Raw genomic sequence first — 230,686 nt, 5'->3', positions numbered from 1 at the left:
CAGACCCGCACCGTGGGCCCTGAATCGGTACGGGAACGCGGCCGACCTCTGTATCCGGGGACATCCGGGGGCACAGGACATGCTTTACGTTGACCGCATAAGCATTACGCAGTTATGCCGCGATGGGTCGTTATCGATCACTTCACCAGGTTAGATACTCGATGAAGGCCAGCAGATGTCCACGCACACTCCGACTGGCGGAGGTCGAGGCATGATCCCCTTCCCGGTACGCGCGCTCATGACCGGCGCGTTCACGATCGCACTGAGCACTCCCGTAAGCGGCGCGCTCGCCGCCTCGGCCGTACCGGCGGGCACCTCCGCCGGCACGGTGGACGCACCGAGCCCGCAAACCCGCGCGGACCTGGCGCAGTCGATGCGGGGTGAGGCGTTCGCCAACGCCTCCTACCGGCTCTACGCGGCGCAGGCCCAGCGGGAGGGGCTGCCGTCGGTGGCCCGTCTGTTCGAGCGCACGGCCGATGTGGAGCTGGGCGAGCATTTCAAGGAGGGGGCCGCCCTGAGCGGCCTGGTGGGCGACGACGCCGCGAACCTGCGTACCGCGATGGCCGGTGAGACGTACGAGTCCCAGAAGTTGTATCCCGGGTTCGCGCGGCAGGCCAGGGCCGACGGTGAAAGCACGGCGGCCACCCTCTTCTCCGAGATCTCCCGTGACGAAGGGGGGCACGCGCGGGCGTTCGGCACCGCGCTGCGCGCCGTCGAATCCGGCCAGGGAAACGTCCCCGCACCGCCGAAGGCCAAGCCGGTGCAGGTCCCGCAGGGTCCGCCGAAAGTCCACGCGCAGCAGACCAAGACCAACCTGGACACGGCCATGCACGGTGAGGCACTCGCGTACGCCAAGTACCAGCAGTACGCCGAGCACTCCAAGAACCCGGCCGTGGCGAAGCTGTTCCGGGGCAGCGCCGATGTGGAACTGCACGAGCACTTCGCCGACACGGCAGACATGGCCGGGTTTGTCGGGACGACCCGCGCCAACCTGACCAAGGCCATCGCCGGCGAGCGGTACGAGTCCCAGACCATGTACCCGACCTTCGCCAAACGCGCCAAGGCGGCGGGCGACAACCAGGCGGCCGCGCTCTTCTCGAACAACGCCGAAGACGAGGCCGGGCACGCCCGCGCCTTCCAGCAGGCGCTGGACCGGCTGCCCTGAGCGGGCCGTGACCGGCTTGCCCGAGGGGGCACAGGACTGTCCGGGCGATGCCGTACGCGTACACGCCGTCACTGCTCCCGGCCTCGCCGCCTTCTCCCCAGCCGCGATCACCCGTGCTTCGGGCCGGGCAAGACAGGGAGCGAACATGTTCTTCGGTCTACCTCTGCATCCACTGGTCGTCCACGCCGTCGTGGTGTGCGTGCCGCTCGCGGCGCTCGGCACGATCCTGATGGCGTTCTGGCCGGCCGCGGCACGCCGGTTGTGGCCGGCGGTGCTGTTCGTCGCCACCATCGCACTGGCCGCCGTGCCGCTGTCGACCAGCAGCGGCGAGACGCTTGAGGAGAAGGTCGGAGAGAGCGCGCTCGTCGAAGCCCACGCGGAGCAGAGCGAGCAGGTGCTGCCGTTCGTCATCGTGCTCTGGCTCGCGACCCTGGGTATCTCCCTGAGGGCCCGTCTCATGGGACACAGCGCGCGGTCGCGTACGGAGCGCACCGGCCCCCGATCGCGGTGGCATGCCGTAACGGTGGTCGCCCTGGCGGCCCTCGCCCTGATCGGCGGCGTCGTAGGCACCATCGAGGTGGTGCGTGCCGGCCACAGTGGCGCCCAGGCCGTCTGGACCAAGTAACCGAAGATGGCGTGACCGGCCTCGGGGAGCGGGTTCACGGTCGAGTGCGGGATGTACTCCCGGCAGAACTCCCCTGGCATCTTCACGACGTGCTCCAGGCGGAGTTCCGTCCAAGGATCACCGGCAAACGCTAGCTTCGGCAGGTGCGGAGCATGTTGAGCAGGGCCACCTTCTCCTTGCGGGTCACGAAGAGCCGGTAGTGGCGCTTCACGGTGATCCATGAGGTCGCGTACCGGCACCAGTGGGCGCGGCGTTGCGGGCGCCAGCCCTGCGGGCCTTTGCCGCCTTTGGCGATGTTGGCGGAGTGGCTGACGGTGAGCAGTTCGGGGCGGATCAGGTCGTTGGCGAAGGCGCGCCGCTTGGCCTGGCTCCATCGTTTGGCGCCCGAGCGCCAGGCATAGGCGAGCGGCACCACGTGGTCGACGTCCACGTACTTCTCGCTCTTCAGCCACTTGCCGTCGTACGGGCTGTACCAGAGCCCCTTGACCGGGTGGCAGGCCGCGTTGCGGCGTACGTTCCGCCCGTCGCGGGCCAGGACCAGCTCCCGCGTGCTGCACCTGCCCTTGCGGTGCGCCGATCGGGGCTGGAACCGCTCGCGGCTGTAGCCCCGGATGGACAGGGGCCTGGCGACCTTGAGCTGAGCCAGCATGCGCCGGGCGAGGGCCGTGGCCTCTGCCGATGATCGCTCGCGCGGTTCGGCCGCCGCCTGCGGGGTGGCGAGGGCGGAGGTGATCGGGGTGAGTACGAGGGTGAGTACGGCGACGTGGGCTGTCCGCCTCAGGAAGATCATGGCTTTACCTATACCCGACGACGGCCCCGGCCCCCGGCAGCCGGCGGAAGCGGCCGGACCCGGCCGGGGCGCCGACGCACTGCGACATGTCGTTCAGCTCTGACGGGCGACCTCCGGTACGGGTTCCTCGGTTTCCTCGGTCGGACGGTAGCCGAGGCGGCCACGGGTCGCGGCGAGCACCACGATCGCCGCCGTGGTGCCCGCCAGCAGGGTGACCTGGGACGCCTGCTCGGCGGTGGCGATCGACGGGAACATGTCCGCGTAGCCGATCGACATGAAGTTGTTGACGCCGATGTGTAGCAGCATGACCAGCGGCAGGCTCTGGCCGGTCCGGTTGAACACCCAGGTGACGATCACGCTGAAGACGCAGCAGAAGGCGACGAACTCACCGACCCTCATCCAGGTGACGTCCGGCCACCCGCCCCACTCGCTCAGGAACAGCGGCATGTGCCAGAGGCCCCACAGCGGGCCGAGGACGAGGGTGCCGCCCAGCGGGCCGAACCTGCGCTGCATGCGGGGCAGCGCGAAGTCACGCCAGCCGGGCTCCTCCGCCAGACCGGTGGTGACCATCTGGATCAGCAGGCTCGGCAGGTAGGCCGCCAGCACGGCGACAGGCGGCAGGTGGATGTCGCCCTCGGACACCGCGAGACCGGTGACGATGATGACGGCGGGAACGCCGACGAGGGTCACGAGGTACCAGACCCGGCCGACCCGCCACTTCGTCATCCGCCCGACCCAGCGACGGACACCTTCCCTGCCGTCCGCGACCGCGGTCACGATGAACGCGGCGAGGATGGGTCCGAGATAAGCGCCGGGGAGAACGCCGGCGAACTGCGTGGTGCCGAGCAGCGAGGGGAACGTGAAGTCCCACACCCCCAGGCCGGTCGCCGAGAGAATGTAGGGGACCCAGGCGACCCAGCTCATCAGGTTGGCCAGGACGAAGAAACTGATCAGTGGACGGCTACGGATGAAACCCCGGAACCCGTTCCGACTCGGATATCGCCCGACACTCGGCCGGCTGTTGACTGCCATTTCATCTTCCCCTTGGCGGAGCTTGACTGACAGTGATCAGCACACCAGGGGCGGGCCCTCCCGGTCGTTCCCGCGTACACCCCAACGGGGGTACAGCCAGGGGTACCGAGGGGAGAACGTGCAGCTCAGAGCGTTGGCCAGGAGAGGGCGAGCAGGCCGTACGGGCCAGAAAACGGTCTTCAGCCGTGCCCGCGACCTGATGTTCCTCTGCTCTGTACGGCCCGCAGCGTGAGCATGCCGCCCAGCAGCATGAGCCAGGCACCGAGCGTGAACCTGGTGAGCAGGAGAACCACGATCATCAGGACCTTGAAGGTACGCCCCGTCGGCCCCGGCATCAGGTCCACGAAGTGACCGACGGTCTCCACCGACATCAGCAGGCCGCCGATCCCGCCGAGCACCGCGACGAAGGCGTTCAGCCGCCACAGCAGGAGTGCGGCCGCCGCGACCACCACGCCCAGCAGGACGGCGGGGACGATCGCGACCAGCACCTCGGGCAGGTCGTCCTCGGCGCCCAGGACGAGCCCCCAGAACAGGAAGAGCAGTGCCAGCGGGATCACGAGCGCCATGCTGATCGCCGAGGCCACACTGTGCCGCCACACCGCCGCGCAGAAGGCGGGAACCACCGGGATCAGGCAGCCCATGCTGACCATGATCCACACAGGCAGGCTCAGCAGGTACCTGTGGCCCTCGAAGACCCACCCCGCGAGGAAGTCCAGCCCCTGGGCGAACAGGGTCAGTGCGAGCAGGGTCATCAGGACCAGCGCCACCACGGAGGCGACCGGCTGCGGGGCATGGGAGTGAGCCCGGCTCCCCGTTGCCTGCGATCCCGGGCCGGGCAGCAGCAACGTCCCGGACCGCGGGGGCGCCGGGCGGTCCGGCGCGGGCCACGATCCGGCCGCGGCCCCCGGCCCCTGCCTTGTCAGCAGGCCCAGCAACTCCTCGGTGCCGGGCCGGGCCGCCGGGTCCTTGGCCAGGCAGCGCGCGAGCAGCGGCCGCAACCCCTCCGGCACCCCGGACAGATTTGGCTCGGTGGTCAGGATGGCGTGCATCAGGGCGGGCATCGTGTCCCCCGTGAACGCCTGCTGCCCGGTGGCCGCGAACACCATCGTGCCGGCCCAGCTGAACAGGTCCGCCGCCGGCCCGACCACCCCCGCGAACTGCTCGGGCGCCATGAACGCGGGCGTCCCCATCACACTGCTGGTGGCGGTCTGGTCCAGCGCCCTGGCGATCCCGAAGTCGATCACGACCGGCCCCTCGGCCCCCATGATCACATTGCTCGGTTTGAAGTCCCGGTGCACGATCCCGGCCCGGTGGATGGCGGCCAGCGCGGTCAAGGTGGTCACCGCCAGCCGTTCCAGCCCGCTGCCGAACCGCACCCCCTCGCCTCTCACCAGCCGCTCCAGCGAGGGCCCGGCGACGAACTCGCTCACGATGTACGGTCGGCCGTCGGCGACCCCGACGTCCAGCACCCGAGCCGTGCAGAACGGCGCCACCCGCCGCGCCGCCTCCGCTTCCCGGATGAACCGCCGATGCGTCTCCGCATCCTCCATCCGCGCGTGCAGCACCTTCACCGCGACCTTCGCCCCGGCGGCGTCCTGCCCCAGATACACCGACCCCTGCCCGCCTCGGCCGAGTACACCGCTCAGCCGGAAGGCGTTGATCTGACCCGGATCTGCAGACGCGAGAGGCAGCACGAAATGACCTTAGTGCGCCTTACACTTCCCCACCAGCGCCGCCGGTGAGGCGCCGTCATGGGCGGGATCATGCCTGAAACCAGCCGCAGGAGCGCCGTGCCGGCCGGGCACTCCCGGCGCGCCGGTGCTCTTCATCGACGAGCGCGTGTTCCGGCCGCGCGCCGTCTCTCCCGGAACAGTGATCGTTCAGCGTCGAAGCCAGGAGACGGCGAACCCCACCCCCGAAGAGATGGAGGCGGGGTTCGTGCACTTCAGGGCTTACTTCAGCAGCTGGCGGGCCATCACCATGCGCTGGATCTGGTTGGTGCCCTCGTAGATCTGGGTGATCTTGGCGTCGCGCATCATGCGCTCGACCGGGTAGTCGCTGGTGTAGCCGTACCCGCCGAGGAGCTGGACGGCGTCGGTGGTGATCTCCATGGCGGCGTCGGAGGCGGCGCACTTGGCCGCGCTGGAGATGAAGGTGAGGTCGGCCTGCGGCTCACCGTGCATGGCACGCTCGGACTTGGCAGCGGCGACGTAGGTGAGCTGGCGGGCGGCCTCCAGCTTCATGGCCATGTCGGCGACCATGAACTGGACGCCCTGGAAGTCGGCGACGGCCTTGCCGAACTGCTTGCGCTCCTTGATGTAGCCGATCGCGTAGTCCAGCGCGCCCTGGGCGATGCCGAGCGCCTGGGCGGCGATGGTGATGCGGGTGTGGTCCAGGGTGGCCAGGGCGGTCTTGAAACCGGTGCCGGGGGCGCCGATCATCCTCCAGGCGGGAATCCGCACGTTCTCCAGGATGACCTGGCGGGTCGGAGAGCCCTTGATGCCGAGCTTGCGCTCCTTGGCCCCGAAACTGACGCCCTCGTCGGCCTTCTCCACGACGAACGCGGAGATGCCCCTGGCTCCGACGCCCGGCTCGGTGACGGCCATCACCGTGTAGTACTCCGACACGCCGGCGTTGGTGATCCACATCTTGGCGCCGTTGAGCACGTAGTGGTCGCCGTCCGCGACCGCGCGGGTCTTCATGGCGGCGGCGTCGCTGCCCGCCTCCGCCTCCGACAGGGCGTACGAGAACATCCCGTCACCCCGCGCGACCGGCGGAAGATACTGCTGCTTGAGCTCCTCGGAGGCCGACAGCAGCAACGGGACGGTCCCGAGCTTGTTGACGGCGGGGATCAGCGAGGACGAGGCGCAGGCCCGCGCCACCTCCTCGATGACGATGACCGTCGCGAGCGCGTCGGCACCGGCGCCGCCGTACTCCTCGGGAACGTGCACGGCGTGCAGGTCCGCCGCGACGAGCGCCTTGTAGGCGTCCGAGGGGAACTCCCCGGCCTCGTCGACCTCCGCGGCATGAGGGGCGATCTTCTCGTCGGCGAGGGCGCGGACCGTCTCGCGGAGCATCTGGTGCTCCTCGGGCAGTGCGTAGAGAGGGTAGCTCATAGGGAAATAGTAGGACGTCCAACAAACACTGGAGCGCTCCACCTCATGTGGTATGCCCTCCCGCGTTTATGCAGGTGGCAAAGTGGAAGTGCCAGATGCCGATACTCTGGCGGCAAATAATCGGGCAGAACCGAAAGGAGCACCAGTGGCCTACCGCCTGACCATGGTGGGAACCGGATACCTCGGTGCGACGACGTCCGCCTGCATGGCCGAGCTGGGCTTCGAAGTCCTCAGCCTCGACGTGGACGCGGAGAAGATCGGCCGCCTACAGGCCGGTGACCTGCCCATCTACGAACCAGGCCTGCAAGAGGTGCTGCGGCGCAACCTGGCCAACGGGCGACTGCGCTTCACCACCTCGTACGAGGAGGCCGCGGCCTTCGGAGACGTGCACTTCCTGTGCCTGGGCACCCCCCAGAAGCCGGGAGAGTACGCGGCGGACGTGTCCTACCTGGACGCCGCGATCGAGTCGCTGGCCCCTCACCTGACGCGCGAGTGCCTGGTCGTCGGCAAGTCCACGGTCCCGGTCGGCACCGCCCAGCGCCTGGCCGACAAGCTGGCACGGCTGGCCCCCATCGGCGCGGGCGCCGAGCTGGCGTGGAACCCCGAGTTCCTCCGCGAGGGCTTCGCGGTGAAGGACACCCTGCACCCCGACCGGATCGTGCTCGGCGTCGCCTCCGACCGGGCGGAGAAGGTCATGCGGGAGGTGTACGCCTCCATGCTGGAGATGGGCACCCCGATGGTGATCACCGACTACCCCACGGCCGAGCTGGTCAAGGTGGCCGCCAACGCCTTCCTCGCCACGAAGATCTCCTTCATCAACGCGATGGCCGAGGTCTGCGAGGCCGCGCACGCCGACGTCAAGCAACTCTCCCTGGCGCTCTCCTTCGACGACCGCATCGGCGGCAAGTTCCTCAACCCCGGGCTGGGCTTCGGCGGCGGCTGCCTGCCCAAGGACATCCGCGCTTTCATGGCCCGCGCCGGGGAGCTCGGTGCCGACCAGGCGCTGACCTTCCTGCGCGAGGTGGACGCGATCAACATGCGCCGCCGGGCCCGCATGGTCGACCTGGCCCGCGAGCTGGCCGGGGGCTCCTTCCGCAACTGCACCGTCGCCGTGCTCGGCGCCGCGTTCAAACCCAACTCCGACGACATCCGCGACTCCCCGGCCCTGGACGTCGCCGTCAAGATCAGTGAGCAGGGCGGCCAGGTCACCGTCTACGACCCCGTCGCCCAGGAGAACGCCCGCCGGGCCCATCCCCGGCTCTCCTACGGCACCTCCGCCCTGGAGGCGGCCAGGGACGCCCATGTGGTGCTGCTGCTGACCGAGTGGCAGGAGTTCATCACCATGGATCCCGAGGAGCTGGGCTCCGTGGTGGCCTCCCGCAAGATCGTCGACGGCCGCAACGCTCTCGACGCCGAAACCTGGCGAGCCGCAGGCTGGCACTACCGCGCCCTCGGCCGCCCCTGACGTACCCGTCGCCTCTTCCGTCACGGCCCCCGCTCCGCGATACGCGGAGCGGGCCGTGGCGACATCCCGACGGCCGGCCGGAGCACCATGCGGGACGAGCTCCCCACATCCCGGCATTCGATGCCGCAGGTGGACGAGTGTGAAGCCGGAACGGCGGAGGATCTTCAGGATGGGCGGACGACGTGAACCGCCTCCGAACACGACAACGGGTTCCCGGCACGTGCCGGGAACCCGTTCGAACGCGCGTTGACCGCTCGGGAGCCTCACCACCACCACCAGTCCCAGTAACGCCTGCGCCAGCGGCGGTGCCAGCGGCGGCGCCTCCAGCCGCAGCATTCGGGCCGATCCCCTCCAGGAAAGATCATGTTGAAGTTCATAACCCCTCCTCATGCCAATCCTGCTAATCCCCCAACAATCACCATATACGCCATATCCACACAAACTCACAAAAACACTCCTAATTTAGTATAAGAATGCTTTTGGGGAATATTGTATTTTCAACAACGCCCGGCCGATCTCACGCGCATGGCCGATCCCACCGGCTCGGCTGGTCGAATGTTCACCCAGGCCGGGGCAGGGAGTCCGGGTTCCGGGAGGGACAGGTCGGGGCTCCTCCTTCAAGGCTGGGAAAGGAGCAGGGCCAGGCCGCACAGACCAGAAAGGCCGGACGGGCCTCCATGCAGGCACCGACCGCCTCGGGAAGGCGATGGACCACCGAACGGAAAGACCCCCGTCTCGGACGGGGGTCTTCGAGCCTGGCTCCGTCAGTTGTCGAACTCGCCGAGCTTCACGCCACCGACGAAGGCGTCCCACTCCGACTGGGTGAAGAACAACTTCGGCCCGTCGGGGTTCTTGGAGTCGCGCAACACGTACAGGGGACCGGCACCGGCCTTGTGCCCCTCGTCGAGACCGTCCACCACGGCCACCTCGACGCAGTCCCCGCCGACGTCGTCGCCCGGAGCCGCCCTGCGCCAGACGGCGTTGCTCAGGTCCGCTTCCATGTCGTCATCCCCTTCGCTCTGAGGCCGCCGATCGCCCGTACGGGCGGATCGCTCCGTAAGGCTCGCACGTCTCGTCATGCCCTGGGGATGGTCTGTGACGTGCCCTCCACAAATACAGTACCCGGGCCGCCTTTGACGCCCGCAATGACAGAGGCGTCGAACGGACTCATGGCTAATGCGCGGATACGGAGCTTACGTCAGAGCCGGCGGGCCGGTGGCTCTCGCCGGCGCCCAGGCTTCCGAACACCGCCAGTATGGCCGTCGTGATCCCGAGGAGGGCGCGGATCGCGTTCCTCATGATTCTCAACCTCCAAAGTCTCTGTCGATTCCCCCCTTCCCTACGAGTCCTCGTATATCCCCGATACCACCAAGCTATCGGGCAAAGATGGCGATATCAGGCGCCGAGCTGGGCGACCTCGGCGCGGAGCCTGGCGCCCTTGGCGTGGGCCTGCTCAGCCAGAGCGAGCTGGAACGCCTCCATCTTCGCCCGCAGTTCCTCGTCGGCGGCGGCGAGGATCCGGACGGCCAGCAGGCCGGCGTTGCGGGCGCCGCCGATGGCGACCGTCGCGACCGGGACACCGGCGGGCATCTGGACTATCGAGAGCAGGGAGTCCATGCCGTCGAGGTATTTCAGCGGGACCGGCACGCCGATCACCGGCAGCGGGGTCACCGAGGCGAGCATGCCCGGCAGGTGCGCGGCTCCCCCGGCACCCGCGATGATCACCTTCAGCCCGCGCCCGGCCGCCTGCGCGCCGTAGGCGATCATCTCCTCGGGCATCCGGTGCGCGGAGACCACGTCGGCCTCGAACTCCACCCCGAACTCGGCCAGCGCCTCGGCGGCGAGCCTCATCACCGGCCAGTCGGAGTCGCTGCCCATGACGATGCCGACGGTGGTCATGTTCTCTCCCTATGCCTCGCGGCCGACCGGCCGCGCGTTCGCGATGGTGCCGTGCTCCGCCCCGGGGCGGCGGCTTTCTGTGCTGCCAGAGCCTTGGGCGGCCTCGAAGCCCTCGCGGGCCCGGGGCCTTCCGGCGATGATCCCGGCGCGGCGGCCGACGACGAGGTGTCCTTGAGGAACAGCCCGGCCTGCCGGCTCAGGTGTATCTTCCCTCGGTGAGGTAGACGGCGGCGTGCCGGGCGCGCGCGCGGACCTCTTCCAGGTCGGTGCCGAGCGCGGTGACATGGCCGATCTTGCGCCCCGGCCGCACCTCCTTGCCGTAGAAGTGAATCTTGATCCCCGGGTCATGGGCCATCACGTGCTCGTACCGGGAGAAGATGTCGGAGTCGTCACCGCCCAGGAGGTTGGCCATCACCACGACGGGGGCGGCCGGCGCGGGTGAGCCGAGCGGGAGGTCGAGGACCGCGCGCAGATGCTGCTCGTACTGGGAGGTGCGGGCCCCCTCGATCGTCCAGTGGCCGCTGTTGTGCGGGCGCATGGCCAGCTCGTTGACCACCAGGCCCGAGGAGGTGGCGAACATCTCCACGGCCAGCAGCCCGGTCACGCCCAGTTCCTTGGCGATGTTCAGGGCGATCCGCTGGGCCACCGCGGCCTGCTCGGGATCGAGGCCGGGTGCGGGGGCCAGGACCTCGACGCAGATGCCGTCACGCTGGACGGTCTCCACCACCGGGTAGCTGACGCCCTGGCCGTGCGGCGACCGGGCGACCAGCACGGCGAGCTCCCGCTCGAACGGCACGAACCCCTCGGCCATCAGCGGCACCCCGGAGGCCAGGGGCTCGGCCGCGTCATCCGCGGAGCGGCAGATCCAGACGCCACGCCCGTCGTAACCGCCCCTGATCGCCTTGAGCACGACCGGCCAGCCGTTCTCCGCGGCGAACTCCTCGATGTCGGCGGCCGTCTCGACCCGCCGCCACGGCGGGCACGGGGCGCCGATCCCGGTCAGCCGCTCGCGCATCACCGCCTTGTCCTGGGCGTGTACGAGCGCGTCGGCGCCGGGATGCACGACGAAGCCGTCCTCGACCAGGGCACGGATGTGCTCGGTGGGCACGTGCTCGTGGTCGAAGGTGACCGCGTCGCACCCCTTGACGAAATCGCGCAGGTCCGCCAGGGACCGGTAGTCGCCCAGGCGTACGTCGGCGATCACGCGGGCGGCGCTCTCGTCTGACGAGTTGGCCAGGACCCGAAGCTCGACGCCCAGGGCGATGGCCGCCTGCTGGGTCATCCGGGCCAGCTGGCCCGCTCCGATCACGCCGACGACGGGTCCGATGGGACTGGCCAAGGAAGGGCTGCTCACGGGGGTTAAGTTTACCGGCACACGGCACGGGGGCAGGGACCGGGAGCGGCCGGTGGGAGGCTCTCGGCCGATCCCGGCAACCGCTCCCGGTGCGGCGACAGGCCGTCGTGAAGGCGGCTCGCCCGCCAGGGGCCCCGGCAGGGCCCCCGTCGTGGGGTCCGTCCGCGGCTCTCAGCTCGCCGTGAGGGTGGCGAGGCCGCGGCGGAGGCCGGCCGTGGTGAGCCTGGCACCCGTACCGGCGATCTCGGTGGCGACGAGCGCGATCTCGGTCCCGGTCAGCTCGGCCGCCCTGGCACGGCCGGTGAAGCCACGCAGGTCGGCCTTGCCGTAGATCGGGTGGGCCAGGGAGGATCGGCCGGAACGGGACCGCTGCCGGTATTCGATCTCCAGAGCGTGGATGACCAGCGCGCCGCCGTCGGGCAGTCGCAGTGCGCGCTGCGGGCCGACGAGCAGGCGGACGTCCGCGGTGAGCCGGTCGGGCCGTACCTTCTGCGGGCGCCTGACCAACTCGTCGAAGAGGCCGCGTACCGGGTCGTCCTTGGGGAAGGTCACCCCGCTCACCCCCGCGGGGTCGGTCAGGTAGGTCAGATAGCGCTGCGGGACGAGACGGGCCCTGACCCCCATGGCGGGATCGTCGGTGGGCACCGCCCCCTCGGTCGGCTCGCGGACCTCGCCCCGTATCGGGATGGGGCCCGCGCCGAGCCGCCACTCGCCCCCCTCATGGACGAACAGGAAGTAGGCCGGGTCGGGCTCGCGGGCCAGGGCGACGAACCAGCGGTCGGTGCCGGCGGTGCCGGGCAGGTAGAACTCCGCCTCGGTGTAGGACTTCCTGGCGGGGGCTGGGCGGCCGTTCCGGGTCGCCTCACAGGCACGACCGCCCAGCGCATGCTCCGCCCAGGTGGTGAGCCTGCCGACGGCCGCGCAGTCCCGGTCACGCCAGGCGTCGTCAAGCCTTCTCAGCAGCGTGAAGGCCTGGATCGCCTCCGCGAGCTCCACCCCGGCGGACGTCTCGCGCGACGGGTCGGCCTCGGGGGCGGCGCCTTGAGCGTCTCTCTTCGCGCCGCAACCGGTCATCATCGACAGACCAAGAATCAGAGCGAGGAGTCGGCGGCGCAAGGGTTGATCCCCGGGGTAGTGGCCGTCGCGTACGGCAGTCCGTCAGGACCGATCACGGTTCTCCAGCGGCATTCCGTGATCTACCGGATTAGCGTAACGTCGGATGAGCCGATTTAACCGGCGTTATGCGATATTTATTGAAATAGCGCTTGATGACGACTATGTGCTCCGGTGGAGCGATGCCGCGCGGAGCGTGGCCGAGCACCGGTAACCTGGCTCGACAGTGTTCGAGGTCCTCCAACGTGGCGGATCAGTGGCCGACCCCGAAAGGACCGTGCAGGAAACGTGGAGTTTCTCCGACAGGCCTACCGGCGGCTCGCCGAACTGGCGCGAGAACTGGCCAAGTTCGGCACGATCGGTGCGGTCGCCTTCGTGATCGACACGGGCGGCACCAACCTGCTCCGGTTCGGCATCGGCTGGGGGCCGCTCACCTCCAAGGTCATCGCCACGATCGTCGCGGCCACCTTCGCCTATCTCGGCAACCGCTACTGGACCTTCAGGCACCGGGAGCAGAGTGGCCTGGCCCGCGAGTACACCCTGTTCTTCATACTCAACGCCATCGGCCTGCTGATCTCGCTGCTGGTGATCGGCTTCGTGACCTACACCCTGGGCCTGCAGGATCCGCTGAGCTACAACATCGCCATGCTCACCGGCACCGCCCTCGGGACCCTCTTCAGGTTCTGGTCGTACAAGAAGTGGGTCTTCCTGCCCGGTGTCGACGCCAGTCCGCCGGCGGTGTCGAAGAGCCAGGTCAACGGCCACGTGTACCTGCTGAACAAGAGCTCGGAGGAGAACTCGCCGCCGACCCTGCCCCGCTAGGGCCCGCTCAGGCGGGTCCCCGGACGACCCGGTTCCTGCCCGTGTCGCCCACCTCGCGCAGGAAGAAGGCGAACGCCGCGGGACGCGGCCGCACCAGCTCCAGGCGCCCCCCGTCGGCGGCGGCCAGCGCCCTCGCCAGGGGCAGGCCGAGACCTGTACCGCCGGCCCCGCTCACGTTCCGCTCGAAGATCCTCGGGGCGAGGTCTTCGGGTATGCCCCTGCCCTGGTCCGCCACCTCGATCACGATGGATTTGTCCTTGGCACTGGTGGTCACGGTCACCGTGCCACCGCCGTGCTCCAGCGAGTTCTCCAGCAGGGTGGAGATCACCTGACTGATGCCGCCGCCGGTGCCCAGTGCCTGGAGCCCACGTGTGCCCGCCAGCCTCAGCTGCCGCCCGGCCCTGCGGAACGCCGGGCCCCACTCGATGAACTGCTGGTCGAGCAGCGCATCGAGTTTGACGCTCTCGGCCTGCGCCTGACGCTGTCGCCTGGCGGTGGCCAGCAACTCGTCGATGACCGCGGTGAGCCGTTCGGCCTGCACGATGGCGGCCTCGCCCTCCTCCTTGACGATTCCCGGTTCGTCCGCGGCGGCGACGATCTCCTCAAGCCTCATGGTCAGGCCGGTGAGCGGGGTGCGGAGCTGGTGGGAGGCGTCGGTCGCGAACTCCCGCTCCCTGGCCAGGAGATCGGAGATGCGGGTCGCGCTACGGTCGAGCACCTCGGCCACCCGATCGAGTTCCTGGATGCCGTAGCGGTGCTTGCTCGGCCTCGCGTCACCGGAGCCGAGCCGCTCAGCGATCATCGCAAGGTCGCTGAGCGGTAACGTCAGGCGGCGCGACTGCACGATGGCAAGCCCGACCGCGACCGCGAGGGCAGCCGCAGCGAGCCCCAGGATGAGGAAGAGCCATGCGCGGACCTCACGCTCCACCCCCGTCTTGTCCCGGCTGACCGCGACGTACACGCCGTTCTCCGACTGTGCGTCCGCGGTCATCTTCTGACTCTCGGGAGGCTCGGTGCCCACCGTTATCACCTGGGGAGGCGTGCCTTTTGCATAGATCTGAATGTAAAGCTGGGAATACTTACGCTCCAGCTGCTGCTCGTCGATGGGCTGATCCTGGATCCGGGCGTACTCGACCTCCCCCAGCAGGCTCTTGGCATGGGAGGCGAGCTGCTGGGTCGCCTCCTCCTCGATGAGCCTGTTGACCGCCACGGCGAGGGGTATGCCAAGCAGCAACACCCCGATGACCGCAACGAGGAGGGTTGAGGAGAGCAGGCGTCGGCGCATTTCCTACTCGCGCTCGAACCTGAAGCCGACCCCTCGAACGGTTGTGATGTACCGGGGCTTGGCGGCGTCGTCACCGAGTTTCCGGCGTAGCCACGAGATGTGCATGTCCAGGGTCTTGGTCGAGCCCCACCAGTTGGTGTCCCACACCTCGCGCATGATCTGCTCGCGGGTGACCACCTTTCCGGCGTCGCGGACCAGGACCCTCAGCAGGTCGAACTCCTTGGTGGTCAGATGCAGCTCCTTGTCGCCCATCCACGCCCGACGGGAGTCGGCGTCGATGCGCACGCCCTGGACCACGGGCGTCTCGGACGTGCCGCGCCGCAGCAGGGCACGGACGCGCGCCAGCAGCTCGGCGAGGCGGAACGGCTTGGTGACGTAGTCGTCGGCCCCGGCGTCGAGGCCCACCACGGTGTCGACCTCGTCGACGCGGGCGGTGAGGATCAACACCGGAGTTCCATGGCCTTCGGCGCGGATGCGCCTGGCCACCTCCAGGCCGTCCATCTCGGGCAGCCCGAGGTCGAGAACGATCAGGTCGATGCCACCCGACAGAGCCCGCTCCAGAGCCTGCGGGCCGTCAGGGCTCACCTCTACTTGATAACCCTCGCGGCGCAGAGCTCGCGCCAGTGGCTCGGAAATCGAGGTGTCATCCTCGGCGAGTAGTACACAGGTCATGTTGCGATCGTAGGACCTTAGAGGATCGTTTCCCGGGTACAGCGCGCGGTTTGACTCGTCGTTGACCTATCCATTGACCTGGGCAAACACTGATAAATCCCGGATAGTCATCCCGCAACGGCCGAGGCTTTCGGAGTAGGTCTCCCACCTTGGAAGTCCCTCGAAAGCACAGGCGTACCAAAGGATTGACCGGCAAAGCAGAACACGCCCTACCAGAGGGGATCCGGCGGGCGTGTTCTAGTCAATTCACCTCAAGACGGCGACGGCGGCTCGGCGTAGCGGGCGAGGTAGAGCTGCTCCCCGAGACTGTCCATCAGCCCCAGTTCGGTCTCCAGATAGTCGATGTGGTGCTCCTCGTCCTCAAGGATCTCCTCGAAGATGCGGGCCGAGGTGATGTCGCCCTTCTCACGCATCAGGGCGATGGCGGGCCTCAGACGGCCGACCACCTCAAGCTCGACGTCCAGGTCGGCGCGGAGCTGCTCCGCGACGGTCTGGCCGATATGCAGGATGCCCAGCTTCTGGTAGTTGGGCAGTCCTTCAAGGAAGAGGATGCGGTCGGTGAGCTTCTCCGCATGCCGCATCTCGTCCATGGACTCTTCGCGAGTGTATTTCGCGAGCTTGGTGTATCCCCAGTTCTCCTGCATCTTGGCATGCAGGAAGTACTGGTTGATCGCGGTCAGCTCCGCGGTCAACTGCTCGTTGAGCAGCTCGATGATTTTCTTGTCGCCCTGCATGGCGGGCTCCTCGTGCTATGCGGTCGGAATCAGATCCTCAGACCGCTTCAGGATCGCACAGATCTTGCGCACGCAAGAAGCGCAGTCGCCACCGGCACCCGTAGCGTCGCGAATCTGGCGAGCGCTCTTCGCCCCTGCCGAGATGCAGTCGTGCACCTCATTCTCGGTGACCGCGCGGCAGACGCATACATACACGGGGGTGCGACCTCTCAGGAGAGTACCATAGGTTAGGCACACCTAAAGTAACTCATTTGGTTAGGCTTGCCTACGTGAGATACGACACACAGCCATGATCTCCCCCATCACGCACGACACCGGACATGCGAACGCGCCCCGGCGCGGGCCGGGGCGCGTTCGCGGCGGACTCGCCGGTCAGTGTCCCCTGGCCAGCCACTCCTCCAGATGCCCGGCCTCCTCGCCGATCGAGGTGGAGTCGCCATGGCCGGTGTACACGGCCGTCTCCGGCGGCAGGGTCAGCAGCTTCCCCTTGATCGACTCGATGATCGTGTCGAAGGAGGAGAAGGACCTCCCGGTCGCGCCGGGACCGCCGCGGAACAGGGTGTCGCCGCTGAAGAGCGCGCCGATCTCCGCCCCGTACAGGCAGACCGCGCCCGGAGCGTGACCCGGTGTGTGCAGCACGGTCAGGTCCACGCCTCCGGCCGAGATCACCTGACCGTCCTTCAGCGGGGTGTACGGCAGGTCGGCGTAGACCATCTCCCACAGCACCTGGTCGGCCGGGTGGAGCAGGATCGGCGCGCCCACCCGCGTGGCGAGGTCGGCCGCCGCGTCGATGTGGTCGTTGTGCGCGTGGGTGCAGACGATGGCCCTCACCTCGCGGTCACCGACCCGCTCGGCGATCGCGGCGGCGTCGTGCGCGGCGTCGATGACGACCACCTCATCGGCCGAACCGACGATCCAGACGTTGTTGTCGACCTCCCACGTCCCGCCGTCCAGCGAGAAGGTGCCGGAGGTGACCACCTTGTCGATCACAGGACCACCACCGAACGCAGGACCTCGCCGCGGTGCATCTTCGCGAAGGCGTCCTCGACGTCGCCGAGGCCGATCGTCTCGGAGACGAAGCGGTCGAGGTCGAGCCGCCCCTGCAGGTAGAGGTCGATGAGCATGGGGAAGTCACGGCTGGGCAGGCAGTCGCCGTACCAGGAGGACTTCAGCGCGCCACCGCGGCCGAAGACGTCGAGCAGCGGCAGCTCCAGCTTCATCTCCGGGGTCGGCACCCCGACCAGGACCACGGTCCCGGCCAGGTCACGGGCGTAGAACGCCTGCTTGTAGGTCTCCGGACGGCCGACCGCCTCGATGACCACGTCGGCACCGTTGCCGCCGGTGAGCTCCCTGACCGCCTCGACCATGTCCGAGGCGCCGGAGTTGACCGTGTGGGTGGCGCCGAACTCCTTGGCCCACTCCAGCTTGCGGTCGTCCACGTCCACCGCGATGATCTTCGAGGCGCCCGCCAGCCTGGCGCCGAGGATGGCCGCGTCGCCGACGCCGCCGCACCCGATGACCGCCACGCTGTCGCCGCGGGTCACCCCGCCGGTGTTGATCGCCGCGCCCAGGCCCGCCATCACGCCGCAGCCGAGCAGCCCGGCCACCTGCGCCGGCGCGGACGCGTCGACCTTGGTGCACTGCCCGGCCGCGACCAGGGTCTTCTCGATGAAGGCGCCGATGCCCAGGGCGGGGCTGAGCGGCGTGCCGTCCTCCAGGGTCATCTTCTGGGTGGCGTTGTGCGTGTTGAAGCAGTACCAGGGACGGCCGCGCAGGCACGCCCGGCAGTTGCCGCAGACGGCCCGCCAGTTCAGGATCACGAAGTCACCGGGTGCCACCTCCGTGACCCCCTCGCCGACGGCCTCGACCACTCCGGCGGCCTCGTGGCCGAGCAGGAACGGGAATTCGTCGTTGATGCCGCCCTCGCGGTAGTGCAGGTCCGTGTGACAGACACCACAGGCCTGTACCGTCACCACGGCCTCGCCCGGCCCCGGATCAGGCACGATAACGGTCTCCAGCGAGACGGGCTCGCCCTTGCCACGCGCGACCACGCCTTGGACGGTGTACGGCATGTCCTGCACCTCATCTGTCGTGAAACTCATCGAGCCGTACGGGCTCGCTTACTGGTCGAACGGCCTTGGAAAGGCCCGCCTCAATCATTACCAGCCCGGCGCAACACGTACGGCTGCACCACCCCCAGACCTCGGGCGGGCCGCCGCCGGATACGGCCGACCTCGACGCCCGGCGCGCCCTCCAGCGCCTCGGCCAGCTCGCTGTCGACGACGACGGTGCCGGGGCGGGCGATGGCCGTGAGCCTGGCGGCCAGGTTGACCGTGGTCCCGAAGACGTCGCCCATGATCGGCAGCACCGGACCGTACGCCAGCCCGATCCGCACGTCGAGCCCGTACCGCTGGATGACGCCGACCAGATCCAGGGCGATCATGGCCACGGTCCGCGGGTCGACCGCCGTGAAGAGCACCTCGTCGCCGAGTGTCTTGACCAGCCGCCCCCCGTGCTCGGCGACCACGTCGGAGGCCCGTGCCTCGAAGCCCTCGACCAGCTCGGCCAGGCCCCGCTCGTCCAGCTCGCGGGCGACCCGGGTGAAGGCCACCAGGTCGGCGAAGCCCACCGCGAGGGTCAGCCGGGTCGGCACGATCTCGTCGGTGATGTCGGTGATCGTCAGCAGGCGGGTCCCCGCGGCGGCGAGCTGGGCCCGCCAGACGTGGATCAGGACCTGCTCGAAGTCGGGGAGCAGCCGGCGCGAGGTCTCCATGATCCCCGCCAGGTCCTCGTCGGTGGGACGCCGGCCGGGGTCGAGCATGGCGCCGATCATGATCTCGGCCTGCCACTGCGCGAGCCTGGCCGTGGTCTGACCGAGTGCCCTGGCCATCCGGATGACGGCCCGGTCGTCCAGCAGGCCGCTCTCCATCATCATCCGGACCCGCTTGAGCACCGTCACGTCCGCGTCGGTGAAGGCCACCTCGTCGTCGGGGAGCGTGGCGAACCCCAGCGCGCGCCAGATCCGCTCGGTGAGCTCCTGTGGAAGCTCGGCGAGGCTGGCCACCTGGATCCGGGTGTAGCTGGGAGAGGTGCCGACGAACAGGTGCTCGATCTGCTCGGCCGTGGGACGGCCGGTGAAGACCTCCCCCTCTTCACCCGCGCCTTCACCCCGGCCCAGAAGGTTACGCCCCACCGCCGGTCACCGCCCGCCGTGTTCCGATGGCTCCCCGTCGATCGCGTCGTCGAGCGCGCGGAACACCTCGGCCCGCACGTCCTGGATCCGCGGGATGTCCCGCAGCGTGATCCGGCCGTGGTCGCCCGCCGACTCGACGACGAGCGTGCCGCAGCCGAGGACCCTCTCCATCAGGGTCTGGTCGGCGCTGACCGTGTTGACCTTGGCCATCGGGATGTCGTCTATGGATTTGTTCAGCACCCCAGTACTGATGGTGAACCGGTGCGAGGTGAGCACGTACGAGGTGTTCTTCCACCTCAGGTACGGCACGAACGACCACACGGTCAGCAGGCCGACGGCGACCACGGCCACCGCGATGCGCGCGTAGGAGTCGTATTCGAAGGCGGGCATGAAGAAAATGGCGGCACCGGACCCCGCGATGATCAGAATCAACGCGAGGAACGGGCCGATGAGGCGCTTCCAGTGCGGGTGGAACGACCGGATGCGCCGCTCCCCCTCCGTCATGTGGTGATCGGGTAGACCCATGGGGCAAATCGTGACACGCCTTCGTGCTCCACGTCATGAGCCGTGCGGACGAACATGCACGACGTCTCCCACGCTGAGCGCGTGCTCCTGCCCCTTGGAGCTGACAAGCAGGTGGCCGGCGCCGTCGACGCCGGTGGCCGTGCCGGTGAGCACCCGCTCGCCCGGCAGCTCCACCCGGACCTCCTGGCCGACCGTGGCGCTGATCGCGAGATAGGCGGCCCGCAGGCCGCACGCCTCGGCGTCGCCGTCCGCCTCCGACCACTCCCGGTAGTGGAGCTCGATCTCCCGCAGCGCCGCCCGCAGGATCGGGTCGCGGTCGACGCAGGCGGCCTTCTCGATGGCCAGGGAGGTGGCGGTCTCCACCGGCAGTTCCTCGGCGCGCACGCTCACGTTGAGCCCGACGCCCACGATCACCGCGTTGTCGACCCGCTCGGCGAGCACTCCGGCGACCTTGCGCCCGCCGATCAGCAGGTCGTTGGGCCACTTGAGCCGGACGTCGACCTCGGCGACCTTCCGCACGGCCGACGCGACCGCGAGGGCGACGAGCAGGGACAGCCAGCTCTGCCTGGTCGGGGGCGGGTCCGGGCGCAGGAGCACCGAGAAGGTCAGGCCGGAGCGCGGCGGGACGCTCCAGGCCCTGCCGAGCCTGCCGCGCCCGGCGAACTGAGCCTCCGCGACGACGACGGCTCCCTGCCGCGCGCCGTCGCGGACGGCCTGCGCGAGGTCGGCGTTGGTCGATCCGGTCCTGGCGACGACGGCGATGTCGGACCAGAGGCCGCCGGGGCGGACCAGCGCGCGGGTGAGCGCCGCCTGGGAGAGCGGCGGACGGTCGAGATCAGTGAAGGGCGAGTCGAGCACTTAGCCATCTTGCCTCCCCTAACGACCCCCTGTTACCGAATTAGGGCAATGACCAGGGAATACTATTAACGAAGTCTGGGCGCGCAGGCGAAGCCCGGCTTTCCGAACGGGGATGAAAGCATTCGGACGGCAGCGAAAGAGAAAAAGACCGCATGAGCAGAGACCTTGACCCGCGGGACGGTATCGAGGTGGAGGCCGTGCGGAGGCCGGGACCCACCACGCGGGCACGGGTCGGGCAGATGCGCTCGGGGACGCTCCACGAGCGCCGGGACGACCTGGCCACCGAGGAACCGCTGGAGATCCGGATCCAGGCGGGTGAGCGGCGCCGCACTGTCGCGATCACCATGCGCACCCCGGGGCACGACTTCGAACTGGCCGCCGGGTTCCTGTACGGCGAGGGCGTCGCGGCACCCGCCGACGTGGCGTCCATCGCCTACTGCACGGACGACGACGTGCCGCCCGAGGCCCGCTACAACACGGTGACCGTGCGGCTGCACGGCGACGCCCTGCCTGATCTGCCCTCGCTCGACCGGCATTTCATGACGTCGAGCGCGTGCGGCGTCTGCGGCACCGCCAGCCTCGACGCGCTGCGGGACCGCTGCTCACCGCTGCCCGCCGCCGATGACCCGTTGCGCGTCTCTCCCGAGGTCCTGTACGGCCTTCCCGGCCTGCTGAGGCGGGCCCAGGGGGTCTTCGGCAAGACCGGGGGGCTGCACGCGGCCGGGCTGTTCACCGCGGAAGGCGAGCCGCTCGCGGTCCGCGAGGACGTGGGACGGCACAACGCGGTGGACAAGCTGGTCGGCTGGGCCATGATGGCCGGGAGGCTGCCGCTGGGCGGGCACCTGCTCATGGTCAGCGGGCGGACCAGCTACGAGATCATGCAGAAGGCCCTCACCGCGGGCCTGCCCGTCGTCTGCGCGGTCTCCGCGCCCTCCTCCCTGGCCGTCGACCTGGCCAGGGAGTTCGGGATGACGCTGGTCGGCTTCCTGCGCGAGGAGCGCTTCAACCTCTACGCGGGAGCGCACCGCGTCGGCCCGTGAGCCCCGCCCGCCGGCCCCGTGCGGGGGCCGGCGGGCGGTGGCGAGCGGATCAGCCCGTGTTCTGCAGGCCGGCGGCGACGCCGTTGACCGAGAGCAGCAGCAGCGTGGACAGGCGCTCGCGCTCCTCCTCCGACAGCCCCTCGTCCGCGCGGAGCGTGGACAGGGCGCGGAGCTGCAGGTGGGAGAGTGCGTCGACGTACGGGTCGCGGAGCTGTACCGCGCGGGACAGCACCTTGCGGTCCTCCAGCAGCCGGGTGTGGCCGGTGATCTCCAGGACCAGGCGGCGGGTCAGGTCGTACTCGGTCAGGACCTGCGCGACGAAGTCGTCCCTGGCGCCGAGCGCGAGGTAGCGGGCGGCGATGTCCCGGTCGGTCTTGGCCAGCGACATCTCCACGTTGTCCAGCAGCGAGGCGAACAGCGGCCACTCCCGGTAGGCGGCGCGCAGCTCGCCCAGGCCCGCCTCGGAGATGACCGCCTCCAGGCCGCTGCCCAGGCCGTACCAGCCGGGCAGGTTGACCCTGGTCTGGGCCCAGGCGAAGACCCACGGGATGGCCCGCAGGTCGTCCAGGGACCGGGGCGCGCCGAGGCCGCGCCGGGCCGGGCGGGAGCCCAGGCGGAGCGAGCCGATCTCCTCCAGCGGGCTGACCAGGGAGAACCACTCCGGGAAGCCGGGCGCCTCGGTCAGCAGCCGGTACGCCTTCTCCGAGGCGGAGGCGACCTGCTCGGCCACCGCCCGGAAGCGTCCCGCGGCCTCGGCCGTGCGCGCCTCGATGGACGGGGTGGAGGCGAGCAGCACCGCGGAGGTGACCTGCTCCATGTGACGGCGGGCGATGGCGTCGTGGCCGTAGCGGGCGAAGATGACCTCGCCCTGCTCGGTGACCTTGAACCTGCCGCCCACCGACCCCGGGGCCTGTGCGAGCACCGCCCGGTTGGCGGGGCCGCCGCCCCGGCCCAGGGCGCCGCCCCGGCCGTGGAAGAGCGTCAGCGGCACGTCGTGCTCGGCCGACCAGGCGGCCAGCGCCTCCTGGGCCTCGTACAGCTTCAGCGTCGCCGCGGCCGGGCCGAGTTCCTTGGCGGAGTCGGAGTAGCCGAGCATGACCTCCAGGCGCCGGTCGTCGGCCAGCCTGGCCTGGACCTCGGGGATCTCCAGCATCCCCGACAGCACGGTGGGGGCGGCCGCCAGGTCGGCGCCGGACTCGAAGAGCGGGACCACGTCGAGCCGGGGGGCCCGCTCGCCCAGCGCGTGCGCGGCCAGCGCGTGTACGGCGGCGATGTCGTCGGCCGAGCGGGTGAAGGAGACGACGTAGCGGGAGCAGGCGGCCACCCCGAACCGCTCCTGGATCCAGGCGATCGTGCGGATCGTGGCCAGGACCTCCTCGGTCCGCTCGGAGGTACGCCCGGCGGCGATCTCCTCCAGCGCGGCGGCGTGGACCTGCGAGTGCTGGCGGACCTCCAGCTCGGCCAGGTGGAAGCCGAACGTCTCCACCTGCCAGACGAGGTGCTGCAGTTCCCCGTACGCCTGCCTCCTCGCCCCGGCCGCGACCAGCGACTCCTGGGCGATTCGCAGATCGCCCAGGAGTTCCTCGGGCGAGCGGTAGGCCAGGTCGAGCCCGCGCTGCCTGGTGGCCGCGATGCGGGCGGCGACGAACATCAGCCACTGCCGGTGCGGCTCCTGCGGGGAACGGGTGGCCATCTCCGAGACCAGTTCGGGGTGGTCGTTCACCGCGGCGGACAGCGCGGCCCGCAGCTCGGGCGAGGCGGGGGCGTAGCCGGCGGCGAGGGTCAGCGAGCGGCCGATCCGGCCGGTGGCGGTCTCCAGGGCGATCAGCACGTGCTCGGCCTGGATGAGCACGGCGTCCCTGGTCACCTTGGCCGTGACGTTCGGGTTGCCGTCGCGGTCGCCGCCGATCCAGCTGCCGTACCTGATGAAGGCGCGGGCCCGGGGCCTCTCGGTGCCGCCGCCCCCGCCGAGCGCGGCGTCCAGGGCGCGGTAGACCTGCGGGACCACCCGGAAGAGGGTCTCGTCGAAGGCCGCCATGGCGGTGCGGACCTCGTCTCGCGGGTCGAGCTTGGTGGACCTGAGCTGGGCGGTCCGCCAGAGCAGGTCGATCTCCTCCAGCAGCCGCCGGCGGGTCTCCGCCCGCTCGGCGGCCCCCCGCTCCGGGCTGTTGTACAGGGCGAGCTGGCCGCTGATGCGCTGGATCGCGGTGACCACGGCACGCCTGCGGGCCTCGGTGGGGTGCGCGGTCAGCACCGGGTGCAGGCGCAACCCCTCGACCAGGCCGGCGACCTTCTCGCCGCCGAGTTCCTGGACCGCCTGGGCCAGGGACTCGGGCAGCGGCTCCTCGCCGGTGTCGCGGACCCTGAGCGTGCGGATTCTGAAGTGCTCCTCGGCCAGATTCGCCAGGTGGAAGTAGCACGTGAACGCGCGGGCGATCTGTACCGCGCGATCGACGGGCCACTCGGCCACCATCGCGGTGATCTCGTCGACCGACACCTGCCCGCGGCGGGCGCCGATGACCGCCTTGCGCAGCCGTTCGACGTCGGCGAGCAGGTCATCGCCACCATGCTCGGCGATGACCTGCCCCAGAAGCTCACCGAGCAGTCGCACGTCCGCGCGCAGCTCGTCGGGCATCTCGGTGACAGCGGAGGAGCGCTCTACCTGATGAGACACGGTGGCTGGCATGTTTGTCAGCGTACCCAGTCCGTTTTCTCCGGCGGAGACCGGTCTCACCCATTGGACTAGACCATTCAGGTGGCCCTGGAGGTCGCCTGCAACAGCGCTGGATACCTGGCGAAAGCGGCCTTACCCGCGATCCTCCGGCCGCCTGCGGAGAGCAGCAGCCCGTACGGCACCGCCAGCGCGGAGACCCAGGTGAGGCCGAGCAGCACCGGCAGGACGATCGGCAGCGAGAGCAGGCCGGTGCCGATCAGCGCGCCGAACGAGGCGACGAAGGCGATGCCGCCCTGCCCCGGAGCCGCACCCGTGAAGGCGTTCAGGCGTTCCGGCACGGTGTAGGGCATCTGCACGCTGGTCAGCGCGCCCACCCCGAGCCCGACCCCGAGGACGCCCCAGGCGGTCAGGGTGGCCGGGACCGCCCAGACGATGCCCTCGGCGGACCCGGCGAGCAGGGCCGCGACCAGGGAGAGCACCAGCAGCAACGGCACGCCGATCGTCGCCACGGCCAGGTGCCGCCCCGCGATGTCCGTGCGCCAGTCGCGGTCGGTGCCGTAGGCGACGGCGTTCATCCACAGCGAGCGGCCGTCGATGCCGAAGGCGTTGCACCACTGCATGCTGATCAGCGCCGCCCCGATGCAGGCGGGAGCGACCGCCAGGGCGACCCCGGTCGGACCGCCCTCCCCGTTCAGCGAGAAGGCCATGATGCCCGCGACCGCGACGGCGGCGAACCAGCCGACCCTGCCCCGCGGATCGCGGCGGGCGTACCTGAGCTCCTTGCCCACCACCGCGGCGAGCGGGCCGTCGGGCAGGACCCCGGCCAGCAGGCCCCGGGAGTTGCGCACCGAGGAGCTCTGGGTGGAGGCGTCAGGGGAGACCAGGGCGCGGCGCAGCGCCGCGATCCACAGCCACCCCACCCCGGCGACCAGGGCGGCGAGCACGACGATCGCCAGGAGGGCCGCCGCTCCTCCGTCGGCGACGGCGTGCGCCGCCATACCCGACGGGGTCCAGCGCAGCACCGAGGCGACACCGCGCAGCATCGCCCCCGGGTCGGCCGACAGGCCGCCGTTGAGCAGCAGGTTGGGCAGCTGCGCCCCCAGCACGACGAAGATCACCGAGACGGCCAGCACGTCGCGGCCCCTGCGGGTGCGCAGCACGCCGGAGAGCGCCGTGGTGACCAGCCGGGAGAGGACGACACAGAGCGCGAAGTGGAGCAGCACCGCCACCGTGCCCAGGAGCACCCCGCCTGCCCCGCCCGCCAGGCCGGCCACCGCCCCGATCATGACGACCAGCGTGGCGATCGGCCAGACGCCGGTGATCGAGGCGGCGAACATGCCGGTGGCGAGCAGGCCGGTCCGCAGCGGGAAGAGCGCCAGCCGCGACGGGTCGAGCGTGTCGTCCAGCCCGAACGCGAGCAGCGGCACGACCGCCCAGCCCACCAGGAAGACGGTGAACAGTACGGTGACGACGTCGCCCGCGACCTCGGCGGACGCGAGGCGCAGCGTGGTCATGGCGAAGAAGCCCAGGGCGGCGAAGACGATCGCGGCGATCACCGTGAAGACGAACCCCAGCAGGTGCTGGACGCTGCCGCGCAGGTTGCCGGCGACGAGCCGGAGCTTGAGCCGTACGAACACCGAGGGCCCCACCCGCACGGTCCCGGGCACGGCTCCTGTCGCGGCTCCTCGCCGGTCCGGCGCGCTCATGCCGGGGTCGCGCCCAGCCATGACAGGCCCTCCTGCCCGCTCGCGCCGTCACCCCGGGCGCCGACCAGCCCCAGGAACGCCTCGTTGAGGCTGCGGCCCGCCCTGACCTCGTCCAGCGGCCCCTGGGCGACGATCCGCCCGCCGTCCATCACCGAGACCCAGTCGCACAGGCGCTCGACGAGCTCCATGACGTGGCTGGAGAAGACGACGGTCGAGCCGGAGTCGGTGTAGCGCCTGAGCACCTCGACGAGCGTGTTGGCACTGACCGGGTCGACGCCCTCGAACGGCTCGTCGAGAAAGAGCACACCGGGGTTGTGCAGCAGCGCGGCGGCCAGGCCGATCTTCTTGCGCATACCCGTCGAGTAGTCCACGACGAGCTTGTCCGCCGCCTCGGTCAGGCCCATGACCTTCAGCAGCCCGTCGGCCCGCTGCTCCACCTCGGCCCTGGGGATGCCTCGGAGCTGGCCGTTGTAGGACAGCAACTCCCTGCCGGAGAGCCGCTCGAACAGGCGCAGCCCCTCGGGGAGCACGCCGATGCGGCTCTTGACCGCGACCTGGTCGCGCCAGACGTCGACACCACCGATGTGGATCGAGCCCCCGTCGGGACGCAGCAGGCCGGTGACCATGCTGAGCGTGGTGGTCTTTCCCGCCCCGTTGGGACCGACCAGTCCGGCGAAACTGCCGCTGGGCACCACGAGGTCGACGCCTCCCACGGCCACCTGCTGCCCGAATCTCTTGAACAGCCCCTGCGTTCGCACCGCCTCGATGGCGTCCGGCATGTTCCCCCCTTCCAGGGTCACGGCTCCGGCGATCAGCCGACTCACCCGGAAAACGAACGGTCGCCCCCGATAGTTCGCACTGCCAGAGGGCGGTTTACCCTGCTGGCATGAGCGAGCCTCTGAGCGCCGAGACCACAGCCGCCGAACCCGATGTCCGTACGACGGCCGGCAAACTGGCCGATCTGGAACGCCGTCTGGACGAGGCCGCCCACGCGGGTTCCGCGCGCGCCATCGAGAAACAGCACGCGAAGGGCAAGATGACCGCCAGGGAGCGGGTCCTCGCCTTCCTGGACGAGGGCAGCTTCGTGGAGTTCGACGAACTGGCCAGGCACCGGTCCACGAGCTTCGGCATGGAGCGCGAGCGTCCGTACGGCGACGGGGTGGTGACCGGATACGGCACCGTCGACGACCGCCCCGTGGCGGTGTTCTCCCAGGACTTCACGGTCTTCGGCGGTTCCCTGGGCGAGGTCTTCGGAGAGAAGATCGTCAAGGTCATGGACCACGCGCTGAAGACCGGCTGCCCGGTGATCGGCATCAACGACTCCGGCGGGGCGCGCATCCAGGAGGGTGTCGTCTCGCTGGGCCTGTACGCCGAGATCTTCAAGCGGAACGTGCACTCCTCGGGAGTGATCCCGCAGATCTCGCTGATCATGGGCCCGTGCGCGGGCGGCGCCGTCTACTCGCCGGCCCTCACCGACTTCGTGCTGATGGTGTCGGAGAAATCGCACATGTTCATCACCGGCCCCGACGTGATCAAGACGGTCACCGGCGAGGAGGTGACGTTCGAGGAGCTCGGCGGCGCGCACACGCACAACTCCCGCTCGGGTGTCGCCCACTACGAGGCCTCCGACGAGGCCGACTGCCTGGAGTTCGCCAGGGCACTGCTCTCCTACCTGCCGTCCAACAACCTGGACGAGACCCCGGTGTTCGACACCGAGGTGGTGCTGGAGACCACCGACTCCGACCGGGAGCTCGACACGCTGATCCCCGACTCGGCGAACCAGCCCTACGACATGCACAAGGTTCTCGAACACGTCCTGGACGACGGCGAATTCCTTGAAGTGCACGCGCAGTTCGCGCCGAACATCCTGGTGGGTTTCGGCCGGGTCGAAGGGCGCTCCGTGGGGATCGTCGCCAACCAGCCGATGAGTTTCGCGGGCACGCTGGACATCGCGGCCTCGGAGAAGGCCGCGAGATTCGTACGTACATGCGATGCCTTTAACATTCCGGTACTGACATTTGTCGATGTCCCCGGATTCCTTCCCGGCACCGACCAGGAATGGAACGGGATCATCCGCCGCGGCGCCAAGCTGCTCTACGCCTACGCCGAGGCGACGGTGCCGCTGGTCACGGTCATCACCCGCAAGGCGTACGGTGGAGCCTACGACGTCATGGGTTCCAAACACCTGGGCGCCGACATCAACCTGGCCTGGCCGACCGCGCAGATCGCGGTGATGGGAGCGCAGGGCGCGGTCAACGTCCTCTACCGGCGCGAGCTCGCCTCGGCCACCGATCCGGACGCCCAGCGGGCCCGGTTCATCGCCGAATACGAGGACACGCTCGCCAACCCGTATCTCGCGGCCGAACGTGGGTATGTGGACGCGGTGATCCGTCCCTCCGCCACCCGAGTCCAGATCGTCAAGGCGCTCAGGACCCTGCGCAACAAGCGCGCGACCCTGCCGCCGAAGAAGCATGGGAACATCCCGCTGTGAGACACCTGAAGATCATTAAAGGGGATGCGACCCCCGAGGAGATCGCCGCGGTGGTGATCGCTCTCTCCGTGCATACCGCAGCCGCGACTTCGAGCCCGAAAGCCCTGCAGACGCCAAAATCCTGGAGCAATCACTCACATCGCATGCGAAAACATCTTCCTACCGGACAAGGCGCATGGAGATCGAGCGCACTGCCGAGATAGATCCTCAGAACGGGGTGTCAACTTGCACGAGAGTTGGGACCATCTAAGAAATGGGCGCATATAGTCAGCCGATCAGCTAGTTCCGAGGCCTGGAGGACGACATGACCATCCTGGACCTCACGTCACACCCCATCGCCGCGAAGTACGCCGTCCTGGTCGACGTCGGGTACCTGTACGCCGCGGCGGGAGAGGTGCTTCTGAGTGCCAAGGAGCGCAAGGAGTACCGGGTCGCGGCGGACGAACTGATCCAGGCGTTGCAGAAGCACGCGGAGGAGCGGATCCACGGCGAGCTGCTGAGGATCTACTGGTACGACGCCGCCCGCGACCGGGTGCCGACCGTCGACCAGCGGGTCATCGCGCAGCTCCCCTGGGTCAAGGTCCGCCTGGGCAACCTCAACGCGAGAGGCCAGCAGAAGGGCGTGGACGCGCAGATCAGGAGCGACCTGGAGGCGCTGGCCAGGCACCACGCGGTGAGCGACACCATTCTGCTGGCCGGGGACGAGGACATGGTCCCCGCCGTCGAGGCCGCCCAGGCCTACGGGGTGCGGATCCACCTGTGGGGGGTGGAGCCACCGTACGGCACCAACCAGGCCGAGCGCCTGGTCTGGGAGTCCGACACCGTCGAGATCATCAGTGCCGACTTCCTGCGCTCCTTCTTCAGCCGGGCCCCCGCACCGGTCCCGGTACCGGCCGCCCCGATCGCCCCCTCCCCCGCCCAGGTCTTCGCCGGGCGCACCGCCGCCACCGCCAAGCCCAAGACCCCCGCGGGCCAGGTCACCAAGCTGGGCCCGAGCCGCCCGCGCGTCGAGGAGGTCGGCGAGCACGTGGCCCAGAAGTGGATCCTCACCCGTGGCCGCGACAACATCCGCGACCTGCTCCCGGGGCCGATCCTGCCCACCGTCATCGACACCGAGCTGCTCATCGAGGCGGAGAAGGAGCTGGGTCACTCCCTCCGCCCCTACCCCGAGGCACGCGTCTGGCTGCGCGACGGATTCTGGGCCCGCGTCTACCGGGAGTTCGAGATCGGGGTCGGCGTCTCCTCCAAGTGACGCGCCCGCGAGGCACGACTCAGCGGGACACGGCCCTCCCCCCGACGGCCGCCACGACCATGTCCGATTCCCGCCAGCCGTACGGGATGGGCTGCGAGTAGCGTCGTCAGCATGTCCGTGAGAGAGCTCGACTTCGACGCCTGTTACCGCGCGGTGGCCGCGAGGGACGCCCGGTTCGACGGGCGCTTCTACACGGCGGTCACCTCCACCCGTATCTACTGCCGGCCGATCTGCCCGGCACGCACCCCCGCCAGCCGCAACGTGCGGTTCTACCGTCACGCGGCCTCCGCCGAGGCGGCCGGGTTCCGGCCGTGCAAGCGGTGCCGGCCCGAGCTGAGCCCCGGCGACCCCGGCTGGGACCACCGGGGCGACCTGGTCGGCAGGGCGCTCCGGCTGATCGACGAGGGCGTGGCGGACGACGGCGGGATGGCCCGGCTGGCCGGGCGGCTGCACATCACCGGGCGGCACCTGCACCGGCTGTTCACCACGGAGATCGGCGTGGGGCCGCTGGCCGTGGCCAGGACCAAGCGCCTGCTGCTGGCCAAGCAACTGCTGACCGAGACCGGGCTGCCGATCGTCGACGTGGCGTTCGCGTCGGGTTTCGGCAGCGTCCGGCAGTTCAACGCGACCATGAAGGACACCTACGGATTCACCCCGGGCGAGCTGCGGGCGACCACGCGACGCAGCACCGACGTCTCGGGCGACGCGCTGACCCTGCGGCTGCACCGCAGGGAGCCGTACGACGCCGCGACCCTGATGCGGTTCCTGGCCGCGCGGGCGATCCCCGGTCTGGAGCATACGGACGGCACGTCCTACCGCCGCGCCGTCCCCGGCGGCGCGGTCACCCTCACCCCCGAGGTGGACCACGTCCGGCTGGACGTGAGCGTCGACGACACCAGCCACCTGGCCAGGATCGTCGCCCGCTGCCGCCGCCTCCTCGACCTCGACGCGGACCCCGCGGCCATCTCCGCCGCCCTTGGCGAGACCTCGCTGGAACCGCTCGTCACCGCCCGCCCCGGGCTGCGAGTGCCCGGCGCGTGGGACGGCTTCGAGGTGGCCGTCCGCGCCGTGATCGGCCAGCAGATCTCCGTCGCGGGCGCCCGCACCATCCTCGGGCGCGTCACCGCCCGGGCCGGGCGCCCGCATCACGGAACGGACGGCGACGAGGGGCTGACCCACCTGTTCCCGACCGCCGCCGAGCTCCACGAGGCGGATCTGGGCGGGCTGGGCCTGACCGGGCGGCGGGTGGCCACGCTGAAGGCGCTCGCCGCCAGGGTGGCGGACGGCGAGATCGACCTGGACGGGGCACAGGAACCCGCCCAGGCGGTGGCCGGGCTGCTCGAGGTTCCCGGGATCGGGCCGTGGACCTCGGGTTACATCGCGTTGCGGGCGCTGCGCGACCCGGACGCCTGGCCCGGCGGAGACCTCGGCCTGCGGCGGGCCATGGCCTGCCTGGGCATCCCGGAAGACCACATCGAGCGGTGGCGTCCATGGCGGGCGTACGCCGCACTGCACCTTTGGAGTTCCGAATGATAGAAGCACAGGTACTCACCACCCCGATCGGTCCGCTGGCCCTACTCGCCCGCGAGGGCGTCCTGGTCGCGGCGGGCTTCACCGAAGCCCCGGACGAGATGTTCGCGCGCCTCTCCCCCGGCCTCCGGTCGGAGGGCCTGACCCTGACCGCCGACCTGGGCCACCCGGCGCGTGCCGTACGCGACTACCTGGACGGCGACCTCGCGGCCCTCGACTCCGTGGCGCTGGAACAGCCGGGCACCCCCACGCGGCAGCGGCTGCTCACCGCCCTGCGCGAGGTCCCGCCTGGCGCCACGATCAGCTACGCCGAGCTCGCCGAGCGGGCGGGCCTGCCGAGGACGGCGGCCAGGGCGGCCGGGGGCGCGTGCGCGCAGAACCTGATCGCGCCGTTCGTCCCCTGCCATCGCATCCTGCCGTCCACCGGCGGGTTCGGCGGCTACTACTACGGCACGCCGGTCAAGCGGTGGCTGCTCACCCATGAGAAGGCGATCGCCGGCGAGTAGCGCGAGCGGAGGTGTCCGGCCAGGCAGCCTCACCTGCCTCCCGCCGTCGAAGGCGTCGAGGTCGGCCCGGACGGTGCGGGTGACCGCCTCAGCCGGTCTTCCTGACGGTGCTCTGTACCTCGCCCACCGGGACGTCGCGGGTGACCCCGACCTCCACCGGGTCGTAGGCGAAGGGCACCACGTCGTCCTCGATCTCGATGGGCCAGACCGAGGTGACCGTCAGCACGTAGGCGTCACGCGGCTGATCGACCGAGGCTCGCAGGTAGCGCACGCCGCAGGTGAACGCGGCGCCCTTCGCGTACGGCTTGCCGCCGGGGCCGCACTCCTCCTTGACCTCCGCCCGGTCGGCGGTGGTGCCCGCGTCGATCCGGATGTCCTCGAGGGTGGCGGTCACGGTGGCGCTCATCACCCCGGGCAGCGTCGCCGTCACGGACCTGGTGGTCTCGCCGATGCCGCTCAGCCAGACCCAGGTCGGCAGGTTGACGTAGCTCCTGGCGTCCGGGTTGAGCTCGATCTTCGGTTCGGGCACGGTCAGCGCGGCGCGGGCGATCTCGACCAGCTCGGCGATGGTGATCCCGGCGGGCGGCGTGGTGTTCGGGGGGGCGAACACGTAGGGCTCGCCCAGCGCGGCCACGCACGCCAGCCCGTTCGGGTCGGCGGAGTTGTAGGCGCGCTGCCACCAGGTGCCCTCCTGGCCGATCCGGGCCTCGAACGGCTCCAGCGCCTCCTTCCGCCTCTCCCACTCCTGCCCGGGGAGTGCGTCGGGAAGGGCGTCTCGCTGCGAGTCCAGCATGTCGGCGGCGTTGCCCCGGGGCTCGTACCAGCAGGGGCGCTTGATCCGATATCCGTCGCTCTTCCCGCTGAGCCCGGTGCCCGTGACGACGATCCGGGAGTCCTTGAGGGTGACCCCGGCCTCGCGGCCGCGTTGATGGGCCTCGCCGGTCACTCCCCCGGTGTCGGGCGGGGCGGACGACACCGAGGGGGCGAACAGCAGCGCCCCCGCGAGGATCACTTTTCCGATCATCGAACACCTCCGGTGTGGGGACCGGGTCCCGGCAGCGGGCAGAGAGTCATCTGAGGCAGCCCTTCGCGCGCTCGTCGGGGAGTTTCGCGTGGCGGAAGAGCCTGATACGCCAGCCCCCGTCGGCGGCCCGCCCCATCACGGCGGACTGCAGGAAGGGCTTCCTGGTCCAGTCGGGCTGCCTGGTGACGGGCTTGCCGGTGGAGGAGTCGAGAAGGCGCATCTTCGACTCGTCGACGCAGACGTCCAGCTGCGCCCCCCGGTCGTCGCCCGAGCCGCTGACCGCGCTGACGTTCAGGGCGTACAGCCGGGCGGTCCCCCGCACCGACCTGCGCTCGTCGAGAAACACCCCCACCCACAAGGACGCGTCGTCGACCGCGTCGTACTCGACCACGTCGAGGTAGCCGGTGTCACGGCCCCCGCTCACGACCGCCCGGAAGGCTCCGGCGAAGTAGTCGCGGAGAACCTCGATCATCGTGGTCGTGTCGGCGTCGGGCGCGGCGGGCCACTCGACCACCACCCGCACTCCCGGCGCGACCTCGACCGTCTCCTCTCGCGGCGCGGCCGGCCGTGCCGGGTCCTGCGGGGAGGACCCCGCGGGAGCTCGCGAGGAGGTCTCGGCGGGAGAGGTGTCCGAAAGATCGACGGGAGTGAACGGCTGAGCCTCCGACGGGGTACAGGCCGCCGTCAGGAGCATGACCAGCGCGATCACCACACGCACACCGATCACGCTAGGGGCGCCCGCCGCCCGGAACCACCGATATGCACGATTCGGCATGGCTCCCCCGCCGCCCTCGCCCCGTACCCGGCGGCCCACCGTGCCACGCCCCCGCGTGACCTCCGACGCGCGGACCGGACCCGCCGGGCCCGTCATGCCGTCGGAGCCGAGCGCATCCGCCACGCGGGCAGCAGCTCGTCGATGAGGGCCTCGGTCTCCGGCGCCATCCCGCCGCCGTAGGGGTGGGAGGCGGCCCGCCGGTGCAGGGCGTCGGCCACGGCACGCAGACGGACGGGGTCGTCGGTGAGATGCGTGGCCCGCAGCAGGTCGCGCCAGAGCCCCTCGTCGTCGGCGGCCAGCAGCAGCCCGGCCCGCACCGCCGCCACCGCCTGGTCGGTCTCACCACGGGCCAGCCGTACCTCGCAGAGCCGGTGCGCGGCGTCCGCGACGCCCGCGGCCACGTTGTACTCCAGGTCGTCGGCCGCCAGCCAGGCGTAGCGACCACGCGGGCGGTCGTTCAGCAGCGGACCCCGTACCAGGCCCAGTGCCCGGTCGAGGAGCTCGGGACGCCCGCCGGGGTTGGCGTGCGACCGCCGGACGAGGTCGCGGAAGAGCATCCAGTCGGTGCGCACCTCGGGGCCGAGCCGCAGGCGCCCCGAGGTGTCGGCGTAGAGGTTGGGCCGCCCCTGGCTGTCGGTGCCCAGCCACGCGACGACCCTGGCGATCGTGGCGTCCCTGACGACCGCCTGCACGCCACGTGGCCAGAGGATGCCGCCGAGCACTACGGGGTGGACGCCGCCGGGGTGCGTCGCCAGGTAGACGACGAGCTCGACCGCGATCACGGCTCGCCCCTCCTCCATCGGCGAGGGGCCGACGACCTCGGCGGGGCCGAGGATCCGCACCTCGACCGAGGGTGTCCCGGTGACCGGTTCCGGCTCGTCGGCGAGCGGCTCGCCCTCCAGCCGCTCGGTCGCCAGGAACAGATCGATCAGTGCCCGGTACTGCCGCCGTGGCAGCAGTTGCGCGGCCACGTCGAACCCGAGCGCGTCCACCCTGGCGCGGCCCTCCTCGGTGATCGTCCAGTTCCAGGTGGCGTGCGGCACGTCACCCGCGATGACGTACCCGGCGGCGGTCCTGACGCCCTTCCTGGCGAGCAGCGCCAGGCGGCGGCCTTCCTCCTCGGTGGGGGCGATCGCGGACAGCAGGTAGTGCGGGGTGCAGACCGGGTCGGCGGCGCGTCCGTGGATCCTGCCGGTGAGCACCTCACCTCGGTTACCGACGCCTTTGCCCGACGCCTCCAGCTCGGGCAGGATCTCCGCCAGGCCGCCCACGTACCTGATCCGGTCGGGGGCGATCACGGTCAGTTCCTCGCCGAAGCCGACCAGCGTGACGCGCATCCGGTCCGACCAGCGGTTGGTCGCCAGCTCCACGGCGAGCGCCGCCAGAGCCGCGGTGGCCTGGGCGCCCCCGATGCTGATCGGACCGTGGGCGGCCTCCAGGTCGACGAGCACCCTGCCCTCACCGCTGGAACCGAGCGAGACCAGCCCCGGGTACGGCGCGGGCGCGTCGGCGAGTGCCTGCTCGTCGAGCATCCGGCCCTCGTGCGCGGGAAGCCGCCAGACCTGGCCTCCGTCATGGGCACTCCAGGGCGCGGGCGCGTCGGGGTCCGGCGGGTGGATCCACAGGTCGAGGGTTCGCGGCGACAGGTGGGCCGCGTAGACCGTGGGCGGGACGCGGTTCTGGGCGGCGAGGGACCTGCCCAGCAGCCGGAGCCCGACGTCGAGCATCCGGCTGCCCGGCGCGTCCGCGCCGAGCCTGAGCGCCAGCTCGGCCTGGGCGGCGTCGTCCCTCGGCCGGGTGATCCGGCGCCCGAACGCCCGGTGCCAGAGCTGCCGCCTGCGCTTACGGCCGAGCGCCAGCAGCAGCCCGGCCGCGGCCAGCGAGGCCCCGGCCAGATAGTCGAGCATCTCCAGCCCGGTGTTCTGCCCGTTCTCCGCGGGCCCCGCCACCGCCGCTCCCGGGTCCGCCGCACCGGAATTCCGCCGCTCGGGCGCGTTGGTGCCGGGCGCGGTGGTGGCCGCCGTGGTGGCCGCCGTGTCCGGACCGCGCTCGGCGGTCGCCCTGGGGACGGGCACCTGGCGCGGGTCGTGCGAGGCGCCGCGCTCGGCGGCGTCGGGACGGCGCTCGGCCGTGTCGTGGCGCCCGCTCTCCCGCGCCTGGTCCGCCCCCTCGCCGGGAGTGGAGATCTCGGGTGCGGGCTCCGCCGGGAGGTCCGCACCGCCCGGAGTGAAGGTCTGGGTACGGCCGTCCAGCTCGGCGGGCTTGCCGGGGTGGTCCTTGAGGGTGTCGTCGCGCGGCTGGGACGCCGGGACGATGTGCACGTTGCGCGCGTCGTCCGGCATGTCCAGAACCCAGCCGGGCCTGATCAGGTCGGCCATCCGCAGGCGGCTGCCGTCCGGCTGCTCCCTGTGCTGGTTGAGCCGGTAGATCTCCGGATACCGCCGCCCGTCACCGAGGCACTTCTCCGCGATCTCCCACAGGCTCTCGTGGTGACGGCCGTGCGGCGGCTGCACCACGTAGACCTTCTTGGCCTTCTGCACCGGCGCCAACTCCACCCGCTCGGCGTCCGCCGCGGCCGACGCCGCCGACAGCCCGGTCGAGACGATGGCCGAGGAGGTCGCGGGTGGCAGGCTGGTCAGCTTCGCGATCGGCAGGGCCACCGCCGAGACGGTGAACAGCAGCATGGCCGCCGAGACCAGCCGGTTGGCGAACATCTGGGTGCCCCCGGAGAACGGCACCCGGGCCGGCATCCCCACCCGGCGCACTCCGGCGTAGATCTCGACCAGTACGCAGACCACCATCTGCAGCCAGGCGAGCCAGACCAGCAGCACGAGGATCGCCACGATCGTGCTCGTGCCCACCTGGCTGGTCAGCAGGTCGAGGTCGCGCAGCTCGGGCGGGAGCGGCGGCCCGGCCAGCCGGAACAGGGCGTAGGGGACCCCCGCGATGAGCGCGACCAGGACGGCCAGCGCGCCAAGGCCCGCCAGCAGGTCTCCCGGTGTGCGCCTGTCCTTGATACGCACGGGCTGTCGCGTGGGCATTCGTCTCCCTCCCCGTCCAGATTCGTCGTCGGTCAACCGGTGGGCCAGCGATTCACGGCAATTGGTCTGCCCCGATGTCCGGCCCCGCCGCGGCCAGGGCCTCCATGTCCGAGCCGGGGAAGCCGAACGCGGCCAGGAAGAACGCCTTCCAGCCGACGGAGACGTTCACGGTGACCTCGGCCTGGGCGCCACCGAGCGCGCACCGGGTGAGCCGGACGTCGCCGGCGCCGTGCGCGGAGACGATCTCCTCGGCCTTCGCGCAGACCTCCCCCTCTCCCAGCAGCCGGGCCTGGCCGGTGGCGCGCAGGTGCTCGACGTCGATCTGGTCCGCGGCGGCCCTGGCGGCCTGCTCGGCGATGTCGGCGGCCCGCAGCCGGGCGTTGATGGCGGCCCCGCCGTCCACGAGCAGCCCGGCCAGCAGGAACACCACCACCGAGAAGATCACCGTGAAGATCGACATCGATCCCCGCTCACCGTGGCGTCCCCCACCGCCACCCGAACGCGCCGACCGCGCCGAACGCCCGAGGTGCCCGGGGCCCCGGCGTGCCGGGGACGGGCCCGTGAGTCTCACTCCACCCTCCGGAACTGTTCCAGCGGGACCACCGAGTCGCCCCTCATCTCCTTGGCGGCGCCGAAGCCGAGGAACTCCAGATCCAGGGAGCAGGTCACCTGGGCGTGGACCCGGCCGCCCTCCTTCCAGTCCGTGCCGGCCAGGCTGACCTCGGGCTCGCACTCGCCGGACAGCGCGGCACGGGCCACCTCGGCCGCGGCGTCCTCGGCATCGGCCAACGTGCGCTCGACGGAGGCGGCCCTGGCCGCGTCCCTGGCGGCGCCGTTGACCTCGCCCTGGGCCTCCACCACCCTTCCCGCGCCGACCAGGAACAGCAGGAAGAGCAGGAAGACCGGGGCCAGCAGCACCGTCTCGGCGCTGAGCGACCCTCGATCGTTCCCCATCGCGGGGATCAGTCGGCTAACTGGCATCCTTCGCTTCCGTCGTCGGGCCGGAAACACTCGACGGGACCGCCGAAGCGCGCGGTGACCGTGAACGTGGTGGAGGGCAGCAGCGGGACGACCTGGACCGCCGAGGCGGTCACCTCGACACCCCGCTGGTCGCCCTCCGCCCAGGCGGTGACCGTGGCGCCCTCCAGGAGCTTCGGGCCGACGGTCCGGATCACCTCCTGGGCGCGGGACTCGGCGTCCTGCTGCCAGGACTCGGTGTCGACCCGGGCCAGCCGCGCCCCCTCCCTGGCCGCGGCGTCGGCGATCTGGCGTCCGTGGAACCAGAGGGCGGACTGCACGATGAGCAGGATGACGACCAGCACCACCGGCATGATGATCGCCAACTCGATCACGGTGGCGCCGCGCTCACCGCCCCGGCCACCGGCCCGGCCTCGTCGGCGCGCGGCCGGACGCGCACCGTGCCCCGTGGCGCCGCGTTCGTCACCCCGGCCGCCGTCCCGGCCTGGCCTGGCCCCCCCGCTCCCGGGGCGGCCCCGCTCACGGTCACGGGTCTCCAAGGTCGCCGCCCCCGCCCCCGCCGCCTCCGCCGCCGAACTGACTGGAGATCTCCGCCTGCTTCCCCTCGACGAGGGTCTTGATGAGCGTGGCGAGGCCGAGCGCCACTCCGGCGATGATGGCCGTGATGATGACCCATTCGACGGCGGAGGCCCCCCTGGTGGGGGCGTTGCGCGCCCTTTCGATCCGGACGCTCAGAACGGCGGTCGCGTAAGTGATCCACGGATGGCTCAGCATGGTCAGGACCCCAACATCTTCATAGCGGCCGGAAAACTTAGAAAGATCACGAAACCCGCGCAGAGCAGCAGCTGGGCGACGAGCATCGACTGGGAACGCTCGCCCGCCTGCCCCTCGATCTCGGCCAGCTCGCGGCGGCGCATGGTCGCGGCACGGGCGGTGAGGGACGAGCGGACCTTGGCGCCGTCGTCGGCGACCAGGCCGAGCGCCGCGGACAGGTCGCGCAGCTCGTCCACGTTGATCTCGTCACCGAGCTGGCCGAGGGCCTGCCAGGGGGTGATGCCGACGATCCTGGCGTTGCCGAGCGCCTCGCGGATGCGGGACATCGCCCAGTTGGCGCCTTCCTCGTCGGGGCCGGGGCTGCCCACCGAGACCGCCATCATCAGCGCCTCGGGCACCCCGCGCCCGCCCGCCAGGTTCATCGCGACGAGGTCCAGGAAGGAGCCGACGACGTGCCGGAAGTCGCGGCGCATCCGCGCGGCGTCCCGCTTGACCTGCAGGTCCGGCAGGACGAAGAAGACCCCGGCGACCACGAGCGCCGCCCAGAGCGGGACGGTGAGGGAGACGCCCCAGTCCATCAGTACCAGCCAGCCGACCAGCAGCGGGAAGGCCAGCAGCCCGGAGACCGCCAGCAGCACCTTGGTGGCCAGGAAACCCTCGAACGACCTGCCGAGCAGCGCCAGGTCGGCCCTGGCGGAGCGCGCCTCCCAGCCCCTGGCCGCGTAGAAGCGGGCCATCCGCTCCCCCAGGCCGCGCCGCAGGACGCTGACCTCCTCGTCGGGCAGGATGAGCCGGGCGCGAGGCGCGTCGGTGCCCTCGCGGGCCGCGTCGAGCGCCAGCAGCCGCGTCACCAGTCCCGGGCGGGCCGGGAACAGCGCCCGGAACAACAGGAACAGGCCCATCCCGAGCACGGAACCCGCCAGCAGTGCCTCAGTCATCGGACACCTCACCCCCGGAGGGCAGGCCCAGCAGGCGGGCGGGCTTGTCGAAGCGGGCCAGGCGGCGCATCCAGGCGAACCCCGCGCCGAACAGCCCGGCGACCACCACGAGCACGGCCTGGCCGAGCGCGTTGTCGTACTCCTCGACGTAGGAGGGGTTGAACACCACGAGCATGACGGCGAAGGCGATGGCCGTGCCGACCACGATCTGCACGCTCCGCCGGGTGGAGCGGCGCTCGGCCTCGACCCGGCGGCGCATGTCGAGCTCCTCGCGGGCGGAGACGGCCAGCGCGCCGAGCACGTCGCGCAGGCCGGGGCCGCGCAGCTTGGAGTTGAGGATGAGGGCGGCCACGACCAGGTCGGCGGAGGGGTCGTCGAGCTCGTCGGCGAAGCGCCGCAGCGCGTCGGGCAGCGCCATCCTGGTGTGCAGGCGGTCGACCATCGACCGCAGGTGCGGGCGGAGCGTGGGGGCCGCCGCCCGGATCGAGGACGGGATCGCCTGCTCCAGCCCGGCCGCTCCGGCGATGGTGTCGCGGAGCGACTCGGTCCAGGCGGCCAGGGCCTCCAGCCTGCGCATCGCGGTCCGCTCCTCGGCGGCTCCGCCGGACAGGCCCCGCCAGGCCAGGGCGAGGAGCACGGCTCCGACCGCCATGACCGGCCACCCGGTCACCACCAGCACGACCACCCCGACGATGGCCCCCACCGCGGTACGGGTGGACAGGGCGCGGACGAACTCGCGCCTGCCCGCCTTCCTGCCGGGGGACGACGGGCGGGGGCGCACCCCGTACAGCGCGACGACGAGCAGGAACAGCCCCGCGCCGATCGCGATGCCGGCCAGCATCACCAGCGGGTCGAACAGGCCCGGAGGCAGGGAGGTCATGTCCAGCCTCCCGGGTCGTAGCCGAAGTGGGCGAGCTCCTCCAGGCAGGACAGCGGCGCGTGCGGCACGACCCGGCCGTCGGGCGCCATGGCGAACACCTCCGAGGAGAGCACCCTGCCGTCCACCCCGGCCACCTCCCGCACGCTCGACACGAAGCGCCGCAGCCTGCCTCCCACCGCGTAGTCGTTGCGCTTCTCGATGAACACCACGAAGTCGATCGCGCCCGCGATGAGCATGTGGGTGGCCTCGATCGGCAGACGCTCGGTGGCCTGGAGCGCGTAGGTCGCGATGCGGTTGAAGACCTCCATCGAGGAGTTGGCGTGAATCGTCGACAGCGAGCCGTCGTTGCCCTGGGTCATCGCGTTGAGCATGGTGACGATCTCGTCGCCGAGGACCTCTCCGACGATCACCCTGGACGGGTTCATCCGCAGGGAGCGGCGGACCAGTTCCGCCATGGTGATCTCGCCCTGGCCCTCGGAGTTGGGCAGCCTCTGCTCGAAGGCGACCACGTTGGGGTGGAGTTCCGGGAATTGGTCGAGGCCGAGTTCGAGGGCGCGCTCGACGGTGATGAGCCGCTCGGAAGGCGGGATCTCGTTGGCCAGGGCGCGCAGCAGTGTCGTTTTCCCGGCGTTGGTCGAACCCGAGATCATGATGTTCTTCCTGGCCGCCACCGCCGCCGCCAGGAACCGCCCCAGCTCCGGGGTCAGGCTGCCGTTTCCCACCAGGTCGCTGAGGAAGACCTTGCCCAGCCGGGAGCGGCGGATGGAGATGGACGGGCGGACCGTCACGTCCATCACGGCCGAGAGCCGGGAGCCGTCGGGAAGGCGCAGGTCGAGCTGGGGGTTGGCGGTGTCGAACGGCCTGCTGGACAGGCCGCTGTAGGCGGCGAGGATCTGGATCAGCTCGACCAGTTCCTCGTCGGACTCGGCCACCGGCTCACGCATGATCTCCTGGCCGTCGGCGTAGCCGACGAACACCCGGTCGCAGCCGTTGATGTCGATGTTCTCGACCTCGGGGTCGTCCAGCAGGGGTTGGAGGCGGCCGACGCCGAACAGGGCCGCGTGGATCCCCGCGGCCAGCGCCTCCTCCTCCTCGGCGGTGGGCGGGGTCCTGCCGACACCGATCTCGCCGCGGGCGAACTCCTCCAGGATCTGGGCGATCAGCGCGCGGGCGAACTGGCGCTCGTCCTCACCGGTCATCGGCTGCAGGCCGCTGGCCTGGTCCAGGCGGCGCTGGTGGGCCAGCCTGTCTCCGACGTCCTGCCGGAAGCGCTTGACCAGCGTGTGGTCGATGGTCACGGCCTGGCTCCGCTCGACGGCTCGACGGGCATGCCCATCACCGGCTCGGGAGCGCTGACCTGTGCGGCGAGGCGACCGCCCAGCTCCCGGGCGGTGCGGATCAGCAGGGAGCGGTCCAGGCGCCCGCCCCACTGGCCGCGCAGCAGCTCCGCGCCCTTGGGGTCGTGCGCGAGCCCGCTCACGAAGGCGAGGTTCCTGCCGGTGCCCACGACGATCCGGCGGACCTCCTCGATCGTCGTGCGGTACTGCCGGGGGTCGGCGATCACGACCACGCCCACCTGCGGCTCGCGAGGCATGATCTGCAGGCGTTCCCGCAGGTGGGCGACGTGGTCCAGGCTCGCCCTGGTGAACAGCACCACCAGCGAGGCCTCCGCGGTCAGCTCGGCCAGCTGGGGGTGGCCGCCGAGGCGTCCGCAGTCGGCCAGCACGTCGGCGCCGGGCATCGTGGCCAGTGCCCGGCCGAGCGGACCCCAGAGCCAGGTCAGCCCGGCCGCCTGCTCGCCGTGGGTCAGTCCCGCCAGTATGTCCAGACCACCGATGATCTTCTGGGTGTGCTCGTGGATCTGTTCCGGGTGCAGCCCGCGCCGGGCCGTGGCCCCCAGGGTGAGCAGGCCCCTGGCCGGGTTGAGCACGCCGCCGTCGGCCGCGGGCAGGCGGTAGGCGAGATCGCCGCCCGCCGGGTCGCACTCGGCGAGCAGCACCGGACGCGGCCAGATCGCGCCGAGCGCGGTGGCCGCCGTGGTCACCCCGGGTGCGCCCTTGTCCGCGGCCAGCACGATGAGCGCCACGTCAGCGCGCTCCCGGCAGCTCGGCGAGCGCGATCTCACCGGTGGAGGCGTACGCGACGACCTCCGGCGAGATGGAACTGTCCACGATGATGGTGACCAGGCCGTTCGCGCCGCTCCTGCCGGGCGTGCCGATCTGGTGGACCAGTGCGCTCTGCGCCAGCACCCGCCGCTCCTGGCCGGCGCCGCCGCCCCTGCTCGGCACGTAGACGACCTGGACCCGGTCTCCGCGCTCCAGGGTGCCCGGTGACTGTCCGGGTTTGAGGGCGAGACCGACCTGGGCCTTGCCGGGGCCCAGTTCCCTGCTGGCGGAGACCACCATCTCGCGGGTCAGGAGCGTTCCGGGGATGAGGGTGACGCGGGCGAAGTTCTCCGCGACGCGGGCGCGCTGGGACCAGGCCACGTAGCCGATGCCGGTGTCGGCGATCTGGACCTCCTTGAGCATCGCCTCGGTGAACTGCTGGCCCGCACCGATCTGCTGGGAGACGGCGATCGCCGAGACGCGGTCGCCGCTGCGCAGCACGAGCAGGGTGGTGGCGAGGGCGCCGCCCAGGATGAGGAGGACGGCGAGGGCGGCGAGGGCTGGTTTGCGCTCGCGTGGGGGCACGGGAAGCTTGCGCGACGCCGGCCCGGACAGGGTGCCCGCCGACGACCGACGCTCGGCGTTCACGGGATTCACCGCAACCTCCCGAGGGTGCCCCGGCCTTCAGGCCGGGGAGGAATCGGGAGCGGGAGGGCTGTCAAGGCCCGAGCGTGCCCTGACCGGTCAGTCATGTCGATCGGCTTCTTTCCGGGTCGTGTAGCCGTAGCCGTCCGCGCGTTGAAGATGACGGACATGCCGGTGGTTGATCCCCGCGACGCGACCGCACCGGGCGGTGATGTCGAAGGAGCCGGAGGAGCGGACCAGGACTCGCCCGGTGTGAACTCCGGCCTTCTTGCCTGCCGGGATGTCCGCCCGGACCAGGTCGCCGGTCTGGAAGCCGCGGTGCAGCTTAGTCCGTGGCCGGACAAGACGGGGGAACCCGTAGCGGTCGGGGGTGGTGCGGGCGTAGCTGCCGCGCCCGGTCGCGGTGACCACCAGGATCGTGGACGGCCAGGTGGTCACGCTCTCCAGTTCGCCGACGTGCAACGCGTCCAACGTGTGGGACTTCGGCGCGCCGGTGCGAGAGCGGTTCCATTTGGTGCGCCCTCCGGAGGCGGTGTGAACGGGCAGGCCGGTGGCTTTCAGGGCCCGCCACAGTGCCCACCGGGTGGCGTTGACGGCGGCGGCGTCGCGCAGCGGTGCTTTCGCCTGTCGGAGGATCTTTGCCAGGAGGGCGGGCCTGCCGTTGAGGAATTCCTCGATCGGGGTGGCGTTCTTGGCCTGGTTACATGGGATGCAGGCCAGGGTGAGGTTGCCGACCCGGTCCGAGCCGCCCCGGGAGCGCGGGTGGATGTGGTCGAGATTGAGCGGTACGCCGCTCGCGCCGCAGTACGTGCATGCCCGGCCCCATTTGGCCAGCAGGTATTCGCGGACCTCGTACCCGGCCAGGGTGCCCTGCTGGTATTCCACGCCTTCCAACGGCTTGCCCGCCGACAGGGTGTGAGTGTCGAAGGAGGCCTTCTCCACGTGCACAGTGGCCACGGGCGCCCACCGGGTCAACCGCGCGACCCACGACACGGTGGTGTCCACCCGGTGTTGCAGGGACGGCGCGAGCCACCCTTTCGGTTTGGTGCGGTTGAGGAACCGGGGTGCGCGGTAGCGCAGGTTCGCGCTACGGCGTCGCCGTCGATACCGTGAGCGGGCGGCGAGCCTGTCGCGGATCAGTGCGCCCCGGTGGTCGAGCTGGATCGCGTACCGTCCACCCCGGCTTCCACCGTGGCCGGTGAACACGGCCAGGCCGGTGTGCTTGCTGCCGGGGTCGATACCGACCTGTACGCCTGCCACGGTGGAGTCGGCTACCGACCGGTCCTTGAGACGGATGACGAACGGGGTGTGACGCACCACCACCGCCCGCCCGGCCGCCAGCAGACGACGGGCACGGGCAGGGTGACACGGGTCGAGCGGATGGCCGCGGACATCCAGGACGAACACGACGGGGTGAACCTCACGGTTCGCTCCCTCAGGCGCCGAAGCGTCCTCGGGGTGACGCCGAGCAGACCGGGTGCCGGCCTGCTCGATCTCCCCTCGCCCAGGTCGAACACCAGGTACCGCCGCCAGGCGGTGTCCGTGAGCCGTTTCGTGCCCACCCTCGGGCGTGTCTGCTCCCACGGATTCCAGAGCGGCAGGCTGAGGAAGCACCCGCCGGTGGGTCTGCGATCTTGTGTTCAACGTGGCCATCACAACGCACCTCCTTGAGCTGATGGCCAGGGCTGGTCAACGCGGGGCTTGTCAGGCGCATCGCTGCGCCTCAAGTCCCCTCCTTCGGGAGGGGGTCGTTGACTGGTCCTCATGGGTAGGGGGACTCCCAGAGTGATCATAAATATGGGGACTACTGGTTGAATTTACGCCATTATGCGCACCATGCCGACGGGCTGCCGGACAAAAACCAGAACCCATGCTCGTTTGATAGGAACACGTCTGTCAACGCCGCTTCAGAAGAAAGTGGCGGTTTCGCTAGATGACGGAACACTTATCCGGGTGATATGGACGGTAATTAACTCTTGCACCAATCGTCACAGCATTTACCTCCGTCATTACGGCGTCCCGTCACCCTTCTCCGCTCACGGGTGTGCGCCCTCCTTAACCCTGAACCTGTTCAAAATGTGGCACCCTGGAGATATGGCCACATCATCCGGGCGTGACGCCTCGGGCGGGGGACGCGTCAGGCTCCTTTTCCGCGCGGCGGCCGGGCGAATACGCCGTCGCGGGGCCGAACGCCTCACCGCCGCCCCCGCGACGGAGCGAATGACCGAGCGAATGATCGAGGGGCTGCACCGCGTGGCCGTCGGGCTGGCCGAGGTGACCTCCGAGGTCAGCGCGTACGCCGGGCTGCTGGAGGAGAAGACGGGCGAGCTTCGGGCCCGAGCCTCGGCCCGCCGTTCCGCCGGTTCTCCGAACAGGTTTTCCACAGCTCCGCACCTCGGGCAGGCCGGCGCCCACGAGGCGATAAATCACCAAATATCCCCATAAATCGGTATAAACAGCCGCTACCTACGGAGAGTTATCCACAGGCTGGGATGTTTTCCACATACCGGGTCGCGGGCCATGAGATTGCCGCGAACACCCTCTCCGACCCCGTTTTCCCTCTGTACGGTGGCCCCGGGGGCCTGACCCGAGGAGAGCGTCGATGCGGATCATGCTCACCGTGCTCAGCGAGCACGCCGACCGCGATGTCGTGGTCGAGGGCGACGAGACGACCACGGTGGCACGGCTCGCCGAGTCACTCGCGGGCCAGGGCGGCGAGCGTCCGAGCAACGTGGTGCGGCTGACGCGCAGCAAGGCCCCGTACGGGCTGGGCCGTGACGCGGCCGGGGCCGAGCCCCCGGCGCTCTGGCTGGACGGACGCCCCCTCGACCCCGACGCTCCCGCGCTCGGCCTGCTCCGCGACGGCGACCTGGTCACCCTCGACCGCTCGCTCGCCCTGGCCACCCTCGCCGAGGAGCCCGGCGGGATCGTGGAGATCCGGGTGATCGGCGGGCCCGCCGCCGGGTCGGTGCACCGCCTCAGCCTGGGCGTGCACACCATCGGCTCCGACCCCGCCTGCTCGGTGGCCGTGTCCGACCCCCGGCTGCCCGCGCTGGCCGCCGTGGTGCGGCTCACCCCGGACGCCATCACCGTGGAGCCGGGGGAGCCGGGGAACCCCGGGGGCGGGGCCGGGGCCCTGCTCGACCGCGAGCGGCTGGAAGGTCCGCTGCCCTGGCCCGAGCACGCCCTGCTGAGCTGCGGCGGCAGCGTGCTGACCCTCAAGGCGGTGGAGCCGCCCGACGCGCACCTGGACGCACAGCCGGACGGCGGCCTGGCCTACAACCGGCCGCCCAGGTTCCGCCCGCCGGGCGGCGCGCGGCGTTTCGAGGTGCCGGCCGAGCCCAGGCGGGCCGAGACCATGCGGCTGCAGCTGCTGACCGCCTTCCTGCCCGCGGCGCTGGGACTCGGCATGGCCTGGGCACTGCAGACCTGGTACTTCCTGCTGTTCGCGCTGATGACACCGCTGATCATGATCGGCCAGTGGTGGAGCGACCGGCGGCACGGCCGCAAGCAGTACCGCCGGCAACTCAAGGAGTACCGGGAGCGGCTGAAGGTCTTCGAGGCGACCGTGGAGCGCGCCCGCGCCGACGACGAGACCGCCCGCCGCGCCGCCGCGCCCGACCCCGCCGAGGTGCTGCTCACCGTGACGGGCCCCCGGCGGCGGCTCTGGGAGCGGCGCGACCACGACCCCGACGCGCTGCGGCTCCGGGTCGGCCTCGCCGACCTGGCCGCCGACCTGGAGTTCACCCCCGAGCGCTCCGCGCCGGCCGACACCCCGATGCCCGCCCCGCCCACCTGCCAGGCGGTGCCGGTGGCGCTCGCCATGCGCCGCCTGGGCGTCGCCGGTCTGACCGGACCCAGGGAGACGACGGCCGGGCTGGCGCGCTGGCTGGTCGGCCAGGCCGCCGCCCTGCACAGCCCGCGCGACCTGGCGATCGTCGTGCTCTCCGCGCACGGCGACAGCGAGGAGCGGTGGAGCTGGGTACGGTGGCTGCCGCACTGCGCCCCGCGCGGCGGCCAGGACTGCGTGGCCCTGGTCGGCGCCGACCCCGAGGCCGCGGCCCGCAGGGTGAGCGAGCTGGCCGCGCTGATCGACGAGCGCCTCGGCGACGACGCCGCCGCGGGGTCCTCGGCCAGGCTCGGCCGCGTACCGGCCGGCTGGGGCGACCTGGGCGGGGGCGGCGGGTCCGAACAGCCGTGCGCCGCCCCCGTCTACGACGAACGCCCCTACGACGTGCTGGTGGTGCTCGACGGCGCGCAGGTGCTGCGCGCGCTGCCGGGCATGCCCCAGGTGCTGCGCCAGGGACCCCGCGCGGGCGTCTACACCCTGGCGGTGGACGGCGACCAGCGGCTGCTGCCCGAGGAGTGCGCCACCGTCGCCGCCATGGAGACCGACGGCACCGTGCGGCTGCGCGGCGGTGGCCTGGACGACCTCGGCGAGATCCTGGCCGACCAGGTGACAGCCGCCTGGTGCGACCGGCTGGCCCGCTCGCTGGCGCCGATCCGCGACGTCAGCCGCGACGACGCCGGCCTCGCCCTGCCGGGCTCCGCGCGGCTGCTCGACCTGCTGGAGCTGCCGTCGGTCTCCGGTGCGGCCCTGGCCGAGCGCTGGGGCCGGGCGACCGAGGCCGTGGTGGGGGTGGGCCCCGAGGGGCCGTTCTCGGTCGACCTGCGCAGGGACGGACCGCACGCGCTCATCGCGGGCACCACCGGCGCGGGCAAGTCGGAGCTGCTGCAGACCCTGATCTGCTCGCTGGCGGTGGCCAACAGGCCGGACGAGATGACGTTCGTGCTGATCGACTACAAGGGCGGCGCCGCGTTCAAGGAGTGCGTGCGGCTGCCGCACACGGTGGGCATGGTCAGCGACCTCGACGGCCACCTGACCCAGCGGGCCCTGGCCTCCCTGGCCGCCGAGATCCGCCGCCGTGAGCGCCTGCTGCTGGCCGTGGGAGCGAAGGACATCGAGGACTACCACGAGCTGCGCGACGCCCGCACGGCCCGTGCCTCCCGGGACCTGCTCGTCGCCGGGAGCGGCGCGCCGGTCAGGCCGCTGCGCGGGCGCGCCGAGCCTCCGGCCCCGCTGCCCCGGCTGGTGCTGGTCATCGACGAGTTCGCGGCCATGGTCAGCGAGCTGCCCGACTTCATGACCGGGCTGGTCGACATCGCCAGGCGGGGGCGCTCGCTCGGCATCCACCTCATTCTCGCCACCCAGCGCCCCGGCGGTGTGGTGACCGCCGACATCCAGGCCAACACGTCCCTGCGGATCGCGCTGCGGGTCACCGAGGCCACCGAGTCCGCCGACGTCATCGACCGCCCGGACGCCTCGTACATCCCCAAGTCCGCTCCCGGCCGGTGCTATGTGAAGTCGGGCGCGGGCGCGGCGACGGCGGTGCAGACCGCGCGGATCGGCGGACGGAGCCCCGGTGTCTCGGGCGGCGAGGCCAGGGTGCGGGTGACGGAGGTGGGCTGGCAGGCTCTGGGCCGCCCCAGGCCGGCGCGCGCGGGGGCCGAGGGAGGCCACGTCACCGACCTGTCCGTACTCGCCGACGCCCTCGTCGAGGCGGCCCGCGTCGCCGGAGTCGCGGAGCAGCCGAGCCCCTGGCTCGAACCGCTCCCCGAGCTCACGGTCGTCCCCGGCCTCTCCACACCGTCCACCGGCCTGCCCTACCGGGCGGGGGCCGAGGAGGTGCCGCCGCTGGCCTTCGGGGTCACCGACATGCCCTGGGCGCAGGACCGGCGGGCACTGGCGCTCGACCTCGCGGGCGGGGGGCACCTGCTCATCGCGGGCGCCTCGCGGAGCGGGCGGTCCACGGCGCTGCGCACGCTCGCGGGGGCGATCGCCGGCCGGACCTCCCCCGACGACGTGCACGTGCACGCGATCGACTGCGGCTCGGGGGCGCTGCTGCCCCTGATGGCGATGCCGCACTGCGGCGCCGTGGTGACGCGCGACCAGCTCGACCGGGTGGAGCGGCTGCTGGCCAGGCTCCGCGCGGAGGTGGGGCGGCGCCAGCAACTCCTCGCCGAGGCCGGGTACGCCTCGCTGGCCGAGCTGCGCGCCGGCACGGACGGCCCCCGGCTGCCGTGGCTGGTCCTGATGCTCGACCGGTGGGAGGGATTCGTCGCCGCGTTCGAGGGCTACGACTACGGGCGGCTGATCGATTCGCTGATGCAGCTGCTGCGGGAGGGACCCGCGGTCGGGCTGCGGGCCGTGGTGACCGGTGACAGGTCCGTGCTGCTCGGGCAGATCTCCACGGTCTTCGACGACCGGCTGATCCTGCGGCTGGCCGACCCGTCCGACTACGGCCTGGCCGGGTTGCCGGTCAAGGACCTGCCCACGACCCTCGCGCCGGGCCGCGCACTGTCCACCGGCGAGTACGGCACGACCGAGAGCCAGATAGCGCTGCTCTGCGACGACCCCTCGGGACCGGCACAGGTCGCCGCGCTCCAGGCGCTGGCCCGGTCGGCGCCGGAGATCACCGCCGACCCGCCGCTGCGGGTGGACGCGCTGCCGATGCGCGTCACCGCGGCGCAGGTCCTGGATCTGGTGCCCTCCTTCCGGCCGCCGTCGCCGCTGTGGGCGCTGTTCGGCGCCGGGGGCGACTCGCTGGCCCCGCTCGGCGTCGACCTGCTGGCCCACGGCCCCGGCGCGGTCGTCGCGGGGCCGCCCAGGTCCGGCAGGTCCACGGCACTGCTGACCGCCACCCACTCCCTGCTCTCCCAGGGCACCCCCACGGTCCTGGTGACTCCCCGGCGCAGCCCGCTGTGCACGCTGGTGGACACCCCCGGCGTGCTGGCCGTGCTGGACGCGAACGGTGACCTGCACGAGGCCGTCGCGGGGCAGGACCGTTATGTCGTGATCGTCGACGACGCCGAGCTGATCTCCCCGGACTCTCCCCTGGGCACCGCGCTCGAACAGGTGCTCCGGAGCGGCAGGGACGGCGAGCACGGCATGATCATCGGTGGTACCACGGGCGACCTGACCACCGCCTACCGAGGTTTCGCGGCCGAGACCCGCAAGGGGCGCACCGGCCTGCTGCTCTCGGTCCAGAGCCCCGCCGACGGCGATCTGTTCACGGTCCGGCTGCCCCGCGGCGCGGTCGGCGGCCCCCCGGGGCGCGGCCTGCTGGTGACCCTGGGCTCGGTGACCCCCATCCAGGCGGCCGTCACATGAGAATGCCCCGGTCCTTCAAGAACCGGGGCATTTCGGCGGGCCGTTTCCTATCGCGTGGCGGACTCGATATTGCCGCGGTAGGTGTTGATCACCCGAGAAGCCTCGCCGAGCTCCTCGGACATGCGCTGGAAAGCGGCGCGATAGTTCTGCCAGGCCTCGCTGAAACGCTGGGCGCCGGGCCCCGTCCAGGCGGTTCCGACCTTCGCCGCCTCCCTGTCAAGAGCGGCCACGGTCGCTCTGACCTGGTCGGCCTGCTGGGTGAACTGGGTGGCCATCTGCTGCATTTCCGCGGGGTTGCCGCCGAGCAAGTTCTGGCTCATGCCAGTCTCCTTCGGATCGGTGTCGGGGGTTGGTCACCAAACGAAATCACGATAGGCGTACGGATCACAGGGGTATCCGGGATATACCGAGCGGCTATGGACGTTCCCTTCACCGCTGAGAGACTAACGTTCTTCATTGTCTTGATTTTTAGTGATTCAAGGAGATATGGGCAGTGCGTGAGATTGTGGTGACGGGCGGAGGCACCGGAATCGGCTACGCCATCGCGGCGGCGTTCGCCGCGCAGGGCGACCGGGTGACCGTCACCGGGCGGCGCGAGCAGGTGCTCAAGGAGGCGGCCGGCCGGCTGGGCGTCTCGTACGTGGCGTTCAACGCGGCCAACCCCGTGGCGGTGGGCGAGGCGCTGGAGCGGCTGCCCGCGCGGGTGGACGTGCTGGTCAACAACGCGGGCGGGAACACCAACCTGGACCGCGTGCCGTCCGGCGACGACCTGATGGACGTGGCGGAGGGCTGGTGGGCCAACCTCAACGCCAACCTGATGTCGGCCGTACTGGTCACCAGCGCGCTCATCCCGCGCCTCGCCGAGGGCGGCCGGATCATCACGATCGGTTCCATCGCGGCCAGGGGCACCGGTTCCGGCTCGTACGGCGCGGCCAAGGCGGCCGTGGAGGCGTGGACCGCCGACCTGGCCGCCGAGCTGGGGCCGCGGGGCGTCACCGCCAACGTGGTCTCCCCCGGCCTGATCGTGGACACCGAGTTCTTCCGGGGCCGTCTCACCGAGGAGGGGGTGCGCCGCAGGGTCGAGGGCACCAGGAACGGCAGGGCCGGGACCCCGGACGACGTCGCCGAGACCGTGCGGTTCGTCGCCTCCGCCGAGGCGCGCCACGTGACCGGGCAGGTCCTGCACGTCAACGGCGGCGCGTACCTGGGCAGGTAGGACCCCCCTCCGCTCCGCCATCAGGCGCCGCTTACACTCCGTTGGAGGCCCGCCAGCCCCCTGTTCGCACGTCTGAAGGGAACGACGTCGGTGCATAAGGTCTTGATCGCCAACCGTGGTGAGATCGCGGTTCGAATCGCCCGCGCGTGCAAGGACTCCGGGTTGGCCAGTGTCGCCGTCTACTCCGACCAGGACCTGGACGCACTCCATGTCCGGGTCGCGGACGAGGCGCACGCCCTTGGTGGCCAGACGCCCGCGGAGACCTATCTCGACATCACCAAGCTGCTGCGGGTCGCCGCGGAGACCGGGGCGGACGCCGTACACCCCGGCTACGGCTTCCTGGCCGAGAACGCCGACTTCGCCCAGGCGGTCATCGACGCCGGCCTGACCTGGATCGGCCCGCCGCCGGCCGCGATCATCGCGCTCGGCGACAAGGTGCAGGCCCGCCACATCGCGCAGAAGGTCGGCGCGCCGCTCGTGGCCGGCACCAAGGATCCGGTCTCCGGGAGCGAGGAGGTCGTCGCCTTCGCCGCCGAGCACGGCCTGCCGATCGCGATCAAGGCCGCCTACGGAGGCGGCGGGCGCGGGCTGAAGGTGGCGCGCACCGCGGAGGAGATCCCCGAGCTGTACGACAGCGCGGTCCGCGAGGCGGTCACCGCGTTCGGCAGGGGCGAGTGCTTCGTCGAGCGCTACCTGGACCGTCCCCGGCACGTGGAGACCCAGTGCCTGGCCGACACCCACGGCAACGTGGTCGTGGTGTCCACCCGTGACTGCTCGCTGCAGCGCCGCCACCAGAAACTGGTCGAGGAGGCGCCCGCCCCCTTCCTGACCCCCGAGCAGCTCGACCTGCTCTACACCAGTTCCAAGGCGATCCTGCGCGAGGCGGGCTACGTCGGGGCCGGTACCTGCGAGTTCCTGGTGGGCCAGGACGGCACGATCTCCTTCCTGGAGGTCAACACCCGGCTGCAGGTCGAGCACCCGGTGACCGAGGAGGTCGCCGGCGTCGACCTGGTACGCGAGATGTTCCGCGTCGCCGACGGCGAGGAGCTGGGCTACGGCGACCCCGTGCTGCGCGGCCACTCGATCGAGTTCCGGATCAACGCCGAGGACGCCGGGCGCGGCTTCCTGCCCGCCCCCGGCACGATCACGCGGATGAGCGCCCCCTCCGGTCCCGGGGTGCGCCTGGACTCCGGCTACGAGACCGGCATGACCGTCCCGCAGTCCTTCGACTCCCTGGTCGCCAAGCTGATCGTGACCGGAGCCGACAGGAGGCAGGCCCTGGAGCGCTCGCGCCGGGCGCTGGCCGAGTTCGAGATCGACGGCATGCCGACCGTGCTGCCCTTCCACCGTGCCGTGGTGTCCGATCCCGCGTTCACCGGCGCGCCCTTCTCGGTGCACACCCGGTGGATCGAGACCGAGTTCGACAACACGATCGCGCCGCACGCGGGAGAGCACGGCGAGGCCGAGGAGCCGGGCGAGCGGCAGCGGATCACCGTCGAGGTGGCCGGCAAGCGGCTGGAGGTGGTGCTCCCCGCGGGGTTCGCCGCCGGGAATCCCGGCTCGGGCGGCGCGGCGTCGAAGGCACCGCGCCGCGGCGGCGGCGGGGTGGCCAAGAAGGCCGCGAGCGGCGACTCGCTGGTCAGCCCGATGCAGGGCACGATCGTCAAGGTCGTCGCCGCCGACGGCGACACCGTCGCGGCCGGTGACACGATCGTCGTGCTGGAGGCGATGAAGATGGAGCAGCCGCTCGCCGCGCACAAGGCCGGCACCATCACCGGACTGGCGGCACAGGTCGGCCAGACCGTCACCTCGGGTGCCACGATCTGCGAGATCAAGGACGTCTGAGTTCCCGCCCGGCGCGGTGTACGCCCACGTTCACCGGCGCCCGGGGATCCGGTGGAGATCCACGGACATCGCGCCGGGGCCAGGCTCCCGGGGGTGCCCCCGAAGGCCCCGGCCACGCTCGCCCGAGCTTTCGGGTGCGCGGGTCCACGCGGGCCGTGGCGCGACGATCACACACGGATGCCCCGGTAGACGCCTGACCCGGTTCGGAAAAGGATACGGTCGGGATGTAGGAACTCTGACGTCCACTCATTCGTCTTCAGGACGAAGGAGGCTTTCTGCCGTGACCACGATTAGAACCGCGCCAGGCCGTTTCGGTGCCATGCTCATGGCACTGTTCGCCGGGCTGCTGGCCGTTTTCATGCTCGCCCCGGCGGCCCACGCCGCGGCGCCAGACCCCAGTGCGATCGCCTCGGAGCTGAAGGACGGGGACCGCTTCTACGCCGATCCCGCGGCGAACCTGCCCGCCAACGCCGTCAACGCCATGCGCGACGCGGCGGAAAAGACTTCCTCCGTCTACGTGGCGTTGCTCCCCGAGAACTCGATCACCAGCCAGTCCCAGGCGAGGACCCTGCTGAGCTCGCTCCTGAAGAGCGTCGGCCCCAAGTCGACGGTCCTGGTGATGAGCGGCAGGACCCCGTTCGGCGTCACGAACATCAAGGGCGTCGACGTCGACGAGCTGCTCGGGCGGGCCAAGGCCAACAGCCCGACCGACAGCGTGATCAACTTCACCAAGCTGGCGGACGACGCGGGGATCGGCGGCGGTGCCCCCGCCGGCTCCTCCAGCTCCAGCTCCTCCAGCAGCGGCTCCAGTGCGGGCGTGCTGGTCGGCATCCTGGTGCTGGCCGCGGCCGGTGGCGCGGGCATCTTCTTCTACTCCCGCAAGAAGAAGAAGGAGCGCGAGATCCGTGAGGCCGCCGAGCTGGCCGCGGTCAAGCAGACCGTGGACGAGGACGTCACCAAGTTCGGCGAGGAGATCACCGACCTCGACACCGACGTCAAGCTGCTCGGCAACGGCGCCGACCACCTGCAGGACTGGCAGCGCGCCCTGGACTCCTACGAGCGGGCCAAGGTGGAGCTCGCGGCGGTCAACCGCCCCGACGAGCTCCGCGGCGTGACCACCGCGCTGGAGGAGGGCCGCTACGCCCTCGCCTGCGTGAAGGCGCGCGTGAACAACCAGCCGCTGCCCGAGCGGCGCTCCCCGTGCTTCTTCAACCCGCAGCACGGGCCCTCCGTCCGCGACGTGCGCTGGGCCCCGCCCGGCGGCGCGCTGCGCGACGTACCCGCCTGCGCGGCCGACGCGGAGGCCGTCGAGCGCGGCTTCGAGCCGCAGACCCGCGAGGTCATGGTCAACGGCCAGCGCCGCCCGTACTACGACGCGGGACCGGCCTACCAGCCCTACGCCTACGGCTACTACGGCGGCTTCGGCGATGTCATGACCGGCATGCTCGTCGGCACCATGATGGGCAGCATGCTGAGCGGCGGATTCGGCGGCGGCTACGGTAGCTACGGAGCCGGCTACGAGCAGGGGGTCGCCGACAGCGGCACCGACTTCGGCGGTGGCGGCGACTTCGGCGGCGGAGGCTGGGGGGACTTCGGCGGCGGAGGCGACTTCGGCGGCGGAGACTTCGGCGGGGGCGACTGGTAGCCCCACCGCGGCAGGACGACGAGTAGAACGACGCCGGGCGCGCTTCCCCTTCGGGGGAGCGCGCCCTTCGGTGTCATCGGAGCCCGTCGCCGGGCTCCGAATGATGTCATCCCGCCGTACAGAGGCCCTCAGGTGCTGTCGCGCACGGTGAGCCGCGGCTGGAGCAGGGTGTCCTCGGGGACGGCGTGGCCCTCGAGCTTGTCCATGAGCAGCCGGACCGCCTGGCGGCCCACCTCCTCGGCCGGGATCAGCACCGAGGTCAGCGGCGGACTGGAGCGTTCCGCGATGTCGTCCGGGCAGATCGCCACCACGGCGACGTCGTCGGGCACCCGCCTGCCGTGCTGGCGCAGCGCTCCCAGCACGTGGTTGACCGCGGCCTCGTTGTGCACGACCAGCCCGGACAGGCCCGGCCTGGTGTCCAGAAGCTCGGCGATCACGGTGGACACCTGGTCGAAGTTCTCCTCACAGGACAGGGCCACCCCCTTCAGGCCGGTGTCGGCCACGGCCGCCGTGAAGCCCTCCCGGGTGCGGCGGGCGAAACCGGTGCCCCGGTCGTAGACGACCGAGGGCGCGCCGAGCAGCGCGACCTCGGTGTGCCCGCGCTCGGCCAGGTGCTCCACGCAGAGCGCACCCGCCCTCGCGAAGTCGAGGTCGACGCAGGTCAGCCCGGCCGAGTCGGCGGGGAAACCGATCAGCACGCTGGGCTCGGCGAGATCCTTGAGCAGCGGCACCCGGCTGTCGTGCAGCTCCACGTCCATCAGGACCAGCCCGTCGACCAGCGCGCTCGCCGCCGCCCTGCGCAGCCCGTCCGACCCCTCGTCGGCGGTCAGCAGCAGCACGTCGTGGTCGTACTGCCGCGCGGCGGTGACCACCGAGGTGGCGAACTGCATCAGCACCGGGACGTGCATCCCCACCCGCAGGGGCAGCACCAGCGCGATGACGTTGGCCCGCTTGCTGGCCAGCGCCCTCGCCCCGGCATTGGGGTGGTATCCGAGGACCCGCACGCTGTCGAGCACCCTGCGCCGGGTGTCGGCCGAGATCGCCCGCTTCCCGCTGAGCACGTACGACACGGTGCTGACCGCCACTCCCGCGTGCCTGGCGACCTCGCTGATGGTCACCGCCCGCTCACTCATGCGGTCTCGCAGAAGCTCAGGGCGGCCACGGTGATCCCGATGTTCTCGAACACCACATAAAGATCGTGGACTCCCCCCTGCTCCGCAAGCCCGGCGCGCACCTCGGTGAGGTCATGGCGGCCGGCGCGGGGGACGGGGAGGTCACCGATCACGGGGCCGTAGAGGGGGTCGTCCAGGCGCAGGGTGATCACACCGCCCTCGGCGCTGGTGGCGCTGACCGAGCAGGAGGCGGCCCCCTCCCCCAGGTCGACCGAGCGGAACACGATCCACGCCCCCTCGGCGGTGGACCGCACGGCGTCGCCGGAGATCCTGGCCGCGTCCACGAACGCCACCGAGTCGTACTCGTCGTGGTCCACCGCGGCGATCGGGCCCGCGAAGGCGTCGCGCGGCGGGATGCGCTCGCCGTCGACGTGGAAGGAGGCGCAGAGCCGGATGTCGCGCGCGGAGCCTCCGATCATGATCTTGTGGGACGCGTCCTCGACGACGAACCGGCCCCCGGTGACGTCCCAGAAGGCCAGTTCCCGAACGTCGAGGTCCCAGTCGACCCGGGTGCTCTCGCCGGGGGCGAGCCGTACCTTGACGAAGCCCCGCAGGCGGCGCAGCGCCTGCTTGACCCGGGAGTTCCGCTGACGGGTGTAGATCTGGACGACCTCCACCCCGGCTCGGGCACCGATGTTGGTGACGGTGGCCGAGGCGCTGAGCCGGCCGTCCCGCACCGAGACGGCCAGGTCGGTGTAGTCGAAGGTGGTGTAGCTGAGGCCGTGGCCGAAGGGGTAGAGCGGGGTGCCCCGGAAGTACTGGTAGGTCGCGTCGGTGGCGATGATGTCGTAGTCGAGCAGGTCGGGAAGCTCGCACGCGGAGTCGTACCAGGTCTGGGTGAGCCGCCCCTCGGGGTCGGCGTCGCCGAACAGCACCTCGGCCAGTGCGTGCCCGTACTCCTGGCCGCCGTGCGAGGACCACAGCACCGCGGGCGGGTCGTCGCCGTCCCAGGTCACCGGGTAGCCACTGCTGATCACCATGACGGTCCTCGGGTTGGCCGCGCGCACCGCCTCGACCACCGCCTGCTGCGCGGCGGGCAGCGCCAGGTCCAGGCGGTCCTCGGTCTCCCTGCCGTTGACCAGCGGATGGTCCCCGACGACCACCACGGCCACGTCCGCGGTCGCGGCGAGCGCGGCGGCGGCCTCGGCGCCGCCGGCCACCCGCTCCACGGTGAGCCAGGCGGCGGCGTCGGCATCGTCGACCAGGCGGAAGACCTCGCCGTCCAGCGCGACGTAGCGGCCCGTGGAGATGTGCCTGAGCGCCAGCGTGCCGCGCGGGCGCTCCTCGGTGCGGAAGGTCTGGCGCACCTCCCAGCCGTTGGGTCCCGGCTGGTCGTTGACCAGCACGCCGTCGTCGCCGACCGACAGGTGGCGCCCGGTCGCCACGGCCCGCAGGGCGTAGCAGCCGCCGCCCCAGTCGAACAGGTCGAACAGGCCGGGCTCGGCGCCGACGCCGAGCGGCCCGCCGTCGAGGTCGGCGACGACGTGGCCGCCGTCCACCGAGATCGTGATCCGGTCCACCGCCTCGCAGAAGACGGTCTCGCAGCGCTCGGCGAGCCCGGCGCGGGCGGTGACCGCGTAGGGGAGCGTCCCCGAGTACCAGTCCTCCATGAGGGTGTCGCCGAGCTGGCCGATGACCGCGATCCTGCGCACCGAGGTCAGCGGCAGGATCCCGTCGTTGCGCAGCAGCACGATCGAGCGCCGGGCGGCCTCGCGGGCCAGTTCCTGGTGCTCGGGGCAGTTGACCACCGCCTCGGTGATGTCGTCGTACGGGGTGGCGGGGTCGAACTCGCCCAGCCGGAAGCGGATGGAGAGCGTGTGCCGTACCGCGAGGTCGATGTCGGCCTCGGTGAGCAGGCCGCGCTCCAGCGCGGCGTGGATGTGCCCGAGGGTGGCCTCGCTCCGCTCGTCGTCCTGGGTGAAACTGTCGAGCCCCGCCCTGATCGCGTGCGCGTAGGCCTCGGGAAGGTCGTCGTAGTAGGCCTGCAGGCCGGTGAGGTTGGCGGGCGCGTAGGCGTCGCTGACCACGAGGAGGTCGTCGGGCGCCCAGGCTCGCAGCACCTCGCCGATCAGCGGGCTGAGGTGGGCCGGGCGGCCGTTGACCAGGTTGTAGGAGGGCATCACGGCGACCGCGGCGCCGTCGGCCAGCGCGGACCGGTAGGCCGGGAGCTCGTACTCGCGCAGCACCCGGGGCGGCAGGTTGCTGGAGGTGACGCAGCGGTCGGTCTCGTTGTTGTAGCCGAGGAAGTGCTTGAGGGTGGGGGCGGTCTTCAGCACCGTGGGATCGCTCCCACGAAGGCCGGAGGCGTACGCCGTCGCCATCACACCGGTCAGCCACGGGTCCTCGGAGTAGCCCTCCTCGTTGCGGCCCCAGCGGGGGTCGCGCAGCGGGTTGACCACCGGCGCCCAGACGTTGAGCCCGGCCCCCGCCGGGTCCTTGTGGTGGAAGGCCAGCACCTCGTCGCTGGTGGCCTCGCCGACCCGCCGCACCAGGTCCGGATCCCAGGTGCTGGCCAGTCCGATCGCCTGGGGGAACACCGTCGCGGGACCGAGCCAGGCCAGGCCGTGCAGCGCCTCGGTGCCGGTGCGGAAGGGACCGACCCCGAGCCGCTCCACCGGCTGCTGGTACTGGTGCAGCAGCCCGACCTTCTCCTCCAGCGTGAGCCTGCTCCGCAGGTCCGCGATCCGCTGCGCGAGGGGGAGTTCCGGGTCACGGAACGGTTCGTTCATCGGGGACCATCCCTTTGAGAGCGTCGAAGCGCTTCGATTTCTGTCCTGGAAGAACGCCTCTGTCGAAGCGCTTCGATAATCGGTCCGGGAAAACTCCGGTCGTCACCCGTGCGTTACGCGCGTGTTTCGAGCGGAGCTTCCCTGAAGGGTGCACTCCCGTGCGGCCCAGGTCAAGAGATTCGCGGCAAACGGCCCGAATCCACCGAGTCGAGCACTCGGGCGGCACCACCCAGCGCCGCCGCGCCATAACCGAGCGTGGAGGCGACGACCCGGCAGCCCCCGGCGTCCGGCGCGATCGTACGCCCCCGCGTCTCGGTCTCCACCGCGGGCAGCAGCCACGGCGCGAGCGGTACGTAGTAACCGCCCAGGATGACCACCTCGGGGTTGAGCAGGTTGGCCAGCACCGCCACGCCCTTGCCGAGGTTGCGGCCCACGGTGTCGAGGACCCCGAGCGTGCCCGGGTCGCCCCCGCGGGCCAGCCGTACCACCTCGTCGAGTTCGAGCTCGACCTCGGCGGGCGAGATCGTGGCGTGTTCCAGCACGGCGCCGATCCCGGCGACGGCCTCCAGGCAGCCCAGGCGCCCGCACCGGCACTCGGCGCCGAGCGGGTCGAGCTGGATGTGGCCGATCTCGCCGCCGTAGCCCTGGCCTCCCCTGCGCAGCCGGCCGTCGAGGATGATCCCGGCCCCGACCCCGATCTCGCCGGTGAGGTAGACCAGGTTGGCCGTCCCGGCATGCGGGCCGAAGCGGTGCTCGGCCAGGGCCGCCAGGTTGGCGTCGTTGTCGACCTGGACCGGGAAACCCGGGTCGCGCAGCGCCTTGGTGAGGTCGCCGCAGAGGTCGGCGTCGCGCCAGCCGAGGTTGGGCGCGATGCGCACCGTGCCGTCGGTGCCGATCAGTCCGGGTACGCCCACGGTCAGCCCCAGGACCTGGCGCTCCTGTTTGGTCATCCGGCTCACCACCCGGCGGACGATCCCGGCGACGGTGGCCATCGCCTGCCCCACCGTGCCCGCGGCGCCGGGAAAGGACCTCCGCCAGGAGAGCAGCCGCTCCCCCGACAGGTCCACCGCGACCGCGGTGACGTAGTCGACGTTGATCTCGATGCCGATCGCCGCGTACGGCGAGCCGTCGAGCACCAGCATCGTGGCCGGGCGGCCGACGCGGTTCTCCGTCAGGCCGGTCTCCCTGACCAGGCGGCGGTCGATCAGGTCGGCGACCAGGCTCGACACGGTCGCCTTGTTCAACCCGGTGGATGCCGCGATGTCGGCCCGCGAGCACGGCGCGTGCTCGCGCACGAACCTCAGCACCACGGCCAGGTTGGTGGCCCGCACGTCGGCGAAGTCGGCCGGACGCGGGTCAGTCGTAGATGTGATCAAGGTGAGTCCCGCTCCCGCTCGGCCAGGCTGGCCCCATCATGCCCCATCGTTCACCAATCTGTGACCGCCCCCCGGCGGCCCGCGATCGGCGGTCCCTTGTGGCGACGGTCACCCTCGACTAATTTGTTTGGTCGAAAGACGAACTAATTCTACCCCGGAGCCATGCTCCACGACACCCCCCGATCCGTCTCGAACCAATGAAGGGAGCGCCCCGTGAAAGATCTTCCCCAGGGCGCGATGACCAGCCGTCGAGGCTTCCTCGGCCTGGTGGGGCTCAGCGCGGCCGCGGTCGCCGGCGGCGGCCTGCTGGCCGCGTGTTCCGCGCCCAGCGGCCCCCGGCCGGGCAGCGGAGGCGCCACGGCCGCCGCGGCGGACAAGCTGACGTCCCTCACCCCCACCTACACCGCCTTCCCCGGTGTCAAGCCCGACCTTCCGGGCACGGTCTCCACGCTGCCCGGGGTCCCCGACGTCAGCGGCGGCTTCACCTCCTACCCGGCCGCCCCCACCGCGGCGCTCACCCAGAAGGCCGGCAAGGGCGGCACCTACAAGGCCATGACCCCGCTCTGGGGCCCACCGCCGCCCGGCCTGGCGAGCAACTCCTACTTCCAGGCGGTCAACGCCGACATCGGCGCCACCGTGGAGTTCCAGATCACCGACGGTAACGTCTACGGCGACAAGGCGATCGCCAGGCTCGCCGCGGGGGACATCCCGGAGATCATGGTCATCCCGAGTTGGGAGATCGACAAGATGGCGGACTTCAACACCGCCGTCGACAAGGCGTTCGAGGACCTCACCCCCTACCTGCAGGGTGACAAGGTCGCGCCCTACCCGCTGCTGGCCAACCTGCCGACCGCCGCCTGGCAGTGGTCGGTCTGGAACAACAAGCTCATGGCGGTGCCGTTCCCGACCGAGCCGTACCCCTTCGCGCTGCTCTACCGCAAGGACCTGTTCGACAAGAACGGCTGGAACACCAACCCCAAGACCGCCGACGAGCTGTTCCAACTCGGCAAGGAGATCACCGACCCCAAGGCCAAGCGCTGGGCGTTCGGCAGCATCCACGAGATGATGTGGCCGACCTTCAGGATCCCGCAGGACTGGCGGTACGAGGGCGGCAAGCTCGTCCACAAGTACGAGACCCCCGAGTTCGAGCTGATGCTGGAGTTCATGCGGAAGGTCTTCAAGGAGGAGCTGGTCCACCCGAGCGTGGTCGGCAGCAAGGGCGCCAACGAGAAAGAGCTGATGGGGGCCGGGCAGATCCTCGTCTACCGCGACGGGCTGGGCGGCTGGAAGGAGCTGCTGCAGCAGCACCGGGGCAAGAACCCCGACTTCAGCCTGGGCGTCTTCCCGGTCTTCGCCCACGACGGCGGCACGCCGCTGATGTACCACGGCACCGCGGCGGGCATCTTCACCTTCGTCAAGAAGGGGCTGCCCAAGGAGCAGGTGGAGGAGATCCTCGCCATCCTCAACTGGTGCGCGGCGCCGTTCGGGACCAAGGAGTACGAGCTCGCCAACTTCGGCGTGGAGGGCAAGCACTTCACCCGGGGCGCGAACGGCATCCCGGAGACGAACGACCTCGGCCGCAAGGAGGTCGCCTACACCTACGGCTTCCTCGGCGGGCGCCCGCTGTATGTGGACTGGCCCTACCCCGACGCGGTCAAGCTCAACGTGGAGTGGCAGAACGCGACCTTCCCCCACATCGAGAAGGGCCCGTTCGACGGGATCAGGATCCAGCGGCCGTCGAAGTTCTCCGGGCTGCAGGTTCCCACCGAGGACAAGTTCACCGACATCATGCGCGGCCGTCGCCCGGTGAGCGACGCCAAGCAGATCGCCGCGGAGTGGCGGCGGGACGGCGGGGACGAGGCCCGCGACTTCTACCTGAAGGTCCTGCGGGACAACGGCCGTGCTTAGCGACCACGCGAAGACCGGGCCGGCGGGTGACCTGACCTCACCCGCCGGCACCGGCACCTCCAAGGATGTCCGCAAGAGGGGCTCCACGACAAGCCGGGCGCGCCCGCAACCCTTCGGATCGCGACTGAAACGTGACTGGCAGCTGCTGCTGATGGCACTGCCCGCGATCGGGCTGCTCATCGTGTTCCACTATGTCCCGCTGCTCGGCAACGTGATCGCGTTCCAGGACTACTCGCCGTACGTGGGCATCGCCGACAGCCCGTGGGTGGGGTTCGCCAACTTCCAGTGGCTGATGTTCGACGAGAGCTTCTGGGACGCGACGCTCAACACCCTGACGATCACCGCGTTCCAGCTGGTCTTCTACTTCCCGGTGCCGATCCTGCTGGCCGTGCTGCTGGACAGCGTGGTGCGGCCCCGGCTGCGCCTGTTCATCCAGGGCATCGTCTACATGCCGCACTTCTTCTCGTGGGTGCTGGTGGTCACGCTGTTCCAGCAGATGTTCGGCGGCGCGGGCCTGCTCTCACAGACGCTGCGCGACCACGGCTACAGCGGCTTCGATCTCATGACGAATCCGGACACGTTCATCGTGCTGGTGACCGCCGAGACGGTCTGGAAGGACGCCGGCTGGGGGACGATCATCTTCCTGGCCGCGCTGGCGGCCATCAACCAGAACCTCTACGAGGCCGCCGCCGTCGACGGCGCGAGCCGCTGGCGGCGGCTCTGGCACATCACCCTGCCCGGCCTGCGCCCGGTCATCGTGCTGCTGCTGATCCTGCGCCTCGGCGAGGCGCTGAACGTCGGCTTCGAGCAGTTCTTCCTGCAGCGCGACGCGGTCGGCAGGGACGCCGCCGAGGTGCTGGACACCTTCGTGTACTGGCGCACGCTGCTCACCGGCGAGTGGAGCTACGGCGCCGCGGCCGGTCTGGTGAAGGGCCTGGTGGGGCTGGTGCTGATCCTGATCGCCAACAGGGTCGCCCATCGATTCGGCGAGCAGGGAATCTACAAACGATCATGACGACTCTTCCCCCCTGGGCCGAGCGGCCCAGCCGCGTCGGCGCGCTCCTCAAGGGACTCCTGCTGACGCTCATCACGGTGGGCGTACTGTTCCCGATCTACATGGTCGTGCTGACCAGCCTGTCCACCCAGGAGGCGGTGACCGAGGCGGGTGGCCTGGTCACCGTGCCGAGCGGGCTCTCCTTCGCCGCGTACCAGGAGCTGTTCGCAGGCGGCGTGGTGACCCGGTCGGTCCTGGTCAGCCTCGGCGTGACCCTGGTCGGCACCGCGATCAGCCTGACCGTCACCGTGCTGGCCGCCTACGGGCTGTCCCGGCCCGGCTCGCTGCTGCACCGGCCGATGCTCTTCCTGGTGCTGCTGACCTTCCTGTTCGGCCCCGGGATGATCCCCAACTACCTGCTGGTCAGCTCGCTGGGACTGATCGACACGTACTGGTCGCTGATCCTGCCCGGCGCGGTCACCGCGTTCAACCTGGTGGTGATGCGGGCGTTCTTCATGAACATCCCGGACGAGGTGACCGACAGCGCCCGCATCGACGGCGCGAACGAGTTCCGCATCCTGCGCACCATCGTGCTGCCCATGTCCAAGGGCGTCACGGCGGTCATCGGCCTGTTCTACGCGGTCGGCTACTGGAACTCGTTCTTCAACGCCGTCCTCTACCTCAACGACAACGCCAAGTGGCCACTGCAGGTGGTGCTGCGGCAGTACGTCCTCCAGGGCCAGTCCCTGATCGTCGGCCAGAGCGGTGTCGGCACCCTTCCCGGCCAGAGCCTGCCGCCGAGCCTGGCCATCCAGATGGCCATCGTCGTCATCGCCCTGCTGCCGGTGCTCTTCGTCTACCCGTTCGTCCAGCGCCACTTCACCAAGGGGGTCATCATCGGCGCCATCAAGGGATAGGCCGCGAGTCGCCCGCGACCGGCACGGACCTGCCGGCCCGTGCCGGTCGGCCGTCGCCTACCCGTGCGCGGGCACCGCGTGGATGACGGCCAGGAGCGACTCGCCGTCGAATCCGATGCGGACGCTGTCCGGATCCCGGCGGACGAAAGCGGGCGGGATCGGTTCCGACACCGCCTCCGCGGACGCGGCCATCGGCCGGAACCCGGCCTCGCGCAGTCGCGCGAGCCATGTCTCGGCCCGCTCGTGACGTTCGTAGCGTTCCTCGTCGTCCGCCGTGCCGACGATGTCGGCCACCTCCCGCCGGAAGAACAGCTTCATCGCGTTACGGTCGTCGGCCGAGACGTCCAGCGCGTCTATCAGCCGGAAGACGGCGTGGAAGTGCCGCCACGAGTTGTGGAACCGCTCGGGCAGTGCCACCCGATGGTGATCGGAGTCCGGCTCGCACAGCACTACGCCGTCCGGCTCCGCATCGCGCAGTTTCGCCAGGAACGTGTTCCGCTCGTCGGCGCCGGACGCGCTGTCCCGTAGGTGGTGCAGCGCGAACGCGGCGTTCATGACCAGCGGGCGTGGTGCCCGGCGCACCAGGTCCCAGTCCTCGTCGGTCATCTGCTCGGCGAAGCGGGGCACATGATGGAAGTCCAGTGGGACACCGGTGTCGCGGATGGACCGTTCGGCCTGGTGGAGGCTGCCCACCGCGGGGTCCACCCCGATCACCGTCAACCGCCCGGGTGCCTGGCCGCGGCTCGCGAGGGCGGCGAGCACCGCCGCCTCCTGGCCTCCCGAGCCGATGCCCACCGACAGCAGGGTGGCCGTCTCCCGCCCGGCGAGGTGGTCGGCGAGCAGCGCGCCGCCGATACGACCGGCCAGAGTCACCACCGGCAGGTGTTCGGCCACCAGGTCGAACAACTCGATTTGCGGCCGCTCGAAACGGCACAGATACAGATTGTCCCGCTCATCCTGGTGAGTGCCGAGCCGGCGGGCCAAGGCGTCGTGGTAGAGCAGGTAGAGGAAGTCGTCGCCCACCTTCTCGGGGGTGATCAGGCCGCGTAGCTTGTCCAGCCAGCGCCGGGCGATGTCGGTGCGGCCCGCGTCCGTTTCCTCCACGGCGCGGCACAGCATGTCGAATGCATGAACACTCACGTTGGTCCTCTTCGCTTCTGTGCGTGACGGCTACCCGGTGGCATGGGTCGCGAGTGTCCTGTCCGCCACACTCCGGAAGGGGCCGGGCCGCGATGCCTGGCACGTTCGAGGGGCGGGGCACGGCCGGTAAAGCCGGTCGTCTGACGGCTCGGGCGCCCATTTGAGTTCATGGTCGGAGTGAGTCTCGGTTTCGAATGGGACCGCTGCGCACCGATCCGTACGTGCTGCCTCTCGTTTCTCCCGGTGACTTTTTCGTGAAAGAATGACGCCGGCCCCCACGAGAAGAGCCCTGATCTGGGAAAACGCCTTCCCGCCGGTTTTCTCCTCGTCAAGGGCATAGTTGGACAGCGCTCTTGGCATCGACTTGTACGCGCTTTGGCATCGGCTTAGAGCTCCGACGGAGCACACCAAGCGATGCTCGGGTCTCGGCGGGGCCGTCGGCCAGGCGACCTGTTCGCCGTCCCAGCCGGCTCCAACCCGCCCACAAGCGGCTCGGATCATGCTCGTCCCCATGGGAAACGGGATCGAGAACGGTGAGAAGGGGGCCGGGTGGGCACGGATCGGCCCGTGGACGGTGCCCTGGCATTTCGCCTGGTGGTTCACCGCCGCCCTGGTGACGCTGGCCACGGCGCATTTCGTGCTGGACGGGGAACCCCCGACGATCTTCAGCCTGCTCGCGCTCGCGGCCTACTTCTGGGCCTACGGCCAGTGGCGCCGCCGCTTCGAGCCCGAACTGGAGTCCCCCATCGCGCAGCAATGGCTGGTCCTGCTCTTCGCGCTGATCCTGGCGCTGGCCCTGTGGCCGATCGGGAGCTGTGGCCCGCCCATCGGGACGCTGGTCCCCTGGTTCGGTGTGGACCCCACGGAATGCAGAGGTCTGGGAGCGAGGACGACCCAGCTCACCCTGCTGGGTCTGCTGGCCATCCCGCTGGCGGTCTCCACCGCCGTCAACCGCGCCCGCGGCTGACCTCGTCCACGGTTTCCAGTACGACGCCGATCTCTACAAGGAGCGGAACATCGTCGAGCGCCTGATCAACAGGCTGAAGGCCTGGAGAGGCATCGCCATCCGCTACGACAGGACCTCTGAGAGCCACCTCGTCGGCCTCCACCTTCACGCCGCGATGATCTGGATCAAAGACCTCACCCGGACCATCCCTCGCCGGAGGTCACGGGCTCCATCGCCGCGTTCACAGCTGACGCAGAGCGCCGCCGTCGATGGCCCACTCCGCTCCGGTGACCTGCGCCGCCAGGGGCGACAACAGATAGGCGATGACGCCGGCCACCTCCTGCGGGGTGCCGATGCGTCCGGTGGGCAGCCGCCGTTCGATCCGGACGAAGTGGTCGACGGCCTCGTCCGGCGGCAGCTCGAACCGCCGGGCGAGCTGATCGGCGAAGCCGCCGGGCGCGTCGAACAGCGCGGTGCGGGTGGGGCCGGGGGAGACGATGTTGGAGCGGATCCCGGCCGGGCCGTAGGCAACGGCCAGGGACTTCGATACCGACAGCAGCGCCGCCTTGGACGCGGCGTAGTCGGCGATGGAGGCGTCCGGCAGGCGGGCTGCCTCGCTGGCGACGTGGACGATGGCGCCTCCCGCCGGATTGCTCTCCAGGGTCGGCAGCACGGCCCGGGCCGTCCTGACGGCCGCGTGCAGGTTGAGCTCGAAGGTGGTGTGCCACTGGTCGTCGTCGATGGCGGCGAAGGAGTCGCGGGAGGTCAGCGCGGCGGCGTTGTTGACCAGGCCGTCCAGCCTGCTGTACCGGTCCATGATCTGGGTGACGGCCCGTGCCGGGGTGGCCGGGTCGGCGAGGTCGGCGCGGATGAGCAGCGTGCCGGGCGGCAGCGCGGAGGTGGCGGAGCCGCCGCGCGCCAAGGCCACGACGCGAGCTCCCTCGGCGGCCAGTACCTGGGCGGTGGCCAGGCCGATGCCGCTGGTCGCGCCGGTCACGAGAATCACCGCGCCGGTGAGCCGAAGATCCATGATGTGCTCCGTGACAAGGGTGAGAGGGCGGTCAGGCGTGCGCGCGGTCGCGCAGGAAGAGCACCGCGATGAGGACGCCGAGCAGGACGAGGGCGGCGTTGGCCGCGATGGCGACGGTGACGCCGTGCAGGACGGCTCCCGCGGTCACGACACCGCCCGTCGTCGCGGTGACGATCGCGGACATGATCGGGGTGCCCATGGTGATGCCGACCTGCTGGGACATCGAGGCCAGCCCGGTGGCCAGGCCCTGCCGGCGGTCGGGCAGGCCGGTGGTGGCGGTGACCATGAAGCCGACGATGACCAGCATGTTGCCGACGCCGCCGAGGAAGGTGGCGGGCAGCAGCAGCCCCATCGAGGCCGGGGTGCCGCCCAGGAAGAGCAGGACAGCGGTGCTGACCGTCTGCAGCAGCCCGCCGCCGACCAGCACGGTCACGGTGGAGGTGCGGGCGATCGCCTTCGGGGCGAGCAGACCTCCGGCGACGGTCCCCGCCCCCAGGACGCCGAAGGACAGTCCCGCGGCGAGCGCGGAGAAGCCGAGGGTCTTCTGCAGGTAGAGGGTGAGCAGGTACACCAGGGACGTCTCGGTGACGAAGGCGAGCAGGCCGAGCAGGTTGCCCCAGGCCACGGTGCGCTTCCTCAGTACGTGCAGCGGCACCAGGGGCTGGGCGGCCTTGCGCTCGACGAGGAGGAAGACGGCCAGCAGGATCGCGCCGGCCAGCAGGCCCGCGACGGCGAGCGGGTGGGTCCAGCCGTGCTCGCCGGCCTGCGTGAGGCCGTAGACGACGCCGAGCAGGCCGAGGGTCACGGTCAGCGCGCCGGGCAGGTCGATCCGGGGGCGTACGGCGGGGCGGGACTCGGCGATGACGGCGGGTGCGACGAGGAGCACGGCGAGGGCGACGGGCACGTTGAGGAAGAACGCCCAGCGCCAGGAGAGCAGGTCGGTCAGGACCCCGCCGAGCACGGCCCCGGCGGTGAACCCGGCGGACATGAGGGCGCCGTTGAGCCCCAGGGCCTTGCGCCGCAGCGGCCCTTCGGGGAAGGACGTGGTGAGCAGGGCGAGCCCGGCGGGGGTGGCGGCGGCGGTCGCGATGCCCTGGGCGATCCGGGCGACGATGAGGAGCTCGGGGTTGGGGGCGAGCCCGCCGGCGAGCGAGGCCGCGCCGAGGAGTGCGAGGCTGGCGAGGAAGATGCGTTTGCGGCCGATCAGGTCGCCGATGCGGCCGAAGAAGAGGGTGAACCCGGCCGCGCACAGGGCGAAGGCGGTGGCGATCCACTGCAGGTTCGCCAGGGAGAAGCCGAGATTCTCGCCGATGGCGGGCAGGGCGACGTTGAGGATCGAGAAGTCGACGGCCAGCGTGAACTGGGCGACCAGGAGCACCGCGAGGATGACACGCTGGCGGGCGGTCAGGCCGTGGGGCGGCGCTACGGGGGCCGAGGTGGCCGGTAGGGGTTTCGTGGCGGACATAGCGAGGTCTCCTCCATAAACGGGTCGGGAGTTCCGTTAAGATGAGAGAACGGTAGCACCAGACACCGCCTTAAAGGAACTGTGGTTCCGATTAGCGAAGGAGCCCGCCATGACCGCCCAGCCGCCACCCGGCGCCGTCCGCCCGGGGGGACGCACCGCCCGCATCCGCGAGGCCGTCCTCCAGGCCGCCGGCGACACCCTGGCCGAGAAGGGCTTCTATGGGCTCGACCTCGGCGAGGTCGCCCGCCTCGCGGGGGTGGGCAAGACCACCGTCTACCGCCGCTGGGGCTCGCCCGGCGCGCTCGCCGCCGACCTGCTGGAACAGATGGCCGACTCGTCCCTGCCCCGCTCCCGCCACGGCGACGTGGAGTGGGACCTGCGCGACAACGCCCGCCTGGTCGTCAAGACCCTCACCGACCCGCGCCAGGGGCGCCTGTTCAAGGCGCTGATCGCCGCCTCCCTCTGCGACGAGCAGGCCGCGGCGGCGCTGCACCGCTTCTACGCCGTTCGCATCGACGAATGGGCCGGCTGCGTCACCGACGCGATCGAGCGCGGCGACCTGCCTCCCGGCACCGACCCGCGCCGGGTGATCGCCGCCGTCTCCGCCCCCCTGTACTACGCCCTGCTCAACACCGGGGAACCCCTCGACGACGACGCCGCCGACCGCGCCGCCGCGGCGGCTCTGGCGGCGGCGCGCGGCGGGGTCATCGCCGCGTGACCACGCCTGCGGCGAACGCGGTGAGTAGGGTCCGCCCGGCGTCCCACGCGCCGAGCCCGCTGGCCGCGTTGACACACCCTGCCCAGCCGACGCTCAGGGCGGGCACCTCCCAGCCGGCCACCGGCCGCCGGGCGGCCTCGGCCGTGCAGTAGGGGGCGTCGTCGCTGTGGACGACCAGCCCCGGCGAGCCGAGCGGCCACGGGACCAGCGAAACGAACGTGGCCGCCTCGGCGACGGGGAAGCTCGGCCCGGCGGGATCGGGCGGGGCCACGAGGAACCTCCCCCGGTGACCCGGCGGGCTCACCGGCCGTCCGACGGATCCCCGAGCGACCGCGACAGCACGTCCAGGCGGGCGGCCTCGGCCTCGTTGTCCAACTGCCGGTACTCCCGGCGGGCCTCCGCCAGGGTGCGGCGGGCGGCGGCGAGGTCGCCGCCCCGCGCGTAGACCTCGCCGAGCGCCCCGAGGGTGCGCGCCCTGCCGTAGGCGTTCTGCAGCCGCTCCCACAGATCCGCGGCGGCGAGCAGGCGGGTGACGCTCTGCCCGTGCCGTCCCTCCTCGCTCTCCAGCAGACCGAGCCCGTGCAGCGCGACCGCCTGGCCGTGCTCGTAGTGGCAGGCGGAGCTGGCGGCCAGCGCCCGCTCCAGCGTCCGGCGGGCGTCGGGGTGGCCTCGGTCGGCGTAGAGCTGCCCGAGATGGGCGAGCATCTGCGCCTCCATCAGGGGGTCGGCGAAGGAGCGGGCCACCTCCACGGCCTGGCGGAGCTGTTCGGCCCCCTCGTCGAACCGGCCGAGCCGCTTGCAGATCATGCCGAGCAGGGCGCGCACCACGCACTCGTCACGCGGGCTGGCCAGTTCTTCGACGATCACCATGGCCTGCCGGGCATGGCCGAGCGCCTCGTCGTAGCGTCCCCGCTCGCTGTCGATGCTGCTGAACTGCTGCAGCACATGGAGCTCACCGAGCGGGTAGCCGCAGCTCCGGGCGATCTCGACGCTCTCCTGGAGCCGGGACAGGGCCCGCTCGTAGTCCCCCCGCAACCGGTGCGCGTCGCCGCAGAGGTACAGCGCGTCCGCCACGCCGCGCGGCTCGCCGAGCTCGCGGAAGATCCGGAGGGACGCGTCAGCCCACTCGATCTTGTCGTCAAGCACCGCTCCGGACTTACCGGAGTGCAGATCGGCCAGGTTGCGCAAGATGACCGCCTCGCCCAGGCGGTCGCCGGCCGCCCGGCAGGCGGCCAGCGCCAGCCGATGCGTGCGGATCCCCTCGGACGCGTCGCGCAGCTCGTAGAAGGTCTGGGCGGCGGCGGCCAGCCCCCACGCGTACCCCGTCTCCCCCGTCGCGGCCGACTGCCGCACCAGGGCGGCGAGCACCTGCCGTTCCACCTCGAACCAGGCGAACGGGTCGCTCACCGCGCTCTCGGCCGCGGCGGGACGCCAGCGGGGCGCGGCGGGACGCAACGCCGCCACGGTACGCGCGGGAAGCAGCTCGTCGGCCCTCTCGGCGAGCAGCAGCCACCCGCCGAACACCCGGGACAGGGCCGCCTCCCGGGTGTCCGCGTCGTCCTCCCGCTCCGCGCGGTGCCGGGCGAAGATCCGGATCAGGTCGTGCAGCCGGAACCGCGGCCGTCCCCCGAGGTCGGGGCCGATCTCGTCGACGAGGCGCGCGTCCACCAGGGAGAGTAGCCGGTCATCCGCGACCCGCTCCGGCGCACCGGTCAGCGCGGCGGCGGTCCAGGCCGGGAAATCAGGGACGTCGAGCAGCCCGAGCAGCCGGAACAGCCGGCGCTGCTCCCGGTCCAGGCCCGCGTAGGAGGTGCCGATGGCGGCCCGCACATCGAGGTCACCGGCCCGCAGCCGGTCCAGCCGCGACGTCTCGTCACGGAGTTCCTCCGCGACGGCGGACAGCCGCCATCCCGGTCGCGTCGCCGCGCGCGCCCCGGCGATCCGCACGGCCAGCGGCAGCTGACCACACAGCCCGACGATCTCCAGCGCGGCGCCGGGCTCCTCCCGGACCCGTCCGGCCGTCACGATCCTGGCGAACAGGTCGAGGGCCGCACCGGGCTCCAGCACGTCGAGATCCGCGAAGTAGGCGGACTCCAGGCCGAGCAGCCGCTTGCGGCTGGTCACCAGCACCGCGCAGCCGGCCGCCCCCGGCTGGACCGCTCTGACCTGCGCCTCGACCTCGGCGTTGTCGGCGAGCACCAGGACCCGCCGGTCCGCGAGCAGGCTGCGGTAGAGCTGGATCCGCTCGGTGAGCGGTTCGGGGACGGCGGGTCCCGGCACCCCGAGGGCACGCAGGAACTGCCCCAGCACCGCGCCGGATGTGGTCTGGCCGGTGAAGTCGGCGTACAGCTGGCCGTCGGGGTAGTTCCTCCTGAGCCGGTGCGCCAGCTGGACGGCCAGCGTGGTCTTCCCCACCCCCGCGCGGCCGGAGATCGCGATCGTGCGGAGCGCCCGGCTGTCGTCCGCGGTCAGTACCGCCGTCCAGTGCTCGATCTCCTTCTCCCGGCCGGTGAAGTCGGGCAGGCAGGGCGGGGTCTGCGCCGGGATCCGCCCCTGCCACACCGGGCGGCGCTCGTCGAGCAGGACCTGCTGGTGCACCCCGCACAGCTCGGGTCCGGGATCGACGCCGAGGTCCTCCCGCAGCAGCCGCCGGTGGTCGGCGAAGAACTTGAGCGCCTCCGGGCGCCTTCCCGCCAGGTGCAGGGCCCGGACGAGCAGGACGGCGAGGTCCTCCCGGTACGGGTGCTCCGCCACCAGGCCCATGAGCTCCTGCACGAGCTCCTCCGGCCGTCCCCGTTCGAGGTCGTCCTCCATCCGCCAGACGAGCGCCGCCAGCCTGCGCTCGTCGAGCCCGCCGGCGTAGGCGGCCGTCGAGGGCGTCACTGGCACATCCGCCAGCACCGGTCCGCGCCAGAGCGAGAGCGCCCGGCGCAGCAGCGGGGAGGCCCCGTCCGAGTCGCCCCGCGCGCGCAACCGGACCCCCTCGTCGCAGAGATCCTCGAAACAGGTCGCGTCGACGGCGTCGCGCCCGACGTTCAGCCGGTAACCACCGTGGCGGGACTGGACGACCTCGGCCCCGCGGTCGTCCAGCAGCCGCCGCAACGACATGACGTAGCCGCGTACCAACGTCCGGCACGAAGCGGGGGGCGCGTCCCCCCACAGCTCGTGGACCAGGTGGTCCACCGACACGTTCTGCCCGGCCCGTACGAGCAGCGCGGCCAGCACGCCGCGAACCTTGCTTCCGCCGGGTGACACCCAGCGGTCGCCGTCCCACACCTCCAGAGGCCCTAGGCAGCGGAACCTCGTCGATGTCAACCGATCTCCACTCAGCCGCGGCCTGAACAGAATCTCTACGCCATTTCTACGGCACTTCTACGGCGGAGGCCAATGATTCCAACGACCACCAAAGATCGGATCTGCGTTTCCGGAACGCACAGAGAGGAAGAGCTATGGTGCGATCGATCAGCGCCCTGGCCGACCGGCTGCTGAGCCGGCTGGTCCCCGCCGGGCACGCGGACGCCGCGTCCTGCTACTACGAGCAGTGTGGCGCCCGGCACTCCAGGTACTGCTGCTACTACCCCGACGACGGCGTGACCATCTGCGGCAGCTGCGTCTACCGGCCCTAGCCCGGATTTCGCTCCCGCCGGCCGGTACTCCCGCCGGCCGGCGGGCCACCTGTGGAGAGGAACGAACACGATGCCCTATCTGATCGCCGCCGTCGTCGTGCTGGGCGTGCTCTGCGGGCTGAACCTCATGCTGCTGCTCGCGGTGGTCCGGCGACTGAAGGAACACGCCCGCGTGCTGGCCGACCGGCCCGGGGCGGGCGGCGCGCGCCTGCCCGAGGCCGGATCGGCGGTCGGGCACTTCGACGCGCTGAGCACCGACGGCGAGGCGGTGTCCCGCCGCGCGCTCGAACCGGGCACCCTCGTCGGCTTCTTCTCACCCGGCTGCGGACCGTGCACGGAGAACCTGCCGAAGTTCACCGCGTACGCCGCGGCGCTGCCCGGCGGCCGGGACCGGGTGCTCGCGGTGATCGCCGGAGCCGACGACTCCGAGGAGATGCGGGTCGCGCTGGCCCGGGTCTCCCGGGTGGTCGTGGAGGCGCACGGAGGGCCGGTGGCCGCCGCCTTCGGGGTGAGCGCCTTTCCCACGTTCTGCGTCCTGGACGGCGAGAGCGTCATCACCGCGGCGGGATTCGACCTCTTGGCGCTGCCGAAGCCGATCACGGCATGACGGCACGGGGAGAGGGCCTGCGGTCGCGGCTGGGGGAACTCGGCGCCGCGCTGCGCCTGGGGTGGCAGGCGGCGCCCTGGCTGCTGCTGGGGTACACGGCGCTCACCGTGGCCACCGCGGCCGCACCGGTCGCGACCGCCTGGCTGACCAAGGTCGTGCTGGACGGGCTGACCGGCGAGAACGACCGCGTCATGACCGCGGCGATCGTCCTGGTCTCCGTCGGGGCGTTGACGCTCGCGATGCCGCACGCGCGCCGTTACCTCCGGGCGGAGCTGGGCCGCTCCATCGCGCTCCGCACCCAGGACCGGCTGTACACGACGGTGAACGGCTTCACCGGGCTGTCGCGGTTCGAGGACCCCGCCTTCCTGGACCGGTTGCGCCTGGCCGAGCAGGCCGCCCGGCACACGCCGGGCCAGATCGTCGAGGGCACGTTCGGCATCGCCCAGAGCGTGATCACGGTGCTCGGCTTCGTCGCCTCGCTCGCGGTGATCAGCCCGATCATCACCGTGGCCGTGCTCGGCGCCGCCGTGCCCACGCTGATCGCGGAGATCTCCCTCAGCCGCCGCCGTGCCCGGCTGATGTGGAACATCAGCCCCGTCGAACGCAGGGAGATCTTCTACGGCCGGTTGCTCGGCGACGTGCAGGCGGCCAAGGAGATCCGGCTCTTCGGGCTCGGCGACTTCCTCCGCGGGCGGATGCGGGCCGAGCGGCTGCGCGCGAACGGGCAGCACCGGCGGCTGGACCGCCGCGAGCTGATCATCCAGGCGGCGCTGAGCCTGGTGAGCGCGGGCACAGCGGGGGCCGGGCTGGTCGTGGCGATCGGTGCGGCGCTGAACGGGTCGGGCACCGCGGGGGACATCTCCATGTTCGTGGTGGCGGTGGCCTCCGTGCAGACGTCGCTGACCTCCCTGGCCGAGCAGGCGGCCTACACCCACCAGGAGCTGCTGATGTTCGGCCACTACCTGGCCGTCGAGCGGCTGGGGCCCGACCTGCCGCCGCCGGCCCGGCCCCGGCGCCTTCCCCGGGCCGGCGACATCGAGCTGCGCGATGTCTGGTTCCGTTACAGCGAGGACCATCCGTGGATCCTGCGCGGGGTGGACCTGACCATCCCGCACGGGTCGACCGTGGCTCTGGTCGGCCTGAACGGGGCGGGGAAGAGCACGCTGGTGAAGCTCCTGTGCCGTTTCTACGAGCCGACGTCCGGCTCGATTCACTGGGGCGGGATCGATCTGCGGGACGTGCCCGCCGTCGATCTCAGGAAACGGCTGGGAGTGGTCTTCCAGGACTACATGTCCTACGACTTCACCGCCGCGGAGAACATCGGGCTCGGCGACCTGACCGCGATCGAGGACCGGGAGCGGATCGTGGCCGCCGCGGAGCGGGCGGGTGTCGACGACATCGTGCGGCGGCTGCCGCACGGGTACGACACCATGCTGAGCCGCACCTTCTTCATGGAGACGGACAGGGACGACCCGGTCACCGGGGTGGTCCTGTCCGGCGGACAGTGGCAGCGCCTGGCACTGGCCCGGGCGCTGCTCCGGGACGACTGCGACATGATGATCCTCGACGAGCCGAGCGCCGGGCTGGACGCCCAGGCCGAACACGAGATCCACCACCGGCTGCGGCTGCTACGGGCGGGCCGGACCAGCCTGCTCATCTCGCACCGGCTCGGCGCGGTTCGCGACGCGGACCTGATCGTGGTGCTGGAGGACGGGCGGATCGCCGAGCGGGGCGACCACCACGAGCTGTACCGGGCGGACGGCCCGTACGCGCGGCTGTTCCGTCTCCAGGCGGACGGTTACCGGGACGAGGTCGCCGCCACCGGGGCGGAGCCGTGACCGGGCCGCTCCTGGGCGTCCTCGCCACGGTGGTCCTGGCGGGCCTGCTCTGGATCCGGCGGCGCTTCCTCGTGGTGACGGTGCACGGGGTGAGCATGGAGCCCACCTACCGGGAGGGCGAGCGACTCCTGATCCGCCGGGCGTCCCTGGCGGCGGTCCGTCCGGGGCAGGTCGTGGTGATGACGGATCCGGTACCCCCCGGACAGTGGATCGTCAAGCGCGCGGCCGCCGTGCCCGGCGACCCGGTGCCCGAGGAGGTGGCGGCGGCCGCACGGGCCGCCCCCGGCGCACGGGTCCCGGCGGGCTGCCTGGTGCTGCTGGGCGACAACCCGGCCGCCAGCCTCGACTCTCGGAGGTTCGGTTACTTCTCCGGGGGGCGGCTGCTCGGTGTGGTGTCCCGCCGCCTGGGCGCCCATCGGGACGCCGATCCCCTGGTTCGGCGACCCCGCGGAACGCGAAGGCCGGGGAGCGAGAACGACCCGGCTCCCCCTGCCGGGCCTACCGGCCATCCCGCTGACGGTCTCCACCGCCGTCGGCCGCACCCGCGGCCGATCTCGTCCTTTCGTACTGACAGGGGCTACGAACCGGACTGAGCGCTCGGGAACCCCCGGCCGCGCCACCTCGTTCCCCGCGATCGAGGGCGGTCGGGGGCCGAGCGGTCCCGCCCGGCCGGGTCACCGGTCCTCCCGGCGGGCGGCGCGCTCCCTGGCCAACTCCTCCCGCAGGTCGTTGACCTGCTGCTGCAGGACGAAGATCCGGCGTACCGCGGCGAGGGTCATGCCCTCGCCGATGAGCTGGATGGCGTCCTGGAGGTCGCCGATCTCGTGGCGGGTGTAGCGTCGCTGGCCGCCGCTGGAACGGGCGGGGCGGACCACGTCGTGCTCGTCGAGCCGGCGCAGGAACGCCTGCTCCACATTGAGCATGTCGGCGACCTGGCCGACGGAGTACAGCGGGGCGTGCTCGTCGTCGAAGGGCAACCTGACCATCACCGCTCCTTTCCTGTGGGGGACGACAGGTGTGTGAAACGCGCAGGGTGGGCACCGGAACCCGGCGCCCACCCCATGGAGATCCGACGGTCAGACCCTGCCCCCTCAGGCCTTGATCGACTTCTGGTCCGAGGTGTGCTCGGCCTTCTGGATCTCGACCTTGCGGGGCCTGGCCCGCTCGATGACCGGGATACGCACCGCCAGGACACCGTTGGAGTAGGCGGCGTCGATCTTGTCGCTGTCGAGGTGCTCGGACAGGTAGACGCGGCGGGTGAAGGTGCCCATCGGGCGCTCGCGGACGAACAGGCGGTCGTCCTGCCCGTACTCCTCCTCACGGCCGGCGCTTACCGAGAGCACTCCACGGTCGACGGTCACCTCGATGGAGTCGGGGTCGATGCCCGGAAGGTCGAACTTCAGCAGGACGTCGTCCTTGCGGCGGACGCCGTCCAGCGGCATGGCCCCGCGCGCGGCGCCATCACTCGATCCGAACGCCTGGCGCGTGATCCGGTCGAACTGCCGGTCGAACTCCTGGATGAACGGGTCGATCGACGTCAGCAGCATCGGTAACCACCTCCATGTGAACAGGCAGGTACCCTCAAGCCTGCCTTCTCGAAAAGCTCTTAATGAAGTTATAGGTTACCGACAGGTCGATGCGCAAGTACCCTCGCGAAAATTCTCGGTCCCCTCCCTCGGGGCGCCGGGAAACCGGCCGGTCATCCCTGACGGCCACAGCGTGGCAGCCCGCCGCCGGTGGCCGCGGCGAAAGCACACCGGGCGTGCCGCACGGCCGGGCAACGGTCCGGAGGAGTCAGTGGTCGGGCCAGAACCCGGTGGCCGCCAGCGCCTCCCGCGGGGACGAGACGTACCTGACACCGGCGACCGGACGCCCCGCACGGTCGAGCAGCCGCCAGCCGCCGAGCTGGACCACGGGGACCCGGCCGTGGCGCATCGCGAGCGCCAGTTCCGACAGGGTGCCCCACGATCCGCCGACGACGATCACCGCGTCACCCGAGTTGACGATGATGTTGTTTCGCGCCTCCCCGACGCCGGTCGGGATCACGATGGAAAGGTCCGGGCCGGCGTGCTCCCGGTCCGCCCGGGACAGGATGCCGACCACCGTCCCGCCCGCCGAGCGGGCGCCGGACGCCACGGCGGCCATGACTCCGGTGTAACCGCCGCAGATCACCACCGCGCCGCGCTCCGCCAGCAGCCGGCCGATCTCACGGGCGTTGGACTCGTCCTCGCCGGTGCAGTCACGCGGACCGCAGACGGCCACCTGGATCGTCACGATGAGACCTTTCCACCGGGCGGCGACCAACCGGCCTGGTCGCACCCCGGCTTCACGACGTACGAGGACGGTCGCCGCCGGGAGCGCCGGCGGCGACCGTCTCTCAGGCCCCCTTGGACAGGGCCGCGAGCTCCTCGTCGGTCGGTTCGACGCCGACGGCGAGGTCGTCCTGCAGGTGGGCGACCTTCTGTTGTCCGTGCGCCCGACCTTACCGCGTCAGACGTGGAAACCAGGGAAGAGCGCTACCGGTCGAACGGCCCGGCGCACTGGGAGTGCCGGCCCCCCTGGTTCGGCACTCGATTCACGGTCAGCTCCAGGTGGCGCTCTTGAGCACGTTCGACAGCCCCGGCGTGTTCCAGACGTCCACCACCAGAATCTTCGACGAGGGCAGGAACCACTCCCGCTGAGTGAAACTCGCCGTCCGCCGGCCACCGTTGTTCGTCACGCACTGATTGGCCCAGGCGGTGTACTTCGCCCTGTGGCCGCGTCCGACCTGGTGCAGGCCTGTCGAGGTGGCCTTCTCACCAGGGAACCAGCTGGTCTTGGCGTTGAACGGGCAGGGCACCACGCCACTGAAGGGATGGAACTGCTCCTTGCCGGTGTAGGTGAGGAAACCGCCCCCGACCGGGACCTTGGTGATCGCCTTTGCACCGAACACCCAGAATCCCTGGCAGTTCGGGGCGAAGGGCTCCGGCCTCTTGCACTTTCCGGTCACCACTACGACGCTGTTCCCGTTACGGTGCACCCTCCAGCCGGCGGGGATCTTCAGGTTCATGCCCTGGAAGGAGAAGGCATTGATCCCCGAAGCCGACGAGCCGGAGGAGATCCCTGCCGCCGAGAATCCCGCTGCGGCCGAGGCCGGGGCGGGAGCGGCGAGTACGGCGGCCACTGCCAGGGCAGCGAGGACGGAAGATCGTTTTCTCATGCCGGGAAGCTACCGACCCCCACTTGTAGATCTCTAGTGCTTCAATGCAGTGCGGCGTCACCGACGGAACGGCCCGGCGCGCCGAGCGGTCCTCGCACGGCTGCGCACGCGGCTTCGGTGACATGTTCCCGCCGGCCATGCCGCCCCCGGCCCCGGCCCCACCGGGCCGGAGATCAGGCCACGGGGCGACCAGGGCCGGGAGCCGATTCACGGCGCCGCGCTCTGGCCGTCTGAGCATTCCGAACGGAGCCGCCCGTCGTGCTGGGTCCACGACACCACCTGGAACGGGCGGCGTCCGTCGCTCAGGCCCCCTTGGACAGGGCCGCGAACTCGTCGTCGGTCAACTGGACGCCGGCGGCGGCGACGTTGTCCTCCAGGTGGGCGACCTTCGAGGTGCCGGGGATGGGAAGCATCACCGGGGAGCGCTTCAGCAGCCAGGCCAGGGCGAGCTGCGACGGGGTGGCGCCGTGTGCCCTGGCCGCCTCGGCGAGCGGGCCGCCCTCCTCGGCCAGCTTGCCGGTGGCGAGCGGGAACCACGGGATGAAGCCGATGCCGTTGGCCTCGGAGTACTCCAGCAGCGGCTCGGCGTCGCGGTGCGCGAGGTTGTAGAGGTTCTGCACCGAGACGATCCGCGCGAACTCACCCGCCGCCTCGACCTGCTCGACGCTGACCTCGCTGAGGCCGATGTGCCGGATCTTGCCCTCCTGCTGCAGCAGGGCGAGCTCCCCGACCTGGTCGGCGAGGGGCACCTTCGCGTCGATGCGGTGCAGCTGGAACAGGTCGATCCGCTCCACGCCGAGGTGGCGCAGGCTCAGCTCGGCCTGCTGGCGCAGGTACTCGGGGCGGCCGACCGGGCGCCAGTCGTCGGGGCCGGAGCGGGTGAGCCCCGCCTTGGTCGCGATGACCAGGTCCTCGGGGTAGGGGTGCAGCGCCTTCTTGATCAGCAGCTCGGAGACGAACGGGCCGTAGGAGTCGGCGGTGTCGATGAAGTTGACCCCCAGCTCGACGGCGCGGCGCAGCACGCGGACCGCCTCCTCGGGGTCGCTCGGCTCCCCCCACACCCCCTTCCCGGTGAGCTGCATCGCCCCGTACCCCAGGCGGTTGACCGTGAGGTCGCCCCCGATGGCGAACTGGCCCGACGCCTCGGCGGGACGTTCCGTACTCGTCATGGTGTACTCCTCAGGATTGATCGAAATCACGGTTCGAAACGGCCACAACGCAGCGCCTGGGCCGATGCTTCCCTGTTCAGCGCCCGTACCCGGAAAACCGCTTTCAACCACGTACGGCCCGCCCCCGGGAAGGAGCGGGCCGTGGCCGTGGCCGGAGCCGGATCAGCGGGTGAAGGCCACGTCCTTCACCCGCAGGGCGCCCCTGAAGACCAGGTAGACGTCCTGCCTACCCCGTACGCCGGTGACGGGGGCACCTGCGGTGGCCCAGGAGTAGATCCCGCCGGTGGCGGTCACCGGAACGGTTCCGGCGAGCCTGCCGGTCGGGGAGCCGAGCCGGATCTCGACCGAGGAGGCGGCACTCGCCGCGACCCCGAGCCGCACGCCGGTGACCCCGGCCCGGAAGTCCGCGTCCTTGAACGCGATCCACTCGCCCGCCGAGGCGCCGACCGCGTCACCGCGGACCTTGGTCTCGTCGACCAGCTCGACCCCCGCGTAGTCGTCGAAGTCGGCGGCCCGGGTGGCGGTGGTCAGGTCACGGGCGGGGATCCGCTCGCCGGCCACCTGGAGGGTGGCCCGCTGGTGGATCCGGTCCGACGACGAGCCGACCAGGACGTCGTGGGTGGACGGCTCCACCGCGAAACGCCCCCTGGTCACGTCCCACAGGGCCAGGTCCGCGGTCTTGAGCGAGAACCTCACCGTCTTCGACTCGCCGGGGGCCAGGCTCACCCGCTGGAAGCCGCGCAGCTGCTTGACCGGCTGCTCCACCCGGGAGGCGTGCTGGTGGGTGTAGAGCTGGACCACCTCGTCGCCCGCGCGCGACCCGGTGTTGGTCACCTTGACGCTCACCTCGTACCCGCCGCTCTTCGCGGTGGTCCTGAGGCCCTGGTAGCCGAACGTGGTGTAGCTCAGGCCGTGGCCGAAGGCGTACAGCGGCCTGGCCTTGGAGTACAGGTAGGTCGCGCCGGTCTTGACGATGTCGTAGTCGAGGATGTCCGGCAGGGCGGCACCCTCCTTGGGCCAGGTCTGGGTGAGCCGGCCGGCCGGGTTGGCGTCGCCGTAAAGCAGGTCGGCCAGCGCGTTGCCGGTCTCGGCTCCGGCGTGCGTGGTCCACAGGATCGCCGGGACCTTCTCCTGCAGCCGGTCGATCGTGGTCGGGTAGCTGTTCTCCAGCACGACCACGGTGTTCGGGTTGGCGGCGTGCACCGCCTCCACCAGCGCCCGCTGCCCCTCGGCGAGGCCGAGGTCGGTCCGGTCGTGGTCCTCCCGGCCGTTGATGAACGGCATGCTGCCGACCACGACCACCGCCGCGTCGGCACCCTTCGCCGCCGCGACCGCCTCGGCGATCCCGCTGCGCACGGTCTCCTTCTCGAAGCGGGTGGCGTCCTCGGCGACGGTCAGGCCGAGCGTGCCGTCGGCCGCGGCCTTGACGTACTTGTTCGGGCCGAACCAGTCGTAGGCGGTCTCGTAGCCGGCGTAGCGCAGCAGCGTCGTGCCGTCGGCCTGCGCCTCCAGCTTGAACTGCTCCTGGACGAACCAGCCGGTGGGCTGTTCCTGGTTGTTGACCAGGGTGGACCAGTTCGCCCGGCTGACGTACTTTCCGTTGGCGACGCTGCGCAGGGTGACGATCCCCTGGCCCCAGTCGAAGACGTCGAACTGCTCGGTCGCGCCCGCGGTGGTCGCCGAGAGCCTCAGGTCGGCGCCCGCCCCGGTGCCCGCGGTGAGGTACCTGCCGCCGGACCTCAGCGCGATCCGGTCGACGCCCTCGCTGGTGACGGCGGCGGCGGACCGCGCCCGGATCCCCTCCAGCGGGGTGACCCTGTAGGGCAGCCTGCCGGAGTACCAGTCGGTGTAGAGGGTGTCGGCCAGCGGGCCGACCACCGCGACCTTCTTGGCGGGGCTGAGCGGCAGGGTCCTCCCGGAGTTCTTCAGCAGCACCGCCGCCTCGGCCGCGGTCCGCCGGGCCAGCGCGCGGTGCGCGGGGCTGTCGACCACGTCCTTGGTGATCTTCCCGTACGGCCCGCCGTCCGGATCGAACTCGCCGAGCCGGAACCGGACGCCGAGGATGTTGCGTACCGCGGTGTCGATGTCGGCCTGGGTCAGCAGGCCGCGCGAGAGCGCCTCGTTGACCGCGGCCACCGTCGGGGCGGCGTTGGTGTCGTTCACCGTGAAGCTCTCCACCCCCGCCTTGAGCATGGCGGCGGCGGCCTCGGCCTGGGTGGCGAAGTAGCCCTGGGAGCCGGTGAGGTTGTTGGGCCCGCCGGCGTCGGAGACGTTGAACAGCGGCCTGTCGGTCCAGGTCCTGACCGTGGAGTTGAGGTCGGTGACCGTGGCGGGCCGCCCGTTGACCAGGTTGTAGGCGGTCATCACGCCGGTGGCCGCGCCCGCCCGCAGCGCGGTTCTGAACGCCGGGACGTCGTACTCGTTGAGGACGCGCGGGCGCAGGCCGGCGGAGGTCGTGTCGCGGCGGACCTCGTTGTTGTTGGCCAGGAAGTGCTTGAGCACCGGGGCCGCCCGCAGGTGGTCCGGGTCGTCGCCCTGGATGCCCGAGCCGTACGCGGTGGAGATCGCGCCGGTGAGCAGCGGGTCCTCGGAGTAGCCCTCCTCGTTGCGGCCCCAGCGAGGGTCGCGGAGCAGGTTGACCACCGGTGCCCAGAGCTGCAGGCCCCACAGCCGGGGGTTCTCCGCGTGATACCCCCTGGCCTCGTCGCCGACGGCGGCGCCGACCTTCTTGATCAGGTCGGGATTCCAGGTGCTGGCCAGGCCGACGGCCTGCGGGAACACGGTCCCCTCGGCGGTCACCACGCCGCCGCCGTTGTCGATGTCGGTGGACCAGGCGACGCCGTGCAGCGCCTCGGTGCCGGTCTTGAACAGCCCGATGCCCAGGCGGTCCACCGCGGGCTGGTACTGGTGGAGCCAGGAGATCTTCTCGGCCTGGGTGAGGCGGCCGAGCAGGTCGTCGACGCGCTGGTTCAGCGGGAGCGCGGGATCACGGAAGGGGTAGTCGTAGGCCGCGCGGGCCGGGGCCGCGCACAGCCCCAGGGTCAGGGCGGTCGCGGCCACGGCCGCGACCGCCCTGGTCGCCGCCTTGGTCGATAAGGACATCTCGCCTCCAGGTCAGGGGGAGTCGAAGAACTGCGGGTCTGGGACGCCGTCCGCCCCCGAGCGGCGTACGGCGTCCGGCGGCTCACTTGACGGCGCCCACGGTCACGCCGCGGGTCAGGGTCCGCTGGAAGATGAGGAAGAAGACGACCGCGGGCAGGATGCCGAGCAGCGCCGAGGCGCTGGACATCGTGGCGTCCATCATCTTGTCCCCCTGCAGCACCCCGAGGGCGACCGGAACCGTCTGGTTCTCGTTGGAGATGAGGAAGACCAGGGGCAGGAAGAACTCGTTCCAGGTCCAGATGAAGAAGAAGACGAGCAGCACGCTCAGTGTGGGCCTGCTGATCGGCACGACGATCCGCCACAGGGCCCGCCACTTGCCCGCCCCGTCCAGGGCCGCCGCCTCCAGGATCTCGTGCGGGAAGCGGCCGAGCACCGAGGAGAGCAGGTAGGTCCCGAAGGCGCTCTGGATCACCGTGAAGATGATGATCACCCCGAGCCTGGTGTCGTAGAGGCCGACCTGCTTGGCCAGGTAGTACAGCGGGTAAACCAGCGCCTCCTGCGGCAGCGTGTTGGCCACCAGGAAGACGACCAGGATCCACACCCGCCCGCGCACCCTGCCGATGCCGAGCGCGTAGGCGTTGAGCACCGACAGGACCGTCGCGAGCACGGCCACCGAGCCGCTGATCAGCAGGCTGTTCCAGAGCTTGCCGCCGAAGTCGACCCGGTTCCAGAAGTCGACGATCCCGTCGAGGTACAGCTCGCTCGGCAGGCTCAGCGGCCCGCCCGAGGAGTAGTCGGCCGGTGACTTGACCGCGTTGAGCGTGACGATCACGAACGGCACCAGCATCACGACGGCCAGCACGACCAGCGAGACCAGGACCGAGTACTTCCGGATCATGATTCCCTGTCCTGAACCCGCAGGAAGAAGACCGTCACCGCGATGATCACCAGGGTGAGCACGGTGGCGATCGCCGCCCCGTAGCCGACGTTGGCCTTCTCGAAGAAGTTCTGGTAGCTGAAGTAGGAGGGCACGAGCGTGGCACCGCCGGGGCCGCCCCTGGTCAGTACGAAGATCGGCCCGAAGACCTTGAGCGCGGCGATCGTGCAGGTCAGCAGGACCACGTAGATCTCCGGCCGGATCTGCGGGATGGTGATGTGCCAGAACCGCCGCCACCACGAGGCGCCGTCCATCTCGGCGGCCTCGTACAGCGCGGGGTCGACCCGCTGCAGCCCGGACATGAAGATCACCACCGGGTAGCCGATCTGGAACCAGACCATGATCACCATGACGCTCGGCAGCGCCCAGTCCGGGTCCCCCAGCCAGTTCCTAGGCTCCATCCCCAGCAGCCCGAGCAGCTCGTTGAGCGCCCCGAACCTGGGATGCATGATCCAGCCCCAGACGATCCCGGCCACCGCGACCGGCAGCACCTGCGGCAGGTAGTACGCGGCCCGCAGCACGCCGGCCGCGCGGGGGCCGACCTTCTTGCCCACGTAGTCGAAGAGCGTGGCGGCCAGGACGAGCCCGATGAGCGTCGGGACGATCGCCATCGCCACGATGAGCGCGACGTTGTTGCGGAAGGAGGACCAGAACCGCTCGTCGGCGAGGAGCCGGGTGTAGTTCTCCAGCCCGATCCACCTCGGGTCGCCGATCCCCTGCCAGCGGGTGAAGCCGATGCCGACGTTCATCAGGAACGGCACGACGATGACCGCGGTGAAGAGCACGGCGCTCGGCAGCAGGAACACCAGGTACCCGCGGTCACGAGACCTCGGCATCGGAGGTCTCCTTTCTCTGTGCTGTACGGGGGGTGTGCCGTGCCGCTCGGCTCCCACGGCGGCACGGCACGGATCGTGGGGTCAGTTGCCGATGTCGGCGAGATTCTCCTGGTACGGAGCGGCGATCTCGTCCAGCACCGCGTCGGGGGTCTTGGTGCCGTTGATGAGGTTCTGCACGCCCGCCACCAGCACGTCGTAGTAGCCGGGCGCCGGCCAGTCGGGGTAGAAGGCCAGCCCGTCGGAGGCCGAGAGCGTGTTGAAGTTCTCGATCAGCTCCTTGCTCTTCTCATCGGTGATCGCGGCCGTGTCGGCGGCCACCGGGATGCCGCCGGAGTTGCCGAGCAGGTTCTGGATGTCCTTCTTCATGGTGATGTCGATGAAGTCGTAGGCGAGGTCCTTGTTCTTGGCGTTCTCCGGGACGACCCAGACGTTGCCGCTCGACCCGGCGCTCATCGTGTTGCCCGGCCAGAGGAACGAGCCCCACTCGAAGTCCTTGACGTCGCTGACGAGGCGGCCGTACCACCAGCTGCCGGAGACCAGGATCGGGTACTTGCCGCCGATGAAGGAGACGCCCATGTCCTCGGCCTTGATGGCGGCGGAGTCCGCCTCGATGTAGCCCTTCTTGACCCAGTCCGCGAAGGTGTCGGCCGCGTACCTGAACTCCGGCCCCTTGAAGTCGACCTTGCCCTTGTAGAGCTGGAAGGCGTCCACCCAGGAGCGCTGCGCCTTGCTCAGCGCGAGCTGGTAGAAGATCTGCTGCGCGGGGTACTCGGCGCCGCCGACCGCGATGGGGGTGGTCCCCGCCTTGACGAACGTGTCGAGGGCGGCGGTGAACTCCTCGTAGGTGGTGGGCACCTCGACGCCCGCCTTCTTGAAGGCGTCCTTGTTGTAATAGACCATCACGTACTCGGCGTAGTTCGGGACGCCGTACCACTTGCCCGCGCCCATCACGCCGCGCTCGTCGTACCTGGCGGTGGTCTGGATCGAGGGGCTGAGCAGCTTGTCCCAGCCCCGCTTGGTCACCTCGGGGGTGAGGTCGGTGAGCAGTCCCTGCTTGGAGAGCAGCCCCGCCGTGGCGTTGCCCTTGTTGTACTCCATGACGTCGGGGGCCTCGTCCGAGTTGAGGATCATGCCCGCGGACTGGCGGATCTGCTCGAACGCCTTCTCCTCGAACTTCACCGTCACGTTCGGGTGGGTGGCCTCGAACTGCTTGACGGCCTCGGCCCACGCCTTGCCCATCGCGCTGTCGGCGCCCTCGTAGTGCCAGAGCTTCAGGACGCGGGGGCCGTCCGCGGCGGGCTTGTCCGCCGCCTGCTCGGTGCCGCCGCAGGCGGCGAGCGCCGCGAGCGCCGCCACCGTGGCGACACCGACTCTCAGGTTGAACATGGTCTTCTCCTAGATGGTGGTGATGACGATCGGGACGCCGGCCCCCACCAGCTCGACCCCCGCGATCCGCGCGCTCCCCGAGACGGTCACCCGCAGGCCCTCGCCCTCGGGAAGCGCGGTGATCGTGGTGTCCCCGTCGTGGTCGGAGATCGTGGTGCTGCTCTCGCCCACGCCGTAGGCGACCAGGGTGATCTCCCCGAACGGCCCGTCCCCGACGGCGACACCGGGCTCGGCGAGGACGGGAATGATCGCGCCGTACCTGACGAACAGCGGGATGCGGTCCAGCGGCGTGGCGACCGTGACGTACCTGCCGCCGTCCAGCACCTCGCCGGTCCAGTGGTCCACCCACCGCCCGGCCGGCAGGTAGACCTTCCTGACCTGCTCGGGCGAGGTCATCGGCGCCACCAGCAGGTCACGGCCGAGCAGGTACTCCAGGTCCGCCTGCCAGGCCACCGGGTCGTCGGGATAGTCGACGCAGAGCGCCCGCATCATCGGCGCCCCGGTCGCGGCGGCCTCGACGGCGGCCGTGTAGATGTACGGCATCAGCCGGTAGCGCAGCCTCAGCGCCTCGACCGCCTCCGCCTCCACCTCGGGGAACTCCCACGGCTCCCGGCTGGTGGTGCCGTGCAGGCGCAGCAGCGGGGAGAACGCGCCGAACTGGGTCCACCTGACGTACAGGTCGTCGGTGGGGCGGCCGGTGAACCCGCCCGCGTCGTGGCTCCAGAACGGGATGCCGGACAGGCCGTGTGCCAGCCCGCCACGGAGCGTGCTGCCCATCGCCGGGTAGCCGGTGTAGGTGTCGCCGCTCCACTGCGCCGAGTGCCGCTGCCCGCCGAGGAACGACGAGCGCGCCCAGACCATGCCGTGCCCGGCGATCTCGCGGGTCACCTCGGAGACCGCGTCGTTGAAGAGCAGCGTGTAGACGTTGTGCAGGTCGGTGCCCGACATGCCGTTGGCCGCGACCGCGTCGCGCGGCACCCCCTCGGCGAAGTCGGTCTTGAAGACCTGGACGCCCTGTTCGAGCAGCGGGCGGAGCAGTCCCTGGAACCACTCGGTGGCGGCCGGGTTGGTGAAGTCGACGATGCCGCAGGCCGGGTAGGAGCCGTGCCAGCAGTCGGCCACATAGACCTCACCATCAGGCTTTTTCAGGAAATATCCGTTCTCGGCCGCTTCCGGGAAGACAGGGCTGAGATGGGAGATGTACGGGTTCATCCACAGGCAGACCTTGAACCCCATCTCCTTCAGCTCGGCCAGCATGCCGGTGGGGTCGGGGAAGCCGCCCGCGTCCCAGCGCAGGTCGGACCAGTGCCCGTCGGTCTGCCAGTAGGTGTCCAGGTGGAGCACGTCGCACGGGATGCCGCGCTCGCGGATCCGCCGCGCCCTGGCCATCACCCGCTCCTGGGTGTCGACGAAGAACCCCGAGGAGATCCAGGTGCCGAACGCCCACTTCGGCGGGAGCAGCGGCGCGCAGGTCAGCAGGTCGAACCGGCCGAGCACCTCGGACGGGGTGGGCCCGGCGATCACGTAGTAGTCGATCAGGTCGTCCGGGACCACGATCTGCACGCAGCTGTGCGTGGTCTGGCAGACGTCGAACTCCACCGGCGTCCCGCTGTCCACCAGCACGCCGTAGCCCCTGCTGGACAGGTAGAACGGAACGTTCTTGTACGCCCGCTGCGACTCGGCGCCGAACGCGTCGAAGTTCCACATGACCGGCCGCTGGCCGCGTTTGTCGAGCCGGGTGAACGACTCGCCGAACCCGCTGAACGCCTCGTCGGCGGGGGCGGCGAAGCTCTCGTGGTAGCCGACCACCGCACCGTTCGAACTGGAGCGGCCGAACGGCAGCGTGCGCAACCGGCCGCTGATGTCGGTGTGCCCCCGGTCCTGCTCCAGCAGCGGCGCCCCGCTCGCGTCGGTGAACCTCAGGTGCCAGGGCGCCAGGGTGATCTCCGCGCGCAGTGAGCCCGCGTCCAGCAGGATCGTGCCGTCCCCGCTCTCCACCCGCGCCCCGGCGAACTCGCCCGGCGTGACCATGGAGATCGCGGCGGCCGACCGGGTCCGCGCGTCCGCGTCCTGGCCGAGCCGGACCCGGATCACGCCCTCGCCCGCCACGCTCACCTGGACCAGCAGCGTCTCCTCGGCGGAGGTCACCGCCTTCAGGATCACCCCGGCCGCGTCCGAGGCGACCGGTTCCGCCGAGATCAGCGCCGACAGGCCCTCCTCACCGTGCGACCGGACGGGCAGCTCCGGCGGATCGGCGACGAAGTACTCGTGCGCCACCAGGGGTGGACGGTAAGGCATGGGAACTCCAGCGCTCGGCTACCTGTTGCGGAATTAGTTTTGCGTCCAAACCAACAAACGTCAATGCCCTCACCTGCCCGGCACCGGCCGGGAGGGCCGCCCTCGAAACGGCCGGCGCCAGGGCCCCTGGAACGGACACGACCTGCCGGCAGCCCACGGAGGCGCGCGGCTCGCGAGGACCGAGCGTGAGACGGGCTCGACCCGCAGCGGCCCGGCAGCAGGACATGCGGCCCACGACCACGGCTTGAGCCAGGCCCCCCACCTGTGGATAATTAGTTTAGATTCCATCCAAATGAGGGAGCTGCCGGTGGACTGGCCCCGAGGGTTCGGCGGGCTGTGTTACGGCGGGGACTACAACCCCGAGCAGTGGCCGGAGGAGGTCTGGAAGGAGGACGTCGAACTGATGCGGCGGGCCGGGGTCAACCTGGTCAGCGTCGGGGTGTTCTCCTGGGCGCGACTGGAGCCCACACCGGGCGCCTACGACTTCGGCTGGCTCGACCGCGTCCTCGACCTGCTGCACGAGGGCGGAATCGGGGTCGACCTGGCCACCCCGACCGCCTCCCCGCCCCCATGGTTCGGCCTCGCCCATCCCGACGCCCGCACCGTCACCCCCGACGGCACCCGGCTCACCCACGGCAGCCGCGACACCTACTGCGTGCACTCCCCCGCCTACCGCGCCGCCTGCACCGGGATCGCCCGTACGCTCGCCGAGCGCTACCACGACCACCCGGCACTGGTCATGTGGCACGTGCACAACGAGTACGGCACCGTCTGCCACTGCGACCACGCCGCCGACGCGTTCAGGGTCTGGCTACGGTCGCGGCACGGCACCCTGGAGGCGCTGAACGACGCCTGGACCACCTCCTTCTGGAGCCAGCACTACTCCGCCTGGGAGCAGATCACCCCGCCCCGCGCCACCCAGTACCTGCCCAACCCCGCCCAGGTCCTGGACTTCCGGCGGTTCGTCTCCGACGCGATGCTCGACCACTTCCGCGAGCAGAAGGCGGTGTTGCGCGAACTCACCCCGGACGTCCCGGTCACCACGAACTTCGTGCTCGGCGACTGGGTCCCGGTGAACCAGCGGCACTGGGCCGCGGAAGTCGACCTGGTGGCCATCGACCACTACCCGTCCGCCGACCCACCGGCCGAGACCGCCTTCGCCGCCGACCTGGCGCGCGGCTGGGCCTCGGGGAAACCCTGGCTGCTGATGGAGCAGGCGGTGGTCACCTACACCGGCCCCCGGATGCTCGCCAAGCGGCCCGGTGAGATCACCAGGCTGAGCCTGTCGCACATCGCGCGGGGCTCGCGGGGGGCGATGTTCTTCCAGTGGCGGGCCTCCCGGGGCGGCGCCGAGCTCTGGCACGCGGGCATGGTGCCGCACGCCGGACCGGACTCGCGGATCTTCCGCGAGATCTGCGACCTGGGCGCGCTGCTGCCCACCCTGCAGGACGCCTGCGCGGCCCCCGTCCAGGCCGGGGCCGCGATCCTCTGGGACGTCGAGGCGAACTGGGCGCTCCAGGCCCCCGGCCTGCCCTCCACCGAACTGAACCACACCGAGGCGGTACGCCAGGCGCACCGGGTGCTCTACCGGCACGGCGTCACCGCCGACCTCGTGCACCCCTCCGCCGACCTGTCGGCGTACCCGCTCGTCCTCGTCCCGAGCCTCTACCTCATCTGCGACGCCGACGCCGAGAACCTGCGCCGCTACGTCGCGGGCGGCGGCACCCTGGTGGTCTCCTTCCTCAGCGGCGTCGCCGACGAGCACGCCCGTGTCCGCCTCGGCGGCTACCCCGGCGCCCTCCGCGACCTCCTGGGCATCAGGGTCGAGGAGTTCCACCCACTCCCCCCGGCCATCGCCCTCACCCTCTCCGCCCCGTCCCCGAACGGATCCGGCTCGCACCCGGCCGCCCCCGTACCCACCGAGGCCAGAACCTCGGCGCGCATCCCCGACCAGGCCGAAACCCCCGCGCGGTCCCGCCCCGGAGCCGGCCCCTTCGCCTCCGGCCAGGCGGAGACCGGCACGTTCTGGAGCGAGCACGTGCACCTGGAGGGCGCCGAGGCGCTGGCCGTCTACACCGGCCCGCACACCCTGGGCACCCCGCTCTCCGGCCGACCCGCGATCACCCGCCATTCGTACGGCTCCGGCACCGCCCTCTACGTCTCCACCCGCCTGACCGACGACGCCTACGCCCGCCTGCTCGGCCTGACCCCCACCCCCGTGGAACTCGTCCGGCGCGGCGACTGGCTCTTCGCCATCAACCACGGCGACGAGGAACACGAAGTGGACGGCCTGCGCCTGCCTCCCGGCGGTTTCACCGTACGACTACACGACGCCTCGAAGCCCTAACCCCGGGATCGCCCGGCGATGCAGCTGTTCTCCCGGATCATCCACAGTCGGTCGGCGGCCTTGGCCACGTCCTGGCCTGAGCGGCTCCCCTCAGCCGTGACGGGGAGCCGTCCGATTCTCGGACAGGATGCAGCCCGCCCCGCCGGCGTCGGCGAGTTCGGTGGTGAAGCACTCGATGCCGTAGCGGACGACTCGAAATCCCGCGTCTGGGCCGCGTGTACGTGATCGGGGAGCTGCGGCCGACCGACCGCCGCCGACGCGACCGGGCAACTGGTATCCATCGGAAAAGGCAGCGATCGACGGCGCAATGACCGATGCCGGGGTCCTGGAAGACGACGACCAGACCCACCTGATCGGGCCCGACATGCGGCTCGGTGAGGTCGTGAAGGAGAGCCGGCTCGCCCTCCACGTCTGGGACATCGGCTCGGAGGATCGGCCTTGAACCGGGGCACCTTCCTGTACCGGCTGCGGCTTTCTGCCTCCCGCACGAGCAAAGGGCGCCGCCCACCAACGTGACAGGTGGGCGGCGCGCTCTGTGGGACGCGAGGCGGGGATCAGCAGTCGGCGACGCCGCTCGGTGCCTGCACGCCGGCATAGAGCTGTGCGCGGCTGTATGCGCCAACCCACTCGCAGGGGCCGTCAGGCCACAGATCGGCCACAGCGCGCATCTTTTTCGCCTGACCGCAGGCGTTGTAGACCTTCGCGTACCAGTAGATGCCGTCCTTCTTGATCGCCCCCTCGTAGGCGCCGCAGCCCATGATCTGAACATCGTCCGACGTCGACGCTGCGGAAGCTCCGGCCAGCGGGGACACGAGCAGGGCTCCGGCGAACACCGCGGCCATTGCCGTCCGGAACAGCTTCCTGCGCTTCGTCGCGGTCCGTGATGAGGTCATCGAGTTTCCTTTCGGTCTGCCGAATGACTATCTGTCAGAAAGATCATCAGGACGATTCGGATTTTCGGGAACCTGGAGGCTTCAAGGGTGCGGGAAACAACACCTGCCGACTCCGGAGTGTGACGCCGCCCACCGACGTCACAGACTCGCGCTGCCGGGGATCGATCGGTCCCGTTCACGGCCGTGTGTGTCCAACGACAACCCGTACTCGGAAGCGCGGTTCAAGACACTTAAGTACTGTCCAGCTTTTTCTGGAACGTTCGGGTCCATCGAAGACGCAGGCGTCTTTTGCGACCGGTTTTTCCAGTATTGCAATAACGAGCATCGTCATTCCGGTATCGGAATGCACACCCCGGCGTCCGTGCACGACGGCTCCGTGGTCAAGATCCACGCCCAGCGGGTCGCCACCCTGAACGCGGCCTTCCTGGCCCACCCCGAGCGGTTCCGCGGCCGTCCGCCCTGCCCGCCGCCGCCAACCCGGGTGACGACATGGAACACCGACTGCGGCACCGACAACAGCCCCCGTACCTGCACCCTCGCGTGGTTCCACGACGGCGGGATGGTCACCGGGTTCCGGCCAGAGGTCGCCGAACGGGATCTCGCGGCCATCCGCACCGACTACGCCGCCCACCTGACCGGCGTCCAGGGAAAGGCGAGCAGCGGCGCCATGCCGCCTGGCAAGCAGATGCGTCTCCACCTGGCAGAACGCTCGATCAGCAGCTACGCCGCCGTGGATCGCTGAACTTTTCGGCGTTCGCTTCCAACCTTCGCCCCCTCGGCGGAGTTGTTTAATCGCATGGACCGCTATGAGGGGTTCCAGGAGTTCGTGTACGCCCGCCAGCAGTCGCTGATGCGGACCGCATACCTGCTCACTGGAGACGCCCACCTCGCCGAAGACCTGTTACAGACGGTCCTCACCAGGGTCGCCTCCCGCTGGCCCAGGATCGCCGGAAACGGCAACGTCGAGGCTTACGCCCGCAAGGCGCTGATCAATCAGCACCTGTCATGGCGCAGACGGAGAGCCGTTGAACTGCCGAGCGCCACACTGCCCGAACACGGCCGGTCGCACGACGAGTCGACCGTACGCCGCCTGGCCCTGCGTCAGGCACTCGGCAGGCTGACCCCGCGCCAGCGGGCAGTACTCGTGCTGCGTTTCTTCGAGGACCGCACCGAACACGAGACCGCCCGGCTCATGGGCTGCTCGCTCGGCACGGTCAAGAGCCAGACCCACCACGCTCTGTCGCGCCTGCGCGTCCTGGCCCCCGAACTGGCCGACCTGCTCGCCGACGTGCCGACGGAGGTGCACCGATGAACCTGCTCCGCGACGAACTACACCGGATCGCCGACGAAGCCCCCCAGATCGACCTGGCCGAGCGTGCCCTCAAGGGCGCCAGGCACAGGCGTGCCATCACCCTGGCGCTGGTCGTGGCCACCGCCGTGGCGATGCTGACGGGCGGCGTGGTCACCGTGGTCACCGTGGTCAACGGCGGCCTACGCGGCGAAGGACCCATCGTGCTGACGCCCGTCCCCGAGGTCGTCCCCGCGTTGCCGAAGAAGGGCGTCGGACCGCTGGCCCGCGCCTACACCCACCTCTGCCCGCCTCCCACGATCGACGATACGGACTGTGTCGACGGCCGGTGGCGGGTGGTCACCACCTCCGGAGTGACCTACGAGCTCACCGCCGCCCTGGGCCTCAGAAACGTGGGCAAGGAGGTCCTGCTCGGTCCGGTGGCGATCACCCAGAACGGCCGGCGGATCGCCTACTACAGCGAGAAACAGCAGACCATCGAGGTACGCGACCTGCGAAGCGGCCGAATCTGGAAGGCGCCGCTCACGATCTCCAAGGACGACCTCGACGGTGAGAACTTCCTACGCCTGTCTCCCGACGGCCTGCACCTGATCTACACGAACTTCGGCGGCAGACCCAGGCCGTACAGCGTCCTGATCGACATCGCGGGAGGTGAGACGAGCGCGTTGAACGGCGACTGGTTCCCGGTGAGCGTCGGCGACGGCGGCAGCCCGGTCACACTGGTGAGGCCGTACGACAGCACCACCCGGATCCGGGTCCTGGGCAACGCGCCGGTCACCGTCAAGGACTTCACCTACAGCTTCAGCGCCCTCGGCCCGGACGGGCGCACCCTGGTTCGAATCGGCTCGCCCCGGGGCCGCGACGCCAAGCCGACGCCCGAGCGCCCTCGGACGATCGTCACGATCGATGCCATCAGCGGTCGCGAGAACCCCGAGGTGGCGCCCCAGGGCATCCCGGAAGAGCTGAGCCCCTCCCACCTGGGCGGCTGGGTGAGCGAGACCGAGGTGACGCTGCTCGCCGTGCCCAAACTCCCCCGCTCGGGCACGCCGACGCTGTACGCGGTGAACGTCCACACCGGCAAGACCAGACAGCTGCGAACATTCGACTCCGAAACCACCGGTGTCCTGCCGGGACTGATCGGCTGAACCACATCGAGGGGTCCGGGGACGCCCCCGCTCATCCACCACCGCCGACCTCGGCACACCGCCCCGGCCACGCGCCGACCTGACAGGCGGCCCCCACGATCACGTTGAGACCCTTATCGGCCCCGGAGGGCCGGTGAGGGTCTCCCGGTCGAGCGTGTGCCCCCAGACGGTGCGACGCAGGAAGACCTCCGTGCTCGCGTCGAGGTCGGGCCATTCGTTGACGTGCCGCTCCCATCCTTCGTCCTCCAGGCGGCCGGCTCGTCCGTCCGGTAAGCGTCCAGGAGTTCCCGGCGCCGCTCGTCGGTCCGCTTGGTTCTCGGCACGGACGCCTCCAATCGGACTACATGTCGTCGGAGATCTCGATCACTTGCAGGTGCTCCTCGATGTGGCGTCGCGGCTCCTCCCACCGGGAGGTATCAAGGGTGAGGATCGCGCCGATCCGGGCGAGGGCTTCGGTGGCGGCCTGAGCGTCCCAGACGTCCAGACCGGTCCTGCCGACCATGTCGGCCAGGGCGATGCTCTCCTCTGGCCCGTCGAGGGAGGCAACGGTGACACCTGCCATCAGGGACAGGCCACGCAGTGCGTCGGCCGCCTCAGGCGACTTGTTGTCGAGCATGACCCTGGTGATGGCCAACGCGGGGATGACCATCGGCTGTTCGCCGGCGTCGAATATCTGGATGAGGTTGATCAGCGCGGTATCGCCACGGGTGAGTTCGCCCAGGACGGTCTTGTCCAGGATGAGCGGAGGGATGATCACCCGAGTTTCGCCCTGACGTTGGCGGCCATGCGTTCGGCGCGGGCGACGGCGTCGGGGTCCGCCTGCGCTTTGGTGACGAGTCCACCCCAGGCGGCACGGGCGCGTCGTTCGCTGCGGACGCGCGCCGCGATGGCCTCGTTGACATAGGCGGACAGGGAGCGGGCGTCACCGCCTTCCACCTGCTGTTCGGCGTAGTCGATCAAGTCAGTGTCCACCGTGACGGTGACGGCTCGTTTCCTCATACTCGGATCATATAATCGACATAAGATAACTGGCCTGGGAACGAGCAAAAGGGCGCGGACCATGTGGTCCGCGGTGTCTTCGTCGTACTACAGCTCCAGGACCACGTCTCGCCCCACCATCCTGCGGCGGCCGGTAGGTGATCGCCTTCGGGATCGCCCCTATCGGGGCACGCCAGGCCTTCGGCTGCGCCACAAGCGGCAGATCATCGGCCGGACCTCACGCACCTGGCACTGGCCCTCGGTCGAACAGACGACGTTCTTACCTTTGAGTATCCAGTCGCCTGCGCCCTTCCAGTGCGGGAGACGGAACTCCACCTCACGGATCCGCTGCCCCCGTGTGGATCCATCCGGTGATGTGGTCGAGTGCTGCTCTGGCGAGTCCACGAGGTTGCACCCCTCACCGGCCCCAGAAGGCCGGTGAGGGTCGTGCTGGTGACGGCCACCTTGAAGATTAACGACCGGTTGCGATCCTCACCGACCCCGGAGGGCCGGTGCTGGAGTTCTTGAGCTGGGATTTTAGTCTTTTTCGAGGGAGAGACGTCCAGCAGGCGCGAGGAAATGTCTGATTGCTGATGATTTCCGGTTCGGAACAGGTGGCGTGTCGTGGGCATAGTAGGGGTTCCTAGATCAACAAGGGGCCGCGGAAGCAACGGACCGCGTAATACAGCCCGATTGGGAAGAAGCTCATCGTCCCCCTTGCACCTATCCGACCAGCGGAATGCCTTTATCCTCTGGCGGCCCCCTCCGGCCAGATCACAGTCACCCGTACACCGCGCCGCCGAGCTTCTGCCACGACGCCCGCCGTCCCGCCCTCGTCCACGGACGGCTCACCGTCCCACACCGCCACGAGCTCATCGACCGAGCCCAGCATCGCGTCGTTGGCCGCGACATACGCGTCCCGGCTCGCGTGGCCGAAATCCATGACGCGAACCCGAGCGGCCTTGCCGAGCAGCCGGTCGAACTGCTCGGCGTGATCCGGCTTGACCTTGGTGTCGCGATAGTCCCGGGACGGCAGGACGACTTCGAGCGCGCCACCGGCCTCCAGGACCGCGTCAGCGAACAACGAGTCGGCTCCCCGGGCGATACAGGACACCCCCGTCACGTCACCGGTTACCTCTGTCAGGTGCGAGCGAAGCGTGTCCGACACCAGGCGAGCCGTATCCGGCGTCAGGTTCATGTGGCCGGTAACACCAATACGCATCATCGGCGCCTCCTGATCGACAACAGTGATCTTCTCAGCGTGCCAGTGTCTCCCGAATCCGCTCACTCAAGCCGGCCATCACGGGTTCGCGCCGTACCGCGAGTTCCGCATGCGACTCGCGGAGCCGGACGCGCACTCGGTCTTGCGGTGGTCAGGCTGACCGATCTCCTGCCGTCAGTGCGTGTAGTTCACGGGCTGCGGGTAGCGCCCGAGCTCCCTCGGGCAGTGCGGTCACGATCTCTCGTACGATTTTGCGCCGGGCGGCTGTGACGGGAAGAGATGCCGTGATGTCGAGAGCATGACCTAGCCCTTCGGTCACATCTCGATCTTGGACCAGTCCCCATGCCTGGAGGAGACCGATGTTGGCCCTTCCTCCGGCCTTCTCACGCGGGCACGCCGCGAGAGCCTGCTCCAGCATGGGCATTGCCGCCTTGCCGTCCCCCAGCATGGTGAGTACGAAAGCCTCGGCGTACTGGACCCCTTCCGGGGGCATGCCCCACACGGAGACGTGGTCGCCGGTCACGAGGGCGGGAAGACGCTCGTAGACATCCCTGAAATCGTTGAGGACCTCATGGGCGATGTCTGTCCGTGCATCCGTGGCGAGGACGCGACTACGGGTTTTCAGCGCTTCCGCCAAGCCGAGACACGGGCGACCATCGGCAAGATGTACGGCCTCCTCGATCAAGGTGTCCGTAGCGGGTCCAAGGCGATGCAGGTAGAACGATTGGGAGGCTTCGCCGGCACGGACCCAGACCTGCAGGTCGAGGTCGCCGGAGGCGTCGGCGGCCAAGCGAGCCGCACGCCATGAACGCCAGCACGCACGAGGGCTGGAGCTTTCAGCCAGGTCGAGTGCCATGAACGCCGCCAGGTGAGCGTAGACGCGCAGCAACGTGGCCCGTGCTGTCAGGGACTGGGAGTGCGTCAGGGCCTGGTCCAGGTCGCGGATGTCACCCGCCAGGTCGGCGATCCTGGAACCTGGCGGTTCGGTCCACATGCCCTGTGCGTAATCCCAAGCGATCTGCTCCCAGTCGTTCACGCTGTTCTCGACCGCCTGACCCGTGATCCGCCCCAGGCCCACGTGTAGAGCGTCTACGGCGGAAGCGGGGATGCCGACCCCGGCACCCATCATCGTCAAGAGCTGAAGAAGAGTACGACGCTCCACATCATCCTCATCACGCACTGAGGGCTTTGTGTCGAGCTTACTTCTCCGGAGCCGATCGATTTCCCTAACTAGGGCATGAAGTGCCACAAGCTGTCCATTGGCCCCTAATGCCATATCAATCGCCCGGACGCTGGCGGCGTCCGGGCGTGATGCCGCCCGCTCCCATGCAGAGATCATCGTATGGTCCACATGCACTATTTCGGCGAGGTCCCGCTGCGACAAATGGGCATTATCCCGCCATTGGCGCATGGTGGCGCCCAGCAAGTGCCATGGGGAATCGGCTGGATTAACCGGTTGGGGCGCACGCGGCATGCCGTACTCCAAGGTTGGGGGACGTTGGGGGATATACGTCATCCCCCTATGAACCTCTTGGATATCTCGTTTGGTCGATCCCACTATTACATCGACGTGGCAACGAGCCCCGTGAAATAGCGGACCCGCCACCGGTAGCCGACACCGGGACGGGCCCTTGATCAGGAAAGGAGTCCTGACCCGATGCACAACCCTAATGCTCCGGTTCTCGACCGGGCCTTGGCGAGCGGCTGCGGCTGTTTCACGGAAAGGCCGCCACTGCCGATGGGGTGCGCCGTCTGTGGGCACGCGCCGTACGCGCACGGCTGCCCCGGCCGGGCCGCCGACCACGAGTACGCGCAGCCGTCCGGCGAGCTGATGGCCGAGCGCCTCGACGTACGCCACCGACTCGGCCTGGGCCAGACCTCGCCGACCTTCCAACCCGCCTACGAGGTCACCGCGCAACTCGCTCCGGTCGTGCCCGCGCCCCGCCAGGTCGAACGCGAGAAGACGTCGGCCCGCACCCGGTCCGCCGGATGTACCGACACGCGCCGCCCGGTGATGTCCGGCACCGGCCGTCCGTACCGGCCGGTCGAGACGCGCGAGGACCGCGCGGCCCGCCTGGCACTCGCCCGGGATTCACTCACCCGACGCCGAGCCCTGATCGCGGCACGCGCGGCCGAACACCCAACCCGGAACGCGGACCGCCGGCCACGACACCCACGACCAGCCGAACCGGACCATCGGGTCCAGCGGACGCTCACCGTGCTACCGGACATCCCCGGCACCGAAGAGCGTCGTCCGGTCTACCAGGCTCCCCCGCCAAGGCTCACCGTCGCTCCCGGCCGGGGCCGCCCACCGGGCGCCCTCTCGTCCTGGCGACACCACCCGCACCGGCAAGAGGCCGCGGCATGAACACGACTCCGAAATCCCTCGCGTGCGGGTGCGAGTGCAGGTGCGGACCTGCCTCCCCGATCACCAGCGCGCCGCCGACAGCCATGGAGTACGCCCAGGACCTGGCCGCCATCCTGGCCGAACTTCACCACATCCACGCCGACGTCCACGAACTCAACTCCGGCAACGCCATCGTCTCCCTCCACCACGGGCTGCTGGCCTACACCGACGGCGAAAGCTTCTGGTGGACCGGCCCCGAACTCAACCACGCGGGCAGCCCACTGCTCAGCTCCGAGCCGACACTGCTCGCCGCCGCCAGGCAGCTCGCCGAGCACCACGCCCTCCTGAGCGCCAAGGACGACGTGATGCGCAACGGGCTGCCCCTGCTGGCCGACGTGATCGGGGCCGAGCATGTCGACCCTCGCTGACCTCGACGCGGCCCGAGCCGCCCAGCAGGTCCAACAACACGCACCCGACTGGTTCGTCATCTGGAGCCTGCGCCACCGCCGCTTCGAAGCCTGGCAGTGCACCGACCCCACCGAATGCCGCATCGTCTGCGCGAGCAGCGCCGCCACCCTGTGGGACCTCATGCAACAGCTGGAACTCGACATGCGGTCGACCTCATCACCCGGCGACCAGCCGTTCACACCCAACGCGGTCAGCCGTCCGGCCCTGGAGTCCGTACTCCTCGCCCTGCCCCCAAAACGCGCCGCACGAGTCCCAGGGCCGCACCCCTCACCGGCGGAGAGGAGCCAACCGTGATCCCTCCTCCTGACATCCCGGCGGGCGAGCGGCTGAACGTCACCAGGTGGCACCCCGGCGCCGTCGTCGCCCTCCAGCACCTGCGCACCGAACTGCACCCCCACCGCGTCTACCCGCCCGTCTCCTACGACCACGGCCGGCCCCACCTCGTGATCAACGCCGACCTGACCGTGTGGGCCGACACCGCAGGCACGACCTTCTGCTGGGGCCCCCGCCTCCTCGAAGAACCCGTAGAACAGACACCCACAGACGACCTGCCTCAGGTCGCGCGCCGCATCGCCGGACACCTCGGGAGGCACTACGCCGAACCGACGGATCTCCCCTGAACCGCGCGGCGGCACGGCGATCCCACCTCCCGTGCCGCCGCGCCCCACCCCCCACGGGCGGTGGTGCACAACCAGGGACCGCCCGCGGGGCCAGACGACCACACGCCCCCTGCCCGGAAAGACGTGTCGCGTCACCAGGTGTGGGAGACGCGGCCGCCGGGGAAGGTCAGCGGACCTTGCCGAAGAACTCGCGGATGTCGGCGGCGACGTGATCGGGCCGTTCCATGGCGACGAAGTGGTGGCCGCCTGGATTGTCTTCCGGCCAGTGCACGACGGTGTTGTGTCGTTCGGCGAACCGGCGGATTCCGGGCGGTCCGTTGTACACGCCGGTCGGCGCCGCCGTCTGCCCCTCCGGCCAGCCGAAGCCCGTGCTCTCGTAGTAGGGCCAGGAGGAGGTTCCCAGCGTCCCGGTGAGCCAGTAGAGGCTCACGTTGGTGAGGATCAGGTCGCGATCGATCACCTGCTCCGGCGGTTTCGCGGCGACGGTGAACTCCTTGAACTTCTGCGTCATCCAGGCCAGCGCGGCGACCGGAGAGTCGTGCCATCCGTAGGCGAAGGTCTGGGGCGCCGCGCGCAGCAGCCCATGATGGTCCACGCCGTTCATCCAGTCCTGCTGCTGGAGCAGCGCGTAGGCCGCCCGCTCGTCGTCGGTCATCTCGGGAACGTCGTCTTCGGTGGGGAAGCCGAGCCCGCTGATGACATAGACGCCGACCACGTGCTCCGGGGCGACCTTGGCGACTTCCGGGGCGACGTACGCACCGAAGTCCCCGCCCTGGGTGCCGTAGCGGTCGTATCCGAGGCGGCGCATCAGCTCCGCCCAGGTCCGCGCCACGCGCGTGGCGTTCCAGCCGGTCTCGCGCGGCGGCGCGGAGAACCCGAAACCGGGTAGCGACGGCACGACGACATGGAACGCCTGGGACGGGTCGCCGCCGTGCGCGCGGGGATCGGTGAGGGGGCCGATGAGGTCGGTGAACTCCACGAACGAGTTCGGCCAGCCGTGGGTGAGGATGAGCGGCAGGGCGTCGGGCTCGGCGGAACGCACGTGCAGGAAGTGGATGTCCTGGCCGTCGATCTCGGTCATGAACTGCGGAAATTCGTTCAGTCGCGCCTCGTGCCGGCGCCAGTCGTACTCGCCGCACCAGTATTCGGCCAGATCCTTGAGGTAGTCGGTGGGGACGCCCCGGCTCCACTCCTCGCCGGGAAGTTCCCGGGGCCACCGGGTGCGGGCCAGCCGGTCGCGCAGCTCGTCCAGATCTGCCTGGGGGATCTCGATGCGGAAGGGACGGACCTCGGTGCTCATGACTCTCCTCAGTGGGTGCGCGACGCCCCGGGCAGGCCCGGGTGGCACGTCGCGGTGTCATGGTCGAGAGTAGGAACCATCTGGGTCAGTTCCTGACCTACATGGCCGGGCATGATGGACCCCATGAGCGACACCCCCGCACGACTGCTCAAACTGCTGTCCCTGCTGCAGACCCCGCGCGAATGGCCCGGCAGCGAGCTGGCCGAGCGCCTGGGGGTCAGCCCCCGGACGATCCGGCGGGATGTCGATCGCCTGCGTGAGCTGGACTATCCGGTGCTCGCGACGATGGGAGCGGTGGGCGGCTACCGGCTCGCCGCCGGTAAGGCCATGCCACCGTTGCTGCTGGACGACGAGGAGGCGGTGGCCATCGCGGTCGGTCTGCGCATGGCGGCCAGGACTCCGGTGGACGGCATGGAGGATGCGTCCGTGCGGGCCCTGGCCAAGCTGGAGCAGGTGCTGCCGTCCCGGCTGCGGTACCGGGTCGCCACGTTGGCCGCGGCCCTGGTGTCGATGCTGACCGGGAACGGGCCGAGTGTCGATCCGCAGCACCTGACGGTGCTCGCCGGCGCGGTCGCCAACCGCGAACGCCTGCGGTTCGCCTATCAGGCGGGTGACGGGAGCGAGACCGGACGCCTGGTCGAGCCGTACCGCCTGGTGGCGGCCGGGCGCCGCTGGTACCTGCTGGCCTACGACAACGATCGCGATGACTGGCGGACCTTCCGCGTCGACCGAATCGGTGATCCGCGGCCGACCGGCGTGCGGGTCCCGCCCCGCGAGCCGCCAGAACAGGACGCGGCCGCCTTCGTCGTCGACAAGCTGTACTCGTCGGCACCCACCTACGAGATGCTGGCGACCCTGCACCTTCCGGCCGACCAGGTGGTGCGACGGCTCGGCACCGCCCCGGGCGACGTCCAGCCGATCGACGAGCACAGCTGCCTTCTGCACGGGCGCGCCGACACCCTGGAGTGGCTGGCCGCCCGGCTGCTCCTGCTCGGCTGCGAGTTCCAGGTGCACGAGCCGCCCGAACTGCCGGCGTACCTGCGTGCGGCGGGCGCCCGCGCCATCCGCGCCGCCGGGGGTCCCGGCGAAGTCGACCGCCTACTGGCAGACGATCGGGATGTCAGCACCGATTCAGGCGGAGGCGTCAGCGTGCCACCGACCTGACGGCCGACCACTGCCATCCTTCGGACCCATGCCAGAGCAAGATCGGCAGCGGATGTGGAAAACGTCTCCGATCCCGGTTTCGTTCCCCAGCTCCGACTACATCCACCAGCCCTGTCGGAGGCGATGCCGTGCCGCTTCGAACACGGCCCTGACCGGCCGGGCCAGGAGTACGCCATGATGCTCGCCCGCGCCGCGGATGGGAACCAGATCGCCGATTCGGCGCCCTGCCGTTCGAAGCGGGTTCGAAGATCGGCTGATCCACGACGTCGCGCGTGGATCAGCAGGTGCGGTACTCCACCCATGCCCGGCAAGCCGCAGCGGTCCTCGCACGCTTCGCCCGCAGATGAGCCGGACCGACCTCGGCCAGGCGAACGGCGAACAGGGCGCGAGCCGCAGCCAGTGCGGTCACCGCATCCACCGGAGCCGAACCCCACGCAGGCACCTGGGCAACAACCCGCTCAGCCCCGGCAGGCGTGTGACCGGCATCAATCAGCCGTGGAACGAGCAAGGCGACGTCCACCCACGCGGCCCCCTGACAGGCCATGGACCAATCGACGACCAGACACCGATCATCGTCGACCAGGAGATTGCCCGCGTGTAAGTCCGCATGCAGCAACATGGTCCCTGTCAGGTCGTCCAGGTCCAGGGCTTTGACGAGCGGTTCGTAGTAGGCGACCTCGGGCCATGGGTCGGCCAGCACGTCTTCGGCCGCGCGTAGCAGCGCGGAGACCTTGACTGTCACTGAGGGCGCCCCAGGCCAGGGGCAAGGTATGCCGATGCTGTGCACCGCGTCCACCACGAAGGGAAGGTGCGGCGAGCCGGGAGCCAGGTTCGCCTCTCGGCCGGGCGCGTGCTCGAAGACGAGTAGGTGCCAGTCAGCGACGTCATCGGCCCACACCATGCGGGGTGCTGGGATACCCGTGGGGAGCGCCTGGTTGGCGGCGCGCTCCCGTACGTAGTGAGGAGCGATGGGTGCGGCGGAGGGGGCCGCCTTCGCGAAGAAGACGGCCCCCTCAGTGGTGGTGACGTGTGCAGCGATTCCAGAGGTCAGACCGGCCTCGGCCGATCGGATGTGGGCGACCGAACCGGTCTGCTCCTCGATCGCCGCGCGAGCGGGATCGGGCAGGTCAGCCCACTGCCTTCTGCTTCGGACTGTCACTGCACCCCGCATAACACTGGTTGCACCTGCCGCTGCTGCATTCGGCGGAGGCCGGCCATACCACCGGGTCCACCCGGTAGCCGGCGGCCTCCATCGCGGCCATCGTAACCGCGAGGCTGCCCCCGGCCCCGGTTTCGCTGGAGATGTCGTCGGGGGTGTGGTGGATGAACCGGCCGGCAACCCTCGCGCAGAAGTCCCGGTACTCGCGGGTGTACATCAGGAACGTGTGCCAGCCGAGGTCGACCTGCTCGGACGGCCCGAGGCCGGCACCGGGGTTGGCGGCGCAAGCGGCGAGGAACGCGAGCGCCTGCTCCATGATGATGTCGGCCTGGTGGGCGTGAGCGGGGTGGTCGACGGCGATCCGCGCGGTCAGCCGGTCGAATAGGTCGTGGCTGATGAGAGTGCGGGGGGTGGTGGCGGGCCGGTCGAGGATGACGGTCATGGTGGGTCCTCCTGTCGGTGGTGCCGGTTGGCTTACGCTTCCACGGTCGCCGCCGCAGGTGGGGGCTGTCATTGCTGGACTACCCGCCGGCCATTGAGAGTGAGGCGTCAATTACACACACATGGCCTGCACGGTAAGTGCCCAGTCGGTTACGGTGCATCGACCGGCGTGCGTGACGTACGGAGGTGCACCCCCATGGGGCAGATCACCAGGTCCAGACGTGCACAGATCCAACGCGAAGCGGCCAGCATCCGCATCCGTGGGCAACGGGAGGGCTTCCCGACCGAGCAGATCGTTACCGCCCTGCGCAACACCTGTCAGGAGCTGACCCCGCTGGAGGCCTGGCGGCTGGCTCTCGGCTGGTCACGCGCCCAAGTCGTCGCCCAGGTCGCAGCCCTGTACCTCGCTGACGGACTACACCCACCAGCCCTGTCAGAGGCGATGCTGTGCCGCTTCGAACACGGCCCTGACCGGCCGGGCCAGGAGTACGCCATGATGCTCGCCCGCGCCTACGGGACGCACCCGGATCAGCTCGGCTTGCGGCCACGGTGCGTGTGTGGACGGGGCGAGCGGGAATACGGTCAGCCGTACGAGACCCATCCCGAGTGGGCGCCGGTCCTGCCGCCAGGAGTAGAACTGATGAGCACAGCCAGTGGACTGCCCGCCATCCGAGAGTCACTTCGCCTTGCCCTGCTGGATGCCCCGCACGGCAACCCAGCGGTGGCGGAGCTCGCCGAGGCGGCTGTCGAGTACTACGCGCTCACCTACTCCCGCCACGCCCCCGTACCTCTCTTCAACGAGGTGCATGCCGCCCGCGGCCTGCTGGGCGACGCGCTGGCCACCCCTGCTGACGAGGTGACCGGGACAGAGCTACGCCGCGCGGCCGGATGGCTGTCCGCGCTCCTCGGCAACCTCGCCTTCCACCTGGGCGATCACAGTAGAGCTCGCACCCACCTGGCGGTCGCCGGATCGCTCGGCGACCGCACAGGGGATGCCCGGCTGGCGGCGTGGACGCTCGGAGCGCAGAGCATGGTCTCCCGGCATCGCCAAGATCTACCCGCTGCTCTCGCCTACGCTCACGCCGGTGCCGGGCGGGCTCCGTCACCGCTGGTACGTGCCCAACTGCTCGGCTGGGCGGTGCTGCCCTCACTGGCCCAGACAGGTCAGGCCGCAGACGCTGAACACGCCCTGGGGGAGGCGACCAGCATCCTCGCCGCGGACTCTGCCGGTGGGGAGCCGGGCCGGTTCGGGTTCGACGCCGCCGAGCTGGACTTGCATGAGGCGGAAGCATGGCTTGCCCTGGGGCGCGCGGACCGGGCCGCCGACCGGGCTGAGGCATCGGCCGCTGGGTGCGTGCCGCACACCCCGGGCTGGGCTGCGGCGACGTTGGTCCTCGCTCAAGCGGAGGCGCTGCCACATCCGGGGGACGCTGCGGCGCGGACTCTTGACGTGCTGGAGCGGATTCCAGCGGAGCGGCTACGCTCCACTGCCCGGGAGCGGCTTCAGCGGGTCGTGGCCACGCTGGGCGACACGAACATCGCCACGGTGCGAGACCTTCATGAACGGGTGCGGATACTGCCCCCGCTGATCGACATCCACGGCCGTAGCACCGTCTGAAGGGGTCCGACTCAGCGCTCGATACGGCGGTCCACAACCGGCTGAGGTCCCTCCGCGTAGGACGGACACCGCACTGCAGCGATCATTCCCCTCCTGTCACTGGACCGTCCTGGCCACACACAGGTATGCGGCGTGCCGACTCATGGCGCGAGACCGAGGACTGCCGTTGCCTTGTTCGCCGCGTCGAGCACCGTGCCGACCAGCTTGTCCTGTGCTTCGCCGAATCGCGATGTCGGTGCGACGATGCCGACGGCACCGGCTATGGAGCCCTCGTGTTTGAAGAACGGGGAACCGATCGTCGTGATGCCGGGGCTGGAGTCGATGTCGACGGCCCACCCCCTTGTCCGGATCTCCTCGAGTTCCCGCAGCAGAGCCGCTCGAAATCGCCGCTGGGCGGCCGGGGTCATACCGGTCAGGTTGCGCGCGATGATCTCGTCCCGCAGCGTGGCGTCGGCGTGGGCGAGTACGGCCTTGCCCGACGCGCGGTGTGGCTCGTTGCCCGTGAGGCCGACGTAGAGCCCGCTGACACGCAGCGGTTGTGACCCTTCGACCAGAACTTTCAAGATCACGTTCCTGTCGTCGAGAGTCGACAGGAACGAGGTTTCGGCGGTCGTGTCGGCGAGTTCGCCAACGATGCTCGCGAGCTTGTCGTTGGTGTTGAAACCGAGCTGGTAGGTCCGGAACAGGGCGCCCACGCTGGCTCCGAGCCGGAGTGTGGCGTCGGCTCGGCGCTCCAGGTAGCCACGCGCGAGCAGGGTCCGCATCAGGTGGTAGCAGGTCGTGATGTTCAGGCCGAGGCCGGCGGAGACCTGTTGCACCGTCGGCGCCGGTTCGGCGGCGGCCACGTACTCGAGAAAGCTCAGCGCTCGCTCGACTGTCTGCAGAGTCTGCTGGGCGGGCTTGGCCGAAGCGCTGTTCACTATCTGAAATTATCAGGTCACGAGGCGGGCGCGGCCCGATGCAGCGGGGCGTTGAGCCGGTCGGTGAACGCGTCGAACGCCCGGACGGGCGGATAGGCGTCGGGGTCGACGATCACGTCGATGACCGTGGTGTGGCCGGAGTCCAGCGCTTTCCGCAGCGCGGGGGCGATGGCGTCCGGGTGGTCGACCACGATCCCCGTGGCTCCCACGGCGGTCGCGATGGCGGCGTGGTCCACGGGATCGAACTCCACACCGGTGGTCGTTTCGCCGAACACGGCGTTCTCGGCATGCCGCTGGGCTCCCAGGACCGAGTTGTTGAGCACCACGACGGTCACCGGAAGGCGCTCTCGTACCGCGGTTTCCAGCTCGGACCAGACGTGTGCGAAGCCACCGTCGCCGACGACCGCGACGACACGCCGCCCAGGCGCGGCGATTTTCGCTCCCAGGGCCAGAGGCAGTCCCCAGCCGAGGCCGGCCAGACCTCGTGGCATGAGGAAGCGCTGGCCGGGTCGCTTCGCCAGGAGGTAGCCGGCGATCCAGAACGAGGAGTAACTGGCGTCGGCGACCACGATGTCGTCGGGGTCCAGGAGCCGGCCGAGCTCGGCGAAAAGGCGTTCCGGGGCGATGGGGGTCTCACCGGACTCCAGCAACGGGGTGACGGCCTCGAAGTGCCTCCGGCGGCCGGCGGCGATGGTGGCCCTGAGCTCTTCCGACCGGGCGACGCGGAGGGTGAGATCGGTCGCCGCCAGGGCGGCCGTGAGGTCCCCGAGCGCGGCCCGGGCATCGCCGAGCAGGCGTACGGACTCATAGTTTCGTCCCACCTCGATCGGGTCGACATCGATGTGGACATAGGTGGCGTCGGGGGATGTCAGCGTCCAGCCCTCGGTACCGTTCTCGTTCGTCCGGGTACCGACCAGCAGGACGACATCGGCTCCGGCGATCAGGGGGAGGTGGAAGTGCGCGGGTCCGCGCTCGCCGGTGACATTGGCGGCGACCCCCAGTGACAGCGGACCCGATTCGTCCACGGCGCCCTTGCCCATGTTCGTGGTGACCACAGGTAGGTGGGCGATCTCCTGCAGCGCGGCCAGTTCGGCCACCGCACCCGAACCGTGCACTCCGCCGCCCGCGACGACCAGGGGGGACCGCGCCGTGGCGATGAGCCGCGCCGCCCGCGACACCGCGGCGGCGTCCGGCCGGGGGCGGTCGAGCGGGAAGGCCCCAAGGTCCGCGGTGCGCGCGAATCGCCCTGGCACAGCGGGCTTTCCGAGGACGTCCCGGGGGACGAGCAGGACGACCGGCCCGGGTCGTCCGCTGTTCGCCATGGTGAACGCCTGGTCGATCGTGTCCTCCACGCGCGCGGGATCATCGATGCGCCGCGTCCACTTCGAGACGCTCGCGAACAGCGCGAAGTGGTCCAGCTCCTGGAACGCGTTGCGGTCGCGATTGCCCGAGGGCACCTCCTGCACCAGCACGAGCATCGGTATCGACGCTTTGAGGGCTTCTGCCATCGGGGCGACGAGCAGGGCGGCGGCAGGGCCGTTCTGGGCCGCCACCACCCCGATCCGGCCGGAGATCCGAGCGAACCCGTCGGCCATCGCGCCGCCCGCGTTCTCCGTCCGGTACAGGATCTGGCGGATTCCGATGCGCTCGGCGGCGAGCATCAACTCGGTCGGATTGCTTTGGCCCAGGATCGCCTCGACCCCGTGACGGGCCAGTGCACCTGCGATGACGTCGGAAACAGTGGTCATGTCCGCACGGTTTCAAACTATGAATCTCATGTCAAATAGTGAATATTTCATTATTTGAAGCGAGGTTCAGATATTGACATGCCTGTGACGTGGCTCATATCGTCGGGCGGTGAGCGCCTCGGCCTCTCGTCACAAAAGATCTGGAGTCCCCATGACCATCGACACTGGTGAGTCGCAGCTGAGCCCGGTGCTCTGCCTGCACTCGCTGTTCCTCGACCCGCGCGCCTTCGACGGCCTTGTCGCCGCCGGATCCGGGCGCTTCCGGTTCATCGCGCCGGAGTTCCCCGGGCAGGCCGGCCGCCTGAACGAAGTCGATGCGACCGTGACCATGGATCAGTGCACCGACGACGTGCTCGCCCTGGTAGACCGGCTCGGTCTCACCTCTGTGTCGATCGTCGGGCAGTCGATGGGCGGCGACGTCGCGGTCCGCATAGCGGCTCGCCGGCCCGATCTGGTCGGCAGGCTGGTGCTGATGGGCTCGTCGGCGAGGGCCGAGACCGGCGAGAACGTCGACCTGTTCGGGGCGCTCGTCGACAGGTTCGAGCGGGAGGGATTCACCCCGGAGATCGTCGACTTCGTCAAGGGCATCCTGTTCGCGGCGACCGTTCTCAACGACCCGGCCCGCTCGGACATTCACGAGACGTGGACCAAGCGTCTCGGCGAGCTCTCCCCCAGGCTCGCTCATGCCGCACGGGGCGTCGTCCAGCGGGAGAGCGCGCTTGCCCTGTTGCCCCTGATCACCGCGCGGACACTCATCATCTCCGGGACCCAGGACCAGGCCCGCCCGCCGGCCTGGTCGGACGAGATGTTCGAGGCGATTCCGAACGCCGAACTCTGGCGCATCAAGACCGCAGGTCACAGTCCCTGCCTCGAGGACCCGGACGCCGTCATCCCGCGCATCCTCGAGTTTCTCGTCTAGTTCGGAACGGAGAAGGCGACATGACCACTCCCCCCAGGCTCGCGGTGGACTTCCTTGCCCGGTCGCACCGGCTGTTCATCGACGGCGAGTTCGTCGATGCCCTCGACGGCAAGACATTCGAGACGATCGATCCGGGCACCGGCAAAGTGCTCAGCACGGTGGCGGAGGCATCGGAACGGGACGTCGATCGCGCGGTGGCCGCGGCCCGTCGCGCCACGGAAGGTCCATGGTCGGTCATGTCGCCCAGCGAGCGGGGCCGCATCGTGCACCGCATCGGCGACCTGATCGCCGAGCACGCCGAGGAACTCGCGGAACTGGAATCACTCGACAGCGGAAAGCCGGTCGGCGCGGCGCTCACCGTCGAGATCCCGCTCGCCGCGGACATGTTCTGGTACATGGCCGGCGCGGCACGGCGGATCACCGGGGCGACTATCACGCCGTCGGTGCCCTACATGCCGGGCCAGGAGTTCCACGCCTACACGACCCGCGAACCGCTGGGCGTCACCGGACAGATCATCCCCTGGAACGTTCCGATCCTCATGGCCGCGTGGAAGCTCGCCCCCGCACTGGCCACCGGCAATACCGTCGTGCTGAAGCCCGCCGAGCAGACGCCGCTGACCGCCCTGCGGATCGGTGAACTCCTCCTTGAGGCCGGCGTCCCGCCGGGCGTGGTCAACATCGTGCCGGGATTCGGGGAACGAGCCGGAGCTCATCTGGCCGCGCACGAAGGCGTCGACAAGATCGCTTTCACCGGTTCGACCGAGGTCGGCCGCAGCATCGTGCGCGCCGCGGCCGGCAATCTCAAGCGCGTCTCACTGGAGCTGGGCGGCAAGTCGCCGAACATCGTCCTCGACGACGCGGACGTCGATGCCGCGATCGCGGGAGCCGCGCTGGCGATCTTCTACAACCAAGGTGAGGTGTGCTCCGCCGGCAGCCGTCTCTACGTGCACGAGTCCCGGTTCGACCAGGTCGTCGAAGGTCTCGCCGAGCGTGCGCGCGGCATCAGGGTGGGCTACGGCCTCGATCCGGATACCGACATGGGCCCCCTGGTGTCGGCGGAGCACTTCGAACGGGTCGGCCGATATCTCGATCTGAGCAAGGAGTCCGGGGGCCGGACACTGGTCGGGGGCGGTGCGCTGGACCGCGACGGATACTACGTGCAGCCCAGTGTGATCGCGCGGCCCGACCGGGACCATCCGATCGTCCGGGAGGAGATCTTCGGTCCGGTCGTCACGGCCTTGCCGTTCAGCGATATCGACGATCTGGCCGCTCAGGCCAATGACACCGTCTACGGCCTCGCGGCCGGGGTGTGGACGCGCGACCTGTCGAAGGCGCACCGGCTGGCCAAACGGCTGAAGGCCGGAACCGTGCACGTCAACACCTATCACGTCTTCGGCTCCGAACTGCCTTTCGGCGGATACAAGCAGAGCGGCTGGGGCAGGGAGAAGGGCGACGCCGTGCTGGAGCAGTACCTCGAAACCAAGTCCGTCGTCGTGGCACTGTGAAATCCGAGGACGGACAAGCATGACCGACATACAGACAGTCGCCGGCCCCGTCGATTCCAGTGAGCTCGGCCGGACGCTCGTCCATGAACACGTCTTCGTGCTCGGTGAGGAGTACCGGCAGAACTACCAGGACGACTGGGACGAGGACCAGAAGGTCGAGCAGGCGGTCCGCGACCTGAACGAGCTCAAGTCTCTCGGCATCGACACCATCATGGACCCCACGGTTCTGGGGCTCGGCCGGTACATCCCGCGTATCAAACGCATCGCCGCGCGAACGAACCTGAACATCGTCGTCGCGACCGGGCTCTACACCTTCAACGACCTTCCGCACCAGTTCTCCAGCCGCGGTCCCGGCCTGCTCATCGACATCGAGGAACCGCTGACCGAACTGTTCATCAAGGACCTGACGAAGGGGATCGGCGACACCGGCGTACGCGCCGCATTCCTCAAGTGCGCCATCGACGCTCAAGGGCTCACACCCGGCGTGGAGCGCACGATGAGGGCGGTCGCGCAGGCCGGTGTCGAGACCGGGGCTCCGATCACCGTGCACACGCACGTCGGATCCGAGTCCGGACTGGTCGCGCAGCGGGTTCTCGCGGAAGAGGGCGTCGATCTGAGCCGGGTGGTGATCGGCCATGCGGGCGACAGCACCGATCTGGATTATCTCTGCCGGCTGGCGGATGCCGGTTCGATGCTGGGCCTCGACCGTTTCGGACTCGACGCGTTCCTGCCGCTCCAGCAGCGGATCGACACCCTCGTGGGCCTCGTGCGCCGGGGCTACGCGGAGAGCATCGTCGTTTCGCATGATGCGTCCTGCTTCATAGACTTCGTCTCGGCGGAGGAACGCCCCCGATTGGGGGAGAAATGGAACTACCGCCTCATATCCACCGAGGTCATTCCCGCATTGCTCGAGGCGGGTGTCGCCGACCGCACCATCGAGACCATTCTCGTGGACAACCCGCGTCGCTACTTCGAGGGGGCGGGGGCATGACCGCGGCGAAGGGCCGCCGCCCGGCCCTGTCCGCCGCCCTCTGGCACGCGGATCCCGACCCCGACCACGTGGACAGCACCATCGGGGACGCCCTGATCCGTGCCGCCTCACGGTGGGGAGGTCGAACGGCACTCGTCGAGGGTGTCGTGGGAGAGCATGCGCGGCGTTGGACCTTCGAGGAACTGCTGGAGGACTCCATCCGCGTCGCCCGGGCTCTGCTTCGGCGGTTCAGTCCCGGTGAGCGCCTGGCGGTGTGGGCCGGAAACGGTCCGGAGTGGATTCAACTCGAATTCGGTGCCGCGCTCGCGGGATTGACCCTGGTCACGGTGAATCCCGCCTTCCGGCAGGCGGAACTGTCGTATGTGCTGGAGCAGTCCCGCGCATCGGGCATCGTCGTACAGCCGCGGTATCGATCGACCGAACTGCTGCCGATGGCCGACGCCGTGCGGGACGGCACTCAGGTGCGTGAGGTGATCTCCCTCGGGGACTGGGACGAATTCCGGGCCGCGGAGAGCGGCGCGCGCGACGGCCTGCCGCATGTCGCGCCGAGGGATCCCGCTCAGATCCAGTACACCTCGGGGACCACCGGGCGACCGAAGGGAGCGCTGCTCAGTCACCGTGGGCTCGTCGCCAACGGGCGACGGTACGCGACCGTCGCAGGCGCGCATCCGAACGATGTGTGGGTCAACCCGATGCCCCTGTTCCACACCGCAGGCTGCGGGCTGGTGACGCTCGGCGCCCTGCAGACCGGCGGCTGCCACGTGATTCCCGCCGGGTTCGACGCCGACCTCATGCTGGACCTGTTCGAAGCCGAGCGGGGAACCATCATGCTGAGCGTGCCGACCATGTTGATCCGCATGCTTGAACGGCAGGCGGACCGGCCGCGCGATGTGTCGAGCTGGCGGTCGACCACGCTCGGGGGCGCACCCGTACCGCTCGATCTGGTCCTGCGCGCCCAGCGTGAGCTCGGGGTCGAGGTCGGCATCGGGTACGGCCAGACAGAGGCGTCGCCGTACATCACGCACACCGCCGGCGGGGATCAGGATGCGGAGACGCTGGCCACCGTGGGGCGGCCGCTGCCCGGAACCGAGGTCAAAATCATCAGCCCGAGCTCAGGTGAGGTGGCCGGGATCGGCGAACTCGGTGAGATATGCACCCGCGGCATCTGCGTGATGACCGAGTACTTCGACAACGCCGCGGCGACCGCCGAGGCCATCGACGCCGACGGCTGGCTGCACACCGGCGACCTGGGGGCCATGGACGCGTCGGGGTTCGTCAGAATCCAGGGCCGGCTCAAGGACATGATCATCCGTGGCGGCGAGAACATCTTCCCGCGCGAGATCGAGGACGTCCTCTACACCCACCCCGGAATCAGCCTGGTGACGGTGATCGGACTGCCGGATGCCGAATGGGGCGAAACCTGTGCCGCATTCGTGGTGGCGGCCGACGGGGCACGACTCACCGAGGGCGAACTCGACGCCTTCTGCCGCGACCGGCTGGCCTCGTACAAGGTTCCGCGCAGCTGGCACTTCCGGAGCGAGCTGCCGCAGACCGCGTCCGGGAAGATCCAGAAGGTGGCGCTTCGGGAGAGGTACCTCGCGGATCTCGCCATGGGCTCGACCGGTGGAAGCCGAACATCTTCCGAGTGACCACAGGGAGAGTACTGGATACACCCGGGCGGTGAATCGTCAGGTTCACGCCGTGCCGGGGAGTCGCCGGAGGTGAGCGGGATCGGCAACGAGATGCCGCTGCCGATCCCGCGAGGCGGTTATCGCCGGGCCGGTGGTGTGGCGCGGTACCGGACTGTGTTCCGCTCGGGATCGGTGCCCGCCTGCTGGAACCCGGCCTTTTCCAGGACCCGGATCGAGGACGGGTTCGGCAGTTCCACATTGGCGTAGACCGTGCGGACGCCCGGTGCGGTGAAGGCGTACTCGGTCAGGGCGCGTGTGGCCTCGGGGGCGTAACCGCGTCCCTGCCGGGAGGGCACGATGCCGTACCCGATCTCCAGGACGCCGTCGCTGGGCGGCCAGAACAGGCCGATCGATCCGACCACCAGACCGCTGTCGCGTTCGATGATCTGACGGTGACCGTACTGGCCCAACCACGCGGGGTGCTCGGCGAACAGGCCGACGACGACGTGATCGCCCTCGGCGGGGAAGTCCTCGGCCCAGTGCACCGGCCGAGCACCCTCCAGGGCGGCGGCGACCTCGCCGGGGGCCCACGGCCGCAGGGCGAGACGGTCAGTGATCAGGTCGGCATCGATCATCGAGAAGAAAGAGAACAAGAGAGACTCCTGGTCGTTCGAACGACCCGGTCGGCGCTCTAGGCTCGCGCGGACCGGACAAGGGCACGCTGAAGACGACTGCCGGCGGCCATATTCATCAACCTCCCTCGTCACGAAGTGATCAGGCGTCCCTCGCCGCCGCGAGGCTAGCGTCCTGCCGCCGTACGGGCAAACCGGTTTCGGTATCCTCACCCGCCTGACCGACGCCGCCTACCGGGCCTGTCCCCGCCCCCGTAGAACTCGTCGCACGCCACGATTATCGACGTCGAGGCGCTCCGCGTCCCCGGGCGAGCGGCCTCACAGCAGCGGATGCACCTCGGGGTGTGCCTCCCACCAGCGTCCGAAGAGCGGATTGTCGTGCACATGGTCGACGAACGCCGCGGCGAGGCCGCGATAGAGCGCCCCGGCGGTCGCATCGCCCAGGCGGTCCCTGTGCCACGCGACGAGCAGCCGTGCCACCTGCGGCTCTCCCATGAGCGGTCGTACGGCGGTGCCCGGCGCCGCGGTCCAGCAGGGGTCGACCAGCCGCACGCCGTGCCCGTCCGCCACCAAGGGGCGGCCGGCGCCGCTCGGAGCCTCGAATCGTAACCTGGGTTCGAAGCCGGCCGCCCGGCACGAGGCCCGCAGCGCGGCGAGGGAGCCGTCGTCGGCTCCCGGAGGGCTGATCCACGCCTCGTCCCTGAGGTCGGCCAGCCGGATCTCCTCGTTTCCCGCGAGCGGGTGCCTCGCCGACAGGGCGACGAATATCGGATACCGGTATACCAGCGCCCGGCTGGTGACCGGCGGCGCCAGTGTGATCTCGAAGCCCTCTATGACGCCGAGCAGCGCCGCGTCGAGCCGCCCGTGCGTGAGCGCCTCCGCCAGCAGCGCCGTGGAGGGCTCGATCCGCAGTGAGATCTCGCGCCCGGGCAGGGCGTCGCCGACCCGGTTGACGATGCTGCCCACGCAACCGACGTGGACCGAGCCCAGCCGCAGGGATCGGTCCTCCGACGGCCCATGCAGGTCGCCGAAGAGCGCGTCGACCTCGGACAGGACGATCCGGGCGCGGGCGATGACCTGGTTGCCAAGCGGTGTCGGCTCCACCCCGGAGCGGCTGCGGACGAAGAGCTCGCCCCCGACGAAGGTCTCTATCCGGCGCAGCAGGTTCGTCATGGCCGGCTGGGAAAGCCCCACCTGGGCCGCCGCCCTGGTCAGGCTGCCCGACTCCGCTATCGCGCAGATCATACGGAGATGACGGATATCGAGATCCATAACCCAGAATTATGCGTGCTTTTATGACCGCTGGTCTGGTTTCGTCACCAAACTACGGACGGCAACACCACTTCGCTCTCGGAAATCCCTGAGCCACGTGGCCCGCCGGTCCGCCAGGAGCCGGCGGAGCCCCCGCCGCGCCCTGGCCGTTCCGGCCGCCGCGGCCTCCCCCGTCACATCCAACCTCACGCTCGTTCCCTCACCCCCCGGAGGTTGCTCGTGGGAATCACCCCGCCCCTGCGTACGCTCAGAAAATCGTCACTGGCCGCGCTCGTCCTCGTCCCGGCCCTCGGCCTGGGGCTCGCCCTACAGCCGGCGGTCGCATCGGCCGCCACCGACCCCATCGCCAAGTCCGTCGTGACGGCATCCGCTGGTAGGACGCCGCCCCCCGAGCCGGCGCTGCTCGCGACCGACGGCGCCGACCACGTCCGGCGTTCTCCGCTCCCGGTCAGCGAACGGGCGCCGATGCCCTCCTCCAACGAGCGGCTGCGCCATGACTACGATCGGCCCGAGCCCGCCCCGGCGCACCCGCGCCCGTCCATGAAGGAGAAGGCGAAGTCCGCCGCCACGGTGCGGGCGGCGGCCGCGTGCAACGTGAGCGACTTCACCAGCCGGACCGGAAGCGCCCTGGTCCAGCAGATCAAGTCCGCCACGACCGACTGCGTCAACACCCTGTTCGGCCTCACCGGCAGCGACGCCTACTACGCCTTCCGCGAGGCGCAGATGAGCAGCGTCGCGTACGGCCTGCGTGACAACGGGTCGTACTACCCCGGTGACAACTCCACCGGCACCGCCCAGCTCGTGCTCTACCTGCGCGCCGGCTACTACGTGCACTGGTACAACGCGTCCACCGTGGGCACGTACGGCCCGTCGCTCAAGACCGCGATCGAGGCGGGCCTGGACGCCTTCTTCGGCAACCCCAAGTCCTCGACGGTGAGCGACGCCAACGGCGAGGTGCTGGCCGAGGCGGTCACGCTGATCGACAGCGCCGAGGAGAACGACCGCTACCTCTACGTGGTGAAGCGGCTGCTCAACGGCTACAACAGCTCCTACAACACGAGCTGGTGGATGCTGAACGCGGTCAACAACGTCTACACGGTGCTCTTCCGCGGCCACCAGCTCCCGGCGTTCGTGACCGCCGTCCAGGCGGACCCCAGCGTGATCGACACGCTGTACGGCTTCGCCGGCGACAACTGGAACCTGCTCGGCACCGACCAGAGCCACCTGGTTTCGAACTCCGGCCGGGAGATGGCCCGCTTCCTTCAGGAGACCGCTCTGCGGTCGAAGGTGCGTCCGCTGGCCAAGGCCCTGCTCGATCGCGGCGACATCTCCGGCACGACCGCGCCCATGTGGGTCGGCGTCGCTGAGATGACCGACTACTACGACAAGGCCAACTGCTCCTACTACGACACCTGCGACCTGCAGGCGCGGCTCGCGGCCGCCGTTCTGCCGATCCGGTACACCTGCGGCCCCAGCATCACGATCCGTGCGCAGGCCCTGACCTCCGCGCAGCTCACCACCGCCTGTGACAGCCTCAAGAGCCAGGACGCGTACTTCCACAACCTGGTGAACGACGGCAACCGCCCGGTGGCGAACGACAACAACACCACCATCGAGGTCGTCGTCTTCCACTCCAGCACCGACTACCAGAACTACGCCGGGACGATGTTCGGCATCGACACCAACAACGGCGGCATGTACCTGGAGGGCGACCCGGCCGCGGCCGGTAACCAGCCACGCTTCATCGCCTACGAGGCGGAGTGGCTGCGGCCCGCGTTCGAGATCTGGAACCTCAACCACGAGTACACCCACTACCTCGACGGCCGTTTCAACATGTACGGCGACTTCACCGCCGGCATCACCACCCCGACCATCTGGTGGATCGAGGGCTTCGCCGAGTACGTGTCGTACTCCTACCGGAACGTGACCTACGACGCGGCGATCACCGAGGCGGCCAAGAAGACGTACACGCTCAGGACGCTGTTCGACACCGACTACTCGCACGATACGACCCGCGTCTACCGCTGGGGTTACCTGGCCGTGCGATACATGTTCGAGAAGCGCCCGGCTGACGTCACCACCGTCCTCGGCAACTACCGGACGGGCAACTGGAGCGGCGCCCGCACCTTCCTGACCAGCACCATCGGTACCCGCTACGACAGCGACTGGTCGAACTGGCTCACCGCCTGCGCGTCCGGCTCCTGCTCGGGCGGCGGCGGCACCCTGCCCGAGTGCACCTCGTCCGACACCAGGGAGCTGGGCAAGAACTGCCGGCGCGGCAACGTGTCCGCGACCGCCGGTGACCACGCCTACTTCTACCTGTACCTCCCGGCCGGCACCACCAGGATCGTCATCACGTCGTCTGACGGCACCGGGAACGCCGACCTCTACTACAGCTCCAGCACGTGGGCCACTCGGTCGGCGTACACGCAGCGGTCGGCCGACTCCGGCAACAGCGAGACCCTGACGGTGACCAACCCGGCGGCCGGCTACCACTACATCAGCCTGTACGCCACCACCGCGTTCTCCGGGACCTCGGTGCAGGTCGAGTACTGACGCTCACCGTCGCCTCGTAACCGCTGATCATCCATGCCGGGACCGGGCCTCACGCCCGCTCCCGGCCCTCGGCGTGGCCACCCGCGGATCAGATCGCCCTCATCCACCACAGCCCCGGCGACCGGCGTGGACAGCCCGGAGCGCACCACGTCCACAAGGGCGTTGACCTCGGGCACGCCCCAGCCTGGCAGGAGGTACCGGTCCTTCTGGTCATTGCTGGCGGCTGTAGGCGCGGATGGCCAGGGGGCAGAACACCACGAAGAGGGCCGCGCACCAGATGAGCGTGGTGGTGACGGTGTCGCCGGCCGGGGTGCCGTTGAGCAGGGCGCGGCAGGCGTCCATGACGTGGGTGACGGGGTTGATCTCGGCCCAGGTTCGCAGCCAGCCGGGCAGGGTCTCGACGGGAGCGGCGAGGCTGGTGCCGAGCTGCAACGGCAGGAAGCCGATGAAGCTGATCGCGAGGACGGTGTCGGCGTTCCTGGCCAGTACGCCGACGAACACGGTGACCCAGCTGAGGCAGAAGCCGAAGGCGATGGCCAGGCCGGCGGCGGCGAGGGCTGCCGCGAGGCCGCCGTGGACGCGGAAGCCGAGGAGCGCGCCGATGGCGAAGAGGATGGCGACGGCGAGCAGGTAGCGGACGATGTCGGCCAGCACGGAGCCGAGCAGGGGTGCCAGGCGGCCGATGGGCAGGCTGCGGAACCGGTCGGTGACGCCGTTCTTGAGGTCGAGGTTGATGCTGGTGCCGGTCGAGACCATCCCGGCGAGGCCGGCGCCCATGACGAGGATGCCGGGGAAGAGGTACCGGAGATAGTCGGCGGTGGAGCCGGCCACCGATCCGCCGAAGAGGTAGAGGAAGAGCACCATGAACAGGGCGGGTGTGACGACCCCGTTGATGATCGGGCCGGGGTTGCGGGTGGTCTTGGCGAGGCTGCGGCGGGCGAGTACGAGGCTGTGCCGGAGCCAGGCGAGCGGCCGGGTACGCGGTTGTTCTTCGGCAGTCGCGGTGGCGGTCATCAGGCGGCCCTCGTCGGTGTCGTCGGCGGTGGTGGTAGGTGCTCCGGCACGCGGTTGTTCGGTGGCGGCCATCAGGCGGCCTTCGTCGGTTCGTCGGCGGCGGTGGTGGTAGGTGTTCCGGTCAGGGCGAGGAAGACCTCGTCGAGGCTGGGCAGGCGCAGCGACAGTTCGGAGACGCCGATGCGGTGTTCGCGCAGCCGGGCGGTGATCTCGAAGAAGTCCTCGTCCCCGGCGACGGGCACGACCAGCTCGTGGCGGGTGGAGCGTTCCGGGGTCCGGCCGGTGACATCGGCCAGGATGCCGACGGTCGCGTCGGTGTCGGCGGGGTCGTTCGGCCGCACGGCGATGGTGTGCCCGCCGACCTCTCGTTTCAGCTCCGCGGGAGTGCCGGAGGCGATGACCCGTCCCCGGTCGATGACGGTGATGGCATCGGCGAGGGCGTCGGCCTCTTCGAGGTACTGGGTGGTCAGCAGGACGGTGACGCCGTCGGCGCTCAGACCGCGGATCATCTGCCATAGCTCGTCACGTTTGCCGGGATCCAGGCCCACCGAGGGCTCGTCGAGGAAGACCACCTCGGGGTGTCCGACCATGCTCGCGGCCAGGTCGAGGCGGCGGCGCATGCCACCGGAGTAGCCGGCCACCGGTCTCTTCGCCGCGTCCTCCAGGCCGAAACGGGCCAGCAGGTCCGCGGCACGCCGGAGAGCCTGCGGCCGGGGCAGGTCGAGGAGCCGGCCGATCATGACCAGGTTCGCCAGCCCGGTCAGCTCCTCGTCCACGCTGGTGTGCTGGCCCGACAGCGCGATCCGCCGGCGTACCTGTCCCGGCCGGCGTGCCACGTCGAACCCGGCCACGGACGCGCGTCCGCTGTCGGGACGCAGCAGGGTCGCGAGGATGCGGATCACGGTGGTCTTGCCGGCGCCGTTGGGCCCCAGCAGGCCGAGCACCTGCCCGCGCGGGACGGCCAGACCGACCCCGTCGAGCGCGGTGACCTTGCCGAATCTCTTGGCCAGCCCTTCGGTCTCGAATCCATGATCGCTCACCGTCATCATCCTTCGTCTCGATCGCTTCGCAGTTCAGATGTTCTCAACATCTGAATTTTGAGAGTATCCTAATGCCGGCGATCCAGGGAAAGGAACTGCGATGGTTCGACTGACTCGGGTGCAGCAGCAGGAGCGCACCCGGACGTCCGTGCTGGCGGCGGCGAGGGAGGAGTTCACCGAACACGGCTACGCCTTGGCCAAGGTCGATCGGATCGCCGAGCGGGCCGAGCTGACCCGCGGGGCGGTGTACTCGAACTTCCCGAGCAAGCGCGCGCTGTACCTGGCGGTGCTGATCGACATGGTGGAGAACGCCCCCGCGGGTGAGCCACCGCCGATGTCGCCGATGTCGCCGAGGTCGTCGGCCGAGGTGCTGGGCGTGTTCGCCCGGACCTGGCTCGAACGGCTGCCCCTGGTCGACGACACGGCTTCGGGAGGGCGGCTGCACCTGCGCTCGCTGGCCGGCGTCCTCGATGACGAGCACGCGCGCACGGTGCTGGCGCAGCTCGTCCGGCTGGAGGCGTTGCTGCTCGCCATCCCGCTGGAATCGTGCGAACCGACCCAGGCGACGCCGGCGCGGCGGGTACGGCTGGCCGAGCTGGTGCTGACGCTGCTGGACGGTTCGGGCCACCTGGCTGAGAGCGCACCGGGATTCGGTGACCCTTTCGACCTGGCGCGCGCCTGTGAGCACCTGTCCGGGATCGATCTCGCCGACACCTGGACGCCGCCGTATCTGCCCTATGTCGCTCCGGCACGACCGTGTGGGGACGCGTGGGATCCGCCCACCGGACTCGCGGATCGGATCAGCGGGGAGCGGGCCGACCTCGGCGCCGACGGTCTGATCACGGTGCTGGGGGTCGGTCGTCTCGCCGCCGCCGAGGAAGCCGTCCGTTCCGCCCGGCCCGGCGAGCAGGTGACGGTGGTCGTCGTCACGAGTGACGCCGCCGAGACGGGCCGCCTGGTACGGCTCAGGGTCACCGACCTCATCGGCTGCCTGCGGCGGGTGTTCGCCCCCGAGGCCTGGCGGCGCGTCCGCCTGGTCCTCGATGACGAGGCCCTGGCCGCGGCGGCGATCGGCCTGACGGACCTCGACGACGAGACGGAGTCCGCCGTACGCGTCCGGGGCGGCGCGATCGTCGCCCGAGCCCACGGGCGAGGCGCCGCGTACGCGGCGTCGACCGCCGACGCCCCCAACGGCACGCGGCCGCGGAGCGCCAGGTCATGACCCGATCCCAGCCTCCCGCGACCGACACCGGCCTGCTGGTACTGCACGCCCTGCGCTGCGGCGGCGCCGCCGGCCTCGCCCGCCTGGCCAGGGCCACGGGTCTCGGTGAATCCGACGTCGAGTCCGAGCTGATCGATCTCGCGGTCGCCGGTCTCGTCACGCATATGGCCGGCGACTTCGGCGGGTGGAGTCTGACGGACACCGGCCGTGTCGTGGACGCCGAACGGATCACCGCCGAATTGGAGTCGGCCGGTGCTCGCGCCGCCGTGGCAGCGGCGTTCGACGACTTTCTGGTGCTCAACCCGGAACTGCTCGACCTCTGCACGGCATGGCAACTCCGATCCGTCGACGGTGTCATGACCGCCAACGACCACGGCGACCCCTCCTACGACGCTCGGGTCCTCGCCCGATTCGCCGAGTTCGACCAGCGTGCCGCCGTCGTCGGTGCCGAGCTGTCCGCGGCGTTGCCTCGATTCGGCCGCTACCGAACCCGCCTCGTCGAAGCCCTCGATCGCGCCACCTCCGGCGCGTTGGAGTACGTGGCCGACAGCACCGCGTCGTACCACGCCGTGTGGGCCGAACTTCACGAGGACCTGCTCGCCACACTCGGGATCCCCCGATGGGTATGAGATGGGTTCGCCCGCTCTCCACGCGGGTCGAGGAGACGACGGAGACGCTGGGCGGCAAGGCACACGGCCTCCTGGTCCTCCTCCGTCTCGGGTTGCGGGTGCCCGCCGGGTTCGTCGTCACCACGGAGGCATGTCGCGCGTTCCTGCGTGACGGGCGTCTTCCCGACGGACTCGACGACGAGCTCGCGGCGGCCGTCGCCGACCTCGAAGCCGCCACCGGGCGCCGCTTCGGGGGATCACAGGCGCCGTTGGCGGTGTCCGTTCGCTCCGGGGCCGGCGTGTCGATGCCCGGCATGATGAACACGATCCTCAACCTCGGCCTCACGACCGGAGCCACGGCCGCTTTGGCGGCCGAGACGGGCGACTCGCGGTTCGCGCTGAACTCACGGCTGCGGTTCCTGTCCGGCTTCGCCTCCGCGATCACCGACCTGGAGGTAAGCCGGGGGACCGGCGACGAGGAGGCACGGATCGAAGCGGTCGAGGACCTCATCCGGCGACGATGTGGCCGGCCGATTCCGGACGACGCGACCCGGCAGCTGGAGCTGGCGGTCAAGGCCGTGTTCTCGTCATGGGACACACCGCGCGCCCGGACCTACCGCGAACTGCATGACATCCCGCACGATCTCGGCACGGCCGCGATCGTACAGACGATGGTGTTCGGGAACCGCGATGACCACAGCGGCACCGGGGTCGCGTTCAGCCGCGACCCCAACACCGGGGAGAACGTCCCGTTCGGCGAGGTCCTGTTCGGACACCAGGGTGAGGACGTCGTCTCCGGCAGATCGCTGACCCGGCCCCTGCGCGAACTCGCCGACCGGGAACCGGCGGTGTGGACCGGCCTCCTCGACGCCCTGAGCCGGGTCGAGGGGCACTACCGCGACGCGTGCTACGTCGAGTTCACCTTCCAGGCCGGGGAGCTGTGGATTCTGCAGGTCCGGCCTGGCCGGTTCGTCGGGGGTGCCGCCGTCCGCGTCGCGACCGACCTCGCCGACGAGCGTGTGATCGGACGTCACGAAGCGCTGCTCAGGATCTCACCGCGGCATCTCCCGCACGTCCGCACTCCCCGGATAGCGGCGACCGCCGACATCCTGGCCCGGGGAATCGGCGCCTGCCCCGGTGTCGCGGTCGGCAGGGTGGCGACCACCTCCGACGGAGCGGTGCGCATGGCCGCGGACGGCCCGGTCATCCTGGTGCGGCCGGAGACCTCCCCGCACGACATGCGCGGCCTGGCGGTCGCCGCCGGAATCGTCACCGCCCGGGGCGGGCCGGCCAGCCACGCCGCGGTCGTCGCGCGAGCGATGGGGAAACCCGCCGTCGTGGGGATCGGCGACCTCACCGTCGACGTCGCCGGCGCCTCGGTGCGAGCCGGCGGGCGCACCCTCGGTGAGGGCACCCTCGTCACCATCGACGGGACCGGTGGCGAGGTCGCCCTCGGCAGCCCCCGCACCGTCACGACCACGGCCGACGTCCACCTGCGTCGCCTCCTCGAATGGGCCGACGACGTATCGGGCGACCGCTCCGAACGCGACGAGGCCCGGCGCCTCGACGCCGCCCACGCCGTACTCCGTCACGACTAGACCGCGGCGGCCTCGCACAGCGGGGCGATGTCGGGGCAGCCACGAAAGCGGGCGCTCACCCCGTGCCGGTGAGCGCCCAGCGGCGCCGCTCATGGCCGGGTACCGGGCCCGAACCCGGTCCAGCGCAGGTCGGGCGGGAGGTGGCCCATGTCGTTGTACAACAGCACCGTCGGCGCCACGCCGTCGCGATACTCGATCGCCGTCAGCGCCGTGTTTCCGCAGTTCAGCCCCAGCCACCGCGCCGGTGGCGCATCGAGGGCGTGCCGCACCAGCCAGGCCACCGGATAGGCGTGGGTGACCAGGACCTCGTGGGTCTCGGTTTCGGCGGGGCGCGCGAACCTGTCGATCAGCGCGTCCGCGAGGGCCGCGCCCGCGGCGGCTTCCGCGGCGTCGTACCCGTCGAAGAACCCCGCCCAGGCGGGGGGCATCTCGTCCGGCACGTGCGGCACGTGGTCGATCAACTCGGCCGCTTCCCGCACGGCGACGCCCGGCAGGTGCTCACCGACGATCCGGGCGGACCGCACCGCCCGGGGAAGGGGCGAATGCCACACGGCGTCGACCGGAAGGTGGGCCAGGCGCTCCCCGACCAGTTCCGACTGCCGCTGCCCGACATCGGTCAACTCACCGAACGGGTCCGCCGCGCCGTGCCGTATCACGTACAGGTGTCGAGTCGCCATCGTCAGATCCATATCGCATGGCAGGAGCCGACGCTCATCCCCGCCACCCGGCGCGGGCTCGCCCGGAGACTTCGAGCACCCCAGGTCAGCCGAACCATCGCTGTTCCCCCCTCGACCCAGGTTAGAATACTCACAAAATCCAAATGATAACAACATTCGAATAGCGGGAAATACAGGAGACCGCCGGAGAGGGCGCCTGGGAGTCGCGTCCACCTCGGCTCTCGGCACGGCGGCCGCGAGAGGACCACCCGGATCATCGGCAAGACTTACGATCATGAAGATGCGGATCGATCTGGTGGCGATCGTCGTGGAGGACTACGACCGGGCCATCGAGTTCTTCACCGGTGCCCTGGGCTTCGAGCTGGTCGAGGACTCGCCGTCGTTGACGAACGACGGCCGCCCGAAGCGGTGGGTCATGGTCCGGCCGCCGGGAGGTGAGACCGGCATCCTGCTCGCCCGCGCGGACGGGGAACACCAGGCCGCCGTCGTCGGGGAGCAGTTCGCCGGGCGGGTGGGGCTCTTCCTGCGGGTGGACGACTTCGACGCCGCCCACGCGCGGATGACGGCGGCCGGCGTGGAGTTCGTGACCGCGCCGCGCACCGAGCCCTACGGGCGGATCGCCGTCTTCCTCGACATCGCCGGCAACCGATGGGACCTGCTCGGGCCGGCCTGAACGCGGACACCGGCCGTCACGCCACGAAAGCAGGTCCCGGCGCGAACATCTGCCATGAAAGGTGCAACCAGGCATCTAGCGGAATGCAATGATCCACTGACACGATCGGGGCCGCTGTGAAGGAGGCTTCCCCGTGCGTCGTCCCATCCCCCTGGCCCTCGCTGTCGCGGTCTTCGCGCTGTCGGGGACGGTGATCTCACCCGCCCAGGCCTCGACCGGGCCGTGCAGGCCCGGTCAGGGTGCCAATCTGCGGGGAAGGGACTTCACCGGAGGTGCCCAGCTCCCCGCCGACCTGCGCTGCGCCAACCTGACCGGGGCGAAGCTGAACGGTGTGGAACTCATCCAGAAGGACCTCACCGGAGCGATCCTGCGCGACGCCTCGCTCAAGCAGGCCAATCTCACCCAGGCCAGGCTGAAGTACGCCGACCTGCGGGGTGCCGACCTGACCGAGGCCGAGCTGGGCCAGATGCACGCCGACCACGCCGACCTGCGGAACGCGATCCTGGTCGACGCGGAGGCCGGGCAGGCGGAGTTCCCGTACGCGAATCTGACCGGGGCGAAGCTGACCAGGGCCGAGCTGACCCAGGTCAACTTCACCGCCGCCAAGCTGATCGACGCCGACCTCGACGAGAGCACCCCCGGTCAGCTCAAGGCCCGCAAGGCCGACTTCACCCGGGCCAAGCTCCGCGAGGCGAAACTGAGCCAGTCGAACCTGCGCAACGCGACGTTCAAGTACGCCGACGTGAGCGAGGCCGAGTTCACCCAGGCGGAGCTGGACGGCGCCGACTTCACCGGCGCGCTGGTCCAGGGGGCGTCCTTCATCCAGGCCGACGACGTCGATCTCACCGGCGCCAAGGGCACCCCCACGGGCCTGACCGTCCCGCTGCCGACCTCGTCGCCCACCTCCCGGACCGAGGACGCGGAGAAGGAGGAGGACATCTCACAGGCGGAACCCGCGCGAAGCGTCGGTCCGTCCGTGGGGCTCGTCATGGTCGTGCTCAGCGCGGTGGGCCTGGCACTGACCGTGGTGGCCTGGGGCGTCAGCGCCCAGCAACGGACCCGGCGCGCCGCGCGGTTCGCCGTGGTGCGGCGCGGCGCGGAGGAGGACATCACCCGGCTGGGCGAGGAGATCGACCAGCTCGACTACGAGTTCCAGGTCAGCGGGCGCGGCGGCATGACCGCCGACCATGACTGGCGGCACGCGCTCGACGCCTACGAGGCCGCCAAGCAGGCCCTGTCGATCGCCCGCCGCGAGGAGGAACTGCACTTCGTGGCCCGAGCCGTCCAGGACGGCAGAGCGGCCCTCGCCCGCCTCCGCTCCCGCGTCCGCTGACGCCCATCAGCGAAACTCCGCTCGGCAGATCCACCACTTAACCTTCGGCAGATCCACCACACATCCCTCGGCAGACCCACCACGAAATCCTCGGCAGATCCACCACCACGAAGCCGCGGACGCCGTACGCTGCACCCTATGGACATCGATGACCTGGCGCTCTTTCCCCGGCGCGCGCACGAGATGGCGTGCGAGGCGCTTACCGACACCCGGGTGGTGGTGATCAATGGTGCTCGGCAGACGGGGAAGAGCACCCTGGCCCAGGAGATCGCGCGCAAGACCCCAGGTTCGCGGGAGCTCTTCCTAGACCAGGCAGCCGTGCGCGCCGCCGCCCGGGAGGATCCCGATGGGATCGTCCACCACGACGGACTCATGCTCATCGACGAGGTCCAGCGCGTACCCGACCTGCTTCTCTCCATCAAACGTGAAGTTGATTCCGATCCTCGCCCTGGACGCTTCCTTCTCACCGGTTCCGCGCGCCTACTGGGGATCAAAGATCTTCCAGACGCCCTCCCCGGCCGATCCGAGACCATCGAATTGTGGCCGTTGTCACAAGGAGAGATCGAATGGCAGCCAGATGGTTTCGTCGACGCGGTGTTCCGAAACGGCGTTGGTATCGAGACTCCGCGACCTCGTCTTCGGCGAGCCGACTATCTGGACAGAGCAATGCGAGGGGGCTATCCGGAAGCCGTTCATCGCTCAACCCATCGGCGGAGGGCACGTTTCTTTGACTCGTACGTCACCGATCTGATCAACCGGGACGTGAAGCAGGTGTCGGACATCGAGCACCCGGCCGACATGCGGCGTCTGCTCAACATCCTCGCCGGGCGGATGGGCGGCCTGGCCGTGATCGACAACATCAGCCGCGATCTCGGCCTGCCTCGGACCACGGTGAAACGGTATCTGGACCTCCTTGACCTCGTGTACCTGGTCAGGCGGATTCCGGCATGGTCTTCCAACGCAACCACACGCGCCATCGCGACGCCCAAACTCCTGATGATCGACTCGGGACTCGGAGCTCACCTCGCCGGCCTCACCCCGGCCCGGATCAGCGATGTGACCGCCCCCGTCGGTCCCCTCATGGAGAACTTCGTGCTGAGCGAACTGGCCCGCCAGCTCACCTGGTCCGAAGAGCCTGTGCGGCTCTACCACTACCGAGATCGCGATGGCGTCGAGGTGGACGGCATCCTGGAGCGCGCGTCAGGGGAAGTGGTCGGTATCGAGGTCAAAGCCGCCGAGACTGTGCGCGCTGATGACTTCAAAGGACTCCAGCACCTGGCTAACAAGCTCGGCGACCGCTGGGTAGCGGGATTCGTCCTCTACGCGGGACAGGAGACCCTCCCCTTCGGGGATCGGCTGCGGGCACTTCCCATCGCTGCCCTCTGGTGTGCGGGGTCGGGGAACAACTGCTGATCGTTCATCGCGCCAGGAGACGGGGGACAGATCGACCAGCTCGACTACGAGTTTCAGATCAGCGGGTGCGGCGGCGGCGTAGCAGGGCGGGCAGCCACGGTGCGACGCCGAGGACGGCCAGCAGCGACAGTAGCGGTATCCGCCACCACCACGAGATGCTCGCCGGTGGCGGGGACGGGGTGGGTGTCACCCAGGGCCTGGCGGTCTTCGACCAGGCCAGGAAGGCGTCGCCGATCGGGAGCAGGCCGAAGGCGTACCGCTTGGTCCAGGGAGTGTCGAGCGGCAGGCCGGCCAGCTCGCCGTAGCCGGCCAGCGCCTCGGCGAGCGGCGCGTCGCCGTGGACCTGGGCGGCGCCGAGGGTGACCGCGGTGGCCGACAGGCTCACCCCGAGCGGGAGCGGCCCCGAGTCGACGTCGGCCGGACCGTCCAGCCCTTCGGGGTACTCCCGTACCGCGGGTCCGAGGCCGAGCGGCGAGACGACGTAGGCGTCACGGAAGCGCAGGTACTGCTCGGCGGCGAAGACCGGGTCGATGTCGACGAGGAAACGGTGGATGACGCTCTGCGAGGTCCCCCTGGCCACCTCGGCGACCTCTCCGGTGTCGGGGTCGGCCCGGTGCGGGAGCAGCCCGGTACGCGGATCGAGCCGTCGGCGTACCTCCCGCAGCCACCGCTCGGCGGTCCCGGCGAACCGGGCCGGCAGCAGCGTGTCGTGCAGCCGCAGCGACGCCATCGCCACGGTCGAGTCGACCGGCCACGCCTGACCGGGGTAGGCCGTCAGGTACGGCGACGCCGAGGCGTCGAACGCCGCGCCGAGCGCGGCGGAGTCGTCGGCGAACCGGCGCAGCTCGCCCGGATCGCGCCGCCCGGCCGGTTGCAGGCTGAGCACCTGACCGCGCAGCCAGTTGCTCCAGCCCCGGTAGAAGACGCCGTACGAGGGGGTGAGGTCCTGGCTGAACGGTTCGCGGCCGGACGGCGAGTCCAGCCGCTCCAGCGCCCACCGCGCCTCCCGCAGTGCCGCCGACCGCTCGCCGGCCGGTTCGCGTATCCCGATCTCGGCCCAGCTCAGGCCGTACAGCACGTGCAGGAAGAAGTACCCCTCGGGGAACAGCCGCTGTGCCTCGTCACCGGCCCCGCCGTCCAGCGCGGCACGCAGGAACGTCAGCTGCCGCCGGACCCCGGCCGGTTCACCGGCCGTCCCCGCGGTGGCGGGCACGACCAGCCGCACCGCCCCCACCAGCGCGCAGACACCGACCACGACGGCGACCAGCCGACGTGTCCAGCGCAGCACCCGACGCGTCGTCGACCACGGCTTGGACATCCGCTGATCTTAGTCCGGGGACGGGCGAAGCCGGGTGAGCCTGGGGCGGCCGGGTCAGATGCCGCTGGGGGTCATGGGCTGCATGAGGCGGCGGGCGGCCTCGGTGACGGAGCCGGACAGGGAGGGGTAGACCGCGAAGGTGTGCGCGACCTGGTCGACGGTCAGGCGCTGCTGCACGGCCACCGAGACCGCCAGGATCAGCTCCGAGGCGCGGGGGGCGACCACCACGCCGCCGAGGACGATGCCGGTGTGCGGGCGGCAGAACAGCTTCACGAAGCCGTCGTTGAAACCCTGCATCTTGGCGCGGGCGTTGGTGGCCAGCGGCAGCTTGACGATGTTGGCCTCGATCTCGCCCGCCTCGATCGCCCGCTCGGCGACGCCCACCGCGGCGATCTCGGGGTCGGTGAAGATGGCGGAGGCCACGGTGGCCAGGCGGAGCGGCTGCACGGCCTCGCCGAGGGCGTGCCAGACGGCGATCCGGCCCTGCATGGCGGCGACCGAGGCGAGCATCAGGACCCCGGTGCAGTCCCCGGCCGCGTAGACGCCGGGGGCGGAGGTGCGGGAGACCTTGTCGACCTGGATGAAACCGCCCCGGTCGAGGGTGACCCCGGCCTCCTCCAGGCCGATCCCGGCGGTGTTGGGGACCATGCCGACGGTCATCAGGCAGTGGCTGCCCTCGGCGGTCCTGCCGTCCTCCAGCGTGACGACCACGCCGTCCTCGGTGCGCTTGACGGACTCCGCGCGGGAGCGGCCCATGACGTTCATGCCGCGGCGGCGGTAGACCTCTTCGAGGACCTCGGCGGCGTCGGCGTCCTCGTTGGGCATCATCCGGTCGCGAGAGGAGACGAGCGTGACCTCCGAGCCCAGCGAGCGGTAGGCGCCCGCGAACTCGGCGCCGGTGACGCCGGAGCCGACCACGATGAGGTGCTCGGGCAGCTCCTCCAGGTCGTACAGCTGCCGCCAGGTGAGGATGCGTTCGCCGTCGGGCTCGGCGCCGGTCAGGATGCGCGGGGTGGCCCCGGTCGCCACGATGACGACGTCGGCGCGGATCGTCCTGTCTCCGGCCCTGACCACCTGCGGGTCGACCAGCCGTCCCGGTGCCTTGATCACCTCGACGCCCTCTGCGGCCAGTCGCGCGGCGATGTCGGCGGACTGCGCCTTGGCGAGCTCCTTGACGCGCCTGTTGACCAGCGGCATATCGGCGATGACGCCGCCGACGTCGCCGTCGGGACCGCCGGTGAAGTGCACCCCGAGCATGCTGGCGTCGAGAAGCGCCTGCTTGCGTACGGAGGTGGCGATCAGCGTCTTGGAGGGCACGCAGTCGGTGAGCACGCAGGCGCCGCCGGGGCCGTCCTGTTCGACGACGGTGACCTGGGCCCCTAACTGGGCGGCGACCAGCGCGGCCTCGTATCCACCGGGTCCGCCGCCAATGATCACTATCCTCGTCACGTACCCCATTCTCCCGTATGGCGCGACCGGCCATCGCTCGACATCCCTCTCAAAGCACGAAAGTCCCCCAAAATCGTCGTAATTCCACGAGACATCGGCGTGGCTTCGAGGCTGGGTGAGTGTCTCGCGGATCTTCGATTAGTGTTGGCCAACGTGCCTGTCTACGCCGCCTACGGCAGCAACATGGACCCGAAGCAGATGGCCCAGCGGGCCCCGCACTCCCCGATCAAGGGGACGGGCTGGCTCCAGGGCTGGCGCCTGACCTTCGGCGGGAACGACCTCGGCTGGGAGGGCGCCCTCGCCTCCATCGTCGAGGACGCCGCCGAGCAGGTCTTCGTGGTCCTCTACGACGTGCCCGAATGGGACGAGAGCTCCCTCGACCAGTGGGAGGGCGCGGCGCGCGGCCTCTACCACAAGGTCAAACTCCGGGTGCAGACCATGGAGGGCGAGGTCCTGGCCTGGTTCTACGTGCTCGACGGCTACGAGGGCGGGCTGCCCTCGGCCCGCTACCTCGGCATCCTGGCCGAGGCGGCCGAGCGCGCGGGTGCCCCCGACGACTACGTCAAGGAACTGCGCGGCCGCCCCTGCACCTCCCTCGGAGGCTAGGCCCGGCGTCACCGCCCGACATCGGGCCTGTGGCGATGCGGCATGCCCGAAAGCGTCGCGGGACCCGGGAGAGGCGGCACCGGACCGCGCTCTCACCCGAGGTGGGCCCTGCCCGCGGCGGCTCTCCTCGCGCGAAGCAGGAACGCGGTCAGCACGGCCGCCCCGGACAGCGCCTGCGCGGCCACCAGGGCGCCGAGGGCGGACGGCCCGACGGCCGGCGCCAGCAGCGCGGGGGCGCAGCCGAGCGCGGCGATGTCCACGCCGGTCATCGCCCAGACGAGCGGGCCCATGGGTACGGAGCCCATCGGAGTGTCGATGACCGGCATCGAGTGATCGACGAAACCCCGCCGGGCCATCCGCAGGGCTCCGGCGGCCAGGGCTGGCGCGGCCAGCGGGCCGAACAGCCACCACGGGCCGGCGGGCAGGGCACCCGCCGCGGTCAGCCCGGCCAGGGCGAGGGTGAGCCAGGCACCGCTCAGCAGCATCGGCAGCAGCGCCCGTGCGGTGAGCGCCGCACGGACGCCCACGCCGAAGAGCCGTGCCAGACTCGGGTCCTCCCCGTCGCGGCGCGCACCCGTGGTGCACGCCGCCGCGGCGGTCAGCGCTCCGCCGGCCACCAGGATCACCACGACCGGGGAGAGACCGCCTGCGGCCCGGGCGGCCAGAGCGGGCAGCGCGGTCGCCGCGAGCAGGGCGGCCAGCCGGCCTGGGCGGCGCCCCAGCCTGCGCCAGTCCTGCCAGGCCAGGGCCGGCGGGGCGGACAGGGGCCGCAGGAGCCGGGGCGCCGGCCACGACAGCGGCGCCGGCCACGGACGGGAGCGCAGGGTGCGGCTGCGCCAGTGACCGTCCTCGGCGATCCAGGTCAGGGCCCCGAATTCCAGGACCGTCGTCGCGGCGGCCACCCGGCCGGCGCGGGTGGACGCGGCCAGGACGGTACGCGCGTGGACGCGGCCGAGTGCCGCCCACGCCCGCCGTACCAGAACGGCGGTCACGGCGCCGCAGAGCGCCGTCGAGGCCGCGCCCAGCGAGACCGGCGCGTCGGCGACGGCGACCAGCAGGTGCCGCCCCGGACCGCTGCCCAGCACCGTCGCGAGCGCGGCCACGACCACGAGGACGACGAGCGCTCCCTGCAGCCACGAGTCCCAGTGCTGGGACGACTGCGCCAGCACGGCCGCCGCCATCCCGCCGACCGCCGCCGAGACTCCCAGTAGCACCGCGGTGACCAGCCGCGGCGTGAACTGATCCGGCGCGCCGAGTACGCCGAGCAGGGCCAGGCCCAATCCCGCGCCGACCAGCGAGGAGATCGCCAGCAGGATCACCGCGCTCCGTGCCAGCACGGCGCGGCGCGGGAGCGGGGAGAGCAGCAGCCAGGCGGCGTCGGCGGCCGGCAGCGCGACGGGGCCGAGCGTGCGGGCGAGCGAGAGGAGGCCCGCGTAGGCCAGTGCGATCAGCGCCACCCCTGCCCCGAGCCTCGACGGATCCGCCTGCCCGGCCATGGTCGCGAGTACGGAGGCGATGGGCTGGGCCAGCACCGCCACCGCCATCGCGAGCCCGAACAGGGCGACGTACCGGTCCGACCAGCTCATCGGTGCCCGGCCACCCGACCGGACGAGGGCCCGCACGGCCTGGACCTCGTTCACGCGGCGGCCTCCAGCGTGATCTGGCGTGCGTGGGTGGCCCGGGCGAAGTCGAGGTCGTGGGTCGCCATCACCACGGCGCCACCGGCCGCCGCGTATTCGGTCAGCATGGTCGCCAGCCGCCTCCTGAACGTCGCGTCGAGCCCGCGCTCCGGCTCGTCCAGCAGGAGCAGCCGGCTCGGCCGGAGCAGGGCCATCGCCAGCGACAGCCGCTGTCGCTGGCCGGTCGAGAGCGTCGGCGGCGCCATGTCCCGTCGCCCCGCCAGGCCGAAGACCTCCAGGATCGTCCCGACCTCCAGGCGGGACGAGCGGTGTACGGCGTGCATCAGTTCCAGATGTTCGCGCACGGTCAGCCCCGGGTACCACGCCGGTTCGTCGCCGACGAGGATGACATCGCGCCAGAAGTCCGAATCATCCGCCGGCGGCCGATCGAAGACGCTGACCTCGCCGGACCCCGGCGGCTGGATACCCGCGAGGCAGCGCAGCAACGTCGACTTGCCCACACCGTTCACCCCGACCACGGCGACGATGTCGCCTCGGGCGACCGTGAGGTCGACGCCCCGCAGGATCGGAGTACCGCTCAACTCCACTCGCACGTCACGGACCACGATGATCGATTCAGCCACCGTTCGACCCTAGTTCACGACCACCGCCTCCCCGGCGGCACGGAGGTCTCCGGGAGCGAGACACCGACCCGGCGACACGGATGAGCGACCCGCTGCACGACACCGGAGCCGACGGCCGTTACCTGCGGCACTGGGACTTCCGCATCCGCCTGGACGCGAACGACGGCTCTACGACTTTCCGGCAGGACGCCACCTTCTGTGCCAAACCCGGCTCGGCCTCCGGTTCGGTGTCGCTGGAGTCGTACAACTACCCGGGCCGCTACATCCGGCACTACAACTACGAGCTGCGGGTGGACCTCTACCAGAACTCGGACACCTTCCGCGCCGACAGCTCCTTCACCGTCGTCGCCCCCTGGGCCTGAGCGCGAGGGATCGGGCAAAGGCCCTCGAAGCTCGTCCGCGATGACCGGGTGGTCGCGATCGAGGGCCTCACCGTACCCGACCTGGCAAGGAAGCACGGCCTGGCCCGCGCGATCTCGGATGCCCTCTGACCGAGCCTCTCCGGCACACCTCGTTCGCCCTCCCTGTCGCGGTCACCCTGGGACGCAATCCGGCTACAAGTGAGCGACAAGCCGGACACCCGATCATGGCAGCCACTACCGAGGTCACCGGGGGTCTTCCAGATGGGTGTCGCCGATTTCTTGTGGGCAAGGCGGCTACGCGCCGGGCGGGCGCTGCTGCTCGGCTATCAGCCCGATCCGGCGCTGTTGCTGGAGACCGTGCGGTTGTGCAGCCCGATCGCGTACGAGGACCGCAAGGGGGTCCGGGTGACGCGGAAGATGCGGCTGCGCGGCCCGATCGACCTCACCCCGTCCCTCGCCGCTCGGGCGGACCTGCCGACGGGGTGGCGGACGGCCTACGTACTGGAGGAGACCTGGCGTGACATCGGCGGGCGGTCCTGCCTCCCCTGGGACGTGGTCGAAGGGCTGGCCCGGCGACTCAACGGATGCGCGCATCCGCCGCCCAGGCCCGGCGAGGCCCTTTCCTCAGTGGTCGGGGGCTCCGAGATACCCACCCCGCGGCTGGTGGAAGTCCTGGCAGAGGTGCTTCCGGGCCTGCGGTTCCACGAGTGGATCGATGATGAGACCATCTCGTTCAGAAGCGAGACGAGCCCGATCAGTGTGCTTTTCATCCGGTACAGCGGCGGCATCGAGTACTCGATAGAGGTCGAGGACCCGGCCGCGCTCACACCGGACATCCTCGCGACAGGTGAGCTGGCGGCCCTGCTGATCGCCGAGGAGGCGGGCGGCACCGCCCTGGACCTCAACGGCTTTCTCCTCCCACCCCGAAACGACCGGGGCGGGCACCCGCCGCCGTACGGGGCCGCGGGTCAGGGGGTGAAGCCGTACTCCGACGGGAGAAGGCGCGTGCGCCGTGTCTGGGCCGCGGCCGGCGCCGGACTCGTGCTCACGCTTGTCACGGTGGCGATCACGCTGGCGGTCCTCGCCGGAGCCGTCCCCGGATCGGGCGACGGCCTGTGGGCGGTCACCGAGACCACCGCCCCGGCCCCCTCCAAGGACCGGCAGATCAGGCTCCCGGGCAGCTCCATCACGATCCACGAGAGTGACGAGGACCCGATCAGGCTGACCTCCTACACCCTGGGGGCGGGAGACGAGTACCGCCTCCACATCCGCGGGGCCGGAACCCACGAGTTCGTCAAGAACGACGAGTACGGCCACTACACGTTGAACCCCTCGGGTACCCACGCTCTCGCCACGGCTCGCGCCTACAGCACGGACAACTACGAGATCGTCTCGATCGTCGACCACAGGACCGGGGAGGTCAGCGATGTGAAGACCGCGAAGGCGCCGCTCTACGGGCTCTACCCGCGCTGGTCGCCGGACGGCACCAAGGGCCTGATCACCCTGTACGAGGCGGTCGAGGGCGAGGCCGTGCCGCGCATCCGCGGTTACACGATCATCGACATCGCCACGAAGAAGGCGTCGGTCGTCCGGGTGAAGGACAAGGACGTAGGGGAATGGCCCTACTTCTGGCGGGCCGACAGCCAGGCGGTCGGCACCTGGGCGATCGCCAAGGAAACCAGGCAGGTCCGCTTCTACGACCTGCGGGGCCGCGTACTGCAGACCCTGCCGGACGTGGGCACCCCGATCTGGGTCGAGGGGGAGAACACCAGCCCGTCCGGCACGCTGATGATCACATACTGTGCGGAGGCCCAGGAGGTCTGCGTCTGGTCCACCACCGGCGACGGCGGGAAACCGAAAGTCCGGATCCCTTTCGAGACCGATCGGATCATCGGCTGGTACGACGACCAGCACATCGTGGCCTGGCGCGAACAGGGCTCGGGCCACGAAGCCGTGTTGATCGACTTCAAGGGCACGGTGAAGCGGGTGCTCGCCACCAGCGCGGAGGACGACGAGGGGTTCGCGCGGCAGTTCATGCTCTACACCAGGGCCGGCTGAGCGGACGAGCACCTGTCCCCGGGCCGGAACCGTCCCCCGCGCCCGGGGCGGTCGTACGGGGCACGGGGCACGGCAGGGCCTGTTCCGTGTTCCCATGGCCCGCCGACGTGGGACGGCGCGAGGAGCGGAACACACCTGTCAGGACGATCATGGACAGGCGCCCAGGAAGCGGTACGGAGCGGACGGAACAGCACCGCCGACCGGTACGCTCGGTGAGGTGAGCAATGATCCCTATGCACTCGCCACGGACGCCGCGGACGTACTGAGAGGCGCCGTCGGCGTGGACTCCTTCGACGTCGCGCTGGTGATGGGTTCGGGCTGGGTCCCGGCCGCCGACGCGATCGGCGAGACGGTCGCCGAGATCCCGGTGACCGACCTGCCCGGCTTCGCGCCGCCCGCCGTGGCGGGCCACGCGGGCCGGATCCGCGCCGTGCGGACCGAGTCCGGCAAGAACGTGCTGATCTTCCTCGGCCGCACCCACCTCTACGAGGGCCGCGGGGTGGAACCGGTCGTGCACGGGGTGCGGACCGCGATCAGGGCCGGGGTGGGCACGGTCGTGCTGACCAACGCCGCCGGGGGCCTGCGTCCCGAGACCCAGGAGGTCGGCGAGGCGGTGCTGATCAGTGACCACATCAACCTGACCGGTGCCAACCCGATCACCGGCGCCACCTTCGTCGACCTCACCGACGTCTACACCCCGCGCCTGCGCGAGCTGGCCCGCGAGGCCGACCCCTCGCTCGCCGAAGGCGTCTACGTGGCCTTCCGCGGCCCGACGTACGAGACCCCGGCAGAGGTCCGGATGTGCCGCGTCCTGGGCGGCGACATGGTGGGCATGTCCACGGTGCTCGAGGCGATCGCGGCCCGCGAGGGCGGTGCCGAGGTGCTCGGCGTCTCCCTGGTCACGAACCCGGGCGCCGGCCTGGTGGGCGAGCCGCTCAACCACGAGGAGGTGCTGGAGGTCGGCCGCGCCACCGCCACCCGGATGGGCGGCCTGCTGGCCAGGGTCGTCGGCAAGCTGTAGCCCTACGACCGGGACCACACGGTGTGAGACCACACGGCGTGAGACCACGCGGTGGGGGATCACATGCTGTGGAAGCGCATCACCCAGGAGCACACCGCGCAGGAACCGGCCACGCGTGAGGGCTGGTTTCCTTCGATGAGACACCCGGCTTTCGAGCACCATCCTGGTTTCAAGGACTCAACGGTTTCAAGGACTCAACGGCGACGGGCCCAGGCCCGAGAGGTGACGATGAGCAGCGATCTCGCGGGGCTCGCCCGTTCCTGGCTGGCCCAGGACCCCGACCCCGACACGCGCGCGGAGCTGACCGAGCTGCTGGAACGCGGCGACGGCGACGCGCTGCGCGAGCGGTTCGGCGCGAAGCTGGAGTTCGGCACCGCCGGGCTCCGCGGCGAGCTGGGCGCCGGCCCCAACCGGATGAACCGGGTCACGGTCATGCGCGCCGCCGCCGGTCTGGCCCGCGTCCTCGGTCCGGGCAGGCACGTCGTGATCGGCTACGACGCCCGGCACAAGTCCGACGTCTTCGCCCGTGACACCGCGGCCGTGCTCACCGGGGCCGGGCTGCGCGCCTCGGTCCTCCCCGCACCGCTGCCCACGCCCGTGCTGGCCTTCGCGGTCCGCCACCTCGGCGCCGACGCGGGCGTGATGGTCACCGCGAGCCACAACCCGCCCCGCGACAACGGCTACAAGGTCTACTGGGGCGACGGCTCCCAGATCGTGCCGCCGATCGACGCGGAGATCTCCGCCGCCATCGACGCGGTCGGGCCGGTCTCCGAGCTGCCCCTCGGCTCCCCGGACGACCCCGCGTGGACCGCGCTGGACGACGGCGTGGTGACCGCCTACCTGGAGGCGGTGACCGCGCTCCCGATCGGCACCGCCCGCGGGCTGCGGGTGGCGTACACCCCGCTGCACGGCGTCGGCGGCGACACCCTGGCCAGGGCCTTCGCCGCCGCCGGGTTCGACGCCCCGGCCGTCGTCGAGGCCCAGGCCGCTCCCGACCCCGACTTCCCCACCGTCGCCTTCCCCAACCCGGAGGAGCCCGGCGCGATGGATCTCGCGCTGGAGCTGGCGGAGCGGATCGGCGCCGACCTGATCCTGGCCAACGACCCCGACGCGGACCGCTGCGCGGTGGGGGTACCGCTGCCCGGCGGGGGGTACCGGATGCTGACCGGCGACGAGGTGGGCGCCCTGCTGGGCGAGCACGTGATCGGGCAGACCTCCGGCGAGGGTCGCCTGGTGGCGACCACCATCGTCTCGTCGTCCCTGCTCGGCAGGATCGCCGCGGAGTACGGGGTGCGCTACGCCGAGACCCTGACCGGTTTCAAATGGATCATGAAGGCCGGAGACGGGCTGGTCTTCGGCTACGAGGAGGCCCTGGGGTACAGCGTCGGCTCCGACAAGGGCCTGCCCGTCCACGACAAGGACGGTATCGGCGCGGCGCTGACCGTCGCCGGGCTGGCCGCCCAGGCCAAACTCGACGGCCGTACCCTGCTCGACCTCCTCGACGACCAGGCTCGCCGTTACGGCCTGCACGCCACGTCCCAGCTCTCGGTCCGGGTGGACGACCTGTCCCTGATCACCGGCGCCATGACCCGCCTGCGCACCGCCCCGCCGGCGAGACTCGGGGACCGCGATGTCGAGTCCGCCGACGACCTGATCGAGGGCTCCGCCGGCCTCCCGCCCACCGACGGCCTGCGCTACCGCCTGTCCGGCGGCGCCCGCGTCGTCGTCCGCCCCTCGGGTACCGAACCCAAGCTCAAGTGCTATTTGGAGGTCGTGGTCCCGGTCACCGGTGAGGTGTCCGAGGCACGGGAGCGGGCCGCGCGGGACCTCGACGCGCTGAAGTCGGGCCTGGCCGACGCTCTCGGCCTGACCGCGGGACGGTGACCACCGGACGCGGCAGGCCGGGGACCGGGGTCAGACGGCGCGGCGGGGGGCGACCGGCAACGCGGTGCCGTTCCGGTGGACGTCGATGTCGCAGCCGTACACCTCGCTGAAGGTCTCCGAGGCCAGGACCCGGTCCGGGGGGCCGTCGGCGACGAGCCGCCCGCCGGACATGACCAGCACCCGGTCGGCGTAGGCGGCTGCGAGGTTGAGATCGTGCAGGACGACCGCCACCGCCCGCTCACGGAAGACGCCCTGCACGGCGGCCCCGGCGACGCCGAGCGCGGCCCCGATGAGCACGGAGAGCACCACGCGCGGGATCGGGGCGGGCCCGGAACGGCCGCCCCTCCGGCGGCCTCGGGCCGCTCGGTGAGGCGGCCCGCACCGGCCGTGGGCGGAACCGTCAGACGACGAAGGCGGCGACCACGAGAGCGAACGCGAGCACCAGGGCGACCAGGGCGCTCGGCGCCCAGGCCGTCGTGAACCCACCGGACGCGGCGCCGGTCCCCTCCTCTGAGGGGGTCAACGAAGCCGTACGCCTGGCGGCCTCGGCGCGTTCGGTGATCTGTTCGGCCACCCAGTCGGCGTGGGTCTTGCCCGCCATCGCCTCGGCGGCGGCCTGCTCGGCCTTCGAGCGGACCGGCTCGGTCCTGAAGCGGCCCCGCCCCGGCGCGGGCTTTCCCCTGCGGACCGCCGCCGCCCGCTCACGAGCCGAGGTCTGCGGCACCCAGCAGCGGACCTTCTGGTCGCCGGAGGCGATCGTGATCGAGTGCGAGACCGTGACCTCGTCCACTCCGCTCCAGGGCACGAACGCGTTCCGCAGCGGGTTGCGGACCAGCACCCCCTCCTCGGACATGACGATCATCGGACGCAGGCAGGTGACGAAGACCAGCGCGGTCAGCACCCCCAGCACCGCCGCGGCGACCATCGAGAGACGACCGTTGTAGCGGACGACCAGATCCACCGCGTTGGCCGCGGCGAACACCATCCAGAGCCAGCCGACGATCATCGCGAAGTTGGAGCGGAACACCTGCTTCATGGAAAAAGCTCACTTCACTCGTACGAACCCGGTCACGCCTGCCACTTGAGGCGCGCGAAACCGGGCTTGATGACGCCGTTGATGAGCGCCAGCCGCTCGTCGAACGGCAGGAACGCGGACTTCATGGCGTTGACCGTGAACCACAGCATGTCGTCCCAGTCGTAACCGAACGCCTCCGACAGCTTGGCGAACTCCTCGGAGAGGCTCGTACCGCTCATCAACCGGTTGTCGGTGTTGACGGTCACCCGGAAGTTCAGGCGGCGCAGCAGGCCGATCGGGTGCTCGGCGATGGAGGCCGCCGCACCGGTCTGCAGGTTGGACGTCGGGCACATCTCCAGCGGGATGCGCTTGTCCCTGACGTAGGCCGCCAGGCGGCCCAGCTTGGGCTCCCCGTCGTCGGAGACGGAGATGTCGTCGATGATCCGGACGCCGTGACCGAGCCGGTCCGCGCCGCACCACTGGATCGCCTGCCAGATCGACGGCAGGCCGAAGGCCTCCCCGGCGTGGATGGTGAAGTGGGCGTTCTCCCGCTGGAGGTATTCGAAGGCGTCGAGGTGACGGGTGGGAGGGTAGCCCGCCTCCGCTCCGGCGATGTCGAACCCGACCACCCCGGCGTCGCGGTAACGGACCGCCAGCTCGGCGATCTCCATGGACCTGGCCTGGTGACGCATCGCGGTGAGCAGGGTGCCCACCCGGATGCCCCGCCCCTCGGAACCGGCCCTGAAGCCCTCCTGGACCGCCTCGATGACCTCTTCGAGGCTCAGCCCCCTGGAGGTGTGCTGCTCGGGCGCGTAGCGCACCTCGGCGTAGACGATGCCGTCGTCGGCCAGGTCCTCGGCGCACTCGGCGGCGACCCTGACCAGCGACTCGCGCGTCTGCATGACGCCGACCGTGTGGTCGAAGGTCTCCAGGTAGCGCACCAGCGAACCGGAGTCGGCGGCCTCCCTGAACCAGGCGCGCAGGCTGTCGGCGTCGGTCGCCGGCAACCTGTCGTAGCCCGACTCGCGGGCCAGCTCGATGATGCTCTCCGGCCGGAGCCCCCCGTCGAGGTGGTCGTGGAGCAACACCTTCGGAGCCAGGCGGATCTGCTCAAAAGTGGGTGGCTGACTCATCTACATCCTTCCAGCGGGGAGACCTCGACTTTAGTCACGGGGACGGAGTGCGTGACGGTCCCACGTGTCTCGGGTGACGTGTTCACGACCGGTCCGCCCCGGTGCCGCGGACCTGGTCGACGTCGTGCGGGGCGGCTAGTCGTCGCGGTTGGCGGTCTCGGGGGAGAAGGCGGGCAGGCAGACGGCGACGTACTCGGCGCCGTCCGGCCCCGAGCGGTAGCGGATCCGCTCCCCCGGCTCGCAGGTGAACACCTGTCCCGCGCCGACCTCGGTGACGCCCCCGTCGTGCTCCACGATTACCGTGCCGTTGAGCACCAGGGTGTACTCGGCGAACTCAGGGGTCTGGGCGGGCTCCTCCCAGCCCGCCGGGGCGGCCATCCGTGCGATCGAGATCCGGTCGTCGCCGCTGTTGACCCGGCCGACGTACTCGTCGATCGTCTTGCCGCCCGGAACGGGAATCCGCGTCGCGCTGTCGATTTTGCGTACCATCAGACCAGTCTGTCACTGGTCACGGGGTGCGCCGCTCAGTGCGCGACGTCAACGACCAGCCGGTTGGGGCTCTTCTGCTCCAGCACCCGGAACGGCGCTCTGTGGTCGAGGACGATGCCCACGCTCACCACTCCCTCGAAGTCCCCCGTCTTGACCACGCTCTGCACGTTGCCGAGCTGTGCCTGGAAGATCGGCCCGCCCGTCCAGCTCGGCTTGCCCGCCTCGGTGTGCGCGATGGCGGGGCTCATCGTCAGCTGGAGGTAGGCCCCGCCCTTGACGTCGATCCGATCGCCGGAGCCGTCCTGGACGAGCTCGGGCACCCAGCGCGCCGTGTAGCCGGGCACGTCTCCGTTCAGGTCGATCACCACCCGGTCGAACCCCTGGTGCCGGCCGAACCTGGCCCCGGTGACGGTCGGCGAGGCGACGGTGGTGCGCTCGACCTCGATCTCCTTGGTGCTCGTCGGGGGCCGCAGCCCGGCCGGCGCGGCGGAGGGCGTGGCGGCGGGGCCCGTGGTCGCCGGAGCGCCCGAGGACGGGGGCGACGATGACGACGGCGCGGTCTGCGGGTCCTGGCCACAGCCGGCCAGCAGGAAGAGCGGAACGAACGCGAGAGAAACGAGGGTGCGGTTCATGATGAGCCTCCTGCCCCGTTAGATGCCCGGCTCTCCGGAGAGGTTCACCCTCCGCCGTGCACCTGGGCCCTGGCCCGATCGTGACAGCCTGTCGAAGGACGAGTCAAGCACCGCGATCACGACCGGACCCGCGGCGATTCGCCGCCCGGCCCGGTCCGGAGGGTCGTCGAGACCGGCGCCGCGGCACACATCACGAGGGCCTCACCACCTGCCGGCGGTGAGGCCCTCGTGCGCTCGGCGAACGGCACTCCCGGGAGGACCGTGGCGGGTCCCGCGCTTTCCGGCGCCATGATGTTCGGCGAAAGGACCGCCGGTTCACCCGGCGGGTGAACCGCCCCCTGTCATGTCCGGCAGGTCCATCGACGCGAGCCTGGCCGGGTCGATCACGGTCGCGATGGCGGCGATCCGGCCGTCGACGACGGTGAACGCCATGACCGAGAGCGGAGTTCCATCCTCGCGCCAGGAGACGAACCCGGGAAGGCCGTTCACGAGCACCGCTCGCCCTCGCGCGGCTGCGCCGGCGGCGGCTCGCGCGGTTGCGCCGGTGGCGACCTTGGTGGCGCCGAGGATGACGACCACACCGTCGGGGGTGTCGACGGTCAGCCTCACCTCCGGGTCGAGCACGCGCAGCAACCCCTCGAAGTCGCCGCGGCGAGCCGCCGCCAGGAAGGCCTGGATCACCTCGCGCCGCCCCCGTCCAGCGGCCATCGGCCGCTCGGTCGCCCGCACCTTCCTGCGCGCGCGGCTGGCGAGCATCTTGGTGGCGTCGGCGGACCTGCCGAGGATCTGGCCGATCTCGTCGAACGGCACCGCGAACAAGTCGTGGAGCACGAACGCCAGCCGCTCGCTCGGCCGGAGCGACTCCAGGACGACCAGGAGCGCCAGCCCGACCGAGTCGGCGAGCGCCGCGTCGTCCTCCGGCGCGGGGCTGTCGTCGACCATCACGACAAGTTCGGCCGACCGGTCATCGTAGGACGCCTCAGGGTGGGCCCGGCGCGACCGCAGGACATCCAGGCTGATCCGGCCGACCACCGTGGTCAGCCAGCCCGCGAGGTTGTCGATCGTCGCCGTGTCCTGGCGGGAGAGCCGCAGCCAGGCCTCCTGGACCACGTCCTCGGCGTCGGCGTGCGATCCGAGCATGCGGTAGGCGACCGCGCGCAGTCGGTCGCGCTGGGCCTCGAACGCCTCGCCCACCGGGTCCGTCGGGCTGGTGTCGGACATGTTGTTACCTTCCTCGGATCTGCTCCGTCATAGGTGATGACGGACCCGGACGGGCTCAGGTAACCGATAGGAGCAATAACGATGGAAGCACGGATGAAGAGCTCGGCGAACGCCGACGTGATGACGGCGATCAAGCACCTCTACACGGCGATTCACGCCGGTGGCGTCGACCCGCGCCTGCTCGGGCTGGTCCATCTGCGGGCCAGCCAGATCAACGGCTGCAGCCCATGCGTCTTCGCCGGGGTCACGGCGGCCAGGAAGCACGGTGAGACCGACGAACGGCTGCACAACGTGGTCGCCTGGCGCGAGACGCCGTTCTTTACCGAGGCGGAGCGGGCCGCGCTCGCGCTGACCGAGGCCGCCACCCGGATCCAGGACGGCGCGCCGGGCGTGACCGACGAGATCTGGGAGGCCGCCACCGCCCATTTCGACGAGAAGCAACTGTCCGCGATCAACCTGGAGATCGCACTGACCAACTTCTTCAACCGGATCAACCGCACAATCCTTGAGCAGGCCGGCAAGACCTGGTGAACCGGTCGGGGCGTCATGCACCTCCCGATACGCGGAGCCACCTTGTGGATCCGAAGCCCGCGCGGGCCCTGGGTCGAAACCGCCGGCCTTCTTCCGGGAGGTCTCGGCACCGGCCGTACGGATCCGCCCTGGGCCGTGCGGTGGCCCGCTCCCGCCGGGTCAGGCCGTGATGCGGTCGATCACCAGCGGGAGCAGGTCCGCCTCGGCGCTCTCCCCTACGGTGTAGGCGCCCTCCAGCGCGGCGAGCGCCCGCTCGAAGCGGAAGGCCTCGTCCGCGTGCAGCGTCATCAGCGGCTGCCCCTCGCGGACGGGGTCGCCCGGCTTGGCGTGCAGCACGATGCCCGCGCCGAACGACACCGGGTCCTCCTTGCGCTCCCGGCCCGCGCCGAGCCGCCAGGCCGCCAGGCCCACGCCGTACGCGTCGAGCCTGGACAGCACGCCGGACGCGGGCGCGGTGATCTCCATGGTCTCGGCGGCCACGGGCAGCGGAGCGTCCGGGTCGCCGCCCTGGGCGGAGATCATCCGGCGCCAGGCGTCCATCGCCGAGCCGTCCGCGAGGGCCCGCTCCGGGTCCTTGCCACCGGACAGGCCCGCCGCCTGGAGCATCTCCCGCGCCAGCCGTACGGTCAGCTCGACCACGTCGGCGGGGCCGCCGCCGGCGAGCACCTCGACCGACTCGGTGACCTCCAGCGCGTTGCCCACGGCCAGGCCCAGCGGCCGGTCCATGGCGGTCAGCAGCGCGACCGTATTGACTCCGGCGTCGGTGCCCAGCGCGACCATGGTCTCGGCCAGCTCGCGGGCCCGCCCGGGGGTCTTCATGAAGGCCCCGGAGCCGACCTTGACGTCCAGCACCAGCGCGCCGGTGCCCTCGGCGATCTTCTTCGACATGATCGAGGAGGCGATCAGCGGGATCGACTCGACCGTGCCGGTGACGTCGCGGAGCGCGTACAGCTTCTTGTCGGCCGGGGCGAGCCCGTCGCCCGCCGCGCAGATGACCGCGCCGGCCTTGCCGAGCACGTCGAGCATCCCCTCGTTGGACAGGGACGCCTGCCAGCCGGGGATGGACTCCAGCTTGTCCAGGGTGCCGCCGGTGTGGCCGAGCCCCCGGCCGGACAGCTGGGGAACGTAACCGCCGCACGCGGCGACCAGCGGCGCCAGCGGCAGCGTGATCTTGTCACCGACGCCGCCGGTGGAGTGCTTGTCCGTGGTGGCGCCCGGCAGCGCCGACCAGTCCATCCGCGCCCCGGAACGGATCATGGCCTGGGTCCACTCGGCGATCTCCCGCCGGTTCATGCCGTTGAGCAGGATCGCCATCGCGAGCGCGGACATCTGCTCGTCGGCGACGACGCCCTTGGTGTAGGCGTCGATCACCCAGTCGATCTGCTCGGCCGACAGCTCGCCGCCGTCCCGCTTGGTGACGATGACGTTGACCGCGTCCATGCTCAGGCCCCCCGGCTCAGGTTCTCGGGCCCGAAGGCGTACGGCAGGATCTCCGACATCGGCTTCGGGCCGTCGACGGTCTCCAGCAGCAGCTCGGGACCGCCGAACTCGTACAGCAGCTGGCGGCACCTGCCGCACGGCATGAGCAGTTCCTCGTGCCCGTCGACGCAGGTGAACGCGACCAGGCGGCCACCACCGGTGGCCTGGAGCGCGGAGACCAGCCCGCACTCGGCGCACAGCCCGATGCCGTAGGAGGCGTTCTCGACGTTGCAGCCGGACACGATCCGCCCGTCGTCCACCAAGGCGGCGGCGCCGACCGGGAACTTCGAGTAGGGGGCGTAGGCATGCCCCATGGCCCGCACGGCCTCGGCCTTGAGAGCCGCCCAATCGATTGCCACCATCAGTGCTGTTCCCCCCGGCGGTAGCGCACCCCGTCCGCCTGGGGTGCGCGCAGGCTCTGCGAGGCCGCGGAGAGCACCAGCAGCGTCAGTACGTGCGGTGTGATGAAGACGAACTCGTTGGGCAGCTTATCGACGGTCATCCAGAGCCAGATCAGCAACACGGCGGCGAGCAAGGCCGCCACCGCAGCCGTGTACTGCCTGACCCCGGGCTCTCCCGCGGCCAGGCGCCTGCGGACCTCGCGGCCGGTGTAGATCAGCAGCAGCAGGGCGCCGAAGAGCAGCAGGCCGGTGACCGCCTGGGAGCTGCGGAGCTGGAGGCCGTCGGCGTAGCCGAACAGGGAGGCTCCGGCGGCGAGGCCGCCGGGCCGCCAGTTACCGAAGATCATCGCCGCCAGCCCGATGAACCCCCGGCCCGCGGTCTGCCCCTCGACGTACTTGGTGGTCACGAAGACCAGGAACACGCCGCCGAGGCCGGCCAGCGCGCCGGAGATGACCGTCGCGAGGTACTTGGTCAGGTAGACGTTGACGCCCAGTGACTCCGCCGCCCACGGGTTCTCGCCACAGGAGCGCAGCCGGAGCCCGAAGGAGGTGCGCCACAGCACGAAGAACGTCAGCGGGATCAGCGCCACCGCCAGGATGACCAGGACGTTCACGTCGTGGGTGAGGCCGCGCAGGATCCCGGCGACGTCGGAGAGCAGGAACCAGTGCGTGTTCTCCAGCTTCCCGAGCAGATCGGGACCGTCGGACAGGATCGGCAGGCTGACACTCGGCGCCTCGGAGGAGAGCGTGGGCGAGGAGGTGATGCCCGCGCCCTTCTCGCCCGCGGCCGTGCCCTGCGCGTACAGCACCTCGGACAGGAAGCGGGTGACGCCGGGGCCGAGGAGGTTGATCGCCACACCGCTGATGATGTGGTCGACGCCGAACGACACGGTCGCGATCGCGTGGATCAGGCCGCCGATCGCACCGCCGGCCAGGCCGGCGAGCAGCGCCGCGGTGGCCCCCCACTGGTAACCGGCCCATCCGGCGAACCAGGTGCCGAGCACCATCATGCCTTCGAGGCCGATGTTGACGATGCCCGCGCGCTCGGCCCACAGCCCGCCGAGACCGGCCAGCCCGATGGGGACGGCGAGCAGCAGGGCCGCCGAGAAGGTTCCCGAGGACGTGAGCTCGGGCGCGCCCGCGATGACCCGCGCCAGGGAGAGCAGCAGGATGAGCGCCGCCACCCCGACGAGCGCCAGGTGGTAGCGGCGTACGCGACGGGCTTCCGAGGATGCCACGGACGTGGTCATGCGGCCACCTCTGCTCGCTGAGTGGTACCGAGTTGACGGGCGGCCCGCCGTTCCTCCTGGCGTATCGACATCCGGCTGGTGACCTCGTTGGCGATCACGACCATCAGCACGATCGAGCCCTGGATGATGGCGACGACGGACGGCGGGATGTCGGCGAACTGCAGGGGCGCGGCCGCACGGTCGAGGAAGCCGAAGAGCAGCGCGGCCACCGCGATGCCGACGGGCTTGTTCCTGCCCAGCAGCGCGACCGCGATACCGAGGAAGCCGAGGCCGGCGGTGAAGTTCGAGCCGTAGGCGTGGGTACGGCCGAGGATCTCCGGCAGGCCGATCAGGCCGGCGATCGCGCCGGAGAGGACCATCGCGGAAATCACCATGCGCTTGGCGTCGACGCCGGAGGCGAGAGCGGCCGGCGGGTTCAGACCGCTGGCCTTGACCTCGAAGCCGAACCGGGTGCGTTCGAGGACCAGCCAGATGATCACGCCGAGCAGGATCGCCACCATGAGGAAACCCCACAGGCCGCCGCGCGGGGCGGGCAGGCCGAACATCTCGAACAGGACGTTCAGGTTGGGGAACCACGCCGATTCCGGCAGCTCGGGGGTGGACGTCGTCAGCTTCCCCTCCGTGCGCTCCCCCGCGAACGGGCCCCGGACCAGGAAGGCGGCGAGGTTGACCGCGATGTAGTTGAGCATGATCGTGGAGATCACCTCGTTCACGCCCCTCGTCACCTTGAGTACGGCGGGGATGAACGCGTAGAGGCCGCCCACCAGCATCGCGACCACGATGATCAGGGTGATCTGGATCGGCCCTGGGAGCACGAACTGCGACCCCACGAAGGCGGCGACGATCGCCGCGATCCGGTACTGCCCCTCGACACCGATGTTGAAGAGGTTCATCCGGAAGCCGATGGCGACCGCGAGGCCCGCGATGAACAGCGGGACGGCGCGGTTGACGATGAAGGTGATGGCGTTGACCACCTGCGGCTGGGTGTCGCCGAAGTCGAACATCGCCCCCAGTGCGGTGACCGGGCTGGCTCCGGCGGCCAGGATCGCGATGCTCGAGATCCCCATGGCGAGCAGTACCGCCACCACCGCACCCGCCACGGTCAGCAGCGTGCGTTGCAGCCTCGCGGGCATCATGACCTCTCCTCCGCGATGGCACCGGTCATGTATCCGCCGAGTTTTTCGGGGGTGACCTGGCCTGGGTCGAGGCGGGCCACCATGCGCCCGCCGTAGATGACGTGGAGGGTGTCCGACAGGCCGATCAGCTCGTCGAGGTCGGCCGAGATCAGCAACACCGCGAGACCGCCCGCGCGAGCGGCGCGCAGGTGGTCCCAGATGGCGGCCTGGGCGCCGACGTCCACTCCCCGGGTCGGATGGGCGGCGATGAGGAACTTCGGGTCGCCGCTCATCTCACGTCCGACGATCAGCTTCTGCTGGTTGCCGCCGGAGAGCGCCAGGGCGAGGGTGTCGATGCTCGGGGTACGGACGTCGTACTCGCGCACGATGCGCTCGGTGTCCTTGCGCGACGCCGCGCGGTTCACCCAGATCCCCTTGCGGGCGGGCTTCATGGTCTGGTGGCCGAGCACCCGGTTCTCCCACAGGGACGCCTCGAGCAACAGCCCCTGGCGGTGCCGGTCCTCCGGGATGTAGCCGATGCCCGACTCGCGGCGGCGGAGCGTGGACCAGGCGGTGATGTCCTCCTCAGCGAGGAGGATCCGCCCGCCGTCGAGCGTCCGCAGGCCCATGATGGCCTCGATCAGCTCGGACTGGCCGTTGCCCTCGACCCCGGCGATGCCCAGGACCTCACCGGCGTGGACCGTGAAGCTGACATCGGAAAGGAGTGGTTTGGCACCCGTTCCCTGGAGGGTCGCGTCACGCACGTCGAGGACGACGCGGTCGGTGACCGTGGAGTCCCTGGTCTCCGGGGTGGGCAGCTCGCTGCCGACCATCAGCTCGGCGAGCTGCCTGGCCGTCGTGGAACCGGGATCGACGCTGGCGACGGTGGTGCCGCGCCGGATCACCGTGATGGCGTCGGCGATGCTCAGCACCTCGTCGAGTTTGTGCGAGATGAAGATGACCGTGAGGCCGTCGGCCTTGAGCTCGCGCAGGTTGGCGAAGAGCTCCTCGACCTCCTGGGGGACGAGGACGGCCGTCGGCTCGTCGAGGATGAGGACGCGCGCGCCCCGGTACAGGACCTTGAGGATCTCCACCCGCTGCCGGTCACCGACGCCGAGTTCCTCGACCATCCGGTCGGGGTCGACCCGCAGGCCGTGATCTCCCGCGAGCTGGACGATGCGCTTGCGCGCGCCCTTCACATCCAGGACTCCGGCCTTCGCGGGCTCGGCGCCGAGGATGATGTTCTCCAGCACCGTCAGGTTGTCGGCGAGCATGAAGTGCTGGTGCACCATTCCGATCCCGGCCGCGATCGCGTCGCCGGGGGTGCGGAAGGTGACCTCCTCGCCGTTGACGTAGATCTTGCCCTCGTCGGGCCGCTGCATGCCGTACAGGATCTTCATCAGGGTGGACTTGCCCGCGCCGTTCTCGCCCACGATGGCATGCACGGAACCGGCCTCGATGACGATCCGGATGTCATGGTTGGCGACGACGCCGGGAAAGCGCTTGGTGATGCCCTCCAGCTTCACCGCGGGGGGCGTCACGGCCGGGGTGTCCGAGCTCGTCGACAATGCGTTCTCCTGAGGAGCCAACCGGCTCGCGGATCGTGATGAGACAGGGAGAAGCCCGGGGGGTGACCCCGGGCTCTCGGAAGTCGTTCCCCGCCCCCTTTTTCGAGGGGGTACGGGGAACAGGCTTACGGCTTCGAGGGAACAGTGATCGAACCGTCGACGATCTTCTTCTTGGCCTCGTCGACCTTGGCGGCGACGTCGTCGATGAAGCCACCGGAGGTGGACAGGCCGACGCCGTCGACCTTCAGGTCGTAGACGGCGTTGGTGCCGCCCTTGGCGCCACCCTGGAACGCCTTGATGAACTCGAACACGCCGACGTCGACCCGCTTGAGCATCGAGGTCATGATGACCTTCTTGAGGTCGGCCTCCTTGACCGTCTCGTACTGGTCTGAGTCGACGCCGATGGCCTGCTTGCCCGCGGCGGCAGCCGCCTGGAAGACGCCCAGGCCGGAGTCACCGGAGGCATGGTAGACGATGTCTGCGCCGTCCTGGTACATCTTCTCCGCGGCGATCTTGCCCTTGTCCGGGGCCTTGAAGCCGCTGAAGTCGCCGTCCGGGGTCAGGTACTTGATATCAAGCTTGATGTCCGACTTGACCGACTTGGCGCCGGCCTCGAACCCGGCCTGGAACTTCTTGATCAGGTCGTTCTCGACGCCGCCGACGAACCCGAGATGGTTCGACTTGCTCTTCTCGGCGGCCGCCACGCCCGCGAGGTAGGAGCCCTGCTCCTCGGCGAAGAGCAGACCGGTCACGTTCGGCCCGTTGGAGGCCGAGTCGACCACCGCGAACTGGACGTCGGGGAACTCGGCGGCGGTCTTCTGGATGTCCTCGCCGTAGGCGAAGCCGACACCGACGATCGGGTTGTAGCCCGCCTCGGCCAGCTGGCGGAGCAGTTCGCCGCGGTTGGAACCGTCGGCCGCCGGGCTGAGGTCCTTGATCTCGGCGCCGAGTTCCTTCTGCGCGCGCTCCAGACCGGCGTAGGCGGAGTCGTTGAAGGACTTGTCCCCGCGACCGCCGACGTCGTAGGCCAGGCCGACCTTCAGCCCAGACGCCTGGGGTGCCTCGCTGCTCGCTGCGGAGCTGGCCGCCGGGCTCGCCGTCGTTTCCGTACCGCCACCACAGGCGGCCGCTGCCATGAGCATGGCACCCGCCGCGGTGACCATCGTCATCTTGCCGAACTGACTGCGGAGCAAGGTGACTCCTCCGTCCCTCTTCGCCGTAACTTGTGCACGCGCGAAGGAACGCACGGCAACCCTGCACGGAATGTAGTTGGTCGGGCAGAGCACTCCAAACCGTCACACAAGTCCGCAACCTGCCTGTTACCGACATCAAGCGAGACTGTGACCAGAGGAAACTTCATGCCCGAAGCTTTCCCTAAGGATCAATACTCCTAAGGCTGGGCTCTTGGCCTCTTCCGGCCGAGCCTCCTCTCCGATGGATAGGCCAATCCCATGGCCACCCCTCCACTCGGCCCCTATACCAGATCCTCTGTGTGGAGTCAATGAGATCTCGGCGCGGAACGTCGCACAAGCCAAAGCGGCCAAACCTTCACCGGAAGACCAGTCCTTGCACGAAACAGCTTCGCGCTTTCCTAAATAGGACCCAAGTTAAGGTTTACCCAACAACAAGTACGGGGAAGCGGAAAAATCGGGGCGTCTCCACGTTTCCAGAACATCGACAAAAACGGCCCCATGACCATAGGCATAGCCACCCCTGGGATCAGGCCGGACACACACCGTCACGACTCAAGTTCTTGCATACTTCATAGTGCACATGAAAAGACACGCCACGTTACAGTCATTCAGTCATTGACAATGAAGATAATCTATCTTTACATAGAGGAGGTTGATCGCCAGGCAACCGTTACCCCCTTCCGCCTAACGGATTTTCCGCATGCGGGCATGCGCCCCCGAAAGGAAGACAAGCATGGAGCGAATCAAATCGGCCGTCATTAGCCTGACTGGAACGGGAATGCTTCTAATGGCAAGTATTGCCATGGCCCCGGGTGCTCAAGCGGAAGTTTGGGACTGCGGTTCCAGCTATAGCGCCGACGCTGCTTCAGCATACTGTGATGGAGGTTACGGCTCCTACCGAGTGAAAGCTAACTGCGCTTCGCCACGGTACCCATACAACATCACCATCTACGGCCCGACCGTAACCAAGCTCCGAAACGACCAGCCCGGTCCCGTCTCCAGTGTGTCGGCGGTTGGCTACAACTGCAACATCACCTCGGCCAGCGTTCAGGTATAGGGAAAAGATGGTCAAGTCAGCCCTGGCAACTCTAGTCGGCGTAGGGGTATTCTTTGCGGCAAGTGCCGCCATCGCCCCGAGTGCTCAAGCAGAAGTCTGGGACTGCAATTCCTACTACAATACTGAAACAGCCTCGGCATACTGCGATGAAGGCTACGGCTCCTACCGAGTGAAAGCTAACTGCGCTTCACCACGGTACCCATACAACATCACCATCTACGGCCCAACCATAACCAAGGTCCGGGGCCAACTTGGCGACATCTCCAGAGTATGGGCGAGCGACTACAACTGCAATATCACCACCGCCAGCATTCAAGTATTCTGAGGAATAAATTCGTACCGGAAACCCTTCTTGCCCGTCGCGTCTACAGCCACTTCATGTAGCTGCTTATCCTCATCTCACGAAAAGCGAGTGACGCGATCCGGCTCTGGCGACGCCTGAAGATAAACCTCATGACAGCCGAGGCCGTGGGGATTTTCCTCCCCACGGCCTCGGAAACATCCAGTACCCAGAGTCTGAGTAGACTCTCAGCGAGTCATCTGTCCTGGTTCAGTTTCCACAAAAGGTTCGCCAGTGAGGGGGCGCTGCCCCTCCCAGAGTGCGGTCAGCGCGGTCGCCGCGAGGAACCGCACCCCGATGCCGATGGCACTCTCGTCCACGTCGAAGGTGCCCTGGTGGATGTCCGCCAGGTGCGCCGTCCCCGGCTCGCGGGTACCGAGCCTGGCGAACGCGCCGGGGATGGACTCCAGGTACCAGCCGAAGTCCTCACCCCCCAGGCTCTGCTCCGTCGGCCCGGAGGAGCCCTCACCGAGCACGCCCTCCGCGGCCTCGGCCAGCATCTGCACACTGATCTTGTCGTTGACCACCGGCGGCACGCCGCGCGTGTACTCCATCTCGGCCTCGACGCCGTACGCGCCCGCGACCGACTCCAGCAGCGACTTGATCATGTCGGGGGCCGCGTGCCAGGCCGCCTCGTCCAGGCAGCGCACGGTGCCCTCGGCGACGCCGTCGTCCGGGATGGCGTTGGCCACCGAGCCCGCCTCCACCCGGCCCCAGACCAGGCTGAGCGAGGAGCGGGGGTCGATCCGGCGGGAGAGCGCGGCGGGCAGCTCGGTGAGGATCTTGGCGAGCGCGAAGACGAGGTCGGCGGTGAGGTGCGGCCTGGCGGTGTGCCCGCCGGGACCGCTCACCCGGATCGTCACCTTGTCGCAGGCCGAGGTGATGGGACCGGCTTTGAGGCCGACCCTGCCGACGTCCAGCCGGGGGTCACAGTGCAGGCCGAAGATGCGGTCGACACCACTGATGCCGCCGGAGGCCATGACCTCGAGCGCACCGCCGGGAAGCTCCTCGGCGGGCTGGAAGATCAACCGGACCCTGCCGGGCAGCAGGCCGGCCTCGGCCTGCTGGGCGAGGAAGAGCGAGGTGCCGAGCAGGACCGCGGTGTGCACGTCGTGGCCGCAGGCGTGGCACACGCCGGGGACCGTCGAGCTGTAGGGGACGTCCTTCTCGTCCGGCACCGGCAGCGCGTCGATGTCGGCCCGCAACGCCACGGTGGGACCGTCGCCGCTGCCGACGTCACAGAGCAGGCCGGTGCCGCGCGGCAGCACCGAGGGGACCAGCCCCGCGGCGGTCAGGCGCTCGGCGACGCGCTGCGTCGTGCGATATTCGGCGAACGCGAGCTCGGGATGCATGTGCAGGTCTCGACGGAAGTTGATCAATTCCTGCTCGCGACCGGCGAGGAACGTGTCGAGTTCTCCCCGCAAATTACGCCCCCGCATTGTTCACCGTCCTATTCCGCGCCGGCAATCCTTCATCCTCGACGCACCGTGCCACTGCCCAGGATCTCGAAAACCATGAGGCAGCCTCGAAAAAAGTGATCGCCGCACCGACGGGCCGGAGTGGGTCTCACGGGCCGTGTCAGCACGGGCTGGTCGACGCCGACGCGGGAGCTGCGAGCCTGTGGTCGGGGGCAGCCGTCGCATTGGCGATGACAACGACTTTATCTCGCCCCGCGAGCAACTCGCCGACATCCACGCCAAATGTTTTGCCACCCCATACCTCACTCGTACACCTTCTCCCCCGAGAGAACCAGACGAGATGACTCGTATTGACTACGGGACGGTAGTCATGTGGGGTGACGGCCCGGCCGGAGGATGACAGCCCCGAGCCACTTCCAAACATCGCCGACCTGGCAATTTACCTGACCTCAGGGTGCCGGTCATCGAACCCGGCGGAGTGATGCAAATGGGATGAATGCATGTTTCACTCCTCACATGATCGCTAACATCCCATTCGGGGAGAGGCAGTCGCGTTTGAGCATATTTGAACCGGACGAGGGCATGCTGGTGGTCCTTCCCTCGTTGTCGCTTCCCCAGGATGAACTGCGCAGGATCACCGGAGCCCTCTGCTACGAGGAACGACTACTCTTCCTGCTCCTCACCCTGAGAGAGCCGAAGGTCGAGGTCGTCTACCTCACCTCGATGCCGGTGAACGACGCGGTCGTGGACTACTACCTGAGCTTCCTCGACGATCCGGACGAGGCCCGCACCCGCCTGCAAATGATCAGTTTGGATGATCCCGACACGCACCCGCTCAGCGAGGCGCTGCTGCGCCGCCCGGATGTGATCGAGCGGGTCCGCGCCGCGCTCGGGAACCGCCGGAAGACCCGCGAGGACGGCGGCGCCTGGATGGTGCCGTTCGTGGTGAGCGAGTACGAGGAACGCCTCGCCGAGCTGTTCTCCCTGCCGGTGTACGGCCCGGCCACCGCCCTGGCCCACCTGGGGTCCAAGAGCGGTGGACGCGCGATCGGCGACGAGGCCGGGGTGCCGACGGTCAGGGGCTTCGGCGACCTGCGCTCGCTGACCGAGGTGGAGCACGCCGCCCGTGCGATGAGCCCCACGACCAAGCTGATGGTCAAGCTCAACAACAGCTACTCGGGACTCGGCAACGCCATCGTGACCAAGGACGACCGGCCGCTCGTCTCCTGCCCCACGAGCTTCTCCGCCTCCGACGAGAACTGGACGACGTTCGCCGAGAAGATCGCCGAGCGGGGGGCGGTGATCGAGGAGTTCATCGAGGACCGGCCGCTGCGCTCCCCCAGCGCGCTGGCCAGGATCACCCCCGGCGGCGGCTACGACGTGGTCGCCACCCACGAGCAGGTCCTCGGCGGCCCCAACGGAGATGTCTACCAGGGCTGCAGCTTCCCCGCCCGGCGGGAGTACCGCGCCGAGCTGGGCGCGTACACCGAGCGGATCGCCGGGGTCCTGGCGGAGCGCGGCGTGGTGGGACTGTTCGGCGTCGACTTCTTCGCCGTCAAGACCGACGGCGGCTACCGGACGCTGCTGTGTGAGATCAACCTGCGCATCGGCGGCACCACCCACCCGCTCGGTGCCGCGATCCTGACCACCGGCGCGTCGTACGATCCCGGCACCGGCACGCTGATGCGCGACGGGCGGCCGAAGTACTACGTGGCGACCGACAACTGCGCCTCCCCCACGCTGAAGGGCCGCACCCCCGGGGAGGTCGTCAAGCTGGTCCACGACGCGGGTCTCGGCTTCGACCGCGAGAGCCGCACCGGGAACGTGCTGCACCTGCTGGGTGCGGTCACGGAGTTCGGCAAGCTGGGCTTCACCAGCATCGGCGACTCCGCCGAGGAGGCCGCCGAGCTACACCGAAGAACCCTGCTCACGCTGCGACCAACCGCGTAGGCCGATCACGCCGAGCACGATCGCGAGCACGATGTTGACGGCGATCAGGATTCCGTGGACCACGTAGAAGGCCGTCGGGTGGCCGTCCGCGAGGTTGAAGCCAAGGTTGATCCATTCGAAGATCATGAAAGCGGCAAGGCCGATCAGAAAAGCGGCGATCTTTCGTGATATTTGCATGATGTCAGTATCCCGCCGAGTGGCCCGTACCTGGTCAGGGCACCTCTAACTCTATGCGAACCGGCACGAAGCTACCCTGAGATCATCATGGGGATCAAACATCTCGCGCCCGTCGGGGTGCTGCTCGCGGCGACCACCTTTCTCGGCGCACCCGCTCAGGCCAGGACCGCCGGCGTGTCCACGATCGGTTCGCCGGCCGGTCCGCGTGGCGCGGATCTCCTGAACGACCTCGGGGGGTGGCCGTCGGGCACCGGTTCGCTGGGCCCGCACGCGCGGGGCGAGAGGGAGCCGGTCGGCGGCTCCCGGCTCGGCGAGCGGGGCCTCATCGTCCCCCCGGGTGTGAAGGCCCCGCCGAAGACCGCCGCGAAGGCGTACGTGATCGCCGACGCCGAGACCGGCGCGGTGCTGGCGGCCAAGGACGCCCACGGGCGCTACCTGCCCGCGAGCACGCTGAAGGCGCTGACCGCGCTCACCCTGATCCCGAAGCTGGACAAGAAGCGGAAGATCAGGCCGAGTGCCCGCGCCGTGAACGAGGAGGGCAGCGCGGTCGGCCTGGTCACCAAGCCCCTCTACACCGTCGACGACCTGTTCAAGGCGCTGATGCTGGTCTCGGGCAACGACTGCGCGATGGCGCTGGCCGAGGCCAACGGCGGCCTGGCCGCGACCCTGGCGGACATGAACGCCGAGGCCAAGCGTCTGCAGGCTTTCGACACGGTGGCCAAGACCCCCAGCGGGCTGGACAAGCCCGGCCAGAGCAGTTCGGCGTACGACCTGGCACTGATCGCCCGTGCCGGCCTGGCCAACGCCGATTTTCGGCGATATATCAGCACAAAGACTGACAAGTTCCCGGCGCCCAAGGGCTACTACGAGATCGGCAACCACAACAAGCTGCTCTGGCGCTACAAGGGCATGATCGGCGTCAAGAACGGCTGGACCTCCAAGGCCCTGGGCAGCTTCGTCGGCGCGGCCAAGCGCAACGGTCACACGATCATCGTGTCGATCATGCGCCACGACGGCTACTTCTGGGAGGAGGTCGCCGACCTGCTCGACTGGGGCTTCGCCAACCGCGGCAGGGCCACCCCGGTCGGACAGCTGGTCGACCCGATCCCCGAGCCCACCCCGCTGCCCGCTCCACCGACCGCCTCGGCGCCTCCCGCAGTCCCCACACCTGGCTCCGGACGGAACCCCGCCGCGGCCGCCAGACCCGCCGACGAGGGCGTCCCGATCGGCTACTACGTCCTCGGCGCGGGCCTGCTCGGCGGCCTGGTCTGGCTGGTGTACGGCCTGCGCAGGCGCTTCCGCTGAGGCGCGTTCCGCGGCACACGACCAGGGTCACGGATACGCCGTCCGGGGAGGCTCTGGCGACGGCCCCCTGGCGGCGGGCAGGGCCCTGAATCCCAGGACCGCGAGCACCAGGGCGACCAGCAGGAGCGCCGCCGTCTGGCCGAGCGTACTGAGCATGATGGTCCGGCTCACCTCGTCGGCGGCGTCGAAGCCGTGCTCAAGCCTGGCGAGGCGGGCGCAGAGCACCGGCACCGCCAGGATCGCCAGGGCCAGTGGCCACGAGGGCGTGCGCCGGGCGGGAGAACGGAGGTGCAGGTACCCGTAGCCGACGCCCGCGCCCAGGATCAGCGTGCTCGCCAGCCCGAGGGGGTCGAGCCACGGCCACCACCAGGCGGGCAGGTCCGGGGACGCCACCAGCCGGAACAGCGCGTCGAACGCGATGCCCGCGGCGAGCGGAGGCAGGAGCAGCCACAGGGGACGGCGAGCCGGCCGGGCGTCACGATGGAAGCCCGCCCACAGAGCCGACAGGGTGACCACCGGCGTCAGCGACCGGACCAGTGCCTCGAACGTGCCCCCCACCTGATCCGTCAGGACGTACGACTCCGCCACGAAGGCGAGGAGGGCCAGTACCTTGGCCGTGCGCACATGGCCCAGGACCAGCGCGACGAAGGGTGCGATCCAGGCGGCTCCGGCCAGGCTCGTCAGGACGTTCGCGAGCCGCTCGACCGATCCGAAGGGCCCTGTCACCTGGGCGAGCGAGGGGTCGACCGCGCCGATCACCCCGTACTCGCTCAGGGCGGCGATGAGGGTCAGGACCGCGAGGAATGCCTGGAGGAGCAAGCCCAGTAGAGCCACCAGGCGGACCGTCTCGCCCCACGAGAGGGATCTCGGTGCCGCGCCCGCACCGCCGAGACGGACCCGGACCGCCAGCGCGGCCACACTGGCGATCTCCGACCAGCGGGGCCGGGGCCCGTCCGCGTCGGAGGCGTCCGGCGACCCCTCCAGGAAGACGGCGACCATCTCCTCCTCGCGCTCGGCGCGGTAGGAGGCGGGCAGCAGGCGCAGCCAGTAGCGGTAGCGCTCCTCCAGCAAACTCACCGGCGCACCAGGCCCTCGATCCGCCCCGGGGGCAGCCGGCGCATCGCTCTGCTCGTTCATCGATGAAATCGTCCTCTCGCTAGTTCTCGCGAGTTCATCAGGCGCACCCGGAACGCACTCGGCCTTACGCCGGCCCGCCCGCGGCGGACGGACGTCCGTGCCTGGCACGGAGGCGGTCGACCGCGGTCCTGGCGTTGTCCGCGAGCCGGACGGCCTCGGCCTCCAGCGTCCGCGACCCCGCGTCGGTGAGCCGGTAGTAACGGCGCAGCCGCCCCTGCTGGACCTCCTCGCGGTCGAGAGCCACCAGCCCGTCGCCCGCCAGCCGGTCGAGCACCCCGTACAGCGTGCCGACCTTGAGCCGGACCCGCCCGCCGGACAGTTGCTCGACCTCCCGCACGATGCCGTAGCCGTGACACGGCGCATCGACCAGCGCGGTGAGGATGAGGAAGGCCGGCTCCGTCATCGCCCTTGGAGTCATGCCTCGCAGCATATATCGGGAAGCATGATATTAGGTAGAGCGAACCAAGGGCGGCACCCGGACGGTGGCCGGCCGTCAGGTGGGGATGGCGTTGGCGGGAACCGGAGTGGGATAGGGCGGGGGGCCGAGGGAGGCCGTCGCGGTCCAGGCGGCGGCGTACATGATGACCCGGGCCGAGAGGTTGATCCACACCAGCAGGCCGACCACCACGGCGAACGCCCCGTAGATGGGATTGTTCAGGGTGTGCCCCAGGAGCAGCGCCGCGAGCTGCTTGAGCAGGGCGAAGCCGACCGCGCCGAACAGCGCGCCGCGCAGCAGCACCCGGAACGGCTGCCTGGAGCGCCCCAGCCAGCGCAGGATGATCAGGAAGACGACCACGTCGGCGAGCACGCTGACGGTCACGCCGACCAGCCAGATCGTGCCCCTGCCGACCGCCGACTCCGACAACCCCAGCCATTCGGCCACGGTCCCGCTGGCCTGGGTGGCGAAACCGCCGACCAGCACCGAGGCGACCATGGTGGTGCCGACGAGGATGAGCGCCGACAGGTCCCTGAGCTTGGCCAGGAAGAAGTTGAGCGGCGGCTCGGTCGTCATGGAGATCTCGCGCAGCGCGCCACGCAGGGCGTCGATCGCGCCGAGCCCGGCGTAGAGCAACCCGATCAGGCCGATGACACCCGCGCTCGCCCGCGAGCCGGCGATCTCCTGGATCGGCAGCTTGTCGGCGAGACCCGGCAGGTACTGGTTGATCGCCTGTCGCAGGGTCGCGGTGGCGTCGGGCCTGATGGACAGGAAGTAGCCGAACACCGCGAAGGCCAGCGCGATGATCGGGAAGAACGACAGGAAGGCGAAGTAGCTGACCGCTCCCGCGAGCCGGTCTCCGGACTGGATCTGGTATCGCTGGAAGGTCCTGACCAGATGGTCGAACCAGGGCCACCTGATCCGGGCCGCGCCCAGCACCGCTCTGAACCGTTCACGACCCGCTTGCACACGTTCCATCACACTCGCCACGTGCGCCCTCTACCCAGTCACCGCCGTCCCGATCGTGGACGGCGGTGAAAAAGCAGCCGTGCGTACCCGGAGGGTCACGGGGTGGGCAGGAAGCCCACCCGGTCGCGGACCTTGGCCATGGTCTCGGCGGCCACCGCACGGGCCCGCGCGGCCCCGACGGCGAGCATCCTGTCGAGCTCGGTCTCGTCGGCGAGCAGCTTCTCGGTCCGCTCGCGGATCGGGGTGAAGGTGTCGACCACGAGCTCGGCGACGTCCTTCTTGAAGGTGCCGTACCCCTGCCCGACGTAGCGGGCCTCCAGCTCACCGATGGGAGTCCCGCTCAGCGCGGACTGGATGCGCAGCAGGTTGGTGATGCCCGGCTTGTTGTCGTCGTCGGCGAGGACCTCGGAACCGGTGTCGGTGACCGCGCGCATGACCTTCTTGCGGAGCGGCCCCGGCTGCTCCAGCAGGTCGAGGATGCCGGCGGGCGAGGAGGAGGACTTTGACATCTTCGCCGTCGGCTCCTGGAGGTCGGTGATCTTCTCGACCCCCTTGACGATGTGCGGCTCGGGCACCGTGAAGGTCTCGCCGAAGCGGTGGTTGAAGCGCTGCGCGAGGTCGCGGGTGAGCTCCAGGTGCTGCTTCTGGTCGGCGCCGACCGGAACCTTGTTGGCCTGGTAGAGCAGGATGTCGGCGGCCTGCAGGACCGGGTAGGTGAACAGGCCCACGCTGGCCGAGCTCTCGCCGTGCTTGGCCGACTTGTCCTTGAACTGGGTCATCCGCCCCGCCTCGCCCATGCCGGTGAGGCAGATCAGCACCCAGGCCAGCTCGGTGTGCTCGCGGACGTGGCTCTGCACGAAGACCGTGGACCGCTCAGGGTCGAGACCGGCGGCGAAGAGCTGGGCGGCGGCGACCCTGGAGCGCCTGCGCAGCTCTTCCGGCCGGTAGTCCACCGTGATCGCGTGCAGGTCGACGACGCAGTAGAAGGCGTCGTAGCCCTCCTGCATCGCGACGTACTGCCGCACCGCGCCGAGGTAGTTTCCCAGGTGGAAGGAGTCGGCGGTGGGCTGGATTCCCGACAGGACGCGAGGGCTGGCCATAGCCACCAATTCTGTCAGCTGTCGGGAGTGGTCGGTGCCTCGGTCCGCGAAGTACTCCGCTTGATCCTGACCCTGGCGACCCTGCGGCCGTCCATGTCGGTGACCTTCAACTCGAATCCGGGGATCTCCACCCGCTCCCCGAGCGCGGGCAGGTGGCCGAGTCTCGACATGACGAACCCGCCGAGGGTCTCGTACGGGCCGTCGGCCAGGCGGATCCCGCTCTCGGCCGCCACCTCGTCGAGATTGGCCAGCCCGTCGAGCTCGACCTCCCCCGCGGGCAGCGCGACGTGCTCGTCCGCCACGTCGTGCTCGTCGCGGATGTCGCCGATCAGCTCCTCGACCAGGTCCTCCAGGGTGACGATGCCCGCGGTGCCGCCGTACTCGTCGACCACGATCGCCAGGTGGTGTCCCTCCCTGCGCATCTCCGACAGCGTGGCCATCACCCGCTTGCTGGTGGGGACCAGCTTGACCGGGCGGATCGGCACCAGCTCGCTGATCGGCTCGATGGAGCCGGTCAGCACCGGGTCGAGCAGGTCACGGATGTGAACGAAGCCCACGATGTCATCGTAGGAGTCGCGGTAGACGGGGAAGCGGGAGTGCGGCATGGCCGCGGCCAGGATCGCCGCCTCGGCCAGCCGCGTGTCGGCGGCCATGAACTCCACCTCGGTGCGCGGCAGCATCACCTCGCGGAGCTGCCGCTTGCCCGCCGCGAAGACCTCGCCGATCAGGTGGCGCTCGTCGTCGGTGAGCTCCTGGTGGCCCACCACCATCTCGCGCAGTTCCTCCGTGGAGATCTCCTCGCGGTCGGTGCCCGGGTCGCCGCCGAGCAGCCTCACCACGCCGTCGGTGGACTTGGACAGCGCCCAGATGATCGGCCGCGAGAGCGCGGCCATCCTGTCGAGGAACGGCGCGACCAGCAGCGAGATCCCCTCGGCGCGCTGCCTGGCGATCCTTTTCGGCGCGAGCTCGCCGAGGACCAGCGAGGTGTACGAGATCACCAGCGTCACCAGTACCAGGGCGAGCGGGTTCGCCACGGCCTCCGGCACCCCCCAGCCCGTCACCACCGGGATGAGGTCCCTGGCCAGGGTGTCGGCTCCCAGGGCGGCCGAGAGCATGGTCGCCACGGTGACGCCGATCTGCACCGCGGACAGGAAGCGGTTGGGGTCCCGGGCGAGCCTGGCGGCCCTGGCCCCCCTGCGCCCCCGGGTGCCGAGCCGCCTGACCTGGCTCTCCCTGAGGGAGACCATGGCCATCTCGGCCGCGGCGAAGAAGCCTCCGATCAGTACGAAGAGCATGACCAGGGCGATGTTCGCCAGGACGCTGTTCACGAGATCGTCTCCGTCATGGCGGTCGCCCGTTCCGGCGGTGGCCGATATTTGATGTGCCAGCATATGCTGGCGTAGAGTTACAAAAACAAACAAGTACAAACAACATCAAACAGGAGGCTCCGTGAAGCTGCTCGTCACCGGAGGCGCCGGATACATAGGCAGCGCCGTGGCGGCACAACTCGTCGAGGCGGGCCACGAGGTCACCGTGCTGGACGACCTCTCCACCGGCCACGCCGACGCGGTGCCACCGGGCGCCCGCTTCGTCGAGGGGTCGATCACCGAGGCCGCCGGGGTGCTCGACGGCATCGACGGCGTGCTGCACTTCGCGGCGAAGTCCCTGGTCGGCGAGTCCGTGGAGCGGCCCGGCCTGTACTGGGCGCACAACCTCGGCGGCACCCTGGCCCTGCTCGACGCCATGCGGGGCGCCGGGGTGGGCAGGATCGTCTTCTCCTCCACCGCCGCGACGTACGGCGAGCCGGAGCGCTCCCCGATCCTGGAGACCGACCCGACCCGGCCCACCAACCCCTACGGCGCGTCCAAGCTCGCGGTCGACACCGCCCTGAGCGCGTTCGCCGGACTGTACGGCCTGGCCGCGGTGAGCCTGCGCTACTTCAACGTGGGCGGCGCCTACACCGCCGGGGACGGCAACGTCTACCGCGAGCGTCACACCACGGAAACCCACCTGATCCCTAACATCCTCGCCGTCCCGCTCGGCGGACGCGAGTCCGTCAGCCTGTTCGGCACGGACTACCCGACTCCCGACGGCACATGCGTGCGCGACTACATCCACCTGGCCGACCTCGCCAGGGCCCACCTGCTGGCGCTGGACGCCTGCTCGCCGGGCGAGCACAAGATCTACAACCTGGGTAGCGGGACCGGCTTCTCGGTCTCCGAGGTGCTGTCGGTCTGCCGCGAGGTGACCGGCCACGAGATCCCCGCGGTCGTGCGCGAGCGCCGTGCCGGTGACCCGGCCGTGCTGGTGGCCTCCTCCGAGAAGGTCCGGCGCGAACTCGGCTGGAAGCCGGAGCACCCGTCGCTCCGTGACGTCGTCGCCGACGCCTGGGCCGCCCTGAACGGCTGACCGCCTCCCGCCACATCGGAGGGCCACGCCTACCTCAGACTGAAGCGGGCCGTGTTGTTGGCCGGACGGCGGTCACCCAGCCGCAGGGAGTAGACGGTCGCCTCGGCCCGCGGCGCGTGCCCGCGGGCCACGAAGGCGAGCATGAAACTCACCCTCCTGCCCGCGCCGACCGTACGCAGCCTGCAGCCGACGTAGGCGGGCTGGGGGTCGCACCGCGCGCCTCTCGCCGACATGAGGCGCGCGCCGCCGGTGTCGAAGAAGACCCCGGCGTCGTGGACCCGCCGCGGCCCGCGGTTGCGCACCACCGCGGACACGGTGACCAGACGGCCCGCGCGCGCCCCGCGCGAGAGCCTGACCGCGAGGTCCGTACCGTCGTCCACCTCGGTCAGCGTCCGGGAGTGGTTGTTCGTCTCGTCGTCGTCCACGACCTCGGAGGAGAGCGACGCGCTCGCCGTCAGCGGGCCCCGCGCGCCGGGCCTGACCACCCCGTTGATCGTCACCCCACCGGTCTGCCCGGCGGGGACGTCCTTCGTCGCGGCGCAGACCACCTCACCGGTGGTGGCACCGGGGAGGCACTCGGCGACGTTGACCCCGATCACCTCCACCCCGTCGGGCAGCCGGACCGTGAGCAGCGGCAGCACCGCGTCTCCGGGACCGGCGTTGCGCACCTCGGCGCGGTAGGTCAGCGGCTGTCCCGGTTGCGCGCGCTTCGGGGAGACGGTCAGCCGCACCGACAGGTCGGCGCCGCCCCATCCCTCGTCGTCGGGCGAGGCCGACGCCGCCCGGGGTACCGTCGCGAGCACGAGACAGATCACCCCTGCGACGACCCGTACCGCGACGTGCTCCCTGAACAGCGATCCCCCGACCATAGGTGATCATTGAACGCCGGGACACACCACTCCGCGATGATCGACACGCCGCCTTTTCCGTTCGCCGTCCGCGCGGCCGGGAAGCCTGGCGCGCTCCGGTGACCTGGGACGCGAAAGGGCCCCGGCATGCCGGGGCCCCGTTCGAACGTCGGCTCAGATGAGACCGAGCTCACGCACCGCGGAACGCTCCTCCTCAAGCTCGCGCACCGTGGCGTCGATCCGCTCGCGGGAGAAGGCGTCGATCTCCAGGCCCTGGACGATCTCCCACTTGCCGTCGCGCGAGACGACCGGGAAGGAGGAGATGAGCCCCTCGGGCACGCCGTACGAGCCGTCGGAGGGGATCGCGGCCGAGGTCCACTCGGCGCCGTTGACCCAGTCGAAGACGTGGTCGATCGCCGCGTTGGCGGCGGAGGCGGCCGAGGACGCGCCGCGGGCCTCGATGATCGCGGCACCGCGCTTGGCCACGGTGGGGATGAAGGTGTCGCGCAGCCAGGCCTCGTCGACCAGCTCGGCGGCGATCTTGCCACCGACCTCGGCGTGGAAGAGGTCGGGGTACTGGGTGGCGGAGTGGTTGCCCCAGATGGTCATCTTCTTGATCTCGCCGACCGGGACCTGGAGCTTGGCGGCGAGCTGGGAGAGCGCGCGGTTGTGGTCGAGGCGGGTCATCGCGGTGAAGCGCTCGGCCGGGACGTCCGGGGCGTGCTGCTGGGCGATGAGCGCGTTGGTGTTGGCCGGGTTGCCGACCACCAGCACGCGGATGTCGTCCGCCGCGTTGTCGTTGATCGCCTTGCCCTGCGGGCCGAAGATGCCGCCGTTGGCCTGGAGGAGGTCTCCGCGCTCCATGCCCTTGGTCCGGGGGCGGGCGCCGACCAGGAGGGCGACGCTGGTGCCGTCGAACGCCGCGTTCGCGTCATCGGTGACCTCGATGCCGCTCAGCAGCGGGAACGCGCAGTCGTCGAGCTCCATCGCGGTGCCCTCGGCGGCCTTGACCGCCTGCGGGATCTCCAGGAGGCTCAGCTTGACCGGGACGTCGGCGCCCAGCAGCTGGCCCGAGGCGATGCGGAAAAGCAGCGCGTAGCCGATCTGACCGGCGGCGCCGGTGACGGTGACCTTTACGGGAGTCTGGGCCATGACCTTCCCCCACTCGAAGGATGAATTGTGACGCTCGGATGTTACCCGTCCGCGCTGGACGACCATCCGGCGAGTGCCCCATCCGGCTTCCGCGCGGCGGGCGCCCCGACGGGCATGGCGGCGCCGGCGGATGGTCTTCGAGTCTCCCCGCCGAAACCCTAGGCGCAGGTGGCCATGGCGGGGCGGGCGTTCTCCCGTCCGGGGAACTTGACCCTGGAGAAGTGCTTGTCGAGCAGCCTGCGGACCGTGCCGTCCTTGTAGAGGGCGGCGATCGCCCCCCTGACGGCCTCGCAGGTGCGCCTGTCGCCCTTCTTGAGGGCCACCGCGTAACGCTCGTCGGTGAGCTTGAGGCCGAGCAGCTTGTAGCGGATGGTCTCCCGGTTGCCGAAACCGGCCAGCAGCAGGTCGTCGCCGGGAATCGCGTCGATCTCACCGGCCCGCAGCTTGTCGACGCACTCGGAGTAGGTCTGGGCGGGGACCAGGGTGAGCCGCTCGACCACGTCCTGGATCACCGCCACGGAGACGCTGGCGGCCGGCTGGCACATCCGGCTGCCCTCCAGGCCCTTCACGGTCACGATCGGCGAGCCGTCCTTGACGAGGGCGTCGACATGGGCGAGGTAATAGGGTCCCGCGAAGGTGACGTCGTCGGTGTCGTTGATCGAGTAGGTCGCCAGGACCAGGTCGATGTCACCGTCCGCCAGCAGCTTCGGCCGCTCCGCGCGGGCGGTGGACCTGAAGGTGACGCCGCTCTCCGGCACCCCCAGCGCCTCGGCGATCTCAAGGGCCAGGTCGATCTCGAAGCCGCCCCACTTCCCGCCGTTGTTCAGCGCGATGCCGGGCAGGAAGTCGCGCACCCCGATGGTGAGCCTGCCCGTCTTGGCGGCCTTGTCGACCACCGAGGTGTACGAGGGGCGGCCGGTCTCGGCCGGCTCCGGCCCGCCCTGGGAGACGGCCCCCGGCCACCAGCGGACCGCGGCGAGCGCCGCCCCCGCGAGCAGCAGCACGGCCACCCCGACGGCGATCCAGCGCCTCCCACGCGGGCGCCGCGGCGCCGCCGGCCCGCCGACCCGGGTCGTGGACACCTGCCAGCTGGGCGGCGGCACCTGCCCCGGCTGTTCCGGGGAGGCCACGTTGTCGCCGTATCCGGGAGACGAGGGGTACTCCCGGTAGCCGGAAGAGGACGGGTACTCCCGGTAGCCCGGCGAACGGCGCTCCGGAGGGTGGCGGTCGGGGTGGGCCGGGTTCTCCGCGGGACCGTGCGAGGACGGGAGGTCGCCCCGGCCGGGGGTCTCACGGCGTTCGCCCTGATCCGGCCGTCCGGCCCGGCCTCCCTGCCCCTCCGTACCGGCGCCCTCCCGACCGGGGTGGGAGGGCGGGGCCTGGGCGGGGTCTCCCATCCGGAACCCGGTGGACGGAAGGACCGGCTCACCCGGGGCGTTCGTCCGGTGGGTCGGGGTGCGCATGAGACTGGTCGCGTCGTCGTCGGGGCCCTGGCCCGGGGCGCGGGGCCGGGACCGGTCGCGGCCCTGATCACCGGCCTGGGACTCGCCGCGGTTCCGGACCCGGGAGCGGAGCTCGTCGGGGGCGGCGACCTTGGCGCCCTGGGTGAGGATCGCGGGCGAGGCGTTCACCGTCTCGGGGTGGCCGAGCATCCGAAGCAGGATCTGGTCCGCCGAGGGCCGGTCGGCGGGTGACTTGGCCAGCGCCGAGGCGACCACACCGCGCAGCGGCTGCGGCAGCGAGCCGAGGTCGACCTCGTGGTTGAGGATGCGGTTGAGCACCACGGCGATCGACCTCCCTTCGAAGATCGTCTCGCCGGTCGCGGCGAACGCGACGGTCGCCCCCCAGGCGAAGACGTCGGTGTGCGGCCCGACGTCGGAGCCGGAGATCTGCTCGGGCGCCATGTAGGCGGGCGTGCCGATGGCCCGGCTGGTGATCGTGCCGGTGGAGTCGAGGATGCGGGCGATGCCGAAGTCGACGACCCTCGGGCCGTCGGCGGCGATGAGCACGTTGTCCGGCTTGAAATCGCGGTGCACGATCGCGGCGTGGTGGATCGCGGTGAGCGCGGTGGCGGTGCCGATCGCCAGCCGCTGCAGCGCGGCGCCCCGCAGGGGGCCGTCGGTCTCCACCACCTCGCGCAGCGACCTGCCCTCGATGTACTCGCTCGCGATGTAGGGGGTGTCGCCTTCGAGGTCGGCGTCCAGGACTCCCGCCGTGCAGAAGGACGCGACCCGCTGGGCCGCCCGCGCCTCCCTGGCGAACCTGGACCTGGCGGTGGCGTCACCGGAGAACTTCACGTGCAGCAGCTTGATCGCCGCCCGCTCTCCCGCGGCGTTGATTCCGAGGTAGACGATGCCCTGCCCGCCTTCGCCGATCTTCCCGACGACGCGGAACGGCCCGAGCTGGCGCGGCTCTCCCGCTTCCAGTGGCGCGATCTCCGACATCATCGTCCCCACGGTCTCGTAATCTCCGACGTGGCAAACTTTACGGCGCCATGACCCATACCCTCCCTTTGTTATCCCGACGTGACCTCAGTTTTCCTGCAACGTGGCCATGTCCGTAGCCCCCGTCATGGTGAGATGCCAGACACATTCACCCCCCAATCTCCGACATTCACCCCAATCTGGCGCTCCAGCCGCTTAGATCGCTACCGTTGTACGTCCCTCAGGCAAGCCGGAGCAAAAAACTTCCATGCGCCGATATATCGGTTATCGCGAGTTCGTCCAGCGCGATCAGCGTTCCCTCGTCGGCACCGCCCTTCTTCTCACCGGCAGCCACGAGCAGGCCATCCGCCTCGCCCTGCGCTCCTTCCAGACGGTCGCCCTCTCCTGGCCGCCACCGGTGTGGGAGAACCCCACCACACATGCCCAGATCGCGCTCTACCGCCGCTTCCTGGCACGGCCGAGCGCCGCCGGGCCGACGGCTCTGGTGCGGCTGCCTCCCCGGCAACGCCTCCTCGCCGTCGCCTGCCTGCACGACGGCAGGAGCCACGCCGAGATGGCCGCCGCCCTCGGGATGCCTGAGGAGACCGTGCAGGCCGAGATCACCGAGGCGGTCGACACCCTCACCAAGGGCGACAGGGCCCGCCTCGTCAAGAGGATGTCCACCGCGGCGGGCGAGGCGTCCGTCCCCGACCTCAGCGCCCGGTCCATGCGCACGCTCAGGCGGCGCCGCAACCGGGGAGTCCTCCTCACCGTGGCGGCGGCGCTGGTACCGGTCGGCCTGATCGCCGCCTTCGTCATGCTCCAGCGCGCGGAGGTGTGGAACTCGGCGCTGGGCGAACGGAACCGGCCGCACGCCGCACAGGCCCAGGAGCCGGTACGGGCGGTCTCCAGCCCCGCGCCGAGCGCCACCCCGGCACCGTGGCAGGCGCCACGGACCTCCTCGGTGATCCGCTACGCGATCCCGGGACGCTGTCCCGGCCAGGGCGTCCAGGCGGACGGCACGTCCCCGGCGCGGGCCGGCGACGTGACCTGCGCGGGCTGGACCCTGAAACTGGTCTCCGGCGGCTCTGAGAGCTCCACTCCCGGCCTCCCCGCGTGCGAGGGCGCGGATCCCTGCGAGTCGACGCTGAGCGTCCCCGACGCCGCTCAGCGCCTCGCGCGCGGCGACGGCGGAAAGCACCACCGACTGGTTCCCGCCATCAGCCACGACGGGCGCCGCATCGCCTACCTCAGCGCGGCGGAGCGCCGCTATGTCGCCCACGACCTCGGCAGCGGGGTGAAGCGCTACCTGTCGCCGGTTCTCGCCTCCGCCGACACCGAGAACGGCACGCTGGTGAGCGTCTCCGCCAACGGCCGCCACTTCACGGTCACGCTCGGCGAGCGGCGGCTGCGAACCGACTTCACGACCGGTGACCTGACGTCCGTGCCCGCGGAGCAGCTGCCTCCGACCGAGAAGGCCGCCGCCTGGCTCGGCAAGAGGTACGACACCTGGGCCGACTCTCCCAGCGGCAGGTACTCCGCCGCGATCGTCGCGGGGAAGGGCGAGGACCCCCACAGCCTCCATGTCATCGACGCCGAGTCGCGGCGGGTCTTCAGGCGGCTCTCGCTCCCCGAGACGGAGCGGCCCGCCACCGCCGAGGTGGTGAGCTGGCTGGACACCCGCGAGGTGGTCGTCAGGATGAGCGCCGGGGACGGCGGCGAACCCCTCGGCCTCTTCCGGGTGGACGCCGTCACCGGACGGGCGCGCCCCCTGCCCGGCCTCCCCGCCGATGCCCCGATCGTGCTGGGGGCCGCGGTGACCTCCTGATCCCGTACGACGAGCGGCAGCCTCGTGACCCCTGCGGCAACGGGAAAGGGGCCGCCGTGGGGGCGGGACACGGCGGCCCCGCGACAAGTGGGAAAATACGGAAAAGGCCGCCCCGTCCTGGAGACGGGGCGGCCTCGTGACCCCCTGCGACAGGGAAAGGGCCGCCGTGGGGGCGGCCCTTTCCTCGCGGTCGGGGGTCGGCCTGACGCCGGTCAGACCATCTTCTTCTTCAGGTTCTCGTCCAGCGCCGCCAGGAAGTCCTGGGTGGTCAGCCACTTGGCGTCGCCACCGACCAGCAGGGCGAGGTCCTTGGTCATCTGGCCGCCTTCGACGGTCTCGACGCAGACCTGCTCCAGCTTGTCCGCGAAGTCGATCACCGCGGGGGTGTTGTCGAGCTTGCCGCGGTGCTGGAGGCCCCGGGTCCACGCGAAGATCGAGGCGATCGGGTTCGTGGAGGTGGGGTTGCCCTTCTGGTGCTCACGGTAGTGACGGGTCACCGTGCCGTGGGCGGCCTCGGCCTCGACGGTCCGGCCGTCGGGGGTGAGCAGGACCGAGGTCATCAGGCCGAGGGAGCCGAAGCCCTGGGCGACGGTGTCGGACTGGACGTCGCCGTCGTAGTTCTTGGCCGCCCAGACGTAGCCGCCCTCCCACTTGAGCGCCGCCGCGACCATGTCGTCGATCAGGCGGTGCTCGTAGGTGATGCCCGCAGCCTCGAAGTCGGCCTTGAACTCGGTCTCGAAGACCTCTGCGAAGATGTCCTTGAACCGGCCGTCGTAGGCCTTCAGGATCGTGTTCTTCGTGGAGAGGTAGACCGGGTAGCCGCGCGACAGGCCGTAGCGCATGGAGGCGCGGGCGAAGTCGCGGATCGAGTCGTCCAGGTTGTACATCGCCATCGCGATGCCGGGGCCGGGGAAGTCGTAGACGTCGAGCTCGATCGGCTCCGAGCCGTCCTTGGGCGTGTAGGTGAGGGTCAGGGTGCCCTCGCCGGGGATCTTCAGGTCGGTGGCGCGGTACTGGTCGCCGAACGCGTGACGGCCGATGATGATCGGCTTGGTCCAGCCGGGGACGAGCCTCGGCACGTTGGACATGATGATCGGCTCGCGGAAGATGACTCCGCCGAGGATGTTACGGATGGTCCCGTTCGGGGACTTCCACATCTTCTTGAGGCCGAACTCCTCGACCCGAGCCTCGTCAGGAGTGATCGTGGCGCACTTGACGCCGACTCCGTACTGCTTGATCGCGTTGGCGGCGTCGATCGTCACCTGGTCGTCGGTGGCGTCGCGGTGCTCGATCCCGAGGTCGTAGTACTTCAGGTCGACGTCGAGGTAGGGAAGGATCAGCTGGTCCTTGATGAACTGCCAGATGATCCGGGTCATCTCGTCGCCGTCAAGCTCGACGACGGGGCCCTCTACCTTGATCTTGGGCATGCGTGTGGTTCCCCTTCTGAACTAAATTGGCCAGACAGTCCTTTTTGAGGCTCACTGGCCGTTGAGGCTATCGGACCGGGTCGACCGCCCTGCGGCGTACCCGCTCCTCCGACCTATCGCATCGGCATGAGAGCCGGGAATTCGAGGATCAGCCCGCCCGCCATCAGGGCGATTCCGAGAACGGCGAGGGTGAGGGCGTCCGTGGCCTTGCGGCGTACGGCGAGCCGCCCACCCCCGGCCAGCCGGGCCAGTGCCCCCAGCGTCATGACGGCACCGAGGGCGAAACCGCCCCACTCGGGCATGTCCAGCAGCACCGCGAAGACCATCGCGGTGGCCGCACCGGCCACCACCAGCGGATACGGTCCCCAACGTTCCTCGCTCGCGTTCACCGCTCGCGCGTTCATCGACCCACCCTCCGCTCTCGCCTCTGATTCCGACTCATCGCTCGGCGATCGGCTTCCACTTCTGGTCCCGCTCGCCGATGTACTCGCTGTCCGGGCGGATCAGCCGGTTGTCGGCGTGCTGCTCGATGACGTGTGCGGTCCATCCTGACATGCGGCTGACCGAGAAGACCGGGGTGAACAGGTCCGTCGGGATGCCGAGGTAGTGGTAGACCGTCGCCGCGTAGAAGTCGACGTTCGGATAGAGGCCCTTGGTCTCGAAGACGACCTCCTCCATCTCCTTCGACATCCGGTAGTACGTGTCGTCACCGGACGCCTCGCCGAGTTCCCGCGACATCTGGCGCAGGTGCGTGGCGCGCGGGTCCTCGGTCTTGTAGACCCGGTGCCCGAAGCCCATGATCTTCTCGCCCGCGGCGAGCCTGTCGCGTACCGACTGGGCGACGGCGCCCGCGTCGAGCGACTCCAGGGTGCGCATGACCTGCTCGTTGGCGCCGCCGTGCAGGGGGCCCTTGAGGGTGCCGATGGCCGCCACGATGGCCGAGTGCATGTCGGACAGGGTCGCGGCGCAGACCCGGGCGGCGAACGTGGAGGCGTTCATCGTGTGGTCGGCGTGCAGGACCAGGCAGGTGTCGAAGATCTCGACCTCGCGCTCACCGGGGGTACGGCCGGTGATCTGGAGGAGGAAGTTCGCCGCCACGCTCAGGGAGGGGTCCGGGGCGGGGATGACCGCACCGGTCCTGGCCGCGTGGTAGCGGGCGACGAGGAGCGGCTGCTGCGCGGTCAGCCTGGCGGCCTTGCGCAGGTTCGCCTCGGGGGCGTTGGAGTCCTTGTCCGGATCATCGCCTCCGGCCAGCGAGACCAGCGTGCGCAGCGCCTCCATCGGGGCCTGTCTCTCCGCGATCTCCGAGATGTTGGCCTCGACGAGCGTGCCGAGCGTACGCCCTCGAACCAGCTCCTCCCCGTACGCCGAGAGCTGTTCCCGGGTGGGAAGCGTGCCGTACTGCAGCAGGTGCGCGGTCTCTTCGAAGGTGGTGCGGCCGGCCAGATCGTGGATGTCGTAGCCACGATAGAAGAGGCGACCGGCCTGACCGTCGATGTCGCTGAGCGCTGTGGACGCGGCTACGACATCGGCGAGACCTTTGGTGGGCTTGTCCGCCATGAGTGTTTCCTCCGCTTATCTGTGCCCAAAGTCTACCTGTGAGCAGCGGAAACCCTCCCGAGAGGTCCAGGCCAATTTCAGGAATGATTCTCCTTCTGGCAAAGGCGATTCCCCATCACCTCGTTTGGGTAAGCCGGAGCTGTAGGAATAGTTACGGCGGGCTACCTGGGGAGGAACTGCCGTGGAGGGGCCGTTCATACGCATCGAGGACACCGGCGAGGTGGTCCCGTTGCGCCCCGAGATCACAACGATCGGACGTGGCCGTGGAGTGGACATCCGGCTGACCGATCCGAGTGTGTCCCGGCTGCACGCGGAATTCGTCCGGCGCGGACCCTACCTGTATGTCGTTGATCTGGGCCTGTCCCGCAACGGCACTCGGGTCAACGGCCGGCCGATCGCCCGGAGGGTGCTTGACGACGGTGACGTGGTGTCCTTCGGCGCGGCACGAGGCAGGATCGGCGGAGTGCCTCGCGAGGACTTCGCCCCGGAGGTCGAGCTCCGCCGCGCCGCGGCACCGGAGCTGACCAGGCGGGAGGTGGACGTCCTGACGTCGCTCTGCCGTCCGGCGCTGTCGGACGAGGCGTTCGTCGCACCGGCCACGGCCAGGGAGATCGCCGACGACCTGGTGGTGACGGAGGCGGCCGTCAAGCAGCACCTCCTGCGTCTCTACCAGAAGTTCCGGATCCCCGAGGGGACCAACCGGCGCACCAGGCTGGCGAACGAGGTCGTCGCCCTGGGGCTGGTGAGGCCCACCCCCGTGGTGCCCTCGCAGCGCGCGACCGGTGCTCCGGAGTCCCAGACCGCGGCCACCGCCGCGAACCGCAGGGCGTCGTAGCCGGGCCGCCCGGCAGACCGGCGCCACCCGGTAACCGGTCCCACCCCGGGACCGGCCACCCGGGGAGATCGGCCTGCCCGGTGAGGTGCTCTCGGTGGGGCCTGCTCAGGCAGGCCTGCTCGGTGGGGCCTGTCCCGCGAGGCCGACCTCGTGAGATCGGCCTCGTGAGATCGGCCCTGCGAGGCCGGCCTGTGAGATCGCCCGCCCGCGGGGTCAGCCCCGCTCGCGGGCGCGCCTCTCCGCGGCCTCGACCACGTTGGTGAGCAGCATGGCCCGGGTCATCGGGCCCACACCGCCGGGGTTGGGGGTGAGGAAGCCCGCGACCTCCTCGACGCCGGGGGCGACGTCACCGGCGATCTTCCCGTCGACCCGGGAGACGCCGACGTCCAGCACGGCGGCGCCCGGCTTCACCATGTCCGCGGTGATCAGATGCGGCACCCCGGCCGCGGCGACGACGATGTCGGCGCGCCTGGTGTGGGCCGCGAGGTCCTGGGTGCCGGTGTGGCAGAGGGTGACCGTGGCGTTCTCCGAGCGGCGGGTCAGCAACAGGCCGAGCGAGCGGCCCACGGTGATACCGCGGCCGACCACGACGACCTCCGCCCCCTTGAGCGGCACCCCGTACTCCTGCAGGAGCACGACGATGCCGTACGGCGTGCAGGGCAGCGGTGCGTCGACCATGTGGACCAGACGGCCCAGATTGGCCGGGTGGAGGCCGTCGGCGTCCTTCGCCGGGTCCATCCGCTCGATCAGCGCCTGCGTGTCGAGGTGACGGGGCAGCGGGAGCTGGACGATGTAGCCGGTGCACTCCTCGGAGGCGTTGAGCTCGTCGACGACCGCCTCGACCTCGGCCTGGCCGGCGTTCTCCGGCAGGTCCCTGCGGAGGGAGGAGATGCCGACCTCCGCGCAGTCGCGGTGCTTGCCCGCCACGTAGATCTGGCTGCCCGGGTCCTCTCCCACCAGAACCGTGCCGAGCCCGGGGACGATGCCCTGCTCCTTCAGCGCGGCCACCCGCGCCGCGAGGTCTGCCTTGATCTTTGCCGCTGTGGCCTTGCCGTCGAGAATCCGCGCACTCATACCGCTAAGCCTCTCACGAGGACGAACCGCGCTCCGCTTCCCTCCGCTCGATGATCCTGCGGGTGAAGGGGATCCACTCCACGACCCGCCCGCCGAGATAGGCCGCGCCGAGCGCGATGATGATCATCATCAGTGGGCTGCCCCAGAAGCCCTGCATGATCACGAAGGCGTGCAGGGCATGGTCGAGCAGTGGCATGAGGGGTCTCCGCGGCAGGAACGAAAAGGGATGCTTCAGACTAACCGCAGGCCAAACCTTTTTCGCCCAAGTAATTCTGTCTAATTGGCCACTCTCTTATCTCCCGGGCACGGCTGCCGCACAGGTGCGGCAGCCGTGCCCGGGAGCGGAGATCAGTGGAAGAAGTGACGGGTGCCGGTGAAGTAGAGGGTCACTCCCGCCGCCTCGGCCGCGGCGACGACCTCCTCGTCCCTGATCGAGCCGCCCGGCTCCACGACCGCCTTCACTCCCGCGTCGATGAGGATCTGCAGGCCGTCGGCGAAGGGGAAGAACGCGTCGGAGGCCGCCACGGCCCCCTGGACGCGCTCGCCCGCCCGGGAGACCGCGAGCCGTGCCGAGTCGACCCGGTTGACCTGGCCCATGCCGACGCCCACGCTCGCACCGTCCGCGGCCAGCAGGATCGCGTTGGACTTCACCGAGCGGCACGCCCTCCAGGCGAAGGCCAGGTCCGCGAGGACCTCGTCGGAGGCGGCGGGCCCCGCCTTCAGTTCCCAGGTGGACGGGTCGTCGCCCGGGGCGTCGACCCGGTCGGCGTTCTGCACCAGCAGGCCGCCGTCGATCCGGCGGAACTCCAGCGGGTTGGACGGCCCCCGCGGGCAGGCCAGCAGCCGGATGTTCTTCTTCCCGGTGAGCTGCGCCAGCGCCTCGGCCGTGTAGGAGGGGGCCACCACGACCTCGGTGAACACCTCGGCGATCTGGCGGGCCAGCTCCTCGGTCACCTCCGCGTTGACCGCGATCACGCCGCCGTACGCCGAGACGGGGTCGCAGGCGTGTGCCTTGCGGTGCGCCTCGGCGACGTCGGCGCCGACCGCGACGCCGCACGGGTTCTGGTGCTTGATGATCGCCACGGCGGGCCCGTCGAAGTCCCACGCCGCCCGCCAGGCGGCGTCGGCGTCCAGGTAGTTGTTGTAGGACATCTCCTTGCCGTGCAGCTGCTCGGCGTCCGCCAGGCCGGCTTTCCGGCTGGAGTACAGGGCCGCGCCCTGGTGCGGGTTCTCGCCGTAGCGCAGCGGCGACTTGAGCTCCCAGGCCGCGCCCAGGTAACCCGGCCACACGCCGTCCTCGGCCGCGTAGACGTCCGCGAACCAGGTGGCCACCGCGGTGTCGTAGGCGGCGGTGTGCGCGTACGCGGCGGCGGCCAGACGGCGGCGCTCGGTGAGGGTGAAGCCGCCCGCGGCGACCGCGGCGAGCACGTCACCGTAGGAGGCCGGGTCGACCACGACCGCGGCGGTGCCGTGGTTCTTGGCCCCGGCCCGGATCATCGCGGGGCCGCCGATGTCGATCTGCTCCACGCACTCGGCGTCGGAGGCACCGGAGGCCACGGTCTCCTGGAACGGGTAGAGGTTGACCACCACCAGCTCGAACGGCTCGATCTCCAGCTCTTCGAGCTGCTTGACGTGGGAGGGGTTGCCGCCGTCGGCCAGCAGGCCGGCGTGCACGCGCGGGTGCAGCGTCTTGACCCGGCCGTCGAGGCACTCGGGGAAACCGGTCAGCGACTCGACGGGAGTGACGGGGACGCCGAAAGAGGTGATCCTCGCGGCGGTGCCCCCGGTGGAGACGATCTCCACCCCCGCGGCGTCGAGGCCACGGGCCAACTCCTCCAGCCCGCTCTTGTCATACACCGCGATCAACGCGCGCCGGATGGCGATGCGGGTCACTTCGTGCTCCTCCTGGTTGGTTCCGGTTTCTCCGGGGCGCCCGGCTCATCCACCGGGTCGTCCGAATCGAACAGTCCTGCCGGTGACGGTCCAGCCCTCGCGGGCCATCCGGCCGACGGTGTCGACGAGCAGATGACGCTCGACGGACTTGATGCGCTCGTGCAGTGCCGCCTCGTCGTCGTCGTCCAGCACGGGCACGGCCTCCTGGGCGATGATCGGCCCGGTGTCGACGCCCGCGTCGGCGAGCATCACGGTGCAGCCGGTGACGCGCACGCCGTACGAGAGCGCGTCGCGCACACCGTGCGCGCCCGGGAAGGAGGGCAGCAGCGCGGGATGGGTGTTGAGGACCGGGAAGGCCTCCAGTGTCGGCTTGCCGAGAATCCTCATGAACCCCGCGCAGACCACGAGGTCCGGCCGGTACGCCGCGATGTGGGCGGCGAGTGCCCGATCCCAGTCCTCCCGGGTGGGGTGGTCGGCCACCCGCTCCACGAAGGTCGGCACCCCCGCGCGCCGCGCGCGGGCCAGCCCCTCGACACCGTCGCGATCGGCGCCCACGGCCACCACGCTGGCGCCGTAGGTCTCGTCTGCCACAGCGTCCAGAAGGGCCTGTAGGTTGGTTCCAGAACCGGACACGAGGACCACAAGCCGAACGGCCTGGGATGACACCGACGCACTCCATTCGGACGGGGACTCACGCCGCTGCAAGGGTATCGGCCTGTCCGCACGAACGATGCAAGGAGGTCAGGTGACACTGCCGGTCCAGGTACGGCCCACCGAGAGCGCCGGTCGAAGGGCCCTGTGGCTCGCGGTCACCGCGGTGGTGATGACGTTGGTGCTCCCCCTCGCGGGAGTCGTCATGGCGATTTTCGCTCTTGTCACCTCAATCCGTGCGATCCCCGCGCTGCGTTCCATCCCCAAACCCGTCGGCACCGCCGTGGCGGGCATCGTGCTCTCCGCCGGGGCGCTGCTGGTGTCGACCGGGGTGACCGCGATGCAGTTCTACTTCGGCGACGAACTGGCCGCCTACACCGAGTGCGGCAAGGGAGCGGGCACCGTCTCGGCGCAGAACGAGTGCGTGGAGCGGCTTGAGCGGGCCATGGAGAAGAAGATGCCCTTCGTCCAGCCCGGCCAGCTGCAGTTTCCCTTCCCTCCCTGAGCGGGCCGCCTGAGCGAGACGTCCGGGACGAGGCGGCCGGGCGCGTGATCCGCGACGGCGCTCAGTCGCGGTCCCAGGCGTAGGGGTCGACGTAGATCACATGGCCGCCCTTGTCGTCGGTCTCGTCGACGATGTCACGCCGGGGCGGGCGCGGCGGCTCGGGGCGGTGGGCCTTCGGCGGGCTCTCCGCGGCGGCCGAGGCGTGCTCGTCCTCCCAGTCGTCCCTGATGACCGGGATCGGCTGGGTGTCGCACTCCGTGGCGTCCAGCCAGTGACCGGGGAGCTTGCGGAGCTCCTCCGACTCCGCGAAACCGACCTTGCTGGCCACCGAGCCGGCAGCCTTGGCGATCTTGACTCCGGCCTTGCGGACCGGCGCGGTGGCCGTGCCGACCCTGGCCGCCGCCTTGGTGACCGCCGCGTTGTGCCCTCGGAAGATCAGCCACCAGTTGGCCAGCCCGGCGGCGATCCCCGCCGCGACCCCCACCTCCAGCGTCACCGAGAGCATCACCTCCCACCCCCCCGGTCCCACCGCGGACAGCCTCGCGCCACCGAGCGGGCCACCGGAGAGCGCCGCCAGCAGACCCGCCACCGCCCCGGTCGCCAGCCCGCAGGCGAACCCCCACAGCGGTGCTCCCTCGTACGAAGGGGAGGGCGAGATCCGGACGACCAGGACGCCCGCCACCGCGCCGGCCAGGAAAGGCACCGCGATCACGACCATCACCCAGGCGGGGGTCGGGCCCGCCTCCGGCAGCGCGCCCAGGATCGGCAGGCTCGGCACCGTGCCCAGTTGCACGCCCGTCGGCGCGACCAGCGTGCCGGTGCCGACCGCGAAACCGGGGCCCGCGATGTAGGCCATGCCCCAGATGACGGCGTTGAGCAGGTAGAGCCCCTGGATCAGCAGGAGCAGCAGTCCGCCGACGAACCCCGGGGAAAGGATCCCGGACAGCTCCCCGACCTGCCCGAAGTTGACCGCGACGGCCCCGAGCACCATGACGGCGCCCGCCACAAGCATGATCATCAGTGCGGCGGACGTGCCGACCACCACCGAGCGCAGTCGCTCGGGCAGCAGGCGCAGCATCGATCGCCAGGGCCCGATCGTCCTGGCGACGGCCACGGAGCCCGCGATGAAGGCCAGCACCAGGTGGCTGACCAGCACCTCGCCGAGGAAGGGCTGGGTGATCTCGTTTCTGGCGACCAGCGCGATGATCCCGGCCAGCAGCGCGTACGGCGCCGCCAGCGAGATGCCCGCCTGGGCGATCAGGATCAGCTGTGCCCTGCGGCGGGCGTTGGACACCTCCTTGGGGGTGTTCTTGGGCAGCCGGGCGGGCAGCCGGAGCCGCAGGTCCGCGTCCCTGGCCATCCACATCCCGGCGCGGTACAGCAGGAAGGCGGGCAGGACCGTCAGTCCGAGCGGGAGCAGGCCCACCGAGCCGCCGGGGATCGCGAAGCCCGCGTGGTGCGCGGCCAGCCAGAGCTGCGAGGCGGTACGGAACACCGCGGGCAGACCGGACCCGAGCGCGCCGCGCGGTGCGGCGATCCAGCCGACCAGGGTGAGCGTGGTGAGCACCGCCAGCCCCACGCCGAGCGTCCAGGCGGCCGCGAGCATCCCGGAGACGGGAAGCGGCCGGCGGACGTCGTCGTCGTCACCCGTGAGGCCGGGCAGGGGGATACGGCTGAGGACGTTTCGGGGAGCCGTCCGGAGCTGATCGAAGAGGGCCGTCACAGTAGTCGATGGTCTCAGGATCTTCGGTGCGGAAGAGACTTCCGCGCCCCGCGTGTCGCGGACGGCGTGACAGAAGCGGCCTGTGGTATCCCGGCGAGGCCGGTCCGGGACACCCCGCGCGCCGCGCACGGTCCTCCCCGCGCCATCCCGGCGGTCACCGGTACGGGAGACCGGACATCGGTGACGTCCGGGACGGCGAAGGGCGCCCGGCGGGATGCCGGGCGCCCTCGGTCGTACTCGGTGCGGCGGAACCCGCGCGAGGCGACGGGGGCGCCGCCGGATCGCGCGGCACCGTGCCGCGTTCGCTCATCCGGGACCCGCGTCCCGGAGCCCCGCTAGAGGGACTGGACGACCTCGCGCATCAGGCGGGCGGTCTCGCTCGGGGTCTTGCCGACGCGGACGCCGACCTTCTCCAGAGCGTCCTTCTTGGCCTGGGCGGTACCGGCCGAGCCGGACACGATCGCGCCCGCGTGACCCATGGTCTTGCCCTCGGGAGCGGTGAAGCCCGCCACGTAGGCGACGACCGGCTTGGTGACGTGCTGCTCGATGTAGGCGGCCGCGCGCTCCTCGGCGTCGCCGCCGATCTCGCCGATCATCACGATCGCGTCGGTGCCCGGGTCGTCCTGGAATGCCTGCAGCGCGTCGATGTGCGTGGTGCCGATGACCGGGTCGCCGCCGATGCCCACCGCGCTGGAGAAGCCGATGTCACGCAGCTCGTACATGAGCTGGTAGGTCAGCGTGCCCGACTTCGAGACCAGGCCGATGCGACCGGCGCTGGTGATGTCGGCCGGGATGATGCCCGCGTTGGAGGCGCCGGGCGAGGCGATGCCGGGGCAGTTCGGCCCGATGATGCGGGTCTTGCCGCCCTTGGCGACCGCGTAGGCCCAGAACTCGGTGGTGTCGTGGATCGGGACACCCTCGGTGATGACCACGCAGAGCGGGATCTCGGCGTCGATGGCCTCCTTGACGGCGTCCTTGGTGAACGCCGGGGGCACGAAGACGACCGACACGTCGGCGCCGGTCTCCTTCATGGCCTCGGCGACGGTGCCGAAGACGGGCAGGCCCTCGTGGACGGTGCCGGCCTTGCGGGCGTTGACACCGCCGACGACGGCGGCACCGGAGGCGAGCATGCGGCGGGTGTGCTTGGTGCCCTCACCGCCGGTCATGCCCTGAACGATGATCTTGCTGTTCTCGGTCAGCCAGATGGCCATTACGCACCTACCGCGGCGAGTTCGGCGGCGCGCTTGGCCGCATCGTCCATGGTGTCCACCAGTTCGACGCCGGACAACTTGGCGTCGGAGAGAATCTGACGCCCGAGTTCGGCGTTGTTGCCGTCCAGCCGGACGACCAGCGGGCGGCTCACGGCCTCGCCGCGGGACTCCAGCAGCTGGAAGGCCGAGACGATGCCGTTGGCGACCGCGTCACAGGCGGTGATGCCGCCGAAGACGTTGACGAAGATCGACTTCACCGCGGGGTCGGAGATGATGATCTCCAGGCCGGCCGCCATCACCTCGGCCGAGGCGCCGCCGCCGATGTCGAGGAAGTTGGCGGGCTTGGGCCGGCCGGGGAAGGCCTCGCCGGCGTAGGCGACGACGTCCAGGGTCGACATGACCAGACCCGCACCGTTGCCGATGATGCCGACGGAGCCGTCGAGCTTGACGTAGTTGAGGTCCTTGGCCTTGGCCGCGGCCTCCAGCGGGTCCTCGGCTGCCTTGTCCTCAAGCGCCGCGTGGTCCTGCTGGCGGAAGGAGGCGTTGTCGTCGAGGGTGACCTTGCCGTCGAGGGCCTTCACCTGACCGTCCGCGGACAGGATCATCGGGTTGACCTCGACGAGCGAGGCGTCCTCGTCGACGAAGGCGCACCAGAGCTTCTCGATGAGGTCGGCGGCGCCGTCGAGCGACGCCTCCGGCAGGCCGCCGGCCTGGGCGATCTCGCGGGCCTTGGCCCGGTCGACGCCGTCCAGGGGGGAGATCGGAACCTGCGCCACCTTCTCGGGGTTGGTGTGCGCGACCTCTTCGATCTCCATGCCGCCCGCGGCGGAGCAGATGGCGAGGAACGTGCGGTTCGCGCGGTCGAGCAGGAAGGAGAAGTAGTACTCCTCCGCGATCGCGCTGGCCTCCTCGACCAGGACCTTGTGGACCGTGTGGCCCTTGATGTCCATGCCGAGGATGTCGGTGGCCTTGCTTGCGGCGTCGGCGGCGTCGTCCGCCACCTTCACGCCACCGGCCTTGCCGCGGCCACCGGTCTTGACCTGGGCCTTGACGACGACACGGCCGGTCAGCTGCTCGGCTGCCGCCCGTGCCTCCTCCACGGTGTGCGCGACGATACCGCGCGGCACCGGGATGCCGTACTCCGCGAAGAGCTCCTTCGCCTGATGTTCGAACAGGTCCACGAGGGTCCGTCCTTGCTTGTCCGGCTGGTGTATAGATCTGAGTGGGCCGGCTCCACGATCGAAGGGGGAGCGCGGCGGTTTTGCGCCAATGAAGCGTAGCCCGCCTCATGGCATGGCCAGGTAACCGGGTCCCAGATCGCGCGTCCCGAATGTTGTTCGCGTCGCCGTCACCGGACCGGTGTGGCCTGGCCGTCCGTGGAAAGAGCCACCGGCGAGAGGGGGCGCGGGGCGTCCCGAACCTTGTCGGAACTCGTCGGATCTCGTCAGACGGGCGAGGGGATCGCGCTCCGCACCCAGCCGACGATCTCCTGGGTGGTGGCGCCCGGAGTGAAGATCCGCGCGACGCCCATCTCCTGGAGCGCGGGTATGTCGGCCTCGGGGATGATCCCGCCGCCGAACACCACGATGTCGCTCGCGTCGTTCTCCCTCAGCAGCTCCAGCACCCTGGCGAAGAGCGTCATGTGCGCGCCGGACAGGATGGACAGCCCGATCGCCGCGGCGTCCTCCTGGATCGCGGTGCGCACCACCTGCTCCGGAGTCTGGTGCAGGCCCGTGTAGACGACCTCCATCCCGGCGTCCCGAAGCGCCCTCGCCACGATCTTCACCCCTCTGTCATGGCCGTCCAGCCCCGGCTTGGCGATGACGACGCGGATCCTCGGCACGGCGTCCATCCAGATCTCCTCCTCCGCGCTCTCCTCGCGACGTGGGAGCTGTCCACAGGGTAAGCCGGAGCCTTCCCGTCATTCCGCATTTCGCTCCCTCGGCGAGCGGTCCCGCCTGTCGTACGGCTCAAACTCGCGCAATCCGTGGGCGCGAGTTGTTGGTGCGCGCCATAGCCCGCGGGCCGGGGGTTGGCTAGCTTGGCGGATCTTGACTCCTGGGGAGGAATCCGATGAGACGGTGGGTCACTCTGCTCGCGGTCGTACTGGCCGGTTCGGTGCTGCCCATGTCGGCGGCGGAGGCGGGAACGGCGAGTGCCGGGGTCGCGGAAGCGGCACCGCCGCCGTCTCCGGTGACGAGGCTGAGGCAGCAGTTCGGCGAGCACACGGGGCTGCGGATCTCCGACGTCGGGCGCGTCTATCGGGGCGGCAAGGCGGTGGTCACCATCTGGCGCAAGGGCCGGGTGGAGTTCGACGAGGCCGGGGTGTACGGCACGGACACCGTCGGACGGACCGAGTTGGGCAGAGGGGTCGTGAAGGAGCTGGAGTGGCAGCTCGGCCAGCGGCTCGGCTCGACCCGGGTGATCTGTTTCCCGAACGAGGCGTACCTCTCCGGGCCCGGCTACGAGACGTGGCTGCCCGAGGGGAAGACCTGGCTCGGGCTGATCGGCCCGGCGAACATCAAGCAGACCGCCGCCCTGCCGCAGATCGTCAACATCTTCGAACCCGCCACCCTGGGCACGCTGCTGTCCCACACCGCCGTACGCAAGAAGTCGCGTTCGGGCACGTTCCTGCAGGGCGCCGTGACGCTGCGCACGCTCTACAAGGCCTCCCCCTCGCTCCGCGACAGGCTGGCCGGGCCGCCCAAGGGCAGGAGCGCCAGGGTCCCGGTCGGCTTCAGGCTCTGGCTGGACCGCTCGAACCTGGTCCGCAGGCTGAGCACCACCTGGCGGCAGCCGCTCAGCGGCGGTCCCGGCAAGTACACGACCACGGTCGTGGACACCCGCTACACCGGCTGGGGCTCGTCCGTCACCCTCGTTCCGCCGCCTCCCGAGGACACCGCCGACGCCGGCCGGGTCGGCGCCGACTTCCCCGAGCCGGCGGTCCTGCCGATCGGCTGAATCGCGAAAAAACAAATCCGACGGTCCGCGATTGGCCGGAAGCAAAATATCCGCGCCGACCCGCCCGGCGCTCGGGGAGATGTCTCTGCACGAAATATGCACGTTTAATTCAAGGTAATCCGCCAACTGCGCTACCCTTTCGTGATCTTGCACAGCGAGAGTGTGTCATCCCCTCCCCGACGGGGCGGAGGGGGCAGTCAGGAGGATTTTCCTTTGAAGCGACACATCGCCGGACTGGCGTGCGCCGTAACGGCCGTACTCGGCGTTCCGGCGCTGGCATCGACCGCGCACGCACAGGCCGCCGATCCGATCACCGCACTGAAGGGTCAGCTCAAAAACGGCCTTGGCGTCACCTACATCGACACCTTGAAGAGGCAGGACGGCTCCAAGAACGCGATTGCCGGCCACCGTAGGGGTGAATTGCAGTTCGGCACCTCCGGGATCAGCGCGTCGGACCACACCACCCAGCTGCGTTTCGATGAGGACACCTTCGCATTCAGCACCGGAGAAGACGGCACCGAGGAAACCGAGGAGCAGAAGAAGTTCAGCAAGCTGCTCGCCGGACTGGCCGAGCCCGAACGAGTCGTCCGGGTCGAGAAAAAGGCGTACCTCTCAGGCGGGGCCTTTGGTCAGTTCCTGCCGCAGGACAAGCCCTGGCTCGGGTACCCGGGGGACACGCTCGGCGTGACCGGCTCGATGGGCCAGGTCATCAACGCCGCCGAGCCCGCGACCCTCAAGACCCTCCTCGCGCACGCCACGGTCAAGAAGCCGGCCGCCTACGCCGGGAAGATCACTTTCGGTGAGCTGCAGAAGGTCTCGCCGTGGTTCCGCGCGTCACAGGATGGGGAGAAGCTCTCCGGCGAACGGGCCAAGACCACGATCAAGTGGAAGCTGTACCTGAACGCCGACCGGCTCCCCGCGAGACTGGCGACCTCGTACTCGGAGTTCTCGAGTGGGCCGACCTGGACCGTCGACACCCGCTACACCAACTGGGGCTCGAAAGTCACGATCGACGCCCCGCCGGCCGACCAGGTCGCCACGGTGAAGGAACTGCAGGCGGGCTTCGAGGCCGACACGCCCATCCCCCTGCTGACCGTCAAGTGATCCTTCCTCGCTGATCACACCCGGCGCCGGACGGTCGTGCCCGGCAGGCTTCACCTGCCGGGCACGACCGCGTTTCACCCACCGGACGCCGGTTCCCCTCCGCCGCACAGGGCCCGGCGATTCTTGATCCGATATTTCGGCATATAGGGAAGAATCTTCTTCCCCCTCCGCGACGACGCGAGGACACCTACGGGAGGACCCCTATGAGGCGAACGATCGCCGCCCTGACCGGCGCCACCGTGGCGGCCCTGATGGTTCCCGCGCTGGTGACCGCCGCCCCGGCGAGCGCCCAGACCGCGAAGACCGCTCAGGCCGCGAAGTCCGACCCGGTCTCGGCACTGAAGCGCCAGTTCAGAACCCACCGGGGCGTGAAGCTCACCGAGAACACGAAGATCGTCGGTGCGGGCAAGAAGCAGCGGGCGATCTTCACCAGGCGCAACGGCGTGCTGGAGTTCGGCAGGTCGGGTCTGGTCGCCTCGGATCTGACCACCAAGTTCAACCTGCCCACCCAGGACGGCGAGCTCAAGGGCCTGTTCACCCCGTCGCGGACGATCTCGCTGAAGGGCGTCTCCTACACCTCGGGCGGCATCTTCGCCGACTCCATGCCCGAGGGTAAGAAGTGGCTGCGGGGCCGCGGCGACTCCCTTTCACTGGTCAGCGCCGTCCAGCAGATCATCAGCACCGTCGAGCCGGGAACGCTGAAGGCGACCCTGGCCCACACCGGCGCCAGACGCCCCGGCGGGACCTGGGACGGCACCCGGACCACCGTCCACTCGGGCACGATCACGCTGGGCGAGCTCTTCAAGGTCTCCCCCTCGGTACGCGCGATGCTGGGCGCGAAGCCCACCGGCAGGTCCGCCACCCTCCCGGTGACCTGGAAGATCTACATCGGCTCCGACCAGCTGGTCCGCCGGGTCGTGTCGTCGTACACCGAGTCCACCCGGGGCCTCAACAGCACCGAGCTGACCTACGTCAACGACACCCGCTACACCGGCTGGGGCACCAAGGTCACCGTCAAGGCGCCGCCCGCCGGCCAGGTGGCCGACTTCGACGAGCTCACCGTCGGCGCCGACCAGCCCGAGGACCCCATCAGGGAGCTCCTCACGAACTGATCCGGGGATCGGAACGCGGTAAGGGCACGGCGGCCCTTACCGCGAGCCCGGAACCGGTGGAACCGGCCCCGGAGACCTCAGAGTTTCTCCAGTTGTTTCGCGTACGCCAGCAGCAGGACCTTCTCCCCCACTCCGCCGCCGAAATCGATCTTGGCCTTGGTCTTCTCCGCGACGCCGTCCACGGACACCACGGTGCCCAGGCCGAACTTGTCGTGGGTGACCCGGTCGCCGGGGGCCAGGTTGGGGATCTGCCTGCCCTCGGACTTCCTGACCGGGGCGGGGCGGGAGTCGCGGCGGGTGGCGGCGCTCCAGGCGCTCTTCTCCGGGTTGCCGCGCCACTCGACCAGATCGGCCGGGATCTCCGCGACGAACCGGGAGGCCGGATTGAACGCGGGCGAACCCCAGGAGCTGCGGACGGCGGCCCGGGAGACGTAGAGGCGCTGCTCGGCACGGGTGATGCCGACGTAGGCCAGGCGGCGCTCCTCCTCCAGCTCCTTCGGCTCGCCGAGCGAGCGCATGTGCGGGAAGACCCCGTCCTCCATTCCGGTGAGGAACACCACCGGGAACTCAAGTCCCTTGGCGGTGTGCAGCGTCATCAGCGTCACCACCCCCTGGCCCCCGTCGGCCGCCGGGATCTGGTCGGCATCGGCGACCAGGGAGATCTGCTCCAGGAACTCCACCAGCGTGCCCTCGGGGTTGGCCTCCTCGAACTCGGAGGCGACCGAGATCATCTCGTCCAGGTTCTCCAGGCGGCTCTCGTCCTGCGGGTCGTTGGAGGCGGTGAGCTCCAGACGGTATCCGGTGCTCGCCAGCACCTCCTGGGCCAGCTGTGAGGGCGACAGGTCGTCGGCCTTCACCATCAGCTCGTCCATCAGGGCGACGAACTCGGCGATGGCCTTGAGCGAACGGGTGGCCATGCCCGGCGCGTCGTCCGCCCGGCGGAGCGCCTCCCAGTAGGGGATCCGCTCCCTGCCCGCGAACGCCTCGACCATCGCCTCGGCCCGCTCGCCGATGCCGCGCTTGGGCACGTTGAGGATGCGGCGCAGCGACACCACGTCGTTCGGGTTGGACAGGAAGCGCAGGTAGGCCAGCAGGTCGCGGACCTCCTTGCGCTCGTAGAAGCGCACCCCGCCCACCACCTTGTACGGCAGGCCGGTCCTGATGAAGATCTCCTCGAACACCCGGGAGGCGGCGTTGGTCCGGTAGAACACGGCGACCTGGCCGGGCACCACGTCCTCGTGGTCGGTGAGCCTGTCGACCTCCTGGGCGACGAACATCGCCTCGTCGTGCTCGTTGTCGGCGACATAGCCGATGATCTTCGCCCCGGCCCCCTGGTCGGACCAGAGGTTCTTGGGTTTACGGCTCTCGTTGCGCGAGATCACCGCGTTGGCGGCGGACAGGATCGTCTGGGTGGAGCGGTAGTTCTGCTCCAGCAGGATCGTCCTGGCCTCCGGGTAGTCGCGTTCGAACTCCAGGATGTTGCGGATCGTCGCACCGCGGAAGGCGTAGATCGACTGGTCGGCGTCGCCCACCACGCACAGCTCGGCCGGAGCGACATGCCCCTCCCTGACCAGGTCTCCGTCGGCGGTGCGCAGCTCGGGACGGCCCGCGAGCTCGCGGATCAGGGTGTACTGCGCGTGGTTGGTGTCCTGGTACTCGTCGACCATGATGTGGCGCCAGCGGAGCCGGTAGTGCTCGGCCACCTCGGGGAAGATCTGGAACAGCGTCACCGTCAGCATGATGAGGTCGTCGAAGTCCATCGCTCCAGCCTCGGTGAGCTTCTGCTGGTAGTTGCGGTACGCCTCGGCGAGTTTGCGCTCCAGGTGGGTGGAGGCCTGGGCGGCCGCCGTCTCGTAGTCGATCAGCTCGTTCTTGAAGTTGCTGACCTGGGCGGAGAAGGACCTCGGCGGGTAACGCTTGGGATCGAGGTCCATCTCGCGGCAGACCATCGCCATCAGGCGTTGCGAGTCGGCCTGGTCGTAGATGGAGAAGCCCGAGGGGAAGCCCAGGCGCTTGGCCTCGCGGCGCAGGATCCGCACGCAGGCGCTGTGGAAGGTCATCACCCACATCGCCGCCGAACGCGGGCCGATGAGCCTGTCGACCCGGTCCTTCATCTCCCGCGCGGCCTTGTTGGTGAAGGTGATCGCCAGGATCTCCTGCGGCTGCACACCCCGCTCGCCCAGCAGATAGGCGATGCGGTGGGTCAGCACCCGGGTCTTGCCGGAACCCGCTCCCGCGACGATGAGCAGGGGGCTGCCGTGGTGCACGACGGCCTCGCGCTGCTGAGGGTTGAGCCCGTCGAGCAACGGGTGGGTCAGAGAGGAGGCTGGGATCGACACGTCCCCTAGGTTAGAACGACCGGCCGACAACCGGGTCCAACGGTGGTAAAGGAATGTGGGCGGACCCCGCCGCGGTTGTCACGATCGAACGTACGCGGAAAAGACGGAAGGGCGTCCCCATGCTGTCCGAAGACGAGATCAGCCGCGTACTCGCGGTCACCGCGCACCCCGACGACGTCGACTTCGCCGCCGCGGGCTCGATCGCGCTGTTCACCGAGCGGGGCGTCGAGGTGACGTACTGCGTGGTCACCGACGGCGACGCGGGCGGCTTCGATCGCGAGCTGGACAACGGCGGCATGGCCGAGCTCCGCCGCGCCGAGCAGTCAGGCGCCGCCAAGGCCGTCGGTGTGACCGATGTGCGCTACCTCGGCTACCACGACGGGACCGTGGTGCAGAGCCTGGAGTTGCGGCGTGACATCACCCGGGTCATCCGCCAGGTCAAGCCCGACCTGGTGATCACCCACAGCCCCGAGCGCAACCACCGGTTCATCGCCCCCAGCCACCCCGACCACCGCGCGGTCGGCGGCTGCGCCCTCGACGCCGTCTACCCCGACGCGCGCAATCCCTACGCCTTCCCCTCGCTGCTGCTCGACGAGGGCCTTGAGGCGTGGACCGTCCGCGAGGTCTGGTTGAACGGCGGCCCGGCGACCGACCACCACGTGGACATCACCGACACCTTCGACCGCAAACTGGCCGCGCTGCGTGCCCACGTCAGCCAGGTCGGCCACCTGGAGGACTTCGAGGGCTTCCTGCGGGACCGCTTCTCCCAGCGGGCCGTCGAGGCGGGCTTCGGCGAGGGCCGCTACGTCGAGTCCTTCCAGCGGGTCCCCACCGCCTGACCTCGCCCGAGGCCACCGGGACCCCGCGCCCCTTGAACACCGTCGACCTGTCGTTCGCCACCGCCGCCGTCATCGTCCTGCTGGCCGTCGGGGCCGCCGCCGTCGCCTGGTCCGGCCGTCTCGGGCACGCGTCCGGGATGCTCACGGCCTGCCTGCGCGCCGCCGTCCAGCTCGTCGCGGTCTCGCTGGTCATCGTGTGGGCGGTCCAGCGGGCGTCCGCGGTGGCGCTCTTCGTGCTGGTCATGTACGGGGTGGCGAGCCTGACCGCGGGACGCAGGATCACCTCGGGCCGCGCCGCCTGGTGGGCCGCGGTGCCCATCGCGGCCGGGGCCCTGCCGGTGCTGGCGCTGCTGTTCGGCGGCGGCATCGTCCCGCCGCAGGGCATCACGCTGATCCCGATCGCGGGCATCCTGCTCGGCGGGTGCCTGACGGCCACGGCGCTCGCGGGACGGCGGGCCCTGGACGAGCTCGCCCACCGGCGGGGCGAGGTGGAGGCGGCGCTCGCCCTGGGCTTCTCGGACCGGGACGCGGCGCTGGAGATCTGCCGGCCGCCCGCGGCGCAGGCCCTGGTGCCCGCGCTGGACCAGACGAGGACCGTGGGCCTGGTCACGCTGCCCGGTGCCTTCGTCGGGATGCTGCTGGGCGGGGCCGAACCGCTCCAGGCCGGAGTGGTACAGCTCGTCGTGCTGGTCGCGCTGCTGGCCGCGGAGGCGGTGGCCGTGGTCGTCACGATCGAACTCGCCGCCCGCGGCCGCTTCGGCACCCACCGGCCGCCGTCCGGCGCGCACCCGTGAGCCGTCCCGGCGACCGGGCGGGCGGAGGAGGTGAGGGTGGGTCAGCGGTTCGGGGCGGGAACCTCCCGGGACGCCGGGTCCGGCGGGGCCAGGCGGGCGAACAGGTAGCCCAGGGAGTTGGTCGCGACGTGGAACATCGCGGGCGCGGCCAGGCCGCCCCGCCTGTGCAGCTCGGTGAAGAGCGCCCCGGCCAGGCCCGTCGCGACCACGGAACCGGCCACGACGCGCGCCGGCCGCCGGCCGCGCGCGCCGGAGCCACGGCCGGGAGCCTCCCCGGAGGCCAGCCGGCTCAGGGCGGGGTTGGCGGCCGCCATGTCCACGGCGGGGAGGACGTGCCAGAGGCCGAAAAGGATCGAGGAGACGGCGGTCGCCGCACCGTGGCCGTGGGAACGGGCCACGATGGCGTGCACCACCCCGCGGAAGCCGACCTCCTCCAGCAGTACGGTGCCGACCGGCACCTGGATCAGCGCCTCCTCCAGCGCGCGGGCGCGGGAGAGCGACAGGGCGCGCTCGTCGCGGAAGAAGCGACGGGTGGCCGGGACCGCCACGCCCGCGGCGTAGGCCCCCGCCACGGCGGCGGCGAGCGCGCCACCGATCCGCAGGCCCCGCGAACGCCGGTGGAACCCCAGCTCGGACCAGGAGATCCCGGCGCGGCGGGCCAGCACGAGCAGCGCGCCGGTGGCCGCGGCCGAGGTCAGCGGTGCCAGCCTCGGCGCCAGGCGGTTGTTGAGCACGTTGGCCCCCACCAGCACCGCCACCGCCCCCGCCGACACCCCCGGGGGAAGCCCGGCACCGGTGTCCCGCGTCGGCTCCCGCTCCACCCCTGCGCCCCCTCGGACCTCGGTTCCACACCCCCGCGTGCCGAGGCGGCGTCCTTCCGCCCGAGCCCGCGGAGATCCCGTTCGAATCCGGTTCGAGGCTACGCGACCGAGGCCGGATCCGTGGCGGCCTGGCGCCAGCCGACCGGGAAGCGCAGGCCGCGGCGTTCCTTCACGGTCAGGCCGCCCCAGATCCCCTCGGGCTCGGCCGCCCGGACCGCGTACGCCCGGCACTCCTTGAGGACCGGGCACCGCTTGCAGACCGCCTTCGCCCGCGCCTCCTGCTCGGCCGACTGGGTCAGCGGAAAGAACAGCTCGGGATCGCTGGTGCGGCAGGCACCTCGCGCGGCCCAGCCGATCTCCTCGACCATTGCCCGCATGTCATCACCCCCTGGTGGCTCGCCCTCAGACTAGGTGGATCGCGGCGTCGGGACATCAACCTCTCGGCGGATTCACGCGTACTCATCTCGATGGACCGGGGAGAACGGTCTCCTTTTCCGCCGAGGTCCGGGCTCGCCGCCCCCTGGGAAGCGGTGCGGTCAGAGGGTCGGCCAGCCGTGGACCGGCTCGTTGGTGTGCATGTTCGCCATGTAGCGCAGGGTCATCCGGCGCAGCGCCTCGTGTCTTTCGAGGTCGCCGAGCGCGTTCACCGCGTCGATCTGCCAGCTCGCCCCGGTCCTGCCCGTCAGGCAGCGCCGCTCGACGATCCCCAGCAGCCGGTCCCTGACGGCGGGGGCCACGCCCCACAGGTCGAGCCCCTCGTGGGCGAGTGGCAGCAGGCGGCGCAGGATCAGCTCCGAGGCGGTCACCTCGCCGAGTCCCGGCCAAAAAAGCCTGGCGTCCAGGCCGTGCCGGGCGGCGGCGTGCAGGTTGTCCCTGGCCGTGGCGAACGACATGCGCGTCCACACCGGGCGTTCGGCGTAGGGGAGGACGCCCATCAGCCCGTAGTAGAACACCGCGTTGGCGACGATGTCGGCCACCGAGGGGCCCGCGGGCAGCACCCGGTTCTCCACCCGCAGGTGCGGAATGCCGTCCACCACCGCGTAGACCGGCCGGTTCCACCGGTAGACGGTGCCGTTGTGCAGGGTCAGCTCGCCGAGCTGGGGAGTGATCCCGCGCGTCAGCTCCTCGCGCGGGTCGGCCTCGTCGCACAGGGGCAGCAGTGCGGGGAAGTAGCGGGCGTTCTCCTCGAAGAGATCGAAGACCGAGGTGATCCACCGCTCGCCGAACCACACCCTGGGCCGCACCCCCTGTACCTGCAGCTCCACCGGGCGGGTGTCGGTGGCCTGCTCGAACAGCGGGATCCTGGTCTCCTGCCAGAGCCTGCGGCCGAACAGGAACGGCGAGTTGGCCGCCACGGCCACCTGCGGGCCCGCGACGGCCTGGGCGGCGTTCCAGTTGGCGGCGAACGTCTCCGGGCTGACCTGGAGATGGAGCTGAAGGCTCGTGCAGGCGGCCTCGGGGGTGATGCTGTCGGCGTAGGTCTCCAGGCGCTCCTCCCCCTCGATCGACAGGTGCATGTCCTCGCCCCTGGCCGCGAAGATCTGCTCGTTGAGCAGTTTGTAGCGGGGGTTGGCCGACAGGGTGCCCTCGTGGACGTCGCTCTCCCGCAGCGTGGGCAGGATGCCGACCATCATCATGTGCCCGCCGACGGTACGGGCCCGTGCCTCGGCGTGGTTGAGGCGATCCCTGATCACCTTCTCCAGCCGGACCGCGCCCTCCTGCTCCAGGGACTCGGGCAGGACGTTGATCTCCACGTTGAACTGGCCGAGCTCGGTGGCCCAGTCGGGTTGGGCGATGGCCTCCAGCACCTCGGCGTTCTTCATGGCGGCCTCGCCACGGTCGTCCACGAGGTTCAGTTCGATCTCCAGCCCGGCCCTGGGCCGGTCGAACTCGAACCTGGACTCGTGGAGCATCTGCGCGAGGACGTCAAGGCACCGGCGGACCTTGTCCCGGTAGCGCCGCCGGTCCTCGCGACTGAACACCATCGCAGGTACGTCGCGTCCCATACTTCGCAGAGTCGCACATAAGTCACTGCTCGTACAGGATTGACCGGTCAGACCAGGCGTCGCGCCGTGGCCCAGCGGGAGAGCTCGTGACGGTTGGAGAGCTGGAGCTTGCGCAGCACCGACGAGACATGGGTCTCCACGGTCTTCACCGAGATGAACAGCTCCTTGGCGATCTCCTTGTAGGCGTACCCCCTGGCGATCAACCGCAGCACCTCGCGCTCGCGCTGGGTCAGCGAGTCGAGCTCGGGGTCGATCGGCGGGGCCTCGCTGGAGGCGAACGCGTCCAGCACGAACCCGGCCAGCCTCGGGGAGAAGACCGCGTCCCCGTCGGCCACCCTGCGGATGGCGTCGGTGAGCTCGCGCCCGCTGATGTTCTTGGTCACATAGCCCCGGGCACCGCCCCGGATCACGCCGATGACGTCCTCGGCGGCGTCGGAGACCGACAGGGCGAGGAAGCGGACCGTGGAGCCGGCGCCGAGGACCCGGCGCAGTACCTCCTGGCCACCGCCACCGGGCATGTGCACGTCGAGGAGGACCACGTCGGGCCCCAGTTCGGCGATCGCCCTGACCGCGGACTCCACGTCCTCGGCCTCCCCGATCACCTCGATGGAGTCGCCCAGCTCGGCCCGGACACCGGAGCGGAACAGCCGGTGGTCGTCGACGATCAGGACCTTCACCGTGCTCATCGGGCCTCTCCCACCGGTCGCGTCCGTCCGCCGTCGCACCGCGCGGCCCGGCCGACGGCCCGCTCTGTCGTGGCTCGCTCTGTCGTGGCTCGCTCGCTACTCACGCCTTCTCCAGCTTCATGGTCAACATCACTTCCGTACCCTCGCCGGGCTCGGTCCGCACCCGGGCGCCGCCCCCGTGGCGCTCCATCCTGCCGATAATCGACTGGCGGATACCCATACGATCCTCGGGCACGTCCTCCATGTCGAACCCGACCCCTCGATCCCTGACGAAGATGGTGACCTCCTCCGGCTCCGCCTCGGCGTAGACGGAGATGACCTCGGACCCGGAGTACTTCGCGGCGTTGACCATGGCCTGCCTCGCGGCCTGCACCATCGCGGACAGCTCGGGGGTCAGCGGGCAGTCGCCCACGCAGACGACCTCGATCGGCACCCCGTGCGCGTCCTCCTCCTCGGCCGCCACCCGCCGCACGGCCGCGGCCACCGACGCGTCGGCGTCCTGCTGGGGCTGGTAGAGCCAGTTGCGCAGCTCCCGCTCCTGGGAGCGGGCGAGCCTCATCACCTCGCGCGAGTCGGAGGCGTTGCGCTGGATGAGGGTCAGCGTGTGCAGCACCGAGTCGTGGACGTGGGCGGCCACCTCGGCGCGCTCCTCCTGCCGGATGCGCTCGCGGCGCTCGCGCTGCAGTTCCTTCCACAGGGCCGCCAGCCAGGGGGCCGCGATCAGCGCGACACCGCCCACGACCACCAGCGTGAACATGATGCCGGACCGGGCCTCGACCAGCTCGTCGTTGGCCACCAGGAAGCCGATCGCGCCGACCATGACGAGCACCAGCCCGGCGACGGTGCGGACCCGGTTCTGGCGGACCTGTCCGACGGTGGTGGTCATCCAGCGCTGCCGTCGGTCCGGATCCGCCTGCTGCCACAGGATCAGCGAGCCGATGCCGCCCACCGCGATCGGCCAGGCCCCGATCCCGGCCCCCGAGGTTCCGGTGAGCAGGCCCAAGGCCAGCAGCGCCAGCCCGATCGCGGTGTACGCGGCGAGCTGGCTCCAGTCCCTGGCGGGTTCCCTGCCCTCGTACGGCTCGCTCGGGGTGAACATCCACAGGGCTGCGTACGCCACGGCTCCGAACCCGTCCAGGACGGTGAGCAGCACGAAGGCCAGCCGCAGCACGACCGGGTCGAGCCGTAGCTGGGCGGCGGCCCCCTGGGCCACCCCGGCCACCAGCCGCCCCTCCGCCGGCCTCATCAGCCGAGGTAAAGGCGCGTCTTCGGAGGTCACGGGTGCCGTGTCATGAATTGTCGTTCGGTCAGCCATATCGTCAGCATCGTCACACGAACCACCATGTCGGCGCATCAGGCGTTCCCCTGAAGCGACCCTGAGAGCGGCGTTTCCCCTCCGGGACGACTCAGGGGTGTCCCGGATGCGGCACGGGCCGAGGAAAGGCCACGATAAGTACATGAACGATACCGATCCGGCGAGCACCACGTCCGGCTCGCCGCCCGGCTCCCCCTCGGAGGATCGCGCTCTGCGGCGCAGCGACGAGGGCCGCATGCTGACCGGCGTCTGCGCGGGCCTGGGGCGGTACGCCGGGGTCGACCCGGTGCTGTTGCGAGTGGGTTTCGCGGTGCTGGTGCTCGGCTCGGGGATCGGCATCATGCTCTACGTCGCGGCGTTCCTGCTGATGCGTGAGACCAACGGCGGCCCCGGCTACGTGGAGCAGTGGAGCCGGCGCGACTTCGACAGCGAGACGGTCCTGACCCTGCTGGCCGGCCTGTTCGCCCTCGGGCTCATCGTCAACATCTCCTCGGACGGCGTCGGCACCGCGACGGTCGTGGTCGGCACGGTGTTCGCCATCGTCCTGCTCACCGCGCACTCCCGCGGGGTGGACCTGCTGGCCGTCGCCAGATCGCTGCCCGACCGGCTGCGCAGGCGCCGGGCGTCGTACCCCGCCGATCAGTGGCCGAACCCGTTCGCCCACGGGCCGGGCACCGCCGACGGCCGGCGTCCCGTCGGGGAGCAGGATCCGGCCGCCCGCGCCGCCGCGCCCCCGGCCCCGAGCCCCGCGACGTACGCCGCCCGCCCGGGCGGCGAGACGGCCACGGAGCGGTACGCGCCCAGCTCCGGGGGGACGAGGGCTGAGACGGGGGCCGGACCGTGGTCCACGGCGGAGCGGCCGCCCCCGGCCCCCGCCTCGGAGACCCGCACCGAGCCCGCCCCGGACACGCCCCCCACCCCCGGCCCCACCCCCGGCCCCATCTCCGAGACCTTCGCCGGGCCCGCCCCGGAGACACCTCTCCGCCCCGCCCCGCCCCGCGGAGACATCCCAGCGGAGCCCTACCGCCCCGCCAGGCCGTCGTTCGACTCCTCCGGCGCGCCTTTCTCGCCGTACGGCCCCTACCAGCCGCTGGACCCCCGGAAGCGGCAGCAACCGTACTCCCCGTACTCGCCCTACGCCCCTTACCAGCCGTCCGGGTACGGCGCGGCGGTGACAGCGCCGCCCAGGCCGCGGCGGCCCAGATCGTTCGTCGGGGGCGTCACCATCTTCCTGGCCATGATCGTTGGAGGGATCATCGTGGCGATCCAGTCCGCTTCAGGACCGGCCAACATGACGGTCGCGGGCGGCGCGGCGCTCGTCGTCATCGGCGCCGGCCTGCTGGTCGCCGCCTGGTTCGGCCGGGGAGCCGGACTGGTCGCGACCGGCACCATCCTGTCGATCGCCCTGGTAGCGGGCCCCATGCTGGGCGGCATGCCGAAGAAGTTCGGCAACTATCAATGGCAGCCCACCACCCTGTCCGAGATGGCCCGCAGCTACTCGGTGGGGATGGGCGAGGGAGTGCTGGACCTGAGCGAGCTGGCCCTGCCGCCGGGTTCGCGGACCGTCGTGGACGTCTCGGTCTCGGTCGGCGAGATCAGCGTGATCCTGCCGCCGACCGCCAGGATCGAGGTGCGGGGCCATACCAAGTTCGGCGACGTCAAGATCGACCACACGGTGGAGGGGGGTGCCGACATCCGGCACGACAGAATCCTGGAGCCCGAGGTGCCCCCCAAGGGCGACGTGGCGACCATCGTGCTGAACGTCAGGGCCGACATCGGGGATGTGGAGGTACGCCGTGCTGCCTGAGCGCGACCGGCCCGAACAGCGGCCCGCCTCCCGGCGCGTACACCGCACCGACTGGATGGCGCTGCTCAGCGGCATGCTGTTCATCGCGGTCGGGGTCGTCTTCATCAGCAGACCGGCCGTCCAGCCGCTGGTCATGCTCACGGTCCTGGTCAGCGGCCTGGGCCTCGCGGGCCTGGTCGCCATCCTGGCCAAGGTCACCCGGAGCTAGGGCCGCCCGGGCGCCACAGCAACAGGTCATACCGGGCATTAGGCTCGAAGCATGTCGGCTCTGGAGTTCGTCAGCACCGTTCGCGCGACGCGGACCGGTCTGACAGACCTGCTCTCCGACGTGCAGGGCATGACCGCGTGGGGCCGGGAGCACGCCGCCGAGCTGGGAGTCGACCCGGACTTCACCGCCTCCGAGGAGCTGCGGAGCGAAGTGGTCGAGCTGCGGCAGGCCGTACGGGCGCTCTTCGCCAGGGCCGTGGCACCGGGCGCCGCGAGTGACGCGGACGCGCACCGGCTCCCGGACTTCGCCGAGTCGCTCGACCTGGTCAACGCCGCGGCACTGGCCGTGCCTTCGGCCCCGCGGCTGGAGTGGCCCGCGGGACAGGCGCCCCGGGCGCGGACGGTCCCGGGCGTCGCGGCCACCGAGTCCGAACGGATCCGGGCCACCCTCGCGACGTCGGCGATCGAGTTGCTGGCCGGCCCCCGGCGCGAGCAGATCCGGGTCTGCCCCGCCCCCCGCTGCGTGCTCTATTTCCTCAAGGAGCACCCCCGGCAGGAGTGGTGCTCGCTCGGCTGCGGCAACCGGGCCCGAGCCGCCCGCCACTACCGCCAGCACCGGGACGGCTGACCCACCCCGGCGCCTGATCGTCTCGGCCGGTACGCCGGGCGATGTCGCCCTCGGTGGTTCCGCGCTCCCACCTGTCGCGCGTCCATTCGGCGGGCTCTCCCCTCATCCGACCCCCCTTCAAGGGTGATTTACGCCATAGCTTTCTAACGTGACAAATGTCGATTTTGCGTTAGATTGCAGGCAGTGGATCTAACGGATCAAGCCGTTAGGAAACGCGGAGGAGAGATCAGATGACCTTCCAGACCGACCACGTCGGCCTCAACGTGTCCGACCTCGACAGGTCCAAGGACTTCTACCTGAAGGTCTTCGGCTTCGAGATCTTCGGCGAGTCGGACCAGCCGGACCGGCGCTACGCCTTCCTCGGTCTCGACGGGAAGCTGGTGCTCACCCTCTGGCAGCAGAGCGAGGGCAGCTTCGCCACCGGGCTGCCGGGCCTGCACCACCTGTCCTTCCAGGTGCCGGACATCGAGGCGGTCCGCCGGGCCGAGAACGTGATCAGGGAACTCGGGGCCACGCTCCACCACGACGGCGTGGTCCCGCACGGCGAGGGGGCGTCCTCGGGGGGCGTGTTCTTCGAGGACCCGGACGGCATCCGGCTGGAGATCTTCGCACCCAGCGGCGCCGACGAGCGCCCCGCACCGACCACCGGCGCCCCCACCTGCGGCTTCTTCTAAACGACCATGGAACACGGGGGAGAGATCGCGGTACAGCGCAGGACCGGGGTCCGCGCGGTGGCACTGGGCTCGGCCAGGACCCGTCCGGAGATCCCGGCGGTGGCGGCCGAGTTCCTCAGGCGGCAGCGGATGCTGCTGATCGGAGCCGCGGGGCGGGACGGGCTCCCGTGGGCGACGGTGCTGACCGGACCCGAGGGGTTCGCCAAAGTCACGGACGAGCGGACCGTGGTGATCGACGCGCTGCCGGGCGAGCACGATCCGCTGGCCGGACTGGACGAGGGCGAGATCGGGATGCTCGCGATCGAGCCCCTGACCAGACGCAGGATGCGGGTCAACGGCACGGTCCGGCGGGACGGCGGGCGGCTGGTCGTCCACACCGAGCAGGCGTACGCCAACTGTCCCAAGTACATCCAGACGCGGGAGGTCGTCGCGGAGGTCACCGGGCCGGCCACCGGCTCCTCCTCGACGACGGTGTTCGGCGACGGCGACCGGGCGTGGATCGAGGGCGCCGACACGTTCTTCGTCGCCACCTCGGCCCCCGGCCTCGGCGCCGACCTGTCGCACCGGGGCGGCAACCCGGGGTTCGTCCGGGTGGTGGACGAGCGACGGCTGGTCTGGCCGGACTACGTCGGCAACTCGATGTACATGACGCTCGGCAACCTGGAACTGGACGAACACTGCGGCCTGCTCTTCCTCGACTGGGAGAACGGCGACGCGCTGTACCTGACCGGGCGGGCCCGCGTCGACTGGGATCCGGGCGACGTCCCGGGGGCACAGCGGCTGGTCGGGTTCGAGGTGGACCGGATCGTCCGGGTCCGGGGAGCCAGCCCGCTCCGCTGGCGACTCGGGGACTACTCCCGCCACAACCCGCCGACGCGCGTCGCGGGCGGGACGCGGGGAACCCCTTGACGAGATCGGTCGGGATCGGTCGGGGTCATCGTGGACCGGGCGGCGTGTTCGTCACGCCCGAGCCGTCCCACCTGGACGATGATCGGTTGACATACGTCGCCGAACCCGCCGATCGACGCGGTCGAGGAGGCCGCGAAATCCATGGAGGAAGTGTGATGTTCACCGAGGAGACGGCCAGGGCCAAGGTCCAGGCCGCCGAGGACGCGTGGAACACGCGCGACCCCGAGCGGGTCTCGCTCGCCTACACGCCCGACTCGGTCTGGCGCAACCGGGACGAGTTCCTCACCGGGCGCGCGGAGATCAGGGAGTTCCTGAGCCGCAAGTGGGCCAAGGAGCAGGACTACCGGCTCCGCAAGGAGCTGTGGACGTTCGGCGGCGACCGCATCGCCGTACGGTTCCAGTACGAGTGGCACGACGCGGACGGCCAGTGGTGGCGCAGCTACGGAAACGAGCTGTGGGAGTTCGCCGACGACGGGCTGATGCGGCGCCGCGAGGCGAGTATCAACGATCTCAGAATCGACGAAGCGGACCGCCGTATCCTCGGTGGCCGCGAGCCGAGGGAACTGCCGTTGGCGTGAGGCCAGGGGGTTGACCGGGAAGAACTGGGGCGTAAGTTCTCAATTATCGGTTCTCACTTCTCCTATACCCCTGTGGTTGCTCTTGGAGGACGTATGCCCCGAATAACCGTCAACGTCGATGGAATCGCATACGAGGAGGAGGTGGAGCCGCGCCTCCTCCTCGTCCATCTGCTACGAGATCGGCTCGGCAGGACCGGCACGCCCATCGGCTGCGACACCGGCAACTGCGGCGCCTGCACCGTGATGCTCGACGGCCGGAGCGCGAAGAGTTGTTCCGTGCTCGCCGTGCAGGCCGACGGGAGCGATGTCGTCACGATCGAGGGCCTGGCGCAGGGGGGCGAGTGGCATCCCATGCAACGGGCCTTTCACGAGGAGCACGCCCTGCAGTGCGGGTACTGCACCCCCGGCATGATCATGGCGGCGATCGACCTGCTCAGGGACGATCCCGACCCGTCGGAGGAGGCGGTCCGCGAGGGATTGGAAGGCAACCTGTGCCGGTGCACGGGGTACTGCAACATCGTCAGGGCGGTGCGGCGCGGCGCGGCGGAGATGTCCCGGCGGAGCGCGTCGGAGTCGTCCGCGCAGGAGGTGCCGGCGCCATGACCGAGCAGCTCATCGAGAGCGACCGGCTGAAGGACCCGTCCGCCCACGAGGTCGGGAAGGCGCGCAGGCGCAAGGAGGACGCCCGGCTGGTCACCGGCAGGACCACCTGGACCGACAACATCCAGCTCCCCGGCATGATGTACGTGGCCTTCCTGCGCAGCCCGATGGCCCACGCCAGGATCACCCGCGTCGACACCTCTGCCGCGAGCGGCCGGCCAGGCGTGGTCGCCGTCTACAGCGGGCGCGACTTCGCCGACGAGCAGGGCAGCCTGCCCTGTGCCTGGCCGGTCAGCGAGGACGTCGTCATCCCCGACCACCCGCCCATGGCGGTGGACGAGGTCCGCTACGTCGGCGAGGCGGTGGCCTGCGTGGTCGCCACCGACCGCTACCGGGCGGCCGACGCGCTGGAGGCGATCGAGATCGACTACGAGCCGCTGGAAGCGGTGCTCGACATGACCGAGGCGCTCGCCGAGGGGAGCCCCAAGGTCCACGAGGCCGGGAACCAGGCGTTCACCTGGAAGTTCGCCGGAGGTGACATCGAGGAGGCGTTCCGCGACGCCCCCGTGGTGATCGAACGCACCTACGTGCAGCAGCGGCTCATCCCGAGCGCCATGGAGCCCCGCGCGGTGGTGGCCACCACCGACGGCGACGCCTTCACGCTCTACTCCGCCACCCAGATCCCGCACGTCCTGCGCGTCATGCTCGCGCTGACCACGGGCATCCCCGAGCACAAGCTGCGGGTGGTCGCCCCCGACGTGGGCGGCGGCTTCGGTTCCAAGCTCCAGGTCACCGCCGAGGAGGTGCTCGCGCTACTGCTGACCCGCAGGCTGGGCAGGCCGGTGAAGTGGACCGAGTCCCGCTCCGAGGGCAACCTGACGGTGCACCACGGCCGCGACCAGCTCCAGCGGATCTCCGTCGCCGCCGACCGGGACGGGCGGGTGCGGGGCGTCAAGGTGGACCTGCTCGCCGACATGGGCGCCTACCTGATGCTGGTCACGCCGGGCGTGCCGCTGCTCGGCGCGTTCATGTACAACGGCATCTACAAGATGGACGCCTACGACTTCAACTGCACCGGCGTCTTCACCACCAAGATGCCGACCGACGCCTACCGGGGCGCGGGCCGTCCGGAGGCGACGTTCGCGATCGAGCGGGCCATGGACGAGCTCGCCCACGAGCTGGGCATGGACCCGATCGAACTGCGGCGCCGCAACTGGATCACCCACGAGGAGTTCCCGTACACCACGATCTGCGGGCTGACCTACGACTCGGGCAACTACGAGGCGGCGACCGAGCGGGCCCTGGCCCTGCTCGGCTACGACAAGCTCAGGGCCGAGCAGGCGGACCGGCGCGACCGGCGCGACCCGGTCCAGCTCGGCATCGGCGTCTCGACGTTCACCGAGATGTGCGGGCTGGCGCCCTCGCGGGTGCTCGGCAGCCTCAGCTACGGCGCGGGCGGCTGGGAGCACGCCTCGGTCAGGATGCTGCCCACCGGCAAGGTCGAGGTCGTCACCGGCTCCACCCCACACGGCCAGGGACACGAGACGGCCTGGAGCCAGATCGTCGCCGACGCGCTGGGCGTGCCGTTCGAGGACGTCTCGGTGCTGCACGGCGACACGTCCGTCTCGCACAAGGGCATGGACACCTACGGCTCCCGCTCCCTGGTGGTGGGCGGCGTCGCCGTGCTGGCCGCCTGCGAGAAGGTGAAGGACCGGGCCAGGGAACTCGCCGCGCACATGCTGGAGGCCGACGCCGAGGACATCGAGTTCACCGACGGGACGTTCAAGGTCCGGGGCACCGAGGCGGGCAGGACCATCCAGGAGCTGGCGCTGGCCACCTTCGCCGCGCACGACCTGCCCGACGGCTTCGAACCCTCGCTGGACGCCGACGCGACCTTCGACCCGGACAACTTCTCCTTCCCGCACGGCACCCACCTGTGCGCGATCGAGGTGGACACCGAGACCGGCGCCTCGAAGATCCGGCGCTACGTGGCGGTCGACGACGTGGGCTCGGTGGTGAACCCGCTGATCGTCGAGGGTCAGGTGCACGGCGGCATCGCCCAGGGCGTCGCCCAGGCGCTGTTCGAGGAGGCGGTCTACGACACCGAGGGCAACCTGCTCACCACCACGATGGCCGACTACCTCATCCCTTCGGCGGCCGACCTGCCGGACTTCGTCACCGACCGTACCGAGACCCCGGCGACGACCAACCCGCTGGGCGTCAAGGGCGTCGGCGAGGCCGGGACGATCGCCTCCACCCCCGCCGTGGTCAACGCGATCGTCGACGCGCTGCGCCCGTACGGGGTGAACGACGTGCGGATGCCCTGCACCCCGGAGCGGATCTGGCGCGCTCTCGCCGAACCGCCCACGACCGGAGGCGATACCGCCGGCTCTGCCGCCGAGGGAGGCACCCGATGATCCCCGCGTCGTTCGACTACGTCAGGCCCTCCTCGGTGGAGGAGGCATGCCAGGTGCTCGCCTCCGGCGATGACGTCAAGGTGCTGGCCGGTGGCCAGTCGCTGCTGCCGCTGCTGCGGCTGCGGCTGGCCTACCCGTCGGCGCTGGTGGACCTCGGGCGCCTGCCCGGACTGCGCGGCATCGAAGACCGTGGCGACCACGTGTTCGTCGGCGCGCTCACCACCCACGACGAGGTGCTGCGCTCAGCCGTGATCAAGGAGCGCGTCCCGCTGCTCGCGCTGGCCACGGCCACGGTGGCCGACCCCGCGGTACGGCACCGTGGCACGTTCGGCGGCTCCATGGCCCACGCCGACCCGGCGGGGGACCTGCCGGCCGTGGCCCTGGCGCTCGACTGCGTCTTCGTCGTCCGCTCCGCCGACGGCGAGCGGGAGATCCCCGCTGCGGACTTCTTCGTCGACTACCTGGAGCCCGCGCTCGAACCCGATGAGGTGCTGATCGGCGCCCGGGTGCCGGTGCTCGGCCCCGGGTGGGGTTTCCACTACGAGAAGTTCCACCGGACGGCGCAGGCGTGGGCGATCGTCGGCGTCGCGGCGGCCGTACGGCGGAGCAACGGGACCGTCGAGGAGGCCAGGATCGCGCTGACCAACATGGGCCCCACCCCGGTACGGGCGAGTGCGGTGGAGACGGCGCTGCGCGGGGTGGACCTCGCGCCCGCCGCCTCCGGCGGCACCGACCCCGTCGGGGAGGCGTGCGCCGAGGCCGACGACGGCACCTCGCCTCCGGCGGACCTGCACGCCAGACCCGACTACCGCCGCCATCTGGCCCGGGTGCTGACCCGCAGGGCGGTCAGGGCCGCGAGCGGCTGAGTCCCGCGGCTACAGGGTGAGAGCCCGGGGCGTTCCCACCCTGTAGCCGCCGCCCCGACGGGCTCGCGAGCGTCTTCACCTTGACTTCCTCCCCGGGGCTGAAGCCGGAGGATTCCAACCCTCACCGGGTGGGTTTCCTGCTTCACCGGTAACCGCCCGCCCGCGCGGCCCCGTGCCGCGTTTCCTCCCCGGAGCCGAAGCCCGAGGTCTCCACGCTGAAAACGACTTTCGTGCCGCCCGGAGCGCGAGAAGCGCCTCTCGTGAGGGCGGAGGCATCATCCCCGCCCGGAGGGGCAGGGGGAACGGACGCCGGCCGACACGTACCGACGTGTGGCGGTCAACCGGCCCCGTGGCGGCATACTGGTAATACGCCCCCGTGTAGTCGTAATGTCGCAACAGCGACCGACCGGCAAGGAGCGGATCGATGGCGATGCGGTTCGAGCACGAGTTCACGGTCCCCGTGCCGATCGAGCAGGCGTGGCCGGTGCTGCTCGACGTCCAGCGGGTCGGCCCCTGCCTGCCCGGTGCCACCGTGGACAAGGTCGAGGACGACTCCTTCACCGGCAGGATGAAGGTCAAGGTCGGGCCGATCACGGTGACCTACCAGGGCCGGGCCTCCTTCGAGAAGGTGGACGCAGGCACCCACTCCATGACCGTCAAGGCCGCCGGCAAGGAGGCCAGGGGCTCGGGCACCGCCGGTGCCACGGTCGTCGCGCGCCTGCACCCCGAGGGGCGGAACACCAGGGTCACCGTCGACACCTCCTTCAACGTGACCGGCCGCCCGGCCCAGTTCGGCCGGGGCGTGATGTCCGAGGTCGGTGAGAAGCTGATCGACAGGTTCGCGGCCAACCTCTCCCTGCTGCTGGGCGAGAGCCCGGGCGTGGAGACCGCCGCCGAGACGCCTTCCGAGACGCCGGGCCTGGGCGGCTGGAGTGCTCCCTCCCAGCCTGGCCCGGACGACGAGGTTCCGGTGGTCTCGGCGGCCTTCGGCCCCGGCCCCGCGACCCCCGCCGGACCGGAGGAGCTGAGCGGGTCCGGACGGCATCTCAGCGCGGTGCCGACACCGCCCGACCTCGTCGTGGACGAGAAGTCCGGGTCCCGCCAGAGCCACCCGGCGGGCACCTCACGCACCTCGCTCAGCCCCGACGAGGAGGCCATGAACCTCCTGGAGGTGGCGGGCCTGCCGCTGCTCAAACGCATCGCCCCACTGGTCGCCGCCCTGGCGGCCGCCACCCTGATCACCTGGCTGATCACCCGCGCCCTACGCCGAAACCGTCAGTAAACACACCTCTCGGCGGCGTCGATCATCGGGCGTTCGGAACGCATTACCGGTCACCTGTGGAGGGCAGCAGTGCCCAGACCGCGCGGCGGCCGCCGTCGACTTCGCGTACTCCCCACCTGGCCGAGCACTGATCGACCAGCCAGAGGCCGCGCCCGCCGAAGCTCTCCGGGTCCGGCTCGCGCGGCTCGGGGAACGTCGCCGCGCCGGAGTCGACCACCTCGATGTGGATCAGCTGCTGTCCGGCGTCGAGGACGTGCAGGGTCAGGGTGCCGCCGCAACCGCCCGAGGCGGTGTGCCTGATCGCGTTCCCAACCAGTTCGGTGACCACCAGCAGCACATCGTCCACCAAGGCGCACCCCGCCGCCGCCAGCACCGCGCCGACGCAGTGACGCGCCACCGGCACCGAGCACTCCGCCCCCGGCAATGTGATCGTGCCCAGCAGCCCGGCCGTCACCGCGCCACCATCTCGTGGATGCGCCGCACCGCGTCCTCGTCGAAGGCCGCGATCCACTGGTAGCGGCCCCGCCCCCAGGCGAAGATCCACTTCTTACCCCGGAGCACGGCGAGCACCCGAAGCGGCCCCGACTCGCGCCGCACCGCCACGTACGGCTCCTCGGAGGCCGGAAGTTCGATCCTGACCCCCACCTCCAGCCGGCGGAGACCCCACGCCAACCGCACCAGGTGAAGGTACTGCTCATGCGAAGACGACACCGTCATCGATCCTGCCCTTCATCAGCGATACGACATCCGAGCGGGTGGAGTCGGCGAGATATTCGATCTTCTGTTCTCGTGACCGCCTCGCCTGAAGTCCGGGCAGCCAGAAGCCCGACCTCCCTAACCACCGCCATCGACTTGGCTGCCTGCGCTGAGGGATGCGACAGGTTTTACAAACAACATGATGCACACGAGACGTAGCGAACGCAACACGTTGTGTTCACATCGGCCGTGATGATTCCGCTACCCTGTGCCACATGATCCAACGGCGGCAGGCTCCTACTACTCGCCTACGACGGCTGGCGATGGAGCTGCGACAGCTCAGGGAGCGTTCGGGTCTATCCCGTGAGCAGGTGGCAGAGGCTACTGAGATCAACCGTGCCACCCTGTACCGAATCGAGACGGCGCAGGCGAAACCGCAGGTAAGAACACTACGAGCGTTGCTCGACGTGTACGGCGTGCCGGAACGACATCGGGACGACCTGATCGGAATCCTCAAGCTGGCGGGAGAGGAGAGTTGGCTGCATGCTCCCTCGGAATCCCTGCCCGATCAGTACGCCACCTACATAGGGTTCGAGCAGGAGGCCAGAGCGGTTCTGGACTACCAGTCCTCGTTTGTTCCCGGACTGCTTCAGACCACGGCGTATGCCCGCGCGGCGATTCCCGGAGGCGCACTCGAACTGCCGACAGAGGAGATCGAGACCCGGGTGGCGGCCCGCATGGCTCGCCAGACCGAACGAGATTCGCCACTGACCATTGAGGCGATCATCGATGAGGCGGCGCTGCGTCGCCGTGTCGGCAGCCCCGAGATAATGCGCGAGCAGTTGCAGCGACTGCTCGATGAGAGCGAGCAGCCCCATGTGACGTTGCAGGTGATCCCTTTCGCAGCCGGTGTGCACCCGGGAATGCAGGGTTCGTTCGTCATTCTCCAGTTCGCCGAGGATGCTCATGATGTTGTCTACATTGAGGCGAGCGTAAGAGACTTGTTCCTGGAGAGCGAGAGCGACGTGACGCGGTACAGGCGAGTGTTCGAGAAGCTCCGGACCATGGCGAGCAGCCCGGACGAGAGCCGTAATCTCATCACTCGCATCCTCGCGGATACGTGACGAGAGGAAACACAGGGTGGGCGAGGAGCCCGATCTTTCCCATGCCGAATGGCACACCAGCAGCCTCAGCGGCTCAAGCGGCCAGTGCGTACAGGTTGCCCTCCTGGGCAGGGACGTCGCCGTACGCGACAGCAAGAACCCCAATGGCCCGGCCCTCGTGTTCGAGAACGCCGTGTTCGCGGCCTTCCTTGGGGCCGTGAAAACCGGACAGCTCTAAAAGCCGTCTGCCTATGAGGATGCTCAGCCAGGCCCGTAGTCTCTCGATCGGATGTCCGCAGGCCCGGCACTTCCCTGTCACGGGCTCACACGTCAGAACCTTTCACTGCCCGCCCACACCGTGGCTGATCGGGCGTTCCGCCTCGTGTCGGGTCTCATTCACCATGTGGCCGGCCGCCGGGGTGATCTCGACGACGAGGTGTTTGGCCAGCGGCTGCCCGCTCTGCGGGCTGAAGTCGGTGAGCGCGCAGAGCACGTTCAGCTCGGGCATGTACCCGATCGCGCTGCCGCGCGGGACGTCGTACCCGAAGGCCCGGTAGCCGTAGACGCTGCGCCTGCTGCCGTCCCTGGCGATGCTGGTGATGTCGACGAGGTCGGTGTCGGCCAGGCCCCGCTCGCGCATGTCGTCGCGGTTCATCAGGACCAGGGTGCGCAGGTTCCTGACGCCCCGGTAGCGGTCGTCGTCGGAGTAGACGGTGGTGTTCCACTGGTCGTGGGAGCGCACCGTGCCCAGCGTCAGGCGGCCCGCCTCCGGAATGACGTTCGGGATCGGAGCCGTGGAGAACTCGGCGCGCCCGGACTCGGTGAGGAAGACCAGATCACGGGCGGGCTGGTGGATCCGGAAGCCCAGCGGCATCCGGACCCGGCGGTTGAAGTCCTCGAAGCCGTCGAGGACCTGGGCCATGGTGTCGCGGATGCGGTCGTAGTCGTCGACGTACTCCTGCCAGGGCGTGGCGCTGTCCGGCAGGGTCGCCCTCGCCATGCCGGCGATGATCGCCGGTTCGGAGAGCAGCTGCCGGGAGGCCGGGTTCCGCATGCCGATCGACATGTGCACCATGCTCATCGAGTCCTCGACCGTGACCCCCTGCAGCCTGCGGCGCTGCCAGTCCTTCTCGGTACGGCCGAGGCAGGGCAGGATCAGCGCCTTCTCGCCGTGCACCAGGTGGCTGCGGTTGAGCTTGGTGCTGACCTGCACGGTCAGCTCGCAGTTGCGCAGCGCCCGGAAGGTGCCCGGGGTGTCGGGCGTGGCCAGCGCGAAGTTGCCGCCCATGCTCACGAACACCTTGACGTCGCCCCGGTGCATCGCCTCGATGGTGCCGACGGTCTCCAGGCCCCATTCCCTCGGCGGGTCGATGCCGCACACCTCGGCCAGCCGGGAGAGGAACCGCTCGGTCGGGTGGGAGTTGACCCCGCAGGTGCGGTTGCCCTGGACGTTGCTGTGCCCGCGGATGGGGCACGGACCGGCGCCCTCGCGACCCACGTTGCCCCGGAGCAGCAGCAGGTTGACGATCTCTCGCACGGTGTCGACGCCGTGTTCCTGCTGGGTGATGCCCAGACACCAGCTGATGATGGTGCGCCTGGAACGCAGGTAGACGTCGGCGAGCTCGCGGATCCGCACCTCGCCCACGCCTGACTGGAGTTCCAGCTCCGCCCAGGTGGCCTCGGCGCACACCCGCCGGTAGTCCTCGAAACCGCGCGTGTAGTTGTCGACGAACCCCTGGTCGATCGCCTTCGGGTCGGTCTCCGCCGCCTCGAACACGGCCTTCGCGACCCCGCGCAGCAGCGCCAGGTCGCCGCCGATCCTCGGCTGCACGTTGAGCGTTCCGGTCCTGGTGGCGTGGAAGGTGCCCATCGCGAGGAACTCGTGCGGCACGATCGTCTCCCCGGCCGCGGCCTCGACGAGCGGGTTGATGTGCACGATCTGGGCACCGCGCTGGTACGCGTCGACCAGCCAGGTCAGCATGCGCGGCGCGTTGGAGGCCGCGTTGGAGCCGAGGAGGAACAGCGCGTCGGTCTTGCCCCAGTCGTCCAGGTCGACGGTCCCCTTGCCGGTGCCCAGCGCGGCGGTCAGCGCCCGGCCACTGGCCTCGTGGCACATGTTCGAGCAGTCCGGCAGGTTGTTGGTGCCGAACTCGCGGGCCCAGAGCTGGTAGAGGAACGTGGCCTCGTTGCTCAGCCGCCCGGAGGTGTAGAACGACGCCTGGTCCGGGCTGCTCAGTCTCCTGAGCGTCGAGCCGACCAGCTCGAACGCGTCCGGCCAGGAGATCGGCCGGTACCTGTCGGATTCCGGGTCGTAGACCATCGGCTCGGTCAGCCTGCCCTGGTCCTCCAGCGCGAAGTCGCTCCAGCCGGACAGCTCGGTGACGGTGTGCTCGTCGAAGAACCGGCGCCCGACGCGCTTGGGGGTCATCTCCCAGGTGACGTGCTTGATGCCGTTCTCGCAGATGTCCAGACGCAGGCCCTTCCTGTCGTCCGGCCACGCGCATCCCGGGCAGTCGAAACCGTAGCCCTCATGGTTCATCCGGAAGATCGCCCGGGTCCCCTCGACCGGCTCCCGTGTCTTGGCCAGCATCTTCCCGACGCTGAGCGCCGCGCCCCAGCCCGCCGCCGGGTGCCGGTAGTCACGCCTGGAGAAGGGCTCTCCGGTGTTGGGTCCGCGCCCCCGCGCCGGAACCCCCGGCATCCCCTGTCCGAAGTTCTCTCCTGAGGCAAGGATGTCGTCGGCCATGAGCGGTCCCCCCGGGGTGGCGCAGTCGAGCCCGACATGCGTGCACATGCCGTGATATTCCCGGTCTACCGCCCTCGTCCCCACCGCAGCCCCAAACAACCTCCCGCCCTTGCCCAAGCTTGGGCCATCGAGGCCCCCACCGAGGACCCCTCAGCGCGGTCCCGGTACGGGCGCCGGCCCCAGGAGCCTGGCGATCGAGGCGATGCCGAATCCGGGCCCGGATGGCCTCGGGGACGCACTACAGCCGACTGCCGGAGTCCTTCCGATCCACGCCACGTCTTCGAGCATCTTCTCCGCAAGCTAGATTGCATCCCTAACTAGCTTGCTCTACGGTCTAGGTAGCAGAACACCTACGGAGGCTTCCCGTGTCATCCCCCTTGGCGCTCGTCCTGGCAGTCGTCCTCGTCGGCTACCTGACCGTCGCCGGCCCATTGCTCGGCAGGCACACCTACGACAAGCTGGCCCGCACTCGCGACCAGGACCCCACGGCCTATCGCCGGATGGTCACGTTCTGGAGCGCCGAGTTGTGGACGCTGGCCGCCGTGGCGCTGCTCATCGTCGCCGTGGAGCCGGACCTCGATTTCACGGACATCGGCCTGGTGATCAAGGAGTCACCGGACGAGGCCCTCGGCATGATCGTTGGCTTCCTGGTCGCCGCCGCGGCCGGCGTGCTCGTCTTCAGAAGGCTGGCCGCCAAGGGCAAATCCCTCCCCGGCCAGCAGGCCGTCACCCACCTGCTGCCGCGTACCGCGGTCGAGCGCTGGTACGCCGCGGGCCTGTCGGTGACCGCCGGTATCACCGAGGAGATCGTCTACCGAGGCCTGCTCATCGCGGTCGGCACCGGCGCGCTCGGCCTGAGCAAGGAGGTCGCGGCCTGCTGCGCGTTGGCGGTGTTCGCCGCCGGCCATCTCTACCAGGGCCGGCGCGGCATGTTCATGGTCACCCTGGCCGGCTTCGGCCTGACCGTGCTCTACCTGAGGACCGGCAGCCTGCTCATGCCGATCCTGCTGCACGCACTGATCGACCTTCGCGGCCTGCTGTTCACCCCGCAGCCGCGACGTGAGCTAGTCGGGAACCCAGGCTAGATAGGATCGCTACATGACGAGCGACCGACGCGCGAGCTGGCTCAAGGGTGTGCTCGACCTGCTGGTCCTCGCCAGCCTGACGGCCGGCGAGAACTACGGCTACGAGATCGCCAAGGACCTCGCCGAGTCCGGCCTCGGCCAGATCAAGGGCGGCACCCTCTATCCGGTGCTCAACCGGCTGGAGGAGGCGGGGCTGGTCACCGCCGAGTTCCGGGTGACCGAACGCGGACCCGGCCGCCGCTACTACCGGCTCACCGACCAGGGCAGGCGGACACTCGCCGAGCAGAGCGGACTCTGGCTGAACTTCGACGAGTCGGTACGCGCCGTACTGGCCAAGGGCCGCACCGAGACGAGCGCACCCGAAGGGGGGCTTCGATGAACAGCCACGTCGACGAGACCACCGGTGACTACTTCGACGAGCTCGCCGTGATCCTGGCCGAGGCGGGCATGCCCGCCGACCGGGTCGGAGCCATGCTGGACGACCTCGCCGGCTACCTCGCCGAGAGCAGCAGCGGCGACCCCGAGGAGGAGTTCGGCCCGGCGGCCGAGCTGGCCCGCGAACTGGCCGTCACCTCGGCCCCGCCCGCCGCGGACGCCCGTACCTGGTGCTGGACCGCCGACCTGTTCCACGACGTCAGGATGCTCAACGAGTACGGCGCCCAGGGCTGGGAGGTCGACGGGATCGACACGAAGGGCCTGTTCGTCAGCGCCCGGGACCCCGAGCACCCCCAGCAGTGGGAGTACCGGAGAGAGCTGGTCTCGCCCGGCCGGCGCCGGAGCGTGCTCGACCTGCTCGCCCCCGACGGCTGGGAGCCGTGCGGCAGGTGGGTGTGCTTCGAGTACTTCAAACGGCCCAGGGCCGCCAGCCTGGGGCCCGCCGCGGAGCTGACCGCGCCGCCGCGAACGCCGGGGCGCAACATCTTCCTCAGTCCGAGGTTCTACGCTCTGATCGCCGGCCTGCTGGCGCTGACGGCGGTGGCCCTGGTGTCAGTGTTCCGGGTCGCCGGGACGGAGCTCGACGGCAGCCTCGACACCGTCCTGGGTCTGCTCACCGGAATGATGATGGGTGTGCTGGCCGTGATGGCCGTACTGTGGCTGGCCGCCCGACGGCACAACAGGAATCGCTGAATACCGGCGAACGCCGGTCAGATACGGCACCCGCTCCAGGTTCCATGGGTCCGCCGCGTCACAGGAGCGGGCCGCGGCCTGGCACCGCCGGTCCCGCGGATGGGCGAGAATGATCCCCGTGACCGGCGTATACGTGCTCAACGGCCCGAACCTGAACCTGCTCGGCACCCGCAGACCCGAGGTCTACGGCACCATGACGCTGCCGGACGTCGAGGAACTGTGCCGCGAGGAGGCCACCCGGCTCGGCCTGGACCTTCTCTTCCGCCAGTCCAACCACGAGGGCCGGCTGATCGACTGGATCCACGAGGCCGGGGCGCGCGTCAAGGCCGGTGAGGTCATCGGCGCGGTCTTCAACCCCGGGGCCTACACCCACACCTCGATCGCCCTGCACGACGCCATCGAGGGCACCGAGCTACCGGTCGTCGAGGTGCACATCTCCAACGTGCACCGCCGCGAGTCCTTCCGCCACCACTCCTACATCTCCCCCGTCGCGCGCGGCACCATCGTCGGCCTCGGCACGGACGGCTACCGCCTCGCCATCGACGCCCTGCACAGAATGTCCCTGACGTAGCCGACCGCTGTATCGGGCCTGGCAGGTGGAGGCCGGGCGGCTTTAGAAGATCGTGCCGGGCCAAGACCCTCCGGGGAGGACTGTGACGCAACCGGGCGATGAGACGGTCGCCCCTCCAACGGTCCCGGCTGTCACGGTTCGGGCGGCACTCGGCGGTCCAAACCGCGCCGGACCTGGACCGCCCGTCCCATAGGGCATCAAAAAGAGTGCTATCAGTGGACAAGTAGGACAACTACTCACTTCTTCTCGGGGATAGCACGAGGTGTGATTAACGTCCCGGAGTGCAGCGTTGTGGTGATCACCTACAACGATGCCGCGCGGCTGCCCAGGGCCGTGCGGTCGGTGCTCCGGCAGTCGCTGCGCAACGTCGAGGTGATCATCGCCGACGACGCGAGCACCGACGAGACGGAGCAGGTCGCCCGGGAACTGCAGCGCAAGGACGCGCGGGTCCGCTACCTGCGCGGGGAGGTCAACAGCGGGGGCTGCGGGACCCCGCGGAACCGGGGCGTGGCGGCGGCGCGGGCGCCGTACGTGATGTTCCTGGACAGCGACGACGAGCTGACCCGGCACGCCTGCAAGAGCATGCTGCTGGAGATCGAGCGGACCGGCGCCGACTTCGTCACCGGGCAGATCGCCCGGCTGTACGAGAAGAGCGGGAAGACCGCGCGCTACTACCCGGCCCTGTTCGCCAGACGCCGGACCGTCGAGGGGATCGCCGAGGAGCCGGAGATGTTCCTCGACTCCTTCAGCACCAACAAGCTCTACCGGGCCGAGTTGCTGCGGCGGTTGCCGTTCCCCGAGGACATGCACTACGAGGACCACGTCTTCAGCACCGCCCTGTACTGCGCGGCGCGACGGTTCGCCGTGGTCCCGTGGGTGGTCTACCTCTGGCACCGGGCCTCGGCGGAGAGCGACGCGCGGCTGTCGATCTCGCTGAGCCTGACCGACATGTCCAACGTCCGCTCCAGGATCAGGGCGGCCCGGCTGAGCGACGACATCCTGCGTGACAACGGCCTCGGTGACCTGGTGCACGAGCGGCAGCGCCGGTTCCTCCGCCAGGACCTGCGGGTCTACCTCAACCCGCTGCCCATGCGGGACCTCGCGTGGGTCGAGGAGTTCATCTCGGTGGTCCGCCCCTACCTGTCCGAACTCGACCCGGCGGTGTTCGAGACGATCGACCCGCTCATCCGGGTCTGCTGTAGTTTCATCCTCGCCGGTCGGCCTGACGAGCTCCTGCTGGCCGCCGCTTCGCTGAACGGACCGAAGGCACCGCCGCGCGTCGCCCTGCGCGAAGGGGGGCGCACCTACTGGGGAACGGTCCCCGACGAGATGCGGGAGATCACCTCGCTCCGGATGGCCGAGCTGCCCTACAGCACCTCCAGGTTGCGCCACGAGGCGGTCGTCACCGGCCAGGGCACCGTGATCAGGGTGGTGATCAGGACGTACGACCCTTTCGGGGTGCTCGCCGCCACCCCCGGCTGGACCGCGTTCCTGCGCATCGGGAAGCACCGGGTACGGCTCGCGCCACGCGAGCAGGACGACGGCGGTCTGCTGAGCGAGGCGACGGTCGACCTCGCCGCGCTCAGCCCCGGCCGCCTGGGCTTCGACGGGCGCCACGAGCCGGTGGTCGAGATCGTCAACCCCGACGGGAGGGTCACCTCCGACCAGCTGCTGGTCGATTCGTCCAGCCCGCCGTTCGTCGTCGTCGTCCCGTGGCACGAGGTCACCGTCGGCGCGGAGGGGGTCGCCGCGTTCCTGCGGTTGCGCTGGCGCCGCCGGGGAGCGCTCAGGCGACTGGCCCGGGTGGGGCGGGCCGGCCGCAGGCTGCTGCGCAGGATGGACGGCCCCGAGGTGAAGCTCCGCGTCTACAAGGGGCTGATCTCCGTACTGCCGCCCCGCCGGGATCTGGCCCTGTTCGAGTCCGACGTCGGCGCCGGGTACACCGGGAACCCGCGCTACATCTACGAGGAGCTCAGGCGGCGGGGCACGCCGTTGCGGATGGTCTGGTCGGCGACCGGGACCGCGCACGGCTTTCCTCCCGACGCCAGGCTGGTACGGCGGATGAGCTGGCGGCACATCTGGACCATGGCCAGGGCGGGCTACTGGGTCGACAGCCACGGCATGCCGCTGGCCTATCCCAAGCCGCCGCGCACCCGCTACCTGCAGACCTGGCACGGCCAGGGCATCAAGTCGGTCGGCTTCGACTCGCCTGACCTGCGCGCCGACTTCGACGGGCCGAGGGCGACCTGGCGGGCCGCGGTGGAGCGCTGGGACGCGCTGGTCTCGCCCAGCGCCGAGTTCGAGCGGGTGTTCGTGCCCTCCAACGGCTACCGGGGACGACTGCTGCGCCACGGCTCGCCCCGCTGCGACGTGCTGGTGCACGGTGACCGGGATGCGGCCAGGCGGGCGAGGGAGCGGCTGGAGATCCCGCACTGGTCCAGGGTGCTGCTGTACGCACCCACCTACCGCGACCGGGCCAAGGGGTCCGGCGAGTCGGTCAGGGCCGACCTGTCCGCGATGGCCGAGGCCCTGGCCGGCGACTGGACGGTGGTCCTGCGCACCCACCCGGTCGAGCGGTTCGAGGTGCCCGAGCAGCTGCGCCACTTCGTCCGCGAGGCCGGGTCGTACCCCGAGGTCAACGACCTGATACTGCTCTCGGACGCGCTGCTGACCGACTACTCGTCGCTGATGTGCGACTACGCGATCACCGGGCGGCCGATGCTGTTCCTGATCGACGACTGGGACGAGTACCGCAGGGTGGAACGCGGGGTCTACCACGACCTGCCCGCGATCGCCCCCGGCCCCTGTCTGACCACCACCGAGGAGCTGATCGAGGCGCTGCGCGACCTCGACGGCGTGACCGTCTCCTTCGCCGCCAGGTACATCGCGTTCCGCAGGCTGTGGTGCGCGGAGGAGAAGGGTCACGCCTCGGCGAAGGTGGTGGAAGCCTTCTTCGAGCCCCCCTCGGTCCGGATCCCCACGCAGGCTCCCCGGGAGTGGCGCGCTCCGGCCGGGCTGGGACATCTGCCGGGGCTGCGGCGGCCGATCCAGCCGCCCAGGTGGTCGGGGTGAGCGGCGGGCGCGCGGAGGCGGTCGTGTTCGCCTGCGTGGACGCCGACACCCTGGGCGGCGTCCAGCGGGTCACCCACACCGTGGCTCAGGGCCTGGCCGAACGGGGCCGCGAGGTGCACGTGATCGGACTGCACCGCGCCAGGAGCCCGTTCCGCTACGTGGAGCGGCCGCGTTACACCAGCCATGTGATCCACCGCACACCGGTGAGCACGCTGTCACCGCTGGGCCGGCGCCGCGAGCACCGGGAGCTCGACAGGCTGCTGCGCGAGGTGGGGCCGGGGTTCGCCGTGCTCTCCTCGCCCAGTGTGGTCGCCCGGATCAGGGCCCTGCTGCCCGAGCGGCTGCTGCCGATCGGGCAGTACCACGGGTCGTACGAGCACGCGCGGGGCTCCTGGCACCTCGACTCGGTCCGCGACCACTACGGCACCCTGGAGAAGGCGGTCTTCCTCAGCGAGCGGGACGCGTGGCTCTTCGCCGAGCACGCGCTGCTGCCCAACACCTGGTCCATCCCGAACCCGCTGCCCGCCTGGCCGTCGGGGACCGCCGGGCTGACCGCCCGCCGGGTGCTCGGGATCGGCAGGCTGGAGGGCGTGAAGCGGTTCGACCGGCTGATCTCGGCCTTCGCCCAGGCCTGTGGCCGTTCCGTCCCCGGCGAGCCCGAGTTGCGGGCGGACCTCGCGAAGACCCGTCGCGAGGCGGGCGAGGGCTGGGAGCTGCACCTGATCGGCGAGGGGACCGAGCGGCAGCGGCTCACCTCGCACGCCGCGGACTGCGAGGTGAGCGACCGGGTGGTCTTCCGTGGCACGGTGCCCGCGCCCCTGATGGGCGAGGAGTATCTGGGCGGGTCGGTGCTGGCGCTGGCCAGCGAGCACGAGGGGCTGCCGCTGGTGGTCGGTGAGGCGGCGTCCTACGGGGTGCCCTCGGTGGCGTTCGACGTGTCGGGCGGGCTCAGGTCACTCGTACTGGACGGGGAGACCGGGGTGCTGGTGCCCCCGGCCGACGTGACCGCGCTCGCCGCCGCGCTGGCCGAGCTGATGGCCTCGGCCGAGGAGCGGCGGCGGCTGGGGGCCGCCGCCCGCGCTCACGTCGAGGCGTTCCGGCCCGATCGCGTGCTGGATCGGTGGGAGGCCCTGTTCGAGCAGGTCACCCGGTGACCGCCACCGGCTCGTTGCGCGGCATCGGCACTCCCGCCAGCACGATCTGGGCGGAGGTGAGCCGCGCCCCCAGCGGGTTCGGCTCGCGGAGCCGCATCAGCCGGTCGAAGGTGATCCGCTTGACCCGGGCCAGCTTCCGCTTGGCCGCGGTCCGCTCGTAGCAGACCAGCCGGGAGGTCTCGACCCTCGGTGCCCCGCTGAGCTCGTACCCGTAGGTCTCCAGGCGGTCGCCGAGCACGCTCTCGCAGAGCGAGACCTCGCCGGGGTCGAGCCGCTCGCGCCAGGAACCGGTCCGCGCGGTGGTCACCTCGCCGTAGGTGCGCGCGTGCCAGGTCTTCCTGGTGGGCACGGCGATGCCGGCCACCGCGGCCGGGTCGCACATGGCCGGGTGGAAGTCCTCGCCGAGGAACTCGCACAGCCTGCGCAGGTGAGCCTCCGGCTCTGCGGTCAGGTCCTCGTAGCGCAGCTCGTGGTAGCTGCCCTCGGGAAGCCTCGGCGCGCCGTGCCTGGCGAAGTCGATCGCCTCGGCCCAGGCGGAGACCGCGCTGTAGACGCTCCCGTTGTACCAGGGCATCTCCTTCAGCGACGCCACGCAGTCGCGGCCGTCCCTGACCAGGTGCACGAATTGGGCGTCGGGAAAGAGCCGGAGCAGCACGTCGGTGTACTGGAAGTACGAGGGCCGCTTGTCACCCCAGCGCGGCTTGCCGTGCCTGGTCGCGTAGGCGCGCAGCACGATGCCCAGCGCGGAGCCGAGCGTAGGCGGCCCGTCGACGATCTGCCCGAGCACCTCGTCGCGGCCCAGGTTCAGCTCGTGGAAACGCGTCTGGTGCCGGTCGACCACCCACTCGGCCAGCTCGCGCCGGTGCTCCGCGTCGTTGAGGTCGCCGAACTGGAGCCGTCGCTGGTAGGCGGAGACCATGAACCGGGTCTCCGGCGGGATGGCGACGCGCGGGTGGGCGTGCAGCATCAGCTGCAGCATCGTGGTCCCCGAGCGGGGACAGCCCAGGATGAAGATCGGGCGGTCGGGCTTCACGTCAGACCTTCGCCAGCTCGCCGAGCTGCCGGCTGGTGAGCCTCGCGGCCACCGGGCCCGGCTCGCGGAACCGCTTGACCCGGTCGCGGAACTCCTTGCGCCTGCGCGCCCAGCGTCGTTTGGCGGCGGCCTTCTCGCACGCCTGAATGTGAGGCTTGCCCGCCTTGGGCGCGCCGCTCAGCTCGTAGCCGTTGGCGGTCAGCCGCTCGGCCAGGACCGTCTCGCAGACCGAGATCTCCCAGGGCTCCAGCCTGGCCTTCCACGAACCCGCCCTGGCGGTGGTGACATCGCCGTGCGTGTTGCTGTGCCAGACCTTGTGCTGCGGGATCGCCACCCTGGCGACGTGGTACGGCTCGGACATCGCCGGGTCGTAGTCCTCGCCGAGGAACTCGCAGAGCTTGCTCAGCTCGGTCTCCGGGTAGGCGGTCAGGTCCTCGTAGCGCAGCTCGTAGTAGCTGTCGGCGGGGAGCTTCCTGGCGTGGTGGCGGCCGTAGTCGATCGCCTCGCTCCAGTTGACCACCGCGTGGAAGACGTCCTTGGTGTACCAGGGCATCTCCTTCAGCGACGCCACGCAGTCGCGGCCGTCCCTGATCAGGTGCACGAACTGGGCGTCCGGGAAGAGCCTGGTCAACAGGTCCACGTGGTGGTAGTAGCTGGGCCGCTTGTCACCCCAGCGGCTCTTGCCGTACTGCTCGGCGTACGAGCGGAAGGTGATGCCCATCGCCGAGCCCAGCGTCGGCGGCCCCGCGACGATGTCGTCGATCAGCTTGTCCCCGTCGAGCTTGAGCTCCTTGAACTTGGTGTCCTTGTCGCTCACGATCCACCGGCCGACCCTGCGCCGGTTCCGTTCCTCGCGCAGGTCCCCGAAGGAGAACCTGCGGTAGTAGCCGGGCACCACGAACCGTGTCTCCGGAGGCACCGCGATACGTGGATGCGAGTGCAGCATCAGCTGCAACATGGTGGTGCCTGAACGTGGACAACCGATCACGAAGATCGGGCGGTCGGACTGCATGACAACGAACCCCCGTAAAGCTTGGTCAAACAGATACGCGCGGCACCTTCTCCACCAGCGGCGCGGCGGGCACCACCCGGGAGAAGAGCCACATTCGATAGATCAGGAAGACCTCGTTCAGCAGAAGCAACGCCCCGGAGGCGACCGCGAGGGGCACCAGGGCGACCCTCCCCACCAGCGGGGCGACCACGAACACCGCGGCGTGGAACTCGATGCCGCTGATCAGATGGCTCCGCACCCGGCGACGGGCCAGCAGGCGGCCGAACCTGCGGGGCAGCCTCGACCGTTTGCCGCCCCGTGGCCTCGGCCTCCGTTCCTCGAAGGGGACGATCCGCATCGGCTCGCGGGGTGTGATGGCCTCGCGGGGCATGACGACCTCGACGGGCCTGACGTGCCCGGCGTGTCCGGCGGCCAGCACGGCCTCCGCGGGCCTGGCGTGTCCCGGAGCCGTCACGGACTCGACGGCCGCCAGGCGGCCGAGCCGGTTCTCCTTGACCACCTCGCGCACGCGCTTCATCTGCGGCGCGTTCACGTAACGGAACAGGTCGAGCACCGCCACCCCCGCGCCGAGCAGGATGTAGGCGACCTCCCCCGTCACCGCGTACTGTCCGGACGCCAGCCCCGCGGCGCAGCAGACCACCCTGATCCGGTCGCCCACGTAGTCGAGCCAGAGTCCGAACGCGGTGCCCGTCCCCTTGAGCCGGGCGATCTTCCCGTCCATGCAGTCGACCATGAAGCTCAGGTAGAACAGCAGTGCCCCCGGCACCAGCCGTCCGGCCGCGAAGCAGATCGCCGAGCACATCCCGAGAATCAGGGAGAAGCGAGTGAGCCCGTTGGGGGTGATGGACGTATGGTTGGCGACGAGCAGGGTGAGCCTGCACGCCACCGGATCAACCAGGAAAACGGTCCACCAGGAGTCTTTTCGTTTCCGGGTCGCGTGGACGTCGTCCAACGAATAGGCCCTCATGCATCCCAGCATGGCCACGCCACGTCTCCTGCCATCTACACTCTGTAACTACTAGAAGATCTCCATGCCACTTCTTGACCGGCCCGCGCCACAGTGATCGGCGGCTTTGGGGGCACGAAGGGCCAGGGAGGGATTCCCCGGCCCTTCGCCGTGCCCACCGCCTCCCGGCACCGTCCCCGCGCCGGAGGCCGTACCGACCACACGGGACCGGGTGCGCTGTCGAAACCGGCCCCGGCCGGACCTGAACGGGGGCGTCCGGGGCCGGCGATTCCAAGAAATGCCCAACCAGGGCGCAAGTCGCTCTGAGGATCATGAGTTTCCTCTACCGGCAAACGGAGGAACCTCATGATCGGAAAAACGGCGACGCTGTTGAGCGCGCTACTGCTCGGCGGTCTGCTGAGCGCCGCTCCCGCCCAGGCGGACACGCCCCCCGCCGGGCCGCCCGCACTGTCAGCGCCGGGAGCGCCGGCCGAGAGCGAGACGCCGGCGCAGAGCGCCGGCGACCTCGCACCGGCCAACCTGACCATCCGCTACATGCTGACGAAGCTCTTCCGCGGCACCTGCGACGGCTCCTTCCCGCTGACGGCCGAGGCGATGATCACGTCGGACATCGACACGGACGTCGAGTACCGGATCGTCGTCGACGGCCAGCCGAGCCCGACCAGGACGCAGCGGGTCAGAGCCGGGGTCAGAAACTACCTCAGCGACTTCTGGTACAACACCTCGATGGGCCCCGGCAGCGGCCGGGTGCGCATCGAGGTGTTGAACCACAACCAGCCGTCCAAGGAGGAGGCCTACAGCTGGAAGTGCATGCTGCCCACGACGAACCCCGTACGCATCGGCGAGATCTCGCCGATGGCCTACTACGGCGACTGCGCCGAGGCGCCGTACCTGACCGCGTACGGCGCCTTCGAGGCACGGCCCGGCGTGGTGATCACCTATCGCTGGAGCATCGACGGGGTGCAGACGGCCTCCAACACGCTCGTCGTGCCGCCGAACGGGGTCCTCGAAGTGCAGGCCCCCTACTGGTGGCGGGAACCGAAGCAGCGCGGGGTCATCGGGCTGGAGGTGCTGAACCACCAGGTGAACAAGCTCTCGGCGGACTACCCCGTCACATGCCAGAGCTAGGCGGTGATCCGCTCCTGACCGGCGCGGGCGTCGCGGCACTCGCCGCGTAGAACCCCACCGGCGTCACCCCCGGTTCCCCGGCCAAGGGGCGAGGGCGCCGACACCGCGTGGGCGGTCGACGCCGTCGGCTCCGTACCGTCCGAGCGTGATCGGCTGTCAGGAGATCCGGGAAGCGGGTCCCGGTCACGGCAGGCGCCGGCCGTGGTCCGCCACGACGCGACCGCCCGCCCGTTCCGCCGCCCGCAGGTGCACGACAAACGGCTGCGACTGTCAGCCGAACACCCGGTCCACCGCCCGCGCCGCCGCGCCGCCGTCCTCCAGCGGGCAGAACCTGGCGGTGAAGGCGTCGTACAGCCTCAGGTACTTGGTACGCACCTCGTCGACGTCCCGCACGGCTTCCACCACCTCCTCGGTCGTGCGCAGCAGCGGGCCCGGGGCCTCGGCCTCGAAGTCGAAGTTGAAGCCGCGCACCTCGTCGCGGTAGCGCTCCAGGTCGTAGGTGTAGAACAGCATCGGCTTCCCGGTCACCGCGAAGTCGAACATCGCCGACGAGTAGTCCGTGATCAGCATGTCCGCGACCAGGTAAAGCTCCTGGATATCCGGATATATCGAGACATCGAGGACGAAGTCCCTGCCGGCCCGGGGCACCCGGTCGGTGACGCTCGGGTGCTTGCGGATCATGAGCACATGGTCGTCACCGAGCTCCTCGGACATCCGCTGCAGGTCCAGGCGCAGGTCCAGCCGGTAGCGCCCCCTGCTGTAGAACTTGTCGTCGCGCCACGTCGGGGCGTACAGGATCACCTTCCTGCCCTCGGGCAGGCCGAGCCGCTCCCGGATCTCCGCGGCTCCGTCGCGGCGGAGCAGATCGGCGCGGGGAGAGCCGATCTCCAGGATCTCCCCCTCGAAGCGCAGGGCGCTGTCCAGGACCGAGGTGCACCAGGGGCTCGGCGAGATCAGATGGCTCCACCTGGCGACGGTCCTGGCCAGTCGCTCGTGATGGTCGGGCCTGGCGAACAGCACCTTCTCGATGTCGAAGCCGACCCGCTTCAGCGGGGTGCCGCGCCAGGTCTGCAGCACCGTCTGGTCCGGCCTGCGCTCGAACCAGGAGGGCAGGTGGCTGTTGGTGACGACGTACCGGCAGCGGGCCAGCGCGTCGTAGAACTCCCGCCCGTACCGCCGGATCGGCGCCACCCCCTCGGGCAGCTCCACCTGCCCGTCCCTGACCACCCACATGAACTCCAGGTCGGCGCCCCGGCGCACCAGCTCCTCGTAGATCGCCTTCGGGCTGTCGGAGAACTGCCTGCCGTCGTAGCTGTCGAAGAGGACGGCGGGCCGCAGCGCCTCCTGGCACTTGGCCGGATAGAAGTCCTCGCGCAGCAGTCGCTGCTGCTTCGGCCGGCCCGAGGCGCGCAGGTCGTCACTCACCGTGAAGACGGCCTCGGAGGTCAGGTCGGTGTCGAAGGTGAACGTACGGGTGGCGGAGACGTGCTCCAGCGGCGCGGACAGCCGGAACTCCACCCGCATGTCGCCCGCGTCGGTACGGATCGCGAAACCGTGCGTGCCCGCCGGCAGCGGTAGCCATCCGCCGAGTGTGGCGGTTCCCTCGGGCGTCACCGTGGCGCTGCCGCCGACGATCGGGAAGAGCCGCTCGTTGAACCGGTTGCGCGAGGTGAGGACCAGCCACGCCTGGCCGTCGATGGGGCGCATCGCGGCCCCACTCAGCGCCAGGTGCCCCCGCTCGGTCCACTCCACCCGCTCCACGTAGAACGTCGGCCGCTGCTCGCGCAGCACCAGCCCGCCCGTCCGCGACCTGTCGAGCACCACGTCCCGGCCGCGGAGCCGGTGCAGGCCGCGCTCCACGTCACGCTCGACGACCAGCGGCCGGGCGTCGCCCTGTTCCGAGACGATCTCGAAGTGCCATTCGGCCCCGGGATTGAGCGCGCTCATCTCCAGGCTCGCCGGGTCCAGACCGGGCCAGCGATCGGACAGCACCTCGTCGAGGTCGATCACCGCTTCGAAGGCGCCGTCCGAGATGGCCATCGGGTAGCGCCGGTCACGGCCGCCCTGCGGCCGGGTCAGCCGCAGCACCGGTGCGGCGCCGAGGTCGTCGCCGCACCGGCCGGTGACCCGCAGCCTGCCCTCGGCCACCCGGTGACCGGTGACCCGGCCGCCGGGCCGCTCCACCCTGAGCCTGAACTCCTCGGCCGGCGTCCACTCCGTCCACGCCACGCTCCCCGAGGGGTCCTCGGTGAGCTCCAGCCGCCGCGCGGCCGGGCTCGGCTGGGCCAGCCTGCCTCTCCGCAGCAGGCCCCGGGAGAACACGCACAGGTCGACACGCCAGGACGAGCCGGCGGGAAGCCCGGCCGGGTCGACGGCCAGCCGGAACCCGCACCAGTCCTTGCGCCTGCGCGGGCCCGTGTCCACCAGCGACAGACCCCGTTTGGCCGTGACCGGGAGCCGGATCCTGCGCCCGGTCCCCTCTGGAACCAGCCAGGCGAAGACGTGCTGCTGGATCCGCCGGCGGGGACGCAGGTAGCGCAGCGAGACCCGGCCCTCGACGACCAGCCTGTCGTCCTTCCAGTCCAGGCTGTCCACCCGCTGCCGCAGGTCGAGCTCCTCGCGCATCCGGGTGGCGGACCGCTCGACGGATACCGGGCTGTTGAGGTGGTACCCGCGGATGCCCCCACCGCCGACCCGGACCGTAGGCTTGACCGTCCGGTCCCACTCCAGCAGCTGGACCAGGTCGTCCATCCGGCGTTCCCGTACCAGAGCCCACTTCGCCCGGCGCTGCGCGGGGACGCGCGAGAGGACCTTCGGCCCCGCCTGGTCGAGGTAGGCGCAGGCCAGGTCGAGGAAGCGCTGCTGGGACTCCTCGCCCGCCTGGTCGAGCACCTGCAGGAAGTTCGGCAGGTCGCTGTCGAGGACCATCCGGTCCCACGCGGGCAGGTGCTCGGCCCTGCCGGTGTCGATCAGGAAGCGGCGCACGGAGTTGACCGCGGCGAACCGGTCCTCGATGCCCTTGACGTGCCCCCGGTTCTGGGTGATCGAGACGCTCTCCCCCTCCCGCTCCCGCCACAGGTAGACCGGGGTGGAGAGCACGTCCACCGCCCCGGCCAGGAAGTGCGCGGGCAGGGAGACCGCGATGTCCTCCCAGAGCACCCCCTGGGGGAAGCTCAGCCCGTGCTCGTCCCAGAAGGAGCGGCGCCAGAGCTTGTTCGTGACCAGCCGGTCCTTGAGCAGGATCTCGTCACGGGTCACGTGGGTTCGCCGGGCGGAGTTGGCGAAGATCGTCTTGTGCATCGCCGACTGGCGCACCCCCTGCCCGCTGAAACGCAGCACGTTGCCGGTGGCGAGATCGGAACCGCTCTCCTGAAGGCTGCACACCATCGTCTCGATCGCCGTCAGCGGGAGCATGTCGTCGCTGTCGACAAAGGCGAGGAACTCGCCGGTGGCGTGTCTCACGCCGGTGTTGCGCGCGGTGCCCAGGCCCGCGTTCTCCTGCCGGATCAGCCGGAACCGCGCGTCGCGCGCGGCGAACGCCTCGGCGATCTCCGCGCTGGAGTCGGGAGAGCCGTCGTCCACCATGACGACCTCGATGTCACCCCAGGTCTGCGCGACCAACGACTCCAGGCACGCCTCAAGGTACGGTTCCACGTCGTAGATGGGCACGATGATGCTCACTGGGGCCACGATCGGTCCTCCGGTAGTCGAAAGCTCACAGTCCGGTCCGTCCGCGCGAACACCGGACACGCCACGCAGGTGAAGATCCACTCATCGTGGAAGACGTCCCGGGCGCGTGGCGGGGCCCGGCGGCCATGCGCGCGAGGTGGACGTCACGTCAGCAGCATGGCTTCGCGGCCGATGGGGCGTGCCCAAAATATGACCGCGATGGACTGAGCAGACCGAGACTTGACCATTCCTCGCACCCGGCCGGCCCCCGCCTCCGGCCCGCGGTGCGGCAACGCCTTCACCATGCCCTGGTCAAGGCTGGGAATGCACACGTCCTAGTAAGTCGTAATGACCCTTCGGTCCCCCCGGACCGTCCGACACGATCGGGTGACCGAGACGGGCGAGATCGCAGGAAACGGCATTCGCGGGGGGAAGCGCATGGACTCAACAGTCGTCGTGGGAGCGGGGCCCGCCGGGCTCACCGCGGCCTACGAGCTGGCCCGGCGAGGACACCCCTGCGAGGTCTTCGAAGCCGACCGGGTGGTCGGCGGGATCAGCAGGACCGAGGAACGCGACGGCTGGCGCTTCGACATCGGCGGACACCGCTTCTTCACGAAGGTGTCGCGGGTGACGGACTTCTGGAACGAGATCCTCGATGCGGAGGACTTCCTGCTCCGCCCGAGGATGAGCCGCATCCACTACGGGGGCCGTTTCTACGACTACCCGCTCAGGGCCTCCAACGCCCTGCGCAATCTCGGTGTCCTCGAATCCGCGCGATGTGTCGGCTCCTACGCCTGGGCCCGGATCAGGCCGCCCGCGGACCAGTCCACCTTCGAGGGCTGGGTCACGGCCAGATTCGGCAGCCGTCTCTACGGGATCTTCTTCAAGACCTACACCGAGAAGGTGTGGGGCGTTCCCGCGGAGAGCATCCAGGCCGACTGGGCCGCGCAGCGGATCAGGAACCTCTCCCTGGGCAGGGCGATCGCCGGCGCGCTGCTGCCCGGCAGGAACAGCAAGGAGGTCACCAGCCTCATCGAGGAGTTCCGCTACCCCAAGCTGGGGCCGGGCATGATGTGGGAGGCCTGCGCCGACCGGGTCCGCGAGCGGGGTTCCACGGTGCGCCTCGGCACCCGGGTCGAACGCGTCCGCCGCCACCGGGGCCGGCTGGCCCTCACCGTCCGCACGGGCGGGGGCGAGGGCACCGTCCGCGAGGTGTACTGCGACAACCTCATCTCCTCGATGCCGCTCAGCGCCCTGATCCACGCGCTCGGGCCCGACGTGCCGGACATCGTCGCCGAGGCGGCCGCGGGGCTGAGGTACCGCGACTTCCTCACCGTCGCGCTGGTCGTCCCCGAACGGTTCTCCTTTCCCGACAACTGGATCTACATCCACTCCCCCGAGGTACGGCTCGGCCGGGTGCAGAACTACGGCTCCTGGTCGCCGTACCTGGTGCGGGCCGGACGGACCTGCCTCGGTCTGGAGTACTTCGTCAACGAGGGCGACGACCTGTGGCGGATGCCCGACGACGACCTCGTCGCGTTCGGCACCCGGGAGCTGGAACACCTGGGCCTGGTCACCCCCGGTGAGGTCCAGCGGGGCTACGTGGTGCGGATGCCGAAGGCCTACCCGGTCTACGACGCCGGCTACGTCCACAACGTGGAGGTGCTCAGGAAGTACCTCGACGTGGAGTGGCCGCGAATCCACCCGGTCGGCCGCAACGGCATGCACCGGTACAACAACCAGGACCACTCCATGCTCACCGCGATGCTGACCGTGGAGAACCTCGTCGACGGCGCCAGGCACGACGTCTGGGAGGTCAACGTCGACGCGGAGTACCACGAGGAGCGCGCGGGCCACCGGACCACGAGGGGCACCGGCCGCGACGCCCCCGTCCTCCTCGGCCCTGCGACCCACTGACCTGACACCCCCGTCATCGACGGACGCCGACAGACACCGGCGGAACACCGAAACCGGCAATCCCATGACGCCTTACCCGGCCGCTGCCGGCCGTTGCGGGTCAAGGCTCTCCTCCCAGCCGCCCTGGAGTTGCGCATCATGACACAGCGTTACACGGTCCCGGACGTCAGCGTGATCGTCATCACCTACAACGACGCGCCCCGGTTACCCCGGGCGGTACGCTCCGTACTCGACCAGACGCTCAAGAACCTCGAAGTGATCGTCGTGGACGACTGCTCGGGCGACGACACCCCCGCGGTGGCCAAGGCGCTCGCCGAGGAGGACGGCCGGGTCCGCTACGTGCGGCTGCCCGCCAACAGCGGCGGTTGCGGCGCCCCCCGCAACGCGGGCATGGACGTCGCCCGCGCGCCCTTCCTGATGTTCCTCGACAGTGACGACGAGTTGCCCAGGCACGCCTGCAAGAGCCTGCTGCTGGAGGCGGAGGCGACCGGCGCCGACTTCGTCATGGGCACCGTGGAACGCGTCGACGAGGCGAGTGGCGCCGTCACCCTCTGGTACCCCCGGCTGTTCGCGGAGCGCCGGATCGTGGACGACATCCGCGCCGAACCCGAACTCCTCTTCAACTGCCTGGCCACCAACAAGCTGTACCGGCGGACCTTCCTGGACGGCACCGGCATCCGGTTCCACGAGGACATCCACCACGAGGACATCGTCTGGTCGACGGAGCTGTTCTGCCGCAGCAAGCTGTTCGCCGTCGTCCCGTGGCCCGTCTACCGCTGGCTGCTCGCCGCCACGCCCGCGACCAGGTCGATCTCGTCGCGGCGGCACGAGCTGGAGAACGTGCGCCAGCGCGTCACGGCCGCCGTGCTGAGCGACCGCGTGCTGACCGCCACCCACTCCCTCGATCTCAAGGAGGACAAGGACTTCCGCTTCCTCTCCCACGACCTCCGCCTCTACCTGGGCGACCTGCCCCAGCGCGACCCGGCGTGGATCGCCGAGTTCGCCGACCTCGTCATCCCGTACGTGGACACGCTCGAACCCGCGGCGATCAAGCGGCTGAGCAGGGCCGAGCGGGTCTGCCTCCAGCTCGTCCGCGAGCGGCGCGGCGCCGAGGCGGCGCTCGCCGCCGTCGAGCTGGGGGCCAGGCACTCGGTGCCGCCCCGGGCGGTCACCGCGGAAGGCGGGCGGGTGTTCTGGGGGGCGACGCCCCCGCTGAGCGAGCAGGGCAGGAGCGAGCTGGACGTCACCGAGCTGCACCTGGCGGAGCAACCGCTGGCCGGCGCGCTGCTCCGGCACGAGCTCGTCGACCTGAAGGCGTCGAGGGACGAGGTCCGGTTGCGCCTGCGGACCTACGACCCCGGCCGGGTGCTCGACGGCCGCTCGCTGACCGCCTGGCTGCACATCGGCGGCAGGAAGAAGACGATCGCCGCGATCCCCTTCGAGCCGGCACCCGTCGCGACCGAGCCGCCCCGGGGAGCGCGGGAGCGTCAAGGGCTGGAAGGACAGTGGGACCCGGAGGAGGCGGAGGGCACCCGGATCCCCGAGGGGACGGGCATCCTGGAGGCGACGGTGTCGATCTCCCTGCCCGAGCTGGACTGGCCGGACAACGCCGTCAGGCCGCAGGCGGTCACGATCTCGCTCCACGAGGGTGAGCGCCGCAACACCAGGCCCCTGCTGGCGCCCCCCAGCCTGTCGTTCACCTCCGTGGGCACGGTGGGCACGGGCCGCCTGGTCCTGGAGGCGTCCGCCGACCTCCCGTTCCGGCTCGTGGCGCGCAGGCTCGGCCATGTGCCCGCGCGACGCCTGCCGAGCATGGCGGAGCTCTGCCAACACCTGCTGTCCGACCTGGCCACCCCCCGCAACCTGGGTCGCTTCTACCGGCTGGTCAGCGCGACGGTGCCGGTCAACCGCCGCCTGGTGCTCTTCGAGTCCGCCGAGGGGAGCGGCTACACCGGCAACCCGCGCTACGTCTACGAGGAGCTGCAGCGGCGCGCGGGCGGCCTGCGCGCGGTCTGGTCCCACGCGGGCGTCCCCGAGCGCTTTCCCGAGGACGTCGACCTCGTCCGGCGCGACACCTTCCGCTACGCCTGGACCCTGGCGCGCGCCGGCTACTGGGTGGACAGCCACAACCTCCCCTACTGCTACCGCAAGCGCAAGGGCACCCGATACCTGCAGACCTGGCACGGCCAGGTGTTCAAGAAGATGGGGCTGGACGAGCCCCGCCACCGGACGCAGCCCGCCCTGGCCAGGAAGTACGCCGAGGCGGTGGCGCGCTGGGACATGCTGCTCACCCCGGGCCGCGACTTCCGCCGGGACTTCGCCGAGGCCAGCGGCTTCAAGGGCGAGCTGTTGCACGTCGGCTACCCGCGTACCGACGTGCTGGTGCGGCACGCCGAACCGGCGCAGCGCGAGCGGGCGCGGCGGGTCAGGGAGTTCTTCGAGGTCCCGGCCGGAAAGCGGGTGGTCCTCTACGCGCCCACCTACCGCGACAACGGGCGTTTCAGCGGCGAGTCACTCCGGATCGACCTGCCGGCCCTCGCCGCCACACTCCGCCCGGACTGGGTGATCCTGGTCCGCGCCCACCCCTACGACCGCTTCACGGTGCCCGACCCGCTCGGCTGGCTGGCCCGGGACGCCTCGGCGTATCCCGAGGTCAACGACCTGATGCTGGCCTCCGACGTGCTGGTGACGGACTACTCCTCGATCATGTTCGACTATGCCTGCCTCGGCCGGCCGATCCTCTACTACGTCGACGACCACGAACGCTACGCCGCCGCCCAGCGGGGGGTCTGCTTCGACCTGGCCGAGGTCGCCCCCGGGCCGCTGCTGCGCGACCCGGGCGAACTCGCCGCCGCGCTGGAGGAGCTCGGTGAGATCACCGAGCGGTACGGGCGACGCTACGCGGAGTTCCGCGACCGCTGGTGCGGCCTCGACGACGGGCAGGCGAGCGGCAAGGTCGTGGACGCCTTCTTCCCGGAGGTCGTGCGATGAGAGCGCGAAACGTCATCTTCCTCAGCACCGACGGCGACTCGATGGGCGGGTCCCAGCGGGTCATCCACACCCTGGCCCAGGGCCTCGCCACCCGCGGGCACCGGGTGAGGTTGGTCAGCATCAACCCCTCCAGGCAGCCGCACACCTACTTCGCCGACCCCCTCTACCGGCACGCCACGCTGTACGACACGCCCGCCCCCGAGGCCGCCCCCCGCTCGCTCCCGTGGCGCAGGGCGAAGGCGCGGCGGACCCCGGAGGAGATCGCCACCGCCAGGCAGCGGCTGCTCCGGCTGACCGACCGGATCGACCGCGGCTACCTGGTCATCGCCTCGCCCTGGGCCGCCCACTGGATCGCCGACCTGCCCATGCCGCACATCGCCAAGGTCGGCCAGTACCACCAGTCGTACGCCGAGGCCGTGGACTCCCCGAACCTTCGGTTGATCAAGAAGTACTACGCGCACCTCGACAAGGCGCTCTTCCTCTGCGACGACTACGCCGCGTCCTTCACCAACCACCGGCTCGCCAACTGCGGGACCATGCTGAACCCGGTCGGTGTCTTTCCCGAGAAGGCCGCCGCGCTGCGCAACCCGCGGATCGTCTCGGCGGGACGGCTGGTCAGGGTGAAGCGGATCGACCTGCTGATCGACGCCTTCGCCGCCGCGGCTCCCGCCGTCGCCGAACCGTGGGAGCTGCACATCATCGGCGACGGGCCGCTCAGGGCGGCACTGGAGGCGCAGGCCGCCGAGACCGGCCTCGGCGACCGGATCGTCTTCCGCGGGCAGGTCGAGAACGTCGAGGCCGAGTACCTCGACGCCTCCATCGTCACCCTGAGCAGCGACTTCGAGGGGTGGGGGCTGGTCCTCGCCGAGGGCGCGGCCTGCGGGCTGCCCGCCGTGGCCTGCGACGCCTCGGCGGGGGTCAGGACGCTGGTCGCGGACGGCGACAACGGCGTGCTGGCCGAACCCGGGAACGCGGGGAGCTTCGCCGCCGCCCTGGAGCGCCTCATGTCCGACGCCGAGTTGCGCGGGCGGATGGGGGCCAGGGGCAGGGAACGGATGAGGGCCTACCGGCTGCCCCGCGTCCTGGACCGCTGGGAGGCGCTGTTCGACGAGATCGACCGCTGACGCGGCGGTGTCCACATCTCCCGCGCCTCCCGCAGCAGGAGCGGCACGAACAGGACACCGACGAAGATCGGCGCCACCATGAACCGGAAGTCCGGCGCGGTGTTGGTGAGGATCACGCCGAGCTGCTGTCCCGCGACCACGGCCGCCCCCGCGAGCGCCGCCCCGCTCCCGGTCCGCCGCCAGGCGAGCGCGGCCGCCGCGTAGCCGAGGTAGCACCAGAAGGGCGCCCGCCAGAGCAGCCACTCAAGCTGCCTGACCGTGCTCGCGTCCAGCGCGGACAGCCCGGCGGCCCGCAGACCGGCGGAGAACGGCCGCTGCCGCATCGCCGAGGCCGCCGGGGTGCCCTCCCAGCCGTCGGGGAGCCGGGGATCGCGCAGCGAGAAGCGATAGAGCTCGCCGCCGGGCTCGCCCGAGGTCGAACCGACCTGCCAGGCGAGCGCGGCGCGGCAGACCCGGGCGCTCAGCAGCACACCGGGCGCGCGGACCAGCAGCCCGCGCCAGAGTTCCAGCACCTCGGAGATCCGCTGCTCGGCCCGCGAGTGGCTGAAGGCGGGGTCGAAGAAGACGCGCGCCATGGTCTGGCAGGTCGCCCCCCGCCGCCAGGCGCGCAGCGGGGCGATCGTGGCGAGGAGCGTCCGCTGCTCGCGGTCGAAGAGCCGGGGGCGCTCCCCGTACGCCACGGCGAGATCGCCGAACACCGTCTGGTAGGCGAACGAGCGGGACGGCGGCGCGATGCCCATCGCCGGGTAGCCGGCGCCCAGCAACAGCAGCGGCGTCGCCACCGCCGCCGCGGCCACCGCCGCCAGCGGGCGGCGGGCCGCGGGCAGCAGCGGGAGCAGCAGGATCGCGGCGATCAGCGCGACGAGGAAGCCGTTGTTCCTGAACAACCCCAGCCCGGCGAGTTCGGCACCGAGGGCGGCCAGCCGCGGATCCCAGGTCCACCCGCCCTTGAGCACCCTGTTCCTGAGCGTGTCCCGCGCCCCGGTCGCGAGCCGCACAGCGGCCGGCCCGGTCGCGAGCCGCACGGCGGTGCCCGCGGCCAGCACCGCGCACACCGTGAACGGCACGTCCTTCCACATCGTCACCGTGAAGGCGCCGAGCGGCGGTGACAGCACCGCGCATCCCAGCGCCGCGAGCAGCCCGCGCCCGCGCACGCCCAGCGACCTGAGCGCGCCCGCGAGGTGGGCCAGCGCGGCGGCCATCGCCGCCGTCTGCGCGAGGGTGACCGGGGACAGGTCGCCGGTCACCTTCAGCGAGAGGCCGAGCAGGGCGTCGTAGGCGACCGACTGGCCGGCCACCCAGGGACCCGTCGTGACGTGCGCGACGTAGGTGACGGAGTCCGGGCTCATCAACCCGGGATGGAGGGCGAGCCACCAGCCGAGCAGCACGAGCTGGCCGGTCGCGTAACAGGCGAGGGTGAACCGCCGGTCGCGGGTGTCGCGGACACCGCCCCGCCTCCTCTCGGCCGAGGGCGGCTCCACCGTGGCGATCGTCATGCTCTCCCCAGCGTTTTCCGGCAGGGGGCCGTTGCCCATCATCGGGCGGCGGCGGGACGCGCCCACGCCGCTATACACAGTCATGACCTGGGGAAACAGCAAGTTTGCTGGAGGGTGCGCGGGGTGCCGCGATCACCGGAGCATATGGGCTTTCACAGGACATTGTGACGCTTCAGCCCCAGGAGCCATCAGGCACCTCGATAGGATGCCCATTCGACCGACGTCGATTTGACCCGGAGATCCCCTCATGAAGTCTCCTGTCCGAATGTTGCTGGCCACATCCTGTGCGCTGGCCATGATCGCTACCCCGACCGCCGCGTGGAGCGCGGAACAGCCCAAACCGACGGCCAAGGCTGCGAGCAAGGCCAAGCCCGCACCCAAGCCCGTGCCGGT

The 230,686-nt window shown here is 70.3% G+C and carries 206 protein-coding genes and 3 pseudogenes (1 of these 209 running past the window's edge); 89 read left to right on the top strand and 120 right to left on the bottom strand.

All coding sequences use genetic code 11. From position 1 onward, the window contains the following. Positions 1–211 precede the first annotated feature (211 nt). Both AB0K21_RS02670 and AB0K21_RS02665 read left to right on the top strand, forming a co-directional pair. A complete protein-coding gene (locus AB0K21_RS02670) occupies positions 212–1,165 on the top strand; it encodes a rubrerythrin family protein (RefSeq protein WP_343981234.1) in 954 nt (317 codons plus the stop codon). Between the two features lie 145 nt (positions 1,166–1,310). Beyond that, a complete protein-coding gene (locus AB0K21_RS02665) occupies positions 1,311–1,790 on the top strand; it encodes a DUF2231 domain-containing protein (RefSeq protein WP_343981237.1) in 480 nt (159 codons plus the stop codon). 130 nt (positions 1,791–1,920) lie between these two features. Here the strand turns inward: AB0K21_RS02665 and AB0K21_RS02660 are convergent, their stop codons facing one another. The 4 genes from AB0K21_RS02660 to AB0K21_RS02645 form a co-directional block, all read right to left on the bottom strand. After that, positions 1,921–2,580, bottom strand: coding sequence for an HNH endonuclease family protein (locus AB0K21_RS02660; protein WP_364147259.1), 660 nt, complete (start codon positions 2,578–2,580; stop codon positions 1,921–1,923). Between the two features lie 93 nt (positions 2,581–2,673). Further along, positions 2,674–3,612 (bottom strand): CPBP family intramembrane glutamic endopeptidase, encoded by a 939-nt coding sequence (locus tag AB0K21_RS02655; protein ID WP_364147256.1) that lies wholly within the window; start codon positions 3,610–3,612, stop codon positions 2,674–2,676. A gap of 179 nt (positions 3,613–3,791) precedes the next feature. Further along, complete coding sequence (locus tag AB0K21_RS02650; RefSeq protein WP_364147253.1) at positions 3,792–5,306, bottom strand: serine/threonine-protein kinase; 1,515 nt, start codon at positions 5,304–5,306, stop codon at positions 3,792–3,794. Between the two features lie 258 nt (positions 5,307–5,564). Then, a complete protein-coding gene (locus tag AB0K21_RS02645) occupies positions 5,565–6,728 on the bottom strand; it encodes an acyl-CoA dehydrogenase family protein (RefSeq protein WP_364147250.1) in 1,164 nt (387 codons plus the stop codon). A 163-nt stretch (positions 6,729–6,891) separates the two neighbouring features. Here AB0K21_RS02645 and AB0K21_RS02640 point away from each other — a divergent pair, with 163 nt between their 5' ends. Continuing rightward, positions 6,892–8,193 carry a UDP-glucose/GDP-mannose dehydrogenase family protein gene (locus AB0K21_RS02640; protein ID WP_343981327.1) on the top strand — a complete coding sequence of 434 codons (1,302 nt, stop codon included), beginning with the start codon at positions 6,892–6,894 and terminating at the stop codon, positions 8,191–8,193. A gap of 764 nt (positions 8,194–8,957) precedes the next feature. On the opposite strand, the gene AB0K21_RS02635 is transcribed toward AB0K21_RS02640, so the two are convergent. The 4 genes from AB0K21_RS02635 to AB0K21_RS02620 form a co-directional block, all read right to left on the bottom strand. Then, positions 8,958–9,194, bottom strand: a complete 237-nt coding sequence (locus tag AB0K21_RS02635) for a DUF397 domain-containing protein (RefSeq protein ID WP_343981253.1) — start codon at positions 9,192–9,194, stop codon at positions 8,958–8,960. Between the two features lie 394 nt (positions 9,195–9,588). Next, positions 9,589–10,092: a 5-(carboxyamino)imidazole ribonucleotide mutase gene (purE, locus tag AB0K21_RS02630; protein WP_343981256.1), complete on the bottom strand. Its 504-nt coding sequence runs from the start codon at positions 10,090–10,092 to the stop codon at positions 9,589–9,591. 196 nt (positions 10,093–10,288) lie between these two features. Then, positions 10,289–11,446: a 5-(carboxyamino)imidazole ribonucleotide synthase gene (locus AB0K21_RS02625; protein ID WP_343981259.1), complete on the bottom strand. Its 1,158-nt coding sequence runs from the start codon at positions 11,444–11,446 to the stop codon at positions 10,289–10,291. Between the two features lie 171 nt (positions 11,447–11,617). Then, positions 11,618–12,562, bottom strand: a complete 945-nt coding sequence (locus AB0K21_RS02620) for a hypothetical protein (protein ID WP_343981262.1) — start codon at positions 12,560–12,562, stop codon at positions 11,618–11,620. A 285-nt stretch (positions 12,563–12,847) separates the two neighbouring features. Between AB0K21_RS02620 and AB0K21_RS02615 the strand changes: the two genes are divergently transcribed. Further along, a complete protein-coding gene (locus AB0K21_RS02615) occupies positions 12,848–13,381 on the top strand; it encodes a GtrA family protein (protein WP_364147244.1) in 534 nt (177 codons plus the stop codon). Positions 13,382–13,388: 7 nt separating this feature from the next. Here AB0K21_RS02615 and AB0K21_RS02610 read toward each other — a convergent pair whose 3' ends face one another. The 9 genes from AB0K21_RS02610 to AB0K21_RS02570 form a co-directional block, all read right to left on the bottom strand. Then, positions 13,389–14,666, bottom strand: a complete 1,278-nt coding sequence (locus tag AB0K21_RS02610) for an ATP-binding protein (protein WP_364147241.1) — start codon at positions 14,664–14,666, stop codon at positions 13,389–13,391. Between the two features lie 3 nt (positions 14,667–14,669). Then, positions 14,670–15,338, bottom strand: coding sequence for a response regulator transcription factor (locus tag AB0K21_RS02605; protein ID WP_012888073.1), 669 nt, complete (start codon positions 15,336–15,338; stop codon positions 14,670–14,672). 251 nt (positions 15,339–15,589) lie between these two features. Further along, a complete protein-coding gene (gene bfr, locus AB0K21_RS02600; protein WP_030907574.1) occupies positions 15,590–16,072 on the bottom strand; it encodes a bacterioferritin in 483 nt (160 codons plus the stop codon). A gap of 15 nt (positions 16,073–16,087) precedes the next feature. Next, positions 16,088–16,267, bottom strand: a complete 180-nt coding sequence (locus tag AB0K21_RS02595; RefSeq protein WP_084195179.1) for a bacterioferritin-associated ferredoxin — start codon at positions 16,265–16,267, stop codon at positions 16,088–16,090. A 177-nt stretch (positions 16,268–16,444) separates the two neighbouring features. Then, positions 16,445–17,062, bottom strand: a complete 618-nt coding sequence (locus AB0K21_RS02590) for an MBL fold metallo-hydrolase (RefSeq protein WP_343981276.1) — start codon at positions 17,060–17,062, stop codon at positions 16,445–16,447. Beyond that, positions 17,059–18,144, bottom strand: coding sequence for an S-(hydroxymethyl)mycothiol dehydrogenase (locus tag AB0K21_RS02585; RefSeq protein WP_343981279.1), 1,086 nt, complete (start codon positions 18,142–18,144; stop codon positions 17,059–17,061). Before AB0K21_RS02585 ends, AB0K21_RS02590 begins: the two co-directional genes overlap by 4 nt. Before the next feature lie 80 nt (positions 18,145–18,224). Beyond that, complete coding sequence (locus AB0K21_RS02580) at positions 18,225–19,265, bottom strand: adenylate/guanylate cyclase domain-containing protein (protein ID WP_364147236.1); 1,041 nt, start codon at positions 19,263–19,265, stop codon at positions 18,225–18,227. A 6-nt stretch (positions 19,266–19,271) separates the two neighbouring features. Then, positions 19,272–19,790, bottom strand: coding sequence for a PH domain-containing protein (locus AB0K21_RS02575; protein ID WP_343981285.1), 519 nt, complete (start codon positions 19,788–19,790; stop codon positions 19,272–19,274). Positions 19,791–19,823: 33 nt separating this feature from the next. After that, positions 19,824–20,648, bottom strand: coding sequence for a biotin--[acetyl-CoA-carboxylase] ligase (locus tag AB0K21_RS02570; protein ID WP_343981288.1), 825 nt, complete (start codon positions 20,646–20,648; stop codon positions 19,824–19,826). 152 nt (positions 20,649–20,800) lie between these two features. On the opposite strand from AB0K21_RS02570, the gene fdhD reads away from it, so the two are divergent. Continuing rightward, positions 20,801–21,688 (top strand): formate dehydrogenase accessory sulfurtransferase FdhD, encoded by an 888-nt coding sequence (gene fdhD / locus AB0K21_RS02565; protein ID WP_343981291.1) that lies wholly within the window; start codon positions 20,801–20,803, stop codon positions 21,686–21,688. Positions 21,689–21,737: 49 nt separating this feature from the next. Here fdhD and AB0K21_RS02560 read toward each other — a convergent pair whose 3' ends face one another. The 3 genes from AB0K21_RS02560 to AB0K21_RS02550 all read right to left on the bottom strand — a co-directional run bounded on the left by AB0K21_RS02560 (position 21,738) and on the right by AB0K21_RS02550 (position 26,847). Next, entirely contained in the window at positions 21,738–24,374 is a 2,637-nt protein-coding gene (locus AB0K21_RS02560) for a phosphoenolpyruvate carboxylase (protein ID WP_343981294.1), read from the bottom strand. A 65-nt stretch (positions 24,375–24,439) separates the two neighbouring features. After that, positions 24,440–26,089 (bottom strand): hypothetical protein, encoded by a 1,650-nt coding sequence (locus AB0K21_RS02555; protein WP_343981297.1) that lies wholly within the window; start codon positions 26,087–26,089, stop codon positions 24,440–24,442. Further along, positions 26,065–26,847 carry an ABC transporter ATP-binding protein gene (locus AB0K21_RS02550; RefSeq protein WP_364147229.1) on the bottom strand — a complete coding sequence of 261 codons (783 nt, stop codon included), beginning with the start codon at positions 26,845–26,847 and terminating at the stop codon, positions 26,065–26,067. The genes AB0K21_RS02555 and AB0K21_RS02550 overlap by 25 nt, the downstream gene beginning before the upstream one ends. Positions 26,848–26,954: 107 nt before the next feature. On the opposite strand from AB0K21_RS02550, the gene AB0K21_RS02545 reads away from it, so the two are divergent. The 5 genes from AB0K21_RS02545 to AB0K21_RS02525 all read left to right on the top strand — a co-directional run bounded on the left by AB0K21_RS02545 (position 26,955) and on the right by AB0K21_RS02525 (position 31,847). Then, the gene (locus AB0K21_RS02545; RefSeq protein WP_364147226.1) at positions 26,955–28,559 is read left to right on the top strand and encodes an acyl-CoA carboxylase subunit beta; all 1,605 of its coding nucleotides are present in this window, start codon (positions 26,955–26,957) and stop codon (positions 28,557–28,559) included. Next, entirely contained in the window at positions 28,556–28,762 is a 207-nt protein-coding gene (locus AB0K21_RS02540) for an acyl-CoA carboxylase subunit epsilon (protein WP_364147223.1), read from the top strand. The genes AB0K21_RS02545 and AB0K21_RS02540 overlap by 4 nt, the downstream gene beginning before the upstream one ends. Before the next feature lie 101 nt (positions 28,763–28,863). Then, a complete protein-coding gene (locus AB0K21_RS02535; protein WP_343981305.1) occupies positions 28,864–29,811 on the top strand; it encodes an NYN domain-containing protein in 948 nt (315 codons plus the stop codon). Between the two features lie 111 nt (positions 29,812–29,922). Beyond that, a complete protein-coding gene (locus tag AB0K21_RS02530) occupies positions 29,923–31,344 on the top strand; it encodes an AlkA N-terminal domain-containing protein (RefSeq protein ID WP_343981308.1) in 1,422 nt (473 codons plus the stop codon). Then, positions 31,341–31,847, top strand: coding sequence for a methylated-DNA--[protein]-cysteine S-methyltransferase (locus AB0K21_RS02525; RefSeq protein ID WP_343981311.1), 507 nt, complete (start codon positions 31,341–31,343; stop codon positions 31,845–31,847). Before AB0K21_RS02530 ends, AB0K21_RS02525 begins: the two co-directional genes overlap by 4 nt. An 88-nt stretch (positions 31,848–31,935) precedes the next feature. Here the strand turns inward: AB0K21_RS02525 and AB0K21_RS02520 are convergent, their stop codons facing one another. The 14 genes from AB0K21_RS02520 to iscB form a co-directional block, all read right to left on the bottom strand. Beyond that, a complete protein-coding gene (locus AB0K21_RS02520; protein ID WP_343981314.1) occupies positions 31,936–32,871 on the bottom strand; it encodes a hypothetical protein in 936 nt (311 codons plus the stop codon). A 46-nt stretch (positions 32,872–32,917) separates the two neighbouring features. Then, complete coding sequence (locus AB0K21_RS02515; protein ID WP_343981318.1) at positions 32,918–33,589, bottom strand: hypothetical protein; 672 nt, start codon at positions 33,587–33,589, stop codon at positions 32,918–32,920. A 149-nt stretch (positions 33,590–33,738) separates the two neighbouring features. After that, the gene (locus tag AB0K21_RS02510; protein WP_364147218.1) at positions 33,739–36,687 is read right to left on the bottom strand and encodes a hypothetical protein; all 2,949 of its coding nucleotides are present in this window, start codon (positions 36,685–36,687) and stop codon (positions 33,739–33,741) included. Between the two features lie 52 nt (positions 36,688–36,739). Then, positions 36,740–37,147, bottom strand: a complete 408-nt coding sequence (locus AB0K21_RS02505) for a pilus assembly protein TadG-related protein (RefSeq protein ID WP_343982734.1) — start codon at positions 37,145–37,147, stop codon at positions 36,740–36,742. Positions 37,148–37,254: 107 nt separating this feature from the next. Beyond that, complete coding sequence (locus tag AB0K21_RS02500; protein WP_343982737.1) at positions 37,255–37,668, bottom strand: TadE/TadG family type IV pilus assembly protein; 414 nt, start codon at positions 37,666–37,668, stop codon at positions 37,255–37,257. Next, complete coding sequence (locus tag AB0K21_RS02495; protein WP_343982740.1) at positions 37,650–38,039, bottom strand: TadE/TadG family type IV pilus assembly protein; 390 nt, start codon at positions 38,037–38,039, stop codon at positions 37,650–37,652. Before AB0K21_RS02495 ends, AB0K21_RS02500 begins: the two co-directional genes overlap by 19 nt. Next, the gene (locus tag AB0K21_RS02490; RefSeq protein ID WP_364147213.1) at positions 38,036–38,194 is read right to left on the bottom strand and encodes a hypothetical protein; all 159 of its coding nucleotides are present in this window, start codon (positions 38,192–38,194) and stop codon (positions 38,036–38,038) included. Before AB0K21_RS02490 ends, AB0K21_RS02495 begins: the two co-directional genes overlap by 4 nt. Beyond that, entirely contained in the window at positions 38,191–38,439 is a 249-nt protein-coding gene (locus tag AB0K21_RS02485) for a hypothetical protein (RefSeq protein WP_343973896.1), read from the bottom strand. The genes AB0K21_RS02490 and AB0K21_RS02485 overlap by 4 nt, the downstream gene beginning before the upstream one ends. Positions 38,440–38,441: 2 nt before the next feature. Beyond that, complete coding sequence (locus AB0K21_RS02480; RefSeq protein WP_343973893.1) at positions 38,442–39,377, bottom strand: type II secretion system protein; 936 nt, start codon at positions 39,375–39,377, stop codon at positions 38,442–38,444. After that, positions 39,370–40,257 (bottom strand): type II secretion system F family protein, encoded by an 888-nt coding sequence (locus AB0K21_RS02475; protein ID WP_030907642.1) that lies wholly within the window; start codon positions 40,255–40,257, stop codon positions 39,370–39,372. The genes AB0K21_RS02480 and AB0K21_RS02475 overlap by 8 nt, the downstream gene beginning before the upstream one ends. Further along, complete coding sequence (locus tag AB0K21_RS02470; protein WP_343973886.1) at positions 40,254–41,555, bottom strand: ATPase, T2SS/T4P/T4SS family; 1,302 nt, start codon at positions 41,553–41,555, stop codon at positions 40,254–40,256. Before AB0K21_RS02470 ends, AB0K21_RS02475 begins: the two co-directional genes overlap by 4 nt. Further along, positions 41,552–42,343, bottom strand: a complete 792-nt coding sequence (locus tag AB0K21_RS02465; RefSeq protein WP_343973883.1) for a hypothetical protein — start codon at positions 42,341–42,343, stop codon at positions 41,552–41,554. Before AB0K21_RS02465 ends, AB0K21_RS02470 begins: the two co-directional genes overlap by 4 nt. A gap of 1 nt (position 42,344) precedes the next feature. Then, complete coding sequence (locus AB0K21_RS02460; RefSeq protein WP_343973880.1) at positions 42,345–43,019, bottom strand: hypothetical protein; 675 nt, start codon at positions 43,017–43,019, stop codon at positions 42,345–42,347. 87 nt (positions 43,020–43,106) lie between these two features. Further along, positions 43,107–44,414, bottom strand: coding sequence for an RNA-guided endonuclease IscB (gene iscB / locus AB0K21_RS02455; RefSeq protein ID WP_364147206.1), 1,308 nt, complete (start codon positions 44,412–44,414; stop codon positions 43,107–43,109). An 813-nt stretch (positions 44,415–45,227) separates the two neighbouring features. On the opposite strand from iscB, the gene AB0K21_RS02450 reads away from it, so the two are divergent. Beyond that, entirely contained in the window at positions 45,228–45,452 is a 225-nt protein-coding gene (locus AB0K21_RS02450; RefSeq protein WP_343973873.1) for a hypothetical protein, read from the top strand. 157 nt (positions 45,453–45,609) lie between these two features. Further along, positions 45,610–50,178, top strand: coding sequence for an FtsK/SpoIIIE domain-containing protein (locus AB0K21_RS02445; RefSeq protein ID WP_364147202.1), 4,569 nt, complete (start codon positions 45,610–45,612; stop codon positions 50,176–50,178). 47 nt (positions 50,179–50,225) lie between these two features. On the opposite strand, the gene AB0K21_RS02440 is transcribed toward AB0K21_RS02445, so the two are convergent. Then, a complete protein-coding gene (locus AB0K21_RS02440; protein WP_030907662.1) occupies positions 50,226–50,498 on the bottom strand; it encodes a WXG100 family type VII secretion target in 273 nt (90 codons plus the stop codon). Positions 50,499–50,671: 173 nt separating this feature from the next. On the opposite strand from AB0K21_RS02440, the gene AB0K21_RS02435 reads away from it, so the two are divergent. From AB0K21_RS02435 to AB0K21_RS02425, 3 genes are all read left to right on the top strand, one after another. Continuing rightward, a complete protein-coding gene (locus AB0K21_RS02435; protein WP_364147199.1) occupies positions 50,672–51,394 on the top strand; it encodes an SDR family oxidoreductase in 723 nt (240 codons plus the stop codon). A 90-nt stretch (positions 51,395–51,484) separates the two neighbouring features. Then, complete coding sequence (locus AB0K21_RS02430; protein ID WP_343975400.1) at positions 51,485–53,239, top strand: biotin carboxylase N-terminal domain-containing protein; 1,755 nt, start codon at positions 51,485–51,487, stop codon at positions 53,237–53,239. A 280-nt stretch (positions 53,240–53,519) separates the two neighbouring features. Next, positions 53,520–54,884, top strand: a complete 1,365-nt coding sequence (locus AB0K21_RS02425) for a hypothetical protein (RefSeq protein WP_343975397.1) — start codon at positions 53,520–53,522, stop codon at positions 54,882–54,884. A 128-nt stretch (positions 54,885–55,012) separates the two neighbouring features. On the opposite strand, the gene AB0K21_RS02420 is transcribed toward AB0K21_RS02425, so the two are convergent. From AB0K21_RS02420 to AB0K21_RS02410, 3 genes are all read right to left on the bottom strand, one after another. Next, positions 55,013–56,017 carry a LacI family DNA-binding transcriptional regulator gene (locus tag AB0K21_RS02420; protein ID WP_343975394.1) on the bottom strand — a complete coding sequence of 335 codons (1,005 nt, stop codon included), beginning with the start codon at positions 56,015–56,017 and terminating at the stop codon, positions 55,013–55,015. Further along, the gene (locus tag AB0K21_RS02415) at positions 56,014–58,785 is read right to left on the bottom strand and encodes a glycoside hydrolase family 3 C-terminal domain-containing protein (RefSeq protein WP_364147194.1); all 2,772 of its coding nucleotides are present in this window, start codon (positions 58,783–58,785) and stop codon (positions 56,014–56,016) included. The genes AB0K21_RS02420 and AB0K21_RS02415 overlap by 4 nt, the downstream gene beginning before the upstream one ends. A 170-nt stretch (positions 58,786–58,955) precedes the next feature. Next, a complete protein-coding gene (locus AB0K21_RS02410; protein WP_343975388.1) occupies positions 58,956–60,161 on the bottom strand; it encodes an ROK family transcriptional regulator in 1,206 nt (401 codons plus the stop codon). Between the two features lie 213 nt (positions 60,162–60,374). Here AB0K21_RS02410 and AB0K21_RS02405 point away from each other — a divergent pair, with 213 nt between their 5' ends. The 3 genes from AB0K21_RS02405 to AB0K21_RS02395 are packed head-to-tail and all read left to right on the top strand — an operon-like array spanning position 60,375 to position 63,980. Continuing rightward, on the top strand, positions 60,375–62,069 hold the full coding sequence (locus AB0K21_RS02405) for an extracellular solute-binding protein (RefSeq protein ID WP_364147190.1): 1,695 nt from the start codon (positions 60,375–60,377) through the stop codon (positions 62,067–62,069). Then, positions 62,062–63,084 (top strand): ABC transporter permease subunit, encoded by a 1,023-nt coding sequence (locus AB0K21_RS02400; RefSeq protein ID WP_343975382.1) that lies wholly within the window; start codon positions 62,062–62,064, stop codon positions 63,082–63,084. Before AB0K21_RS02405 ends, AB0K21_RS02400 begins: the two co-directional genes overlap by 8 nt. Beyond that, positions 63,081–63,980: a carbohydrate ABC transporter permease gene (locus AB0K21_RS02395; protein ID WP_343975379.1), complete on the top strand. Its 900-nt coding sequence runs from the start codon at positions 63,081–63,083 to the stop codon at positions 63,978–63,980. Before AB0K21_RS02400 ends, AB0K21_RS02395 begins: the two co-directional genes overlap by 4 nt. Positions 63,981–64,037: 57 nt before the next feature. On the opposite strand, the gene AB0K21_RS02390 is transcribed toward AB0K21_RS02395, so the two are convergent. Continuing rightward, positions 64,038–65,120: a GRAS family protein gene (locus tag AB0K21_RS02390; protein ID WP_364147185.1), complete on the bottom strand. Its 1,083-nt coding sequence runs from the start codon at positions 65,118–65,120 to the stop codon at positions 64,038–64,040. 511 nt (positions 65,121–65,631) lie between these two features. On the opposite strand from AB0K21_RS02390, the gene AB0K21_RS02385 reads away from it, so the two are divergent. Together AB0K21_RS02385 and AB0K21_RS02380 are read left to right on the top strand one after the other, a co-directional pair. Next, positions 65,632–66,087 carry a hypothetical protein gene (locus AB0K21_RS02385; protein ID WP_364147182.1) on the top strand — a complete coding sequence of 152 codons (456 nt, stop codon included), beginning with the start codon at positions 65,632–65,634 and terminating at the stop codon, positions 66,085–66,087. A gap of 19 nt (positions 66,088–66,106) precedes the next feature. Next, positions 66,107–66,271: pseudogene (locus AB0K21_RS02380) on the top strand (IS5/IS1182 family transposase); the annotation flags it as partial. 36 nt (positions 66,272–66,307) lie between these two features. Here AB0K21_RS02380 and AB0K21_RS02375 read toward each other — a convergent pair. Both AB0K21_RS02375 and AB0K21_RS02370 read right to left on the bottom strand, forming a co-directional pair. Then, on the bottom strand, positions 66,308–67,096 hold the full coding sequence (locus AB0K21_RS02375) for an SDR family oxidoreductase (RefSeq protein ID WP_364147179.1): 789 nt from the start codon (positions 67,094–67,096) through the stop codon (positions 66,308–66,310). A 31-nt stretch (positions 67,097–67,127) separates the two neighbouring features. After that, positions 67,128–68,561: an MFS transporter gene (locus tag AB0K21_RS02370; RefSeq protein ID WP_364147176.1), complete on the bottom strand. Its 1,434-nt coding sequence runs from the start codon at positions 68,559–68,561 to the stop codon at positions 67,128–67,130. Between the two features lie 109 nt (positions 68,562–68,670). Between AB0K21_RS02370 and AB0K21_RS02365 the strand changes: the two genes are divergently transcribed. Beyond that, positions 68,671–69,279 (top strand): TetR/AcrR family transcriptional regulator, encoded by a 609-nt coding sequence (locus AB0K21_RS02365; protein WP_364147173.1) that lies wholly within the window; start codon positions 68,671–68,673, stop codon positions 69,277–69,279. Here AB0K21_RS02365 and AB0K21_RS02360 read toward each other — a convergent pair. Together AB0K21_RS02360 and AB0K21_RS02355 are read right to left on the bottom strand one after the other, a co-directional pair. Further along, complete coding sequence (locus AB0K21_RS02360; RefSeq protein ID WP_364147170.1) at positions 69,266–69,583, bottom strand: alpha/beta hydrolase; 318 nt, start codon at positions 69,581–69,583, stop codon at positions 69,266–69,268. The genes AB0K21_RS02365 and AB0K21_RS02360 overlap by 14 nt on opposite strands. Continuing rightward, positions 69,580–72,594: a BTAD domain-containing putative transcriptional regulator gene (locus tag AB0K21_RS02355; RefSeq protein WP_364147167.1), complete on the bottom strand. Its 3,015-nt coding sequence runs from the start codon at positions 72,592–72,594 to the stop codon at positions 69,580–69,582. The genes AB0K21_RS02360 and AB0K21_RS02355 overlap by 4 nt, the downstream gene beginning before the upstream one ends. 134 nt (positions 72,595–72,728) lie before the next feature. Between AB0K21_RS02355 and AB0K21_RS02350 the strand changes: the two genes are divergently transcribed. From AB0K21_RS02350 to AB0K21_RS02335, 4 genes are all read left to right on the top strand, one after another. Next, positions 72,729–72,905, top strand: coding sequence for a hypothetical protein (locus AB0K21_RS02350; RefSeq protein WP_343975370.1), 177 nt, complete (start codon positions 72,729–72,731; stop codon positions 72,903–72,905). Positions 72,906–72,975: 70 nt separating this feature from the next. Next, entirely contained in the window at positions 72,976–73,512 is a 537-nt protein-coding gene (locus tag AB0K21_RS02345) for a TlpA disulfide reductase family protein (protein WP_364147164.1), read from the top strand. Next, the gene (locus AB0K21_RS02340; protein ID WP_364147161.1) at positions 73,509–75,350 is read left to right on the top strand and encodes an ABC transporter ATP-binding protein; all 1,842 of its coding nucleotides are present in this window, start codon (positions 73,509–73,511) and stop codon (positions 75,348–75,350) included. The genes AB0K21_RS02345 and AB0K21_RS02340 overlap by 4 nt, the downstream gene beginning before the upstream one ends. After that, entirely contained in the window at positions 75,347–75,943 is a 597-nt protein-coding gene (locus AB0K21_RS02335; protein WP_343975361.1) for a S26 family signal peptidase, read from the top strand. Before AB0K21_RS02340 ends, AB0K21_RS02335 begins: the two co-directional genes overlap by 4 nt. 81 nt (positions 75,944–76,024) lie before the next feature. On the opposite strand, the gene AB0K21_RS02330 is transcribed toward AB0K21_RS02335, so the two are convergent. The 10 genes from AB0K21_RS02330 to AB0K21_RS02285 all read right to left on the bottom strand — a co-directional run bounded on the left by AB0K21_RS02330 (position 76,025) and on the right by AB0K21_RS02285 (position 88,277). Then, a complete protein-coding gene (locus tag AB0K21_RS02330; protein WP_343975358.1) occupies positions 76,025–76,336 on the bottom strand; it encodes a helix-turn-helix domain-containing protein in 312 nt (103 codons plus the stop codon). Between the two features lie 105 nt (positions 76,337–76,441). After that, on the bottom strand, positions 76,442–76,897 hold the full coding sequence (locus AB0K21_RS02325) for an Hsp20/alpha crystallin family protein (protein WP_030907703.1): 456 nt from the start codon (positions 76,895–76,897) through the stop codon (positions 76,442–76,444). A 247-nt stretch (positions 76,898–77,144) separates the two neighbouring features. Continuing rightward, complete coding sequence (locus AB0K21_RS02320; RefSeq protein WP_364147156.1) at positions 77,145–77,624, bottom strand: TIGR00725 family protein; 480 nt, start codon at positions 77,622–77,624, stop codon at positions 77,145–77,147. 307 nt (positions 77,625–77,931) lie between these two features. Continuing rightward, complete coding sequence (locus AB0K21_RS02315) at positions 77,932–78,549, bottom strand: hypothetical protein (RefSeq protein ID WP_364147153.1); 618 nt, start codon at positions 78,547–78,549, stop codon at positions 77,932–77,934. Positions 78,550–78,851: 302 nt separating this feature from the next. Further along, a complete protein-coding gene (locus AB0K21_RS02310; RefSeq protein ID WP_343975349.1) occupies positions 78,852–79,718 on the bottom strand; it encodes an aldo/keto reductase in 867 nt (288 codons plus the stop codon). A gap of 162 nt (positions 79,719–79,880) precedes the next feature. After that, a complete protein-coding gene (locus AB0K21_RS02305; protein ID WP_364147149.1) occupies positions 79,881–82,820 on the bottom strand; it encodes a glycoside hydrolase family 3 C-terminal domain-containing protein in 2,940 nt (979 codons plus the stop codon). A gap of 82 nt (positions 82,821–82,902) precedes the next feature. After that, positions 82,903–83,718, bottom strand: coding sequence for a carbohydrate ABC transporter permease (locus AB0K21_RS02300; protein WP_364147146.1), 816 nt, complete (start codon positions 83,716–83,718; stop codon positions 82,903–82,905). Further along, a complete protein-coding gene (locus AB0K21_RS02295) occupies positions 83,715–84,593 on the bottom strand; it encodes a sugar ABC transporter permease (RefSeq protein ID WP_343975340.1) in 879 nt (292 codons plus the stop codon). Before AB0K21_RS02295 ends, AB0K21_RS02300 begins: the two co-directional genes overlap by 4 nt. An 81-nt stretch (positions 84,594–84,674) precedes the next feature. After that, positions 84,675–85,979: an extracellular solute-binding protein gene (locus AB0K21_RS02290; protein WP_343975337.1), complete on the bottom strand. Its 1,305-nt coding sequence runs from the start codon at positions 85,977–85,979 to the stop codon at positions 84,675–84,677. A gap of 9 nt (positions 85,980–85,988) precedes the next feature. Further along, positions 85,989–88,277 carry a TIM-barrel domain-containing protein gene (locus AB0K21_RS02285; protein WP_364147141.1) on the bottom strand — a complete coding sequence of 763 codons (2,289 nt, stop codon included), beginning with the start codon at positions 88,275–88,277 and terminating at the stop codon, positions 85,989–85,991. Between the two features lie 292 nt (positions 88,278–88,569). Here AB0K21_RS02285 and AB0K21_RS02280 point away from each other — a divergent pair, with 292 nt between their 5' ends. Together AB0K21_RS02280 and AB0K21_RS02275 are read left to right on the top strand one after the other, a co-directional pair. After that, positions 88,570–90,624: a beta-galactosidase gene (locus AB0K21_RS02280; RefSeq protein WP_364147139.1), complete on the top strand. Its 2,055-nt coding sequence runs from the start codon at positions 88,570–88,572 to the stop codon at positions 90,622–90,624. Between the two features lie 307 nt (positions 90,625–90,931). Further along, positions 90,932–91,066: a hypothetical protein gene (locus AB0K21_RS02275; RefSeq protein ID WP_364147136.1), complete on the top strand. Its 135-nt coding sequence runs from the start codon at positions 90,932–90,934 to the stop codon at positions 91,064–91,066. A gap of 112 nt (positions 91,067–91,178) precedes the next feature. Here AB0K21_RS02275 and AB0K21_RS02270 read toward each other — a convergent pair whose 3' ends face one another. Continuing rightward, positions 91,179–91,517 carry a hypothetical protein gene (locus tag AB0K21_RS02270; protein ID WP_343975325.1) on the bottom strand — a complete coding sequence of 113 codons (339 nt, stop codon included), beginning with the start codon at positions 91,515–91,517 and terminating at the stop codon, positions 91,179–91,181. Between AB0K21_RS02270 and AB0K21_RS02265 the strand changes: the two are divergent. The 4 genes and pseudogenes from AB0K21_RS02265 to AB0K21_RS02250 all read left to right on the top strand — a co-directional run. Then, positions 91,465–91,860, top strand: a pseudogene (locus AB0K21_RS02265) (integrase core domain-containing protein); the annotation flags it as partial. The gene AB0K21_RS02270 and the pseudogene AB0K21_RS02265 sit on opposite strands and share 53 nt — an antisense overlap. Beyond that, positions 91,861–92,259 carry a hypothetical protein gene (locus AB0K21_RS02260; protein WP_364147133.1) on the top strand — a complete coding sequence of 133 codons (399 nt, stop codon included), beginning with the start codon at positions 91,861–91,863 and terminating at the stop codon, positions 92,257–92,259. A 54-nt stretch (positions 92,260–92,313) separates the two neighbouring features. Continuing rightward, on the top strand, positions 92,314–92,829 hold the full coding sequence (locus AB0K21_RS02255) for a SigE family RNA polymerase sigma factor (RefSeq protein ID WP_343975319.1): 516 nt from the start codon (positions 92,314–92,316) through the stop codon (positions 92,827–92,829). Further along, positions 92,826–93,971 carry a hypothetical protein gene (locus AB0K21_RS02250; RefSeq protein WP_364147130.1) on the top strand — a complete coding sequence of 382 codons (1,146 nt, stop codon included), beginning with the start codon at positions 92,826–92,828 and terminating at the stop codon, positions 93,969–93,971. The genes AB0K21_RS02255 and AB0K21_RS02250 overlap by 4 nt, the downstream gene beginning before the upstream one ends. A gap of 340 nt (positions 93,972–94,311) precedes the next feature. Here AB0K21_RS02250 and AB0K21_RS02245 read toward each other — a convergent pair whose 3' ends face one another. From AB0K21_RS02245 to AB0K21_RS02225, 5 genes and pseudogenes are all read right to left on the bottom strand, one after another. Continuing rightward, positions 94,312–94,728: a hypothetical protein gene (locus AB0K21_RS02245; RefSeq protein WP_364147127.1), complete on the bottom strand. Its 417-nt coding sequence runs from the start codon at positions 94,726–94,728 to the stop codon at positions 94,312–94,314. Then, a complete protein-coding gene (locus AB0K21_RS02240; RefSeq protein ID WP_364147124.1) occupies positions 94,725–94,970 on the bottom strand; it encodes a hypothetical protein in 246 nt (81 codons plus the stop codon). The genes AB0K21_RS02245 and AB0K21_RS02240 overlap by 4 nt, the downstream gene beginning before the upstream one ends. A 724-nt stretch (positions 94,971–95,694) precedes the next feature. Next, positions 95,695–96,174: a hypothetical protein gene (locus AB0K21_RS02235; RefSeq protein ID WP_364147603.1), complete on the bottom strand. Its 480-nt coding sequence runs from the start codon at positions 96,172–96,174 to the stop codon at positions 95,695–95,697. A 148-nt stretch (positions 96,175–96,322) separates the two neighbouring features. Continuing rightward, a complete protein-coding gene (locus AB0K21_RS02230; RefSeq protein ID WP_364147619.1) occupies positions 96,323–97,351 on the bottom strand; it encodes a hypothetical protein in 1,029 nt (342 codons plus the stop codon). Between the two features lie 75 nt (positions 97,352–97,426). Next, positions 97,427–97,582, bottom strand: a pseudogene (locus tag AB0K21_RS02225) (helix-turn-helix transcriptional regulator); the annotation flags it as partial. Between the two features lie 246 nt (positions 97,583–97,828). On the opposite strand from AB0K21_RS02225, the gene AB0K21_RS02220 reads away from it, so the two are divergent. From AB0K21_RS02220 to AB0K21_RS02205, 4 genes are read left to right on the top strand one after another with little or no spacing between them, the layout of a single operon-like run. Then, positions 97,829–98,539, top strand: coding sequence for a hypothetical protein (locus AB0K21_RS02220; RefSeq protein ID WP_364147121.1), 711 nt, complete (start codon positions 97,829–97,831; stop codon positions 98,537–98,539). Further along, the gene (locus AB0K21_RS02215; RefSeq protein ID WP_364147118.1) at positions 98,536–98,946 is read left to right on the top strand and encodes a hypothetical protein; all 411 of its coding nucleotides are present in this window, start codon (positions 98,536–98,538) and stop codon (positions 98,944–98,946) included. The genes AB0K21_RS02220 and AB0K21_RS02215 overlap by 4 nt, the downstream gene beginning before the upstream one ends. Next, entirely contained in the window at positions 98,930–99,280 is a 351-nt protein-coding gene (locus tag AB0K21_RS02210) for a hypothetical protein (protein ID WP_364147115.1), read from the top strand. Before AB0K21_RS02215 ends, AB0K21_RS02210 begins: the two co-directional genes overlap by 17 nt. Next, positions 99,277–99,606, top strand: coding sequence for a hypothetical protein (locus AB0K21_RS02205; RefSeq protein ID WP_364147113.1), 330 nt, complete (start codon positions 99,277–99,279; stop codon positions 99,604–99,606). The genes AB0K21_RS02210 and AB0K21_RS02205 overlap by 4 nt, the downstream gene beginning before the upstream one ends. A gap of 166 nt (positions 99,607–99,772) precedes the next feature. Here AB0K21_RS02205 and AB0K21_RS02200 read toward each other — a convergent pair whose 3' ends face one another. Continuing rightward, positions 99,773–100,906 carry an epoxide hydrolase gene (locus AB0K21_RS02200; RefSeq protein WP_364147110.1) on the bottom strand — a complete coding sequence of 378 codons (1,134 nt, stop codon included), beginning with the start codon at positions 100,904–100,906 and terminating at the stop codon, positions 99,773–99,775. Between the two features lie 123 nt (positions 100,907–101,029). Between AB0K21_RS02200 and AB0K21_RS02195 the strand changes: the two genes are divergently transcribed. Next, on the top strand, positions 101,030–102,070 hold the full coding sequence (locus tag AB0K21_RS02195) for a YafY family protein (RefSeq protein ID WP_364147107.1): 1,041 nt from the start codon (positions 101,030–101,032) through the stop codon (positions 102,068–102,070). A gap of 277 nt (positions 102,071–102,347) precedes the next feature. On the opposite strand, the gene AB0K21_RS02190 is transcribed toward AB0K21_RS02195, so the two are convergent. Then, on the bottom strand, positions 102,348–103,229 hold the full coding sequence (locus AB0K21_RS02190; RefSeq protein ID WP_364147104.1) for a phosphotransferase: 882 nt from the start codon (positions 103,227–103,229) through the stop codon (positions 102,348–102,350). Then, entirely contained in the window at positions 103,198–103,671 is a 474-nt protein-coding gene (locus AB0K21_RS02185) for a hypothetical protein (RefSeq protein ID WP_364147101.1), read from the bottom strand. Before AB0K21_RS02185 ends, AB0K21_RS02190 begins: the two co-directional genes overlap by 32 nt. Positions 103,672–103,866: 195 nt before the next feature. On the opposite strand from AB0K21_RS02185, the gene AB0K21_RS02180 reads away from it, so the two are divergent. Continuing rightward, positions 103,867–105,288 (top strand): helix-turn-helix transcriptional regulator, encoded by a 1,422-nt coding sequence (locus AB0K21_RS02180; protein ID WP_364147098.1) that lies wholly within the window; start codon positions 103,867–103,869, stop codon positions 105,286–105,288. A 140-nt stretch (positions 105,289–105,428) separates the two neighbouring features. Here the strand turns inward: AB0K21_RS02180 and AB0K21_RS02175 are convergent, their stop codons facing one another. Both AB0K21_RS02175 and AB0K21_RS02170 read right to left on the bottom strand, forming a co-directional pair. Beyond that, a complete protein-coding gene (locus tag AB0K21_RS02175) occupies positions 105,429–106,208 on the bottom strand; it encodes an IclR family transcriptional regulator (protein ID WP_364147096.1) in 780 nt (259 codons plus the stop codon). A 17-nt stretch (positions 106,209–106,225) separates the two neighbouring features. Continuing rightward, complete coding sequence (locus AB0K21_RS02170; protein ID WP_364147093.1) at positions 106,226–107,956, bottom strand: acetolactate synthase catalytic subunit; 1,731 nt, start codon at positions 107,954–107,956, stop codon at positions 106,226–106,228. A gap of 151 nt (positions 107,957–108,107) precedes the next feature. On the opposite strand from AB0K21_RS02170, the gene AB0K21_RS02165 reads away from it, so the two are divergent. From AB0K21_RS02165 to AB0K21_RS02150, 4 genes are read left to right on the top strand one after another with little or no spacing between them, the layout of a single operon-like run. Continuing rightward, positions 108,108–108,875, top strand: coding sequence for an alpha/beta hydrolase (locus tag AB0K21_RS02165; RefSeq protein ID WP_343975281.1), 768 nt, complete (start codon positions 108,108–108,110; stop codon positions 108,873–108,875). 20 nt (positions 108,876–108,895) lie between these two features. Further along, positions 108,896–110,380, top strand: coding sequence for an aldehyde dehydrogenase family protein (locus AB0K21_RS02160; protein ID WP_343975279.1), 1,485 nt, complete (start codon positions 108,896–108,898; stop codon positions 110,378–110,380). Between the two features lie 19 nt (positions 110,381–110,399). Then, the gene (locus AB0K21_RS02155; RefSeq protein WP_343975276.1) at positions 110,400–111,371 is read left to right on the top strand and encodes a phosphotriesterase-related protein; all 972 of its coding nucleotides are present in this window, start codon (positions 110,400–110,402) and stop codon (positions 111,369–111,371) included. Then, positions 111,368–113,020: an AMP-binding protein gene (locus AB0K21_RS02150; RefSeq protein WP_343975273.1), complete on the top strand. Its 1,653-nt coding sequence runs from the start codon at positions 111,368–111,370 to the stop codon at positions 113,018–113,020. The genes AB0K21_RS02155 and AB0K21_RS02150 overlap by 4 nt, the downstream gene beginning before the upstream one ends. A 119-nt stretch (positions 113,021–113,139) precedes the next feature. Here the strand turns inward: AB0K21_RS02150 and AB0K21_RS02145 are convergent, their stop codons facing one another. Then, positions 113,140–113,655 (bottom strand): GNAT family protein, encoded by a 516-nt coding sequence (locus AB0K21_RS02145; protein ID WP_343975270.1) that lies wholly within the window; start codon positions 113,653–113,655, stop codon positions 113,140–113,142. Positions 113,656–113,952: 297 nt separating this feature from the next. Continuing rightward, positions 113,953–114,906 carry a LysR family transcriptional regulator gene (locus AB0K21_RS02140; protein WP_343975267.1) on the bottom strand — a complete coding sequence of 318 codons (954 nt, stop codon included), beginning with the start codon at positions 114,904–114,906 and terminating at the stop codon, positions 113,953–113,955. Between the two features lie 219 nt (positions 114,907–115,125). Between AB0K21_RS02140 and AB0K21_RS02135 the strand changes: the two genes are divergently transcribed. Further along, positions 115,126–117,462, top strand: coding sequence for a M9 family metallopeptidase (locus AB0K21_RS02135; RefSeq protein ID WP_343975264.1), 2,337 nt, complete (start codon positions 115,126–115,128; stop codon positions 117,460–117,462). A 210-nt stretch (positions 117,463–117,672) separates the two neighbouring features. Here the strand turns inward: AB0K21_RS02135 and AB0K21_RS02130 are convergent, their stop codons facing one another. Beyond that, complete coding sequence (locus AB0K21_RS02130; protein WP_343975261.1) at positions 117,673–118,548, bottom strand: ABC transporter permease; 876 nt, start codon at positions 118,546–118,548, stop codon at positions 117,673–117,675. After that, complete coding sequence (locus AB0K21_RS02125; RefSeq protein WP_343975258.1) at positions 118,548–119,516, bottom strand: ATP-binding cassette domain-containing protein; 969 nt, start codon at positions 119,514–119,516, stop codon at positions 118,548–118,550. Before AB0K21_RS02125 ends, AB0K21_RS02130 begins: the two co-directional genes overlap by 1 nt. Before the next feature lie 100 nt (positions 119,517–119,616). Between AB0K21_RS02125 and AB0K21_RS02120 the strand changes: the two genes are divergently transcribed. Genes AB0K21_RS02120 through AB0K21_RS02110 form a run of 3 tightly spaced genes read left to right on the top strand, consistent with a single transcriptional unit; the run spans position 119,617 to position 122,944 of the window. Then, positions 119,617–120,738 carry a helix-turn-helix domain-containing protein gene (locus AB0K21_RS02120; protein WP_343975256.1) on the top strand — a complete coding sequence of 374 codons (1,122 nt, stop codon included), beginning with the start codon at positions 119,617–119,619 and terminating at the stop codon, positions 120,736–120,738. Beyond that, positions 120,735–121,367: a transcriptional regulator gene (locus tag AB0K21_RS02115; RefSeq protein WP_343975254.1), complete on the top strand. Its 633-nt coding sequence runs from the start codon at positions 120,735–120,737 to the stop codon at positions 121,365–121,367. The genes AB0K21_RS02120 and AB0K21_RS02115 overlap by 4 nt, the downstream gene beginning before the upstream one ends. After that, entirely contained in the window at positions 121,364–122,944 is a 1,581-nt protein-coding gene (locus AB0K21_RS02110) for a pyruvate, phosphate dikinase (RefSeq protein WP_343975251.1), read from the top strand. The genes AB0K21_RS02115 and AB0K21_RS02110 overlap by 4 nt, the downstream gene beginning before the upstream one ends. 89 nt (positions 122,945–123,033) lie before the next feature. Here the strand turns inward: AB0K21_RS02110 and AB0K21_RS02105 are convergent, their stop codons facing one another. Next, positions 123,034–123,621: a histidine phosphatase family protein gene (locus AB0K21_RS02105; RefSeq protein ID WP_343975248.1), complete on the bottom strand. Its 588-nt coding sequence runs from the start codon at positions 123,619–123,621 to the stop codon at positions 123,034–123,036. A gap of 280 nt (positions 123,622–123,901) precedes the next feature. Here AB0K21_RS02105 and AB0K21_RS02100 point away from each other — a divergent pair, with 280 nt between their 5' ends. From AB0K21_RS02100 to AB0K21_RS02090, 3 genes are all read left to right on the top strand, one after another. Beyond that, positions 123,902–124,294, top strand: coding sequence for a VOC family protein (locus AB0K21_RS02100; protein ID WP_343975245.1), 393 nt, complete (start codon positions 123,902–123,904; stop codon positions 124,292–124,294). A 133-nt stretch (positions 124,295–124,427) separates the two neighbouring features. After that, the gene (locus tag AB0K21_RS02095; protein WP_343975242.1) at positions 124,428–125,627 is read left to right on the top strand and encodes a pentapeptide repeat-containing protein; all 1,200 of its coding nucleotides are present in this window, start codon (positions 124,428–124,430) and stop codon (positions 125,625–125,627) included. A gap of 138 nt (positions 125,628–125,765) precedes the next feature. Next, positions 125,766–127,040, top strand: coding sequence for an ATP-binding protein (locus tag AB0K21_RS02090; RefSeq protein WP_343975238.1), 1,275 nt, complete (start codon positions 125,766–125,768; stop codon positions 127,038–127,040). Positions 127,041–127,098: 58 nt separating this feature from the next. Here the strand turns inward: AB0K21_RS02090 and AB0K21_RS02085 are convergent, their stop codons facing one another. Then, complete coding sequence (locus AB0K21_RS02085) at positions 127,099–128,358, bottom strand: hypothetical protein (RefSeq protein WP_343975235.1); 1,260 nt, start codon at positions 128,356–128,358, stop codon at positions 127,099–127,101. A gap of 54 nt (positions 128,359–128,412) precedes the next feature. Next, the gene (locus AB0K21_RS02080; RefSeq protein WP_343975231.1) at positions 128,413–129,807 is read right to left on the bottom strand and encodes an NAD(P)H-quinone dehydrogenase; all 1,395 of its coding nucleotides are present in this window, start codon (positions 129,805–129,807) and stop codon (positions 128,413–128,415) included. Between the two features lie 153 nt (positions 129,808–129,960). On the opposite strand from AB0K21_RS02080, the gene AB0K21_RS02075 reads away from it, so the two are divergent. Further along, positions 129,961–130,413 (top strand): gamma-glutamylcyclotransferase, encoded by a 453-nt coding sequence (locus AB0K21_RS02075; RefSeq protein WP_343975228.1) that lies wholly within the window; start codon positions 129,961–129,963, stop codon positions 130,411–130,413. A gap of 92 nt (positions 130,414–130,505) precedes the next feature. Here the strand turns inward: AB0K21_RS02075 and AB0K21_RS02070 are convergent, their stop codons facing one another. Together AB0K21_RS02070 and ccmA are read right to left on the bottom strand one after the other, a co-directional pair. Further along, complete coding sequence (locus AB0K21_RS02070; protein WP_364147080.1) at positions 130,506–132,053, bottom strand: DUF6297 family protein; 1,548 nt, start codon at positions 132,051–132,053, stop codon at positions 130,506–130,508. Next, entirely contained in the window at positions 132,050–132,676 is a 627-nt protein-coding gene (ccmA, locus tag AB0K21_RS02065; protein WP_343967975.1) for a heme ABC exporter ATP-binding protein CcmA, read from the bottom strand. Before ccmA ends, AB0K21_RS02070 begins: the two co-directional genes overlap by 4 nt. 80 nt (positions 132,677–132,756) lie before the next feature. Here ccmA and AB0K21_RS02060 point away from each other — a divergent pair, with 80 nt between their 5' ends. From AB0K21_RS02060 to AB0K21_RS02045, 4 genes are all read left to right on the top strand, one after another. Then, entirely contained in the window at positions 132,757–133,038 is a 282-nt protein-coding gene (locus AB0K21_RS02060; protein WP_343967977.1) for an AbfB domain-containing protein, read from the top strand. 261 nt (positions 133,039–133,299) lie between these two features. Further along, positions 133,300–135,096, top strand: a complete 1,797-nt coding sequence (locus tag AB0K21_RS02055) for a hypothetical protein (RefSeq protein ID WP_343967978.1) — start codon at positions 133,300–133,302, stop codon at positions 135,094–135,096. A 217-nt stretch (positions 135,097–135,313) separates the two neighbouring features. Further along, positions 135,314–136,117, top strand: a complete 804-nt coding sequence (locus AB0K21_RS02050) for a purine-nucleoside phosphorylase (RefSeq protein WP_343967980.1) — start codon at positions 135,314–135,316, stop codon at positions 136,115–136,117. Positions 136,118–136,345: 228 nt separating this feature from the next. Then, a complete protein-coding gene (locus AB0K21_RS02045; RefSeq protein ID WP_343967982.1) occupies positions 136,346–138,001 on the top strand; it encodes a phospho-sugar mutase in 1,656 nt (551 codons plus the stop codon). 30 nt (positions 138,002–138,031) lie between these two features. Here AB0K21_RS02045 and AB0K21_RS02040 read toward each other — a convergent pair whose 3' ends face one another. The 6 genes from AB0K21_RS02040 to AB0K21_RS02015 all read right to left on the bottom strand — a co-directional run bounded on the left by AB0K21_RS02040 (position 138,032) and on the right by AB0K21_RS02015 (position 142,491). After that, on the bottom strand, positions 138,032–138,310 hold the full coding sequence (locus tag AB0K21_RS02040; protein WP_343967984.1) for a hypothetical protein: 279 nt from the start codon (positions 138,308–138,310) through the stop codon (positions 138,032–138,034). Positions 138,311–138,401: 91 nt separating this feature from the next. After that, complete coding sequence (locus tag AB0K21_RS02035; RefSeq protein WP_343967986.1) at positions 138,402–139,037, bottom strand: hypothetical protein; 636 nt, start codon at positions 139,035–139,037, stop codon at positions 138,402–138,404. 32 nt (positions 139,038–139,069) lie between these two features. Beyond that, entirely contained in the window at positions 139,070–140,149 is a 1,080-nt protein-coding gene (locus AB0K21_RS02030) for an adenosine deaminase (protein WP_343967989.1), read from the bottom strand. Positions 140,150–140,284: 135 nt separating this feature from the next. Then, positions 140,285–140,638: an AraC family ligand binding domain-containing protein gene (locus tag AB0K21_RS02025; protein ID WP_343967991.1), complete on the bottom strand. Its 354-nt coding sequence runs from the start codon at positions 140,636–140,638 to the stop codon at positions 140,285–140,287. Positions 140,639–140,673: 35 nt separating this feature from the next. After that, entirely contained in the window at positions 140,674–141,270 is a 597-nt protein-coding gene (locus AB0K21_RS02020; RefSeq protein WP_343967993.1) for a hypothetical protein, read from the bottom strand. A 315-nt stretch (positions 141,271–141,585) separates the two neighbouring features. Beyond that, complete coding sequence (locus AB0K21_RS02015) at positions 141,586–142,491, bottom strand: sigma-70 family RNA polymerase sigma factor (protein ID WP_343967995.1); 906 nt, start codon at positions 142,489–142,491, stop codon at positions 141,586–141,588. A gap of 81 nt (positions 142,492–142,572) precedes the next feature. Here AB0K21_RS02015 and AB0K21_RS02010 point away from each other — a divergent pair, with 81 nt between their 5' ends. Then, positions 142,573–143,022, top strand: coding sequence for a carboxymuconolactone decarboxylase family protein (locus AB0K21_RS02010; RefSeq protein WP_343967997.1), 450 nt, complete (start codon positions 142,573–142,575; stop codon positions 143,020–143,022). A 159-nt stretch (positions 143,023–143,181) separates the two neighbouring features. Here the strand turns inward: AB0K21_RS02010 and AB0K21_RS02005 are convergent, their stop codons facing one another. From AB0K21_RS02005 to AB0K21_RS01980, 6 genes are all read right to left on the bottom strand, one after another. After that, positions 143,182–144,462 carry a thymidine phosphorylase gene (locus AB0K21_RS02005; RefSeq protein ID WP_364147072.1) on the bottom strand — a complete coding sequence of 427 codons (1,281 nt, stop codon included), beginning with the start codon at positions 144,460–144,462 and terminating at the stop codon, positions 143,182–143,184. A 2-nt stretch (positions 144,463–144,464) separates the two neighbouring features. Then, the gene (locus AB0K21_RS02000) at positions 144,465–144,863 is read right to left on the bottom strand and encodes a cytidine deaminase (protein ID WP_343968001.1); all 399 of its coding nucleotides are present in this window, start codon (positions 144,861–144,863) and stop codon (positions 144,465–144,467) included. Continuing rightward, positions 144,863–146,152, bottom strand: coding sequence for an ABC transporter permease (locus tag AB0K21_RS01995; RefSeq protein WP_343968003.1), 1,290 nt, complete (start codon positions 146,150–146,152; stop codon positions 144,863–144,865). The genes AB0K21_RS02000 and AB0K21_RS01995 overlap by 1 nt, the downstream gene beginning before the upstream one ends. After that, positions 146,149–147,288 (bottom strand): ABC transporter permease, encoded by a 1,140-nt coding sequence (locus AB0K21_RS01990; protein WP_343968005.1) that lies wholly within the window; start codon positions 147,286–147,288, stop codon positions 146,149–146,151. Before AB0K21_RS01990 ends, AB0K21_RS01995 begins: the two co-directional genes overlap by 4 nt. Continuing rightward, a complete protein-coding gene (locus tag AB0K21_RS01985; protein ID WP_343968007.1) occupies positions 147,285–148,835 on the bottom strand; it encodes an ABC transporter ATP-binding protein in 1,551 nt (516 codons plus the stop codon). Before AB0K21_RS01985 ends, AB0K21_RS01990 begins: the two co-directional genes overlap by 4 nt. Before the next feature lie 125 nt (positions 148,836–148,960). Next, positions 148,961–150,028, bottom strand: coding sequence for a BMP family ABC transporter substrate-binding protein (locus AB0K21_RS01980; RefSeq protein WP_343968009.1), 1,068 nt, complete (start codon positions 150,026–150,028; stop codon positions 148,961–148,963). A gap of 1,064 nt (positions 150,029–151,092) precedes the next feature. On the opposite strand from AB0K21_RS01980, the gene AB0K21_RS01975 reads away from it, so the two are divergent. Next, positions 151,093–151,410, top strand: coding sequence for a hypothetical protein (locus tag AB0K21_RS01975; protein WP_343968011.1), 318 nt, complete (start codon positions 151,093–151,095; stop codon positions 151,408–151,410). Between the two features lie 203 nt (positions 151,411–151,613). On the opposite strand, the gene AB0K21_RS01970 is transcribed toward AB0K21_RS01975, so the two are convergent. Then, the gene (locus tag AB0K21_RS01970; RefSeq protein WP_343968013.1) at positions 151,614–152,864 is read right to left on the bottom strand and encodes a M20 family metallopeptidase; all 1,251 of its coding nucleotides are present in this window, start codon (positions 152,862–152,864) and stop codon (positions 151,614–151,616) included. A gap of 534 nt (positions 152,865–153,398) precedes the next feature. Between AB0K21_RS01970 and AB0K21_RS01965 the strand changes: the two genes are divergently transcribed. Then, positions 153,399–154,793 (top strand): peptide ligase PGM1-related protein, encoded by a 1,395-nt coding sequence (locus tag AB0K21_RS01965; protein ID WP_364147065.1) that lies wholly within the window; start codon positions 153,399–153,401, stop codon positions 154,791–154,793. On the opposite strand, the gene AB0K21_RS01960 is transcribed toward AB0K21_RS01965, so the two are convergent. Further along, positions 154,752–154,970 carry an SCO4848 family membrane protein gene (locus tag AB0K21_RS01960; protein ID WP_030912524.1) on the bottom strand — a complete coding sequence of 73 codons (219 nt, stop codon included), beginning with the start codon at positions 154,968–154,970 and terminating at the stop codon, positions 154,752–154,754. The genes AB0K21_RS01965 and AB0K21_RS01960 overlap by 42 nt on opposite strands. Positions 154,971–155,057: 87 nt before the next feature. On the opposite strand from AB0K21_RS01960, the gene AB0K21_RS01955 reads away from it, so the two are divergent. Further along, positions 155,058–156,275, top strand: a complete 1,218-nt coding sequence (locus tag AB0K21_RS01955) for a D-alanyl-D-alanine carboxypeptidase (RefSeq protein WP_343968019.1) — start codon at positions 155,058–155,060, stop codon at positions 156,273–156,275. Positions 156,276–156,302: 27 nt separating this feature from the next. Here the strand turns inward: AB0K21_RS01955 and AB0K21_RS01950 are convergent, their stop codons facing one another. From AB0K21_RS01950 to AB0K21_RS01930, 5 genes are all read right to left on the bottom strand, one after another. Next, positions 156,303–157,352 carry a hypothetical protein gene (locus tag AB0K21_RS01950; protein WP_364147061.1) on the bottom strand — a complete coding sequence of 350 codons (1,050 nt, stop codon included), beginning with the start codon at positions 157,350–157,352 and terminating at the stop codon, positions 156,303–156,305. Between the two features lie 124 nt (positions 157,353–157,476). Further along, complete coding sequence (locus AB0K21_RS01945) at positions 157,477–157,830, bottom strand: PadR family transcriptional regulator (protein WP_343968024.1); 354 nt, start codon at positions 157,828–157,830, stop codon at positions 157,477–157,479. Positions 157,831–157,905: 75 nt separating this feature from the next. Beyond that, on the bottom strand, positions 157,906–158,826 hold the full coding sequence (locus AB0K21_RS01940; RefSeq protein WP_343968026.1) for a YihY/virulence factor BrkB family protein: 921 nt from the start codon (positions 158,824–158,826) through the stop codon (positions 157,906–157,908). An 86-nt stretch (positions 158,827–158,912) separates the two neighbouring features. Further along, positions 158,913–159,917: a tryptophan--tRNA ligase gene (trpS, locus tag AB0K21_RS01935; RefSeq protein WP_343968028.1), complete on the bottom strand. Its 1,005-nt coding sequence runs from the start codon at positions 159,915–159,917 to the stop codon at positions 158,913–158,915. 14 nt (positions 159,918–159,931) lie between these two features. Further along, entirely contained in the window at positions 159,932–161,245 is a 1,314-nt protein-coding gene (locus AB0K21_RS01930) for a hemolysin family protein (RefSeq protein WP_343968030.1), read from the bottom strand. Between the two features lie 121 nt (positions 161,246–161,366). On the opposite strand from AB0K21_RS01930, the gene galE reads away from it, so the two are divergent. Further along, on the top strand, positions 161,367–162,326 hold the full coding sequence (gene galE, locus AB0K21_RS01925) for a UDP-glucose 4-epimerase GalE (protein WP_343968033.1): 960 nt from the start codon (positions 161,367–161,369) through the stop codon (positions 162,324–162,326). 29 nt (positions 162,327–162,355) lie between these two features. On the opposite strand, the gene AB0K21_RS01920 is transcribed toward galE, so the two are convergent. The 3 genes from AB0K21_RS01920 to AB0K21_RS01910 all read right to left on the bottom strand — a co-directional run bounded on the left by AB0K21_RS01920 (position 162,356) and on the right by AB0K21_RS01910 (position 166,773). After that, positions 162,356–163,195, bottom strand: coding sequence for a hypothetical protein (locus tag AB0K21_RS01920; protein ID WP_343968035.1), 840 nt, complete (start codon positions 163,193–163,195; stop codon positions 162,356–162,358). A gap of 153 nt (positions 163,196–163,348) precedes the next feature. Next, positions 163,349–164,326 (bottom strand): malate dehydrogenase, encoded by a 978-nt coding sequence (locus AB0K21_RS01915; RefSeq protein ID WP_343968038.1) that lies wholly within the window; start codon positions 164,324–164,326, stop codon positions 163,349–163,351. Positions 164,327–164,484: 158 nt separating this feature from the next. Continuing rightward, positions 164,485–166,773 (bottom strand): transporter substrate-binding domain-containing protein, encoded by a 2,289-nt coding sequence (locus AB0K21_RS01910; protein WP_343968041.1) that lies wholly within the window; start codon positions 166,771–166,773, stop codon positions 164,485–164,487. Between the two features lie 244 nt (positions 166,774–167,017). Here AB0K21_RS01910 and AB0K21_RS01905 point away from each other — a divergent pair, with 244 nt between their 5' ends. Further along, positions 167,018–168,577 (top strand): hypothetical protein, encoded by a 1,560-nt coding sequence (locus AB0K21_RS01905; RefSeq protein WP_343968043.1) that lies wholly within the window; start codon positions 167,018–167,020, stop codon positions 168,575–168,577. A gap of 212 nt (positions 168,578–168,789) precedes the next feature. Here AB0K21_RS01905 and AB0K21_RS01900 read toward each other — a convergent pair whose 3' ends face one another. From AB0K21_RS01900 to AB0K21_RS01890, 3 genes are all read right to left on the bottom strand, one after another. Further along, on the bottom strand, positions 168,790–170,004 hold the full coding sequence (locus AB0K21_RS01900; protein ID WP_343968045.1) for an NADP-dependent isocitrate dehydrogenase: 1,215 nt from the start codon (positions 170,002–170,004) through the stop codon (positions 168,790–168,792). A 113-nt stretch (positions 170,005–170,117) separates the two neighbouring features. Then, positions 170,118–170,408: a DUF3017 domain-containing protein gene (locus AB0K21_RS01895; RefSeq protein ID WP_343968048.1), complete on the bottom strand. Its 291-nt coding sequence runs from the start codon at positions 170,406–170,408 to the stop codon at positions 170,118–170,120. 34 nt (positions 170,409–170,442) lie between these two features. Further along, complete coding sequence (locus AB0K21_RS01890) at positions 170,443–171,564, bottom strand: citrate/2-methylcitrate synthase (RefSeq protein WP_030912561.1); 1,122 nt, start codon at positions 171,562–171,564, stop codon at positions 170,443–170,445. A gap of 181 nt (positions 171,565–171,745) precedes the next feature. Here AB0K21_RS01890 and AB0K21_RS01885 point away from each other — a divergent pair, with 181 nt between their 5' ends. Then, the gene (locus AB0K21_RS01885) at positions 171,746–172,399 is read left to right on the top strand and encodes an FHA domain-containing protein (protein WP_343968052.1); all 654 of its coding nucleotides are present in this window, start codon (positions 171,746–171,748) and stop codon (positions 172,397–172,399) included. Positions 172,400–172,612: 213 nt separating this feature from the next. Here AB0K21_RS01885 and AB0K21_RS01880 read toward each other — a convergent pair whose 3' ends face one another. The 4 genes from AB0K21_RS01880 to purN all read right to left on the bottom strand — a co-directional run bounded on the left by AB0K21_RS01880 (position 172,613) and on the right by purN (position 176,032). Then, on the bottom strand, positions 172,613–173,473 hold the full coding sequence (locus AB0K21_RS01880) for a bifunctional methylenetetrahydrofolate dehydrogenase/methenyltetrahydrofolate cyclohydrolase (protein WP_343968054.1): 861 nt from the start codon (positions 173,471–173,473) through the stop codon (positions 172,613–172,615). Between the two features lie 13 nt (positions 173,474–173,486). Continuing rightward, positions 173,487–173,669, bottom strand: coding sequence for a hypothetical protein (locus AB0K21_RS01875; protein WP_030912572.1), 183 nt, complete (start codon positions 173,667–173,669; stop codon positions 173,487–173,489). Between the two features lie 152 nt (positions 173,670–173,821). Then, complete coding sequence (gene purH / locus AB0K21_RS01870) at positions 173,822–175,366, bottom strand: bifunctional phosphoribosylaminoimidazolecarboxamide formyltransferase/IMP cyclohydrolase (RefSeq protein WP_343968057.1); 1,545 nt, start codon at positions 175,364–175,366, stop codon at positions 173,822–173,824. A gap of 45 nt (positions 175,367–175,411) precedes the next feature. Further along, positions 175,412–176,032, bottom strand: a complete 621-nt coding sequence (gene purN, locus AB0K21_RS01865) for a phosphoribosylglycinamide formyltransferase (protein ID WP_343968059.1) — start codon at positions 176,030–176,032, stop codon at positions 175,412–175,414. Positions 176,033–176,111: 79 nt separating this feature from the next. Between purN and AB0K21_RS01860 the strand changes: the two genes are divergently transcribed. Next, positions 176,112–176,522, top strand: a complete 411-nt coding sequence (locus tag AB0K21_RS01860) for a hypothetical protein (protein ID WP_343968061.1) — start codon at positions 176,112–176,114, stop codon at positions 176,520–176,522. 61 nt (positions 176,523–176,583) lie between these two features. Here AB0K21_RS01860 and AB0K21_RS01855 read toward each other — a convergent pair whose 3' ends face one another. The 4 genes from AB0K21_RS01855 to AB0K21_RS01840 form a co-directional block, all read right to left on the bottom strand. Next, positions 176,584–178,245 (bottom strand): DUF6350 family protein, encoded by a 1,662-nt coding sequence (locus tag AB0K21_RS01855; protein WP_343968063.1) that lies wholly within the window; start codon positions 178,243–178,245, stop codon positions 176,584–176,586. Positions 178,246–178,580: 335 nt separating this feature from the next. Then, positions 178,581–179,456 (bottom strand): succinate--CoA ligase subunit alpha, encoded by an 876-nt coding sequence (gene sucD, locus AB0K21_RS01850; protein WP_343968065.1) that lies wholly within the window; start codon positions 179,454–179,456, stop codon positions 178,581–178,583. Then, complete coding sequence (sucC, locus tag AB0K21_RS01845) at positions 179,456–180,637, bottom strand: ADP-forming succinate--CoA ligase subunit beta (RefSeq protein WP_343968067.1); 1,182 nt, start codon at positions 180,635–180,637, stop codon at positions 179,456–179,458. Before sucC ends, sucD begins: the two co-directional genes overlap by 1 nt. 263 nt (positions 180,638–180,900) lie before the next feature. After that, entirely contained in the window at positions 180,901–181,308 is a 408-nt protein-coding gene (locus AB0K21_RS01840) for a cobalamin B12-binding domain-containing protein (RefSeq protein ID WP_343968069.1), read from the bottom strand. Positions 181,309–181,529: 221 nt separating this feature from the next. On the opposite strand from AB0K21_RS01840, the gene AB0K21_RS01835 reads away from it, so the two are divergent. From AB0K21_RS01835 to AB0K21_RS01825, 3 genes are all read left to right on the top strand, one after another. Beyond that, positions 181,530–182,417: a hypothetical protein gene (locus tag AB0K21_RS01835; RefSeq protein ID WP_364147046.1), complete on the top strand. Its 888-nt coding sequence runs from the start codon at positions 181,530–181,532 to the stop codon at positions 182,415–182,417. Positions 182,418–182,630: 213 nt separating this feature from the next. After that, on the top strand, positions 182,631–183,521 hold the full coding sequence (locus AB0K21_RS01830; RefSeq protein ID WP_343968075.1) for a hypothetical protein: 891 nt from the start codon (positions 182,631–182,633) through the stop codon (positions 183,519–183,521). A 203-nt stretch (positions 183,522–183,724) separates the two neighbouring features. Further along, positions 183,725–184,633: a hypothetical protein gene (locus AB0K21_RS01825; protein WP_343968077.1), complete on the top strand. Its 909-nt coding sequence runs from the start codon at positions 183,725–183,727 to the stop codon at positions 184,631–184,633. Between the two features lie 77 nt (positions 184,634–184,710). Here AB0K21_RS01825 and pcrA read toward each other — a convergent pair whose 3' ends face one another. Next, entirely contained in the window at positions 184,711–186,966 is a 2,256-nt protein-coding gene (pcrA, locus tag AB0K21_RS01820) for a DNA helicase PcrA (protein WP_343968551.1), read from the bottom strand. 125 nt (positions 186,967–187,091) lie between these two features. Between pcrA and AB0K21_RS01815 the strand changes: the two genes are divergently transcribed. Both AB0K21_RS01815 and AB0K21_RS01810 read left to right on the top strand, forming a co-directional pair. Continuing rightward, positions 187,092–187,811 (top strand): PIG-L deacetylase family protein, encoded by a 720-nt coding sequence (locus tag AB0K21_RS01815; protein ID WP_343968081.1) that lies wholly within the window; start codon positions 187,092–187,094, stop codon positions 187,809–187,811. A 32-nt stretch (positions 187,812–187,843) separates the two neighbouring features. Then, positions 187,844–188,605 (top strand): ABC transporter permease, encoded by a 762-nt coding sequence (locus AB0K21_RS01810; protein WP_343968084.1) that lies wholly within the window; start codon positions 187,844–187,846, stop codon positions 188,603–188,605. Positions 188,606–188,646: 41 nt separating this feature from the next. Here the strand turns inward: AB0K21_RS01810 and AB0K21_RS01805 are convergent, their stop codons facing one another. From AB0K21_RS01805 to AB0K21_RS01785, 5 genes are all read right to left on the bottom strand, one after another. Beyond that, positions 188,647–189,426: a CPBP family intramembrane glutamic endopeptidase gene (locus tag AB0K21_RS01805; RefSeq protein WP_343968087.1), complete on the bottom strand. Its 780-nt coding sequence runs from the start codon at positions 189,424–189,426 to the stop codon at positions 188,647–188,649. Positions 189,427–189,524: 98 nt separating this feature from the next. After that, entirely contained in the window at positions 189,525–189,803 is a 279-nt protein-coding gene (locus AB0K21_RS01800) for a WhiB family transcriptional regulator (RefSeq protein WP_343968089.1), read from the bottom strand. A gap of 159 nt (positions 189,804–189,962) precedes the next feature. Next, positions 189,963–191,432, bottom strand: a complete 1,470-nt coding sequence (locus tag AB0K21_RS01795; protein WP_343968091.1) for a glutamate--cysteine ligase — start codon at positions 191,430–191,432, stop codon at positions 189,963–189,965. Positions 191,433–191,479: 47 nt separating this feature from the next. Then, complete coding sequence (locus AB0K21_RS01790) at positions 191,480–192,118, bottom strand: response regulator transcription factor (RefSeq protein ID WP_030912624.1); 639 nt, start codon at positions 192,116–192,118, stop codon at positions 191,480–191,482. Positions 192,119–192,218: 100 nt separating this feature from the next. Beyond that, positions 192,219–193,433, bottom strand: a complete 1,215-nt coding sequence (locus tag AB0K21_RS01785) for a PspC domain-containing protein (RefSeq protein ID WP_343968094.1) — start codon at positions 193,431–193,433, stop codon at positions 192,219–192,221. Between the two features lie 142 nt (positions 193,434–193,575). Between AB0K21_RS01785 and AB0K21_RS01780 the strand changes: the two genes are divergently transcribed. From AB0K21_RS01780 to AB0K21_RS01735, 10 genes are all read left to right on the top strand, one after another. Continuing rightward, a complete protein-coding gene (locus AB0K21_RS01780; RefSeq protein ID WP_364147040.1) occupies positions 193,576–195,240 on the top strand; it encodes a PspC domain-containing protein in 1,665 nt (554 codons plus the stop codon). Next, positions 195,230–195,448: a hypothetical protein gene (locus AB0K21_RS01775; protein WP_343968100.1), complete on the top strand. Its 219-nt coding sequence runs from the start codon at positions 195,230–195,232 to the stop codon at positions 195,446–195,448. The genes AB0K21_RS01780 and AB0K21_RS01775 overlap by 11 nt, the downstream gene beginning before the upstream one ends. Before the next feature lie 51 nt (positions 195,449–195,499). After that, positions 195,500–196,075, top strand: coding sequence for an ABATE domain-containing protein (locus tag AB0K21_RS01770; protein WP_343968102.1), 576 nt, complete (start codon positions 195,500–195,502; stop codon positions 196,073–196,075). 230 nt (positions 196,076–196,305) lie between these two features. Next, on the top strand, positions 196,306–196,749 hold the full coding sequence (locus AB0K21_RS01765) for a VOC family protein (protein WP_343968104.1): 444 nt from the start codon (positions 196,306–196,308) through the stop codon (positions 196,747–196,749). Positions 196,750–196,755: 6 nt separating this feature from the next. After that, on the top strand, positions 196,756–197,658 hold the full coding sequence (locus tag AB0K21_RS01760; RefSeq protein ID WP_343968106.1) for a pyridoxamine 5'-phosphate oxidase family protein: 903 nt from the start codon (positions 196,756–196,758) through the stop codon (positions 197,656–197,658). 155 nt (positions 197,659–197,813) lie between these two features. After that, complete coding sequence (locus AB0K21_RS01755; protein ID WP_343968108.1) at positions 197,814–198,236, top strand: nuclear transport factor 2 family protein; 423 nt, start codon at positions 197,814–197,816, stop codon at positions 198,234–198,236. Between the two features lie 93 nt (positions 198,237–198,329). Next, positions 198,330–198,839, top strand: coding sequence for a (2Fe-2S)-binding protein (locus tag AB0K21_RS01750; RefSeq protein ID WP_343968110.1), 510 nt, complete (start codon positions 198,330–198,332; stop codon positions 198,837–198,839). Further along, positions 198,836–201,253 carry a xanthine dehydrogenase family protein molybdopterin-binding subunit gene (locus tag AB0K21_RS01745; protein WP_364147034.1) on the top strand — a complete coding sequence of 806 codons (2,418 nt, stop codon included), beginning with the start codon at positions 198,836–198,838 and terminating at the stop codon, positions 201,251–201,253. Before AB0K21_RS01750 ends, AB0K21_RS01745 begins: the two co-directional genes overlap by 4 nt. Then, positions 201,250–202,119, top strand: coding sequence for a xanthine dehydrogenase family protein subunit M (locus tag AB0K21_RS01740; RefSeq protein ID WP_343968114.1), 870 nt, complete (start codon positions 201,250–201,252; stop codon positions 202,117–202,119). Before AB0K21_RS01745 ends, AB0K21_RS01740 begins: the two co-directional genes overlap by 4 nt. A 424-nt stretch (positions 202,120–202,543) precedes the next feature. After that, positions 202,544–203,401, top strand: a complete 858-nt coding sequence (locus AB0K21_RS01735; protein ID WP_364147030.1) for an SRPBCC family protein — start codon at positions 202,544–202,546, stop codon at positions 203,399–203,401. 43 nt (positions 203,402–203,444) lie between these two features. On the opposite strand, the gene AB0K21_RS01730 is transcribed toward AB0K21_RS01735, so the two are convergent. Further along, positions 203,445–203,855 (bottom strand): ATP-binding protein, encoded by a 411-nt coding sequence (locus AB0K21_RS01730; protein ID WP_343968129.1) that lies wholly within the window; start codon positions 203,853–203,855, stop codon positions 203,445–203,447. Then, on the bottom strand, positions 203,852–204,112 hold the full coding sequence (locus AB0K21_RS01725) for a hypothetical protein (RefSeq protein ID WP_343968131.1): 261 nt from the start codon (positions 204,110–204,112) through the stop codon (positions 203,852–203,854). Before AB0K21_RS01725 ends, AB0K21_RS01730 begins: the two co-directional genes overlap by 4 nt. Positions 204,113–204,420: 308 nt before the next feature. On the opposite strand from AB0K21_RS01725, the gene AB0K21_RS01720 reads away from it, so the two are divergent. Both AB0K21_RS01720 and AB0K21_RS01715 read left to right on the top strand, forming a co-directional pair. Beyond that, positions 204,421–205,221: a helix-turn-helix transcriptional regulator gene (locus AB0K21_RS01720; protein WP_343968134.1), complete on the top strand. Its 801-nt coding sequence runs from the start codon at positions 204,421–204,423 to the stop codon at positions 205,219–205,221. 16 nt (positions 205,222–205,237) lie between these two features. After that, positions 205,238–205,438: a DUF397 domain-containing protein gene (locus AB0K21_RS01715; RefSeq protein WP_343968136.1), complete on the top strand. Its 201-nt coding sequence runs from the start codon at positions 205,238–205,240 to the stop codon at positions 205,436–205,438. Between the two features lie 102 nt (positions 205,439–205,540). Here AB0K21_RS01715 and AB0K21_RS01710 read toward each other — a convergent pair whose 3' ends face one another. After that, entirely contained in the window at positions 205,541–207,994 is a 2,454-nt protein-coding gene (locus AB0K21_RS01710) for an FdhF/YdeP family oxidoreductase (RefSeq protein ID WP_364147026.1), read from the bottom strand. A 317-nt stretch (positions 207,995–208,311) separates the two neighbouring features. Here AB0K21_RS01710 and AB0K21_RS01705 point away from each other — a divergent pair, with 317 nt between their 5' ends. The 6 genes from AB0K21_RS01705 to AB0K21_RS01680 all read left to right on the top strand — a co-directional run bounded on the left by AB0K21_RS01705 (position 208,312) and on the right by AB0K21_RS01680 (position 214,956). Next, the gene (locus AB0K21_RS01705; protein WP_343968140.1) at positions 208,312–209,031 is read left to right on the top strand and encodes a type II CAAX endopeptidase family protein; all 720 of its coding nucleotides are present in this window, start codon (positions 208,312–208,314) and stop codon (positions 209,029–209,031) included. 13 nt (positions 209,032–209,044) lie between these two features. Continuing rightward, positions 209,045–209,410 carry a PadR family transcriptional regulator gene (locus AB0K21_RS01700; protein ID WP_343968142.1) on the top strand — a complete coding sequence of 122 codons (366 nt, stop codon included), beginning with the start codon at positions 209,045–209,047 and terminating at the stop codon, positions 209,408–209,410. Beyond that, positions 209,407–210,159, top strand: a complete 753-nt coding sequence (locus tag AB0K21_RS01695; RefSeq protein WP_364147021.1) for a hypothetical protein — start codon at positions 209,407–209,409, stop codon at positions 210,157–210,159. The genes AB0K21_RS01700 and AB0K21_RS01695 overlap by 4 nt, the downstream gene beginning before the upstream one ends. A 109-nt stretch (positions 210,160–210,268) precedes the next feature. Then, positions 210,269–210,730 (top strand): type II 3-dehydroquinate dehydratase, encoded by a 462-nt coding sequence (aroQ, locus tag AB0K21_RS01690; RefSeq protein ID WP_364147019.1) that lies wholly within the window; start codon positions 210,269–210,271, stop codon positions 210,728–210,730. Positions 210,731–210,994: 264 nt separating this feature from the next. After that, entirely contained in the window at positions 210,995–213,802 is a 2,808-nt protein-coding gene (locus AB0K21_RS01685; RefSeq protein ID WP_364147016.1) for a CDP-glycerol glycerophosphotransferase family protein, read from the top strand. Beyond that, positions 213,799–214,956, top strand: coding sequence for a glycosyltransferase (locus AB0K21_RS01680; protein ID WP_343968150.1), 1,158 nt, complete (start codon positions 213,799–213,801; stop codon positions 214,954–214,956). Before AB0K21_RS01685 ends, AB0K21_RS01680 begins: the two co-directional genes overlap by 4 nt. Here AB0K21_RS01680 and AB0K21_RS01675 read toward each other — a convergent pair. Genes AB0K21_RS01675 through AB0K21_RS01665 form a run of 3 tightly spaced genes read right to left on the bottom strand, consistent with a single transcriptional unit; the run spans position 214,946 to position 217,968 of the window. Further along, on the bottom strand, positions 214,946–215,989 hold the full coding sequence (locus AB0K21_RS01675) for a sulfotransferase (RefSeq protein ID WP_343968151.1): 1,044 nt from the start codon (positions 215,987–215,989) through the stop codon (positions 214,946–214,948). The genes AB0K21_RS01680 and AB0K21_RS01675 overlap by 11 nt on opposite strands. Position 215,990: 1 nt before the next feature. Beyond that, the gene (locus tag AB0K21_RS01670) at positions 215,991–217,001 is read right to left on the bottom strand and encodes a sulfotransferase (protein WP_364147012.1); all 1,011 of its coding nucleotides are present in this window, start codon (positions 216,999–217,001) and stop codon (positions 215,991–215,993) included. A gap of 25 nt (positions 217,002–217,026) precedes the next feature. Beyond that, positions 217,027–217,968, bottom strand: a complete 942-nt coding sequence (locus tag AB0K21_RS01665) for a CDP-alcohol phosphatidyltransferase family protein (protein ID WP_343968155.1) — start codon at positions 217,966–217,968, stop codon at positions 217,027–217,029. A gap of 345 nt (positions 217,969–218,313) precedes the next feature. Between AB0K21_RS01665 and AB0K21_RS01660 the strand changes: the two genes are divergently transcribed. Next, complete coding sequence (locus tag AB0K21_RS01660) at positions 218,314–219,096, top strand: hypothetical protein (protein WP_364147009.1); 783 nt, start codon at positions 218,314–218,316, stop codon at positions 219,094–219,096. 270 nt (positions 219,097–219,366) lie between these two features. Here the strand turns inward: AB0K21_RS01660 and AB0K21_RS01655 are convergent, their stop codons facing one another. Continuing rightward, on the bottom strand, positions 219,367–222,777 hold the full coding sequence (locus AB0K21_RS01655; RefSeq protein ID WP_364147007.1) for a bifunctional glycosyltransferase family 2 protein/CDP-glycerol:glycerophosphate glycerophosphotransferase: 3,411 nt from the start codon (positions 222,775–222,777) through the stop codon (positions 219,367–219,369). Between the two features lie 426 nt (positions 222,778–223,203). Here AB0K21_RS01655 and AB0K21_RS01650 point away from each other — a divergent pair, with 426 nt between their 5' ends. The 3 genes from AB0K21_RS01650 (at position 223,204) to AB0K21_RS01640 (ending at position 228,797) form a co-directional block, all read left to right on the top strand. Then, a complete protein-coding gene (locus AB0K21_RS01650; protein WP_343968159.1) occupies positions 223,204–224,682 on the top strand; it encodes an NAD(P)/FAD-dependent oxidoreductase in 1,479 nt (492 codons plus the stop codon). 138 nt (positions 224,683–224,820) lie between these two features. Further along, positions 224,821–227,673, top strand: coding sequence for a bifunctional glycosyltransferase family 2 protein/CDP-glycerol:glycerophosphate glycerophosphotransferase (locus AB0K21_RS01645; RefSeq protein WP_364147004.1), 2,853 nt, complete (start codon positions 224,821–224,823; stop codon positions 227,671–227,673). Beyond that, positions 227,670–228,797, top strand: coding sequence for a glycosyltransferase (locus AB0K21_RS01640; protein WP_343968164.1), 1,128 nt, complete (start codon positions 227,670–227,672; stop codon positions 228,795–228,797). Before AB0K21_RS01645 ends, AB0K21_RS01640 begins: the two co-directional genes overlap by 4 nt. Here the strand turns inward: AB0K21_RS01640 and AB0K21_RS01635 are convergent. Continuing rightward, positions 228,737–230,377, bottom strand: coding sequence for a hypothetical protein (locus AB0K21_RS01635; RefSeq protein ID WP_364147001.1), 1,641 nt, complete (start codon positions 230,375–230,377; stop codon positions 228,737–228,739). The two genes, AB0K21_RS01640 and AB0K21_RS01635, sit on opposite strands and share 61 nt — an antisense overlap. Before the next feature lie 181 nt (positions 230,378–230,558). Between AB0K21_RS01635 and AB0K21_RS01630 the strand changes: the two genes are divergently transcribed. Beyond that, on the top strand, positions 230,559–230,686 hold the start of the coding sequence (locus tag AB0K21_RS01630; RefSeq protein WP_343968171.1) for a polysaccharide deacetylase family protein. Its footprint extends 691 nt past the window's final position; the window shows 128 of its 819 coding nt (coding positions 1–128); the start codon lies at positions 230,559–230,561; the stop codon falls past the right edge of the window.

It is taken from the genome of Streptosporangium sp. NPDC049248 (assembly GCF_040678965.1).
GTDB classification, from domain to species: domain Bacteria; phylum Actinomycetota; class Actinomycetes; order Streptosporangiales; family Streptosporangiaceae; genus Streptosporangium; species Streptosporangium fukuiense.
This window is presented reverse-complemented; position numbering and strand designations above follow the sequence as displayed.

Coding starts and splice junctions, on each gene's coding strand:
- AB0K21_RS02670 (WP_343981234.1), top strand. CDS start 212: ATGATCCCCTTCCCGGTACGCGCGCTCATGACCGGCGCGTTCACGATC.
- AB0K21_RS02665 (WP_343981237.1), top strand. CDS start 1,311: ATGTTCTTCGGTCTACCTCTGCATCCACTGGTCGTCCACGCCGTCGTG.
- AB0K21_RS02660 (WP_364147259.1), bottom strand. CDS start 2,580: ATGATCTTCCTGAGGCGGACAGCCCACGTCGCCGTACTCACCCTCGTA.
- AB0K21_RS02655 (WP_364147256.1), bottom strand. CDS start 3,612: ATGGCAGTCAACAGCCGGCCGAGTGTCGGGCGATATCCGAGTCGGAAC.
- AB0K21_RS02645 (WP_364147250.1), bottom strand. CDS start 6,728: ATGAGCTACCCTCTCTACGCACTGCCCGAGGAGCACCAGATGCTCCGC.
- AB0K21_RS02640 (WP_343981327.1), top strand. CDS start 6,892: ATGGTGGGAACCGGATACCTCGGTGCGACGACGTCCGCCTGCATGGCC.
- AB0K21_RS02635 (WP_343981253.1), bottom strand. CDS start 9,194: ATGGAAGCGGACCTGAGCAACGCCGTCTGGCGCAGGGCGGCTCCGGGC.
- purE (WP_343981256.1), bottom strand. CDS start 10,092: ATGACCACCGTCGGCATCGTCATGGGCAGCGACTCCGACTGGCCGGTG.
- AB0K21_RS02610 (WP_364147241.1), bottom strand. CDS start 14,666: ATGCGCCGACGCCTGCTCTCCTCAACCCTCCTCGTTGCGGTCATCGGG.
- AB0K21_RS02605 (WP_012888073.1), bottom strand. CDS start 15,338: ATGACCTGTGTACTACTCGCCGAGGATGACACCTCGATTTCCGAGCCA.
- bfr (WP_030907574.1), bottom strand. CDS start 16,072: ATGCAGGGCGACAAGAAAATCATCGAGCTGCTCAACGAGCAGTTGACC.
- AB0K21_RS02585 (WP_343981279.1), bottom strand. CDS start 18,144: ATGCCGTACACCGTCCAAGGCGTGGTCGCGCGTGGCAAGGGCGAGCCC.
- AB0K21_RS02575 (WP_343981285.1), bottom strand. CDS start 19,790: ATGGGTCTACCCGATCACCACATGACGGAGGGGGAGCGGCGCATCCGG.
- fdhD (WP_343981291.1), top strand. CDS start 20,801: ATGAGCAGAGACCTTGACCCGCGGGACGGTATCGAGGTGGAGGCCGTG.
- AB0K21_RS02560 (WP_343981294.1), bottom strand. CDS start 24,374: ATGCCAGCCACCGTGTCTCATCAGGTAGAGCGCTCCTCCGCTGTCACC.
- AB0K21_RS02555 (WP_343981297.1), bottom strand. CDS start 26,089: ATGGCTGGGCGCGACCCCGGCATGAGCGCGCCGGACCGGCGAGGAGCC.
- AB0K21_RS02550 (WP_364147229.1), bottom strand. CDS start 26,847: ATGCCGGACGCCATCGAGGCGGTGCGAACGCAGGGGCTGTTCAAGAGA.
- AB0K21_RS02545 (WP_364147226.1), top strand. CDS start 26,955: ATGAGCGAGCCTCTGAGCGCCGAGACCACAGCCGCCGAACCCGATGTC.
- AB0K21_RS02535 (WP_343981305.1), top strand. CDS start 28,864: ATGACCATCCTGGACCTCACGTCACACCCCATCGCCGCGAAGTACGCC.
- AB0K21_RS02530 (WP_343981308.1), top strand. CDS start 29,923: ATGTCCGTGAGAGAGCTCGACTTCGACGCCTGTTACCGCGCGGTGGCC.
- AB0K21_RS02525 (WP_343981311.1), top strand. CDS start 31,341: ATGATAGAAGCACAGGTACTCACCACCCCGATCGGTCCGCTGGCCCTA.
- AB0K21_RS02520 (WP_343981314.1), bottom strand. CDS start 32,871: ATGATCGGAAAAGTGATCCTCGCGGGGGCGCTGCTGTTCGCCCCCTCG.
- AB0K21_RS02510 (WP_364147218.1), bottom strand. CDS start 36,687: ATGCCCACGCGACAGCCCGTGCGTATCAAGGACAGGCGCACACCGGGA.
- AB0K21_RS02505 (WP_343982734.1), bottom strand. CDS start 37,147: ATGTCGATCTTCACGGTGATCTTCTCGGTGGTGGTGTTCCTGCTGGCC.
- AB0K21_RS02500 (WP_343982737.1), bottom strand. CDS start 37,668: ATGCCAGTTAGCCGACTGATCCCCGCGATGGGGAACGATCGAGGGTCG.
- AB0K21_RS02485 (WP_343973896.1), bottom strand. CDS start 38,439: ATGCTGAGCCATCCGTGGATCACTTACGCGACCGCCGTTCTGAGCGTC.
- AB0K21_RS02480 (WP_343973893.1), bottom strand. CDS start 39,377: ATGACTGAGGCACTGCTGGCGGGTTCCGTGCTCGGGATGGGCCTGTTC.
- AB0K21_RS02475 (WP_030907642.1), bottom strand. CDS start 40,257: ATGACCTCCCTGCCTCCGGGCCTGTTCGACCCGCTGGTGATGCTGGCC.
- AB0K21_RS02450 (WP_343973873.1), top strand. CDS start 45,228: ATGACCGAGCGAATGATCGAGGGGCTGCACCGCGTGGCCGTCGGGCTG.
- AB0K21_RS02445 (WP_364147202.1), top strand. CDS start 45,610: ATGCGGATCATGCTCACCGTGCTCAGCGAGCACGCCGACCGCGATGTC.
- AB0K21_RS02440 (WP_030907662.1), bottom strand. CDS start 50,498: ATGAGCCAGAACTTGCTCGGCGGCAACCCCGCGGAAATGCAGCAGATG.
- AB0K21_RS02420 (WP_343975394.1), bottom strand. CDS start 56,017: ATGAGTGAGCGGGCGGTGACCATCAGCGAGGTCGCCAGGCACGCGGGA.
- AB0K21_RS02415 (WP_364147194.1), bottom strand. CDS start 58,785: ATGAACGAACCGTTCCGTGACCCGGAACTCCCCCTCGCGCAGCGGATC.
- AB0K21_RS02395 (WP_343975379.1), top strand. CDS start 63,081: ATGACGACTCTTCCCCCCTGGGCCGAGCGGCCCAGCCGCGTCGGCGCG.
- AB0K21_RS02385 (WP_364147182.1), top strand. CDS start 65,632: ATGGGAAACGGGATCGAGAACGGTGAGAAGGGGGCCGGGTGGGCACGG.
- AB0K21_RS02375 (WP_364147179.1), bottom strand. CDS start 67,096: ATGGATCTTCGGCTCACCGGCGCGGTGATTCTCGTGACCGGCGCGACC.
- AB0K21_RS02370 (WP_364147176.1), bottom strand. CDS start 68,561: ATGTCCGCCACGAAACCCCTACCGGCCACCTCGGCCCCCGTAGCGCCG.
- AB0K21_RS02365 (WP_364147173.1), top strand. CDS start 68,671: ATGACCGCCCAGCCGCCACCCGGCGCCGTCCGCCCGGGGGGACGCACC.
- AB0K21_RS02350 (WP_343975370.1), top strand. CDS start 72,729: ATGGTGCGATCGATCAGCGCCCTGGCCGACCGGCTGCTGAGCCGGCTG.
- AB0K21_RS02345 (WP_364147164.1), top strand. CDS start 72,976: ATGCCCTATCTGATCGCCGCCGTCGTCGTGCTGGGCGTGCTCTGCGGG.
- AB0K21_RS02340 (WP_364147161.1), top strand. CDS start 73,509: ATGACGGCACGGGGAGAGGGCCTGCGGTCGCGGCTGGGGGAACTCGGC.
- AB0K21_RS02330 (WP_343975358.1), bottom strand. CDS start 76,336: ATGGTCAGGTTGCCCTTCGACGACGAGCACGCCCCGCTGTACTCCGTC.
- AB0K21_RS02325 (WP_030907703.1), bottom strand. CDS start 76,897: ATGCTGCTGACGTCGATCGACCCGTTCATCCAGGAGTTCGACCGGCAG.
- AB0K21_RS02315 (WP_364147153.1), bottom strand. CDS start 78,549: ATGAGAAAACGATCTTCCGTCCTCGCTGCCCTGGCAGTGGCCGCCGTA.
- AB0K21_RS02310 (WP_343975349.1), bottom strand. CDS start 79,718: ATGACGAGTACGGAACGTCCCGCCGAGGCGTCGGGCCAGTTCGCCATC.
- AB0K21_RS02305 (WP_364147149.1), bottom strand. CDS start 82,820: ATGTCCTTATCGACCAAGGCGGCGACCAGGGCGGTCGCGGCCGTGGCC.
- AB0K21_RS02300 (WP_364147146.1), bottom strand. CDS start 83,718: ATGATCCGGAAGTACTCGGTCCTGGTCTCGCTGGTCGTGCTGGCCGTC.
- AB0K21_RS02295 (WP_343975340.1), bottom strand. CDS start 84,593: ATGCCGAGGTCTCGTGACCGCGGGTACCTGGTGTTCCTGCTGCCGAGC.
- AB0K21_RS02290 (WP_343975337.1), bottom strand. CDS start 85,979: ATGTTCAACCTGAGAGTCGGTGTCGCCACGGTGGCGGCGCTCGCGGCG.
- AB0K21_RS02285 (WP_364147141.1), bottom strand. CDS start 88,277: ATGCCTTACCGTCCACCCCTGGTGGCGCACGAGTACTTCGTCGCCGAT.
- AB0K21_RS02280 (WP_364147139.1), top strand. CDS start 88,570: ATGAGGGAGCTGCCGGTGGACTGGCCCCGAGGGTTCGGCGGGCTGTGT.
- AB0K21_RS02275 (WP_364147136.1), top strand. CDS start 90,932: ATGACCGATGCCGGGGTCCTGGAAGACGACGACCAGACCCACCTGATC.
- AB0K21_RS02270 (WP_343975325.1), bottom strand. CDS start 91,517: ATGACCTCATCACGGACCGCGACGAAGCGCAGGAAGCTGTTCCGGACG.
- AB0K21_RS02260 (WP_364147133.1), top strand. CDS start 91,861: ATGCACACCCCGGCGTCCGTGCACGACGGCTCCGTGGTCAAGATCCAC.
- AB0K21_RS02255 (WP_343975319.1), top strand. CDS start 92,314: ATGGACCGCTATGAGGGGTTCCAGGAGTTCGTGTACGCCCGCCAGCAG.
- AB0K21_RS02250 (WP_364147130.1), top strand. CDS start 92,826: ATGAACCTGCTCCGCGACGAACTACACCGGATCGCCGACGAAGCCCCC.
- AB0K21_RS02240 (WP_364147124.1), bottom strand. CDS start 94,970: ATGAGGAAACGAGCCGTCACCGTCACGGTGGACACTGACTTGATCGAC.
- AB0K21_RS02235 (WP_364147603.1), bottom strand. CDS start 96,174: ATGATGCGTATTGGTGTTACCGGCCACATGAACCTGACGCCGGATACG.
- AB0K21_RS02220 (WP_364147121.1), top strand. CDS start 97,829: ATGCACAACCCTAATGCTCCGGTTCTCGACCGGGCCTTGGCGAGCGGC.
- AB0K21_RS02215 (WP_364147118.1), top strand. CDS start 98,536: ATGAACACGACTCCGAAATCCCTCGCGTGCGGGTGCGAGTGCAGGTGC.
- AB0K21_RS02210 (WP_364147115.1), top strand. CDS start 98,930: ATGTCGACCCTCGCTGACCTCGACGCGGCCCGAGCCGCCCAGCAGGTC.
- AB0K21_RS02200 (WP_364147110.1), bottom strand. CDS start 100,906: ATGAGCACCGAGGTCCGTCCCTTCCGCATCGAGATCCCCCAGGCAGAT.
- AB0K21_RS02195 (WP_364147107.1), top strand. CDS start 101,030: ATGAGCGACACCCCCGCACGACTGCTCAAACTGCTGTCCCTGCTGCAG.
- AB0K21_RS02185 (WP_364147101.1), bottom strand. CDS start 103,671: ATGACCGTCATCCTCGACCGGCCCGCCACCACCCCCCGCACTCTCATC.
- AB0K21_RS02180 (WP_364147098.1), top strand. CDS start 103,867: ATGGGGCAGATCACCAGGTCCAGACGTGCACAGATCCAACGCGAAGCG.
- AB0K21_RS02170 (WP_364147093.1), bottom strand. CDS start 107,956: ATGACCACTGTTTCCGACGTCATCGCAGGTGCACTGGCCCGTCACGGG.
- AB0K21_RS02165 (WP_343975281.1), top strand. CDS start 108,108: ATGACCATCGACACTGGTGAGTCGCAGCTGAGCCCGGTGCTCTGCCTG.
- AB0K21_RS02160 (WP_343975279.1), top strand. CDS start 108,896: ATGACCACTCCCCCCAGGCTCGCGGTGGACTTCCTTGCCCGGTCGCAC.
- AB0K21_RS02155 (WP_343975276.1), top strand. CDS start 110,400: ATGACCGACATACAGACAGTCGCCGGCCCCGTCGATTCCAGTGAGCTC.
- AB0K21_RS02150 (WP_343975273.1), top strand. CDS start 111,368: ATGACCGCGGCGAAGGGCCGCCGCCCGGCCCTGTCCGCCGCCCTCTGG.
- AB0K21_RS02140 (WP_343975267.1), bottom strand. CDS start 114,906: ATGGATCTCGATATCCGTCATCTCCGTATGATCTGCGCGATAGCGGAG.
- AB0K21_RS02130 (WP_343975261.1), bottom strand. CDS start 118,548: ATGGCCGCCACCGAACAACCGCGTGCCGGAGCACCTACCACCACCGCC.
- AB0K21_RS02120 (WP_343975256.1), top strand. CDS start 119,617: ATGGTTCGACTGACTCGGGTGCAGCAGCAGGAGCGCACCCGGACGTCC.
- AB0K21_RS02115 (WP_343975254.1), top strand. CDS start 120,735: ATGACCCGATCCCAGCCTCCCGCGACCGACACCGGCCTGCTGGTACTG.
- AB0K21_RS02110 (WP_343975251.1), top strand. CDS start 121,364: ATGAGATGGGTTCGCCCGCTCTCCACGCGGGTCGAGGAGACGACGGAG.
- AB0K21_RS02105 (WP_343975248.1), bottom strand. CDS start 123,621: ATGGCGACTCGACACCTGTACGTGATACGGCACGGCGCGGCGGACCCG.
- AB0K21_RS02100 (WP_343975245.1), top strand. CDS start 123,902: ATGCGGATCGATCTGGTGGCGATCGTCGTGGAGGACTACGACCGGGCC.
- AB0K21_RS02090 (WP_343975238.1), top strand. CDS start 125,766: ATGGACATCGATGACCTGGCGCTCTTTCCCCGGCGCGCGCACGAGATG.
- AB0K21_RS02085 (WP_343975235.1), bottom strand. CDS start 128,358: ATGTCCAAGCCGTGGTCGACGACGCGTCGGGTGCTGCGCTGGACACGT.
- AB0K21_RS02060 (WP_343967977.1), top strand. CDS start 132,757: ATGAGCGACCCGCTGCACGACACCGGAGCCGACGGCCGTTACCTGCGG.
- AB0K21_RS02055 (WP_343967978.1), top strand. CDS start 133,300: ATGGGTGTCGCCGATTTCTTGTGGGCAAGGCGGCTACGCGCCGGGCGG.
- AB0K21_RS02045 (WP_343967982.1), top strand. CDS start 136,346: ATGAGCAGCGATCTCGCGGGGCTCGCCCGTTCCTGGCTGGCCCAGGAC.
- AB0K21_RS02035 (WP_343967986.1), bottom strand. CDS start 139,037: ATGAAGCAGGTGTTCCGCTCCAACTTCGCGATGATCGTCGGCTGGCTC.
- AB0K21_RS02030 (WP_343967989.1), bottom strand. CDS start 140,149: ATGAGTCAGCCACCCACTTTTGAGCAGATCCGCCTGGCTCCGAAGGTG.
- AB0K21_RS02025 (WP_343967991.1), bottom strand. CDS start 140,638: ATGGTACGCAAAATCGACAGCGCGACGCGGATTCCCGTTCCGGGCGGC.
- AB0K21_RS02020 (WP_343967993.1), bottom strand. CDS start 141,270: ATGAACCGCACCCTCGTTTCTCTCGCGTTCGTTCCGCTCTTCCTGCTG.
- AB0K21_RS02015 (WP_343967995.1), bottom strand. CDS start 142,491: ATGTCCGACACCAGCCCGACGGACCCGGTGGGCGAGGCGTTCGAGGCC.
- AB0K21_RS02010 (WP_343967997.1), top strand. CDS start 142,573: ATGGAAGCACGGATGAAGAGCTCGGCGAACGCCGACGTGATGACGGCG.
- AB0K21_RS02005 (WP_364147072.1), bottom strand. CDS start 144,462: ATGGACGCGGTCAACGTCATCGTCACCAAGCGGGACGGCGGCGAGCTG.
- AB0K21_RS02000 (WP_343968001.1), bottom strand. CDS start 144,863: ATGGTGGCAATCGATTGGGCGGCTCTCAAGGCCGAGGCCGTGCGGGCC.
- AB0K21_RS01995 (WP_343968003.1), bottom strand. CDS start 146,152: ATGACCACGTCCGTGGCATCCTCGGAAGCCCGTCGCGTACGCCGCTAC.
- AB0K21_RS01990 (WP_343968005.1), bottom strand. CDS start 147,288: ATGATGCCCGCGAGGCTGCAACGCACGCTGCTGACCGTGGCGGGTGCG.
- AB0K21_RS01975 (WP_343968011.1), top strand. CDS start 151,093: ATGGTCAAGTCAGCCCTGGCAACTCTAGTCGGCGTAGGGGTATTCTTT.
- AB0K21_RS01970 (WP_343968013.1), bottom strand. CDS start 152,864: ATGCGGGGGCGTAATTTGCGGGGAGAACTCGACACGTTCCTCGCCGGT.
- AB0K21_RS01960 (WP_030912524.1), bottom strand. CDS start 154,970: ATGCAAATATCACGAAAGATCGCCGCTTTTCTGATCGGCCTTGCCGCT.
- AB0K21_RS01955 (WP_343968019.1), top strand. CDS start 155,058: ATGGGGATCAAACATCTCGCGCCCGTCGGGGTGCTGCTCGCGGCGACC.
- AB0K21_RS01945 (WP_343968024.1), bottom strand. CDS start 157,830: ATGACTCCAAGGGCGATGACGGAGCCGGCCTTCCTCATCCTCACCGCG.
- AB0K21_RS01940 (WP_343968026.1), bottom strand. CDS start 158,826: ATGGAACGTGTGCAAGCGGGTCGTGAACGGTTCAGAGCGGTGCTGGGC.
- trpS (WP_343968028.1), bottom strand. CDS start 159,917: ATGGCCAGCCCTCGCGTCCTGTCGGGAATCCAGCCCACCGCCGACTCC.
- AB0K21_RS01920 (WP_343968035.1), bottom strand. CDS start 163,195: ATGGTCGGGGGATCGCTGTTCAGGGAGCACGTCGCGGTACGGGTCGTC.
- AB0K21_RS01915 (WP_343968038.1), bottom strand. CDS start 164,326: ATGGCCCAGACTCCCGTAAAGGTCACCGTCACCGGCGCCGCCGGTCAG.
- AB0K21_RS01910 (WP_343968041.1), bottom strand. CDS start 166,773: ATGATGTCGGAGATCGCGCCACTGGAAGCGGGAGAGCCGCGCCAGCTC.
- AB0K21_RS01905 (WP_343968043.1), top strand. CDS start 167,018: ATGCGCCGATATATCGGTTATCGCGAGTTCGTCCAGCGCGATCAGCGT.
- AB0K21_RS01900 (WP_343968045.1), bottom strand. CDS start 170,004: ATGCCCAAGATCAAGGTAGAGGGCCCCGTCGTCGAGCTTGACGGCGAC.
- AB0K21_RS01895 (WP_343968048.1), bottom strand. CDS start 170,408: ATGAACGCGCGAGCGGTGAACGCGAGCGAGGAACGTTGGGGACCGTAT.
- AB0K21_RS01890 (WP_030912561.1), bottom strand. CDS start 171,564: ATGGCGGACAAGCCCACCAAAGGTCTCGCCGATGTCGTAGCCGCGTCC.
- AB0K21_RS01880 (WP_343968054.1), bottom strand. CDS start 173,473: ATGAGTGCGCGGATTCTCGACGGCAAGGCCACAGCGGCAAAGATCAAG.
- AB0K21_RS01875 (WP_030912572.1), bottom strand. CDS start 173,669: ATGCCACTGCTCGACCATGCCCTGCACGCCTTCGTGATCATGCAGGGC.
- sucD (WP_343968065.1), bottom strand. CDS start 179,456: ATGGCCATCTGGCTGACCGAGAACAGCAAGATCATCGTTCAGGGCATG.
- AB0K21_RS01840 (WP_343968069.1), bottom strand. CDS start 181,308: ATGGACGCCGTGCCGAGGATCCGCGTCGTCATCGCCAAGCCGGGGCTG.
- AB0K21_RS01835 (WP_364147046.1), top strand. CDS start 181,530: ATGAGACGGTGGGTCACTCTGCTCGCGGTCGTACTGGCCGGTTCGGTG.
- AB0K21_RS01825 (WP_343968077.1), top strand. CDS start 183,725: ATGAGGCGAACGATCGCCGCCCTGACCGGCGCCACCGTGGCGGCCCTG.
- AB0K21_RS01815 (WP_343968081.1), top strand. CDS start 187,092: ATGCTGTCCGAAGACGAGATCAGCCGCGTACTCGCGGTCACCGCGCAC.
- AB0K21_RS01800 (WP_343968089.1), bottom strand. CDS start 189,803: ATGCGGGCAATGGTCGAGGAGATCGGCTGGGCCGCGCGAGGTGCCTGC.
- AB0K21_RS01795 (WP_343968091.1), bottom strand. CDS start 191,432: ATGGGACGCGACGTACCTGCGATGGTGTTCAGTCGCGAGGACCGGCGG.
- AB0K21_RS01790 (WP_030912624.1), bottom strand. CDS start 192,118: ATGAGCACGGTGAAGGTCCTGATCGTCGACGACCACCGGCTGTTCCGC.
- AB0K21_RS01785 (WP_343968094.1), bottom strand. CDS start 193,433: ATGGCTGACCGAACGACAATTCATGACACGGCACCCGTGACCTCCGAA.
- AB0K21_RS01780 (WP_364147040.1), top strand. CDS start 193,576: ATGAACGATACCGATCCGGCGAGCACCACGTCCGGCTCGCCGCCCGGC.
- AB0K21_RS01770 (WP_343968102.1), top strand. CDS start 195,500: ATGTCGGCTCTGGAGTTCGTCAGCACCGTTCGCGCGACGCGGACCGGT.
- AB0K21_RS01765 (WP_343968104.1), top strand. CDS start 196,306: ATGACCTTCCAGACCGACCACGTCGGCCTCAACGTGTCCGACCTCGAC.
- AB0K21_RS01760 (WP_343968106.1), top strand. CDS start 196,756: ATGGAACACGGGGGAGAGATCGCGGTACAGCGCAGGACCGGGGTCCGC.
- AB0K21_RS01755 (WP_343968108.1), top strand. CDS start 197,814: ATGTTCACCGAGGAGACGGCCAGGGCCAAGGTCCAGGCCGCCGAGGAC.
- AB0K21_RS01750 (WP_343968110.1), top strand. CDS start 198,330: ATGCCCCGAATAACCGTCAACGTCGATGGAATCGCATACGAGGAGGAG.
- AB0K21_RS01745 (WP_364147034.1), top strand. CDS start 198,836: ATGACCGAGCAGCTCATCGAGAGCGACCGGCTGAAGGACCCGTCCGCC.
- AB0K21_RS01740 (WP_343968114.1), top strand. CDS start 201,250: ATGATCCCCGCGTCGTTCGACTACGTCAGGCCCTCCTCGGTGGAGGAG.
- AB0K21_RS01735 (WP_364147030.1), top strand. CDS start 202,544: ATGGCGATGCGGTTCGAGCACGAGTTCACGGTCCCCGTGCCGATCGAG.
- AB0K21_RS01720 (WP_343968134.1), top strand. CDS start 204,421: ATGGAGCTGCGACAGCTCAGGGAGCGTTCGGGTCTATCCCGTGAGCAG.
- AB0K21_RS01710 (WP_364147026.1), bottom strand. CDS start 207,994: ATGTGCACGCATGTCGGGCTCGACTGCGCCACCCCGGGGGGACCGCTC.
- AB0K21_RS01700 (WP_343968142.1), top strand. CDS start 209,045: ATGACGAGCGACCGACGCGCGAGCTGGCTCAAGGGTGTGCTCGACCTG.
- AB0K21_RS01695 (WP_364147021.1), top strand. CDS start 209,407: ATGAACAGCCACGTCGACGAGACCACCGGTGACTACTTCGACGAGCTC.
- aroQ (WP_364147019.1), top strand. CDS start 210,269: ATGATCCCCGTGACCGGCGTATACGTGCTCAACGGCCCGAACCTGAAC.
- AB0K21_RS01670 (WP_364147012.1), bottom strand. CDS start 217,001: ATGCAGTCCGACCGCCCGATCTTCGTGATCGGTTGTCCACGTTCAGGC.
- AB0K21_RS01665 (WP_343968155.1), bottom strand. CDS start 217,968: ATGAGGGCCTATTCGTTGGACGACGTCCACGCGACCCGGAAACGAAAA.
- AB0K21_RS01660 (WP_364147009.1), top strand. CDS start 218,314: ATGATCGGAAAAACGGCGACGCTGTTGAGCGCGCTACTGCTCGGCGGT.
- AB0K21_RS01650 (WP_343968159.1), top strand. CDS start 223,204: ATGGACTCAACAGTCGTCGTGGGAGCGGGGCCCGCCGGGCTCACCGCG.
- AB0K21_RS01645 (WP_364147004.1), top strand. CDS start 224,821: ATGACACAGCGTTACACGGTCCCGGACGTCAGCGTGATCGTCATCACC.
- AB0K21_RS01640 (WP_343968164.1), top strand. CDS start 227,670: ATGAGAGCGCGAAACGTCATCTTCCTCAGCACCGACGGCGACTCGATG.
- AB0K21_RS01635 (WP_364147001.1), bottom strand. CDS start 230,377: ATGACTGTGTATAGCGGCGTGGGCGCGTCCCGCCGCCGCCCGATGATG.